Source organism: Streptomyces sp. W1SF4, from assembly GCF_003950035.1.
In the GTDB taxonomy this organism is placed as follows: domain Bacteria; phylum Actinomycetota; class Actinomycetes; order Streptomycetales; family Streptomycetaceae; genus Streptomyces; species Streptomyces racemochromogenes.
Window position 1 is genome coordinate 785116 of the sequence record NZ_CP034350.1, and the last position, 224537, is coordinate 1009652.

At 74.5% G+C, this 224537-nt stretch carries 196 protein-coding genes and 4 pseudogenes (1 of these 200 running past the window's edge); 89 read left to right on the top strand and 111 right to left on the bottom strand.

Features of this window, described 5'->3' with window-relative positions:
- Window positions 1-1038 carry the 3' portion of a helix-turn-helix domain-containing protein gene (locus D1J60_RS03830; RefSeq protein WP_125820126.1) on the top strand. The gene continues 315 nt to the left of window position 1, outside the view, so only the last 1038 of its 1353 coding nucleotides appear in the window; its start codon lies beyond the left edge, outside the window; its stop codon occupies window positions 1036-1038.
- On the opposite strand, the gene D1J60_RS03835 is transcribed toward D1J60_RS03830, so the two are convergent.
- On the bottom strand, window positions 962-2896 hold the full coding sequence (locus D1J60_RS03835; protein WP_125820127.1) for an APC family permease: 1935 nt from the start codon (window positions 2894-2896) through the stop codon (window positions 962-964). The two genes, D1J60_RS03830 and D1J60_RS03835, sit on opposite strands and share 77 nt — an antisense overlap.
- Before the next feature lie 176 nt (window positions 2897-3072).
- Here D1J60_RS03835 and D1J60_RS03840 point away from each other — a divergent pair, with 176 nt between their 5' ends.
- Window positions 3073-3492 carry an SHOCT domain-containing protein gene (locus D1J60_RS03840; protein ID WP_125820128.1) on the top strand — a complete coding sequence of 140 codons (420 nt, stop codon included), beginning with the start codon at window positions 3073-3075 and terminating at the stop codon, window positions 3490-3492.
- Window positions 3493-3557: 65 nt separating this feature from the next.
- On the opposite strand, the gene D1J60_RS03845 is transcribed toward D1J60_RS03840, so the two are convergent.
- Together D1J60_RS03845 and D1J60_RS03850 are read right to left on the bottom strand one after the other, a co-directional pair.
- Entirely contained in the window at window positions 3558-4013 is a 456-nt protein-coding gene (locus D1J60_RS03845) for a (2Fe-2S)-binding protein (RefSeq protein WP_125594163.1), read from the bottom strand.
- Between the two features lie 18 nt (window positions 4014-4031).
- On the bottom strand, window positions 4032-6263 hold the full coding sequence (locus D1J60_RS03850; RefSeq protein WP_125820129.1) for a molybdopterin cofactor-binding domain-containing protein: 2232 nt from the start codon (window positions 6261-6263) through the stop codon (window positions 4032-4034).
- 298 nt (window positions 6264-6561) lie between these two features.
- On the opposite strand from D1J60_RS03850, the gene D1J60_RS03855 reads away from it, so the two are divergent.
- Both D1J60_RS03855 and D1J60_RS03860 read left to right on the top strand, forming a co-directional pair.
- Window positions 6562-6810 (top strand): SCO4226 family nickel-binding protein, encoded by a 249-nt coding sequence (locus D1J60_RS03855; RefSeq protein WP_125594165.1) that lies wholly within the window; start codon window positions 6562-6564, stop codon window positions 6808-6810.
- Window positions 6811-7090: 280 nt separating this feature from the next.
- Complete coding sequence (locus D1J60_RS03860; RefSeq protein WP_125820130.1) at window positions 7091-8515, top strand: SpoIIE family protein phosphatase; 1425 nt, start codon at window positions 7091-7093, stop codon at window positions 8513-8515.
- 131 nt (window positions 8516-8646) lie between these two features.
- Here the strand turns inward: D1J60_RS03860 and D1J60_RS03865 are convergent, their stop codons facing one another.
- Window positions 8647-10140 carry a hypothetical protein gene (locus D1J60_RS03865; protein WP_125820131.1) on the bottom strand — a complete coding sequence of 498 codons (1494 nt, stop codon included), beginning with the start codon at window positions 10138-10140 and terminating at the stop codon, window positions 8647-8649.
- Window positions 10141-10371: 231 nt separating this feature from the next.
- Here D1J60_RS03865 and D1J60_RS03870 point away from each other — a divergent pair, with 231 nt between their 5' ends.
- Together D1J60_RS03870 and kstD are read left to right on the top strand one after the other, a co-directional pair.
- Window positions 10372-11496, top strand: a complete 1125-nt coding sequence (locus tag D1J60_RS03870) for an aminoglycoside phosphotransferase family protein (RefSeq protein WP_125820132.1) — start codon at window positions 10372-10374, stop codon at window positions 11494-11496.
- A 204-nt stretch (window positions 11497-11700) separates the two neighbouring features.
- The gene (kstD, locus tag D1J60_RS03875; RefSeq protein WP_241253127.1) at window positions 11701-13575 is read left to right on the top strand and encodes a 3-oxosteroid 1-dehydrogenase; all 1875 of its coding nucleotides are present in this window, start codon (window positions 11701-11703) and stop codon (window positions 13573-13575) included.
- Window positions 13576-13581: 6 nt separating this feature from the next.
- Here the strand turns inward: kstD and D1J60_RS03880 are convergent, their stop codons facing one another.
- Window positions 13582-14082 (bottom strand): hypothetical protein, encoded by a 501-nt coding sequence (locus D1J60_RS03880; RefSeq protein ID WP_125605523.1) that lies wholly within the window; start codon window positions 14080-14082, stop codon window positions 13582-13584.
- A 441-nt stretch (window positions 14083-14523) separates the two neighbouring features.
- Here D1J60_RS03880 and D1J60_RS03885 point away from each other — a divergent pair, with 441 nt between their 5' ends.
- From D1J60_RS03885 to D1J60_RS03900, 4 genes are read left to right on the top strand one after another with little or no spacing between them, the layout of a single operon-like run.
- Window positions 14524-15135, top strand: a complete 612-nt coding sequence (locus tag D1J60_RS03885; RefSeq protein WP_125603684.1) for a hypothetical protein — start codon at window positions 14524-14526, stop codon at window positions 15133-15135.
- A 14-nt stretch (window positions 15136-15149) separates the two neighbouring features.
- Entirely contained in the window at window positions 15150-15683 is a 534-nt protein-coding gene (locus D1J60_RS03890; RefSeq protein WP_125603686.1) for a toxin-antitoxin system, toxin component, read from the top strand.
- A gap of 2 nt (window positions 15684-15685) precedes the next feature.
- Complete coding sequence (locus tag D1J60_RS03895; protein ID WP_125820133.1) at window positions 15686-16882, top strand: MAB_1171c family putative transporter; 1197 nt, start codon at window positions 15686-15688, stop codon at window positions 16880-16882.
- The gene (locus tag D1J60_RS03900; RefSeq protein WP_125820134.1) at window positions 16879-18300 is read left to right on the top strand and encodes an FAD-dependent oxidoreductase; all 1422 of its coding nucleotides are present in this window, start codon (window positions 16879-16881) and stop codon (window positions 18298-18300) included. The genes D1J60_RS03895 and D1J60_RS03900 overlap by 4 nt, the downstream gene beginning before the upstream one ends.
- A gap of 62 nt (window positions 18301-18362) precedes the next feature.
- On the opposite strand, the gene D1J60_RS03905 is transcribed toward D1J60_RS03900, so the two are convergent.
- Both D1J60_RS03905 and D1J60_RS03910 read right to left on the bottom strand, forming a co-directional pair.
- Window positions 18363-19187, bottom strand: a complete 825-nt coding sequence (locus D1J60_RS03905) for a maleylpyruvate isomerase N-terminal domain-containing protein (protein WP_125820135.1) — start codon at window positions 19185-19187, stop codon at window positions 18363-18365.
- Window positions 19188-19220: 33 nt separating this feature from the next.
- The gene (locus D1J60_RS03910) at window positions 19221-21896 is read right to left on the bottom strand and encodes an AAA family ATPase (RefSeq protein ID WP_125820136.1); all 2676 of its coding nucleotides are present in this window, start codon (window positions 21894-21896) and stop codon (window positions 19221-19223) included.
- Between the two features lie 472 nt (window positions 21897-22368).
- On the opposite strand from D1J60_RS03910, the gene D1J60_RS03915 reads away from it, so the two are divergent.
- On the top strand, window positions 22369-22893 hold the full coding sequence (locus D1J60_RS03915; protein WP_125604481.1) for a hypothetical protein: 525 nt from the start codon (window positions 22369-22371) through the stop codon (window positions 22891-22893).
- Here the strand turns inward: D1J60_RS03915 and D1J60_RS03920 are convergent.
- From D1J60_RS03920 to D1J60_RS03940, 5 genes are all read right to left on the bottom strand, one after another.
- The gene (locus D1J60_RS03920; RefSeq protein ID WP_125820137.1) at window positions 22886-23125 is read right to left on the bottom strand and encodes a DUF397 domain-containing protein; all 240 of its coding nucleotides are present in this window, start codon (window positions 23123-23125) and stop codon (window positions 22886-22888) included. The genes D1J60_RS03915 and D1J60_RS03920 overlap by 8 nt on opposite strands.
- Before the next feature lie 116 nt (window positions 23126-23241).
- Window positions 23242-24435: a thiolase domain-containing protein gene (locus tag D1J60_RS03925; protein ID WP_125820138.1), complete on the bottom strand. Its 1194-nt coding sequence runs from the start codon at window positions 24433-24435 to the stop codon at window positions 23242-23244.
- Complete coding sequence (locus tag D1J60_RS03930; protein ID WP_125820139.1) at window positions 24432-25493, bottom strand: thiolase domain-containing protein; 1062 nt, start codon at window positions 25491-25493, stop codon at window positions 24432-24434. Before D1J60_RS03930 ends, D1J60_RS03925 begins: the two co-directional genes overlap by 4 nt.
- Window positions 25490-26449 carry an OB-fold nucleic acid binding domain-containing protein gene (locus D1J60_RS03935; RefSeq protein WP_125820140.1) on the bottom strand — a complete coding sequence of 320 codons (960 nt, stop codon included), beginning with the start codon at window positions 26447-26449 and terminating at the stop codon, window positions 25490-25492. Before D1J60_RS03935 ends, D1J60_RS03930 begins: the two co-directional genes overlap by 4 nt.
- A 270-nt stretch (window positions 26450-26719) precedes the next feature.
- Entirely contained in the window at window positions 26720-27520 is an 801-nt protein-coding gene (locus D1J60_RS03940; protein WP_125605348.1) for a crotonase/enoyl-CoA hydratase family protein, read from the bottom strand.
- A gap of 174 nt (window positions 27521-27694) precedes the next feature.
- On the opposite strand from D1J60_RS03940, the gene D1J60_RS03945 reads away from it, so the two are divergent.
- Window positions 27695-29335 carry an acyl-CoA synthetase gene (locus D1J60_RS03945; protein ID WP_125820141.1) on the top strand — a complete coding sequence of 547 codons (1641 nt, stop codon included), beginning with the start codon at window positions 27695-27697 and terminating at the stop codon, window positions 29333-29335.
- Between the two features lie 146 nt (window positions 29336-29481).
- On the opposite strand, the gene D1J60_RS03950 is transcribed toward D1J60_RS03945, so the two are convergent.
- Window positions 29482-30336, bottom strand: coding sequence for an alpha/beta hydrolase (locus D1J60_RS03950; RefSeq protein ID WP_125820142.1), 855 nt, complete (start codon window positions 30334-30336; stop codon window positions 29482-29484).
- A gap of 139 nt (window positions 30337-30475) precedes the next feature.
- Between D1J60_RS03950 and paaK the strand changes: the two genes are divergently transcribed.
- Window positions 30476-31801 (top strand): phenylacetate--CoA ligase PaaK, encoded by a 1326-nt coding sequence (gene paaK, locus D1J60_RS03955; protein WP_125603579.1) that lies wholly within the window; start codon window positions 30476-30478, stop codon window positions 31799-31801.
- Window positions 31802-31918: 117 nt separating this feature from the next.
- Window positions 31919-32797, top strand: coding sequence for a YhjD/YihY/BrkB family envelope integrity protein (locus D1J60_RS03960; protein WP_125820143.1), 879 nt, complete (start codon window positions 31919-31921; stop codon window positions 32795-32797).
- A 31-nt stretch (window positions 32798-32828) separates the two neighbouring features.
- On the opposite strand, the gene D1J60_RS03965 is transcribed toward D1J60_RS03960, so the two are convergent.
- The 3 genes from D1J60_RS03965 to D1J60_RS03975 all read right to left on the bottom strand — a co-directional run bounded on the left by D1J60_RS03965 (window position 32829) and on the right by D1J60_RS03975 (window position 36795).
- Window positions 32829-33950: an ionic transporter y4hA gene (locus tag D1J60_RS03965; protein WP_125820144.1), complete on the bottom strand. Its 1122-nt coding sequence runs from the start codon at window positions 33948-33950 to the stop codon at window positions 32829-32831.
- Window positions 33951-34117: 167 nt separating this feature from the next.
- Window positions 34118-35674: an acyl-CoA synthetase gene (locus D1J60_RS03970; protein WP_125820145.1), complete on the bottom strand. Its 1557-nt coding sequence runs from the start codon at window positions 35672-35674 to the stop codon at window positions 34118-34120.
- A gap of 5 nt (window positions 35675-35679) precedes the next feature.
- A complete protein-coding gene (locus D1J60_RS03975; RefSeq protein ID WP_125603575.1) occupies window positions 35680-36795 on the bottom strand; it encodes a nitronate monooxygenase family protein in 1116 nt (371 codons plus the stop codon).
- 799 nt (window positions 36796-37594) lie between these two features.
- Between D1J60_RS03975 and D1J60_RS03980 the strand changes: the two genes are divergently transcribed.
- Window positions 37595-39334, top strand: a complete 1740-nt coding sequence (locus tag D1J60_RS03980; protein WP_241253128.1) for a serine hydrolase — start codon at window positions 37595-37597, stop codon at window positions 39332-39334.
- 10 nt (window positions 39335-39344) lie between these two features.
- On the opposite strand, the gene D1J60_RS03985 is transcribed toward D1J60_RS03980, so the two are convergent.
- Genes D1J60_RS03985 through D1J60_RS04000 form a run of 4 tightly spaced genes read right to left on the bottom strand, consistent with a single transcriptional unit; the run spans window position 39345 to window position 41445 of the window.
- Complete coding sequence (locus D1J60_RS03985; protein WP_125595031.1) at window positions 39345-39716, bottom strand: DUF4180 domain-containing protein; 372 nt, start codon at window positions 39714-39716, stop codon at window positions 39345-39347.
- 11 nt (window positions 39717-39727) lie between these two features.
- Window positions 39728-40423: a DinB family protein gene (locus D1J60_RS03990; protein ID WP_125820147.1), complete on the bottom strand. Its 696-nt coding sequence runs from the start codon at window positions 40421-40423 to the stop codon at window positions 39728-39730.
- Window positions 40420-40803, bottom strand: coding sequence for a VOC family protein (locus D1J60_RS03995; RefSeq protein ID WP_125820148.1), 384 nt, complete (start codon window positions 40801-40803; stop codon window positions 40420-40422). The genes D1J60_RS03990 and D1J60_RS03995 overlap by 4 nt, the downstream gene beginning before the upstream one ends.
- A gap of 9 nt (window positions 40804-40812) precedes the next feature.
- Window positions 40813-41445, bottom strand: a complete 633-nt coding sequence (locus D1J60_RS04000) for a TetR/AcrR family transcriptional regulator (protein WP_125820149.1) — start codon at window positions 41443-41445, stop codon at window positions 40813-40815.
- 82 nt (window positions 41446-41527) lie between these two features.
- On the opposite strand from D1J60_RS04000, the gene D1J60_RS04005 reads away from it, so the two are divergent.
- On the top strand, window positions 41528-42712 hold the full coding sequence (locus D1J60_RS04005) for an FAD-dependent monooxygenase (protein WP_125820150.1): 1185 nt from the start codon (window positions 41528-41530) through the stop codon (window positions 42710-42712).
- Between the two features lie 48 nt (window positions 42713-42760).
- The gene (locus D1J60_RS04010; protein ID WP_125595026.1) at window positions 42761-43207 is read left to right on the top strand and encodes a nitroreductase family deazaflavin-dependent oxidoreductase; all 447 of its coding nucleotides are present in this window, start codon (window positions 42761-42763) and stop codon (window positions 43205-43207) included.
- Between the two features lie 58 nt (window positions 43208-43265).
- Here D1J60_RS04010 and D1J60_RS04015 read toward each other — a convergent pair whose 3' ends face one another.
- From D1J60_RS04015 to D1J60_RS04030, 4 genes are read right to left on the bottom strand one after another with little or no spacing between them, the layout of a single operon-like run.
- Complete coding sequence (locus D1J60_RS04015; protein ID WP_125820151.1) at window positions 43266-44858, bottom strand: NAD(P)/FAD-dependent oxidoreductase; 1593 nt, start codon at window positions 44856-44858, stop codon at window positions 43266-43268.
- The gene (locus tag D1J60_RS04020) at window positions 44855-46918 is read right to left on the bottom strand and encodes a serine/threonine-protein kinase (protein WP_125820152.1); all 2064 of its coding nucleotides are present in this window, start codon (window positions 46916-46918) and stop codon (window positions 44855-44857) included. Before D1J60_RS04020 ends, D1J60_RS04015 begins: the two co-directional genes overlap by 4 nt.
- Window positions 46900-47850: an oxygenase MpaB family protein gene (locus D1J60_RS04025; RefSeq protein ID WP_125595023.1), complete on the bottom strand. Its 951-nt coding sequence runs from the start codon at window positions 47848-47850 to the stop codon at window positions 46900-46902. Before D1J60_RS04025 ends, D1J60_RS04020 begins: the two co-directional genes overlap by 19 nt.
- Before the next feature lie 36 nt (window positions 47851-47886).
- Window positions 47887-48270, bottom strand: a complete 384-nt coding sequence (locus D1J60_RS04030; protein ID WP_125820153.1) for an SgcJ/EcaC family oxidoreductase — start codon at window positions 48268-48270, stop codon at window positions 47887-47889.
- 209 nt (window positions 48271-48479) lie between these two features.
- Here D1J60_RS04030 and D1J60_RS04035 point away from each other — a divergent pair, with 209 nt between their 5' ends.
- A complete protein-coding gene (locus D1J60_RS04035; RefSeq protein ID WP_164720828.1) occupies window positions 48480-49397 on the top strand; it encodes a LuxR C-terminal-related transcriptional regulator in 918 nt (305 codons plus the stop codon).
- 58 nt (window positions 49398-49455) lie between these two features.
- Here D1J60_RS04035 and D1J60_RS04040 read toward each other — a convergent pair whose 3' ends face one another.
- The 9 genes from D1J60_RS04040 to D1J60_RS04080 form a co-directional block, all read right to left on the bottom strand.
- Window positions 49456-50892 carry an amino acid permease gene (locus D1J60_RS04040; RefSeq protein WP_125820154.1) on the bottom strand — a complete coding sequence of 479 codons (1437 nt, stop codon included), beginning with the start codon at window positions 50890-50892 and terminating at the stop codon, window positions 49456-49458.
- Between the two features lie 71 nt (window positions 50893-50963).
- Window positions 50964-51419: a MoaF N-terminal domain-containing protein gene (locus D1J60_RS37135; RefSeq protein ID WP_164720829.1), complete on the bottom strand. Its 456-nt coding sequence runs from the start codon at window positions 51417-51419 to the stop codon at window positions 50964-50966.
- 62 nt (window positions 51420-51481) lie between these two features.
- Window positions 51482-52348 carry a tyrosinase family protein gene (locus D1J60_RS04050; RefSeq protein WP_125820155.1) on the bottom strand — a complete coding sequence of 289 codons (867 nt, stop codon included), beginning with the start codon at window positions 52346-52348 and terminating at the stop codon, window positions 51482-51484.
- Between the two features lie 39 nt (window positions 52349-52387).
- Window positions 52388-52825, bottom strand: a complete 438-nt coding sequence (locus D1J60_RS04055; RefSeq protein ID WP_241253129.1) for a tyrosinase cofactor — start codon at window positions 52823-52825, stop codon at window positions 52388-52390.
- Complete coding sequence (locus D1J60_RS38595; protein WP_125820156.1) at window positions 52822-54354, bottom strand: FAD/NAD(P)-binding protein; 1533 nt, start codon at window positions 54352-54354, stop codon at window positions 52822-52824. The genes D1J60_RS04055 and D1J60_RS38595 overlap by 4 nt, the downstream gene beginning before the upstream one ends.
- 48 nt (window positions 54355-54402) lie before the next feature.
- On the bottom strand, window positions 54403-55410 hold the full coding sequence (locus D1J60_RS04065) for a hypothetical protein (protein WP_125820157.1): 1008 nt from the start codon (window positions 55408-55410) through the stop codon (window positions 54403-54405).
- Between the two features lie 50 nt (window positions 55411-55460).
- Window positions 55461-56321, bottom strand: a complete 861-nt coding sequence (locus D1J60_RS04070) for a class II aldolase/adducin family protein (protein ID WP_241253130.1) — start codon at window positions 56319-56321, stop codon at window positions 55461-55463.
- A 303-nt stretch (window positions 56322-56624) separates the two neighbouring features.
- Window positions 56625-57290 carry a DUF1326 domain-containing protein gene (locus D1J60_RS04075; RefSeq protein WP_125820158.1) on the bottom strand — a complete coding sequence of 222 codons (666 nt, stop codon included), beginning with the start codon at window positions 57288-57290 and terminating at the stop codon, window positions 56625-56627.
- Window positions 57291-57429: 139 nt separating this feature from the next.
- Window positions 57430-58245, bottom strand: coding sequence for a DUF2182 domain-containing protein (locus D1J60_RS04080; protein ID WP_125820159.1), 816 nt, complete (start codon window positions 58243-58245; stop codon window positions 57430-57432).
- 269 nt (window positions 58246-58514) lie between these two features.
- Here D1J60_RS04080 and D1J60_RS04085 point away from each other — a divergent pair, with 269 nt between their 5' ends.
- Window positions 58515-59783, top strand: a complete 1269-nt coding sequence (locus D1J60_RS04085) for a phosphatase PAP2 family protein (RefSeq protein WP_241253131.1) — start codon at window positions 58515-58517, stop codon at window positions 59781-59783.
- A gap of 25 nt (window positions 59784-59808) precedes the next feature.
- On the opposite strand, the gene D1J60_RS04090 is transcribed toward D1J60_RS04085, so the two are convergent.
- The 3 genes from D1J60_RS04090 to D1J60_RS04100 form a co-directional block, all read right to left on the bottom strand.
- On the bottom strand, window positions 59809-60999 hold the full coding sequence (locus D1J60_RS04090) for an acyl-CoA dehydrogenase family protein (RefSeq protein WP_125595015.1): 1191 nt from the start codon (window positions 60997-60999) through the stop codon (window positions 59809-59811).
- Between the two features lie 128 nt (window positions 61000-61127).
- Window positions 61128-61970, bottom strand: coding sequence for a class II fructose-bisphosphate aldolase (locus D1J60_RS04095; protein ID WP_125820160.1), 843 nt, complete (start codon window positions 61968-61970; stop codon window positions 61128-61130).
- Window positions 61967-62869, bottom strand: coding sequence for an SIS domain-containing protein (locus D1J60_RS04100; RefSeq protein WP_125820161.1), 903 nt, complete (start codon window positions 62867-62869; stop codon window positions 61967-61969). The genes D1J60_RS04095 and D1J60_RS04100 overlap by 4 nt, the downstream gene beginning before the upstream one ends.
- Before the next feature lie 177 nt (window positions 62870-63046).
- Here D1J60_RS04100 and D1J60_RS04105 point away from each other — a divergent pair, with 177 nt between their 5' ends.
- Window positions 63047-63835 carry a DeoR/GlpR family DNA-binding transcription regulator gene (locus tag D1J60_RS04105; protein ID WP_125820162.1) on the top strand — a complete coding sequence of 263 codons (789 nt, stop codon included), beginning with the start codon at window positions 63047-63049 and terminating at the stop codon, window positions 63833-63835.
- 47 nt (window positions 63836-63882) lie between these two features.
- On the opposite strand, the gene D1J60_RS04110 is transcribed toward D1J60_RS04105, so the two are convergent.
- Window positions 63883-64251, bottom strand: a complete 369-nt coding sequence (locus tag D1J60_RS04110) for a nuclear transport factor 2 family protein (protein WP_125820163.1) — start codon at window positions 64249-64251, stop codon at window positions 63883-63885.
- A gap of 71 nt (window positions 64252-64322) precedes the next feature.
- Here D1J60_RS04110 and D1J60_RS04115 point away from each other — a divergent pair, with 71 nt between their 5' ends.
- On the top strand, window positions 64323-65255 hold the full coding sequence (locus tag D1J60_RS04115) for a LysR substrate-binding domain-containing protein (RefSeq protein WP_125820164.1): 933 nt from the start codon (window positions 64323-64325) through the stop codon (window positions 65253-65255).
- Here the strand turns inward: D1J60_RS04115 and D1J60_RS04120 are convergent.
- The 5 genes from D1J60_RS04120 to tdh form a co-directional block, all read right to left on the bottom strand.
- The gene (locus D1J60_RS04120) at window positions 65176-66192 is read right to left on the bottom strand and encodes a beta-propeller fold lactonase family protein (protein WP_125820165.1); all 1017 of its coding nucleotides are present in this window, start codon (window positions 66190-66192) and stop codon (window positions 65176-65178) included. The genes D1J60_RS04115 and D1J60_RS04120 overlap by 80 nt on opposite strands.
- Window positions 66193-66239: 47 nt before the next feature.
- The gene (gene cpt, locus D1J60_RS04125) at window positions 66240-66797 is read right to left on the bottom strand and encodes a chloramphenicol phosphotransferase CPT (protein WP_241253132.1); all 558 of its coding nucleotides are present in this window, start codon (window positions 66795-66797) and stop codon (window positions 66240-66242) included.
- Between the two features lie 58 nt (window positions 66798-66855).
- Window positions 66856-67770 carry a LysR family transcriptional regulator gene (locus tag D1J60_RS04130; protein WP_125820166.1) on the bottom strand — a complete coding sequence of 305 codons (915 nt, stop codon included), beginning with the start codon at window positions 67768-67770 and terminating at the stop codon, window positions 66856-66858.
- A 12-nt stretch (window positions 67771-67782) separates the two neighbouring features.
- On the bottom strand, window positions 67783-68991 hold the full coding sequence (locus D1J60_RS04135) for a glycine C-acetyltransferase (RefSeq protein WP_125820167.1): 1209 nt from the start codon (window positions 68989-68991) through the stop codon (window positions 67783-67785).
- Between the two features lie 352 nt (window positions 68992-69343).
- Window positions 69344-70372 (bottom strand): L-threonine 3-dehydrogenase, encoded by a 1029-nt coding sequence (tdh, locus tag D1J60_RS04140; RefSeq protein WP_125603170.1) that lies wholly within the window; start codon window positions 70370-70372, stop codon window positions 69344-69346.
- A gap of 227 nt (window positions 70373-70599) precedes the next feature.
- Between tdh and D1J60_RS04145 the strand changes: the two genes are divergently transcribed.
- The gene (locus tag D1J60_RS04145; RefSeq protein ID WP_241253133.1) at window positions 70600-71511 is read left to right on the top strand and encodes an alpha/beta hydrolase; all 912 of its coding nucleotides are present in this window, start codon (window positions 70600-70602) and stop codon (window positions 71509-71511) included.
- 31 nt (window positions 71512-71542) lie between these two features.
- Here D1J60_RS04145 and D1J60_RS04150 read toward each other — a convergent pair whose 3' ends face one another.
- Window positions 71543-72259 (bottom strand): class I SAM-dependent methyltransferase, encoded by a 717-nt coding sequence (locus tag D1J60_RS04150; RefSeq protein ID WP_125603172.1) that lies wholly within the window; start codon window positions 72257-72259, stop codon window positions 71543-71545.
- A 180-nt stretch (window positions 72260-72439) separates the two neighbouring features.
- On the opposite strand from D1J60_RS04150, the gene D1J60_RS04155 reads away from it, so the two are divergent.
- Complete coding sequence (locus tag D1J60_RS04155; protein WP_241253134.1) at window positions 72440-74650, top strand: SpoIIE family protein phosphatase; 2211 nt, start codon at window positions 72440-72442, stop codon at window positions 74648-74650.
- Between the two features lie 307 nt (window positions 74651-74957).
- A complete protein-coding gene (locus D1J60_RS04160) occupies window positions 74958-76364 on the top strand; it encodes an APC family permease (RefSeq protein WP_125603173.1) in 1407 nt (468 codons plus the stop codon).
- Between the two features lie 61 nt (window positions 76365-76425).
- Here the strand turns inward: D1J60_RS04160 and D1J60_RS04165 are convergent, their stop codons facing one another.
- Both D1J60_RS04165 and D1J60_RS04170 read right to left on the bottom strand, forming a co-directional pair.
- A complete protein-coding gene (locus tag D1J60_RS04165) occupies window positions 76426-78219 on the bottom strand; it encodes a glycoside hydrolase family 15 protein (RefSeq protein WP_125820170.1) in 1794 nt (597 codons plus the stop codon).
- A gap of 78 nt (window positions 78220-78297) precedes the next feature.
- Window positions 78298-78855 (bottom strand): DoxX family membrane protein, encoded by a 558-nt coding sequence (locus tag D1J60_RS04170; protein ID WP_125820171.1) that lies wholly within the window; start codon window positions 78853-78855, stop codon window positions 78298-78300.
- Between the two features lie 119 nt (window positions 78856-78974).
- Here D1J60_RS04170 and D1J60_RS04175 point away from each other — a divergent pair, with 119 nt between their 5' ends.
- Window positions 78975-79439 carry a MarR family transcriptional regulator gene (locus D1J60_RS04175; RefSeq protein ID WP_125820172.1) on the top strand — a complete coding sequence of 155 codons (465 nt, stop codon included), beginning with the start codon at window positions 78975-78977 and terminating at the stop codon, window positions 79437-79439.
- A gap of 30 nt (window positions 79440-79469) precedes the next feature.
- On the opposite strand, the gene D1J60_RS04180 is transcribed toward D1J60_RS04175, so the two are convergent.
- On the bottom strand, window positions 79470-80510 hold the full coding sequence (locus D1J60_RS04180) for an MBL fold metallo-hydrolase (protein ID WP_125820173.1): 1041 nt from the start codon (window positions 80508-80510) through the stop codon (window positions 79470-79472).
- A gap of 161 nt (window positions 80511-80671) precedes the next feature.
- Between D1J60_RS04180 and dhaK the strand changes: the two genes are divergently transcribed.
- The 3 genes from dhaK to D1J60_RS04195 are packed head-to-tail and all read left to right on the top strand — an operon-like array spanning window position 80672 to window position 82685.
- Entirely contained in the window at window positions 80672-81670 is a 999-nt protein-coding gene (gene dhaK, locus D1J60_RS04185; RefSeq protein ID WP_125823856.1) for a dihydroxyacetone kinase subunit DhaK, read from the top strand.
- Between the two features lie 2 nt (window positions 81671-81672).
- Window positions 81673-82281 carry a dihydroxyacetone kinase subunit DhaL gene (gene dhaL, locus D1J60_RS04190; RefSeq protein WP_125820174.1) on the top strand — a complete coding sequence of 203 codons (609 nt, stop codon included), beginning with the start codon at window positions 81673-81675 and terminating at the stop codon, window positions 82279-82281.
- Window positions 82278-82685, top strand: a complete 408-nt coding sequence (locus D1J60_RS04195; RefSeq protein WP_125604193.1) for a PTS fructose transporter subunit IIA — start codon at window positions 82278-82280, stop codon at window positions 82683-82685. Before dhaL ends, D1J60_RS04195 begins: the two co-directional genes overlap by 4 nt.
- Before the next feature lie 381 nt (window positions 82686-83066).
- Here D1J60_RS04195 and D1J60_RS04200 read toward each other — a convergent pair whose 3' ends face one another.
- On the bottom strand, window positions 83067-83477 hold the full coding sequence (locus D1J60_RS04200; protein ID WP_125820175.1) for an RNA-binding S4 domain-containing protein: 411 nt from the start codon (window positions 83475-83477) through the stop codon (window positions 83067-83069).
- Between the two features lie 151 nt (window positions 83478-83628).
- Between D1J60_RS04200 and D1J60_RS04205 the strand changes: the two are divergent.
- The 4 genes and pseudogenes from D1J60_RS04205 to D1J60_RS04220 form a co-directional block, all read left to right on the top strand.
- Window positions 83629-83835: pseudogene (locus D1J60_RS04205) on the top strand (MerR family transcriptional regulator); the annotation flags it as partial.
- A gap of 170 nt (window positions 83836-84005) precedes the next feature.
- A complete protein-coding gene (modA, locus tag D1J60_RS04210; protein WP_125820176.1) occupies window positions 84006-84830 on the top strand; it encodes a molybdate ABC transporter substrate-binding protein in 825 nt (274 codons plus the stop codon).
- Window positions 84831-84965: 135 nt separating this feature from the next.
- Window positions 84966-86885 carry an ABC transporter permease gene (locus tag D1J60_RS04215; RefSeq protein ID WP_125820177.1) on the top strand — a complete coding sequence of 640 codons (1920 nt, stop codon included), beginning with the start codon at window positions 84966-84968 and terminating at the stop codon, window positions 86883-86885.
- A 143-nt stretch (window positions 86886-87028) separates the two neighbouring features.
- Window positions 87029-87841, top strand: a complete 813-nt coding sequence (locus tag D1J60_RS04220; RefSeq protein ID WP_125820178.1) for a DUF4328 domain-containing protein — start codon at window positions 87029-87031, stop codon at window positions 87839-87841.
- A gap of 10 nt (window positions 87842-87851) precedes the next feature.
- Here D1J60_RS04220 and D1J60_RS04225 read toward each other — a convergent pair whose 3' ends face one another.
- Together D1J60_RS04225 and D1J60_RS04230 are read right to left on the bottom strand one after the other, a co-directional pair.
- A complete protein-coding gene (locus D1J60_RS04225; protein WP_125820179.1) occupies window positions 87852-89921 on the bottom strand; it encodes a SpoIIE family protein phosphatase in 2070 nt (689 codons plus the stop codon).
- Between the two features lie 87 nt (window positions 89922-90008).
- Complete coding sequence (locus D1J60_RS04230; RefSeq protein ID WP_125820180.1) at window positions 90009-91289, bottom strand: DUF6777 domain-containing protein; 1281 nt, start codon at window positions 91287-91289, stop codon at window positions 90009-90011.
- A gap of 137 nt (window positions 91290-91426) precedes the next feature.
- Here D1J60_RS04230 and D1J60_RS04235 point away from each other — a divergent pair, with 137 nt between their 5' ends.
- Window positions 91427-92665, top strand: coding sequence for a streptophobe family protein (locus D1J60_RS04235; RefSeq protein ID WP_241253136.1), 1239 nt, complete (start codon window positions 91427-91429; stop codon window positions 92663-92665).
- On the opposite strand, the gene D1J60_RS04240 is transcribed toward D1J60_RS04235, so the two are convergent.
- The 3 genes from D1J60_RS04240 to D1J60_RS04250 are packed head-to-tail and all read right to left on the bottom strand — an operon-like array spanning window position 92662 to window position 96605.
- Entirely contained in the window at window positions 92662-93621 is a 960-nt protein-coding gene (locus D1J60_RS04240) for a serine/threonine-protein kinase (protein ID WP_125820181.1), read from the bottom strand. The genes D1J60_RS04235 and D1J60_RS04240 overlap by 4 nt on opposite strands.
- Complete coding sequence (locus tag D1J60_RS04245) at window positions 93618-94235, bottom strand: hypothetical protein (RefSeq protein WP_125820182.1); 618 nt, start codon at window positions 94233-94235, stop codon at window positions 93618-93620. The genes D1J60_RS04240 and D1J60_RS04245 overlap by 4 nt, the downstream gene beginning before the upstream one ends.
- A gap of 9 nt (window positions 94236-94244) precedes the next feature.
- The gene (locus tag D1J60_RS04250; protein ID WP_125820183.1) at window positions 94245-96605 is read right to left on the bottom strand and encodes an FHA domain-containing protein; all 2361 of its coding nucleotides are present in this window, start codon (window positions 96603-96605) and stop codon (window positions 94245-94247) included.
- Window positions 96606-96765: 160 nt separating this feature from the next.
- On the opposite strand from D1J60_RS04250, the gene D1J60_RS04255 reads away from it, so the two are divergent.
- The 5 genes from D1J60_RS04255 to D1J60_RS04275 all read left to right on the top strand — a co-directional run bounded on the left by D1J60_RS04255 (window position 96766) and on the right by D1J60_RS04275 (window position 102053).
- Window positions 96766-97818, top strand: a complete 1053-nt coding sequence (locus D1J60_RS04255; protein ID WP_125820184.1) for a cation diffusion facilitator family transporter — start codon at window positions 96766-96768, stop codon at window positions 97816-97818.
- A gap of 81 nt (window positions 97819-97899) precedes the next feature.
- On the top strand, window positions 97900-98391 hold the full coding sequence (locus tag D1J60_RS04260) for an NUDIX domain-containing protein (protein ID WP_125602540.1): 492 nt from the start codon (window positions 97900-97902) through the stop codon (window positions 98389-98391).
- Window positions 98392-98439: 48 nt separating this feature from the next.
- Window positions 98440-99696, top strand: a complete 1257-nt coding sequence (locus D1J60_RS04265; RefSeq protein ID WP_125602542.1) for a Tm-1-like ATP-binding domain-containing protein — start codon at window positions 98440-98442, stop codon at window positions 99694-99696.
- A gap of 129 nt (window positions 99697-99825) precedes the next feature.
- Window positions 99826-101439: a serine/threonine-protein kinase gene (locus D1J60_RS04270; RefSeq protein WP_125823858.1), complete on the top strand. Its 1614-nt coding sequence runs from the start codon at window positions 99826-99828 to the stop codon at window positions 101437-101439.
- Entirely contained in the window at window positions 101436-102053 is a 618-nt protein-coding gene (locus D1J60_RS04275) for a hypothetical protein (protein WP_125820185.1), read from the top strand. The genes D1J60_RS04270 and D1J60_RS04275 overlap by 4 nt, the downstream gene beginning before the upstream one ends.
- 273 nt (window positions 102054-102326) lie before the next feature.
- Here D1J60_RS04275 and D1J60_RS04280 read toward each other — a convergent pair whose 3' ends face one another.
- Window positions 102327-103616, bottom strand: a complete 1290-nt coding sequence (locus D1J60_RS04280) for a bifunctional GNAT family N-acetyltransferase/ATP-binding protein (RefSeq protein ID WP_125820186.1) — start codon at window positions 103614-103616, stop codon at window positions 102327-102329.
- 238 nt (window positions 103617-103854) lie between these two features.
- Between D1J60_RS04280 and D1J60_RS04285 the strand changes: the two genes are divergently transcribed.
- Window positions 103855-104637, top strand: coding sequence for a trypsin-like serine protease (locus tag D1J60_RS04285; RefSeq protein WP_125820187.1), 783 nt, complete (start codon window positions 103855-103857; stop codon window positions 104635-104637).
- Window positions 104638-104652: 15 nt separating this feature from the next.
- Here D1J60_RS04285 and D1J60_RS04290 read toward each other — a convergent pair whose 3' ends face one another.
- From D1J60_RS04290 to D1J60_RS04310, 5 genes are all read right to left on the bottom strand, one after another.
- Window positions 104653-105126 (bottom strand): NUDIX domain-containing protein, encoded by a 474-nt coding sequence (locus D1J60_RS04290; RefSeq protein WP_125602550.1) that lies wholly within the window; start codon window positions 105124-105126, stop codon window positions 104653-104655.
- Between the two features lie 37 nt (window positions 105127-105163).
- Window positions 105164-106801, bottom strand: coding sequence for an apolipoprotein N-acyltransferase (gene lnt, locus D1J60_RS04295; RefSeq protein WP_125820188.1), 1638 nt, complete (start codon window positions 106799-106801; stop codon window positions 105164-105166).
- Window positions 106802-106854: 53 nt separating this feature from the next.
- Window positions 106855-107370, bottom strand: coding sequence for a hypothetical protein (locus tag D1J60_RS04300; protein WP_241253137.1), 516 nt, complete (start codon window positions 107368-107370; stop codon window positions 106855-106857).
- A gap of 523 nt (window positions 107371-107893) precedes the next feature.
- Entirely contained in the window at window positions 107894-109021 is a 1128-nt protein-coding gene (locus tag D1J60_RS37670; protein ID WP_206436480.1) for a hypothetical protein, read from the bottom strand.
- Between the two features lie 207 nt (window positions 109022-109228).
- Window positions 109229-110023 (bottom strand): aspartate/glutamate racemase family protein, encoded by a 795-nt coding sequence (locus D1J60_RS04310; RefSeq protein WP_164720830.1) that lies wholly within the window; start codon window positions 110021-110023, stop codon window positions 109229-109231.
- A gap of 381 nt (window positions 110024-110404) precedes the next feature.
- Between D1J60_RS04310 and D1J60_RS04315 the strand changes: the two genes are divergently transcribed.
- From D1J60_RS04315 to D1J60_RS04340, 6 genes are all read left to right on the top strand, one after another.
- On the top strand, window positions 110405-111586 hold the full coding sequence (locus D1J60_RS04315; RefSeq protein WP_125820190.1) for a glycosyltransferase: 1182 nt from the start codon (window positions 110405-110407) through the stop codon (window positions 111584-111586).
- A 266-nt stretch (window positions 111587-111852) separates the two neighbouring features.
- On the top strand, window positions 111853-112440 hold the full coding sequence (locus D1J60_RS04320) for a DUF6643 family protein (protein ID WP_125820191.1): 588 nt from the start codon (window positions 111853-111855) through the stop codon (window positions 112438-112440).
- A gap of 101 nt (window positions 112441-112541) precedes the next feature.
- Window positions 112542-113369: an MOSC N-terminal beta barrel domain-containing protein gene (locus D1J60_RS04325; protein ID WP_125820192.1), complete on the top strand. Its 828-nt coding sequence runs from the start codon at window positions 112542-112544 to the stop codon at window positions 113367-113369.
- A gap of 178 nt (window positions 113370-113547) precedes the next feature.
- The gene (locus D1J60_RS04330; RefSeq protein ID WP_125600713.1) at window positions 113548-114144 is read left to right on the top strand and encodes a hypothetical protein; all 597 of its coding nucleotides are present in this window, start codon (window positions 113548-113550) and stop codon (window positions 114142-114144) included.
- Between the two features lie 148 nt (window positions 114145-114292).
- Window positions 114293-116797, top strand: coding sequence for a right-handed parallel beta-helix repeat-containing protein (locus D1J60_RS04335; RefSeq protein ID WP_125820193.1), 2505 nt, complete (start codon window positions 114293-114295; stop codon window positions 116795-116797).
- A gap of 97 nt (window positions 116798-116894) precedes the next feature.
- A complete protein-coding gene (locus tag D1J60_RS04340; protein WP_125820194.1) occupies window positions 116895-117383 on the top strand; it encodes an SRPBCC family protein in 489 nt (162 codons plus the stop codon).
- 8 nt (window positions 117384-117391) lie between these two features.
- Here D1J60_RS04340 and D1J60_RS04345 read toward each other — a convergent pair whose 3' ends face one another.
- Entirely contained in the window at window positions 117392-118555 is a 1164-nt protein-coding gene (locus D1J60_RS04345) for a PLP-dependent cysteine synthase family protein (RefSeq protein ID WP_185899561.1), read from the bottom strand.
- A gap of 209 nt (window positions 118556-118764) precedes the next feature.
- Between D1J60_RS04345 and D1J60_RS04350 the strand changes: the two genes are divergently transcribed.
- The gene (locus tag D1J60_RS04350) at window positions 118765-119310 is read left to right on the top strand and encodes an ATP-binding protein (RefSeq protein WP_125820195.1); all 546 of its coding nucleotides are present in this window, start codon (window positions 118765-118767) and stop codon (window positions 119308-119310) included.
- A 50-nt stretch (window positions 119311-119360) separates the two neighbouring features.
- On the opposite strand, the gene D1J60_RS04355 is transcribed toward D1J60_RS04350, so the two are convergent.
- Window positions 119361-120623 carry an ROK family protein gene (locus D1J60_RS04355; RefSeq protein WP_125820196.1) on the bottom strand — a complete coding sequence of 421 codons (1263 nt, stop codon included), beginning with the start codon at window positions 120621-120623 and terminating at the stop codon, window positions 119361-119363.
- Window positions 120624-120664: 41 nt separating this feature from the next.
- Window positions 120665-121375, bottom strand: a complete 711-nt coding sequence (locus D1J60_RS04360; protein ID WP_125820197.1) for an alpha-ketoglutarate-dependent dioxygenase AlkB — start codon at window positions 121373-121375, stop codon at window positions 120665-120667.
- Between the two features lie 36 nt (window positions 121376-121411).
- Here D1J60_RS04360 and D1J60_RS04365 point away from each other — a divergent pair, with 36 nt between their 5' ends.
- Window positions 121412-122155, top strand: coding sequence for a maleylpyruvate isomerase family mycothiol-dependent enzyme (locus D1J60_RS04365; RefSeq protein ID WP_125820198.1), 744 nt, complete (start codon window positions 121412-121414; stop codon window positions 122153-122155).
- Window position 122156: 1 nt separating this feature from the next.
- Here the strand turns inward: D1J60_RS04365 and D1J60_RS04370 are convergent, their stop codons facing one another.
- Both D1J60_RS04370 and D1J60_RS04375 read right to left on the bottom strand, forming a co-directional pair.
- The gene (locus D1J60_RS04370; protein ID WP_241253138.1) at window positions 122157-123113 is read right to left on the bottom strand and encodes a spherulation-specific family 4 protein; all 957 of its coding nucleotides are present in this window, start codon (window positions 123111-123113) and stop codon (window positions 122157-122159) included.
- Between the two features lie 134 nt (window positions 123114-123247).
- Complete coding sequence (locus D1J60_RS04375; protein ID WP_125820199.1) at window positions 123248-123946, bottom strand: TetR/AcrR family transcriptional regulator; 699 nt, start codon at window positions 123944-123946, stop codon at window positions 123248-123250.
- Between the two features lie 150 nt (window positions 123947-124096).
- On the opposite strand from D1J60_RS04375, the gene D1J60_RS04380 reads away from it, so the two are divergent.
- A complete protein-coding gene (locus D1J60_RS04380) occupies window positions 124097-124555 on the top strand; it encodes a nitroreductase/quinone reductase family protein (RefSeq protein ID WP_125820200.1) in 459 nt (152 codons plus the stop codon).
- Between the two features lie 113 nt (window positions 124556-124668).
- Here D1J60_RS04380 and D1J60_RS04385 read toward each other — a convergent pair whose 3' ends face one another.
- Window positions 124669-125859 (bottom strand): geranylgeranyl reductase family protein, encoded by a 1191-nt coding sequence (locus D1J60_RS04385; RefSeq protein WP_125823861.1) that lies wholly within the window; start codon window positions 125857-125859, stop codon window positions 124669-124671.
- Window positions 125860-126155: 296 nt separating this feature from the next.
- On the opposite strand from D1J60_RS04385, the gene D1J60_RS04390 reads away from it, so the two are divergent.
- Together D1J60_RS04390 and D1J60_RS04395 are read left to right on the top strand one after the other, a co-directional pair.
- Window positions 126156-127520 carry a dipeptidase gene (locus D1J60_RS04390; protein WP_125820201.1) on the top strand — a complete coding sequence of 455 codons (1365 nt, stop codon included), beginning with the start codon at window positions 126156-126158 and terminating at the stop codon, window positions 127518-127520.
- Between the two features lie 120 nt (window positions 127521-127640).
- Window positions 127641-128336, top strand: coding sequence for an MBL fold metallo-hydrolase (locus tag D1J60_RS04395; RefSeq protein ID WP_125820202.1), 696 nt, complete (start codon window positions 127641-127643; stop codon window positions 128334-128336).
- A gap of 44 nt (window positions 128337-128380) precedes the next feature.
- Here D1J60_RS04395 and D1J60_RS04400 read toward each other — a convergent pair whose 3' ends face one another.
- Window positions 128381-129418 (bottom strand): NUDIX hydrolase, encoded by a 1038-nt coding sequence (locus D1J60_RS04400; protein ID WP_125820203.1) that lies wholly within the window; start codon window positions 129416-129418, stop codon window positions 128381-128383.
- Window positions 129419-129647: 229 nt separating this feature from the next.
- On the opposite strand from D1J60_RS04400, the gene D1J60_RS04405 reads away from it, so the two are divergent.
- Complete coding sequence (locus D1J60_RS04405; RefSeq protein ID WP_241253529.1) at window positions 129648-130634, top strand: LacI family DNA-binding transcriptional regulator; 987 nt, start codon at window positions 129648-129650, stop codon at window positions 130632-130634.
- 22 nt (window positions 130635-130656) lie between these two features.
- Here D1J60_RS04405 and D1J60_RS04410 read toward each other — a convergent pair whose 3' ends face one another.
- Entirely contained in the window at window positions 130657-131646 is a 990-nt protein-coding gene (locus D1J60_RS04410; RefSeq protein ID WP_125820205.1) for a helix-turn-helix domain-containing protein, read from the bottom strand.
- Window positions 131647-131701: 55 nt separating this feature from the next.
- Here D1J60_RS04410 and D1J60_RS04415 point away from each other — a divergent pair.
- Window positions 131702-132874 (top strand): annotated as a pseudogene (locus tag D1J60_RS04415) (MFS transporter); the annotation flags it as partial.
- A gap of 74 nt (window positions 132875-132948) precedes the next feature.
- Here the strand turns inward: D1J60_RS04415 and D1J60_RS04420 are convergent.
- The 5 genes from D1J60_RS04420 to D1J60_RS04440 all read right to left on the bottom strand — a co-directional run bounded on the left by D1J60_RS04420 (window position 132949) and on the right by D1J60_RS04440 (window position 137606).
- Window positions 132949-134247 carry an aldolase/citrate lyase family protein gene (locus D1J60_RS04420; protein ID WP_125820206.1) on the bottom strand — a complete coding sequence of 433 codons (1299 nt, stop codon included), beginning with the start codon at window positions 134245-134247 and terminating at the stop codon, window positions 132949-132951.
- Window positions 134248-134441: 194 nt separating this feature from the next.
- Window positions 134442-135404, bottom strand: coding sequence for an electron transfer flavoprotein subunit alpha/FixB family protein (locus D1J60_RS04425; protein WP_125820207.1), 963 nt, complete (start codon window positions 135402-135404; stop codon window positions 134442-134444).
- A gap of 59 nt (window positions 135405-135463) precedes the next feature.
- Window positions 135464-136249, bottom strand: coding sequence for an electron transfer flavoprotein subunit beta/FixA family protein (locus tag D1J60_RS04430; RefSeq protein WP_125603595.1), 786 nt, complete (start codon window positions 136247-136249; stop codon window positions 135464-135466).
- A gap of 202 nt (window positions 136250-136451) precedes the next feature.
- Window positions 136452-136985 carry a flavin reductase family protein gene (locus tag D1J60_RS04435; RefSeq protein WP_241253139.1) on the bottom strand — a complete coding sequence of 178 codons (534 nt, stop codon included), beginning with the start codon at window positions 136983-136985 and terminating at the stop codon, window positions 136452-136454.
- Between the two features lie 246 nt (window positions 136986-137231).
- The gene (locus D1J60_RS04440) at window positions 137232-137606 is read right to left on the bottom strand and encodes a thioredoxin family protein (protein WP_125820208.1); all 375 of its coding nucleotides are present in this window, start codon (window positions 137604-137606) and stop codon (window positions 137232-137234) included.
- A 190-nt stretch (window positions 137607-137796) separates the two neighbouring features.
- Between D1J60_RS04440 and D1J60_RS04445 the strand changes: the two genes are divergently transcribed.
- Window positions 137797-138525, top strand: coding sequence for a lysophospholipid acyltransferase family protein (locus D1J60_RS04445; RefSeq protein ID WP_125602512.1), 729 nt, complete (start codon window positions 137797-137799; stop codon window positions 138523-138525).
- Window positions 138526-138532: 7 nt separating this feature from the next.
- Here the strand turns inward: D1J60_RS04445 and D1J60_RS04450 are convergent, their stop codons facing one another.
- On the bottom strand, window positions 138533-139132 hold the full coding sequence (locus D1J60_RS04450) for a CGNR zinc finger domain-containing protein (protein WP_125820209.1): 600 nt from the start codon (window positions 139130-139132) through the stop codon (window positions 138533-138535).
- A gap of 82 nt (window positions 139133-139214) precedes the next feature.
- Here D1J60_RS04450 and D1J60_RS04455 point away from each other — a divergent pair, with 82 nt between their 5' ends.
- Complete coding sequence (locus D1J60_RS04455) at window positions 139215-140462, top strand: MFS transporter (RefSeq protein ID WP_125820210.1); 1248 nt, start codon at window positions 139215-139217, stop codon at window positions 140460-140462.
- Here the strand turns inward: D1J60_RS04455 and D1J60_RS04460 are convergent.
- From D1J60_RS04460 to D1J60_RS04480, 5 genes are all read right to left on the bottom strand, one after another.
- Window positions 140398-140997 (bottom strand): transglutaminase family protein, encoded by a 600-nt coding sequence (locus D1J60_RS04460; protein ID WP_125820211.1) that lies wholly within the window; start codon window positions 140995-140997, stop codon window positions 140398-140400. The two genes, D1J60_RS04455 and D1J60_RS04460, sit on opposite strands and share 65 nt — an antisense overlap.
- Window positions 140998-141094: 97 nt before the next feature.
- A complete protein-coding gene (locus tag D1J60_RS04465) occupies window positions 141095-142156 on the bottom strand; it encodes a low specificity L-threonine aldolase (RefSeq protein ID WP_206436482.1) in 1062 nt (353 codons plus the stop codon).
- Window positions 142153-142902 (bottom strand): SDR family oxidoreductase, encoded by a 750-nt coding sequence (locus D1J60_RS04470; protein WP_125820213.1) that lies wholly within the window; start codon window positions 142900-142902, stop codon window positions 142153-142155. The genes D1J60_RS04465 and D1J60_RS04470 overlap by 4 nt, the downstream gene beginning before the upstream one ends.
- Before the next feature lie 26 nt (window positions 142903-142928).
- Complete coding sequence (locus D1J60_RS04475) at window positions 142929-144335, bottom strand: DUF6421 family protein (protein ID WP_125602524.1); 1407 nt, start codon at window positions 144333-144335, stop codon at window positions 142929-142931.
- Between the two features lie 212 nt (window positions 144336-144547).
- Window positions 144548-145690 carry an LLM class flavin-dependent oxidoreductase gene (locus tag D1J60_RS04480; RefSeq protein WP_125820214.1) on the bottom strand — a complete coding sequence of 381 codons (1143 nt, stop codon included), beginning with the start codon at window positions 145688-145690 and terminating at the stop codon, window positions 144548-144550.
- A 49-nt stretch (window positions 145691-145739) separates the two neighbouring features.
- On the opposite strand from D1J60_RS04480, the gene D1J60_RS04485 reads away from it, so the two are divergent.
- Window positions 145740-146390, top strand: a complete 651-nt coding sequence (locus tag D1J60_RS04485) for a PadR family transcriptional regulator (protein ID WP_164720831.1) — start codon at window positions 145740-145742, stop codon at window positions 146388-146390.
- Between the two features lie 256 nt (window positions 146391-146646).
- Window positions 146647-147339: a glycerophosphodiester phosphodiesterase family protein gene (locus D1J60_RS04490; RefSeq protein ID WP_125602530.1), complete on the top strand. Its 693-nt coding sequence runs from the start codon at window positions 146647-146649 to the stop codon at window positions 147337-147339.
- 5 nt (window positions 147340-147344) lie between these two features.
- Here the strand turns inward: D1J60_RS04490 and D1J60_RS04495 are convergent, their stop codons facing one another.
- The gene (locus D1J60_RS04495) at window positions 147345-147887 is read right to left on the bottom strand and encodes an N-acetyltransferase (protein ID WP_125820216.1); all 543 of its coding nucleotides are present in this window, start codon (window positions 147885-147887) and stop codon (window positions 147345-147347) included.
- Window positions 147888-148033: 146 nt separating this feature from the next.
- Between D1J60_RS04495 and D1J60_RS04500 the strand changes: the two genes are divergently transcribed.
- From D1J60_RS04500 to D1J60_RS04515, 4 genes are all read left to right on the top strand, one after another.
- On the top strand, window positions 148034-148576 hold the full coding sequence (locus D1J60_RS04500; protein ID WP_206436483.1) for a DUF5134 domain-containing protein: 543 nt from the start codon (window positions 148034-148036) through the stop codon (window positions 148574-148576).
- A 102-nt stretch (window positions 148577-148678) separates the two neighbouring features.
- Window positions 148679-149617 carry a M56 family metallopeptidase gene (locus tag D1J60_RS04505; RefSeq protein WP_125597259.1) on the top strand — a complete coding sequence of 313 codons (939 nt, stop codon included), beginning with the start codon at window positions 148679-148681 and terminating at the stop codon, window positions 149615-149617.
- A gap of 33 nt (window positions 149618-149650) precedes the next feature.
- Entirely contained in the window at window positions 149651-150316 is a 666-nt protein-coding gene (locus tag D1J60_RS04510; protein ID WP_125820218.1) for a phosphatase PAP2 family protein, read from the top strand.
- Window positions 150317-150353: 37 nt separating this feature from the next.
- Window positions 150354-150986: a TetR/AcrR family transcriptional regulator gene (locus D1J60_RS04515; protein ID WP_125597252.1), complete on the top strand. Its 633-nt coding sequence runs from the start codon at window positions 150354-150356 to the stop codon at window positions 150984-150986.
- 6 nt (window positions 150987-150992) lie between these two features.
- Here the strand turns inward: D1J60_RS04515 and D1J60_RS04520 are convergent, their stop codons facing one another.
- Window positions 150993-152480, bottom strand: coding sequence for a hypothetical protein (locus D1J60_RS04520; protein ID WP_125820219.1), 1488 nt, complete (start codon window positions 152478-152480; stop codon window positions 150993-150995).
- 76 nt (window positions 152481-152556) lie between these two features.
- Here D1J60_RS04520 and D1J60_RS04525 point away from each other — a divergent pair, with 76 nt between their 5' ends.
- Window positions 152557-153213: a DUF305 domain-containing protein gene (locus D1J60_RS04525; RefSeq protein WP_125820220.1), complete on the top strand. Its 657-nt coding sequence runs from the start codon at window positions 152557-152559 to the stop codon at window positions 153211-153213.
- 52 nt (window positions 153214-153265) lie between these two features.
- Window positions 153266-154630 (top strand): FAD-dependent oxidoreductase, encoded by a 1365-nt coding sequence (locus D1J60_RS04530; RefSeq protein WP_125820221.1) that lies wholly within the window; start codon window positions 153266-153268, stop codon window positions 154628-154630.
- On the opposite strand, the gene D1J60_RS04535 is transcribed toward D1J60_RS04530, so the two are convergent.
- Window positions 154627-155010 carry a helix-turn-helix domain-containing protein gene (locus tag D1J60_RS04535; RefSeq protein ID WP_125820222.1) on the bottom strand — a complete coding sequence of 128 codons (384 nt, stop codon included), beginning with the start codon at window positions 155008-155010 and terminating at the stop codon, window positions 154627-154629. The two genes, D1J60_RS04530 and D1J60_RS04535, sit on opposite strands and share 4 nt — an antisense overlap.
- Before the next feature lie 112 nt (window positions 155011-155122).
- Window positions 155123-156223 carry an NADH:flavin oxidoreductase/NADH oxidase gene (locus D1J60_RS04540; protein WP_125820223.1) on the bottom strand — a complete coding sequence of 367 codons (1101 nt, stop codon included), beginning with the start codon at window positions 156221-156223 and terminating at the stop codon, window positions 155123-155125.
- 217 nt (window positions 156224-156440) lie between these two features.
- Here D1J60_RS04540 and D1J60_RS04545 point away from each other — a divergent pair, with 217 nt between their 5' ends.
- The 3 genes from D1J60_RS04545 to D1J60_RS04555 all read left to right on the top strand — a co-directional run bounded on the left by D1J60_RS04545 (window position 156441) and on the right by D1J60_RS04555 (window position 159296).
- The gene (locus D1J60_RS04545) at window positions 156441-157529 is read left to right on the top strand and encodes a sialidase family protein (RefSeq protein ID WP_125597234.1); all 1089 of its coding nucleotides are present in this window, start codon (window positions 156441-156443) and stop codon (window positions 157527-157529) included.
- A gap of 49 nt (window positions 157530-157578) precedes the next feature.
- Window positions 157579-158265: a uracil-DNA glycosylase gene (locus tag D1J60_RS04550; protein WP_125597231.1), complete on the top strand. Its 687-nt coding sequence runs from the start codon at window positions 157579-157581 to the stop codon at window positions 158263-158265.
- Between the two features lie 110 nt (window positions 158266-158375).
- Window positions 158376-159296, top strand: a complete 921-nt coding sequence (locus tag D1J60_RS04555) for a hypothetical protein (RefSeq protein WP_125820224.1) — start codon at window positions 158376-158378, stop codon at window positions 159294-159296.
- Window positions 159297-159381: 85 nt separating this feature from the next.
- Here D1J60_RS04555 and D1J60_RS04560 read toward each other — a convergent pair whose 3' ends face one another.
- The 6 genes from D1J60_RS04560 to D1J60_RS04585 all read right to left on the bottom strand — a co-directional run bounded on the left by D1J60_RS04560 (window position 159382) and on the right by D1J60_RS04585 (window position 166170).
- Complete coding sequence (locus tag D1J60_RS04560; RefSeq protein WP_125820225.1) at window positions 159382-160449, bottom strand: lactonase family protein; 1068 nt, start codon at window positions 160447-160449, stop codon at window positions 159382-159384.
- A 56-nt stretch (window positions 160450-160505) separates the two neighbouring features.
- Complete coding sequence (locus tag D1J60_RS04565) at window positions 160506-161645, bottom strand: nitric oxide synthase oxygenase (protein ID WP_125820226.1); 1140 nt, start codon at window positions 161643-161645, stop codon at window positions 160506-160508.
- 257 nt (window positions 161646-161902) lie between these two features.
- Entirely contained in the window at window positions 161903-163408 is a 1506-nt protein-coding gene (locus tag D1J60_RS04570; RefSeq protein ID WP_125820227.1) for an FUSC family protein, read from the bottom strand.
- 304 nt (window positions 163409-163712) lie between these two features.
- Window positions 163713-164135 carry a universal stress protein gene (locus tag D1J60_RS04575; protein WP_125597212.1) on the bottom strand — a complete coding sequence of 141 codons (423 nt, stop codon included), beginning with the start codon at window positions 164133-164135 and terminating at the stop codon, window positions 163713-163715.
- A gap of 9 nt (window positions 164136-164144) precedes the next feature.
- Window positions 164145-165662: an APC family permease gene (locus D1J60_RS04580; protein ID WP_125820228.1), complete on the bottom strand. Its 1518-nt coding sequence runs from the start codon at window positions 165660-165662 to the stop codon at window positions 164145-164147.
- A gap of 55 nt (window positions 165663-165717) precedes the next feature.
- Window positions 165718-166170, bottom strand: a complete 453-nt coding sequence (locus D1J60_RS04585; protein WP_241253140.1) for a carboxymuconolactone decarboxylase family protein — start codon at window positions 166168-166170, stop codon at window positions 165718-165720.
- 46 nt (window positions 166171-166216) lie between these two features.
- Between D1J60_RS04585 and D1J60_RS04590 the strand changes: the two genes are divergently transcribed.
- Window positions 166217-167680 carry a PLP-dependent aminotransferase family protein gene (locus D1J60_RS04590; RefSeq protein WP_241253141.1) on the top strand — a complete coding sequence of 488 codons (1464 nt, stop codon included), beginning with the start codon at window positions 166217-166219 and terminating at the stop codon, window positions 167678-167680.
- Window positions 167681-167687: 7 nt separating this feature from the next.
- Here the strand turns inward: D1J60_RS04590 and D1J60_RS04595 are convergent, their stop codons facing one another.
- Window positions 167688-168281, bottom strand: a complete 594-nt coding sequence (locus D1J60_RS04595; RefSeq protein WP_125597203.1) for a histidine phosphatase family protein — start codon at window positions 168279-168281, stop codon at window positions 167688-167690.
- 79 nt (window positions 168282-168360) lie between these two features.
- On the opposite strand from D1J60_RS04595, the gene D1J60_RS04600 reads away from it, so the two are divergent.
- Together D1J60_RS04600 and D1J60_RS04605 are read left to right on the top strand one after the other, a co-directional pair.
- Window positions 168361-169068, top strand: a complete 708-nt coding sequence (locus D1J60_RS04600) for a YoaK family protein (protein ID WP_125820229.1) — start codon at window positions 168361-168363, stop codon at window positions 169066-169068.
- Between the two features lie 98 nt (window positions 169069-169166).
- Complete coding sequence (locus D1J60_RS04605) at window positions 169167-169787, top strand: sigma-70 family RNA polymerase sigma factor (protein WP_125820230.1); 621 nt, start codon at window positions 169167-169169, stop codon at window positions 169785-169787.
- Here the strand turns inward: D1J60_RS04605 and D1J60_RS04610 are convergent.
- A complete protein-coding gene (locus D1J60_RS04610) occupies window positions 169720-170697 on the bottom strand; it encodes a MerR family transcriptional regulator (protein WP_125820231.1) in 978 nt (325 codons plus the stop codon). The genes D1J60_RS04605 and D1J60_RS04610 overlap by 68 nt on opposite strands.
- 4 nt (window positions 170698-170701) lie before the next feature.
- On the bottom strand, window positions 170702-172099 hold the full coding sequence (locus D1J60_RS04615; protein ID WP_125820232.1) for a deoxyribodipyrimidine photo-lyase: 1398 nt from the start codon (window positions 172097-172099) through the stop codon (window positions 170702-170704).
- A 161-nt stretch (window positions 172100-172260) separates the two neighbouring features.
- On the opposite strand from D1J60_RS04615, the gene D1J60_RS04620 reads away from it, so the two are divergent.
- On the top strand, window positions 172261-172740 hold the full coding sequence (locus tag D1J60_RS04620; RefSeq protein WP_125603973.1) for an Lrp/AsnC family transcriptional regulator: 480 nt from the start codon (window positions 172261-172263) through the stop codon (window positions 172738-172740).
- Window positions 172741-172787: 47 nt separating this feature from the next.
- A complete protein-coding gene (locus D1J60_RS04625; protein WP_125603974.1) occupies window positions 172788-173474 on the top strand; it encodes an HAD family phosphatase in 687 nt (228 codons plus the stop codon).
- Window positions 173475-173591: 117 nt separating this feature from the next.
- Here the strand turns inward: D1J60_RS04625 and D1J60_RS04630 are convergent, their stop codons facing one another.
- A complete protein-coding gene (locus D1J60_RS04630; RefSeq protein WP_125820233.1) occupies window positions 173592-175115 on the bottom strand; it encodes an MFS transporter in 1524 nt (507 codons plus the stop codon).
- Window positions 175116-175168: 53 nt separating this feature from the next.
- Between D1J60_RS04630 and D1J60_RS04635 the strand changes: the two genes are divergently transcribed.
- The gene (locus D1J60_RS04635; protein ID WP_125820234.1) at window positions 175169-176023 is read left to right on the top strand and encodes a helix-turn-helix transcriptional regulator; all 855 of its coding nucleotides are present in this window, start codon (window positions 175169-175171) and stop codon (window positions 176021-176023) included.
- A gap of 23 nt (window positions 176024-176046) precedes the next feature.
- On the opposite strand, the gene D1J60_RS04640 is transcribed toward D1J60_RS04635, so the two are convergent.
- Window positions 176047-176907, bottom strand: coding sequence for a hypothetical protein (locus tag D1J60_RS04640; protein ID WP_125820235.1), 861 nt, complete (start codon window positions 176905-176907; stop codon window positions 176047-176049).
- Window positions 176904-182087 carry a caspase family protein gene (locus D1J60_RS04645; protein ID WP_241253142.1) on the bottom strand — a complete coding sequence of 1728 codons (5184 nt, stop codon included), beginning with the start codon at window positions 182085-182087 and terminating at the stop codon, window positions 176904-176906. The genes D1J60_RS04640 and D1J60_RS04645 overlap by 4 nt, the downstream gene beginning before the upstream one ends.
- A 142-nt stretch (window positions 182088-182229) precedes the next feature.
- On the opposite strand from D1J60_RS04645, the gene D1J60_RS04650 reads away from it, so the two are divergent.
- Window positions 182230-183378, top strand: a complete 1149-nt coding sequence (locus D1J60_RS04650) for an FAD-dependent oxidoreductase (protein WP_277607494.1) — start codon at window positions 182230-182232, stop codon at window positions 183376-183378.
- Here D1J60_RS04650 and D1J60_RS04655 read toward each other — a convergent pair.
- The 3 genes from D1J60_RS04655 to D1J60_RS04665 form a co-directional block, all read right to left on the bottom strand.
- Window positions 183303-184148 (bottom strand): hypothetical protein, encoded by an 846-nt coding sequence (locus D1J60_RS04655; RefSeq protein ID WP_125820237.1) that lies wholly within the window; start codon window positions 184146-184148, stop codon window positions 183303-183305. The genes D1J60_RS04650 and D1J60_RS04655 overlap by 76 nt on opposite strands.
- A gap of 126 nt (window positions 184149-184274) precedes the next feature.
- Window positions 184275-185159 carry an endolytic transglycosylase MltG gene (gene mltG, locus D1J60_RS04660; RefSeq protein WP_125820238.1) on the bottom strand — a complete coding sequence of 295 codons (885 nt, stop codon included), beginning with the start codon at window positions 185157-185159 and terminating at the stop codon, window positions 184275-184277.
- Between the two features lie 62 nt (window positions 185160-185221).
- Complete coding sequence (locus tag D1J60_RS04665) at window positions 185222-187150, bottom strand: ABC transporter ATP-binding protein (protein WP_125820239.1); 1929 nt, start codon at window positions 187148-187150, stop codon at window positions 185222-185224.
- An 85-nt stretch (window positions 187151-187235) separates the two neighbouring features.
- Between D1J60_RS04665 and D1J60_RS04670 the strand changes: the two genes are divergently transcribed.
- The 4 genes from D1J60_RS04670 to D1J60_RS04685 all read left to right on the top strand — a co-directional run bounded on the left by D1J60_RS04670 (window position 187236) and on the right by D1J60_RS04685 (window position 194501).
- The gene (locus tag D1J60_RS04670; protein WP_125602451.1) at window positions 187236-187706 is read left to right on the top strand and encodes a MarR family transcriptional regulator; all 471 of its coding nucleotides are present in this window, start codon (window positions 187236-187238) and stop codon (window positions 187704-187706) included.
- A 64-nt stretch (window positions 187707-187770) separates the two neighbouring features.
- Complete coding sequence (locus D1J60_RS04675) at window positions 187771-190707, top strand: FAD-binding and (Fe-S)-binding domain-containing protein (protein WP_125820240.1); 2937 nt, start codon at window positions 187771-187773, stop codon at window positions 190705-190707.
- Window positions 190708-190848: 141 nt separating this feature from the next.
- Window positions 190849-192723, top strand: a complete 1875-nt coding sequence (locus D1J60_RS04680) for an ABC transporter ATP-binding protein (RefSeq protein WP_125820241.1) — start codon at window positions 190849-190851, stop codon at window positions 192721-192723.
- Window positions 192720-194501 carry an ABC transporter ATP-binding protein gene (locus tag D1J60_RS04685; RefSeq protein ID WP_125820242.1) on the top strand — a complete coding sequence of 594 codons (1782 nt, stop codon included), beginning with the start codon at window positions 192720-192722 and terminating at the stop codon, window positions 194499-194501. The genes D1J60_RS04680 and D1J60_RS04685 overlap by 4 nt, the downstream gene beginning before the upstream one ends.
- A gap of 65 nt (window positions 194502-194566) precedes the next feature.
- Here the strand turns inward: D1J60_RS04685 and D1J60_RS04690 are convergent, their stop codons facing one another.
- Complete coding sequence (locus tag D1J60_RS04690) at window positions 194567-195358, bottom strand: metal-dependent hydrolase (protein ID WP_125602892.1); 792 nt, start codon at window positions 195356-195358, stop codon at window positions 194567-194569.
- A 145-nt stretch (window positions 195359-195503) separates the two neighbouring features.
- On the opposite strand from D1J60_RS04690, the gene D1J60_RS04695 reads away from it, so the two are divergent.
- The 3 genes from D1J60_RS04695 (at window position 195504) to D1J60_RS04705 (ending at window position 199513) form a co-directional block, all read left to right on the top strand.
- Entirely contained in the window at window positions 195504-198026 is a 2523-nt protein-coding gene (locus D1J60_RS04695; protein WP_125820243.1) for a DEAD/DEAH box helicase, read from the top strand.
- A gap of 67 nt (window positions 198027-198093) precedes the next feature.
- Window positions 198094-198996 (top strand): acyl-CoA thioesterase II, encoded by a 903-nt coding sequence (locus tag D1J60_RS04700; RefSeq protein WP_125820244.1) that lies wholly within the window; start codon window positions 198094-198096, stop codon window positions 198994-198996.
- Between the two features lie 115 nt (window positions 198997-199111).
- Complete coding sequence (locus D1J60_RS04705) at window positions 199112-199513, top strand: YchJ family metal-binding protein (protein ID WP_164720832.1); 402 nt, start codon at window positions 199112-199114, stop codon at window positions 199511-199513.
- Here the strand turns inward: D1J60_RS04705 and D1J60_RS37140 are convergent.
- Complete coding sequence (locus D1J60_RS37140) at window positions 199477-200259, bottom strand: DUF6397 family protein (protein WP_164720833.1); 783 nt, start codon at window positions 200257-200259, stop codon at window positions 199477-199479. The two genes, D1J60_RS04705 and D1J60_RS37140, sit on opposite strands and share 37 nt — an antisense overlap.
- A 102-nt stretch (window positions 200260-200361) precedes the next feature.
- Window positions 200362-200760, bottom strand: coding sequence for a roadblock/LC7 domain-containing protein (locus tag D1J60_RS04715; RefSeq protein WP_042800536.1), 399 nt, complete (start codon window positions 200758-200760; stop codon window positions 200362-200364).
- Window positions 200761-200866: 106 nt separating this feature from the next.
- Here D1J60_RS04715 and D1J60_RS04720 point away from each other — a divergent pair, with 106 nt between their 5' ends.
- Window positions 200867-201055: a hypothetical protein gene (locus D1J60_RS04720; RefSeq protein ID WP_125602896.1), complete on the top strand. Its 189-nt coding sequence runs from the start codon at window positions 200867-200869 to the stop codon at window positions 201053-201055.
- Between the two features lie 24 nt (window positions 201056-201079).
- Here the strand turns inward: D1J60_RS04720 and D1J60_RS04725 are convergent, their stop codons facing one another.
- From D1J60_RS04725 to D1J60_RS04745, 5 genes are read right to left on the bottom strand one after another with little or no spacing between them, the layout of a single operon-like run.
- On the bottom strand, window positions 201080-201721 hold the full coding sequence (locus tag D1J60_RS04725; protein ID WP_241253144.1) for an ATP/GTP-binding protein: 642 nt from the start codon (window positions 201719-201721) through the stop codon (window positions 201080-201082).
- Window positions 201721-202101 (bottom strand): DUF742 domain-containing protein, encoded by a 381-nt coding sequence (locus D1J60_RS04730; RefSeq protein ID WP_125602897.1) that lies wholly within the window; start codon window positions 202099-202101, stop codon window positions 201721-201723. Before D1J60_RS04730 ends, D1J60_RS04725 begins: the two co-directional genes overlap by 1 nt.
- 17 nt (window positions 202102-202118) lie before the next feature.
- Window positions 202119-202562, bottom strand: a complete 444-nt coding sequence (locus tag D1J60_RS04735) for a roadblock/LC7 domain-containing protein (protein ID WP_125820246.1) — start codon at window positions 202560-202562, stop codon at window positions 202119-202121.
- Window positions 202562-205186 carry a nitrate- and nitrite sensing domain-containing protein gene (locus tag D1J60_RS04740; RefSeq protein WP_125820247.1) on the bottom strand — a complete coding sequence of 875 codons (2625 nt, stop codon included), beginning with the start codon at window positions 205184-205186 and terminating at the stop codon, window positions 202562-202564. Before D1J60_RS04740 ends, D1J60_RS04735 begins: the two co-directional genes overlap by 1 nt.
- A 48-nt stretch (window positions 205187-205234) precedes the next feature.
- Window positions 205235-206080, bottom strand: coding sequence for an MHYT domain-containing protein (locus tag D1J60_RS04745; RefSeq protein ID WP_125820248.1), 846 nt, complete (start codon window positions 206078-206080; stop codon window positions 205235-205237).
- Window positions 206081-206250: 170 nt separating this feature from the next.
- On the opposite strand from D1J60_RS04745, the gene D1J60_RS04750 reads away from it, so the two are divergent.
- Complete coding sequence (locus D1J60_RS04750) at window positions 206251-206859, top strand: methyltransferase domain-containing protein (RefSeq protein ID WP_125823866.1); 609 nt, start codon at window positions 206251-206253, stop codon at window positions 206857-206859.
- A gap of 100 nt (window positions 206860-206959) precedes the next feature.
- Here the strand turns inward: D1J60_RS04750 and D1J60_RS04755 are convergent, their stop codons facing one another.
- Window positions 206960-207874, bottom strand: a complete 915-nt coding sequence (locus D1J60_RS04755) for an oxygenase MpaB family protein (RefSeq protein WP_125820249.1) — start codon at window positions 207872-207874, stop codon at window positions 206960-206962.
- 144 nt (window positions 207875-208018) lie between these two features.
- Here D1J60_RS04755 and D1J60_RS04760 point away from each other — a divergent pair, with 144 nt between their 5' ends.
- Complete coding sequence (locus D1J60_RS04760; RefSeq protein ID WP_125820250.1) at window positions 208019-208807, top strand: hypothetical protein; 789 nt, start codon at window positions 208019-208021, stop codon at window positions 208805-208807.
- Between the two features lie 207 nt (window positions 208808-209014).
- Here D1J60_RS04760 and D1J60_RS04765 read toward each other — a convergent pair whose 3' ends face one another.
- Complete coding sequence (locus tag D1J60_RS04765; protein WP_125820251.1) at window positions 209015-209590, bottom strand: MOSC domain-containing protein; 576 nt, start codon at window positions 209588-209590, stop codon at window positions 209015-209017.
- Between the two features lie 196 nt (window positions 209591-209786).
- Here D1J60_RS04765 and D1J60_RS04770 point away from each other — a divergent pair, with 196 nt between their 5' ends.
- Together D1J60_RS04770 and D1J60_RS04775 are read left to right on the top strand one after the other, a co-directional pair.
- A complete protein-coding gene (locus tag D1J60_RS04770) occupies window positions 209787-211073 on the top strand; it encodes a helix-turn-helix domain-containing protein (protein ID WP_125820252.1) in 1287 nt (428 codons plus the stop codon).
- Between the two features lie 56 nt (window positions 211074-211129).
- A complete protein-coding gene (locus D1J60_RS04775) occupies window positions 211130-212653 on the top strand; it encodes an aldehyde dehydrogenase family protein (protein ID WP_125820253.1) in 1524 nt (507 codons plus the stop codon).
- A gap of 224 nt (window positions 212654-212877) precedes the next feature.
- Here D1J60_RS04775 and D1J60_RS04780 read toward each other — a convergent pair whose 3' ends face one another.
- Together D1J60_RS04780 and D1J60_RS04785 are read right to left on the bottom strand one after the other, a co-directional pair.
- Entirely contained in the window at window positions 212878-213879 is a 1002-nt protein-coding gene (locus tag D1J60_RS04780; RefSeq protein WP_125820254.1) for a BadF/BadG/BcrA/BcrD ATPase family protein, read from the bottom strand.
- A complete protein-coding gene (locus D1J60_RS04785; protein WP_164720835.1) occupies window positions 213872-214762 on the bottom strand; it encodes a MurR/RpiR family transcriptional regulator in 891 nt (296 codons plus the stop codon). Before D1J60_RS04785 ends, D1J60_RS04780 begins: the two co-directional genes overlap by 8 nt.
- 321 nt (window positions 214763-215083) lie before the next feature.
- Here D1J60_RS04785 and D1J60_RS37910 point away from each other — a divergent pair, with 321 nt between their 5' ends.
- From D1J60_RS37910 to D1J60_RS04810, 5 genes and pseudogenes are all read left to right on the top strand, one after another.
- Entirely contained in the window at window positions 215084-217081 is a 1998-nt protein-coding gene (locus D1J60_RS37910; protein ID WP_241253145.1) for an N-acetylmuramic acid 6-phosphate etherase, read from the top strand.
- Between the two features lie 79 nt (window positions 217082-217160).
- On the top strand, window positions 217161-219764 hold the full coding sequence (locus D1J60_RS04795) for a family 20 glycosylhydrolase (protein ID WP_125820256.1): 2604 nt from the start codon (window positions 217161-217163) through the stop codon (window positions 219762-219764).
- Window positions 219765-219805: 41 nt separating this feature from the next.
- Entirely contained in the window at window positions 219806-220858 is a 1053-nt protein-coding gene (locus D1J60_RS04800; RefSeq protein ID WP_164720836.1) for an ABC transporter substrate-binding protein, read from the top strand.
- A 34-nt stretch (window positions 220859-220892) separates the two neighbouring features.
- Window positions 220893-221693: an ABC transporter permease gene (locus D1J60_RS04805; RefSeq protein ID WP_241253146.1), complete on the top strand. Its 801-nt coding sequence runs from the start codon at window positions 220893-220895 to the stop codon at window positions 221691-221693.
- Window positions 221672-222423 (top strand): annotated as a pseudogene (locus tag D1J60_RS04810) (ABC transporter ATP-binding protein). The gene D1J60_RS04805 and the pseudogene D1J60_RS04810 overlap by 22 nt, the downstream one beginning before the upstream one ends.
- 81 nt (window positions 222424-222504) lie before the next feature.
- Here D1J60_RS04810 and D1J60_RS04815 read toward each other — a convergent pair.
- From D1J60_RS04815 to D1J60_RS04825, 3 genes and pseudogenes are all read right to left on the bottom strand, one after another.
- Window positions 222505-223029, bottom strand: a complete 525-nt coding sequence (locus tag D1J60_RS04815) for a hypothetical protein (protein WP_125820259.1) — start codon at window positions 223027-223029, stop codon at window positions 222505-222507.
- Between the two features lies 1 nt (window position 223030).
- A complete protein-coding gene (locus tag D1J60_RS04820) occupies window positions 223031-223573 on the bottom strand; it encodes a hypothetical protein (protein ID WP_125820260.1) in 543 nt (180 codons plus the stop codon).
- 401 nt (window positions 223574-223974) lie between these two features.
- Window positions 223975-224497: pseudogene (locus D1J60_RS04825) on the bottom strand (HAD family hydrolase).
- Between the last annotated feature and the right edge of the window lie 40 nt (window positions 224498-224537).

Genomic DNA, 224537 nt, shown 5'->3' on the forward strand with positions numbered 1-224537 from the left:
GAGGCGGTGGCGGCGCACGACCGGGCCGCGCTGCCGCGGCTGTTGCCGGGGGCGGGCGCGCTGTGGGACGTACTGGACCAGATGACGGAGGCCGCCTCGGAGGCGTACCGGGCGGCCGAGGCCGAGCGGGGCGGGCGCGAACGCGAGCGCCGGGCCGCCCTGCTGGACGCGCTGTTCGACGGCTCGGGCCCGGTGGCGGAGGCGGCGGCGCAGCTGGGGCTGCCGGAGCGGGGCCGCTTCGCGGTCATCGCGCTCGGACCGGGCGGGCCGGGCGGACCTGGCAGGTTGAGCGGGCCTGGCGGGTTGAGCGGGCCTGGTGGGCCGGGTGGGCTGAGCTGGCCGGGCGGGCCGAGCGGGCCAGGCGGACCGGGCGGGCTGGGCGGGCAGGGCGGGGCGGGGGCGGGGTCCGGCGGGAGCGGTTCCGCCCGGCTGTGGTGGCGGGTACGGGCCGACGGGGAGACGGGCCTCGCCGACCTGGGCCACCAGCCGCTGGAGTCCCTGCGGGCGCTGCTGGCCCCGCTCGCCGTGCGGGCCGGGATCAGCCCGGTGGTCGCCACCCCGGCCGAGCTGGCCGGGGCCCGCCGGCTGGCGGTCCTGGCCCTGCGCACCGCCCCGCCGTCCGCCGCGCCCGGCGCCGCCCTGCTGGACGAGCGGCTCCCGGCCGCGCTGGTGGCGGCCGATCCCGAACTCGCCGCCCGGCTGCGGCGGGTGGTGCTGGGGCCGGTGCTGGAACTGCCCGCGGAGGACGCCCGGCTGCTGCTGACCACGCTGGGCACCTGGCTGGCCTGCCAGGGCTCGACCACGCACGCCGCCCAGCGGCTCTACTGCCACCGCAACACCGTCTCGAACCGGCTGCGCCGCCTGGAGCGGCTCACCGGCCGCGCCCTCTCGGACCCGGCGCACGTGGTGGAACTGGCCCTGGCGCACGCGGCGGCGGCCCAGGGCCCCTCCCCCGCCGGGGCTACGGCGCCTGCGGCTCCCCCTGGCGGGCCGACTCCAGCAGGTACGGCACGTCGATCACCGCGACCCCCGGGGTGAACAGCAGCCGCGCCTTGAGCCGCAGCGCGTTCTGGTTGTGCAGGGGCTGCTCCCACCAGTGCCCGACCACGTACTCCGGGATGACCACCGAGAGCGCGTCCGTCCCCTCGGCGGCCGCGGCCTGCTCCACGTACTGCATGACCGGTCCGATGACCTCCCGGTAGGGTGAGTGCAGCACCTTGAGCGGGATGCCCGGGTCGTGTTCGGCCCAGGCCTCGCGCAGCCGCCGGGCGTCCTCCTCGTCGGCGGCGACGGACAGGGCGGTGAGGGTGTCGGGCCGCAGCCCGTGGGCGTAGCCGAGGGCCTTCAGGGTCGGGGCGTGCACGTTGGCGACGAGGACGACGACGTGGTGGCGGGAGGGCATGCGGGGTCTGACCCCGGGTGCCACGGCCACCTGGCGGGCGACCTGGTCGTAGTGGCGGCGCACCCCCTTCATGCCGAGGAAGAGGGCCGGCATCGCGATGACGACCAGCCAGGCGCCGTGCGTGAACTTGGTGATCAGGACGATGACGAGGACCAGGGCGGTCATGACGGCGCCGACGGCGTTGATGGCGAGGCGGCGGTGGATGTGGACGCGTTCGGACCGGGGCGTGGCGGGTGAGGCGAGTTCGCGCCGCCAGTGCCGGACCATCCCGGACTGGGAGAGGGTGAAGGAGACGAAGACGCCGATGATGTAGAGCTGGATGAGCCGGGTGAGTTCGGCGTCGAAGGCGACGATCAGCGCGATGGCCGCGAGCGCGAGCAGGACGACGCCGTTGGAGTAGACGAGCCGGTCCCCGCGGTTGAAGAGCTGGCGGGGGGCGTACCGGTCCCTGGCGAGGATCGAGGCCAGCATCGGGAAGCCGTTGAAGGCGGTGTTCGCGGCGAGGATCAGGACGCCGGCGGTGACGGCCTGGAGCAGGTAGAAGAGGAAGTGCCAGCTCCCGAAGGTGGCGCGGCCGATCTGGGCGAGCGCGGTGGACATCGGGGTGCCGGGGGGCAGGCCCAGTTCGGTGGGGTCGGCGGCCGCGTGCACCTGGTAGACCATGGCCAGGACGGTGATGCCGGCGAACATGGTCACGGAGAGCGCGCCCATGGCGGCCAGGGTGGTGGCGGCGTTCCGGGCCTTGGGCTTCCGGAAGGCGGGGACGCCGTTGCTGATGGCCTCGACGCCGGTGAGGGCCGTGCAGCCGGAGGCGAAGGCGCGCATCGCGAGGAGCACCACGGCGAGGCCGGTGTAGGTGCCGGCGGCGGTGATCGGGAGGTGGGCGGACTCGGCCCGGATGGTGTCGCCGGTCGCGAGCCGGACGGCGGCGACGGCGAACATCAGGTAGATGACGAGGACGAACCCGTAGGTGGGGACGGCGAAGACGCGCCCGGACTCGCGTACGCCGCGCAGGTTCATCAGGGTGAGCAGCACCACGAAGCCGACCGACAGGGCGACTTCGTGGTCGCTGAGGGCGGGGATCGCCGAGGTGATGGCGGCGACGCCGGAGACGACGGAGACGGCGACGGTCATGACGTAGTCGACGAGCAGGGCGCTGGCGGCCGTGAGGGCGGCGGTCGGTCCCAGGTTCTCGGAGCTGACGACGTAGGCGCCCCCGCCGCCCGGGTAGGCGTGGCAGGTCTGCCGGTAGGAGGCCACGACGACGACCAGCAGGAAGACGATGGCGGCGGCCGCGTACCAGGTGAGGTGGAGCAGGGCGACTCCGCCGAGGGCGAGGATCAGCAGGATCTCCTCGGTGGCGTAGGCCACGGAGGAGAGCGGGTCGCTGCAGAAGATGGGCAGTGCGAGCCGTTTGGGGAGCAGGGTCTCGCCCAGGCGCGCGGTGTCGAGGGGTTCACCGACCAGCACGCGTTTCGCATTGATTCGCCTCATTCCGGCATAATCATCCATTTCAACTGGATAACGGGCGCTTGCAGCCTGTGTCCCGGGGCGGGGCGTTGCGCCGTACGGCCCAGTGGCGATCTTGCGGGGGCGCTGCGATGGTGATCGGGTCGGCCGCCGCGCGGTCCTCCCGGACCCGGCGACCGCCTCGACGGAAGGAGACGGCCGTGTACGCAGCTGTCGACCTGGCCTACGACTACCCGGTGCTGGGCGCGTTCTGGACCGTGATGTGGGTCTTCCTGTGGGTGATGTGGCTGATCCTGCTCTTCCGGATCGTGGTGGACGTCTTCCGCGACCACGACATGAGCGGCTGGGTCAAGGCAGCCTGGCTGCTCTTCCTGCTCCTCGTCCCGTTCCTGGGCGTGCTGGTGTACGTCATCGCCCGCGGCCGGGACATGGGCAGGCGGGAGATCAAGCACACGCAGGAACAGCGGCAGGCCTTCGACGCCTACATCCGGGAGACGGCCGGCTCGGACGGTCCCGGCACGTCGGGCGCCGACGACCTGTTCCGGCTCTCCGAGCTCAAGGCCAGGGGCGAGCTGAGCGAGGAGGAGTTCCAGCGGGCGAAGCAGAAGCTGCTGGCCTGACCCGTCAGCCCTGACCCGTCAGCCCTGCTCCGGCGGTCCCTCCCTCCCCGCCCGCGCCGCGGCCGTCACATCCTGGCGGCCGCGGCGCGGATGGCCTCGCGGATGCGGAAGTAGGTGCCGCAGCGGCAGATGTTGGCGATGGCGTCGATGTCCTCGTCGGTCGGCGAGGACGTCCGCTTCAGCAGCGCCACCGCGGCCATGATCTGGCCGGGCTGGCAGAAGCCGCACTGGGCGACGTCCTGTTCGAGCCAGGCCTCCTGGACCGGGTGCAGCCGGTCCCCGTCCGCGAGCCCCTCGATGGTGGTGACCCGCTTGCCCGCGCAGGCGGACACGGGCACCACGCAGGGGCGGACGTCGACCCCGTCGAGGTGGCTGGTGCAGGCCTTGCAGACGTCCACCCCGCAGCCGTACTTGGGGCCGGTGACGCCCAGCATGTCGCGGAGCACCCACAGCAGGGGCAGGTCGTCGGGCGCGTCGACGGTGACGCTCCGGCCGTTGACGATGAAGGTGTGCAGAGGCACGGCGGCGTACTCCAGCGGTCAGCGCGGGTAGGGGGTGAAGTCGACGTCGAAGTCGAGGGGGAAGCTGCGGGGCTTGGAACCGGTGGCCCGGGCCCAGGCATTGGCGATGGCCCCCACGGCCGCGGGCACTCCGAGCTCGCCCGCGCCGCCCGGCTCCGTGCCGGTGGCCGGGAGCACGAAGACCCGTACGTCACGCGGGGTGTCGCGCTGCCGCGCCCAGTGGAACTGGCTGTAACTGCCCTCCAGCGGGAGCCCCTTGTCCAGGTGCAGCCCGGCCCGCAGGGTGGTGGAGATCGCGTCGGTGAGACCGCCGATCATCTGGGCCTCCAGTCCGCGCGGGTTGACGGGCAGGCCCACGTCGACGGCGATGACCGCCTTGGTGACGCGGACGCGCTCCGGGTCGCGGGCGTCGATCTCCACCAGGCAGGCGGTGCGCGACTTGTACTCCTCGTGGAAGGCGATGCCCTGCGCGCAGCCGGCCGGCATGGCGCGCCCCCACTCCCCTTCGGCGGCCGCCTTGTCCAGCACCGCGCGCTGGGCGTCGGTCCTGAGGAAGGTGCGGCGGAAGCGGTAGGGGTCCTTTCCGGTGGCGGCGGCGAGTTCGTCCACCATGACCTCCTCGGCGCCCCGGGTGTTGGCCGAGTACACCGAGCGCCAGGACCCGGTGGGGATGCCCGTCGGCACCTCGGTCAGGGCCTGGGTGGTCAGGCCGAAGTGGTACGGGGACTTCACCGTGGTGAGGAACAGGGTCTGGGCGAGGGTGGCGTTGCCGATGCCGGAGGGCAGGCTCGCGGCGGTGGCGGTGATGATCTCGCCGAGCCCGTGCCGGAAGTCGGTCTCGGCGGCGGCGACCCGGTGCTCGAAGCTGAGGACCTCGCCGAGCAGGTGGGTGGCCCTGATCCGGTGGTGGGTGGCGGGGCGCATCCGGCCGTGCCGGGTGTCGTCCACGCGGGTCCACATGAGCTTCACCGGCCGGCGGCAGGCCTTGGAGACCCGGGCGGCCTCCAGGGCGGCGTCGAAGAACAGCCGCCGGCCGAAGGAGCCGCCGGCCTGGACCACGTGCACCTTCACCTTGTCCAGCGGCAGTCCGAGTTCGGCGGCGATGGTCTCCCGCGCGACGATCGGGGACTTGAGCCCGGACCAGATCTCGGCCCGGTCATCGCGGACGTCGGCGACGGCGGAGTTGGTCTCCATCGGGGCGTGGCTGACGAAGGCGAAGTCGAACTCGGCGTCCACGTACGGGGTGAGCAGTGGCGGCACCAGCAGCGGCGGGGTGGCGGCGCGCAGCTTCGTACGGATCTGCGCGTCCGAGAGCTGGTCGGCCGGACCCGGGCCCCAGTCGACGGTGAGTGCGGCCTTGGCGGTGAGGGCCTGCCCGAACGTTTCCGCGACGACGGCGACGCCGGTCTTGACGGTGACCACGTCCAGCACGCCCGGCATGGCCCTGACCGCCGCGAGGTTGGTGACGGCGCGGACGGTACCGCCGACGGAGGGCGGGCGGCGCACCACGCAGGGCTTGGCGCCCGGGACCTCGAGGTCGAGGGTGTACTTCTGGGCGCCGGTGACCATGGCGCGGGCGTCGATCCGCCGGGTCGGGGTGCCGACGAGGGCGTGCTCGGCCGCCGGCTTGGGGGAGGCGCCGAGGACGGGCAGGCCGGGCGAGGCGGCGGCCGCCGAGAGGCTCCCGTAGCTCGCCGTGCGGCCGTCGGGGGCCCGTACCGAGCCGTTCGCGGTGGTGAGCCGGGCAGCGGACAGGCCCCAGCGGGCGGCGGCCGCGGCGACCAGCCGGGCCCGTGCGGTGGCGGCGCACTGGCGGACCGGCCCGTACAGCGAGCGGATCGAGTTGGAGGAGCCGGTGAGCTGGTTGAACAGCAGCTCGGGGCGCGCGTCGTCCAGTTCCACGCGGACCGTCTCCAGCGGCGCGTCCAGCTCCTCCGCGACCAGCATGGCCACCGCGGTGGTCAGCCCCTGCCCGACCTCCTCGCGCGGCAGCCGGAAGCGGACGGTGCCGTCCGTCTCCACGGCCAGCGCCAGCAGGGCGGAGGTGGGGGCCCCGGCCAGGATGAACAGGTCACCCAGGTCCACGATGTCGGCGATGGCGGGCAGGGACGGTACGACGGCGTGCGCGGCCTGCGGGGCGAGCAGGTCGGCCGCGGCCCGGGTCACCAGGGCCAGCGTGGGCGCCGCGACCAGGTGGGTCAGGAAGGAACGGCGGCTGCGCCCCGCCGGCGCGCTGCTCTGTTCGGTCATCAGGTCGTGTCCCCACCGCTCCCCCGGGTCCGCGAACGGACCTCCCCCGGCTCATTACCGACACGTAGCGTAGCGATCCCCGGGAGGGGTGGGAAGCGTGGTGCGGAACGGGGTCCTTCGTTCGAGTGGTGCCCCGGACGGGCCGGGGACCGCGGTGACGGAGTGGATCCGGGGTGCGCGCGGCTCGCACACGTCGACCGTACGAGCGACCGACGGCCACCGGAGGGCCCTTTTCCGGCCGCGGGCGCAGGATGGAAGCAGAAACGTACACGTCGCGACGCATGAGGAGGTGTTCGCGGTGGCCAAGTACATGGACGTCCACCACGGGATGAAGGGCATCACGGCGGACCAGCTGATGGAGGCCCACCGGGCGGACCTGGCGATCCAGGCGGACGAGAAGGTGCAGTTCGAGCGCGCCTGGGCGGACCCCGCCTCCGGCGAGGTCTACTGCCTGTCCGAGGCCCCCTCGGCGGACGCCGTCCGCCGGATCCACGAGCGCGCGGGACACCCCGCCGACGAGATCCACCCGGTGCCGCTGATGGTGTGACGGGGAGGCGGCTCCGGCCGGGCACGGCGTGAACAGGGCCCGGAGCGGGCGGGACGGCACGGAAACGAAGACCACGGCTGACCGGAAATGTTCGTACGGACGGGAGGCGACCGGGAGGCCTTCGGCATATGCCCCGAGCAAGGCCGTTACGGATGTTGCCAAACGCCTTACAGGCACTCCGCGGCTGTGCCACAGTCGTAGTCGGTCCACAGCCGTCACCGGTCGTCCTCCGGGACCCTGGCCGAGCCGCCTGTATCGCCGCGCCTGCATCGGAGTCATCATGCCGTCCCACCTGTACGCGGACCATCCCGCGCAGCCGCCCGAGCCGGGATCGGTGGACGCACTGATCTCGCAGACCCGCCGGCTGCGCGGCGAGGTGGACGCGGTGCGCCGCGACACCGTCGTGGACGACGACGACGCCCAGGGCCGCTGGCAGCGAGCGCTGTGCGACCTCGCCGTGCACCACCTCGACGACCTCGGCCAGCACCTCGGCCAGCTCAAGGAGGGCCTCCCGCCCGCTCCCGAGCCCGCCGAACTCCCCGCGGCGGCTCCGGAGGTCGCGCAGGAGGACCGCCAGACCCGCGTCGGCAGCGCCGAGTGGAACCTGCTGACGGACGAGGTCACCTGGTCCGAGGAGCTCTTCCAGATCTTCGGGCGGCCGCCCGAGGCCGGCCCGCTGCCGCTCGACGAACTGGGTTCCACCCTGTTCTCCGAGGACCAGCCCCTGATGACCGCGATGGTCACGGACTGCCTGGTCGACGGAAAGCCGATAGACGGCGAGTTCCGCATCGTCCGCGCCGACGGCCGGGTCCGGACGCTGCACATGAGGGGCGAGCCGGTGCTCGACTCCGACGGCTGCACGGCCTCCATGTGGGCCGTGCTCCGGGACGTGAGTGAACTGCGCCGGAGCCAGCGGGCGGTGCGCGAGTCACGGGACTCGCTCCAGCGCCAGCGGGAGATCGCGCAGACCGAACACCGGCTGGCGGTCGAGCTGCAGGAAGCCGTGCTCCCCCCGTGGCGCGGCTCCCTGCGGTTCCCGCACGAGAACGCGGGCACCATGGACGTGGCCGCGCACTACCTGCCCTCCGCGACCAGCGCGCTGATCGGCGGCGACTGGTACGACGCACTCGAACTGCCCGACGGGCGCTCCCTGCTGACGGTCGGCGACCTGACCGGGCACGGGGTGAGCGCCACCTCCGGGATGGCGATGATGCTCGGCGCCCTGCGCGGGATGGCCATGGCCGGGATCGAGCCCGGCCCGCTGATGGGCTGGCTCAACCAGCTGCTGGAGACCTCCGTGCAGCCCGCCCTCGGCTCGGCCGTCTGCTGCCGTTACGACCCCGCCCGCCAGGTGCTCTCCTGGGCCCAGGCCGGGCACCCCGCGCCGCTCCTCTTCCGGCGCGGCCAGGGCCGCGCCCTGCAGCCCCCGGAGGGGGTGCTGCTCGGGGCCACCTCGGGGGCCATCTACGGGCAGGCCGAGGAACGGCTCGAACTGGGCGACGTCCTGGTGCTGCACACCGACGGACTGACCCCGCGGAGCATCGAGTTCAGCCGCGCGGACGGGACCGAGCGGCTGCTGGCGCTCGCGCCGCGGTTCTCGCAGGCCCGGTCGGCGCGGGACTGCGTGCGGATGGTCACGGAGGAGTTCGGCGAGAGCGAGCGCGAGGACGACGCCTGCGTCCTGGTCGCCCGCATCGGCGGCTGAACACGCCAACGCAAACCCAGGGGGGCCGCGCCGGTGAGGCGCGGCCCCTCCTTCCGTTCCCTCCGTTCTCCGTCGCTTCCGGACGACCCGCCCTACGCCTTCGGCCCCCTGCGACACCTGGCACCTGGCCCCTAGACCTCCGCTCCGCGGGCCACGGGGGCGGGGCTGTTGGGGAGGGCCAGCTTGATCTCCTCGCGCAGGTCCTCGATGCCCGCGTACCCGGCGTACTGTCCGGTCAGCCGGTACATCTCGCGGAGCCGGTCCCACGTCCGGTGCGAGGAGGTCTCGTTCATCGACACCAGGGCGAGCCGGGCGTAGCGGTCCGCCTGCTCGGGGTCGTCGGCGATGAAGCAGGCCGACGCCATGGAGATGTAGTCGAAGATCTGCGAGCGCTGGTAGCCGTCACCGCGCAGCCGCAGCGCCTCCCGGGCGTGCCGGGCCGCGACGGGTGCGGCCGAGGCGTCGTGGTCGGCGAGGGTGCGGTAGGCGAGGGCCTGCATGCCGTGCAGGTCGGCCTCGTCGAAGTGCTGCATCCAGGAGGGCGGCGGCACGTCGCCCTTGTCGGAGACGAAGAGCTCCTCGGCCTCGCCCAGGGTGCGGCGCATGGCCTGGCCCTTGCCCATGGCGGCCTGCGCCCAGGCCTCGATGGTGTGCAGCATGGCGCGGGTGCGCGGCAGGGTCTGCTCCCCGGAGCCGGACTGCGCCAGCTTCATCAGGTCCAGGGCCTCGTTCGGCTTGCCGAGGTGGACCATCTGGCGGGCGGCGCGGGAGAGGGCCTCGCCGGCGCGGGGCCGGTCGCCGCCCTCGCGGGCCGCGTGCGCGGCGATGACGAAGTACTTCTGCGCGGTCGGTTCGAGGCCCACGTCGTGCGACATCCAGCCCGCCAGCACCGCCAGGTTGGCCGCCACCCCCCACAGCCTGCGCTGGAGGTGGTCCGGGTGGTGGTAGGCCAGCATGCCGCCGACCTCGTTCAACTGGCCCACGACGGCCTTGCGCTGGAGCCCGCCGCCTCTGGAGGCGTCCCAGGCCCGGAAGACCTCGACGGAGCGTTCCAGCGCCTCGATCTCCTGGGAGCCGATGGGCGCGGCCTCGTAGCGGTCGTAGCCCGCCGGATCGGCCTGGTAGGGGTCACCGAAGGTCTTCGCGTTCTTGGCGCCGGCGGGATCGGTGTGCAGCCAGTCGTACATGGCGTTGCTGAGGGCTGAGCCGGCGGTGAGCGCGGCTCCCGCGCCCATCAGGCCGCGACGGTTGAGCATGAGGTCCATTCCCGTGAATTCGGTGAGGACCGCGGCTGTGCGTTCGGGCGCCCAGGGCACTCCGTCGGGGTTCTCCTGAATCCCGTCCGGCTGCCGTCTGGTGGTGCGCCGCTGCCGTACGAACCCGAGGTCCTCGATGGTCACGACACGACCGAGCCGCTCGGTGAACAGTGCTGCCAGTACCGTGGGCACCGGCTCGCGCGGGGTCTCCCCCATGTCGATCCAGCGCCGCACCCGCGAGGTGTCGGTGGCCAGCTGGTGGTGGCCCATCGAGGCCGCCTGCCGGTTCACCATCCTCGCGAGTTCGCCCTTCGACCAGCCGGCCAGGCCGAACAGGTCGTTCAGACGGGTGTTTGGACCTTTGCTCACGTCAAGCCCCCAGGTTCTCGGCTGAGTTGACAGTAGCCGCCCGTCAGATGCCCAGCGACTATTCGCCAGGGTTCGCCACCCGCCGCCCCGTGGTTCGCCACCTGCGGGCGGGTGTCAGGTAGGAATGCGCCTCCCCGACCCGGTTCACCGGCGGAACTCCCCAGGGTGAAGTACGGGATCCGGCGGGGCGGCGTACGCACTCGTCGGCGCACGAAGGGAACCGTAAACGCCATGTACGCAGCAACGTCCTCCGTGTCCGCCCCGGTCCGCCCGCACCGCACCCTCCAGGCGGGGGGCGGCGCCTACCTCGAACCCGGCCGCCAGCCGGTACCGGCGCAGGGCACCGTCCGGGCACGGCGGATGCCGGCCGCCGGGTCACAGCCGCTCAGCGGGAGGATCGACCTCTCCGGCCCGCAGGGGGCCCAACTGCGCACCGCGCTCGCGTCGGTGCAGCGCATCTGTCCGGAGTTCGCTCCGGTCCAGGTCCTGCGGCGCAGCGGCCGGTCGGTCCTCCTGGTGGGGACGACCGGGCGGATGACCGCGGTCGCCAAGGTTTTACTGGACCACTCGCCCGAGTGGCGCGAGCGGTACCGGCACGAAATAGCGACGTACCGGACCTTCGTCCGGCACCGCCCGCCGGTCCGCGTGCCCCGGCTGATCGCCGCGGACCCGGAGAACTGCGTACTGGTGGTGGAGCGGATGGCGGGCCGGGTCGCCGCGCTCCAGCGGCACCCGGTGGAGGCGCCGCCGCGGACGGACGTACGGGCGGCGCTGGGAGCGGTGTGCCGGGTCAACCAGTGGCGGCCGCCGGCCGACCTGTTCGGGCATCCGGTGGACTACCTACGGCGCATCGCGCGTGACCACGAGCTGGGCCTGCTGACCGACCGGGACTTCGGCGACCTGCAGAAGCTGCTGCACGGCCTGCGGCCGGCGAGCGTCCAGTGGCAGTTCAACCACGGCGACGCGCTGCTGTCGAACCTGCTGCTGTCCCCGGCTGGCCCGGTGCTCCTCGACTGGGAGCACGCCGGCTGGTACCTGCCCGGCTACGACCTGGCCACGCTGTGGACGGTCCTGGGCGACGCCCCGGCGGCACGGGGCCAGATCAGCAGGCTGGCGCAGTCGGCCGGCCCGGCGGCGCGGGACGCGTTCCTGGTCAACCTGATGCTGGTGCTGACGCGGGAGATCCGGATGTGCGAGACGGCGGTGCAGCGCTCCATGCTGGCGTCGGCTCCGGACCGGCCGCTGCCCGCGGGCGCGCTTTCCTCCGGGGAGGAGCAGCGCCTTCTGCTGCGCCGGCTGCACGACGACGCCGGGATGGCCCGTAGAGCGGTCCGGGCGGCGGTCGGCACCCGCTGACCGCGCGGCCGTCCGGCCCGTACGGATCCCGTGTCCCGCACACCTGGTGTGCGGGGCACGGGATTCGGCCTGTCCGGGGCGGGAGTGGTTGTGGGCGCGCGGGACTTGACTTCACATGATCCCGCGAACAGTTTCTCTGACTCGGCATCAGGAACGCCGGAGCCGAGCCGCCGTCCCCTCCTCCCAACCCGCTGGAGCCCGTCCATGACCGAGGCCATGCCCCTGACCGCACCCGTCGCCGCACCCGTGACCGCACCCCCGACCGAGTCCCCGACCGGGCCCCCGACCGAGCCCGCGGCCGGGAGCCCCGGCCGGCCGCGTCCCGCCGCCCCCTCCCGCCGGGCGGTCCTCGCCGGGACGGGGGCCGGGGTGCTCGCCGCCGCCGTGCTGCCGGGTGCGGCCGCCCGGGCCGCCGAGAGCCCGCTCGGGGAGTACGACGTCGTCGTGGTCGGCTCGGGGGCGGCGGGGATGACCGCCGCCCTGACCGCCGCCGGGCGGGGGCTGAGCGTGCTGGTGGTGGAGAAGGCCCCCACGTTCGGCGGTTCGGCGGCGCGTTCCGGGGCCGGGATCTGGCTGCCGAACAACTCGGTGCTCCTGTCCGCCGGGGTACCGGACACCCCGGAGAAGGCGGCGGCGTACCTGTCGGCGGTGGTGGGGCCGGAGGTTCCGGCCGACCGGCAGCGGGCGTTCCTGGCCAACGGGCCCCGGATGCTGGACTTCGTGATGGCGAACAGCCCCCTGAGGTTCCGCTTCATGGACGGCTACAGCGACTACTACCCGAACCTGCCGGGCGGGCTGCCGAACGGCCGCTCCATCGAGCCCGACCAGCTCGACGGCAACCTCCTGGGCGCCGAACTGGCGCACCTGAACCCGCCGTACATGCCGGTGCCCGCCGGGATGGTGGTGTTCAGCCAGGACTACAAGTGGCTGAACCTCGCCGCGGTCAGCGCGAAGGGCCTCGCGGTGTCCACGGAGTGCCTGGCGCGGGGCACGAAGGCCGCGCTGCGCGGGGAGAAGCCGCTGACGATGGGCCAGTCGCTGGCCGCGGGGCTGCGGGCCGGTCTGCTGCGGGCGGGGGTGCCGGTGTGGCTGAACAGCCCGCTGGCCGACCTGGTCCAGGAGGGCGGGGCGGTCACCGGGGTCGTGGTGGAGAAGGAGGGCGTACGGGGTGTCGTACGGGCCCGCAGGGGGGTGGTGATCGGCTCGGGCGGCTTCGAGCACAACGCGCAGATGCGGGCCCAGTACCAGCAGCAGCCGATCGGCACCCAGTGGTCGGTGGGCGCGAAGGAGAACACCGGGGACGGCATCCGGGCCGGCCAACGGGCGGGCGCGGCCCTGGCGTTGATGGAGGACGCCTGGTGGGGACCGTCGATCCCGCTGCCCGGGGAGCCGTACTTCTGCCTGGCCGAGCGGACCCTGCCGGGCGGTCTGATCGTGAACCGGGCGGGGACCCGGTTCGTGAACGAAGCCGCCCCGTACAGCGACGTCGTGCACGTGATGTACGAGAAGGACCGGGGTGCGACGGGCTCGCACATCCCGGCGTGGCTGATCGTGGACCAGAACTACCGCAACAAGTACCTGTTCAAGGACGTCCTGCCGACGCTGCCCCTCCCGGACGCGTGGTTCGAGTCCGGGGCGGCGAGGAAGGCGTGGACCTGGGACGCGCTCGCCGGGCAGATCGGGGTGCCCGCGGCCGCGCTGCGGGCGACGCTGAACCGCTTCAACGCGCAGGCGTGGAACGGCGACGACGCGGACTTCCACCGGGGGGACACGGCGTACGACCACTACTACACGGACCCGAACGTGGTGCCGAACTCCTGCCTGGCACCGGTCTGGGCGCCGCCGTTCTACGCCTTCCGGATCGTCCCGGGCGACCTGGGCACCAAGGGCGGCATCGTGACGGACGCCCGGGCCCGGGCACTGCGGGCGGACGGATCGGTGATCCGGGGCCTGTGGGCGGCGGGCAACGCGAGCGCGGCCGTGATGGGCCACAGCTACGCGGGGGCCGGATCGACGATCGGGCCCGCGATGACGTTCGGCTACGTCGCGGCGAACGACATCGCGGACAACCCGGCCTAGCCGGGTCTAGCCCTGCTGGAAGAGCTCGGCGGGGAGGGGCTTCAGCAGCGCGTAGAGGTCGTCGGTGATGGGGCGGTCCCAGCTGGCGATCGTCACGAGGACGTTGTCGCTGCGGTCGAACTGCACGCAGGAGATCCGGCTCTCGGAGAGCTTGATCTTGCGGACGATGAGGAGGTTGTCGCCCTGCATGACGGGGCAGTCCTCGGTTCCGGTGACCTCGACGTCCTCGTCGTTCTCCAGGGCGTCCAGGAGCTGGGCCACCTCGAAGGGGACCTGGCCGTCGGCGAGCTCGCGCGCGGGGGACCCCTCGGGGAGGTTGCCGATGATCATCGCGGGGCCGCGGCCGCCGAACAGGTCGTAGCGGAGGAAGACGCCCTGGCAGCTGCCGTCGGGCGCGGGCAGCAGACCGGCCCCGAGGTTGCCCGGCCAGTCACCCGGGTCCATGGCCAGGACGTCGAAGTCCGGGCCCGCGGGTGTGGCGGCGCGGTGGCGGCGGAGGAAGGACATGCCGCCATGGTACGTGGCCGCGCGGGTTTTCCGGCGCCGGGGGCTCCGCCGGCGGCTCCCGCCCGGCGCGGTGGGGCGCGGGGCGGCGGACGGGGGCGCCGGAGGGCTGCCGGGAGCGGCGGGCGCCGGGGCGCGCGGGTGCCCGGGAGGCCGGTGCGGGGGGCGGGCCGGAGCGTCGGACCTGCGGGTATGGGGCGGCCGTGCGGCGTACTCCTTACCTGTGGCGCGGGCAGGTGCGGTGAGCTGCGGGCACGCGTCCTTTCCCGCCACGGGCCGCCGCACTGGCTGTATCTTGCTGTGCGTCCCCCGCGTCCGTTCATCGATCGTTTTCGATTCGACAACGATCGTTCCGGTGCCGGGGATCTTGTGGCCCGGGGGGGCCTACCGTCGTCCCCGGTGCGCAGACGGATCTGCCCTTCGGACGTATGGGAGCACAGACAGATGACTGTCCCCGTTGGCGGTCCGCCGCTTGCCCTCACCACGACGCTCGCCCGGCTCCGGGCACGCGCCGCGGAGAGACGACTGGACGTGGACGAGATCCTCGACGCGGTGTCCCTCTCCGAGCGGACCGGCGTCCCCGTGGAGGTGACGGCGGCGCTGCTGCGCGGCGAGGAGTTCCCCGACCCCACGCCCGAGGAGACCGAGGAGACGGTCCGCCGCCGCGCGGCCTTCCTGTACGCCGTCTCGCGCGACCCCCAGGGGCAGCCGTACGCGGTCGCGGAGATCGCGGCGGCGATCGGCGCCGACCCGCGGTGGGTCGGTGCGCTGGTGTCGGGCGCGAGACCGCCGCACCTGCGGCACTGCGCGGAGTTCGCGGCCTTCTTCGGCCGTGACCTCACCTTCCTGACGGACACGCCGGCCCAGGCCGTGCACAGGGCCCTGTGGCCCGCGGTCGAATCCCTCAACTACCGATCGGGCGACTTGATGGCCGACCTCACGAACCAGTACGGGCTGGTTTCCATCTCCACCCGGGGAAGAGCCCTCACCCGCACGCAGGAGACCCTGCTGCTGGGCATGATCACCGGCATCCTCTCCTCCGAGGTGGCCCGGTGAACCTGTCCCGTTCGATGCGCAAGCTGTGCACCGTGCTGACCTCCTCCCTCGACCTGGAGGCGCCGGTCGAACCGCAGACCCTCTTCCGCGCCCTGTGCGACGCGATGAGCCGCACCCGCGGGGGCCGCCCGATCGTGCTGCGCTTCGAGCGCTTCCCGTCCGGGCTGACCACCTCGGGCCTGTGGCTGAACATGGACGACTACGACATCGTCGTGGTGGAGAAGTACACGACGCCCGACCACCAACTGGTCATCCTCGGGCACGAGCTGTGGCACATGAAGGCGGGTCACTGCACCGGCCACGGCGGCGGGGCGGCGGACGACGCCGCGCGCTCCCTGCCGGACGCCTCGGACCTGACGTACGCGAGCGTCGCCGCGCGGTCCCACTACGAGGACGCGCAGGAGATCGAGGCCGAGAGCTTCGGGCTGATGCTCGGGGACCGGTGCCGGCCGTGGCTGACCGGCGGCGACGCGGCCGGGGCCGCCCGCCGCAGCGACGTGGCCGGGCGGATAGGCAACGCCCTGGGCTACCGCGGACCGATCGGTTGACGGTGACCTCGGACAAGTACTACATCCCGTACCTCATACCGGCGGTGATCCTCACCCTGGCCTTCGCGATCCGCCTGCCGGTGATGATGAGGTTCTGGCGGATCGACCCCAACGTGCGCTCCGTCGGCGGCCTGCTCCTGCTGGCCTCGGCCGTGTTCTACCTCGGCCGGCCCAAGACCCTCGTGCTGCTGAACGGCGCGACGGGCATCAGCAACTTCGCGGCGCCGCTGGTCTACACGCTGCTCATGATGTTCTGCGCCTCCTGCCTGGTCATGATCATCCACTGGCGGGGCGGCGATCCCCGGCGGGTGCGCCGGGCCACCTGGACCATCGGTGTCTTCTACGCGGCCGTGGTGGCCGGCCTGTGGACCACCTTCGCGTTCGCCGAGGTGCCGGTCGAGCGGCTGCGGGACCTGGACACGTACTACGCCAACACCCCCTGGATGCGCGAGCACATCGTGCTCTACCTGGGGGCCCACACCACCGCCTGCGCCATCACGGCCGTCGTCACCTGGTCCTGGCTGAGGGAGGTGACGGGCTGGCTGCGCGCCGGCCTGGTGCTGCTGGTCATCGGGTTCGTCCTGAACCTCTGCTACGACACCGTGAAGCTCACGGCGGTCTTCGCCCGCTGGAACGGCCGCGACCTGGACTGGCTCAGCACGTACGTGGCGCCGCCCATCGCCTCCGTGTGCGCGCTGTTCATCGCCGTGGGGTTCATCCTGCCCCACCTGGGCCAGGCGCTCCAGGGGCTGTGCACCGACTACTACCACTACCGCTGCCTGGCCCCGTTCACGCGGGAGCTGGCGGGCCTGGACACGGCGTCGATGCGGCTGCCCCGGCGCTCGCCCGTCAGCCGCCGGCTGGTGCACCGCAGGACCCAGATCAGCGACGGCCTGCTCAGGCTCCAGCCGTACCTGGACCCCGGGATCCGCGAACGGGCGCTCGCCGAGGCCCGGGCACGGGGCGAGGCGCCGAAGCGGGCGGCGGCGACCGCCGAGGCGGTGGCCGTGGTCGCGGCGGTCGCGGCCCTGCGCGGCGGCGCCGAGGCAGGGGTGGCGGACGCGCCGGTCCCGGGGGCTGGCCCGGCGGCGGGGCCGGACCTGGTGGCGGTGGCCAAGGCCCTGCGCCGGTCCCCCGCCGTCGCCTCCTTCCGCGCCCGGTCCGGGCCGGCCGACCACCCAGAGAGCGTGAGGCCATGAGCAGTTCCCCGCGGTCGCCCGGCCGGCACACCTGCGTCGTCGTCGGGGGCGGTCTGGCCGGCATGCTCACGGCCGCGGCGCTCGCCCGCGCCGGCGCCGGTGAGGTCGTCGTCGTCGAGCGGGACGCGCTGCCCGACGGGCCGTTCCCCCGCAAGGGGCTCCCGCAGGCGCACCACGCGCACCTGCTGTGGTCCGGCGGGGCCACGGCCGTGGACTCCCTGCTGCCCGGCACCATCGGGGCGCTGCGCGAGGACGGGGCCCACCGGATCTCGCTGCCCACGAACATGGTCGGCCTCTCCCCGGAGGGCTGGTTCCGCCGCTGGGCGCGGGAGTCCCACTACGTGCTCGTCGCCAGCCGCGACCTGCTCGACTGGCACGTCCGCCGGGCCGTGGCGGCGCTCCCGAACGTCACCGTCGCCGACCGCACCGAGGTGCTGGGCCTGACGGGCGGCGCCCGGCGGGTCACCGGGGTCCGGGTGCGCGGGGCGGACGCCGTGGCAGGGGTGCTGGACGCGGACCTGGTGGTGGACGCCTCCGGGCGGGCCTCGCGCACGCCGCTGTGGCTGGAGGGGTTCGGCGTGCCTCGGCCCGCCGTACGCACCGTCGACCCCGGGCTCGTCTACGCCAGCCGGATCTTCCGGGCCCCGAAGGACCTCGGGAACACCTTCCCGGTCGTCGTGAACGTCCAGGCGGGCGATCCCCGCCGGGCCGGTCCCGGCCGGTCGGCGACGCTGGTCCCGATCGAGGGGGACCGCTGGCTCGTCACCCTGTCGGGGACGCGCGGCGGCGAACCCGGCAGGGACCCGGCGGCCTTCGGGGAGTTCGCCCGGGGGCTGCGGCACCCGATCGTGAGCGAGCTGATCGCCGGGGCGGAGCCGCTGACGGACGTGGTGCTCACCCGTACGACCGTCAACCGCAGGCACCACTACGAGAAGGCCGCGCTCCCGGCCGGGCTCCTGGTGCTCGGGGACGCCGTCGCCGCCTACAACCCGGTGTACGGGCACGGGATGTCGGTGGCCGCGCAGAGCGCCCTCGCCCTGCGGGACGCCGTCGCCCGGTACGGCCTGGCCGACCCGCGGCTCGCCGCCCGGGCGCAGAAGGCCCTGGCCGGGCCGGTGGCCGCCGCCTGGGCGCTGTCCACGGGGAACGACGTCTTCTACCCCGGTGCGACGGAGAGCGGCCCGACGGCGGCGGAGCGGGCCGTCGCGGCCTACGTGCGGCGGCTGATGCGCACGAGCACGGGCAACGGGCGGGTGGCCCGGGCGGTGACCGACGTGATGACCCTGGAGCGGCCCGCGTCCCGGCTGTTCACCCCGCCGGTGCTGCTGGCGGCCCTGCTGGGACCGCGCCGGGCGCAGCTGACCGGGCCCCCGCTGGCGCCGGCCGAGCTGGCGGCGGTCGCGGCGCCGCGGGGGTAGGGGCGCCGCGGGGGTAGGGGCGCCGCGGGGGTAGGGGCGCCGCGGGGTGGGGGCGGTCCCGTTCAGAGGGGCGGTACGAGGGTGAACCAGTGCTCCAGCAGTGCGCCGTCGCCGGTGACGTCCAGCCGGCCGGCGGGGAGCCGCCCCCACAGGAACAGCATCAGGTCGGAGGCGGTGCCCGCCGCCTCGACGTGGACGGGAGCGGTGTCGCGGCGGTCGAGGCGGACCTCGTCGCCGTCGAACTCCACCGTCCAGGCCCCGGGGGCGTCGGTGCGGCGGAAGCGGTAGCGCTCGCCCGTTCCGGGCGGGGCCGGCTTCCGGCCGCGCCGGGCGGGGGCCATCACCTCGAACGTCTGGGTGACGGCGTCCGCCGCGAGGGCGGGCGCGAAGGGGGCCGGGTCGCCCGTGACGGCTTCGGCGTCCCAGCGGTGGACGGCCTGTTCGATGGTCTGCATGCGGATCCAGAAGCCGGTGGTGCGGTCCCCGTGGGGCGACCAGGTCCACACCGGTACGTCCGGGCCCAGTTCGCGCAGGACCGCGACGAGGTCCCGGGCGGCCGCCGCCGACCAGTCGAACAGCTCCTCGGGTACGGGCCCGCGGTGCGGGGTGCGGTCCGGCAGTGGCCAGGCCGCCCGTACGGCCGGGTCCGCGGGGAGGGCGTAGAGCTCCGGGTCGGTGGGGTCGCAGGGTTCGGCGAGCCGCTCCCGGAGGATGTGGGTGAGGTAGCGCTGGACGCTGCCGAGGTGTCCGGCGAGGTCGGCGACCGACCAGCCGGGGCAGGAGGGCACCGGCGGTGCCTCGCGTCCGCCGTCGGCCGCGCGCCGGACGGCCTTGTCGAAGGCTTCGGCCTCGTGCTGGAGGATGTGGAGCCGGGTGAGGTGGTCCATGGGACCACCCTGCCCCTGGTGGTCGCCGGGGACTCAGCTGGCGCGCTGGGCGAACGACGCCAGGGCCTGGGCGGTGCTCGCCTCCAGGGCGCCGGCGCCGCATTCGCGGCTGGTGAGGTGGGCGCGGGTGAGCAGCCCGGGGTCGTGGAGTTCGGTGCCCAGCGCGGCCAGCGCCCGGGCCAGTTCGTAGGCGGCCGGTGAGTCCTCCAGCAGGGCGACGGCCTCGTGGAGCAGGTCGGCGCGGTCCTGCGGGGCGGCCACCTCCGCCGCGACGCGCAGGGCCTGGCCGATGGCGGAGGGCGCGCCGAAGGCACGGGCGCGGCGTACGGCCTCGGCCGTCAGGGCGCGGGCCCTGGCGGGGTCCTCGGGGGCGACGGCGCGGGCCAGGAGCAGCCGCCACGGGCACCAGGCCGGGTTCTGGATGCCGCGCGGGGTCAGGCGGCGTCCGACGGCCTCCAGTTCGGCGGCGGCGGCCTTGCGGTCGCCGCCGGCCAGCAGCAGTTCGGCGTACACGGTCTGCGAGTCGGGGAAGACCACGGCGGCGGGGAAGGGCTCCCCGTACTCGTGCTCCCGGGCCAGGCCCCACGCCTCGTCGACCCGGCCCCGGGCGACGAGGGTGGTGAGGAGGATGGCGACGGCGTACCAGTGCACGGGCGTGCGGCGGCCCACGCGCTCGGCGAGGCGCAGTCCGGCGCGGGCCAGTTCCTCGGCCTCGACGAGCCGGCCGCGGCGGTAGCGGATGTAGGCGCGGAGGCTGTACGCGAAGGACAGGTGGGCGCCGTGCCAGCCCTGGCGTTCGAACTCGGCGGTGCCCTCCTCGAAGAGTTCCTCGGCGCGCCCGGGCCGGTCGGCGTACATGTGGACCATGGCGGCGAGCACGGGGACCTCGAAGCCGCGGTCCTCGTGGGCCCAGCTGAAGGGCTCGGCGAGGACCCGGTCGGCGTGGTGGAGGACGACGTCGAGGGGTTCGCCGCGCAGGCAGGCGTCCCAGGCGCGCAGTCCGATGAGGTACCGCTCGGTGAGGTCGCGGCCGGGGAGGCGGTCGGCGAGCCGGGCCAGGCGCCGCGAGCGGGCCGGGGAGTCGGTTTCGGCGGCGTTGAAGGCGTCCCACATGAACTGCTCGGACTGCAGGCGCAGCCGGGCGCGGGCGTCGTGGGTGCGCGGGATCTCGCGGCCGAGGAGCTCGGAGGCGGCGGCGAGGTGGTCGCTGTGGGCGAGGACCTGGGCGAGGCGGATGACGATGCCCTGGCGCAGCGCGGGGTCGTCGAAAGGTTCGGCGAGGGCGGCGCGCAGGTGGTTGACGGTGTTGGCGGGTTCGGTGAGCAGGGAGGCGCAGCCCAGTTCGTAGAGGACGGCGGCGCGTTCGCCGAAGTCCGGGGGTTCTTCCAGGGCGCGGGCGAGCTGGCGGCGGGCCGCTTCGGGGGCGCCGGCCCGGAGGTTCTCCGCGGCGGCCTCGCGCAGGGTGCGGACCACCCAGGGGTCGTTCTCGGGCTGGGTCTCCAGCAGGTGGCGGGCGGCCGCGGAGGAGCCGAGCCCGGCGTCGACGACGGCCGCGGCGGCCCTGCCGTGGAGGGCGACGCGCAGGGCGTCGGGGATGGCGCGGTATATGGCGGTGGCGATGAGCGGGTGGACGAACTCCAGTCCCGCGTCGGCCTCTTCGTCGTGGGTCGTCTCGGCGGGCGGGGCGGAGAGGATGCGGGCGTCGCGGAGCCGGACGGTGGCGTCGGCGGCCTCTTCCGCGCCGAGTACCGCGACGCGGGCGGCGATGCGCCGCGGGATGGCGGTGCCGAGGACGGCGCAGGCCCAGGCGAAGCGGACGGTGGAGGGGCCGAGGCTGTGCAGGCGGGCGACGAGCCCGCTGCCGCGCTGGGCGGCGGCGAGGTCGGCCAGCAGCGGGGCGCTGGCCTCGACGGGGTCGAGGCCCCTGGCGCGGACCTTGGCGGTGAGTTCGACGGCCTCGAAGGGGTTCCCGGTGGTCACGGCCCAGGCCTCGCGGCAGAAGGCGTCCTCGGCGTGCGCGCCGACGGTCTCGCGGACCAGGGTGGACACGGCGTCCGCGCTGAGCGGGTTGAGGACGAGGGGGCGTTGTCCGGCGCGGCCGGGCAGGGTGCGGAAGGCCTCGGCGTGGGCGGGGAGTTCGTCGGGGCGGTAGGCGGTGACGAGGAGCAGCGGGAGGTGTTCGGCGCGCGGGGCGAAGCCGGCGAGCCAGCCGAGGGACTCGGGGTCGGCCCAGTGGGCGTCGTCCAGGACGAGCACGACGGGGGGCCGCCGGACGGTGAGGTGGGTCAGGACCCAGTCGAGTCCGTCGCGCAGGCCCTGGGGGTCGGGCGGGGCGCCCTGGGCGGGGGCGCACAGGCCGAGGGCGGGGCCGACGATGGCGTACCAGCTGCCGAGCGCGGCGCGGAGTTCGGCCTCGGGTCGGCCGGCGAGCTGGGGCTGGATGAGCTGGCGGGCGACGTGGAAGGGCTGGCTCTGTTCCTGTTCGCCGCCGCGGGCGGCGAGGAGGGTGCAGGAGCGGGCGAGGGCGCGGCGGCGCACTTCGGCGAGCAGGGTGGTCTTGCCGAGGCCCGCCGGGCCCGAGAGGGCGAGGAGGCCGCCGCCGGTGTCGGGGCCGGATCCGGTGAGCCGGTCCAGCGCCTCGTCCACGGCGAGGAGTTCGGCTTCGCGTTCGAAGAGCGTGCGCCGCGTGCGGGTCCGGCGTTCCGTCATGGCTCGTACCCCCCAGGCCGGCTCGGGAGATCAGCGTACGCCCGCGCACGAGCCGATGGATCCCACTATCGGGAAAGAATCCGATCTTCTGTTCCGGGTGGTGGCTTCGGGAGGCCGCCGGGCGGCGCTCCGGGGCGACGGGCGGGGCGCGCCGGGTACGCCTCCGCTCCCGGCGGGCTCCGGGGGGGCCGGTCGCCCGTCAGCAGGTGGGCCGGGGAGCGGCCGTCGCCCGCCGGGGCGGCCGGGCGTGCCCTGGCGGCCTCCGGCGCCCGGTGTCCGCGGAGCGCTCCGGCCACCGCTCACGGGGAGTGTGAGGTGCGTCACGGTGCGCGACGGCCCGGGCGGATCCGGCGCGGTTCGGGTTTGGGGCGGGCGTTCGTGGACAGCCGCCGGGTGAGGCACCCTCGGGTGCCGGTCCACGGTCGGCCCCCGGCTGTGCGCGGGGCCGCACCCCGAACCGGAGAGGCGAACGATGAACACGAACCGCGGGCACGACGCCCCGGAGCGGCGCGCCGCGCTGCTCCCGGACGCGGGGGCCATGGTGGACGAGCACGGCCGCGCGCCGGGCGCGGCCTCCCGTACCGGGACGGGTGCGGGCCCGGCGGCCGACGCGGCCCGGGTGGACGCGGTACGGGCCGCCGAGGCGGAGGTGAGCGTACTGGTCAGCCACTGCGACCGGGCGGGCGCCGACGCCGTTCTCGGTGTTCTGGCGGAGGCCTTCCCGGGGATGGACCCGCCGGTCCCGGAGCGGACGGCCGGGGCCGCGGCGGCTCCGAGCATCTGGTCGGCGACGGTGGACGTCCGCCGGCGTGCGCCCGGCGCGAGCCCGCACGCCCGGCCGGCCGGCCCCGTGACCGCCGAGCTGGACGGCGCCGCGGAACCGGTGCGGGTGGTCCGCGCGGTACTGGAGGACGCCTTCGCCGGCGAGCACCTGGGCACCGTGTCCGGGGAGCACGAACTCCAGGTGGCCCTGCGCCTGACGGCCCGCGCTAGTTGAGGCCGAAGCGTCCGCCCCGCGTCCCCAGGACGAACCTGCGCCACTCGCGCGGCGCGAAGACCAGCGAGGGGCCGTCGGGGCGCTCGCCGTTGCGCATCGCGACAAACCCCTCCACGAAGGCGATCTGGACGCCGCCCACCCCCCGGCTGCCGGACTGCCAGTCGGCCCCGCTGAGATCGAGTGCGGGCCTGCCCCAGCCGGCGACGGGCTGCGAAACCGTGCTCTTGGCCACGTGCGTGCTCCTCCCGGTACGGTACGTCGTCGTCCGGGGGCCCAGGGTAGCGACCGGGGCGGGCGCCGCACAGGCCGCGGGCGTGACCCGCGGCCGGTCCGTCGCACCGGCCCCCCTCAGGAGCGCGGCGGCTCGGCGCCCACCAGCCACATCGCGAAGAACTGCGCGCCGCCGCCGTACGCGTGTCCCAGCGCCCGGCGGGCGCCCGGGACCTGGTGCTCCCCGGCCCGGCCGCGGACCTGGAGGGCCGCCTCCGCGAAGCGGATCATGCCCGAGGCGCCGATCGGGTTGGTGGACAGCACCCCGCCGGACGGGTTGACCGGGAGGTCTCCGTCCAGCTCGGTCACCCCCGCCTCGGTGAGCTTCCAGCCCTCGCCCTCCTGCGCGAAGCCCAGGTTCTCCAGCCACATCGGCTCGTACCAGGAGAACGGCACGTACATCTCGACCGCGTCGATCTCCCGGCGCGGGTCGGTGATCCCGGCCTGCCGGTAGACGTCGGCCGCGCAGTCCTTGCCGGCCTGCGGCGAGACGAAGTCCTTGCCCGCGAAGAGCGTCGGCTCGCTGCGCATCGCCCCGCCGTGCACCCAGGCCGGCGGCTTCGGCGAACGGGCCGCCCCCGCACGGTCGGTGAGGACCATCGCGCAGGCGCCGTCCGAGGAGGGGCAGGTCTCGGAGTACCGGATCGGGTCCCAGAGCATCGGCGAGGCCTGGACCTTCTCCAGGGTGATGTCGTGCTCGTGCAGGTGCGCGTAGGGGTTCTTCAGGGCGTTGCGCCGGTCCTTATACGCGACGAGCGAGCCCACCGTGTCGGGGGCGCCGGTGCGCCGCATGTACGCGCGCACGTGCGGGGCGAAGAAGCCGCCGGCGCCCGCCAGCAGGGGCTGCTGGAAGGGGACGGGCAGCGAGAGGCCCCACATGGCGTTGGACTCGGACTGCTTCTCGAAGGCCAGGGTCAGGACGGTGCGGTGGACGCGGGCCGCGACCAGGTTGGCGGCGACCAGCGCGGTGGATCCGCCGACGGACCCGGCGGTGTGGACGCGGAGCATCGGTTTGCCGACCGCTCCGAGGGCATCGGCCAGGTAGAGCTCCGGCATCATCACGCCCTCGAAGAAGTCGGGGGCCTTGCCGATGACGACCGCGTCGACGTCGGCCCAGGTCAGCTCCGCGTCGGCGAGGGCGCGGGCCGCGGCCTCGCGGACCAGGCCGGCGATGGAGACGTCGTGCCGGGCGGCGACGTGCTTGGTCTGGCCGATCCCGACGACGGCCACGGGCTCCTTGCCCGCCGTCGCCGGTGTCCCGGAGGTGCTCATGAGGGGTCCCCTTCCAGGACGGCGACCAGGTTCTGCTGGAGGCAGGGGCCGGAGGTGGCGTGCGCGACGGCCCGGCGGGACTCGCCGCGGTGGATGCGGGCGGCCGCCTCGCCGATCCGGATCAGGCCGGCGGCCATCATCGGGTTGGCGGCGAGCGCCCCGCCCGAGGGGTTGACGGCCACCGCGTCGCCGAGGCCGAGGGCCTTGCGGAGCACGACCTCCTGGGAGGAGAACGGCGCGTGCAGTTCCGCCGTGTCGACGGGGGCGTCGAAGAGCCCGGCGTGCTCGGCGGCGGTCCGGGTGGACGGGGAGTCGGTGAGGTCGCGCAGGCCCAGGCCGTGCGCCTCGATGCGGTGGTCGATGCCGGTGATCCAGGCGGGCCGTTCGCACAGCCGCCGCGCGGTGTCCCCGGCGGCGAGGACGACGGCGGCCGCACCGTCCCCGATGGGCGGGCAGTCTCCCGTGCGCAGCGGCCGGACCTGGTAACCGCCCTGGGGGACGGGGCCGCTGAGCTGGGCGTGCGGGTTGGACCCGGCGGCGGTCCGGCTGCGGGCGCCGATGGCGGCGAGCGCCTGCTCGTCGGTCTCCCCGGCGTCGATCAGCGCCTGCGCCTGGAGGGCGGCCAGGGCCACCGAATCGGGCCACAGGGGGGCGAGGTAGTACGGGTCGAGCTGCCGGGTGAGGACGTCGCGCACGGATCCGGGCGAGGACTTCCCGTACGAGTAGACGAGCGCGGTGTCGGCCTCCCCGGTCTGGATCTTGACCCAGGCCTCGTAGAGCGCCCAGGCGCCGTCCGTCTCGACGTGCGACTCGGAGATCGGCGGCCAGGCGCCGACCCCGTCGAGGGTCATGGTGAAGGAGAAGGCCCGGCCGGCGAGGTAGTCGCTGGAGCCGGAGCAGGTGAAGCCGATCTCGCCCGCCTTGAGGCCGGTGGCGGCCAGCACCTGGTGCAGGACGGGCATCACCATCTCGACTTCGCTGAGTTCGTCGGTACGGCGCTGGTGGTCGCTCTGGGCGAAGGCGACGACGGCCACCTCGCGGGCGTATCGGGTCCTCACAGCAGCTCCTTGTACGCGTCGTAGTCCGCGTCCGGCTCGCCGGTGGGGCGGTAGTGGTCGGGGTAGCGGCCGCCGTCGGTCCACACCGGTTCGACGCGCAGGCCCATGCGGACCTGGTCGTACGGGATGCCGCCGATCCGGCCGTGGAGGGCGAGGCCCGCGCCGTCGAGGGCGATGTGGGCGTAGACGTAGGGGACTTCGATGTCGAGGTTGCGCGCCTTGATGTTGACGATGCAGAAGGTGGTGACGGTGCCGGCGGGGCCGACCTCGACGCGGTCGGTGGTGGCGACCCCGCAGGTGGGGCAGGCGCCGCGCGGGGGGACGTACACCTTGTGGCAGGAGGGGCAGCGTTCGCCGACGGTGCGCCGTTCGGAGAGGGCGTTGATGTACGCGGTCTGGGCACGGCCGGGGCTGTAGGTGTAGTCGAGGCGGGCCTCGGCGACGATGCCGGTGACGGGGTCGGCGAACACCCCGTCGTGCGGGCGGGCGCTCCCCCGCTCCCGCCCCTCGCAGGGTTCGAAGCAGGCGATGTCGGTGATGGCCCCGGTGCGCTCGGCCGCCCAGCGGACGCGCACCCGCATCCCGGTGGACACGGCGTCCGGGCCGGGGGCGTCGAGGGCGTGCAGGATCGCGGTGTCGGCGCCGTCGAGCCGTACGAGGACCCAGGCGAAGGGGGTGCCGAGGGGCTGCTGGGGGCGGGGCTCGCCGTTCCAGGCCCAGGTGGTGACGGTCCCGGTGGGGGCGACCTCGACGAGCTCCCGGATCTCCTCGGCGGTGACGGGGTCGTACTCGGCGGGCGGCACCATGACCCGCCCGTCGGAGGTCCTGACGCCGAGCACGACGCCCTCGCGGAGCCCGGTCAGGAAGGCGCTCTGCACGGGCCCGAGGGACCGGGTGAAGGGGAACTCGACGACGAGGGGCGCACGCAGCACCTCGGGCGGGGACGCGGCTGTCATGTTGTCTCTCCGATTCTCGGAAGCGGTAACGACGCGGTACGAAACCTCTTCCCGGCCGACCCCACCCCGGCCGGGAACCCCCCGCCCGACCCGTCAGCCCCCGGCTCCGGAAACGAGACCCCGGCCAGCGGACCCGGGGAGCCGGACCCGACGCCCGTCGCGGGCCGCAGGCACGGAACGGGTTCGGGCCATGGGCCCGTGGGGGGGGGGTTCGAGCCCGCGGGGCTCGGGGGGGGGGGGGGGGGGGGGCGGGGTGCGCGCGGTCGGCGCCTACGCTCGGCGGTAGAGCGGTGGCCGTTTCTCCGCGAAGGCCCGCGCCCCCTCCTTCGCGTCGGCCGTGTCGAAGACCGGCCAGCCGCGGACCAGTTCGGCCGCCAGGCCGTCCGTCTCCGTCAGCTCGGCCGCTTCGTACACCGAGGCCTTCACCGCCTCGACCGCCAGCGGCCCGCACGCGTTGATCAGCTCGGCCGTCTCCAGCGCGGCGTCCAGCGCCGTCCCGTCCGGCACCACCCGCCCCACGAGCCCGATCCGCGCCGCCTCCTGCGCCGAGTACGGACGCCCCGTCAGCAGCATCTCCAGCGCGTGCGTGCGCGGTACCTGCCGGGGCAGGCGCACCGTGGAGCCGCCGATCGGGAACAGCCCCCGCCGGACCTCGAACAGCCCGAACGTGGCCCCGGCGCCCGCGACGCGGATGTCGGTGCCCTGGAGGATCTCGGTGCCGCCCGCCACGCAGTACCCCTCCACCGCCGCGATCACCGGCTTGCGCGGGCGGTGATGACGGAGCATCGCCTTCCAGTGCAGGTCGGGGTCGGCCTTGAGGCGGTCCCGGTACTGGTCGCCCGCCATGCCCCGGCCGGCCAGCGCCTTGAGGTCCATGCCGGCGCAGAAGTCACCGCCGGCGCCCGTCAGGACCACCGAGCGGACGGTGTCGTCCGCGTCCGCCTCCAGCCAGCCGTCGTACAGGCCCACCAGCAGGGGAAGCGAGAGCGCGTTCTTCGCCTCCGGCCTGTTCATGGTGAGCACCAGCGTGGCGCCCCGGCGCTCCACGGTCAGGTGTTCCGTCCCACCCATTGCCGTCCTCCCGTCTCAAGACCTAGAACAGGTTGCAGGAGGGCCGGGTGCAGTTCAATAGTTTTCTGACACCCAGTCAGATTTCTTGGCGTGCGCCCTTCCCACTTGGACCGGGCGGGGCTCTAATGACCGCCGAGCAGCCCAGCCGTGAGCACTTTCGGGTCAGGAGGAACGGTGGAGTACAACCTTGCCGACCTGTTCGAATCGGTCGTGGACGTGGTCCCGGACCGCGAGGCGCTGGTGTACGTCGACCACCCCGGGACCGGCGCCGAGCGCCGCCTGACGTACGCCGGACTGGACGCGGCGGCGAACCGCGTCGGGCACCACCTGCTGGACAGCGGGCTGCGCCCGGGCGAGCACGTGGGGCTGCACCTCTACAACGGGATCGAGTACCTGCAGACCGTGCTGGCCTGCCTTAAGGCCCGTCTGGTACCGGTGAACGTCAACTACCGGTACGTGGAGGAGGAGCTGGTCTACCTCTACAACGACGCCGACCTCGCGGCGCTCGTCTTCGAGGGCGAGTTCACGCAGCGGGTGGCCGCCGCGCTGCCGCGGACGACGAGGCTGCGCCACCTCGTCCGGGTCGGCCCGGCCCCCGCCGGCGCGCCGGAGCCGGCGGTGGCGCCGGTCGCGTACGAGGACGCCGAGGCGGCCGGTTCCCCGGAGCGCGGCTTCCCGCAGCGCAGCCCGGACGACCTGTTCATCATCTACACCGGCGGCACGACCGGGATGCCCAAGGGCGTCATGTGGCGGGCCGAGGACCTGTTCTTCGCGGGGCTGTTCGGCGGGGAGCCCTCGGGCGAGCCGGTGAAGCGGCCGGAGGAGCTGGCCGAGCGGGTCGCGGCGCGCGGCGCCGGGCTCACCTTCTTCCCCGCTCCCCCGCTGATGCACGGTACGTCGACGCTCACCTCGTTCATCGCCTTCAACTACGGCCAGCGGGTGGTCATCCACCGCAAGTACGTGCCCGAGGAGGTGCTGCGCACCATAGAGAAGGAGAAGGTGTCGAGCGTCTCGCTGGTCGGCGACGCGATGCTGCGGCCGCTGATCGACGCCCTGAACGGTCCGCTCAGGGGGACGGACCTGTCCTCCCTGTTCAGCGTCTCCTCCTCGGGGGCGATCATGTCGGAGACGGTCCGCGCCGAGTTCCAGCGGCTGGTCCCGAACGTCGTGCTGCTGAACAACTTCGGCTCGTCCGAGTCCGGTTCCAACGGGCGGGCGACGGACGACTCGGGCCCGGAGAAGGGGTTCCGGCTCCAGGTCAACGACCGTACGCAGGTGGTGGACCCGGTGACGCACGAGCCGGTGGCGGTCGGCGTCCCCGGCCGTCTCGCACAGCGCGGGCACGTGCCCCTCGGCTACTACAACGACCCGGTCAAGACGGCGGAGACCTTCTTCCGGAAGGGCACCGAACGCTGGGTGCTGCTCGGCGATATGGCGACGGTCGACGAGGAGGGCATCGTCACCGTGCTGGGGCGCGGCTCGCAGTGCATCAACACCGGCGGGGAGAAGGTCTACCCGGAGGAGGTCGAGCAGGCGCTGAAGTCGCACCCGGACGTGTACGACGCCCTGGTGGCCGGCGTCCCGGACGCGACCTGGGGCAACCACGTGGCCGCGGTGGTACAGGTGCGGGAGGGCGCGCCGGAGCCGACCCTGGAGGACATCCAGCGGCACTGCCGGACGCGGCTGGCGGGCTACAAGGTCCCGCGCCAGCTGGTGATCACCCCGGCGGTGCAGCGTTCCCCGAGCGGCAAGGCGGACTACCGCTGGGCGAAGGCGGTGGCGGCGCGGGCCGACGCGGGGGCGGAGGCCCCCTAGGGTCGGTCGGCCTGCGCGAGGGCGGCCCGTCGTCTCCCGGCGGGCCGTGCGGGGGCGGGCGCTGCGATCCGGCCGGCGGCGGGAGCGGTCGGCGCGGTCAGGACGCCGACCCACGGTTCGCCGTCTCCCGGGGCGCCCCGGACGGGTCAGGTCCCGGTGGTCAGGAAGTGTTCCACGCGGGCCGCGAACCAGGCGGCGTCGTCCAGCCAGGGGAAGTGCGCGGCGCCGGGCTGGGCGTCGGAGGTTCCGCGTGGCAGGAGGCCGGCGAGGGCGGCGGCGACGGCGGCGGTCGGGTAGCCGTCCAGCTCGCCCGCCAGGACCAGCGTCTCGCCGTCGAACCGGCGGAGCGCCTCGCGGGTGGCCGGCGGGTCGAACGCTCCGGGGCCGGCGAAGACGAGGGCGGCCGCCTGGTTGCGTTCGTGGTCGCTCGCGGCGAGGTGGGCGCGCGCCCGGTCGTCCCAGCGGCCGTAGGCGAGGACCATCGCCCGGCTCCGGTCCTCCGGGGAGGGGTCGCCGCCGGCCTTCCACAGCCGCTCGTACGCGGCGATGGCCGTGTCGTACGGCTCCCGGCCCGCCCGGGACCGGACCACCTCCAGGCTCTCCTCGGGGGTCGGCGCGAGGTCCACGGCCCAGGCGGTCGGGGTCACGAGGACCAGGCGGCGGACCCGCTCGGGGTGCGCGGCGGCGTAGAGCAGGGCGAGGTTGCCGGCGGCGGAGTGGGCGAGGACGTCCATGCGTTCCAGCCCCAGGTGCAGGCGGAGCGCCTCGACGTCGGCGACCTGGTGGTCGACGCGGTACGTGGACGCGTCGGCCGGGGCGGCCGAGTCGCCGGTGCCGCGCAGGTCGAGGAGGATGAGCCGGCGGCCGGCGGAGAGCCCGCCGAGGTCCCCCAGGTAGCGGGAGGCCCGCATGGCGCCGCCGGGAAGGCAGACGAGCGGCTCGCCCTCGCCCTCCGCGTGGTAGGCGAGCTCGGTTCCGTCGTAGGTGGTGAATGCAGGCATGCGGGCCATCAGACCAGACGATCACTCGTTCGAGTCATTGATTTACCGGGCGGCGTCCGGCAATCTACCGAATGAACGTTCGGCTGGCCTGTGGCGGTACGACTCTCGACGACGATGACGAGGCGATGGGGTGGCGGCGATGACGGCGCGTGCGGGTTCTGAGGACCTCGGTGATCTCCGGGACGAAGGCGAGCGGCTCAGCCCCGACGAGCTGGCGGCGCTCCAGCTGAAGCGGCTGCGGGCGACCCTGCACCGGGCCTACGACCGCGTGGCCTTCTACCGGCAGGCGTTCGACAAGGCGGGGGTCCATCCCGACGACTGCCGCTCGCTGGCCGACCTGTCCCTCTTCCCGCTCACCACCAAGGCGGACCTGCGGGACCAGTACCCCTTCGGGATGTTCGCCGTACCGCGCGCGGACGTGCGCCGCATCCACGCCTCCAGCGGCACCACGGGCCGGCCCACGGTGGTGGGCTACACCGACGGGGACCTGGCCACCTGGGCCGATGTCGTGGCCCGTTCGCTGCGCGCGGCCGGCGCCCGGCCGGGGCACGTCGTGCACGTCGCGTACGGGTACGGCCTGTTCACCGGGGGCCTGGGCGCGCACTACGGGGCGGAGCGGCTGGGGTGCACGGTGGTGCCCGCCTCCGGGGGCATGACGGACCGCCAGGTCAGGCTGATCCAGGACTTCCGCCCCGAGGTCATCATGGTGACCCCCTCCTACATGCTCACCCTGCTGGACGAGATGGAGCGCCAGGGCATCGACCCGCGCCGGACCTCGCTGCGCACCGGCGTCTTCGGCGCCGAGCCCTGGACCGAGGAGATGCGCCGGGAGATCGAGGACCGGCTGGGCATCGACGCCGTGGACATCTACGGCCTCTCCGAGGTGATCGGACCGGGCGTGGCGCAGGAGTTCGCCTCCCACAAGGACGGCCTGCACATCTGGGAGGACCACTTCTACCCCGAGGTCGTCGATCCGCTGACCGGGGCGGTGCTGCCGGACGGGGAGCCCGGGGAGCTGGTGTTCACCTCCCTCACCAAGGAGGCCATGCCGGTGATCCGCTACCGCACCCGGGACCTGACGCGGCTGCTGCCGGGGACGGCCCGGCCGGCCTTCCGCCGGATGGAGAAGGTGACCGGCCGCAGCGACGACATGATCATCCTGCGCGGCGTGAACCTCTACCCCACCCAGATCGAGGAGATACTCCTGCGCATCCCGGGCCTCGCCCCGCACTTCCAGCTGCGGCTGACCCGGGAGGGCCGCCTCGACGCGCTCACCGTGCGGGTGGAGGCGCGCCGGGAGGCGGGAGCCGAGAGGCGGCGGGCGGCGGCAGCGGAGTTGGTGCGGGCGGTCAAGGAGTCCGTGGGGGTGTCCGTCGCCGTCGAGGTGGTGGAGCCGGAGAGCCTGGAGCGCTCGGTCGGCAAGATCAAGCGGGTCCGGGACCTCCGGGAGCCGCGCTCCTCCTGAGCGGGCCGGTCCACACCGGCGGGCGGTCCACACCGGCGGGCGGTCCAAGCCCCCGTTCGGGCCCATTCCGGCGCCGCTTCCGGGAGCGGCCGGGCCCGTCCGGGTAGGGGATCAGGTGTGACCTCGACCCTCCGGCGCCTCCACGCCCGGCTCCTGGGCTCCCCGGCCGGCCTGGCCTGGAGCCGCGGCCGGGAGATCGAGCTGATGCACCGGGCGATGGGCTTCGCCGCCCTGGGCTTCCTCACCCTGGTGCCGCTGCTGGTGGTCGTGGCGGCGGCCGCGCCGGGCAGCGGTTCCAACTTCGGCCGCTGGCTGGGCCAGGCCCTCGGGGTGTCGGCAGCCTCGCGGGCCCGGGTCGAGATGCTGTTCGGTGCGGCGGACCTGGCACTGGAGCGGACCACCGCCTTCGGCCTGGCGGCCCTCGCGGTGTTCGGGCTGACCTTCGGCTCCGCCGTGCAGACCGGCTACGAGAAGGTGTGGGACCTGCCCACCGCCCGCTGGCACACCATGTGGCGGCACGTCGTGTGGCTGGCGCTGCTGGTCTGCTACCTCGGGCTGCTGGTGGGGATCCCGGCCCCGTCCGACAGCGTGGCCGGCACGGTGGTGGGCACCCTCAGCGACACCGTGGGGACCTGCCTCTTCTTCTGGAGCTCCGGGCGGCTCCTGCTGGGCGGCCGGGTCCGCTGGCGGGCGCTGCTGCCCGGCGCGGTGGCGACGAGCCTCGGGCTGCTGGGCCTGCGGGTCTTCTCCCAGCTGGTGTTCTCCCCGCTGATCGCCTCGAACGCCGTCACCTACGGCCCGTTCGGGACGCTGCTGGTGGTGCAGTCCTGGCTCGTCGGCGTCGGCTTCGTGGTCTACGGCGGGGCCATGGTCGGCCGCCTCGTGCACGAGCACCTGACCATGCGCCGGCTGCGCGCCGCCGGGGTCCTCCCGCCCCCGGACGGGAGCGGCCCCGGGCCCGGGAACGGGCATGCCGACGCTCCCGGGCGTGCGTGACGCGCGGGCCGGTTCCGTGCCACCGCATCCGCTACGGGCTGACGGCGAGGAAGAGGTAGGCGGCGAGCAGGACGAGGTGGACTCCGCCCTGGAGCAGGGTGGCGCGGCCCGGGACGATCGTCAGGGCGCCGACCACCACGGTCAGGGCGAGCAGCACCATGTGGAGGGGCGCGAGGCCCAGCACCAGCGGCCCGGTCAGCCAGACGGAGGCGAGGGCGATGGCGGGGATGGTCAGGCCGATGCTGGCGATGGCGGATCCGTAGGCCAGGTTGAGGCTGGTCTGGACGCGGTCGCGGCGGGCGGCCCGGACGGCGGCGAGGGTCTCGGGGGCCAGTACGAGCAGGGCGATGATCACGCCGACGACGGCGTGGGGCAGTCCGGCGTCGGAGACGCCCTTCTCGATGGTCGGGGAGACGGCCTTGGCGTTGCCGACGACCGCGACGAGGGCGACGAAGAGCAGGCCGAGGCTGACGAGGGCGGCTCGGGCGGTGGGGGGCTCGGCGTGGTCGTCGTCGGCGGGGCCGGAGGCGGAGCCGGAGCCGGTGGTCCCCGTGTCCACGGGCAGGAAGTAGTCGCGGTGGCGGACCGTCTGGACGGCGATGAACAGCCCGTAGAGGGCGAGGGAGGTGACGGCGGCGAAGGTCAGCTGGGCGGAGGAGAACTCGGGGCCGGGCTTGCTGGTGGTGAACGTCGGCAGCACCAGGCTCAGCACGGCGAGGGTCGCGACGGTGGCCAGGGCGGCTCCCGAGCCTTCGGCGTTGAAGACGGCGACCCGGTTGCGCAGGGCGCCCACGAGCAGGGACAGGCCGACGATGCCGTTACAGGTGATCATCACGGCGGCGAAGACGGTGTCCCGGGCGAGGGAGGCGGTCTTGTCGCCGCCATCGGCCATCAGGGTGACGATCAGGGCCACTTCGATGACGGTGACGGCGACGGCGAGGACCAGCGAGCCGAAGGGTTCGCCGACCCGGTGGGCGACGACCTCGGCGTGGTGCACGGCTGCGAGGACCGCTCCCGCGAGGCAGAGGGCGACCAGGGCCACGGCGAAGCCGGGCAGGTCGCGCCCCCAGCTGAACACGAGCGCGACGAGCGCCACCACGGGGACGAGGAGGGTCCAGTCGGTCAGGGGGGATCTGCGCGTTGCCGTACTCATGCCAGCCAAGTTGCCAGAACCGGCGCCGGGGTGCGCCGTGAGGCGCCCATCCGGAGCCGCGAAGTGGCACTTCTCACGACAAACGGGCGTGTAGCGGGCGGGCGGGGCGCGGCGGCCGCCCGGCCGGGCCCCGGCGGCGGCGAGCCGCCGGGCCCGGGCCCGGGCCGTCACACGGCGCGCTCGCGGCCCTCCCAGTAGGGGTCGCGCAGCCGGCGCTTGTAGAGCTTGCCGTTGGGGTCGCGGGGCATCGCCTCGATGAAGTCGACGGACTTGGGCCGCTTGTACCCGGCCAGCCGCCGTTCGCAGTGGTGCAGGATCTCGGCGGCCAGCGCGTCGCCCGCCTCGAACCCGTCGGCGGGTTCGATGACGGCCTTGACCTCCTCGCCCCAGGACGCGTGGGGGATGCCGAAGGCGGCGGCGTCGGCGACGGCCGGGTGGGTGAGCAGGGCGGACTCGATCTCGGCCGGGTAGATGTTCACCCCGCCCGAGATGATCATGTCGATCTTGCGGTCGCGGAGGAAGAGGTACCCCTCCTCGTCGAGCAGGCCGAGGTCGCCGACGGTGAAGAAGTCCCCGATGCGGTTCTTCCGGGTCTTGCCCTCGTCCTTGTGGTAGCTGAAGCCGCCCGTGTTCATCTTGATGTAGACGGTGCCCAGTTCCCCGGCGGGCAGCCGGTTGCCGTCGTCGTCGAAGACCGCGAGCTCGCTGATGGGCCAGGCCCTGCCGACCGTGCCGGGCTTCTTCAGCCAGTCCTCGGCGGTGGCGAAGGCCCCGCCGCCCTCGCTGGCCGCGTAGTACTCCTCCACGCACCGGCCCCACCAGTCGATCATCGCCCGTTTGACGTGGTCGGGGCAGGGGGCGGCACCGTGGATGGCGTGCCGCATCGAGGAGACGTCGTAGGCGTCCTTCGTCTCCTGCGGGAGCGCGAGGAGGCGGTGGAACTGGGTGGGGACCATGTGCGTGTGGGTGCAGGCGTGGCGGTCGATCAGGCGCAGCATCTCCTCGGGGCCCCACTTGTCCATCAGCACCAGCGGGTGCCCGATGTGCAGGGACGCACCGGCGAACTGGAGGACGGCCGTGTGGTAGAGCGGGGAGCAGACCAGGTGGACGTTGCCGTCGCCGGGGCGGATGCCGAAGATGCCGAGGAACCCGCCGAGGTAGGTCTCCTCCGGGAGCTTGCCGGGCAGCGGGCGGCGGATGCCGCGGGGGCGGCCGGTGGTGCCGGAGGTGTAGTTCATGACCCAGCCGAGGGTGCGGTCCGCGGGCGGTTCGGCGCTCCGTCCGTCGAGGAGTTCGGCGTACGGGCGGAAGCCGGGGACCGCTCCGACGGCGTAGCGGTGGCGGGGGTCGAGCCCGGCCTCCTCGGCGGCGGCGGTGGCGGCGTCGGCGAAGCGCTCGTGGGCGATGAGGACCTTGGCGCCGGAGTCGGAGACGATCCAGGCGATCTCCGGGCCGACGAGGTGGTGGTTGACCGGGACCAGGTAGAAGCCCGCCTGGGAGGCGGCGAGGTAGGCGGTGAAGAATTCGACGCCGTTGGGCAGGACGACGGCAAAGGCGTCGCCCTTCTCGAGGCCGGCGGCGCGCAGGCCGTGGACGAGGCGGTTGACGTCGGCGTGCAGCCGGCCGGCGGACCACTCCTCGCCGCCGGGGGTGACGAGGACGGTGCGGGCGGGGTCGGCGGCGGCCTGGGCCCAGAAGCCGTTGGGGAGCTGGTGCTCGGTCATGTCGGTCACACCTCTCGGGGCCGGCCGGCGATACGGGTGATGCGGTCGATGGCGCGCTCGAAGCCGCCGGTGAGTTCGTCGAACACGGCCTGGACGCTGCGCTCGCTGTTCATCCGGCCGACGATCTGACCCACGGGGGTGCCCAGCAGCGGCTGGACCTCGTACTTCTGGATCCGGGAGACGGCTTCGGCGACCAGCAGGCCCTGGAGCGGCATGGGGAGGGCGCCGGGCCCCTCCGGGTCGTCCCAGGCGTCGGTCCACTCGGTGCGCAGCTGGCGGGCGGGTTTGCCGGTGAGGGCGCGGGAGCGGACGGTGTCGCCGGAGCCGGCGGCGAGGAGCTTCTCGGTGAGGGCCCGGGAGTGCAGGTCGGCCTCGGTGGTGGTGAGCCAGAGGGAGCCGAGCCAGACGCCCTGGGCTCCGAGGGCGAGTCCGGCGGCGATCTGCTCGCCGCTGCCGATGCCTCCGGCGGCCAGGACGGGGAGCGGGGCCACGGCCTCGGCGATTTCGGGGACCAGGACCATGGTGGCGATGTCGCCGGTGTGGCCGCCGGCCTCGTAGCCCTGGGCGACGACGACGTCGATGCCGGCTTCGGCGTGGCGGCGGGCGTGCTTGGCGCTGCCGGCGAGGGCGGCGACGAGGACGCCGTGGTCGTGGGCGCGGGCGATGACGTCGGCGGGCGGGGAACCGAGGGCGTTCGCCAGGAGTTTGACGGGGTAGTCGAAGGCGACGTCGAGCTGGTCGCGGGCGACCCGCTCCATCCAGCCGGTGATCCTCCAGCCGGAGGCCTCGCCCTCGGGGAGTTCGGGTACGTGGTGCTTGGCGAGGGTGTCGCGGACGAAGTCCCGGTGCGCGGCGGGGATCATCGCCTCGATGTCGGCCTCGCTGACGCCGTCGACGGCCTTCTTGGCGGGCATGACGACGTCGAGGCCGTAGGGCTTGCCGCCGGTGTGCTCCTGCATCCAGTCGAGGTCGCGCCGGAGGTCGTCGGGGGCGGTGTAGCGGACGGCGCCGAGTACGCCGAATCCGCCCGCGCGGGTGATGGCAGCGGCGACCGCCGGGAAGGGCGTGAAGCCGAAGATGGCGTGCTCGACTCCCAGTTTCTTGCTCAGCTCCGTCTCCATGGGCGTGAGGATGCCGCAGGGGGGCGGCCGAGGGAAGAGATTTTCTGATGCGGTGTCAGATTCTTGCGGGCCGGCCGGTGCGGAGGGTCCCCGGCGGGCGGGCAGATACCCGGTAGCGTGCGGAGCGCCTGCGGCGGGCTCCGGTGGGGATCGGGCTCCCCCGGGAGGGCGCGCCCACGGCCTGCCGGCCGGGGCCGGGCCCTCCCCGCAGGAGCGGAGTCCCGGACCGTGCCGCGTGCCGCGGGTGGCGGAGTGCGACGGCAGTTCGGGGCGGACAGGAGGGCCGGTCATGAGGGAAGCGACGGGGGCACGGACGGCGGCGGACGAGCCGGGGGCACGAACCGGGGCCGGTCCACGTCGGCGTTGGGGGCTCCGACGGCAGACCGGACCCGGCGAGCAGAACCCGCCCGGCCCCGAAGCCCCGTCCGCAGGCACCGCAGCCGCCGGACCGACCACCCGCCCCGCCACCGCAGCCCCAGCGGAAGAGGGCGGGGCCCCGGACGCCGGCCGGGCCGCAGGCGAGGGCCGGGGCACGGGTGAAGACCGGGGCACGCGCGAGGACCCAGCCGCGGGCGACGCCCAGGCCACGGGCGAAGACCAGGCCGCGAGCGACGGGCGGGGCACGCGAGAAGACCGGGATGCGGGCGAGGACCGGGCCGCAGGCGAGGGCCGGGGCACGCGCGAGGACCCAGCCGCGGGCGACGCCCAGGTCACGGGCGGCGGGCGGGGCGCGTACGAAGAGCCGGCCGCGGGGGGAGGCCGGGGTGGGGGGCTCAGTCGGCGGCGGGTGGGGGGTCGGTTGCTGGCGTTGGGCGGGGTGCTCGTGCTGCACGCGGCGCTGCCGGGGCCGGGTGCCGGGGCGGCCGAGCGGCGGGCGCTGCAGGGGCTGCGGCTGCGGTACGGGTCGGCGCGGCAGGCCGGGCTGCTGGAACGGCACCTGGAGGGGGTCGCGGAGGAGGCCCGGCGCTTCCTCGGGCCCTCCCCCGAGCACCCGTACTACGCGGGGGCCGTGGTGCTGGCGGGGCGCGGCCGGACCGTCGCCCTGCACCGGGCGATGGGGTACGCCGTGCGGTACGCGGACTACGACGGCCGCACCGACCGGCCGTCGGAGTTTCCCGCCGCGGAGCGGATCGCGATGGCCGAGGACACCGTCTTCGACCTGGCCTCCCTCAGCAAGCTGTTCACCTCCATCCTGGCGGTGCAGCAGATGGAGCGGGGCCGGCTGGAGCTGGAGGCGCCGGTGGACCGGTACCTGCCGGAGTTCACCGGGGGCGGCAAGGAGCAGGTCACGGTCCGCCAGCTGCTCACGCACACCTCGGGGCTGCGCTCGTGGGCGCCGTTCTACCAGGAGGCCACCCGCGAGGGGCAGTTGCGGCTGCTGTGGTCCGTGCGGCCGCAGGACACGCCGGGGACGGTGTACCGCTACTCGGACCTGAACCTGATCGCGCTCCAGCTGCTCCTGGAACGGATCACCGGCCGCACTTTGGATGTCCTGCTCCGCGACGAGATCACCGCTCCGCTCGGGATGCACCGCACTCGCTACAACCCGCCGCTCTCCTGGCGCCGGGTCACCGCCGCCACCGAGGTGCAGCGCCCGCCCTGGTCCGGCCTGGACCGGGGGCTGGTGTGGGGCGCGGTCCACGACGAGAACGCGTACGCCCTCGGCGGGGTCGCGGGCCACGCGGGCGTGTTCGGCACCGCCTGGGACCTCGCGGTCCTCTCCCGCGCCCTGCTCGACGGCGGGGCCTACGCGGGCCGGCGGATCCTGCGCCCCGCCTCGGTCGAGCTGCTCTTCACCGACTACAACACCGCCTTCCCCGGCGACGACCACGGCCTCGGCTTCGAGCTCTACCAGCACTGGTACATGGGCGCCCTGGCCACCCCGCACTCCGCCGGGCACACCGGTTTCACCGGCACCTCCCTGGTGCTGGACCCCTCCACCGACTCCTTCCTGGTCCTGCTCGGCAACTCCGTCCACCCCGTACGGACCTGGCGGGCCGGCAGCGCGCCCCGGGTCGCGACCGGCAACCGCTTCGCCCGGGCCGTGCCGGTGCGCCCGAAACATGGGGGCGCGGCCTGGTTCTCCGGCATGGAGACCGGCGGCTCGGGCACCCTCACCCTGCCCCCGCTGACCCCCGCGACGGCCCGCGGCCGGCTGCGCTGCGCGGTGTGGTGGGACACGGTGCCCGGCGCGGGGGCCTTCCACCTGGAGGCCTCGGCGGACGGGACGGCCTGGGAGCCCGTCCCGTTCAGCACGGTGCGCAGCACCGGCGGCGCTCCGGAGGAGTGGCCGGCGGGCTCGGCCGGCGGCTGGTCGGGCCGCATCTGGCACCTGCTCGAAGCCCCGCTGCCCGCCTGGTCGCAGGGCCGCGAGGTCCGGCTCCGCTTCCGTCACGCCTCGACCGGCCGCTACGTGGGGCGCGGGGTGTACGTGGACGTGCTGAGGGTCGCCGAGCCGGCCCGGCTGCTGTTCTCGGAGGACCGTCCGGCGGACGCGTCCCGCATCGAGGCGGCGGGCTGGACCCGCTCGGCGGACTGACGGCCCGGGGTCAGGCGGTGCGGCCCTCCAGCCGGTCCCGCAGCTCGTCCAGGCCGGTGAGGAACCAGGTCTGGCGGCCGCGGTTGCACTCGCGGACGAAGTCCCGCAGGGCCTCGCTCCCTTCGGTGTGGCGGGAGATGTCGCCGAGGACGACGAGGCCCACGCGGTAGGTGACGAACTTCTGGACGATGTCCCCGGCGATCTTGGTGCGCAGCCGGAAGAAGTCCTCGGCGAAGCGGCCGGCCGGCACGACCACCCACTGGGCGCCCTGCCAGGCGGCGTTGCCCACCAGGTCGAGGACGTCCCGTTCGCACCCGATCGGTTCGCCGTCGGGGTCGCACATCAGGACGGGCACGTCGTGGATGGTCTGCAGGATGCTCATGCGGACCGACGCTAGGTCCTTCCGGAGCCGGGGTCGACCGCTTTTCGGCCGTCCCGGGTGCTGCCGCCGGGGTCCTGCGGCGCCGCGCGGCGGTCCCGGTAGAGGTCGCGGAGCAGCGCGATCTCGGCGCCGTGGTGCAGGACTTCCTGGTTCACCCACCACGCGATCTCGACGAACGGCTCCTCCGCGTCGCCGCCGTGCGGGTAGGTGCAGTACCCGACGGTGTCGAGCGCGGCCTCGTCGACGCTCAGCAGTGCCCCGCGCCAGGCGTCGGCGGCCTTAGCGAAGGCGGCCACGGCCGCGTCGGCGTCGCCGGCGACGGGGTGGTCGTCGCGGGTGAGGCTGCGGCTGCCGGCCGTGTGGTCGGCGCGCAGGGCCAGCATCTCCGTGAGGTGGCTCAGGCGCCAGGCGAGGGTGGTGAAGGGCGGCGGCCAGGGGTGCGGATAGCCGGCGGCGTCGCGGCCCCACGCGCCGGTGCGGGCTCCGGCCAGGAGCGTCGCGCGGGGCCCCGGGCCGCGTGTGCGGAGCCGGACCGACCAGCAGTCCGCCACCGGCTCCCAGAGGTACTCCTCGTCGGTCAGGGGCACCACCCGGGTGTCCGTGCCGTCGCCGCTGTCCATCACGGGGCCCGCCAGCCTGGCGGACAGCCGGGTGGCCGCGAAGTCGAACTGCCGTATCAGCGGCGCGAGTCGGGGCGGGCCGCTCACTGCCCCTCCCGGATCAGGCAGAACGGGTGGCCCGCCGGGTCGGCGTAGACGCGCCAGCCCTCGGCGTCGCGGGTGTCGTCGAGCAGGGCCGCGCCGAGGGCGAGCACCTGTTCCTGGGCGCGGCCGAGGTCGGCGACGGCGAGGTCGAGGTGGGCCTGCTGGGGGTGCGCGGGGTCGGGCCACTTCGGCGGGCGGTGGTCGGCGACCTGCTGGAAGCAGAGGACGGCCCCGGAGGGGGTGTGGAGCGTGGCCCAGTGGGCGTCCAGGGTCCAGCGGCGGTCGGGCCGGTTGACCTCGCCGCCGAGCAACCGGCCGTAGAACTCGGCGAGCTCGAGCGGTTCGGGGCAGTCGAGGACCACGCACTGCAGTTCGGCGATCATGCCGGGATCCTAGGCCGGGGCGAGGGCGGCGTCGAGCATCCGGCGGGCGGCGGCGGTCAGTTCGGCCGGGTCCGGGGCGGGGCGGGAGTGGGCCAGGGCGCCCGCCAGGCGGTCGTAGAGCAGGCCGTCGGTCCAGGCGGCGAGGAGTTCGGCGGACTCGGCGGGCCGGGGTGCGCCGAGGGCCGCGAGGACGCCGGCCGCGCGGGCGCGGGCGGCGAGGCCCGCCTGACGGAGGGCCGGCTCCAGTTCCGGGTTGCGGGCGGCCTCCAGGCTGAGTTCGAAGCGGGCCAGCTGCCGTTCGCGCCCCCGGGTCAGCCACTCGTGCAGCAGCGCCCCGAGCATCCGCGCGGCGGCGTCCCGGTCCGCCGGGGCCGGCGGCGGGTGCGCGGAGCCGTCGCCGTCGAGGTCGGCGAGGTCCAGCTCGGCCAGCCGCCGGTAGCAGGCGCCGATGAGCGTGGTCCGGGTGCGGAAGTAGTACGAGGTGCTGCCGGCCGGGAGCGCGGCGGCGCCGTCGACGGCCCGGTGGGTGAGGCCCCGCAGGCCGCCGGCGGCGACGAGGGAGATGGCCGTGTCCGCGATGAGCGTGCGGCGGTCGGCAGCGGGGGCAGCGGCGGCGGGCGGCGGCTTCTCCGGGGTGGACATGCCCCCACTCTACAGCTGTAGAGTTCGGGGCGGGACAGCCTCTACAGACGTAGAGGCACCTGAAACGGCAGGAGGCCGTGCCATGCCCGAAACCCCGCGCCACGCCGTCGTCGCCGGTGCCGGCATCGGCGGTCTGACCGCCGCCCTGGCCCTGCACCGCCAGGGGTGGCGGGTCACCGTCTGCGAGCGCGCGGCCGCCCCGGCCGCCGTCGGCGCGGGCATCGTCCTCGCGCCCAACGCCCTGCGCGCGTTCGACGCGATCGGCTTCGACGCCACCCGCGCGGCGGGCCGCGCCGTCCCGGCCTCGATGGGGGTGCGCCGCCCCGGCGGCACCCGGCTGGCCCGCGCCGACACCGCCGCGCTCGCCGCCCGCTACGGCCGGCCCCCGCTCGCCGTCCACCGCACGGACCTCACCGCCGCGCTGGCGGCGGCACTGCCCGAGGGGGCCCTGGTGTACGGGGCCGAGGTCACCGCCGTCGAGGAGGGCGGCGGCCGCACGGTGGCCCGTACCACCGCCGGGGACCTCGGCGCCGACGCCGTCATAGCGGCCGACGGCATCCACAGCCCGCTGCGCCGCCGCCGCTTCCCGGACCACCCGGGCCTGCACTACAGCGGCGAGACCGCCTGGCGGACCGTGCTCCCGTCGGGCCCGGCCACCGAAGCGGCCGAGACCTGGGGCCGGGGCGAGCGCTTCGGGACGGTCCCGCTCGCCGACGGGCGGGTCTACCTGTACGCCACCGCCGTCGTCCCCGAGGGCTACCGGCCCGCGGACGTCCGCGGCGAGCTGCTGCGGCGGTTCGGCACCTGGCACGACCCGATCCCCGCCCTGCTGGACCGGATCGACCCGGGGGCGGTCCTCCAGCACGACCTGTACGACCTGGCCGCACCCCTCCCCCGGCTGCACGACGGCCGCACCGCCTGGATCGGGGACGCCGCGCACGCCATGACCCCCAACCTCGGCCAGGGCGGCTGCCAGGCCGTCGAGGACGCGGCCGTCCTCGCGCACCTGCTCCGCGGCGCGGACGTGCCGGCCGCCCTCGCCGCCTACACCCGGGCCAGGCTCGCCCGTACCGACGCCATCCGGATCCGGGCCCGCCGGATGGGCCGGGTCGCCGCCCTCACCCACCCGCTGGCCGTGGCCGCCCGCGACCTCGCCTTCCGGGCCACCCCCGCGAGCGCGACCCGGCGCGCGCTCGACGACCTCTTCGACGGATTCACCCTTCCGGGCGAGCCCGCCGGGAATGCGGGCCACGGCCCGGGGCGTTGAGGCCGGTCACCGGGGGGTGTGGACCGCTACGGACGAAGGCAGGCCGAGATGACGACCGACATCGACTGGGACAACCCCGCCGACCCGAAGCCGGGAAGCTGGCAGCGGGACCACGTCAGGCAGTACGTGGAGTCCGGCGGCGCCGAGGGCCAGTTCTGGCGCGGCACCCAGACCCTGCTGCTGACCACGGTCGGCCGGGTCTCGGGCAACCCGGTGCGCACGCCCCTGATCTACGGCGAGGCCGAGGGCCGCTACCTCCTCGTCGCCTCCAAGGGCGGCGACGCGGAGCACCCGCTCTGGTACCGGAACCTGAGCGCGCGCCCCGACGTCCGCATCCAGGTCGGCCCGGAGATCATCCAGGGCACGGCCCGTACCGCGACCGCGGAGGAGCGGGAGGCGTACTGGCCCGTGATGGTGGGGCACTGGCCGGCGTACGACGAGTACCAGGCCAAGACGGACCGCGAGATCCCGGTCGTGGTCATCGAGCCCGCCTGACGGGGCGCGACCCGGCACCGGGCACGGCTCGGTACCGGGCCTCGCCACCGGGCGGGGCTCAGCGCCGTTCCAGGACCGCCATCGCCGCGTTGTGCCCCGGGATGCCGCTGACCCCGCCGCCGCGGACCGCCCCCGCACCGCACAGCAGGACGTTGCGGTGGGCGGTCTCCACGCCCCAGCGCCCCGCCTCCTGCCCGTCCGCGTACGGCCAGGACAGGTCCCGGTGGAAGATGTGGCCGCCGGGCAGCCGCAGTTCGCGCTCCAGGTCCTGCGGGGTCTTGGCCTCGATGCAGGGACGGCCGTCCCCGTCGAAGGCGAGGCAGTCGGTGAGCGGTTCGGCCAGGTGGGCGTCCAGCTGGGCCAGGGTGGCGGTCAGCAGCACCTCGCGGGCCTGCCGGTTGTCCTTCTCGAAGAGCCGCGCGGGGGTGTGCAGCCCGAAGAGGGTGAGCGTCTGGTAGCCCTGCGCGGCGAGTTCGGGCCCGAGGACGGAGGGGTCCGCCAGCGAGTGGCAGTAGATCTCCGACGGCGGGACGGACGGGAGTTCCCCGGCGGCCGCCTCCGCGTGGGCGCGCCGCAGCTGCTCGTACCCCTCGGCGATGTGGAAGGTGCCGCCGAAGGCCTCGCGGGGGCCGACGCCGGGGTCGCGCAGCCGGGGCAGCCGGCTCAGCAGCATGTTGACCTTGAACTGCGCGCCCTCCGGGGCCGGGCCGCCGTCGCCGGGCTCCTCGCCGAGGAGCTCGGCCAGGGCCCGCGGGGAGGCGTTGACCAGGACGTCACGGCCGACGACGGCACCCTCGCCCGTCGCCGTCCGGAAGGTGACCTCGGCGGGGGTGGTGCCGTCGGTGTGGATGCGCAGCGCCTCGTGGCCGGTGGCGATCTCCGCGCCGACCGCCCGGGCGGCCTCGGCGAGGGCGTCGGTGAGGGCTCCCATGCCGCCGACGGGCACGTCCCAGTCGCCGGTGCCGCCGCCGATGACGTGGTAGAGGAAGCAGCGGTTCTGGACGAGCGAGGGGTCGTCGGCGTCGGCGAAGGTGCCGATCAGTCCGTCGGTGAGGACCACGCCCCGGACCAGGTCGTCGGTGAAGCGGTCCTCCACCGCCCGGCCGAGCGGCTCCTCGAACAGCATCCGCCAGGCCGCCTCGTCGTCGATCCGGGCCCGGAGTTCCGCGCGGGTGGGCAGCGGTTCGGTGAGGGTGGGGAAGACCTTGCGGGCGAGTCGGCCGGTGGTGCCGTAGAAGGCCCGCCATGCCTCGTACTCCCGGTCGGATCCGGTCAGTTCCGCGAAGGACCGCCGGGTTCGGTCCTCGGCGCCGCCGACGAGGAGCCCGCCGGGGCGGCCGTCGCGCTCGTAGGGGGTGTAGGAGGAGACCGTGCGCCGGCGCACCTCGAACCGCAGGCCCAGGTCGCGGACGATCTTCGCCGGGAGCAGCGAGACGAGGTAGGAGTAGCGCGAGAGGCGGGCGTCGACGCCGGCGAAGGGCCGGGTGGAGACGGCGGCGCCGCCGGTGTGGCCGAGCCGTTCGAGGACCAGTACCGAGCGGCCCGCTCTGGCCAGGTAGGCGGCGGCGACGAGGCCGTTGTGGCCGCCCCCCACGATCACCGCGTCGTACACGTCCTGCGCGAAGCCCCTGGAGCCTGAGTTGGCGGTCATGGCTCTTGGTAGCACACCTGGCCGAGCCGCTCCAGACAGTGCGCCTCGTCGGCGTGGGCGAGGACCGTGTCGGGGTGCTCGTCGCCGAGGGAGCGTTCGCGGATGCCGGACAGGTCCCGGTATATGGGCAGCGCCTCGTCCCAGCGGCCGAGCCGGCCCAGGCCGACGGCGAGTTCCCGGCGGCTGACGAGGGTGTCGGGGTGTTCGGCGCCGAGGGCCTTGGCGCGGAGCCGGCCGACCTCGCGGGCCTCGGCGACGGCCTCCTCCCAGCGTTCGAGGCGGCCCAGGTTGACGCCGACGACGTGCCGGGCGCGCAGGGTCTCCGGGTCGCAGGCGCCGTAGGCCCGGGTGCGGTCGCGGACCAGGGACCGGAACAGGTCCAGGGCCTCGGCGGCGCGGCCGGTGCGGCCGAGGGCGATGCCGGTCTCGTAGCGGGCGGCGAGGGCGTCGGGGTGGTCTCGGCCCAGTACGCGGTCCCGTGCGGCGGCGACCTGGCGGAAGCCGGTCAGCGCCTCCTGCCAGCGGCCGAGCCGGCCCAGGGAGTACGCGGCCTCGTACCGGCTGTGCAGCGTGTCGGCGTGCTCGGCGCCGAGGGCGGCGGCGCGGTCCGCGGCCACCGCGGCGGCGGTGGCGTGGGCCTCGGCGTGCCGGCCGAGGGCGCTCAGGGCGCAGGCGAGGCTGTGTCGGCAGCGCAGCGTGTCGGGGTGGAGCGGGCCGTTGGTGCGGACGCGGGCGGCGAGGACGGCGCGGTACATCTCGTACGCCTCCCCGTGCCGGCCGAGGCGTCCCAGTTCGTACGCCTCCTCCTGGCGGGCGGCGAGGGTCTCGGCGTGGTCGGGGCCGAGTACCCGGGCCCGCCCCTGGGCGACGGCCACGTACACGGCGAGGGCCTCCTCGGGCCGGCCGGCGCGGCTGAGGGCGAACGCGCGGGTGTGCCCGGCGGCGAGCGCGTCGGGCTCCCCGGCGGCCGGGGTGCGCGGCGCGAGCCCGTAGGCGGCGGTCAGCCGGGGGTCCTCGGCGGGGGCCGGCCGGGTGATGCGGTGTCCGCCGGAGGCCTGGGGGCGGGCCGCCGTCCAGGAGCCGGTGAACAGGGCCCACTCCCCGCTGGCGGGGCGGGCGTCCACCCCGGCTTTGCGCCCGGCGGTCATCCCCTCGGCCCAGGCGGGCAGCGGGGGCTGCGCGGCGGGCCGCCCGCCGGGGCCGAAGCGGGCCTCGACCAGGCGGCGGTGCAGGTGGCGGGCGTCGCCAGGGCGGTCCTCGGGGCGCTTGGCCAGCAGGTCCAGCACGAGCTGCTCGAAGTAGCCGGGCAGTTCGGGCCGGTGCTCGCGCAGCGGTACGGGCGCGGTGTCGCGGTGGCCGACCAGCACGGACCAGGAGTCGCCGAGGTCGAAGGGCGGGGCGCCGGTCGCGATCTCGTAGAGGACGCAGCCGAGGGAGTAGAGGTCGCTGCGGTGGTCGACCTCGCCGCCCGCGATCTGCTCGGGCGACATGTAGTGCGGGGTGCCCATGGCCATGCCGCCGCCGGTCAGCTTGGCGGTGAAGCCGATGTCGTGGGCCAGGCGGGCGATGCCGAAGTCGCAGATCTTCACCGTGCCGTCGGTGAGCCGCATGATGTTGGCGGGCTTGAGGTCCCGGTGGACGACGCCCTGGTCATGGGTGTAGCCGAGGGCGGCGGCCATCTGCTCGGCGATGTCGAGGACCACGTCGACGGGGAGCGGGCGCGCCTCGTTCTCCTCCATGAGCTGGCTGAGGTTGCGGCCCTCCAGGAGTTCCATGACCAGGTAGAGGGGGCCGCCGGAGGCGCTGTCGTCGCCGAAGTCGTGGACGACGGTTACGCCCCGGTGCTGGAGCGAGGCGGCGACCCGCGCCTCGCGCCGGAAGCGCTCGCGCAGGACCTGGGTGAAGTGGGCGTCGTGTTCGGCGCCGACCGGCTTGAGGCACTTCACGGCGACCTGCCGGCCCAGCGACTCGTCGCGGGCGCGCCACACCTCGCCCATGCCGCCGCGCCCGATCAGATCGAGTGACCGGTACCGGCCCTGGATCAGTCTGGACTCCGCCATGTCTTAAAGCCGCCCCCGTCGTCGTGCCGCGCCCTCCCCGGCCGGTCCAGTATGGCCGCTGATTTTCGCAGTGTGTACGCGGAGGGGCGGCTGCCGGGGCCCAGTCGGCGCATCGCTTTCAAGATGTGACCTGGAGGCAGCTGCCAGCGTAGACCTGCGGGGATGGTGCGCAGCACGCGACCCGTGAGACGCAGGCGGCGGGTGACCGCGCGCGGGGGCGGTGCGGGACGTCCGTACAGCTGGTGCGCCCAGCCCGGCAGGGTTCCGTAGGCGAGCCCAACGAGGGGTCTCCACAGCAGGTTTCGGCCAGGGACGAGGTACGGGGGGACGGGCGGGGCGCGCAGGAAGTCGTCGACGGCGCGGGCGTCGGGTCCGGCGGCGAGACGGGGGCGGACCTCGTCGAAGTAGGCGGCGAGGGCGCCGGCGGTGGCGGGAACGGCCTGCGGATCGAGTCCGACGAGGCGGGCGTTGGTCCGGTTCTCGTCCACGTACCGGTCGGCCTGGGCGGGGGTGAGGGGGACGCCCGATCGGCGTAGTACGTGGAGGAAACTGTCGATCTGGGCACAGTGCACCCACAGCAGCAGGGCGGGGTCGTCGACGGGGAAGGACTCCCCGGTGTCGGGGTCGGTGGCGGACAGCCGTCGGTGGACGGCGCGGACGCGGGCCCCGGCCCGTTCCGCGGCCTCGGCGGTGCCGTAGGTGAGGGTGCCGACGAAGTCGGCGGTGCGCAGCAGGCGGCCCCAGGCGTCGCCGGGTCCCCGCCCGCCGTCGAAGGCGGTGGAGTTCTGCAGGACGGCGCGTACGGCGCGCGGGTGCAGGGCCTGGAGGTAGAGCGCGCGGACCCCGGCGATCCACATGACCGGGTCGCCGTGGCAGTGCCAGGTGACGGACCCGGGGCCGTAGAGCCCGGGGCCGGCGTCCTCGTCGCTCATCGGTGCCTCCCGCCGGGGTTCCTACCCCGGCGGGCGTCAGCTCAGCCGTGAGACGTGGTACTGGCGGATGCGCCAGCCGTCACCCGTGTGCTGGGCGATGAGCGAGAGGCGGACGGGCAGCGGGGTCCCGGCGGGGTCGCCGGGGGCGGGTGTCCGGAAGGTGACGGTGGCGAAGCCGGCGAGGGCCTCGGCGGCGAGCGGGCGGGAGTGCAGGACCTCCACGGCGGCGGTGGTGGTGCCGGGCGGGACGTTCTCGTAGTAGGCGCGTATCTCCGCGCGGCCGTTCAGCAGCCGGGGGGACAGCCCCTGGAAGAGGGCGTCCTCGGCGAAGAGGGCGAGGACGTCGTCCACGCGGCGCCCGTCGAAGGCGGCGCGCCACTCCTCCAGGAGGTCCGCAAGTACCCCGTATCCGTTCGACATTCGCCCGTTACCTCCGGTTCCATGGTCAATACCTTGTTAAGACACCATGTTGGCAGCCTACGTACCGATACCGGCTACTTTTCCAAGTGCATAATTGGGTCATGCAGGATCATGCAAGGCAGTACCCGGGGGAATGTTGTGAACGTGACGACTCTGCAGAAAAGGGGGGCGGCGTATGCGGTGACGGCCTGACCGTCTACCGCCAGGCCGTGGTGAAGGGGTGTACGCCCAGGGAGGGCGCACCCGCCTGTCTGCTGCGGATGGGGCTGCTCGTCGCCCCGCCGGACGACCCGGCCGTCCTCGTGCCCGTGGCACCGGACGTGGCCAAGGCCGAACTGGTCCGGCCCATCGAGGAGTCGCTGGAACGGCAGCGGCTGGACGCGCACGCCATCGCCGGCAGCTTCGTACCGGTGGCGGCCATCTACACCGCCGCCAAACGCGAACACACCGGCTGGGCCACCGCGATCGACGGGGAGAGGGTCGTCCACTCCACGCTCGCGCACGCGGTCCGCGAGTGCCGGGAGGAGCTGATGACGGTGCAGCCCGGAGGCGCGCGCGTCTCCTACGACCTGGACGAGCTCGACCACGTCCGCGGCACCGCCCGTCACCGCACCCTCTACCCGCACGCGGCGCGGACCCACGCGGCCACGCTGCGCCACATCGAACGGCTCACCGAGGCCGGCTGCGAGGTCCGCACCCTCGACCACGTCTTCGACCGGCTCATCGTCATCGACCGGGCCGTCGCCTACGTCCCGGGCCCGGGAGAGGCCCGGACCTCGGTACTGGAGATCCGCCAGCCCTCCATCGTCTCCTTCCTCGTGCAGGTCTTCGAGGAGGCGTGGGAGCGGGGTTCGACCATCGACCCCGGCACCTCGCGCACCGTGGAGCCCGACATCGCCGACGAGATCCAGCGGGCCGTGATGCGCCTGCTGGTGGCCGGCTACACGGACGAGGCCATCGCCCGCCGCCTCGGCACCAGCCGGCGGACCGTCGCCGCCCACGTCAGCCGGATCGCGGCCGGCCTCCAGAGCCGCAGCCGGGCCCAGCTCGGCTACCTCATCGCCACCAGCGGGCTGCTGCCCCTGGACGAGCACGCCGAGACGGACTGCACCGCCCTCTCGGCCTGACCCCCGCCCCTTCCACACACGCGGCCCGGCCGGGAACTCCCCGGCCGGGCCCGGCTGTTCAGGGCGCGGGAACCCGGTCCCGGCGCGAGCGCAGCGCCCGTACGCCGGCCACCGCCAGCAGCACCAGGACCAGCAGCGTCGACCAGCCGAGCTGACCGCGGGCCTCCGGGTCGAAGGCCATCAGCACCAGCACGGCCACGATGCCGGCCGCCGCCAGCCACGACAGGTAAGGGAAGCCGCGCATCCGCACCACCAGCAGGTGCGGGGACTCCCGCTCCAGCCGGCGGCGCAGCACCAGATGGGCGGCCGCGACGGTCAGCCACATGTACAGCATGGAACCGCCCATGGCCTTCGCCAGGAACGGCAGGATCCGCTCCGGCCAGCGGTGGTCGAGGGCGATGGCGACGAAGCCGAAGGCGGCCGACGCCGCGACGGCCGGGCGCGGCGCGCCCCGGGCGGAGGTGCGCAGCAGGGCCTGGGGGGCCTCGCCGCGCGCGGCGAGCGAATGGGCCATGCGGGAGGCGCCGTACAGGTTGGCGTTCATCGCGGACAGCAGGGCGATGAGCACCACGACCTCGATCAGCCGCCCCGCGCCGGGGATGCCGAGCCGGTCGAGGACGGCTACGTAGGGGCTGCGGCCGGGCGTGGCCGCGTCCCAGGGCAGCAGGGTGACGATCACCGCCATGGAGCCGAGGTAGAAGAGGCTGATCCGCCAGATCGCGCTGCCGACCGCCTTGGTGACGGAACGTGCGGGGTCGCCCGACTCCGCGGCGGCCATGGTGACGACCTCCATGCCGCCGAAGGCGAAGACCACCGTCAGCAGCCCGGCGACGACGCTGTCCCAGCCCTGCGGGAGGAAGCCGCCGCGGCCGGTCAGGTTGTCCATGCCGGGCGGTTCGACCCCGGGCACGGCCCCGCACAGGGCGGCGACGCCGAGGGCGAGGAAGGCGATGATGGCGGCGACCTTGATGCCCGCGAACCAGAACTCGGCCTCCCCGAACGAGGAGACCGAGAGCATGTTGGACTGGGTGAAGACGGCCAGGGCCACGAGGGCGATCGCCCACTGCGGTACGGCCGGCATCCACTGGTGCAGGATCGTCGCGGCGGCGATCAGCTCGATGGCGACGGCGATGACGGTCACCGCCCAGTACAGCCAGCCCGCGGTGAAGCCGGCCCAGCGGCCGAGGGCCCGCTCGGCGTAGACGGAGAACGAGCCGCTGGCGGGCATGGCCGCGGCCATCTCGCCGAGCATCCGCATGACCAGCAGGGCCAGGCTGGCGGCGAGCGCGTACGAGAGGATGATGGCCGGGCCGGCGATCCGCAGGCCGGTCCCGGAGCCGACGAACAGGCCGGCTCCGATGACGCCCCCGAGGGCCAGCATGGTCAGGTGGCGGGGGCGCAGGGCGCCGGCGAGTTCCCCGTCGGCCGGGGCGGGCGCCGTGGTGGCCGTGGGGGCCGTGGGCGTGGGTGGTGTCTGGGTGAGTGGAGCGGGCATGTGCGGTTCCCCCGTGGGCAGAGGCGGGCGGGGCCGGCGTCCGTGGCGCCGGCCCCGCGTCACCGTGCGGGTCAAGAAGAGGCGCGCTGGAGCGTCGCGGTGTGCAGTTCGCCGGCGCGGCCGCCGTCGGGGGTGGCGTACGTCCAGTAGACGCTGACGGTGCCGTGGCCGAGGTCCATGACGTGGCTGACGGTCATGCCGGAGGCCTCGACCCAGTTGACGAAGTAGAGGCCCTCGCCCACGGCGCGGACGGAGAGCTTCTCCCGGCCGCTGTGCCCGGCCATCGGGCCTTCCAGCGCGGTCCAGTCGAGGGTGGTGCCGTCGGCGGAGTAGGAGTTGCGCAGGACGGCGCCGTTGTCGAGCGTCAGGACGTACGTGTGCCCGGCGAAGGCGGGCACGGCGGCGGCGACGGAGGCCGTGGCCGGGGCGGGAGCGGGGGCCGGGGCCGCCGCCTGTGCGGAGGGGGCGGCGGCGAGGGCGATCAGGGCGGCGGCGGCGAGGGCCGGGACGGTGGTGCGCGGGCGCATGGCGGTTCCTTCTCGGTGGTGGTGGTGGTGACGGGGGGTGGGCAGCGGGCGCAAGGGGCGCGTCACTGCGCGTACTGGTAGAAGCGGGTGTGGTCGAGCAGCTCCGAGGGCCGCACCTGCCACGGGGACATCGGCTCGTCGAGGCTGATGACACGGCCGTGCTGGGGGTCGGAGGCGGGCAGGGGCCGGCGCGGCTCGTAGACCGAGCCGGGGTGCCGGGCCTGCCAGCGGGCCCAGATGAGGTCGATGAAGGTGTGGTGGAGCCAGAAGACCGGGTCGTTGGGCGAGGTCCCGCCGGTCATCTGGCCGCCGACCCACAGGTGGACCCGGTTGTGGTTGTGCCAGCCCTCCTTCTCCCCGACCGTCCAGCCCTCGACCTTGTTGCGGAAGCCGGCGGTGGTGGCGGTGGAGTCCCAGGGGGCGGAGTCGTACACCGGGTCGTCCACGGCCCGGGCCAGTTCGGCGGGGGTGGGGAGGGCGACCGGGTCGGCGGGGCGGCCGAAGTCGCGCATGAGGTACTTCTCCTCGGTGACGCCCACGTCCACCGGCCAGCCGCCCCGGTCGAAGGCGAACGGTCCCGTCATCACCCGGTGGTCGCCGGGACGGCCGTTGCCGCCGAGGAAGTCGTCCGTCCAGGGACTGGAGGTGGGCGACTGGTCGGTGGTCCAGTCCCAGTAGGGCAGGGTCACCTTCGGGTCGACCCGCTGGAGGGCCCGTTCGAACTCCAGCAGGTACTGGCGGTGCCAGGGGAAGAAGGAGGGGGACATGTGGCCCACCCGCTGCCCTCCCTCGCCGTCGGAGACGAAGTACTGGCCGTGCAGCCGGACGAACTCGTCGTAGACCCCGCGTCGTTTGACCTCCAGGAGGGCCCCCACGAACCTCGCGCGCTCCTCCGCGTCCAGGTCCTTCTGGTTCTTGCGCGTGTACACGTGTGCTTGTTCCTCGATCCGTCGTAGCCCTGCGGGACGTCAGTGGTGGTGGAGCCGTGCCGTGGAGAGCTGCGCGGTGCCGATCTCGTCCACCGCCGCCCGCGCCACCTCCAGCGGCGTGGGGAAGGACTGGTAGTGGTTGACCAGGCTGAGGTAGCTGCCGTCGGCGCGGCGCATCACGTGCAGCGGGCGGCCGTCGATGCTGATCTCGATGCCGGGGCCGGTGGACGGGGCCGCGGCGCTGCGGGCGGAGGCCTGGCGCACGGCCACGGGGCCTCCCTGGATGCGCCGGCCCCGGTAGACCTCGTCGAAGCCGCCCGGGAGCGGGCCCCGCCCGGCGGGGGTGCCGGCCTGTGCGGGGGCGTCGGGGCGGGCGGGGTCGGCCAGGACGATCGGGGCGACGGCGGCGCTGGTGCCGACCACGACGGCCGTGGTCAGGGCGGCCCGCATCATGTCCCGGCGGGTGATCGTGTTCACGCGTACTGCTCCTGGGGGGTGGTGATGTCCTGGACGACCGCCCGGACGATGTCGTCGGCCCGTTCGAGGACGGAGGGCATGCCGGAGGTGAAGAAGAGCGTCCCGGCGCCCATGTCGCCGATGGCGTGCATCCGGCGGTGGGGCCGGCCGCCGCCCACGGCCCGGCTGGTGGACGGTTCGACGTGCAGGCCGCCGTAGGGGTGGTACTCGCCGATGCCGTCCTCGACGAGGGATTCGACGAACGGGCGGGCCTGGGCGGGGACCCGGTGGGAGGGCGCGCTGACGGCGTTGACGACGACGTCGCTCTCGTAATCGCCGCCGTCGGCCCCGATGTGGAATCCGGTGCCGGCCAGCGGCTTGACGTTCCACAGGCCGCGCAGGACGCGCAGCCGGCCGCTCTCGTGCAGCTCCAGCAGTGTGCGGGCGTTGGCCGGGGGCATCGGGCAGCACAGGCTCATCACGGCCCGGTAGTGGTGCTCCCGGATGAAGTCCTGGTCGGCGGTGCGCAGCAGGGTCCAGGCGTCGGGGCCGCTCTCGGGGACGGCGTGCTGCATGACGCGCATGCCGGTGTCGGGCTCGTCGATGCGGTCGTACTGGCGGCGCAGCCGCTCCAGGGGGGATTCGCCGCCCAGGGAGGTCAGTTCGGCGACCACCGCGCGGGGGTCGGCGCCGTGTGCGGCCAGCTCCCGTTCCAGCAGCTCCAGTACGTCGTCCAGGCCGAGCCGGCCGTCGTGGCCGGCGGCGGCGCGGGCGTGCAGGGCGGCGGGGGTGAAGTGCCGGATCTCGGGGAAGACGGGCCGCTGCCGCACGGCCGGGAGGGCGCCGTTGCGGGAGGCCATGGTGATGCGGCCGCGGTGGCCGCCGGCGGCGAGGGTGACCACGGTGTCCACCGCTGCGAGGCCGGTGCCGAGGACGGTGACGTCCGCGTCGGCGGGGATCGCGGCGACCGTGTCGCGCAGGGGGTAGGGGTCGCCGAAGTAGCCCGCGTTCCCACTGAGTTCGTAGTGGTCGGCGGGCCGGCCGGCGCCGACCGCGCAGACGACGTAGTCGAAGGTGTGCGTACGGCCGTCGCGGGTGGTCAGCACCACCTCCTCCCCCGCCTCGCGGGCGGCGACGACGGCGTCGCGGACGACGCCGACGGGCCAGCCGCCGAGGGAGAGCTCGCCGACGGCGTTCTCGGCGGTGCGTTCCAGGTAGCCGCCGAACACGTGGCGGGGCGGGAAGTAGCCGTCGGCGGCGTAGTCGCCGTGCCCGTAGGGGAGTCCGCGGGCGCGCAGCCAGTCGAGGAAGTCGTCGGGGGCGCCGGTGCGGGCGCTCATCTCGGCCGGGATGATGTTGGCGAGGACGGTGTCGGTGTCGGGCTGGTAGGCGCGGCCGCGCCACAGGTTGTCCGAGGGTTCGAAGACGGTGACCGAGCCCCGGCCGCGGCCCTGGGTGCGGGAGAGCCGGTCCAGCAGGCAGACGGCCGCGGCCCCTCCGCCGACCAGGCCGATGCGCGTCGGCGGGCGGTCGTTCGTGTCGGTGGTCATGGTCGGCCTTTCGTGGGGAGGAGTCGGCGGGAGGGGCGCCCGCGGGCGTCAGTGCGCGGCGGCGGGTCGCGGCGCGGCCGCGGTGGCCGCGGGCGCCGCGGGGGTGGGACGGCGGCGGGAGCTCGCGTAGAGCAGGCCGAGGCCGATCAGCGCCCAGACGGCGAGCACCAGGACCGGGGCGGCCGCGCCGGCGCCGTCGAAGGGGCCGGAGGTGCGCAGCAGGGTCGCGGCGGCTCCGGCCGGGAGGAACTGGCCGATGGCGCCCAGCGGCTGGGGCAGCATCTCGGGGGCCGAGGCCAGTCCGGAGAGCGGGTTGCCGACGACGAACATCAGGACGGCGCCGACGGCTATGCCGGGCGGGCCGACCAGCGAGCCGAGGCCGGTGATGACGGAGACCATGGCCAGCTCCAGCAGGGCCACGATCCCGGCGTTGACGAAGTAGTTGCCGGGTGCCACCCCGCTGAGGTGCGTCAGCATCAGCGAGCTGAGGAGTCCGGAGGCGGCGGCGAAACCGATGACGCCGAGGAACCTGGCCCCGGCGGCGCGTACCTTGAGGACGAAGAGCAGGGCGGCGATCACGGCGGTGATCAGCAGGGGCAGGAAGCCCATGGCCAGGCCCGCGCCGTGCGGGTCGTCGGCGTCGGCGGGCACCACGTCGGTGACGAGGACCGGGCCGCCGGCGAGCTCCTGCGCCTGTCCGGTCAGCGTCTGGGCGACGGTGGGCGAGGCGGCGGAGGCCAGGCGCAGTTCGAGTCCGCCGGCGGCGGTGGGCAGCAGGGCCCCGTACGCCGTGCGGTCGCGCAGTGCGGCGTCGGCCTCCTCGGCGCCCGCGGCGGTCTTCACCGCGTACGCGCCGGGGGCCGCCTCGCGCAGCCGGTCGGCGAGCTGTTCGGCGCTCTGCGCGGCGCCGGGTGCGGAGGCGACGAGCACGGGCAGGTCCCGGGGCGCGGCGTGGGACGCCGCCCAGGAGAACCAGCCGCCGATCACGAACTGCACGATCGCGACGATGACGAGGACGGTGCGCGCTTCCGCGCGCGGTGAGGCAGTTGAACTCATGATTGCTTCCTGGGATCCGGTGCGGCCGGGGGCGTGGGGCGCGGGCGGCCCTACTCGTCGAGCAGGTCCGGCTGTTCGGCCGTGATCTCGTCCCACATGATCTGGAAGCTGTAGCGGCCGAGCTGTTCGTCACCGAAGCCGTCCCGGGCCAGCAGGGCCTGCTCGTGGGACATCGGGACGGGCCGGCCGGCGGACAGGGCCAGCAGCTGGACCTGGGCGCAGCTCTCGTAGGTGAAGAACCAGTGGACGGCTTCCTCCAGGGAGCCGCCCACGGTGATCAGGCCGTGGTGGCGCAGCAGCATGGCGCGCTTGGCGCCGAGGCGGTCGGCGATGTCCTGGCCGTGCTCGATCTTGATGGCGGGGCCGTCGTAGTCCCCGTACAGCACCTGGTCCTGGTAGAAGGCGGCGGATTCCTGGTCGTAGGGCTCCAGGAGGCGTTCCAGGGCGCCGAGGGCCCGGGCGTGGACGGTGTGGCCGTGCGCGATGGCGTTGGCCCCGGGGCGCTCGTGGATCTTGGAGTGGATGGTGAAGGCGCTCGGGTTGACCTTGCCGGTGCCGTCGACGACGCGGCCGGTGGCGTCGACGCGGATCAGGTCGGCCACGCGGACGCGGTTGAAGGAGACGCCGAACGGGTTGACCCAGAAGGTGTCCAGGTCCTCGGGGTCACGGACCGAGATGTGGCCGGAGATCCCCTCGGCGTAGCCGGCCTTGCCGAACAGCCGCATGGCGGCGGCCAGTCGCTGCTTGCGGTGGCGGCGCTCGTCGGCGGCGGAGGCGAACACCGGGTCGGCCGGGATGGGCAGGCCGGTGTGGGTGTCGGCGAGGAAGGCTTCGGGGGCGGTGGCTTCGGCTGCGTTCGCTTCGGGTGCGGTGGCTTCGGGTGCGGTGGCTTCGGGTGCGGTGGTGGACACGTCGGGTCTCCTGGAAGGTCGGATTCGGGCCCGCCCGTCCCCGTTACCCCCACCCGCGCCAGGGCAGCGCGAAGCTCGCTGCGGGTAAGGGGGATTGCGCCGAAACCCCTGGTCAGTCGGGGTGTTGCGGCGGGGAGGGCGTCAGCTCCTGCACCTGAATCCTGTCCCACGCAGGGGTGCGTTTTCGGCCTCCAGCGGCCCGGAACGGCTTCATAACCGTGCGTTTCACCTTTGCGCAGCGGGCCGGATCACGGGCATAGCGGTACAGACCGCCCGCGGCGGTCGTGCCGGGACCTGTGGAGCTCAGGCTCCTGCGTCGGGTCCGGTCCAGTCGAAGGTGATGTGTTTGCTGGACTGGCCTTCCCGGCTCCAGTGGAAGCCGAAGGCGTCGGCGCGGTCGGCCGTGGCGCGGCCCCAGGTGGCGACCTGCCCCGGGCCGGTCTCGCAGCCGGGGAGGTTCGTCGACTGGACCCGTGCCCCCTGCGGGGTCGTGGGGCCGGTGAGGGCCACCGCGGCGGCCTCGACCCGGCCGGGGATGGTGGCCCGCCAGCCGCCGAGGTCCTCGTCGACCTCGATGCGGACGGGGGCGAAGTCCATGCCCCGCATCTCCGCGTTCATCATGGCGACCATCTCGGCCGGCCAGCTGCCCGCCTGACCGCCGAAGATCATCGCCAGTGCCTGGCGCTGGGCGTCGTCGGCGCGTTCGTCGAGGAAGACCGCCGCGTAGGTGTCGCTGTGCTCCGCCCACACGTTCCCGACGAAGGAGCCGAGCATCAGGACGTTCAGGCCGTCCAGCACCACCTCGCCGTAGTTGCCCTCGCGGATGTGCCAGGCGAGGACTCCGTCGCACTCGCCGTAGGTGGGCCGCTGGGCGAAGGAGCAGGGGCAGGGGACATCGCACCTGCACGTGTCGAACCAGTCCCCGGCCGCGTGCCAGGCCGGGACGGTGGTGGCCGTGGTCTCGGACATCTCATCGCCTCCACGTGACCGCGCGCCGCGCGGCGGGACGCACATGGCCGGCGGGTCCCCGGCGGGCATCGCCGGGGGGCGTTCGGCGGCGCGGGCCATCAGCTCGATTCTCCTCCCCCGGCCGCACCGGCGAAAGCGCTCACATGTCCATGTCTCCCATCGGCGCGTCCTGCAGGCCCGGCAGCAGCCAGTCCTGGAAGGGGGCGAGCACCGCGAGGACGAGGAAGGCGACGCCGACGGCCCGGGCCAGCCAGGGGCCCCGCCACCAGAGCTTCTCCAGGAAGATCACCCCGGCCACGGCCGCCATCGCGGCCACGTTCATCACCCCGAGCGGGATCAGCACGATCATCAGGCCCCAGCAGCAGCCGACGCAGTACAGGCCGTGGTGCGCGCCGACCCGCAGGTCCTTGGCCCACCGCCGGTAGCGCGCGTACCGGGCGAGCTGGAACATCGGGTTGCGGCAGTGCCGCAGGCAGATCCGCTTCAGCGGACCGAACTGCTGGAGGCCCGCGAGCAGGAAGGCCCCGGCTCCGATCCAGCGCGCCACCGCGGGACTGCCCCCGACCAGCCGCCCGGTCACCGCCAGCACTCCGTAGACCAGCAGCCCGAATGCGGTCCACGCCAGCAGGTACCCGCTCACGAACCCGGTGATGCGCAGCACCCGGGCGGGGCCCGCCGAGTGGCGGCCGATGGCGCGGACCCAGGTGATGGCCACGGGCGCCACCGAGGGCAGCATCATCGCCGCCATCATGACCACCCACAGCGCCAGGAAGAGCGGGGGCGCCATGCCCATGGTGCCGGGCTCCACCCCCATCCGCCGGGACTGGCCGAGGGTGACCGTCCAGGCGAGTACGGCGATCAGTACCATCAGCGTCCAGCCGGCCGCCAGCTCGCGCCGGGGCAGCAGGACGGCGGGCCGGGCCGGCGCGGCTGCGCCGGGGCGGAGGTGCGGCATGGTGCGCCTCCCTGGGGCGCGTGTGCCCGAGGACCCCTCCAGCTCAGCACAGAACCGGCGGCCCGGCGATCCCGGGCCCAGCGGAGGGTTCGCACACTCTTCCGACCGGGTCCGCCCCCTCGGCTAACATGTTCGGGCCAACACCGACCGGGTGAAATATGAACATCGGCTGAAAATTGATATCTGAGGAACCACGAGCGCTTCCGCGCGAGAACAGCGCCCCCGCGACCGGGGACCGGCGCCGGCCACTCGTCCTCCTGTGGGCCGCGGTGGGCCTGACGGGCCTCGGGTTCCTCCTCGCCCTGGAGATCGCCGCGCGCCACTACGGCGTGCCGGGTCCGATCGTCAGCCAGGCGCGGGAGGCCGTCTACGCCCCCCGGTCGGGCACGGTGCTGTACGCGAGCATGGCCCTGATGATGGTCGTGCTCACCTGGCGCCAGCGCTTCGTCGCGCTGGGCGCCGCGATCGGCATCGACCTGGTCTTCTGGCTCGTCCGGTCGGCCGTCGGCGCCGAGAACATGGTCGGCAGCGGCGCCCTGTGGGTGACCCTGGGCGTTGCCGTCTTCGCCCTCGTACGCCGCACCGGAGCGGAGCGCGCCCTGCTGCTGAAGGGCGTCGGCCTGGCGCTGCTGCTGGTCGCCGGCCGCAAGACCGGCTACACCTGGCTGCTGATCACGTCGAAGACCCGGCCGATGGTCCTCGACCAGTACGTGGCGGCCGCCGACCACGCCCTGGGCAACCCCTCGTGGGTGGCGGGCCGGATCGTCGAGGCCGCCGGGCCGATCGGCCACCACGTCCTCGACTGGGTCTACATCCAGCTCGCCGTGGGCGCCGTCCTCGTCGCCCTGTACCAGCTGCGCGGCGTGGCCTCCGAGCGCCGTTTCCCGGCCCACCACCTGGTGCGCACGTTCCTGGTCGTCGGCCTGCTCGGGCCGGGCATCTACATGGTCTTCCCGGTGGTCGGGCCGATCTTCGCCTACGGCGTCGACGGCGGGCAGTGGGCGGTGGCCGACCTGTGGCCGCACACCGTGCCGTCCCCCGGCATCCCGCAGCCGATGCCCTTCGACGAGGTCACCCCGCGCAACTGCATGCCCAGCCTGCACACCGCCTGGGCCACCGCGATCTTCATCCACTCCCGCAAGGGCCCCCGCGCCCTGCGCTTCCTCGGCGCCTTCTGGCTGGTGGCCACGCTCGGCGCGACGCTCGGCTTCGGTTACCACTACGGGGCGGACATCATCTCCGGCGTGGTGTTCACCCTCACGATCGAGGCGGCGCTGCGCGCGCTCGCCCGCGGCTGGGACCGGCGGGCCACCCTGCTCGTCGCCCACGGAGCCGCGGTCTTCACCGCGCTCCTGGTGTCGTACCGCTTCCTGTCGGTGGAGCTGGCCGGACACCCGTGGGTCTTCGGGCCGCTGCTCCTCCTGGCCACGGCCTCGGTGGTCCACCACTACGTACGCACCACCAGGCTGTGGGACCGGCAGCCGGGTCCGGCCCGGGTGCCGGCCCAGCGCCGCGAGCCGCAGCCCGAGCTGGTCTAAGGGGCCGGCGGGCGTCCCGTGGCCGTCAGCGGCGGACCCGGGGCATGCCGAGGCCGATCCAGGAGATGATCTCGCGCTGGATCTCGTTGTTGCCGCCGCCGAAGGTGAAGATCACGGCGCTGCGGTAGCCGCGTTCCAGCTCGCCGTGCAGGACCGCGCCCGCCGAGCCGTCCTTGAGGGAGCCGGCCGCGCCGACCACCTCCATCAGCCAGGCGTACGCGTCCCTGCGCGCCTCCGAGCCGTACACCTTGACGGCGGAGGCGTCCTGCGGGGTGAGGGTGCCCGACTCGACGGCGCCCACCATCTGCCAGTTGAGCAGCTTCATCGCGTCGAGGCGGGCGTGGGTGCGGGCGAGGCGGCCGCGCACCCAGGACAGGTCGATCACGCGGCGCCCGTCGGCGAGCTTCGTCTCGGCGGCCCAGCGCTGTACGTCGTGCAGGGCCCGGATGGCCATGGTGCCGTGGGCCGCGAGGGTGACGCGCTCGTGGTTGAGCTGGTTGGTGATCAGGCGCCAGCCCTCGTTCTCCCGTCCCACGCGGCGGCTCGCGGGGACGCGGATGTCCTCGTAGTGGCTGGCGGTGGTGTCGTGCGAGGCCAGGGTGTTGATCAGGGTGCAGGAGTAGCCCGGGTCGGAGGTGGGGACCAGGAGCATGGTGATGCCCTTGTGGGCGGGGGCCCCGGGGTCGGTGCGGACGGCGAGCCAGACCCAGTCGGCGGTGTCGCCGTTGGTGGTCCAGATCTTCTGGCCGTTGACCACGTAGGTGCCGGTCTCCTCGTCGCCCTCGCGGACTGCCTTGCACTTGAGGGCGGCCAGGTCGGTTCCGGCGTCGGGCTCGCTGTAGCCGATGGCGAAGTCGATCTCCCCGGAGAGGATCCTGGGGAGGAAGTACGCCTTCTGCTCGTCGGTGCCGAACCGCATGATCGTCGGGCCGACCGTGTTCAGCGCCATCAGCGGCAGCGGTACGACGGCCTGCGCGGCCTCGTCGAAGAAGATGAACTGGTCCATGGCCGACATGCCCCGGCCGCCGTACTCCTTCGGCCAGCCCACGCCGAGCCAGCCGTCCGCGCCGAGGCGGCGGATGGTCTCCCGGTAGAAGCGCTTCTGCGCGGCGGGGTCCTCGTAGCGGGCGTGGACGTCCTCGGGCACGAGCTCGGCGAAGTAGGCGCGCAGTTCGGCGCGCAACTGCTGCTGCTCAGGCGTGTATTCGAGGTGCACGGCCCCTCCGGAGGTTCGGCGGCACTGCCGGTCGCTGTGGTGGCGGCGGTCAGAGTAGAACCCGTTACAGGAATAGGGAAGGGCCGGGAGTTCCACGGGGAACTCCCGGCCCTGGGGCTGCCGTCGGGTCAGGGCCGGGCCAGGGCCCCGATCATCGCCTCGGCCGTCGCCGCCATCGCCGTGCGGGCGGCGGTGAGGTAGGGGCGGGGGTCGGCCGGGGTGAGGTGGGTGCGGATGGCGTCGGTCATGGCCAGGTTGAGGGCGGTGCCGATGTTGACCTTGCGGATGCCGCCGGCCACGGCCGCCGCGAGTTCCCCGTCGGGCAGGCCGGAGGAGCCGTGCAGGACCAGCGGGACGTCCACGGTCTTGGCGAGGCGGGCCAGCAGGGCGTGGTCGAGGGCGGCGGTCCGGGTGGTCATGGCGTGGCTGCTGCCGACGGCCACGGCCAGGGCGTCGACCCCGGAGTCGGCGACGAACCGCCGGGCTTCGTCCGGGTCGGTACGGGCGCCCGGCGCGTGCGGGTCGAGCGGCGCGGCCCCGTTCTTGCCGCCGACCTCACCCAGCTCCGCCTCGATCCACAGGCCGTTGGCGTGGGCCCAGTCGGCGGCGGACCGGGTGGACTCCAGGTTCTCTGCGTAGGGCAGGTGCGCGGCGTCGTACATCACCGATCCGAAGCCGGCGTCCGCGGCCTGCCGCAGCAGGTCGGGGCTCTTGACGTGGTCGAGGTGCAGCCCGACGGGCACCCGGGCGGCCTCCGCGCAGGCGGCTGCGGCCCGGGCGATGGGCAGCAGGGCCCCGCGGCGGAACTTCACTGCGTTCTCGCTGAGTTGCAGGATGACGGGCAGGCCCGCCCGTTCGGCGCCCTCGACCACGGCTTCGGCGTGTTCCAGGGTGATGATGTTGAACGCGGCGACGGCGCCGCCTGCCGCGGCCGCCTCGGCGACGAGGGTGCCCGCCGGGGCGAGGCTCATCGGACCGCCCCCTCGCCCGCGGTGAGGATCACGGAGCGGGTGAGGTTGCGGGGCGCGTCGGGGTCCAGGCCCCGGTGCACGGCGACGGCGACGGCGAGGCGCTGCACGCGGACCAGCTCGGCGAGCGGGTCGAGTTCCCCGTCCACCCACTCGGCGCCGGTGCGCAGGACCTGTTCGGCGATGCCGTCGGGGGTGCCGCCCAGTGACCAGGTGACGGAGCCGGGCCCGGTGACGCTGACGGGGCCGTGCCGGTACTCCATCGCGGGGTAGGCCTCGGCCCACGACAGGGAGGCCTCGCGCATCTTCAGGGCGGCCTCGTGGGCCAGGCCGACGCTCCAGCCCCGTCCGAGGAAGGTGAACTGGCCGCGGGCCTCCAGGCCGTTGGGCAGCGGCAGGTCGAGGGCGGTGCGGGCGTCGGCGACCACGCGGGGGGTGTGGCCGCCGAGGTGGGCCCGCAGCAGGGTGAGGGCGGTGGTGGCGAAGCGGGTCTGGACGACGGACCGCTCGTCGGCGAAGTCCAGTACGACGAGGTCGTCCGCGAGGGTCGCCACCGGGGTGTCCGGGTCCCCGATGACGGCGGTGGTCGGGATGCCGGCCGCGCGCAGTCCGGCGAGCAGGTCCAGCACCTCGGTGGTGGTCCCGGACCGGGTGAGGGCGACGACCCGGTCGTAGCGGCGGTGGCGGGGGAACTCGGAGGCGGGGAAGGCGTCGGTCTCCCCGTGCCCGGCCTCCTCGCGCAGGGCGGCGGCGGCCTGTGCCATGTAGTACGAGGTGCCGCAGCCGATGACCGCGGTACGCTCGCCGGCTCCCGGCAGCACCGCCCGGTGGGCCGGGGCCAGTTCGGCGGCCCGCTCCCAGGTGTCGGGCTGGGTGGCCAACTCGTACGCGACGTGACTCATGCGGGCTCCTTGCGCGTGTGATGCGTGCGTCGGCTGCGAACCGACCGGACTTCCCTGCGTGTTCCTGCAAGGTATCGGGCCGTTTCGCGCAACTTCAAGCATCTCCGGGGCGATCCGCTGGGTTAATCTCGACGGCGGGGCCCGGCAGCGTGCCGGTGGACGACAGGGAGGGGCGCCATGACCCGCGAGGAACGCTGGCGGAGACTGCTGGACCTGCTGGTGGAGCGGGACGGGCTGGAGGTGGAGGCCGCCGCCGGGGCGCTCGGCGTCTCCGCCGCGACCATCCGCCGCGACCTCGACCAGCTCGCCGAGCAGCAGCTGCTGGTCCGCACGCGCGGCGGGGCGGTGCCGCACGGGGTCTCCTACGAACTCCCCCTGCGCTACCGCACCTCCCGCCGGGCCGCCGAGAAGCGCCGGATCAGCGAGGCGGTCGCGGCGCTGATCGCGCCGGGCGAGGTGGTCGGCCTGACGGGCGGCACCACCACGACGGAGGTCGCCCGCGCCCTCGCCGCCCGCCCCGACCTGGCCGGGCCGGCGGGCGGCCCGCCCGTGCTCACGGTGGTCACCAACGCCCTGAACATCGCGGGCGAGCTGGTGATCCGGCCGCAGTTCAAGATCGTCCTGACGGGCGGGGTGGCGCGCCCCCAGTCGTACGAACTGACCGGCCCGCTGGCGCAGCAGACGCTGGGCATGCTGTCGATGGACACGGCCGTGCTCGGCGTGGACGCCTTCGACCCGGCCGACGGCGCGGCCACCCGCCACGAGGACGAGGCCGCCGTCAACGCCCTGCTCTGCGAGCGGGCCCGCCGCCTGGTCGTCGCGGCGGACTCCACGAAGCTGGGCGTCCGCGCCTTCGCCCGCATCTGCGCCACCTCCGCTGTGGACGTCCTGGTGACGGACACCGCCCTGACGGAGGCCGCCGCCCGGACCTTCCGGGACGCGGGCGTGGACGTCGTACGCGTCTGACGCGGGGCGGGAGTCAGACCCCGCGGGTCGCCCGGCCCCCTCCCCTTTCAGCCCAGCTTCGCGAAACCGGCGAGCTGTTCGCGCGGGTCGAAGGTGACCCGGATCCGGGCGATCCTGCCGTCCTCCACGTGCATCCAGTTCGCGGTGGGCGTCGGCGGCGCGATGCTGGTGCGCAGGTCGAACCAGGTGATCACCTCGCTGCCCTCCGCCACCCGGACCTTCACGTCGATGCGCTCCAGGACCCGGCCCATCCTCCTCAGTCCGGCCAGCGCCTCCTCCACCCCCGACGCCTTCCCCAGCGTCCCGACGAAGTCGACGTCATCGGCCAGCAGCCCCCGTACGGTCTCGAAGTCGCCCGCCTCCCAGGCGGTGAAGTAGGTCTCGGCGAGTTCTCGCGCGGTCTTCGTCGTCGTCATGCCCCCATCCTCCGGCCGGGCTCCGCCATCCGTCCAACAGATGATGGCGATGGGATCTATCATCCCAGGACATGGAGATGCATCAGCTGCGCTACTTCGCCGCCGTGGTGGACGAGGGCACCTTCACCGGTGCCGCCCACCGCCTGCACGTCAGCCAGTCGGGCATCAGCACCCAAGTGGCGAAACTGGAGCGCGAGCTGGGTCAGCGGCTGCTGGACCGCGCCGGACGCCGGGTGGGCCTCACCCCGGCCGGGGAGGCCGTCCTCCCCCTCGCGAGGAACGCCCTCGCCACCCTCGACGCCATCCGGCACACCGCGGCCGAGTTCGCCGACGCCGTCCGCGGCCGGGTCCGGCTCGGCATGATCGCGGGCTGCTCGATCGAGCCCTTCCTGGACACCGTCGCCGACCTCGGCCGCACCCACCCCGGCATCGAACTGAGCCTGCACGAGGAGCACTCCGACGCCCTCCAGGCCCAGGTGCTGGCCGGCTCCCTCGACCTGGCCCTGATCGGCTACGCGGGCGAGACCGCCCCGGGCCTGGAGGCGGACGTCGTCATCGACGAGCCCCTCGCGGCCGTCGTCCCGGCCGGGCACCCGCTCGACCGGCCGGAACTGCGGCTCGCCGGCCTACGCGACGAGAAGGTCCTCTGCCTCTCCCGGGGCACCGGCATCCGCGCCGCCTACGAGGACTCCTGCCGCCGGCTCGGCCTCGAACCCCGCGTGGACCTCGACGCCGGCTCCCCCGCCGCCCTGCTCCGCCTCGCCGAGCGCGGCGCGGGCGTCGCCGTGCTGAGCGCCTCCTCCGCCGAGGGCGCGGGCCTGCGGACGGTCCCGCTCACCGACGCCGCCACGCACGCCCGGCTCGGCCTCGTCGTCCGCGCCGACCAGCACTCCCCGGCCGTACGGCTCCTGCGGAGCAGCCTCCTCACGGCGCTGCGTGCCGAGGAGGTCCCGGCGCCACCGCCACACCGGTCGGCCCGTCCCCCACGGCCACCGTGTCCGTGACGCGGGCCGTCGCGGTGTCGATGACCGACAGGGTGTCCGAGTCGAAGTCGCTGACGTACACCCGGGAGCCGTCCGGGGCGACGGCGAGGCCGTTGGGGCCGTCCCCCACGGCGACGGTGTCCGTGACGGCACGCGCGCGGGTGCTGATCACGGACACCGCGTCGGACCCGATGTCGGCCACGTACACCTCGCGGCCGTCCGGGCTCACCCCGATCCCCGCGGGCTGGTCCCCGACCGGGACGCGGTCCGTTTCGGCGCCGGCGCGGACGTCGACCACCGACACGTCGTCCGAGGTCAGGTTGGAGACGTACAGGTGACGGCCGTCGGGGCCGAGCACCAGCGCGGTCGGCCCCTCGCCGACGGGGATGGTGCCGCGCACCGTCGCGGTCGCGGTGCGGACCACCGAGACGGTGTCGGACCCGGCGTTGGCGACGTACAGGGTGCACCCGTCGGGCGACACCGCCACGCCCAGCGGGGCGTCGCCCACGGCGATGGTGTCCGTCACGGCGGGGGTGCGGCCGCTGATCACCGACACCTCGTCCGACGCGACGTTCGCCACGTAGACGTTCCGGCCGTCGGGCGAGACCGTGACCCGGCTCGGTTCGTCCCCGACCGGGACGGTGGCGATGACCCGCCTGGTACGGGCGTCGATCACCGACACGGTGTCCGCGGCGGAGTCGGTGACGTAGACGCGGGAGCCGTCCGGGGCGACGGCCACGCTGTCCGGGCCGTCCCCGACCGGGACACGGTCCACGACCGTGCCGGAGTCGGCGTCGACGACCGACACCGTGTCGGAGTGGAGGTCGGCGACGTAGACGAGGGCACCGGGCCGCGGGGAAGCTCCCGCCGGGGAAGCGGTTCCCGCCGGTCCCAGCAGCGCCGCCGCCACGCACACCGCCACGGCCGCCCGCCGTCCCCTGTCCTGATTCCTCGTCATGGGGCCACGCTAGGGCTCTGGATCGGAAACCCGTGGGAGGCCCGCGCTCAGGCCGGCCGGACGGACACCCCTTGGCGGACACGGGCGGCGATCGTGCGGGCGCAGGCCAGGGCCTCGGCGTGCGTGGTGTCGACCTCCAGGTCGTAGGCGACGCCCTCGTGGACCAGCGCCGCCTGGGAGGCCGCCATGCCCGGGACGCGGTCGCCGCGGGCGATCTCCCGGCCGGCGGCGGCCTCGGGGTCGCACCGGACGGCGACCCACAGCACGTCCAGGCCGTCCGTGGCCCGCAGCCAGCGCCCCTGGGACTCGGCCCCGCCGAGGAACACGTCGTCGACGACGATCCGGGCACCGGCCCGGACCATCGCCGCGATGCCCTCCATCCAGGCCGCCTCCAGCGCCCGGAAGTCCGCCCCGACGTCCACGCCGCCGTCCTGCGCGAACACGATCCCCCCGTCCGCGCCCCGCATCCTCGCGGGCAGCGAGTCGACGAAGGAGTCGCATCCGTACGCCAGCCACGGCTCGGGCAGTTCGGCCTGGAGGCAGCGCACGATCCCGGACTTCCCCGAGCTGGACGCGCCGTTGAGAACGATCATCCGAATGGTCATCGCGTCACCGTAGGGCGGCCGGCGGCCGGTTGGACAGCGGGTTTCGGCGCCGGCGCCCTCAGTGCGCCGGGACCCGCCGGGCCTCCCGGGCCAGGGCCGCCAGGACCGGGGCGATCAGCGGGTGGGACTCGGCGCCGCGGCGGGTGGCGGCGAAGACCCGGCGGGTGGCGGCCGGGCCCGCGACCGGGCGCACCCGGACCTCCTTGAGGTCCATGCCGCGCAGCGCCGAACGCGGCACCAGCGCCACCCCCGCGCCCGCGCCGACCAGGGCGGTCACCGCCCGGAAGTCGTCGGAGGAGTGCACGAAGCGCGGCTGGAAGCCGGCCAGCTCGCACGCCAGCAGGGTCACGTCGTAGCAGGGGTTGCCCGGGTACTGGCCCACCCAGTCCGCGTCGGAGAGGTCCGCCAGCGCCACGGCGGGCGGGTCGGCGAGCGGGTGCCCGGCGGGGAGCACCGCGTCGAAGGGCTCCGCGTAGAGCGGGAGCACCGACAGCCTGCCGTCGTCGGCGCCCGGCGCGCCCCGGTACTCCACCGCGAGGGCCAGGTCGGCCTCCCCGTCGAGCAGCAGCGGCAGGCTCTGGTCGCCCTCCGCGTCCCGGACCCGGAGCCGGATGCCCGGGTGTTCCAGGGCGAGGCGGGCGATGGCGGGGGCCAGCACCTCGGCGATGCCGGTGGCGAAGGCCGCCACCGTGACCTCCCCGGCGGAACCGCCCGCGTAGGCGGCGAGTTCCGCCTCCGCGCGCTCCAGCTGGGCCAGCACCTCGTGGGCGTGGCCCAGCAGGATCTCCCCGGCCGCGGTGAGCCGTACGCCGCGGCCGCTGCGGGTCAGCAGCGCGTGGCCGGTCTCCTGTTCCAGCGCGGCGAGCTGCTGGGATACGGCGGAGGGGGTGAGGTACAGCGCTGCGGCCGCGGCGGTCACCGTACGGTGGTCCGCCACGGCCCGCAGGACGCGCAGCCGGCGGGGGTCGATCACACCCCCATGATGTCAGCCCTGAGCAGCGGAAAGCGCCGCGCGGGCGTCCACGAAGGCGGCCACCGCGCGCTCCACGTCGGCCGTCGAGTGGGCCGCCGAGAGCTGGACGCGGATACGGGCCGCGCCGAGCGGGACGACCGGGTACGAGAAGCCGATCACATACACGCCGCGCTCCAGCAGCAGCTCCGCCATCCGGCCCGCCTCGGCGGCGTCGCCGATCATGACGGGGGCGATGGCGTGGTCGCCGGGGAGGATCTCGAAGCCGGCCTCGGTCATCTTCGTGCGGAAGAGCTTCGTGTTGGCCGCGAGGCGCTCGCGCAGGTCGCCGGCGGACTCCAGCAGGTCGAGGACCTTCAGGGAGGCGGCGGCGATAACGGGGGCGAGGGAGTTGGAGAAGAGGTACGGGCGCGAGCGCTGGCGCAGCAGCTCGACGATCTCGGCGCGGGCGGCGACGTAGCCGCCGGAGGCGCCGCCGAGGGCCTTGCCGAGGGTGCCGGTGATGATGTCGATCCGGTCCATGACGCCGTGCAGCTCGGGGGTGCCGCGGCCCCCGGGGCCGACGAAGCCGACGGCGTGCGAGTCGTCGACCATGACCATGGCGTCGTAGCGGTCGGCGAGGTCGCAGATCTCCTGGAGCGGGGCGACGTAGCCGTCCATGGAGAAGACGCCGTCGGTGACGATGAGCTTGCGGCGGGCGCCGCCCTCGGAGGCCTCCTTCAGGCGGGCCTCCAGCTCGGCCATGTCGCGGTTGGCGTAGCGGAAGCGGCGGGCCTTGGAGAGGCGGATGCCGTCGATGATCGAGGCGTGGTTGAGGGCGTCGGAGATCACCGCGTCCTCGGCGCCGAGGAGGGTCTCGAAGACGCCGCCGTTGGCGTCGAAGCAGGAGGAGTAGAGGATCGTGTCCTCCTGGCCGAGGAAGGCCGACAGGCGGGCCTCCAGCTCCTTGTGCACCTCCTGGGTGCCGCAGATGAAGCGGACCGAGGCCATGCCGTAGCCCCAGCGGTCGAGGGCGTCCTTGGCGGCGGCGACCACCTCGGGGTGGTCGGCGAGGCCGAGGTAGTTGTTGGCGCAGAAGTTCAGCACCTCGCCGGGGGCGCCGCCCGCGGTGACGGCGACGGCGGCGTTCTGCGGGGTGCCGATGACGCGCTCGGGCTTGTGCAGGCCCGCGGCGCGGATCTCGTCGAGGGTGGTGCGGAGGTCGTCGCGTACGGACTCGAACATGGGCTTCGGTTTCTCCTTGTGCGGATCGCCGTCCGGCGGACGGGGAGGAGGGGGCCGGGCCCCGCGGAGGGGGGAGGGTGTGCGGGGCCCGGCCCGGAGGGAGATGGTCTTGTGGCCGCGGGGCCGGCCGGCCCTGCTACGCCGGGGTTTCCGGACCGGGACCGGGCTCGGGGCGCGGACCGCGGTCCTGGTCCGGCGCCCCCGGCAGGGGCCGCCGGGGGCTCCCGCGCCGGGACCGGTCAGGGGGCCCGCCGCAGGGGGCGGGCCCGGCCGGGTCCTGGCCGGGGTCCACGGCCGGAGCCGGGGTCTTCATCCGGGTCCGGGCGGGGGCCGGGGCGGGGTGCCGCCGGGCCTACGCGGTCCAGTCGAGGATGATCTTGCCGCTGCGGGCGGTCGCGGCCTCGTCGAAGGCGGCCTGGAAGTCGCGGTGCGAGTAGCGGCCGGTGATGACCGGGGACAGGTCGAGCCCGCCCTCCAGCAGCACCGTCATCGCGTACCAGGTCTCGAACATCTCGCGCCCGTAGATCCCCTTGATGGTGATCATCGACGTGACGACCTTCGCCCAGTCCACCGGGAACTCCTGGGCCGGCAGCCCGAGCATCGCGATCCTGCCGCCGTGCGTCATGTTGTCGATCATGTCGCGCATCGCCTCCGCGCGGCCCGACATCTCCAGGCCGATGTCGAAGCCCTCCCGCAGCCCCAGCCGCGTCTGCGCCTCGGCGATGGAGGACTCGGCGACGTTCACCGCGAGCGTGGCGCCCGCCTTGCGGGCGATCTCCAGCCGCTCGGGGCTGACGTCGGTGATGACCACGTTCCGCGCACCGGCGTGCCTGGCGACGGCCGCCGCCATGATGCCGATCGGGCCCGCGCCCGTGATCAGCACGTCCTCGCCGACCAGCGGGAAGGACAGCGCGGTGTGCACGGCGTTGCCGAAGGGGTCGAAGATGGCCGCCACGTCCAGGTCCACGGCGGTCCGGTGCACCCACACGTTCTGCGCGGGCAGGACCACGTACTCGGCGAAGGCGCCGTCGCGGCCGACCCCGAGCCCGATCGTGGAGCGGCACAGGTGGCGGCGGCCTGCCAGGCAGTTGCGGCACTTGCCGCACACCAGGTGGCCCTCGCCGCTGACCAGGGCGCCGGTCTCGATGTCGCGGACGTCCGCGCCCACCGCCGCGACCTCGCCGACGAACTCGTGGCCGAGCACGAGCGGGGTCTTGACGGCGCCCTGCGCCCAGCCGTCCCAGGCGCGGATGTGCAGGTCGGTGCCGCAGATACCGGTCCGCAGCACCTTGATCAGCACGTCACCGGGGCCGTACTCGGGCTCGGGGACGTCCATGAGCCACAGCCCGGGCTCGGCCTTGTGCTTGACGAGTGCCTTCATGGCGGTGGCTCCAGGCGTGCGAAGGGTGTTGCCGCTCCCGCCGGTACGCGGGTGGCGCTGGTGACGGGCACCAATCTGCCGACCGTCGCGGTGATCAGTCCATCGAGACTTTCTTAAGCGGGTCGACAGCGCAGCTTCACGCCTATGCTCCTCCCTGGACGGGGACGGGGCCCGGGGGCGGAAGCCGCGCTATGGTCCGTCACCGGGGAAAAGGGGAGGTGAGGGGCGTGCCGAGTCTGCGCAGCAGGGCGCTTTCGGCCGCACTGGTGGCGACGGGGCGGCGAAGACGGCTCGCGACGGCCGAAGCGGTCCGGGCCACCGTGGCCCGGGCGGCCCGCAGGCCCGCTTCGCACCTGCCGCCCCGTTCGCTGGGCCGGGTCGCGGAACTGTCGCGGACCTTCGTCGGGGCCTGGCCGGTGTACGACGCCTCACCGCGCGGGCAGGAGCCCGTGGCGCGGGTGCTGTACGTGCACGGCGGGGCGTACGTCGACGAGCTGGTCCGGCCGCACTGGTCGCTGATCCGGACCCTGGTGACCCGGGCCCGGGCCCGGGTGGTCGTCCCGGCGTACGTGCTCGCCCCGCGCGGCACCGCCGACCGGAACGTCCCGGTGGCCGCCGACCTGCTGAGCGGTCTGATCGAGAGCGGCGGTGCCGGCGGGACGGTGCTGATCGGGGACTCCGCGGGCGCCGGGCTGGCGCTGGCCGCCGCGCAGCGGCTGCGGGAGCGGACCGGGGCGCAGCCGTCACGGATCGTGCTGATCTCCCCCTGGCTCGACCTGAGCATGAGCCACCCGGGCCAGGCCGCGCTGGAGGCGGTCGATCCGGTGCTGGCCCGGGCGGGACTGGCCGAGGCGGGACGGCTGTACGCGGGGACCCTCGCGGCGGACGACCCCCGGGTGAGCCCGCTGCACGGCTCCTTCGACGGTCTGGCCCCGCTGACGGTGTTCACCGGGACCCGGGACGTGCTGGCCACCGACAGCCACGAGCTGCGGCGGCGGGCCGCCGCGGCCGGGGCACGGGTGGAGTGGCACGAGGAGCCGGGCATGCCGCACGGGTACCCGCTGCTGCCGGTCCCGGAGGGGCGGGCGGCCCGGGACCGGATCGTCGAACTCATCGGGGAGACCGCCGGACAGGACTGACCGGGGGCGGTGGGCCGGGGCGCAGCACCCCTCAGGCCGTGCACGTCATGAGGGAGCTGACGGGCCAGGCCCGGTACGCCGTCCAGTACGCCTCGTCGCGCGCGGCGTCGGCGGGCGGGGTGCGGGAGGGCTGCCAGGCGACGGTGCTGAAGCCGGCGTCGACGGCGGCTTCGGCGAAGTCGGCGTGCGCCCATTCGCGGTACTCGAAGTGCTGCGGGGGCTCGGTCAGGAACTGTGCCTTCAGCAGCGGGGCGTCGCCGTCCGGCACCCGGTCGAGGATGCGCATCCCGTACGGGGACCAGTCGACCCGCGGGTACGCCCCCGGGTTGCGGACGAGCGACAGGAGGCGGCCGCCGGGGCGCAGGTTGGCGCGGATGCCGCGGAACATGGCGTGCAGGGCCGCCCGGTCGGGGGCGTGGCTGAACAGGTAGACGGCGGTGGCCAGGTCGAAGGGGCCGAGCTGCGGCATGTCGGCGGCGTCCGCGACCACGTACTCGACGGGGGCGGAGGGGGGCGCCGACGCGCGGGCCCGGCGGACCCGGTCCGGGCAGTGGTCGACGCCGACGGTACGCCGGGCGCCGCCGCTCGCCAGGAGTGCGGCGGTGCCGCCGTGCCCGCAGGCCACGTCGAGGGTGTCGAGGTCGCGGACCCCGCCGAGGGCGTCGAGGGCGGTGCGCAGGGTGAAGGCGTCGGCCGCCGTGAACGCCGCGCGGGGCGCCGGGTGCGTGTCGTCGTACGCGTGTCGCATGCCGGATGCCTCCCCGGCGGGGGTGCGGCCGACGGCGTGCGCGGCGGCCCGTTCCCCCCTTCGGGGGAGGCGTTCGGCGCATCGGCGCGCCCTGGGGTGTCAGGCGGGCGCGCGGCCGGACGTGGAGCGGCCCGGGGCGAACGGGTGCGGCCGCCGGGGGCGAGGGCGCATCCTTGCTGTGTGACGGCGACAGCGGACGGTTCCGGCCCGGCCACCGCCGCCAGGGACCGGGCGCTCGCGCGGGCGGTGGCGGGCGCCGTGGAGGCGGTCGGCGGGTACGCGGGCGGGGTCTACCTGCGCTCGGGCACCGGTGGGCTGCTGCGGATGGCGCTGGTCACGGGCCTGCCGTGGCGGCTGTTCCGGCCGTGGTGGCGGATGCAGGTGAACCGGCCGTACCCGGTCGCCGAGGCCTACCGCACGGGGCAGGCGGTGCACCTGCCGGACGCGGAGGCGGCGATGCGGCGCTTCCCCCAGCTGATGGCCGGGCTGCCCTTCCGCTTCGGGTCGTTCTACGAGCCGGTCGGCGCCGGGCCGCGGCGGTTCGGGGTGCTGCTGGTGCTGCGGCCGGCGACGCCGGGGGCGGTGCTCGGGGCCCGAGAGCGGGAGCGGCTGCGGGCGGCGGCCGCCCGTCTGGCCGGGGAGCTGGAGGCGCTGCGGGCGGCCGGGGAGACGGTGCTGTGGGACGGTGATCCGCTGTGCCTGCCCTGGCCGGCGGCCGGTGTGGAGGCGGCCCGGGAGGCGGTGGACCGGCTCGAAGCGGTGCTGTCCGTGGACCGGCAGGGCGCGGTGGCCTTCGCCAACACCGCCGCCGAGGAGCTGCTCGGGCGGCCCGCGGCCCTGTTGCGCGGGCGCGCGCTGTGGGAGGTGCTGCCGTGGCTCGGCCAGTCCGCGTACGAGGACCATCTGCGCGGGGTGTTCCTCTCGGGGGCGCCGGTGCGCTTCGCCGCCCGGAGCGGACCCGCCGGTGCCGGGGCCGGGGCCGGGGCGGACGCGGCGGCGGACGCGGTGGCGGACGCCGGGCCCGGCACCGGTCGGCCCGTCGCCGAATGGCTGTCGGTGGGGCTGTACCCGGGCCCCTCGGGGGTGACGGTGACGCTGGAGGCCGCCGAGCCGCCCGCCTACGCCTCCGAGCCCGCGGCCGGGCCGGACACCGGCCTCGGTTCGCCCGCGGACCGGGCCTCCTCCCTGTACCGGCCGGTGGCCCTGGCCATCGCGCTGACCGAGGCGGTCACCGCGCGCCAGGTGGCGGCCGTGGTCACCGAGGAGCTGCTGCCCGCGTTCGGAGGCCGCCAGCTGGCGATCTACATGCTCGACGAGCGGCACCTGTACCTCGCCTGGGAGACCGGCTTCCCCACCGGGTTCCTGAACCGCTTCGACGGGGTCTCGCTGCACGAGCGGCTGCCCGGGGTGGAGACCCTGACCTCGGGCCGGCCGCTGTTCTTCGAGTCGATGGAGCACCTCGCCGCGGCCTATCCGGGGATCCCGCTGGACGCCGAGGTCGGGGCGCGCGCCTTCCTCCCGCTGATCGCCTCCGGCCGCCCGGTCGGCTCCTGCATCCTCGGCTTCGACCGGCGGCGCGGCTTCAGCCCCGAGGAACGTACGGTCCTCACGGCGCTGGCCGGCCTGATCGCGCAGGCCCTGGAGCGGGCCCGGCGCTACGACAGCGAGGCGGCGCTGGCCCGGGGGCTCCAGGCGGCCCTGCTGCCGCACCGGCTGCCGGTGCGGGGGGAGGTGGCCACGGTGGGCCGGTACCTGCCCGGGTCGGACGGCATGGAGGTCGGCGGCGACTGGTACGACGTCATCGAGACGGACGGGGGCCGGCTGGCGCTGGTCATCGGGGACGTCCAGGGCCACGGGGTGGCGGCCGCCGCGACCATGGGGCAACTGCGCAGCGCCGTAAGGGCCTTCGCGCTCAGCGGGAACGCCCCGGACCAGGTGGTGCGGGGGACGAACCAGCTGCTGATCGACCTGGACCCGGGCCAGTTCGCCAGCTGCTGCTACGTGCTGCTGGACCCCGGCTCCGGCCGGGCCCTGGCCGCCCGCGCGGGGCACCCGCAGCCGCTGCTGCGGCGGGCCGACGGCCGGGCGGAGGTGCTGGACCTGGCGGGCGGGGTGGTGCTCGGCATCGACCCGGGGGCACGCTACCCGGTGACGGAACTGACGCTGGGACCCGGCGAGGTGCTGGCCCTGTACACGGACGGGCTGGTGGAGGCGCCGGGGGCGGACATCGACGAAGGGGTGGAGCGGCTGCGGGCGGCACTGGCCGCCGCCCGGCCGTCGCCGCTGACGGAGGCGGCCGACCGGCTGGTCGCCGAGGCCGCCCGCACGCCGGACCGCCCGGACGACGTCGCCCTGCTGCTGGCCTCCCGCCCGGCCGGCCCGTCCGCCTGACGGCCCGGCGGCGCGTCCCCGCCCGCCCGACTCCGCCCGCCAGGCAAAGCGGAGGGAAATTCATTGGATCTCGCTGCGGTTCCCGCACCCCTCACCCGGCCAATATTTACGCGGCCTTAACACCGCAACCGGCGCGGCGGAGGGGTGATCCACGATGGATTCCGCAGGTGAACAGCTATTGACCTGCGGATCTCGTGGAGCTTGCATAGCGGCCCGGGAGCCACGCGAACGAAGTGCCCACCACCGCCCCGGAGGCGATACCGCTCCCGCACTCCTTCACCACACTGCCGATCGGAACCCCGCACCGATGACTGACACGATCAGCGCACCCCAGGCCCTGGCCCCGGCCACCGGCCCCACCCCGCAGAAGCTCAAGCGTTCCATCGGCGTCGTCGGCGGGACCCTGCTCACGCTGTCGTGCGTGACGCCCGCCTCGACCCTCTTCGTCGTCGTGCCCGACCTCTTCTCGGGGCTCGGCACCTGGACCGCGCTCACCATCGCCATCGGCTCGCTGCTCTGCGTCGGCGTGGCCTTCTGTTACTCGGAGCTGGGCACGCTGATCCCCAGCGCCGGCGGCGAGTACGCCATGGTCTCCACCCTCGCGGGCCGGCTCGCCGGCTGGCTCGTCTTCGTGCTGTCCCTGCTCGTGGTCATGATCGTGCCGCCCGTGATCGCCATGGGCACGGCCGACTACCTCTCCCCCGTGGTCGACGTACCGGCTCCGGTGGCCGGCGGCGCCGTGATGCTGCTGGCCACCCTCGCCGGCCTGCTGGACCTGCGCGCCAACGCCTGGATCACGGGCATCTTCCTCGTGCTGGAGGTGGTCGCCGCCGCGCTGGTCGCCGTGCTCGGCTTCGCCCACAGCGAGCGGGGGGCCGACGCCCTCGTGCACGGTTCGGTGGCCGCCGAGGGCGGCGGCGTCTCCACGGTGACGGCCATGATGGTGGTCTCCGGGCTGGCCATCGCGCTCTTCGTCACCCAGGGCTTCTCCACCGCCGTCTACCTCTCCGAGGAGCTGGAGCAGCCGCGCCGCAACGTCCCGCGGACCGTGCTCGCCACCCTGGCGATCTCCTCCGCCGTGATCCTGGTCCCGGTCATCGCGATCACCATGGGCGCCCCGGACCTGGAGGCGCTCACCTCCGGCGACCTGGGCGCGATGGTGACGGCCTGGTCGAACTCGGCCGTCGGCACCTTCGTCAGCCTCTGCGTGGCCCTGGCCATCGTCAACGCCGGCATCGTCATGGTCATCCAGAACTCCCGGGTGCTGTTCGCCTCGGCCCGCGACAAGGCCTGGCCCGAGCCGGTCAACCGCGGCCTGTCGCGACTGGGCCGCTTCGGCTCCCCCTGGGTGGCCACGCTGCTGGTCGGCCTGCCGGGCGCGGCGATGTGCTTCGTCAACCTCGACACCCTGTACGGGGTGACCGGCGTGTCGGTGACCGGCATGTACCTGCTGGTCGCGGTGGCCGCGCTGTTCAGCCGGCGCGGTGCGCACGGCGAGAAGGCCGCCTGGCGGATGCCGCTGTGGCCGGCCGTGCCGGTCGTGCTGATCCTCGTGTTCGCGTACATCCTGACCCAGCAGGAGACCGAGTACCTGCTGTGGACCGGTGGCATCACCGCGGTGGCCACCCTCTACTGGGCGCTGTACCTGCGGCCGCGGACGGACTCGCGCTGGCTGGTGAGCATCCCCGACGCGGAGGACGAGCCGGCGGTCTGACCGCCCGGCGGGTGGGGGGCCGTCGCGGTTCGCGGCGGCCCCCCACCCGTGGGCGCGGGGGTCAGCCGGCCGCTTCGGCGGCGGACAGGGCGATGGCGGTGTTGACCAGGCCGACGTGGCTGAACGCCTGCGGGAAGTTGCCGAGCTGGCGTCCGCTGCGGGTGTCGTACTCCTCGGCGAGGAGGCCCACGTCGTTGCGGACCGCGAGCAGTTTCTCGAAGAGCTCGCGGGCCTCCTTGGTCCGGCCCGTCATGTGGAGGGCGTCGACCATCCAGAACGAGCAGGCCAGGAAGGTGCCCTCGTCCCCGGGCAGGCCGTCGACGGAGGGGCCTTCGGTGCTGTAGCGGCGGATCAGGCCGCTGCTGCCCAGTTCCTCCCGGACGGCGTCGACGGTGCCGATCACGCGGGGGTCGTCGGGCGGGAGGAAGCCGACGCGGGGGATGAGCAGGGTGGCCGCGTCCAGCTCGCGGGAGCCGTAGTACTGGGTGAAGGTGCCCCGCTCGGGGTCGTAGCCCTTCTCGCAGACGTCGCGGTGCACCTCGTCCCGCATGGCCCGCCAGCGCTCGATGTCGCCCGGCATGTGCGGGGCGTTCTCCAGGGTCCGCACGGCCCGGTCGGCGGCCACCCAGGCCATCACCTTGGAGTGGGTGAAGTGGCGGCGCGGGCCGCGCACCTCCCACAGCCCCTCGTCCGGGCGGCGCCAGTTGCGCTCCAGGAAGTCCAGGAGGGAGAGCTGGATCTGCCATGCGTGCCGTTCCGAGGCCAGCCCGGAGGCCCGCGCCAGGTGCAGGGCGTCCAGGACCTCTCCGTACACGTCCAGCTGGAGCTGGTCGACGGCGGCGTTGCCGATCCGGACCGGGGCGGAGCCGGCGTAGCCGCGCAGCCAGGGCAGTTCGGTCTCGGGGATGCGGCGCTCGCCGGCGATGCCGTACATGATCTGGAGGTCGGCCGGGTCGCCGGCGACGGCGCGCAGCAGCCAGCCCCGCCAGGCCCGTGCCTCGTCGAGGAAGCCGGTGGACAGCAGGGCGCCCAGGGTCAGGGTGGCGTCACGGAGCCAGCAGTAGCGGTAGTCCCAGTTGCGGACCCCGCCGATCTCCTCGGGCAGCGAGGTCGTCGCGGCGGCGGCGATCCCGCCGGTGGGGGCGAAGGTGAGGGCCTTGAGGGTGATCAGCGAGCGGGTGACGGCCTCCTCGTACGGGCCCTCGTAGCGGCACTGGCCGGTCCACTCCCGCCAGTCGGCGAGGCTCTGCTCCAGCGCCCCGTACGGGTCGACGGGCTCGGGGCGCGGCTCGTGCGAGGGGTGCCAGGTCAGCACGAAGGCGACCTTCTCGCCGGGGCCGACGGTGAACTCCGAGCGGGTGCTGCGGTCCTCGCCCCAGGTCCGCACGGGAGGCTCGCTGCGGAACCAGACCGAGTCGGGTCCGGCGACCGCGACCCGGTCGCCCTCGCTGCGCCGGACCCAGGGGACGACGTTGCCGTAGTCGAAACGCAGCCGCAGGGTGCTCCGGACGATGACCCGGCCCGAGACCCCTTCGACGATCCGCATCACGTCGGGTGCCTCGTCCCGCTGCGGCATGAAGTCGACGACCTTGACGGTGCCCTCGTCGGTCTCCCAGTACGACTCCAGGACCAGCGAGCCGTCCACGTAGGCCCGCCGCGTGCACCGTTCGCCGTTTGCGGCGGCGGCCGGGGCGATGCGCCACTGGCCGTTCTCCTTGCTGCCGAGGAGGGCGGCGAAGCAGGCCGCCGAGTCGAAGCGGGGCAGGCACAGCCAGTCGATGGACCCGTCACGGCCGACCAGCGCGCTGGTCATCAGGTCGCCGATGAGTGCGTAGTCTTCGATGGGTTGTGTCATTCATCCGCTTTTCCCACAAACCCCGGGGGTCAATCAGCCGGCGACCCTCCCGCCCGCGGGCCGCCGTCGGCGAGACGCCTAGTTGCGGATGAGGAGCGTCACGGCGGCGAGGACCACGCCGAGGGCGAGGGCCTGGGCGCCGAGGGCGAGGCGGTGGGTGCGCAGGGCGGGGACGGGCAGCAGCCGGTCGACGGCGTGGCAGCCGGGGCCGGTGAGGGTGAGGGCGGCGGCGGCCGCGGCGAGCAGGAGCTCGTACTCCATGCCCTTCGGGGCGAAGAAGGCGCCGGTGCCGTGGACGGCCAGGGCGTTGATCATCGTGCCGGTGACGGCGGCCCCGGCGAGCGGGGTGAGCAGGCCGAGGGCGAGGCCGAGGCCGCCGAGGGTCTCGGTGAGGCCGGCCAGGGCGGCCATGGCGTCGCCGGCCGGGTAGCCGGTGGCGGTGAAGAACTGGCCGGTGCCGCTGATCCCGCCGCCGCCGAACCAGCCGAAGAGCTTCTGGGTGCCGTGGGCGGCCACGGTGAGGCCGAGGACGACGCGCAGCAGGAGCAGTCCGGCGTCGTGGGCGGAGGTGCCGGCGGCGGGGGCGGCCGGGGCGGCGGGCGGGGTCTTCGTCGCGGTGGCGGTGGCGCTGCTCATTGGGGGTCCTTCCGGTCGGGCGGCCCGAGGATTGGTTCAAATTCGAACCTGCTTGAGTCCGACCATAGCCACCCAGGAGCCGTTGATTCAAATTCGAACGACCCGTGTACCCTGGCCCCATGGACGAACCGAGATGGCTGGACGACCGCGAGATGCGCGCCTGGAGGGGCTTCCTGGCCGCCTCCGCCCTGGTGAACCGCCGGCTCGACCAGCAGCTCAAGGACGATTCCGGACTCTCCCACCCCCAGTACGAGATCCTCGTGCGGCTCGCCGCGGCGCCCGACCAGGAGCTGCGCATGACGGAGCTCGCCAACGGGCTGATCAACTCCAAGAGCGGCCTGACCTACCAGGTCGGCCAGATGGAGAAGGCCGGCCTGGTCCGCCGCCGCAGCTGCCCCTCGGACGTCCGGGGCGTCTACGCCGTCCTCACGGACGCGGGCCGCACCCGCCTGGAGGAGGCCGCCCCCGGCCACGTCACGGCGGTCCGCGAGGCCCTCGTGGACGTCCTCACCCCCGAACAGCTCGACGCCCTCGCCGACGGCCTCGGCGAGGTCAGCCGCCGGCTGCGCGAACAAGGAGCCTGACGGGACGCGGTCCCGGCGGGCGGCGGCCCGTCAGGGGCGGGGCGGCCGGGGGCGGGACCAGGGGGCGCCGGGGGCCTCGGACTCCGGGCGCAGGCCCAGGGCGTGCAGCAGGTTCACCGCCATCATCGCCGTGAACAGCGGGTTCGGGTTGGCGCCGGTGACGCCCAGGGCTGTGGCGGCCTCCGCGCAGGCGGCGGTGAACGCGTCCGGCCGGACCGGGCCGGGGCCGGCGGTCAGTTCGAGGGCCGCCGCGTGCAGGGCGGCCGCCTGGTCCAGCAGTTGGTCCAGGTGGGCCACCGCCTCGGCGCCGCGACGCGGGGCGAAAGTGTGCCCGTCGGTGAGGACTTCGGCCTCGCCCTCCTCCAGCAGGCGGGCCGCGGAGCCCAGCGCCGTCTGGAGCTTGAGCTGGTCGGCGTCGGCCATGGGGCCGCAGGGGCCGTTGGCCTCGTCGGAGAGGTGGAGGACCCCGCAGTCCCGCAGGTGCACGACCACATGCCCGGCGCAGTGGCCCTGGCTGCGCAGCACCCGGACCGCGCCGTCGGCGAAGGTCCAGCCGACGAACCGCAGCGAGCCGATCCGGATCCGCTCCGGCGGCCGTTCCTCGTACGTCCGGGTCGTCGCGCCGAAAGGCCGCAGCGGCCGGAAGAGCGAGACCACCCGCTCGGCGGTCTCCCGGGGCGGCCCGGGCAGCACGCCCAGCCCGGCCACGCGCTCGAAGGCCCGCACCCAGTACGCCACCGGGTCCCGCATCTGGCCGAGGTCGGGGGCGGGGACGCAGTGCTCCGCCGGCACGCCCAGCGCGTCGGCCAGGTCGTTGTTGCCGACGTGGTCGAGGTGCCCGTGGGTGGTCAGCAGCAGCACCCTGGACCAGGGGCCGACCAGGTCGGCGGCCTCCCGGAGCGCCGCGCGGAACGGCTCCGTGACACCGGTGTCGACCAGGACGAGGGTCTCGCCGCTCCGGTGGACGAGGGCGTTGGCCACGTCGGGCCGTCCGTGCGCCAGGTCCAGCTCCTGCCCGGCGACCAGCACCGTCCGGTCGTCGATCCCGATCAGCTCGCCGAGCCCGGACACGCCGCCTCCCGCGAGGCCGCCGCAGGCGGGACGGCCCCGCAGTCGAGCGTACGCCGGGTGCGCCGCGTCCGCGTTCCGCCACCTCGGCGGGGTGCTCTGCCCTACGGTCGGCAGCAGGTCACAGCACACGACTCCACCGCACCGGGAGGTTCTTCGTGAAGATGCTCATCAACTCACCCGACACCGTGGTCTCCGACGCCTTGCGCGGCATGGCGGCCGCGCATCCCGAGCTCGACGTCGACGTGGAGCGGCAGGTTGTCGTGCGGCGGGACGCGCGGGCCGGCGGCCGGGTCGGGCTGGTGTCCGGGGGCGGCTCCGGGCACGAGCCGCTGCACGCCGGGTTCGTGGGGCCCGGGATGCTCTCCGCCGCCTGCGCCGGCGCCGTGTTCACCTCGCCGGTGCCCGACCAGATGCTGCACGCGGCCGGGGCCGTGGACGCCGGTCAGGGGGTGCTGTTCGTCGTCAAGAACTACACCGGCGACGTGCTGAACTTCCAGATGGCCGCCGAACTGGCGGAGGAGGACGGCCTGCGGGTGGAGCGGGTGCTCGTCGACGACGACGTCGCCGTCACCGACAGCCTCTACACGGCCGGCCGACGCGGCACGGGAGGCACCCTCTTCGTCGAGAAGATCGCCGGGGCGGCCGCCGAGGAGGGCGCGCCGCTGGAGCGGGTCGCCGCCCTCGCCCGGCGGGTCAACGCGTCGTCCCGCAGTTTCGGGGTGGCGCTCAGCGCCTGCAGCACGCCCGCGAAGGGCGGTCCGACCTTCGACCTCCCCGACGGGGAACTGGAACTGGGCGTCGGGATCCACGGCGAGCCCGGCCGGGAGCGGCGCGCGATGATGACCTCGCGGGAGATCGCGGAGGTGGCGGTGGCGGCCGTACTGGACGACCTCGCGGAGACCGGACCGCCCGCCGGTCCGGTGCTGCTGCTGGTCAACGGGATGGGAGCGACCCCGCTGCTGGAGCTGTACGGGTTCCACGCGGAGGTGGCCGCCGCCCTGGCCGCGCGGGGCGTCGAGGTGGCGCGGGCGCTCGTCGGGAACTACGTCACCTCCCTGGACATGGCGGGCTGTTCGGTGACGGTGTGCCGGGCGGACGAGGAGCTGCTGCGGCTGTGGGACGCGCCGGTGCGCACGGCCGCCCTGCGCTGGGGGTGCTGAGGATGCGTGACGCGGAGTTCTTCCGGCGCTGGTTGGAGGCCGCCGCGGCGGCGGTGGAACGGGAGGCGGACCGGCTCACCGAGCTCGACTCCCCCATCGGGGACGCCGACCACGGGGCCAACCTGCTGCGGGGCTTCACGGCCGTGCGCACGGCACTGGCCGGGGCCGACCCGGCGGACGCGCCCGGGGCGCTGCTCCAGTTGGCCGGCCGCACCCTGATCTCCACGGTGGGCGGCGCGTCCGGCCCGCTGTACGGAACGCTGCTGCGGCGCACCGGCAAGGAACTCGGGGAGGCCTCCGAGGTCTCCGACGAGGAGCTGCGCGCGGCCCTGGACGCGGGCGTGGACGCGGTGGCCCGGCTGGGCGGGGCGGCCCCGGGCGACAAGACGATGCTCGACGCGCTGGTCCCGGGGGTCGCGGCGCTGGGTACGTCCTACCGTGCCGCCGGGGACGCGGCGGAGGGCGGGGCCCTCGCCACGGTCCCGATACTGGCCCGCAAGGGCCGCGCCAGCTACCTCGGGGAGCGCAGCGTCGGGCACCAGGACCCGGGGGCCACCTCGGCCGCCCTGCTGCTGGGCGCGCTGGCCGACACGGCGGAGGGGACCGCGTGAGCGGCGGGGCGCTGGTCGGGATCGTGCTGGTGTCGCACAGCGCCGGGGTCGCCGGGTCGGTGGCGGAGCTGGCGCGGGGCATCGCGGCGGGCGGGGCCGTGGCCCCGGTGGCCCCGGCGGGCGGCACCGCCGACGGCGGGCTCGGCACGAGCGCGGAGCTCATCACGGCGGCGGCCTCGGCGGTGGACCGGGGGGCCGGGGTCGCACTGCTGGTGGACCTCGGCAGCTCGGTGCTGACCGTCAAGGCGCTCCTGGAGGACGAGGAACTCCCGGCCGGCTCCCGGCTGGTGGACGCGCCGTTCCTGGAGGGGGCGGTGGCGGCGGTGATCACCGCGTCCGCGGGGGCTCCCCTGGAGGCGGTGGTGGCGGCGGCCGAGGAGGCGTACGCCTACCGCAAGGCGTGACCCGGCGGTACCCCTGCGCGGGGCGAGGTCCCCTACCCTCCCTTCACCCGTTCCTCCACCGGCTACCGCTGGGGGGGTGCCCCCAGGGGCTCCGCCCCAGACCCCGCGCCTCAAACGCCGGCGGGGCTGGAATGTCGCGCAGCGAAATCCAGCCCGCGCTGGGGCACCTCCCGGCGGCAGCTGGGGGAGTTCGAGCGCACCGGGCGCGCAGCGCCCGGGGGAACGGTGGAAGTGGGGGTCCCCCCGGACGGAGTCTGGGGGAGGGTAGGGGACAGCCCCGCGCAGCGGCCGGCCCCCGCTCCGCCCTGCACGGCCCGGCCCGGCCCCGCACGGCATGGCACGGCACGGCACGGCACGGCACGGCACGGCAACCGCCGGAGGCTACCGTCCCCGGAGGTGTTCCATTTCGCGGCGCTCCCGCTTCGTCGGCCGCCCCGCGCCCCGGTCGCGGATGCCGACCACCGCCGCCTCCACCGGGGTCGGCGGCGGCGGGCTGTTGTCCACGTAGCACTCGGCGGCGACCGGCGGTCCGACCCGCTTCGTCACGGGGCGCCGGACCACGACGATCCGCTCGCGGCCCGCGTGGAAGAGCCGTACCTCGTCGCCCGCCCGCACCTGCTGCGCGGGCTTCGCCCGCTCGCCGTTGACCTTCACGTGGCCCGCCCGGCAGGCCGTCGCCGCCACGGACCGGGTCTTGGTGAGCCGGACCGACCAGATCCAGGCGTCCACCCGCGCGGTCCCCGTCTCCAGCGGGGCCGTCCCCGACTCCGTGGTCCTCGTACCGTCAGTCATGCCCCGACTCTAGCGATCCGGCGGCCCCGGAGCGGAACGGTTTTGGCAGATACCACAAGAGTCGTGGCATATGCGATAGAGATCAGGCCAAACGAATTGCACATGCGGCCTACCTGCCCCTACCTTGTCGCACATGCAGACCTACAGCATCGGCCGGGTCGCGACCCGTCGCGACGAGGGCGGCCGCCGCCTGATCGACGGCCGCGACCTGGCGGCCTTCCCGGCCGTCCGGCTCGGCGACGTCGCCGCCGGGGCCGAGGTCCAGGCCGGTCCCCACCGGCCGGTCTCGCTCCTCTCCCACGAGGCCGTCGAGGAGCTCGGGCCGGAGGTCGGGGCGCGGGCCACCGCCCGCGCGTAGTCGACCGGCCTGCACGTCGACGTCGCCCGACCCGGCCCGGCGACACCGGACCGAGGCCGACGCCAGTCCCTCCGCTCGTTCCCGCCCGCTCCGCCCGTCACCGGCGCGGGTCACCACCGCGCGGCTCCGGCACCCGGCCGGCCGCCGACCCGACCGAGGAGCACCCGCTCATGTCCGCCACCCCGCACACCCGCCGCATCGCCGCCGCCGCGCTCGGCGCCGCCCTGCTCGTCCCCCTCTCCGCCTGTGGCAGCGGCAGCGGCGACGACGAGAAGAAGGCGGACGACGCCGCCCCCTCCGCCTCGGCGCAGGCCTCCACCGAGGCCAAGGCCGCGAACCTCACCGTGCTCGCCGCGTCCTCCCTCACCGACGTGTTCACCACGGCGAAGGCGGCCTACGAGAAGTCCCACCCCGGCACCAGGGTGACCTTCTCCTTCGCCGGTTCCCAGGAACTCGCCGCCCAGGTCAAGCAGGGCGCCCCGGCCGACGCGCTGGTCACCGCGGACACCAAGACCATGGACGGCCTGAAGGGCGAGACCGACGGCCCCACGGTCATCGCGAAGAACCGCCTGGTCATCGCCACCGGCAAGGGCAACCCCTTCAAGGTCGACGAGCTCAAGGACCTCGCCGACTCCAAGATCAAGGTCGTCCTCGCGGCGCCCGAGGTCCCCGTCGGCCGGTACGGCAAGCAGATCCTGGACGCCCAGAAGATCGAGGTGAAGCCGGTCTCCCAGGAGCCCAACGTCCGCGCCGTCCTGAGCAAGGTCGAGCTGGGCGAGGCCGACGCCGGCCTCGTCTACAAGACCGACACCGTCAAGTCCGCCGACAAGGTCGTCGCCGTGGACATCCCGGACGGGCAGAACGCCGTCGCCTCCTACCCGGCCGCCACCCTCAAGCAGTCCAAGAACGCCGAGGCCGCCGCCGCCTTCGTGGCCTGGCTGAGCGGCCCCGAGGCGCAGAAGATCCTCCAGGACGCCGGCTTCCAGAAGGCCTAGCCGGCCCGGCCGCAAGGGGGGGCCGCCCGGTCCGGGGGGACGGGCGGCCCCCCTTCGGCGTGTCCGGCGGCCGCGCCGCGCCCGTACGCTCCGTAGGATCCCTCCCCGGCCCCGACCAGGAACCCCCATCACCCCATGAGCAGACTCCGCACCCGCACCCGGCCCCCCGTGACGCTGGCGCTCCCCGCGCTGCTCGCCGTCGCGTTCCTGCTGCTGCCGCTCGTCGGCATCCTCAGCCGCACGCAGTGGGGCGAACTGGGCGCCCACCTCACCAGCCCCGGCGTGGTCACGGCCCTGAAGCTGTCGCTGCTGGTGTCCCTGTGGGCGCTCGGCCTCTCGCTGCTCCTCGGGGTGCCGCTGGCCTGGCTGCTGGCCCGGGTCGAGTTCAAGGGCAAGGCCTTCGTCCGCTCGCTGGTGCTGCTGCCGATGGTGCTGCCGCCGACCGTCGGCGGTGTCGCGCTGCTGCTCGGCTTCGGGCGGCGCGGACTGCTCGGACCCTGGCTGGAGGACACCTTCGGCGTCACGCTGCCCTTCCACACCTCCGGGGCGGTCGTCGCGGCCACGTTCGTCGCCATGCCCTTCCTGGTGATCAGCCTGGAGGGGGCGCTCGGCGGGCTGAAGCGGAGCTACGAGGAGACCGCCGCCTCCCTCGGCGCCTCGCCGGTCCGGGTGTTCTTCACGGTCACCATGCCCATGGTCGCCCCCGGCCTGATCGCCGGCGCGGCCCTCACCTGGGCCCGCGCGCTCGGCGAGTTCGGCGCGACCATCACCTTCGCCGGCAACCTGCCGGGCACCACCCAGACCCTGCCCCTCCAGGTCTACCTGCTGCTCCAGGACCAGCCGGAGGCGGCCACCTCGGTCTCGCTGCTCCTGCTGGCCATCGCCATGGGCGTGCTCATCGCGCTGCGCGGCCGCTGGACGGGCACGCCCGCTGCCGCGAAGCCCCGCTCCGCTGCCCGGCAGCCGGAAGCCCCCGCCGCCCCCGCGCAAGCCCCCGCTCCGGACGTGCCGGACGACGGGCGCTGGCCCCTGCACGCCGAGGTCACCGGCTTCAACGAGCTCACCCTCGACGCCGCACCCGGCACCACCATCGCCGTGGTGGGCGAGAACGGCGCCGGCAAGACCACCCTCCTGCGCGCCCTGCTCGGCCTGACCCCGCGCGCCCGCGCCGAGCTGCGGCTCGGCGACACCGACGTCACCGCCCTGCCCCCGCACCGGCGCCAGGTGGCCTGGGTCCCGCAGGACGGGGCGCTGTTCCCGCACCTGAGCGCCCTGGCCAACACCGCGTACGGGCTGCGCGCCCGCCGGGTCGGACGCGCCGAGGCCCGCCGCGAGGCGCAGCTGTGGCTGGACCGGCTCGGGGTGGGACACCTCGCGCAGCGGCGGCCCGCGCAGCTGTCCGGCGGTCAGGCGCAGCGGGTGGCCCTCGCCCGGGCGCTGGCGGCCCGGCCCCGGCTGCTGCTGCTCGACGAGCCCCTCGCCGCCCTGGACCAGACGACCCGGGCGCACGTGCGGCACACCCTGCGCAGGCACCTGGCCGGCTTCGGCGGGGTCTGCCTGATCGTCACGCACGACCCCGTCGAGGCGGTGTCGCTGGCCCAGCGGGTCCTCGTCCTGGCCGACGGGCGCACCCTCCAGGACGCGCCGCCCGCCGAGGTCACCCGGCATCCGCGCTCGCCGTGGGTGGCCCGGATGCTGGGCCGCAACGCCTGGCCCGGCACCGCCTCCGCCGAAGGGCTCGCGCTCGCGGGAGGCGGCCGGCTGGTGGTGGCGGAAACCCTGCCGGAGGGGGCGCAGGCTCTGGCGATCATCGCCCCGGAGGCGGTGTCGCTGCACCGGGACCGCCCGGGCGGCAGCCCCCGCAACGTCTGGCGGGGAACGGTCAGGGAGGTCACCTCGGCCGGCAGCCGGCTGCGCGTGCTGGTCGCCTCGGCCGGGGCGCCCGACCTGGTAGCGGAGATCACCCCGGAGGCGGCCGCGGAGCTCGGCGTGGCCGACGGCGCGCCGGTGTGGACGAGCGTGAAGGCCACCGAGGTCACGCTGGTGCCGCTCTAGGCCGTGTCTTCCGGAGACGGTTTGGACGCCGGACGCGGCGCTGACGTATGTTCAGCGCTTGTCGTACCGGCGTTCGACCGGCCGGTATCACCTTCGCCCGATCGCCACCGCGCTCGCGCACGTCTCGTGGGGGGTCCCGCACCATGTCCTTCAGCGCGCCCGGATCGCCGCCGCCACCGCAGGGCCCCGGCCCGCAGCCGCCGTACGGGGCGAGCCCGTACCCGGCCGGCCCGCCGCTTCCCGGAACCCCCTACCCGGGCCAGGCGTTCCCGTACCCCCCGCCGCCGCCCGTGCAGCAGCTGCGCAGCCCGCAGGGGCTCGCGACCGCGCTGACGGTGCTGCTCCTGGGGACGGCCGCGGTCAACGTGTACTCGGCCGCCGCCAACCTGAACACCTGGTCGCTGATGGGTGACGTCGCCGCGGACCCCTCCTCGGTCCCGGACGACACGCTCGACCAGGCCGACATGCTGGTCGGCGTCGCCGCCGGCCTGCAGTGGCTGGCCCTGGCCGCCACGGCCGTGGTGTTCGTCATCTGGTTCTACCGGGTGCGCGTCAACGGCCAGGTCTTCCGCCCCGACGCCTTCACCCTGGCGAGCGGCTGGGCCGTCGGCTCCTGGTTCGTGCCCCTCGGCAACCTCTTCCTGCCGTACAAGGTGGCGAGGCAGACCTGGGAGGCGAGCGTGCAGCTCGCGCCGGACGGCTCGTACCGGCGCGTGTCCTCGGCCCCGGTGACCTGCTGGTGGCTCGTGTGGGTCCTGTCCCTGCTCCTCGACCGGGTCCTCGGCGTGGTGTACGTCCGCGCCGAGACCCCCGAGAGCCTCGGCGCCGCCTCGCTGCTCGGTGTCGTCTCCGACCTGACGGTGGTCACCGCGGCCGTCCTCGCGGTGCGGTTCGTCCGCAAGCTGACGGCCCTGCAGAACGTGAAGGCCACTCAGGGCCCGTACGCGGCCGTCTGACCCCCGCCCGCTAGCGGGCACCGGCGGGGACCGGCACGGCGAACTCGCACCACACGCACTTGCCGGCCCCCCGGGGTTCCACGCCCCAGGCGTCCGCGAGCCGCTCGACCAGCAGCAGGCCCCGGCCCGACACCGCCCAGTCGTCGGCCTCCCGGCGGCGGGGCAGGGCGCTGCTGCGGTCCTCGACCTCGATGCGGATCCGGCCGGCGGCGGTCAGCCGCAGGGCGACCTGCCCGCCGCCCTCGGTGTGGACGAGGGCGTTGGTCATCAGCTCGTCCGCCGCCAGTTCGATCTCGTCGGCCCGGTCCCGGGCGCCCCAGGCCGCCACCGCCGCCCGGATCAGGTGCCGGGCCATCGCCGGGCCGTCGGCGTCGCCCGGCTCCAGGCGCTGGCGCAGCGGCCCGCCGCCGCGCGGGGCGGGGGTGCCGCGCCGGCGCAGCAGGAGCAGGGCCATGTCGTCCCCGCCGCCCGCGTCCCCGACCAGGTCGCACAGGACGTCGGCGAGTTCCTCGACGTCGGCCGGGCCGTGCTCGGCGGCCTCCATGAACTCCCGCATCCCCGCCTCGGCGTCGCCCCCGGGCCGTTCGACGAGGCCGTCGGTGCACAGCAGCAGCGTGTCCCCGGGGTGCAGTTCGAGGGTGGTGACGGGGTAGCCGGAGCCGCTGCCGTGCTGCTCGCGCGGGGGCAGGCCGAGGGGGAGCCCGCCCGCCACCTGGATCCGGTGGCAGCTGCCGTCCCCGCGCCGCACGACCGGGTCGAGGTGGCCGGCCCGTACGACGTGCAGCATCCCGGTGTTCAGGTCCAGTTCGGCGTAGGTGCAGGTGGCGAAGCGCTCCGTCGCCAGGTCGCGCAGGAAGGCGGAGGCCCGCGCCAGCGCCGTGCCGGGGGTGTGGCCCTCCAGGACGTAGGCGCGGAGCACGATCCGCAGCTGGCCCATGACGGCCGCCGCGTCCGTGTCGTGGCCCTCGACGTCGCCGATCGTCACCCCGACCCGGCCTTCGCCGAGGGGGACGACGTCGTACCAGTCGCCGCCGATGTCCCGCCCGACCCGGGCGGCCCGGTACCGTACGGCGATCAGCGCGCCCGGCACCTCCGGGATGACCCGGGGCAGCATGGCCCGCTGGAGCCCCTCGGCGAGGTCGTGCTCCTGCTCGAAGAGCATGGCCCGCTGGAGCCCCTGCGCGATCCCGCTGCCGAGCGCCACCAGCAGGTTGCGCTCCTCCGCGTCGAAGTCCCCGTCGCGCGTGTACAGCAGGCCGAGCGCGCCGACGGGGCGGCCCTGCGCGATCAGCGGCAGGTAGACCCCGCTGCGCACGGCCAGCGGTTCGATGTACGGCCACAGCAGGGGGTAGCGCCGCTGGAACTCCTCCCGGGAGGCGATGAAGACCGGCTGCAGGGTCCGTACGGCCTCGCTCATCGGGAACCCCGCGTCGACGCGGGTGTACTCGATCTCGGGCACGTACGAGCCCAGCTGGCCCTCCGCGACCAGGTGGATCCGGCCCCCGTCGACGATGCCGAGCATGACGCTGACGGCGCCGAGGTGGCCGAGGGCCTCGGGGTCCTTGAGGACGTCGGTGACGTCGTTCACGGTGCGGGCGTGCGCGAGGATCGCGGTGGTCCGCTCGACGACCCCGGTCATCCGGCGCCGTCCCTCGTCCCGCTCCCCCGCCGCGCCGGGCTCCCCGGGGTCCTGGTCGGCGTCGCGGAGGATGCCGATGACCCGGTACGCGCGGCCGTGCGGATCCCGCAGGATGTGCCCCTGGACGTGGGTCCAGACCGCCGTCCCGTCCTCGCGCAGGGTGCGGACGTACGCCCCGTAGTGGCTGCGGCCGTCCTCCAGCGCCCGCGCCACCCGGCGGTCCAGCCGTGCCCCGTCGCCGGGCACGACCCGGCGGCGCAGTCCGGCCGGGGTCCCGTCGAACTGCTCCGGGCGCAGGTGGAGGACCTCGAGGGCGGTGTCGTCCAGGTGCAGACGCCCGCTGTCGAGGTCCCAGTCGAAGGTGCCCATCCGGTTGAGCGCGAGGCTCAGGTCGGGCCGCGCGGGCCAGTCGACCTCCGGGGTCCGTCCCCGCTGGTCCATGCAGCCAGGGTCTCACTGTTCACCGGGGCACGGCATGCCGGGGCGTCCGGACGCCGTCTGCGCCGTCCCGCGCACGGCCTGACGGTCTCAGGGCGACGGCCGGGCCGTCGACGGCGGGGCGGAGGTGTCCGCCGGGCCCGTCGGCGGGCTGGTGGCCGTCGGGGTTCCCGCACCGGTCGGTGTTCCGGCCGGGGTGGGGGTCGGTGTCCGGGCCGGGGGCGGCGGGGTGGCCGGGGGTGTGGTCGGGGTCGGGGTCGGGGTCGGGGTCGGGGTCGGCTCCGAGGGTGTGACGACGAGCGGCGGAGGGTGCACCTCCGGCGTGGGGGTCGGCGTCGCGGCCGCCGAGGGCGACACCACCGGCGGCGAGACGACGGGCGGGGAGACGACCGGCGGCCCGACGGGCGGCTTGACGGGCTTGTCGGGCCGGTCCGCGGTGCCGCTGTCGCGTTCCAGCCACAGGTGGTCGTGGTGGTCGTAGATGACGAACGTGTTCACGACCGTCACCGACGGCGCGACGACGACCACTCCGGCCGGGCGGTACGAGGGCCAGGGCCGGCCGTAGCGCTTGGGATCGGCCCGCAGCGCCACCGGCGGCCCCAGCGGGTTCCCGCAGGCGCAGCGCACCCTCGGCACCCCCCGGTCGTCCACCAGCACGGCCGTCCCGGCCTGGAGCACGGCCTGGTAGGGGGTGGCGCGGCCGTCGCGGTAGCCGTGGTTGGTGACCCGGGTGTCGATCCTCAGCTGCACGGGGGTGAGGGCCCGCAGGTAGCCGGGGACGGCGGCCGGCCGCAGGCCCAGGGCCGAGGCGAAGGCGGCGTTCTTGGCGGGCTGCGAGGTCAGGGCGGTGACCTGCTGCTCCACGTCGCAGCTGGCGACGTCCTTCGTGCCGCCGTACAGCCCGGGCGAGGAGCCGCTGACGCTGCGGGTGCCCGCGGGCGCGGTGGGCGCGGCCGTGCCCTGCGGCGGGGTCTCGGGCGGCGGGGTGGCCCGCTTCGCCGCACTGGACTCCGTGAAGGGGTCCCGTCCGGGCTCGGCGGCCGGCTGGAGGAACACCTCCGCCGCGGCCCGCTGCGGGGTGCCTCCCCCGCCACCGCCGGGCCTGCTCAGCACGACCACCAGGGTGACCACCGCGACCAGCGCCACGGCGGCCGTCGCGACCCCGGGCACCGAGCGCCACCAGGGCCCCCGCGGCGGTTCCCCGACGCCGGGCCGGCCGGGAGGAGGCGGCGGCGGGGGTGCCCCGCCGCCGCCCGAGAGCGGGCCGGACGGCGGGCCGGTGGGCCGCCCGGACGACGGCGGCGGCTGCTGTGACGGCTGTGACGGCCGCGTCGGCTGCGGCGGCCGCTCGCCGGAGGGTTGCGTGGTCACGGGCTCCTCTTCCCAGGCGGACGCATCCGGGGAAATGGCGTGAATACCTGGAACACCGGCGATTTCCGGCACTCTCGCCGACCATTGTGTGCGCCGCCCAGGTGGTGACCGCAAGCCGGGGATGCCACCGTGGCAGGGTGAGCCGGACCTCCGCCGGGCCGTGGCGGGACGCCCTCGTCGCCGTCGTGGCGGGCTTCGCGGTGATGACCGCGGTGGCCGCCGCCGGGCTGGCCTGCGCCGGCGCCGACGACCTGCCGGGCGGGGCCTTCCCCCGGGTGGTCGCGGCGGTCGTCGTGATGGCGGCCGGGGGCTCGGTCGAGGTCTCCGGGGACGCCGGGTTCCTGGCCGGAGCCGACGCGAGCCTGTCCGTACTGCCCCTCTCGGTGAGCCTGGCCGGCGCGCTCACCACCGGGTGCCTGTTCCTGCGCCCGCTGCGCCACCGCGCGGTGGCCGGGACCCGCGAACTGCTCGCCCGGGCCGGGCGGACGGGGGTGCTGTGGCTGGCCCTGCTCACCCTGTTCGCGCTCCTGGCCCGCCAGACCTTCGGCCTGAGCACGGACGGCTCCCCGCTCGGGGAGATCGGCGAACTGCTCGGCTCCGCCCCGACGGTGGGCTTCCGGGCCGCGATCGGGCCCACGCTGCTGTACGGACTGCTGTGGTTCCTGGGCCTGTTGCTGATCGCCCTGCTGGTCTCCGCCCGCACCCCGCTCCCGCCGGGGCTGCTCCGCTTCCACACGGCGGTGCGGCCGGCCGCCCACGCGACGGCCGTGCTGCTCCTGGCGTACGTGGTCCTCGGCCTCGGGGCCGGCCTGGTGGTGGCAGCCACCCAGGGGCACGCGGCCCGCACCCTGGCGGTGCTCCTGCTCGGCCTGCCGAACCTGGCCTGGTTCGCCCTGACCGTCGGCTTCGGCGGCGCCTGGCGCGGCGTGGCCGAGGGGCCGTTCGGCCTGCCGGTGCCGCCGCTGCTGGACCAGGTCCTGCGCGGGCCCGTGCCGTCCACGGTCGACGTGGCCTCGCTGGCGGAGCGCGACCCGCGGGCGTGGTGGCTGGTCGTGGCGGCCGCCGTCGCGCTGCTCGGCACGGGCGTGCTGGCCGCCGTACGCTCCCCCGCGCGGGTCCGGCCCTGGCAGCACGCGGCGCACCTGGCGGTGGCGGTGGGCCTGGCGACGCTGACGGTGTGTCTGCTGGCCGGGGTGCAGGCCCGGTTCGGTCTGTCGCTGCTGGGGCTCGGGGACGTCTCCGGGCCGGGGGGCCGGGTCGAGCTCACCCCGTACCTCTGGCGCACCACCGGCCTTGCGGTGCTGTGGGGTGCGGTGGCCGGCTTCCTCGGCGCCCTCCTGGCCCGCCCCCTGCGCCACCCGGGCCGGGTCGGCTAGCCGCTGCGCTCCCGTCGCCGGAACACCGGGAGGGCCCAGCGCGGCGGCGGGGGCGGCGGGCCCTGCTCCTGCCGCTCCCGGGGGCCGCGGGGCGACCCGGCGGCGGCCCGGCGCAGTGCGGCGGTGAACTCCAGGCAGCTGCCCCACCGTTCCCCGGGCGGCTTCGCGAGGGCCTTGGCCAGCACCTCGTCCACGGCCGCCGGGAGTTCCGGGCGGCGTTCGCTCGGGGCGGGCGGGGGGTCGTACTGGTGGGCCCAGAGCAGGGCCATGTCGTCCTCGCGCCGGAAGGGCGGGCCGCCGGTGAGCATCTCGTGGACCACGCAGCCGAGGCTGTAGACGTCGCAGCGCCCGTCGACCGGCTTCCCGGCGATCTGCTCGGGCGCGACGTAGTCGAGGGTCCCGACGAACTGTCCGACGCTGGTGAACCCGGTGAGCGAGAGGGACTTCTTCGTCAGGCCGAAGTCCGTGAGGTAGACGTGTTCGGGGTGCTCGCTGTCGGTGCCCTCGGCGACGAGGACGTTGCCGGGTTTGACGTCCCGGTGGACCAGGTCGTGGGCGTGGGCCGCGTCGAGCGCGGAGGCGACCTGGGCGGCGATGCGGGCGGCGGTGTCCACGGGCAGCGGGCCGGTGCGGTCGAGCAGGGCCCGCAGGTCCTGCCCGGCGACGTAGCGCATGGCGATGTAGAGGATGCCGTCCGTCTCGCCGGCCTCGAAGACGGGCACGATGTGCGGGTGGTCGATGGCGGCGGCGACCTTGGACTCGTGGGTGAAGCGCCGGCGGAAGGTGTCGTTGCGGGCGAGCTGGGGGGCCAGCAGTTTCAGTGCGACCGTCCGGTCCAGGCGCAGGTCGCGGGCCCGGTAGACGACGGCCATCCCGCCGCGCCCGATCTCCTCCTCGACGAGGTAGCCGGCGAACCGCGTGCCGGTCAGTCCGGCGGGTGGTCCGGGGTCCGTCATGGGCCCCCTCCCCCGTCGGGGCGGTCGGCGACGCGCGTGGGGTCGTGCGGTGTCTCCCGTACGGCGGCCCGCGCGCCGGTGTCCGCCCCGCCGGGCTCCGGCTCCGGGGCGGGCGGGGCTCCCGGCTGCGAGACGACCGCGTAGGTGGTCGGGCGGCCCCCGTCGGCGTACAGCCACCGTCCCTCCGCCTCCTCGTACAGCCACACGGACTCGCCGTCGATGACGATCCCGGCGCGCAGGCCCCGTACGGCCTGCCGGAAGCCGTCGCCGGCGGCGCCGGGGGCGGTCTCGCGCAGGGCCCGGCGGTAGCGGTCGAGGGTGTCGGCCGTCCGGGTGAGGAGCGGTTCGGGGTCGTCGGTGCGTTCGAGGGGCCGGCCGGTGGTCGGCGGGGGCTGGGGCACCGCGACGAGGAGGCGTGCGTCGACCCAGGCGGACCAGCCGTTGGAGCACAGGACCTCCCCCCATTCGCCGCGCCGGGACAGCAGGCGGACGGGGAGGAAGGGGTCGAGGGCGGCGGTGGGCCGGGAGACGTCGGGGGCTTCCCAGGCGGGCAGTCCGTCCTGGGGGACCACGTGGGTGGGGCGGAAGGCCGCGGGCTCCGGGGAGTCGGTCATCGCCGGGGCCTACTTCCGCATCACGGCCGGCTCGTGGCGGCGCAGCAGCCGGGCGACGAGCACCGTGAAGAGCACGGAGAGGGCGGCGAGCATGCCGACGTCCAGCAGCCAGACCCCGGCCGAGTGGGCGAAGAGGGGGTCGTCGGTGAGGGGGCCGGGGACGGTCCTGCCGAGGTCGATGGTGCCCGCCATGGCGCCGAGCGCCCAGCGGGAGGGTACGAGCCAGGCGAGCTGCCCGATGACGGGTACGCCGTCGAGCTGGAGCAGAGCCCCGCAGAAGACCACCTGCACGATGGCGAGGAGGACCAGCAGGGGCATGGTGACCTCCTCCTTCCTGACCAGGGCGGAGACCAGCAGGCCGAGGGTCATGGCGGTGAAGGACAGCAGGGCGACGGCCAGGGTGATCTCGACGAGGGGGGGCAGGAAGACCCCGGTGGAGCCCGGGGGTACGAGCCGTACCCCGAACAGGCCGACGAGGGTGAGGACGACGGCCTGGGCGACGGTGATCGCGCCGAGGACGGCCACCTTGGACAGCAGGTAGGCGCCCCTGGACAGGCCGACGGCGCGTTCGCGCTGGTAGATGACCCGTTCCTTGACGAGTTCGCGGACCGCGTTGGCGGCTCCGGTCAGTACGCCGCCGACGCACAGGATGAGCAGGGCGTTGATGGCGGTCTCCTGGGTGAGGGCGCTGCCGGCCAGGGCGCGGGTCATGGCGCCCATCACGAACGGCAGCGCGACCATGATGACGAGGAAGGTGCGGTCGGCGCCGAGGGCGGTGGCGTAGCGGCGGACCAGGGTGGAGAGCTGGGCGCGCCGGCTCTGCGGCTGGGGCGGCGGCTCGGCGAAGCCGGCCGGTCCGGGGGGTGCGGCGTCGGGGGCGCGGGGGCGGCGGCCGGGGCCCGTCACGTACCTCCGGTGCTGGGGCGAGGCCTCGTACTGGCCGGCCCAGTCGCGGTCGCGCTGGTTCTCGAAGGCCTCGAAGGCCTCGGGCCACTGGTCGAAGCCGAAGAAGCCGAGGGTCTCGCCGGGCGGCCCGTACCAGGCGACGCGGCCGCCGGGGGCGAGGACGAGGAGGCGGTCGCAGACGTCGAGGCTGAGGACGCTGTGGGTGACGACGATGACGGTGCGGCCGTCGTCGGCGAGGCCGCGCAGCATGTGCATGACGGAGCGGTCCATGCCCGGGTCGAGGCCGGAGGTGGGTTCGTCGAGGAAGAGCAGGGAGGGCTTGGTCAGCAGTTCCAGGGCGACGGAGACGCGTTTGCGCTGGCCGCCGGAGAGGCTGTGGATGGGCTGGTCGGCGCGCTGCCCGAGGCCGAGCTCGCCGATGACCTCGTCGACCCTGGCGAGGCGTTCGGCCTTGCCGGTGTCCTGCGGGAAGCGCAGTTCGGCGGCGTAGGCGAGGGCGCGGCGGACGGTGAGCTGGGCGTGCAGGATGTCGTCCTGGGGGACGAGTCCGATGCGGGAGCGCAGTTCGGCGTAGTCGCGGTAGAGGTCGCGGCCGTCGTAGAGGACGGTGCCGTGGTCGGCGGGGCGCAGTCCGGTGAGGGCGCCGAGGAGGGTGGACTTCCCGGCGCCGCTGGGGCCGACGACGGCGAGCAGGCACCGGGTGGCGACGGGGAAGGAGACGTGGTCGAGGAGGGTCTTGCGGCCGTGGTCGACGGCGACGGCGAGGTCCTGGACGTCGAGGGAGACCTCGCCGGTGTCGGTGTACTCCTGGAGCTGGTCGCCGACGAGGCAGAAGGCGCTGTGGCCGATGCCGACGATGTCGCCGTCGGTGAGGGGGGCGACGTCGACGGGGGTGCCGTTGAGGTAGGTGCCGTTGTGGCTGCCGAGGTCGGCGATCTCGTACGTGCCGTCGGGGAGGGCGCGCAGTTCGGCGTGCCTGCGGGAGACGACGAGGTCGTCGACGACGAGGTCGTTGCCGGGGTCGCGGCCGATGCGGACGGTGGTGCGGGCGGGCAGTGGCCGGACGCTGGTGGGGCTGCGGAAGGTTCCGGTCATGGCCGGGTCGGCGACTGCGGAGGGGCGGGAGGCGGCGGCTCGGGGAGGCGTGCGGCTGCTGAGGAGGGCGCGCGGGCCGTCCTGGGCGCTGCCGAAGCGCAGTTCGCTGCCGGGTCCGACGGCCCATTCGTGGACGCGGTGCCCGTCGGCCCAGGTGCCGTTGGTGCTGTGCTCGTCCTCCAGGGTCCAGTGGTCGCCCTCGGGGCGCAGGACGGCGTGGTGCCAGGAGACGCGGTCGTCGTCGAGGCAGATCTCGCAGAGGGGGTCGCGGCCGACGCGGTAGCTCCGGCCCGGGCTCATCTCGGTGGAGCCCATGGCGGTTTCCAGGACGAGTTCGGGCGCGGTCGCCGCACCGGGCCGCTGGACCATGGACAGATTTTCCCACGAACCGCGGCAACCGGCAGGAGGGGCATCGCCGCAGGTCAGAGGGTTCTTATGGAGAATGACAACGGTCCCCGTTGCAGCCTTTGCCGATCTCGGCGCGGTGCGCTTCACTTCACGCGTCGGAACCGAACAAACGGGGGAAGCCATGAGCCGGCACGACCACGACCACGCGCACGAGCACACCGGGGCGGGCCACGCCGGGCACGGGCACGACGGGCACGGCCACGGTCCGGGCGGGCACAGCCACGGCGTGGACCCGGACGCCGACCGCCGCTGGCTGGCGATCGCGCTCGCCCTGATCGGCGGTTTCATGGCCGTCGAGGTGGTCATCGGTGTGATGGCCCATTCGCTGGCCCTGATCTCCGACGCCGCGCACATGCTGACGGACGCCGTCTCGATCGTCCTCGCGCTGATCGCGATGCGGCTTGCGGCACGTCCGGCGCGGGGCGGGTTCACGTACGGCCTCAAGCGGGCGGAGATACTCTCCGCGCAGGCCAACGGTCTGACGCTGCTGCTGCTCGCGGTGTGGCTGGCGTACGAGGCGGTGCGCAGGCTGCTGGACCCGCCGCCGGTGGAGGGCGGGCTGGTGCTGGTGACGGCGCTGGCCGGGATCGTGGTGAACGTGGGCGCGGCCTGGTGCATCTCCCGGGCGAACCGGTCCTCGCTGGCCGTGGAGGGCGCCTACCAGCACATCCTGAACGACCTGTTCGCCTTCATCGGGACGGCGGTGTCCGGTCTGATCGTGCTGACGACCGGTTTCGTGCAGGCCGACGCGATCGCCACGCTCGTGGTGGTGGTGCTGATGGTGAAGGCGGGCTACGGGCTGGTCAGGGAGTCGGGGCGGATCTTCCTGGAGGCCGCGCCGGCGCACGTGGACCCGGACGCGGTCGGCGACCGCCTCGTCGCCCACGTGCCGGTGACCGAGGTCCACGACCTGCACATCTGGACGATCACCTCCGGGCAGGCGGCCCTGTCCGCGCACGTGCTGGTGGAGCCGGCGGGCGACTGCCATGCGGTGCGCCGGGAGCTGGAGCTGCTGCTGGCGAAGGAGTACGGGATCACGCACACCACCCTCCAGGTCGACCACGTCCAGGACGCCCTGCTGTCGGTGGGCCGGCCGGGTGAGGACACGGGCGCGGACCCGCACTGCGCGGACGCCCACGGGCCGGTGCACCGCGAGGGCCCGCACGCGCACTGACGCACGCGCACTGACGCACGCGCCCCGGCGGACGCCCCGATGGGCGCCCCGATCACTGAGCGGGGCTCCGGCGGGGCATGTATGGCCTCCGTGACGGAAGCGAAGAGGTACAGGCAGAGCGCCGGCCTGCTGTTGTTCCGCCGGACCGCGGAGCAGGGGGTCGAGGTGCTGCTCGGCCACATGGGCGGTCCGCTGTGGGCCGGGCGGGACGCCGGGGGCTGGGCGATCCCGAAGGGCGAGTACGGGCCCGACGAGACGCCCCGGGACGCGGCCCGCCGGGAGTTCACGGAGGAGCTGGGGGTGCCGCCGCCGGAGGGGGACTACCTGCCGCTGGGGGACGTCCGGCTGAGCAGCGGGAAGCTGGTGACCATCTGGGCGGTGGAGGCGGACCTGGACCCGGCGCTGACGGTGCCGGGCACCTTCACGATGGAGTGGCCCCCGCACTCGGGGGTCGAGCGGGAGTTCCCCGAGCTGGACCGGGTGGCCTGGTTCACTCCCCCGATCGCACGGAACAAGCTGATTGTCGGTCAAATTCCGTTCCTGGAACGATTGTTGGCACTATTGGCGGATTGACCTGACCTTTACTTGCCAACAAACCCCACCTGCGTGGACATTGCACATATGACGAACGTCGTGCTGGTGGGAACCCTGGACACCAAGGGTGTCGAGTACGGCTGGCTGCGCGAGAGGCTGCTGCGCGCCGGCGTCGAAGTGGTGCTGGTGGACACGGGGATCATGGGAGAACCCCGGGTGCCCGCCGACGTGCCGCGCGAAGCGGTGGCGCGGGCGGCGGGCACGGACCTGACGGAACTGCGCGCGGCCGCCGACAGGGGCGCGGCCGTGACCACGATGGCCCGGGGCGCCGAGGCGACCCTGTTACGCCTGCACGCCGAGGGCCGGCTGCACGGCGTCCTCGCGATCGGGGGCAGCGGCGGCACCTCCATAGCGACCCGGGCGATGCGGGCGCTGCCCCTGGGCGTGCCGAAGGTGATGGTCTCCTCGATGGCGTCCGGGGACGTCTCCCCGTACGTGGGCTCGGCGGACATCACGATGATGTACAGCGTGGTGGACATCGCCGGGATCAACAGCGTCTCGGCCCCGGTGCTGGCCAACGCCGCGGAGGCCGTCGCCGGGATGGCGAAGGGCTACGCGCGCGCCGCGCTGGACCGCAGCAGGCCGGCCCGCCTGGGCTCGGGCTCGCGGCCCCTGGTCGCGGCGAGCATGGCCGGGGTGACCACCATCGGCGTGGACGCGGCCCGGGAGCGGCTGGAGGAGCTGGGGTACGAGGTCCTGGTCTTCCACGTCAGCGGCGCGGGCGGCCGCACCCTGGAGACCCTCGCCGGGCAGGGGGTGTTCGCGGGGGTGCTGGACCTGACCCTGAGCGAGCTCGCCGACGACCTGTGCGGCGGCATCCTCACCGCCGGCCCCGACCGGCTCAGCGCCGCCGGACGGGCCGGAGTGCCGCAGGTGGTGAGCCTGGGGGCGCTGGACATGGTGAAGTTCGGGCCGCTGGAGAGCCTGCCCGAAAGGGCCCGCTACCGGCGGGTCCGCGTCCACAACCCCTCGATCACGGTGATCCGTACGACCGAGTCGGAGTGCGCGGAGCTGGGGCGGCGGGTCGCAGCGAAACTGCGCGCCGCGACCGGGCCGACGGCGGTCTGCGTCCCGCTGCGCGGGCTGTCCACGCTCGGCGCGCCGGGCGGCCCGTACCACGACCCCCGTGCGGACCTGGCGCTGTTCTCGGCGCTGCGCGAGGGGTTGCGGGGCAGTGCGGCCCGGCTGTTCGACTACGACACCCACATCAACGACCCGTCCTTCGGGCGGGCGGCGGCCGACCGGCTGCACGCGATGATCGGGGCGGTGTCGGCGGCGGCCTGACCGGCATGCGGGACGCGCGCCGGATTGGGAACCGGCCGTGGCGGAAAAGTGTCCCAGCAGGTGGCCGGTCGGGGGACGACCGGCCGGCCGCCCGCGGGCGGCCGGTGACGCCACGGACGGGGGCGCATGATGGGCAACGGCTGGACGGTACCCGGTTACACCGAGGTCCGTGAACTCGGCGCGGGCGGCAGCGGCCGGGTCGTGCTCGCGCTCCACGACGCCACCGGCACGGCCGTCGCGGTGAAGTACCTCAGCGACCGGATGCGCGAGGACCCCGCCTTCGTCCGGGAGTTCCGCGCCGAGGCCCGGCTGCTGGGCGGGCTCGTGTCGCCGTACGTGGTGGGCCTGTACGAGTACGTGGAGGCCCCGGCCGGCGCGGCGATCGTGATGGAGCTGGTCGACGGGATCTCCCTGCGCGCCGTGCTGCGGGAGACCGGCCGGGCGGACGCCGAGGCCGCCCTGGTGGTGCTGAAGGGCTCCCTGCTCGGACTGGCCGCGGCCCACCGGGCGGGCGTCGTGCACCGCGACTACAAGCCGGAGAACGTGCTGGTCGCGCCCGACGGCTCCTCCAAGCTGGTGGACTTCGGGATCGCGGCGGGCCGCGGCACCACCCCCGGTGTGGCGGGCACCCCCGCCTACATGGCGCCGGAACAGTGGCAGGGCCGGCCGGCCTCGCCGACGGCCGACGTGTACGCGGCGACCGCGACCTTCTTCGAGTTCCTGACCGGCCGCAAACCGTACGACGGGGCGAGCTTCGCCGAGCTCGCCGTCCAGCACATCGAAGCCCCGGTCCCGGAGACCGAGGCCCCCGAGCCGGTGCGGCCGCTCATCCGGCGGGGCCTGGCCAAACGGCCGGAGCAGCGCCCGGAGAACGCCGAGGCGTTCGTGGCCGAGCTGGAGGCGGTGGCGGTGGCCGCCTACGGGCCCCAGTGGGAGGAGCGCGGGCAGCGCAAGCTGGCCGCGCTGGCGGCCCTGCTGCCGCTGCTGTTCCCGTCGGCGGCCGGCGCGGCGGCCGGCACCACCGCGGTGGCCACCACCTCGGTCGGCGGCGGTTCGGGCTGGGCGCCGGGGCGCGGCGGCTGGCTGGCGACGGGCCTGGCGCTGGTACTGGGAGCGGTGCTGGTGTTCACGACGGACGCGGGCGCCGGTACCCCGCCGGGTGCCTCCGCGCTCAGCGACTTCGCCACGACGGGCCCGGCCACGCCGGGGCCGGCCACGCCCGCGCCGGGGCCGTCCGCCTCGCACTCGGCGTCCGCCTCACCGAGCCCCTCGCCGTCGTCGTCGCCTAGCCCCTCGCACTCCCCGACGCCCACGCACTCCCCCTCCCCGAGCTGGAGCCCGTCGCCGAGCCCGACGCCGACGCCGACGCCGACGGTCAGCCACTCGCCGACCCCGACGCCGACCCCGACGCTGCGGGTGGACAAGCTCAGCGTCACGCTCCAGCCCGGGGTCTACCGCGGGCAGGCGGAGGTCTCGCTGTCGGCCCAGGGCAGCGGGCCCGTCACCGTGACCTTGCAGTGGTTCCTCGGTGACACGCAGGGGGCGTACTCCGTGCCCGACGGCACCGACACCGTCGTCGTCCAGGCCGGCTCCCTCGCCTCCGTGGTCCAGGCGCACGCCTTCAGCCGGGGCCACGGCTGCTACGGCGGGGTCCGGGTCACCACCAGGCCGGCGGCCGCGAACGGCTCCGCTTCCGCCTCCGCACTGCTGTACCGCTGCCAGGACCAGGAGGTCCCGCGATGAGCGATCCCCGTGTCCCGCAGGACCCCGCCGACGACGAGTACAGCGCCACCGTGCTCGGCAGCCACTGGTTCAGCGGCCCGCCGCCCCCGGCGGACGCCGCGCCCGACCGGGTCGAGGGTTCCGTGCTGCGGTTCGGGCCCGGGGTGACGGCGGCCATGGCGCCGCCGTTCCCCCTGGTGCCCGCCGCTCCGCCCGGGCCGCGGACGGCCGCGCGTCGCGGGGGCGGATGGCGGCGGTACACCCTGGCGGCCGTGGTACTGGCTGCGGTGCTCGGCTACCTGGCCTGGCAGCGGTTCGGGCCGGCCGTCGAGGTGCGGGAGGTGGCGGTCTCCACCGACCCGCGGGGTCCCGGGTGCGGGGCGGCCGCCGATGTGGTGGCCGTCGTACGCACCAACGGGCGCCCCGGAACCCTCACCTACCGCTGGGTCCGCAGCGACGGCACCCGCTCGGAGGAGCTCACGGAGCGGGTCCCCGCCGGGCGGAAGGAGGCCACGCTGCACCTGCTGTGGACCTTCCAGGGCACCGGCAGCTACCCGGCGAGGGCCGAACTCCAGCTGGTCTCGCCGGTCGAGCGGACGGCGGCGGCCGAGTTCACCTACCGGTGCCCCCGGTAGGGCCCCGTACTTCCGGCCGGGGCGGGTGTGGCCGTCCGGCCGAAGCCGCGGCACGGGCCGCGCTGGTTGACGTCGGGCCCGACGGAACGCGGCCGTCCCGCACGCATGCCGAGTCCGCGCGGAAGGCCCGCGGCCGCTTCGGGGAGCGGCCGCGGGCCGTTTCGCGTTCCCGTCCCCCGCCGCAACCGGGGGACGGTGCCTGTGGGGAGCGGCCGGCGGGACGGCGCCGGTCGGCTCCCGGTCCGGACGGGGTCCCGTCCGGAGGTCTGGTGGCTAGAACCGCGCGTGGGCGGTGATGTCCGCCTGGAACTCGCCGGTCATCGCGGGGGTGACCGTGGGCCTGCACTGCGCCACGGCCGCCAGGTAGTCCTCCGTGCCGGCGCCGGGCTGCGCGGCCGCCGCGCCGCGGGCGCCCACCGACTCCAGGTCCCGTTCGAAGGACACCTGCGCGGCGATCCGCGCGGCGTGCTCGATGTCGGCCGGGGTGAACAGCTCGGTCGCCGCCACCAGCGCGGCCACGTCCACGCCGGTCCGCCCGGCCGTGTAGCGCGACCAGATGGCGGCGCGCGCCCCGGCGTCGGGGGTGCCGATGGGGATCAGGTAGTCGAAGCGGCCGGGCCGCAGGAAGGCCGGATCGAGGGAGCGGATGGAGTTCGTCGCGCAGACCAGCAGCCGCTCGTCGCCCTCCCGGAAGCCGGGGATCAGCTTGAGCAGCTCGTTCGTCACGCCGTGGATGCCGCCCGGCTGCGCCGGTTCGGTGCGTACGGGTGCGATCTCCTCGACCTCGTCGATGAAGACGAGGACCCGCTCCAGCTCGGCGATGCGGGCGAAGGCGACGCGCAGCGCGGCGGCGAGGTTGCCCTCGTCGGCGAGGCGGGAGGGCAGCAGCTCGACGAAGGGCCAGCCCAGCCGGGAGGCGATGGCGCGGGCGAAGGTGGTCTTGCCGGTGCCGGGCGGCCCGAAGAGGGTGATCGCGCGCGGCGGCCGGACCCCGTGCGCGGCGGCCCGCTCCGGTTCGGCGAGCGGGAGGACCACGCGGCGTTCGATGAGCTCCTTCTCCGTCTCCATGCCGGCGACCTTGACCCACAGGTCGTTGGGCAGGAAGCGGCCGCCGAGGTCGTCGAGGAGGCCCGCCGCCGGGCCGTGCAGGGGCTCGGTCTTCTCGAAGTACGCGACGGCGGGCTGCCGGGTGTAGCCGGCGTTGAGCAGGCCCTCGCCGAGCAGGTCCTCCTCGGGCAGCACGTACGCGATCCGGCCGACGCGGGCGGCGATCAGGCGCCGCTCCAGTTCGACGAGGAGCGCGCTGGCCAGGCCCCGGCCGCGCCAGCCGGAGGCGATGGCGATCCGCATCACCCAGGCCCGCTCCCCGGTGACGCTGGCGAGGGCCGCGCCGATCGGGACGCCCTGGTGGACGGCGACGACGCAGGGCTGCCGGTCGGTCAGCGCGCTGATGCACTCGGCGAGCGAGAAGACGGACTCCTGGCCCAGTTCGGCCGTGGTGTCTATGAGATGGACCACCGCCGCGAGATCGCTCTCGCGGTAGTCGTGGATGAGCCAGTTCACTCGGTACCGCCCCTCGTTCGTGCTCCTGCGGCGAGGCTAGGGGCGGGTGGGCCCGGCGATCACGCACCGCGGTGCACAACAGCGGGCCCGGAAGTCCGCCGCGGCGTCCATAGACCGGTGCGTTCCGCCGAAGCCGCCCGCCCGGGACGGGCGTGCCTTCGGCGGTTCCGCCGATTCACAGGGGATTCATACGGAACACCGGGCTCCGGGCACAGTTTCGCCGGGGAGGCTCGGACGCATGATCCCTCGCACCCTCCCCCGACCGGCCGGCCGCCCCCGCTCCCGTGCCCGCGCCCGGCGGGCGGCGCGGGTCCTGCTCGCGCTGACTTCGACGGCCGCCCTGCTGAGCCTGGACCTCCCCGAGGCGCAGGCGCTGCCGCCGCTCGGCGTGACCGTGCGCGCCGGCGACGACGCCACGGCGGCCCGGGTGGGCGCCCTGTTCGCGGGCGGCACGGACGGCGGGCACTTCTGCACGGCCTCCGTGGTGCGCAGCGCCGGCCGTGACGTGATCGCCACCGCCGCGCACTGCCTGGGTCACCCGGAGGGGACGGTCTTCGCGCCGGGCTACCGGGACGGCGGGGCCCCGTACGGGCTGTGGCGGGTGACCGGCGTGTTCACGGCCCCGGCGTGGACCGAGGGGGAGGACCCGGACGCGGACATCGCCTTCGCGACGGTCGCCCCGGCGGACGGCGCGGTGACGGGGAAGGTGGAGGACGCGGTCGGCGGCTTCCCGGTGGCCACCGGGCAGCCGGGGGACGTGACCGTGACCGTCGTCGGCTACCCGAGCACCGAGGAGGCCCCGCTGCGCTGCGCGAACGCGACGAGCCTGTTCTCCGCCACGCAGCGCCGGATCGACTGCCCCGCCCTCAGCGGCGGTACGAGCGGCAGCCCCTGGCTGGCGGGCGGCGCGCTGGCCGGGGTCCTGGGCGGCCACGAGGGCGGCGGCACGGTCCCGGACGTCTCCTACAGCGCGGTCATGGGCACCACGGCCCTGGACCTGTACCGCGAGGCGGCCGGCTAGGCGGTGTCTTTCGGATCAGGCGGGTTCGAACCAGGCCGGCCCGTCCGTCAGGGCGCGGCGGATGCGGTCCAGCGCGAAAGGTTCCAGCGGGGGCAGGGCGTCCGGTGTGAACCAGGCCGCCTCCAGCAGTTCCCCGTCGGCGGAGCGGGGCTCGCCGCCGGTGGCGCGGCAGCGGAAGGTGATGTCCTGGAACTGGCAGACGTCGCCGTTCGGGTAGGTGACCGGTGCGAGCATCTGGACGAGGACCACCCGCTCGGGGACGCACCGCACGGCCGTCTCCTCGTACACCTCGCGCACCGCCGTCCCCGCGGGCTGCTCCCCCGGCTCGGCGATCCCGCCGACCAGGGACCACTTCCCGGTGTCGGCCCGCCGCCCGAGGAGCAGCCGGCCCAGGTCGTCGACGACGACGGCGGTGACGCCGGGCAGCAGGAGCAGCCGGTGGCCGGCGCCGCTCTCCCTGATCTCGCGGATGTACTCGGGTGTGGTCATGCCGCGACCCTACGGGGCCCGGTGGCGGCGGCCGTCGTCATGCGGCCCGGCGGGCGCGAACCCGGCGGGTCAGCGACCAGCCGAGGCCGCCGGCCGCGACGAGGAGCAGCGCGTATTCGGGGAGCGGGCCCAGGCGGGTGGCCGGGGTCTGCCCGGAGCGCAGCGGGATCTCGGCGACGAGGGCGTCGGCGGTGAACATCTCGGTCTGCCGGGTGACCTTGCCGTCGGGCTGGATGACGGCGCTGACGCCGCTGGTGACGGGGACGAGGACGGTGCGGCTGTGCTCGACGGCGCGGATGCGGTCCATGGCCAGCTGCTGGTAGGTCATCTGGGTCCGGCCGAAGGTGGCGTTGTTGCTGGGCACGGCGATGACCTGGGCGCCGGCCCGGACGGTGGAGCGGACGGCGTCGTCGAAGGCGGCCTCGTAGCAGGTGACCATGCCGACGCCGGTGCCGGCCATGTCGAAGACGCCGGGCTCCTTGCCGGGTCCGAAGTCGCGGCGGACGCGGTCCACGTCGGAGCTGAAGAGCCGGACGAAGGAGCGCATCGGGATGCGCTCGCCGAAGGGCTGGATCTTGCGCTTGTCGTAGGTGTCCGTGGGGCCCTTGACCGGGTCCCAGAGGATCATGGTGTTGCGCAGCGGCCCGGTCTCGGGGGCGAGGACGGAGCCGATCGCGGTGGGTACGCCGATGGTCTTGACGGCGTTGTCGATGACGGCGTGGGCGTCGGGCTGGGTGAACGGGTCGATGTCGGAGGAGTTCTCCGGCCACAGGACGAAGTCCGGCTTGGCGGCGCGGCCGGCCTTGACGTCCTCGGCGAGCTGGACGGTGCGGTTCGCGTGGTTGTCGAGGACCTGACGGCGCTGGGCGTTGAAGTCGAAGCCGGCGCGCGGCACGTTGCCCTGGATGACGGCGGCGACGGCCGTGCCGTCCTCGGCGGCGTCGGAGACCAGCGGGCGGGCCGCGAGGCCCGCGCCGACGGGAGCGGCGACGGCGAGCGCGGCGAGGGCGGCGGCGCCGCGCCGGGGGTCGCGGCGGGAGGTGCGCAGGACCTCGTACAGGCCGAAGCCGCACAGGGCGACGCCGAAGGAGAGCAGCGGGGTGCCGCCGACGGCGGCGAGCGGGGTGAAGACGCCGTCGGCCTGGCCGAAGGCGAGCTTGCCCCAGGAGAAGCCGCCGAAGGGGGCCCGGGCGCGCAGGGCCTCGCCCGCGGTCCAGACGGCGGCGGCCCACAGGGGCCATCCGGGCAGCCGGCCGACGAGGGCGATGCCGAGGCAGGTGAGGCCGATGAGGAGGGATTCGAGGGTGACGAGGGCGATCCAGGGGACCGGGCCGACGCCCTCGCTGGTCCACACGAGGAGCGGCAGCAGGAAGCCGAGCCCGAAGAGGAAGCCGAGGCCGAAGCCGGCCCGGGCGCGGCGGCCGCGCAGGCAGCCGGCGAGCAGGGCGAGGGCGAAGGGGGCCAGCCACCACAGGGGGCGGGGCGGGAAGCTGAGGTAGAGCAGCACTCCGGCGGCTCCGGCCAGGGCGGAGCGCACCAGCCAGGCGGCCTTGTGCTCCTCCCGGCGCGGGGAGGCGCCGGCTTCGGCTGCGGCTTCGGAGGGGGCGACGGCCGCGGTCCGTCCGGCGGGCTGCGAGGGCTCGCTCTCGGCGGCGCGGGTGACACTGCTGCTCATCTGGCGGAGTGTACGTCCCCGTGCCCCAAGGGCCGGTAAGGAGCCGCTCGACGCTACCGGGCGAGGGCGCGCAGGTGGGTGCGGATGACCCGGACGGCGTTCTCGGCGTCGTCGACGGTGACCGTGAACAGCTTGCCGTCTCCGAGCCGCAGCTCGACGCCCTCGCCGCGCCGGACGATGACGGCGGTGCCCTTCTCGGGGCGCCAGCGGTAGCCCCAGCCGCCCCACTGCTGGGGGGTGATGCGGGGGAGGAACTCGGCGGAGGCGACCTCCGCGAGGCGGATCGTGCGGCGGGGCAGGCCGATGTGGCCGCAGCGCACTTCCAGGGCCTCCGCGTCGACGGTGACCGCGACGTGCACGAAGGCGAGGGTGCCGAAGAGGATGAGGAGCCCGACGGCGAGGCAGCCGATCACGGACATCAGCAGCGGGACGAACCCGGCGGTCCAGGAGTTGTCGACGGCCAGCTCCACGCCCAGGGCCAGGCAGGCCGCACCGGCCGCGGCCAGCAGCCACTGCACGCGGTTGGAAGCCCGGCCCGTCCAGAGGGGGCCCGCTGGGTGACCCGTCATGAGCAGCAGCGTACCCACGTTCCGCATCCCCGCCACCCCCCTGCGCCAGTCGGCGCATCCTGCCCCCCGCCAGACGCCCGCCCGCGCCCCGCCTGACCCGAACCTGGGGCCGGGACGGCCCCGGGGGCCCGTTGCGGGGCCGGGGGTCCGTTGCGGGGCCGGGGGCCCGTTGCGGGGCCGGGGGCCCGTTGCGGGGCCGGGGGCCCGTTGCGGGGCCGGGGGCCCGTTGCGGGGCCGGGGGCCGGCCCGGCCGAGCGCAGGCGCGTCCGGGGGCCGGCTCAGGCCGGCCGCAGACGAGCCCAGCGCAGGAATGCCCGGAGTCCGGCTGAGTCCGGCCGTAGCGGAGCCGAGCGCCGGCGCACCCAGGGTCCGGCTCGCCATGGCAGGCATGCCCGGGTGCGGCTCAGCCGGGCTCGGTCGAGCCGGGCCCGGCCGGTCCGCGGCGGGGAGGCCGAGCCCGGGACAGCCGTCGGCCCGGGCTTCGAACGGGGCCGGCCGGCCGGCCCCGGCCCCGGGCCGGGGGTCAGCCGCAGCCTCCGCAGCCGCCCCCGCAGCCGCCGTCGCCGCCGCAGCTTCCGCCGCCCCCGCCGCAGCCGCCGGCGGCCGTCGTGCCGGTGGCCGTGGCCCGCTTGGCGCTCTTCGCGCTCTTCGCGCGGCCCGCCTCCCTGCGGCGCGCCTCCTCCTGCTCCCGCCGGCCCCGGGTCGCCTCCCGGTAGGACACCCCGGCCGGGTTCCAGGGGCCCAGGCCGTGGCGCCGGCGGGGCAGCAGGGGCGCGCCCGTGACCTGGCAGGTGATGGTGCTGCCGTAGCCCTCGTACACGGCGCACTCCAGGACCACCTCGGCCCCCTCGCGCGGCACCCCGTGGAGCAGCGCCTCGAAGGGTTCGGCGCGGCCGTCGACGTCGTGCAGCCCGCCCCGCGGCAGGCCCGCCGTCCCGGCGGCCAGCAGCCGGGCGCCCCCGAGGGTGTCCCGGGTGGCCGGGCGGTAGCAGAGCAGCGGCCGCCCCGCCGTGTCGTCGGCGTCGGGCAGCAGCCAGAAGTGCCCCGAGGGGGAGATCCGTACGCCGACGACCAGCGCGGGCTGGTCGTGCTCGTACAGCCGGCGGGTGGCCAGGTCGGCGGCCCAGCCCCGGCCCAGCAGGGTGCTCCCGAGCACCAGCAGGACCAGGGCCACCCGCTGCTGGCCGACCGCGTCGTACGGGAAGTCGCCGGGGCCGGTCCCGAGGTCCTCGACCAGGCCGTCCCCGAGGATCCCGGCGGCGGCGAGGCAGAGCAGCGCCCCGACGATGATCCGGGTGTTCCCGCGCCCCTCCTGCCCGGACGGCAGCCGGTCGGGGAGCGGGTAGCGGGCCGGTCCGGCGGCGGCGAGGGCCAGCCGCTCCTGCGCCCGCCGGGACCGCATCCGCAGCAGCGCCCCGGCCAACGCGTACGCGGCGGACAGGCACACGAGGACCGCCCCCGGCCCCCTGGAGAGCGCGGTGGCCGACTCCGCCACCAGCAGGGCGGCGGCCGCCGCGGCCGCGCCGGGCAGGAACCGGTACCAGAGGGGCAGGGCCACCAGCAGCACGGCCGCCGGATAGAACCGCCACGCCGTGCCCACCGCGGCGGCCGGCTCCACGTCGCGGAGGACCAGCACGAGTGAGACGGTCACCAGGACAGCGAGGAACCAACTCCCCGCAGCGGGGGCGAAGATGACGGGGGTCCGGGCCTTGCGGAAGCGCTCGGACTCCTCAACGCCCCATGTCCGCACATTACTTGCCGGTACCACACCGGCGGGCAGGTGCTTGGCATAGGCAATCACGGGCCCAGTATGCGAGCCCGGCCCGGACCTTGTAACCGCCTTTTGCCGCCCGCCGCGTCAGTGCTGGTGGGCCTGCTGCCGGTCCGCGAGCAGGCGGCCTTCGGCGTAGCCGAGGGCGGCGTCGGGCAGCGTGGAGGTCCGGCCGCTGTGCAGCACGGTCAGGCCGCCGGTGCGGGGCAGGTCCGGCGCGGGTTCGAGGCCGATGCGGCGCAGCGCCTGCACGGCGACGGCCTCGGCGGAGCCGTGGTAGACGAGCTCCGCTCCCCCGGTACGGGCTGCGAGGGCGGCCCGGATGGACTCCTCGACGAGTTCGTAGTGGGTGCAGCCGAGCACCACGTCCGTGACGTCGGCCGGGGTGAGCGCCGCGGCGGCGGCGACGGTGCGGGCGACGGCCTCCTCGTCGCCGTGCTCGACGGCGTCGGCGAGCCCGGGGCAGGGCACCTCGGTGACGCGGGCCCCGGCGGCGAAGTCGCGGATCAGCCCGCGCTGGTACGGGCTGCCGGTGGTGGCGGGGGTGGCCCAGATGGCGACCCGTCCGCCGGCGGCCGCGGCGGGCTTGATCGCCGGGACGGTGCCGATGACGGGGATGCCGGGCTCCAGCTCGGCGCGCAGGGCGGCGAGGGCGTGCACGGAGGCGGTGTTGCAGGCCACGATCAGCGCGTCCGGGGCGAGCGCGGCGGCGGCCCGGGCCACGGCGCGGGCGCGCTCGGTGATGCCGGCGGGCGTACGGGGCCCCCAGGGCATCCCGTCGGGGTCGGAGGACAGCACCAGATCGGCGTCGGGCCGCAGCCGACGCGTCGCGGCGGCCGCAGCGAGGAGGCCGATTCCCGAGTCCATGAGCGCGATCTTCACCCGGTCACTTTAGTCGACGCGCCCGTCCCGCCCCCGATCCCCCCGCGGCCCCGACCCCCGCCCCGCCCGGGCGCCCTCCACCCAGCCCTGCTCCTCCGCACGCACCACGACTCTCCGCCCGGCGCCCGCCCGACCCGGCACCCGGCACCCGGCACCCGGCACCCACCCGGCCCCCACGTGATCCCCGGCCCCGTGCCGCGCACCACGCCCCTCCGCCCGACTCGCCCGGCCCGGCCCCCGCCCCGCCCCGGCCCCTGCCCCGCCCCGGCGCCCGCCCGGCCCGCACGGCCCGGCCCGCACGGTCCGGCCCGCCCCCCGGCGCGGAGCGCGACTCGCGCGGAAGACCGGGACACGCCGCGCCGCTTCGGCCACACTGCCGCCATGGGCCTCCTCATCGCCGCCTGCGCGTCCCTCGCCGCCTGGCTCTGGCTGACCTTCGCCCAGGGCATGTTCTGGCGCACCGACGTCCGCCTCCCCCCGCGCACCGCCCCCGCCCGCTGGCCTTCCGTCGCCATCGTGGTCCCGGCACGGGACGAGGCCGGGGTGCTCCCGCTGAGCCTGCCCTCGCTCCTCGCGCAGGACTATCCCGGCGAGGCGCGGATCGTCCTGGTCGACGACGGCAGCACGGACGGCACGGCCGAGCTCGCCCGCCGCCTGGCCGCCGAGCAGCCCGGCCTCCCCCTCACCGTGGTCTCCCCCGGGGACCCGCCGCCCGGCTGGACCGGCAAGCTCTGGGCGCTGCGGCACGGCATCGGCGAGGCCCGCGCCGCCGCGGCCGGGGGGCCCGAGTACCTGCTGCTCACCGACGCCGACATCGCGCACGAGCCCGACAGCCTGCGCGAGCTGGTCGCCGCCGCGAGCAGCGCCGGCCTCGACCTCGTCTCCCAGATGGCCCGGCTGCGGGTGGCCGGTTTCTGGGAGCGGCTCGTCGTGCCCGCCTTCGTGTACTTCTTCGCGCAGCTGTACCCCTTCCGCCGGATCAACCGCCCCGCCTCCCGGACCGCCGCGGCGGCCGGCGGCTGCGTGCTGCTGCGGACCGACGCGGCCGTGCGGGCGGGGATCCCGGACTCGATCCGGCAGGCCGTCATCGACGACGTCTCGCTCGCCCGGGCCGTCCAGCGCTCGGGCGGGCGGATCTGGCTGGGGCTGGCGGAGCGGGTGGACAGCGTGCGCCCGTACCCCGCCCTCGGGGACCTGTGGCGGATGGTGTCGCGCAGCGCGTACGCCCAACTCCGCCACCAGCCGCTGCTGCTGGCCGGGACGGTGGCGGGGCTGGCGCTGGTGTACCTGGTCCCGCCGGCGGCCCTGTTCGCGGGGCTGGCGGGCGGGCACGCGGCCGGGAGCGCCGCCGCGGCCTGGGCCGGGGGGCTCGCCTGGCTGCTGATGACCGGGACCTACCTGCCGATGCTGCGCTACTACCGGCTGCCGGCCGCGTTCGCCCCGCTGCTGCCGCTGACCGCGCTGCTCTACCTGCTGATGACGGTCGACTCGGCCGTCCAGCACTACCGGGGGCGCGGGGCCGCCTGGAAGGGCCGTACCTATGCCCGTCCCAGCGACGCCTGAAACCGGCCGGGCGGCCGGGGCTCGGATCTCCTCCGCCTGAGGGCACGTCATCCGAGGTCACCGCGTTGTGACGGAGCGTCAGCATCAGGTGCGTGCAAAGGCCAACCGGCGAGTACGAGTAGCAGCAAGACGGGGCGGAAGTGACGAATCGTGCAGGTGAACGTCTCGTGAAAGCTGTGGCGCTGACCTGGGAATATGCAGGTCAGCGCGGTGTTGGCGGCACCTGGCTATGGACCCGGTGAAGCCGTGGGCTTAACTTGTCTCCCATGACCTCCCCCCGCTCCACTTATGGCGGCGGTTACTACTCCGCGCCCTCCTTCCCGGACACCCCCATCTACGACTCCCTCGTGGCCGAGCGGGGTACTCCGCAGATCGCCCCGATCCGCGTTCCGGCCGCCTACGAATCCCCCAGTGCCGGTTACTCGAGCGGTGGTTTCCTGCCGGCCCTGCCCTCCTCCATGCCCGCCCTGCCGCCCGCCGCACCGCAGCTGCCGGCGCCCTCGTACGGCTACGGGTATCCGCAGCAGCCCGCTCCGCAACCGCAGCAGATGCCGGTTCCGCTTCAGCACGCGCCCGCCCCGTACATCCCGCAGCAGCAGGTGGCCGCCCGGGCCGGGTACGTGCCGCAGCCGCAGCCCCAGCAGCCCCGTCCGGCCGCCATGGGCACGGGGTACGAGGCCATGCGCCCGGCGGCTCCGCGCCCGATGGCGCCGATGGCCCCCATGGCCCCCATGGCCCCCGTGGCGCCGATGACCCCCACGATGGCCCCCACCATGGCGCCGGTGGCGTCCGCGGCGGGCGTCCCCTCGTACGAGGACCCGTACGGGCGCCAGTACCAGCAGCGCGCCTACTGATCCCGGCGGACGCCGGCGCTGACACCGCCGGCGTCCCGCGCACCGTGTACGGTGCACGCGGTCGTTGGGGGGCCGGCGGGGGCAGCTGTCACAATGCCCCCATGCCGAACTTGTATGTCCAGTCGCTGCACGTCCACCCCGTCAAGTCGGTGGCGGGGGCCGCTCCCGACGAGATCGTCGTGGAGCCCTGGGGCCCGGCCGGGGACCGCCGCTGGGCCGTGGTCGACGCGACGGGCGCGGTCATCACCCAACGCCAGGAGGCGCGGCTGGCGTTGGCCTCGGCGAGCCCGCTGCCGGGCGGGGGGATAGAGCTGTCGGGACCGGGCATGCCCGGTCTCGTCGTGGAGGTTCCGGAGCCCGGACCGCTGGAGCCGGTCGTGCTCTTCGGCAAGAAGGTCGAGACGGTGGTCGCGGCGTCCGCCGCCGCCGAGTGGTTCACCGCCTACCTCGGCCGGCCCGCACGCCTCGTGCACATGGACGACCCGGCCGTCCGGCGGCCCGTGGACCCCGACTACGCCCTGCCCGGGGAGACCGTCAGCCTGGCCGACGCCTACCCCCTGCTGCTGGCCACCAGCGCCTCGCTGGACGCCCTCAACGAGCTGATCGCCCAGGGCGAGCACCCGGAGGAGGGCCCGCTGCCCATGAACCGCTTCCGGCCCAATCTGGTGGTCGGCGGTCCCGCCGCGCCCTGGGCCGAGGACGGCTGGCGGCGCATCGCGATCGGCGACGCGGTCTTCCGCGGGGTGCGCGAATGCGGCCGCTGCATCGTGACCACCACCGACCAGCGGACGTCCGAGCGCGGGCGGGAGCCGCTGAAGACCCTCGCCCGGCACCGGCGGATCGGGAAGTCGCTGGCCTTCGGACGCCAGCTGGTGCCGGTCGTCACGGGCACGGTCCGGGTGGGCGACGAGGTGCGCGTCCTGGAGTGAGAGCGGTCGCCGCACCCGGAGGTCCCGACCCCCGCCGCTGACCACGGCGGGCAGACGGAATGACACCTTCGAGGGGCTCCTGGCGTCCACTGGAACCATCGGGCCGCACGGGGCCGTTGGAGCATTCAGGACGGCGGACGAAGACGTAGACCGGGCATGGGGCAGGGGGAGCCGGACCGTGCGGACAGCAATGGGTGTGTGGCGTTGGCGGCGCAATCCGCTGCGCAGGCCGACCGATCTCTTCGAGGCGTGGGTGGCCTTCGCCGCGCTGGTGTGCGTGCTGCTGGTGGCTCCGGCCGTCGGCTGGGTGGCGGGCCTCCAGGTGGACGGGACCTTGCAGCGGGCCGCGCGCGAGCAGCGGCACGAGCGGTACCTGGTCCCGGCGGTGGTGGTGCGGCCCGCGCCGGGCGCGGCCGACCCGTCGGCGCAGCGGCAGGCGCCCGAGCGGACGAGGATCGTGGCCTCCTGGACCGCGCCCGACGGCAGCAGCCACCAGGGCACGGTCCCGGCGGCGGAGGAACCACCGCGGGCGGGCGACCGGTTCCGGATATGGACCGACACCCGGGGCCGGCTGGTGGGGCAGCCGCTCGATCCCACCGCCGCCTCCTTCCACGCGGGCGCCGCGGGTCTGGCCGCCGCGCTCACCGCGGCCGCGCTGGCGGAGACGGTCCGGCGGCTGGTCGTACGCCGGCTCATGCATCGGCGGTACACGCTTCTGGACCGGGCGTGGGCGGCGGCGGGACCGGACTGGGGCCGGGCGGGCGCGGGCAGTTGACCTGGCCACTCACCGGCCCTTCGCGCGCTACCGTGGAGCCGGAGGCCGGGTCGCTCAGGTCTCTTCGGTCTCTTCGGCCGCTGCCGGCCCTCCGGTCGCTGCCGCGGGTCCGGCAGCGCGAGTACCAGGGTGGGGGCACGACAGCACGATGGTTCAGGGCACGGTCCAGGTGACGCACGGCGGGACCTCGCGGTGGCGGCGGCGTTCCGGGGAGTATCCGACGCTGACCGCCGCGCTCGCCGCGGCCGGCGACGGGGACGTGCTGTCCATCGCCCCCGGCACCTACCGGGAAAACCTGATCCTGCGTCATGCCGTCACCCTGCGCGGGCCCGAGGGCTCGGTCGCCGGGTCGGTGCGCATCGCCCCGCTCGACGGGGTGGCGCTGACCGTGCGCGCCTCGGCCGTGGTCCAGGACCTGTACCTGGAGGGCGCGGACCGGGCGGCGCCCGCGCTGCTGGTCGAGGAGGGCTCGCCCGAGCTCACCGACCTGCGCGTGCACACCCGTTCGTCGTCCGGCATCGAGGTGCGCGGCGGGGCCCGGCCCCTGGTGCGCCGGTGCACGGTGGAGAATCCGGCCGGGGTCGGGATCTCCGTGCTGGACGGCGGGGGCGGGGTGTTCGAGGAGTGCGAGGTCGTCGTCGCCGGGCAGGCCGGGGTGTCGGTGCGCGGCGGGCACCCGCGCCTGGAGCGCTGCCGGATCCACCACGCCGTCGGCGCGGGCATCGCGGTCACCGGTGAGGGCTCGGGGCTGGAGGCGCTCGGCTGCGAGGTCTACGAGGTCAAGGGCGCGGGTGTGCAGGTAGCCGCGCGGGCCGCGGCCCGGCTGACCGACTGCGCGGTGCACCGCACGTCCGCCGACGGGGTCACCCTCGACACGGACGCGGTGCTGACGCTCACCGGCTGCGACATCCACGACATCCCGGAGAACGCCGTCGACCTGCGGTCCCGTTCGGTGCTCACCCTCAGCCGCACCACGGTGCGCCGGTTCGGGCGCAACGGGCTGTCGGTGTGGGACCCGGGGACCCGGGTCGACGCCGAGTCCTGCGAGATCCACGACAGCACGGGCGACTATCCGGCGGTGTGGGTCAGCGACGGGGCCACCGCCTCGCTGGAGTCCTGCCGGCTGCACGACGTGCCGGACGCGCTGTTCGTGCTGGACCGGGGCTCGCGGGTGGACGTGGTCGACAGCGACCTCTCGCAGGTGCGCAACACGGCCGTCTCGGTGAGCGACGGGGCGAGCGCGCGGCTCGACGACTGCCGGATCCGGGAGGCGGGCACCGGGGCGTGGTTCCGCGACCACGGCAGCGGCGGGTCCCTCGCCAACTGCACCGTCGACGCCGTGCAGACGGGTGTGATCGTCACCAAGGGCGCCGATCCGGTCGTGGAGCGGTGCACGGTCACCTCCGCCGCCGAGGCGGGGTTCTACGTGTCGGCCGGCGGCCGGGGGACCTTCACGGCCTGCCGGGTGACGGGCAGTTCCGGTTTCGGCTTCCACGTCATCGACGGCTGCCGCACGACCCTGACCCGGTGCCACACCGAGCGGTGTGTGCGCGGGGGCTACGAGTTCGCGGAGGACGGCCCGCTCGCCGAGGGCTGCACCGGGGACGAGGGCGGTACGGGTCCGGCGGCGCGGGCCGCGGGCGGTGTGCTCGCGGGGGCGCGGCCCGGCGGCACGGGTCCGCGTACGGCGACGGCCGCGCAGGACGTCGCGGGGCGTCCGGCGGACCGGGTGCCGGCCTCCCGCGCCGGTGACGGGCCGGGCACCCCGGCCGGCGCCGGGAGCCCCTGTGCCCCGTCGGCCGCTGCGCCGGAGCCGGCCGCGGCGGGGGCCGCGCGGGGCTCGGGCGAGGTGCTGGGGCAGCTCGACGCGCTGGTCGGGCTGGACAGCGTCAAGCGCGAGGTACGGGCCCTCACCGACATGATCGAGGTCGGGCGGCGGCGGCAGCAGGCGGGCCTGAAGGCGGCTTCGGTGCGCCGGCACCTGGTCTTCACGGGCTCCCCCGGCACGGGCAAGACCACGGTCGCCCGCCTGTACGGGGAGATCCTGGCCTCGCTCGGGGTCCTGGAGCGGGGCCACCTGGTCGAGGTGTCGAGGGTGGACCTGGTCGGCGAGCACATCGGGTCGACGGCCATCCGTACGCAGGAGGCCTTCGACCGGGCGCGGGGCGGGGTGCTGTTCATCGACGAGGCGTACGCGCTGGCGCCGGAGGACTCCGGCCGGGACTTCGGGCGCGAGGCGATCGACACGCTGGTGAAGCTGATGGAGGACCACCGGGACGCGGTGGTGGTGATCGTGGCGGGGTACACGGAGGAGATGGAGCGGTTCCTGACGGTCAACCCGGGGGTGGCGTCGCGGTTCTCCCGCACCATCACCTTCGGGGACTACGGGCCGCAGGAGCTGCTGCGGATCGTGGAGCAGCAGGCGGAGGAGCACGAGTACCGGCTCGGCGAGGGCACCGGGGAGGCGCTGCTGAAGTACTTCACGGAGCTGCCCAAGGGCCCGGCGTTCGGCAACGGCCGGACCGCCCGCCAGACCTTCGAGGCGATGGTGGAGCGGCACGCGGGCCGGGTGGCGCAGCTGGCCGACCCGGGCACGGACGAGCTCACCCTGCTGTTCCCGGAGGACCTGCCGGCACTGCCTGCGGAGGGCTGATCCGCCGCCCGGCGAAGACTTCTGACGAGCGGTCAGCTATGGTGGCGCGGCCCGCAGCCACGCACACAGACTCAGCCGCACCCCAGGGGGTAATGCCATGGCCCGCCGACTCCGCCCCGTGGGGCTGGACTTCATCGAGCACGCCCCGACCCGGCTGGCCTTCACGGCCCGGGCCGCGGCCGCGCCGGACACCGTGTACCGGGCCCTCGCGGACGAGGTGACCGGCTGGCCCGCCTGGTTCCGTGCGGTCACCCTGGCCCGGCCGACCGGCGGCGGGGCGGGGCGGGAGATACGGCTGGTGGGCGGGGTCCGCTTCCGGGAGACGGTGGTGGCCCGCGACCCCGGGCTGCGCTACGCCTACCGCGTCGACGAGACCAACGCGCCGGGCATGAGCGCCCTGGTGGAGGAGTGGCTGCTGACCCCGGGACCGGGCGCCGCCGGGACCCTCGTCCGCTGGACGTTCGCCGCCGACGGCCCGGCACCCGTCCGGCTGGCGCTGGCCGCGGCCCGCCCGGGCCTCGGCCGCTCCTTCCGTACGGCGGTGCGCGCACTGGACACCCGCCTCGCGGCGCGCCCCGCCCCCTAGCAGCCGGCTCAGGCCTGCGGCTCGCGCCACTCCCCGGTCTCCAGCAGGGTCTGGAGCGTCTTGGTGTACGGGGCGATGTCGAGGCCCTGGGCGGCCAGCCACTCGTCGGAGTAGTACTTGTCGAGGTAGCGGTCGCCCGGGTCGCAGAGCAGGGTCACGACGCTGCCCCCGCGGCCCTCCGCCAGCATCTCGGAGACGATCTTCAGGGCGCTCCAGAGCCCGGTGCCGGTGGAGCCTCCCGCCTTGCGCCCTATGGCCTGTTCGAGGGCGCGGCAGGCGGCGACGGAGGCGGCGTCCGGGACCTTCATCATGCGGTCGATGGCGCCGGGCACGAAGCTAGGCTCCATCCGGGGGCGGCCGATGCCCTCGATGCGCGAGCCGCAGTCGCTGCTCGCGTGCGGGTCGTGGTGGGTCCAGCCGTCGAAGAAGCAGGAGTTCTCCGGGTCCGGGACGCAGACGCGGGTGTCGTGCTGCATGTAGTGGACGTAGCGGGCGATGGTGGCGGAGGTGCCGCCGGTGCCGGCCGTCGCCACGATCCAGGCGGGCTCGGGGTACCGCTCCAGGCGCAGCTGCTGGTAGATCGATTCGGCGATGTTGTTGTTGCCGCGCCAGTCGGTGGCGCGCTCGGCGTAGGTGAACTGGTCCATGTAGTGGCCGCCGGTGCGGGCGGCCAGGTCGGCGGACTCCTCGTACATCTTCATCGGGTCGTCGACGAAGTGGCATTCGCCGCCGTGGAATTCGATGAGCCGGCACTTCTCCGGGCTGGTGGTCCTCGGCATGACCGCGATGAACGGGACGCCGATCAGCTTGGCGAAGTACGCCTCGGAGACCGCGGTGGAGCCGCTGGAGGCCTCGATGACGGGCCGGCCGGGGTGGATCCACCCGTTGCAGAGGGCGTAGAGGAACAGCGACCGGGCGAGGCGGTGCTTGAGGGAGCCCGTCGGGTGGGTGGACTCGTCCTTCAGGTAGAGGTCGATGCCCCACGCCTCGGGCAGCGGGAAGCGCAGCAGGTGGGTGTCGGCGGAGCGGTTGGCGTCCGCCTGGACCTTGCGCACGGCCTCCTTGAGCCAGGCCCGGTAGCCGGCGTCGCTGCGGTCGATGTCGACCGTCGTCGCCGCCGTGCTCCCGGCCGTGTTCGAGACCGGTGTACCGGTGGTGCCGGTGGTGCTCATGCGCCTTGCTCCTTTGTCGTTTCCAAAGCCCCCTCCTTTCGAAATGTACCCCTCCCACCTGCGCAAATGATTACTTTGGGTTTCCATGCGGATCGCTTTTGGCTGCGTTCCCGGGCGTTCGGTTGCACGCGGCGCCACCGTGGGTGACCCTGGTGAGTGCGTCACCGAGGGTGCAGCACCCGTAACAATGATGTCGGGGAGTCGCAGCCGTGATCAGTCATTCCCGCAGGCACTGCGTCGTCGAACTGCAGGCCCTGCCAGCGCGGATCGGTCAGGTCCGCAGAATCATCTCCGCGCAACTGCGCCACTGGCAGCTCGACCCGCTCATAGACCGGGCTGCGCTCGGCGTGACGGAGCTGCTCAGCAACGTCCACCGCCATGCGCAGCCGGACAAGGCGTGCACGGTCGAGATCGAACTCCGCATGGGGCGCCTGACCGTCTCGGTCCACGACAGCGATCCGCGGCTGCCCGTCCGCCGGACCGCCGACGGCCTGGAGACCTGCGGACGCGGCCTGGCTCTCGTCGAGGCGGTCAGCGAGGCCTGGGGAGCGCGGGAACGGCCGGACGGGCCCGGCAAGGTGGTCTGGTTCTCCATGCGGGCCGCCCCCGCACCGGCGGCGCCGACGCGCACGGTCAGCATCGGCGTGAGGAAGACCGTACGCAAACCCGCCCGCCCGGTGCTCGCCGCCGTCGACGCCCGGCCCGTCGCGACCGGCGTGCCCGCGTCGGTCACCCTCGGCGCCGGGCCCGGCTGACTCCCCCGCGGCCATCCGCCCCGCAGCCGGCCCGGGTGCGCCCGCACGGCTCAGGCCGCCGCGCCCAGCGTCCCCAGCGGGTCGTCCAGTACGGGCTGCCACGCCAGCTCCGCCGCCCCGACCAGGCTGTTGTGGTCGAGGGTGCACGGCAGGATCGGCACTCCCCCGCTGCGCCCCCACAGGCTGCGGTCGGCGACCACCGCCCGCAGCCGTTCCGGGTCGGCGTACAGCAGCTCCCGGTGCAGTCCGCCGAGGATGATCCGGTCCGGGTTCAGGATGTTGACCAGGCCCGCGAGGCCCAGCCCGAGCCGGTCGATGAGCTCCTCGGCGGCCGCCCGGACCGAAGGCTGCGCGTACTCGGTGTGCAGCAGGTCCCGGGCCTGCGCCAGCAGCGACACCTCGGGCCCCGGCGTGCGTCCGGCGGCGGTGAGGAAGGCCAGCGGGTCGGCCTCCACGTCCAGGCAGCCCCGGCTGCCGCAGTGGCAGGCCCGCCCCTCCGGGTTCACGGTGAGGTGGCCGACCTCCAGGGCCAGGCCGGCGCTGCCGCTGTGCAGCCGGCCGTCGAGCACCAGGGCCCCGCCCACCCCGCGGTGTCCGGTGGCCACGCAGAGCAGGTGCTGGGCGCTGCGGCCCGCGCCGTGCCGGTGCTCGGCGAGCGCGGCCAGGTTGACGTCGTTGCCGGTCAGGGCCGGCCCGTCGATGCCGGCCGCCTTCACCCGTTCGGCGAAGATGGCCCGCACCGGGGAGCCGGGCGGCCAGGCCAGGTGCAGCGGGTTCAGGGCCGTCCCCTCGGGCTCCGCGACCGCCGAGGGCACCGCGAGGCCCGCGCCGACGCAGCGCCGGCCGGACTCGGCGAGCAGCCGGGCGCCCGCGTCGACGACCGCCCCGAGCACCTGGGCCGGGTCGGCGGAGACGGTGAGCTTGCCGGGTGCGGTGGCCACGATGCGCCCGCCGAGGCCGACGAGCGCGGCCCGGAACCCGTCGGGGTGGACCTGCGCGGCCAGCGCCACGGGGCCGTTCTCGTCGACGGCGAGCCGGTGCGAGGGCCGGCCCTGGGTGCCGCCGGCGCCGCCGGGGCGGGAGTCGACGCGGATCAGGCCCAGCGCCTCCAGCTCGGCGGCGACGGCTCCGGCGGTGGCGCGCGTGACGCCGAGCTCGGCCGTGAGCACCGCCCGGGTCGGGGCCCGGCCGGTGTGGACGAGTTCCAGCGCCGGGCCGAGGGCGCCGCGGCCGCGCTCCAGCCTGGTCCTCGCGGACGCCGCCGACGCCGTGCTCCCGTCCTCCGCCCCCAGCGGGGCCCCGTTGCCGTTCATGAGGGGATCCTCGCATGATCGGGGGCCGCCCCTCGCCCCGGCTACGTCCCGAGGCCGCCGACCCGCAGGGTGATGTTGAGCCGGCCGGTCAGCCCCAGCTCCGGCGGGGCGGTGCCCTGCAGCACCTTGGGCACGCCGTGGTAGGCGAGCCGGCTCGGGCCGCCGAAGACGAACAGGTCCCCGCTGCGCAGCTCGACGTCCCGGTACGGGCGGCCCCGCGAGGCGGTGTTGCCGAAGCGGAAGAGGCAGGAGTCGCCGAGGCTGAGCGATACCACCGGGGCCCCGGACCGCTCCTCGGCGTCGCGGTGCATGCCCATCCGGGAGTCGCCGTCGTAGAAGTTCACCAGCGCGATGTCGTACGCCTCCGAGGGCGGCGGGGGCGTCCCGTACGCGGCGGTGACGGCCCGCCGTCCCAGCTCGGCGAGCCACGCGGGCATCGGCTTGACCGGCGCCCCGTCCCCGTCGACGGCGGTGCGCGCGTAGGCGTACGGGTACCAGTGCAGGCCCAGGCACACCTGCCGGGCGGTCATCGTCCCGCCTCCGGGGGTGCGTACGGTGCGCAGTCCGGCGGGCGGGCGGGCCCACTCCCGGCAGGCGGCGAGCAGCTCCCGCTGGCGCCGGGGCCCGAGCCAGTCGGGCAGGTGCACGGCGCCGGGCGCGATCTCGGTGCGCTCGCGCGGGAAGAGTTCCGCCTGCGGGGAGGGTTCCCCGGGCGGTGACGGTCTCCCGTGCGGCGGGGGTTTCCCGTCCACCCTCCCATTGTCGGGGACGGCTGGCACACTCGCGGCATGAAGATCACCGAATACGTGGAGACCCTGGCCCGGGAGGGCGAGCTGCTCGCCGACGAGGCCGAACGGGCGGGCATGGACGCCCTCGTGCCCACCTGTCCCGAGTGGCGGGTCGCCGACCTGCTGCGGCACACCGGTGCCGTGCACCGCTGGGCCGCCGGGTTCGTGCGGGAGGGCCTGGTGGAGCCGGTGCCGTTCCCGGAGCCGCCGGAGCTGCCGGGGGCGGAGCTGCCGGCCTGGTTCCGCGAGGGACACGCGGAGCTGGTCCGGACCCTGACACAGGCGCCGGAGGGGGTGGCCTGCTTCACCTTCCTGCCGACGGCGCCGCCGTCGCCGCTGGCGTTCTGGGCCCGGCGGCAGGCGCACGAGACGACCGTGCACCGCTTCGACGCCGAGTCCGCGCGGGGGACCGCCTTCTCGGAGGTGGCCCCGGAGTTCGCGGAGGACGGGGTGGACGAGCTGCTGACCGGCTTCCACGCCCGTCCGCGGAGCCGGGTGCGGACCGAGGAGCCGCGGGTGCTGCGGGTCCGGGCGGCGGACACGGGCGCGGTGTGGACGGTCCACCTGTCGAAGGAGCCGGCCCGCACGGTGCGCGGCGACACCGGCGAGGAGCCGCACTGCGAGGTGACCGGCGAGGCGTCCTGGCTGTACGCGGCCCTGTGGAACCGGCTCCCGCTCTCCGGCCCGGGCGTACGCGGGGACGAGTCCCTGGCCCGGCTGTGGCGGCAGACGGCGGGCATCTGACTCAGCCGGACGGGGCGGTGCCGCCGAGGGTGGCCGCGTAGGCGGTCTGGGGGCGGTACTTCCAGGAGGGGCTGGTGTTCCAGGGGTTCGGCATGGCCGCGCTCGTCGCGTAGGCGTACCCGGCGCCGCGGTCGAAGGCGGTGCGGAGCGCGGTGCGCATCGCGGCGCTGTCCGGGACCTCGTGGACGAGGTGCCAGAACGCGGTGCCGCTCGGGTCGAGCTCGGTGCCCGGGCGGTAGCCGCCCCCGGCGTCGAACACGTTCCCCTGCCAGCCGCCCGTGGAGTACGCCGCGTAGGTGTCCTCGTAGGTGACGAAGACGTCGGCCGTGCGGTGGCCCGGCTCGAGGTAGCAGTCGGCGATGGCGGTGCCCGGGTTGTTCACGACGAGGTCGTCCACGTCCGGGTCCGCGTCGTGCATGACGTCCTGGACGTAGCGGCGCAGCGCGGCGTAGTGGTCGCGGGTGGCGTTGCCGGGGCCGCAGTCGCGGCTGACGACGTCGAAGAAGATTCCGTCGACGTGGAGCCGGCCGTCGTCTTCCCCGGCGGGCCCCAGGTAGTTGTCCACGGAGGCCTTGACGGCCGCGAGGTCCCGGGCGCCGTGGTCGGTGTGGACGTAGCCGAGGACCTTGGTCTTCTCGCCGGTGGCGGTGGTGCCCGCGCGCAGGGCGTCGGCGCGGGCCCGCCAGGGCCCGTCGAAGGGGGCGTCGCCGTTGCCGGGGTTGAGGACGACCACGGAGGCGGCGGGCGTGGTGGCGGTGAGGGCGGTCAGCATCGGGTCGCCGGCCCAGACGTAGGCGGGGACGCCGATCTCCAGGCCGCGCACGCCGGGTGCCCGGGGAGCGGGGGCCGGCCGCGGCTCCGTCTGTTCCGCGGCGGCGGGTACGGCCGGCGCCGGTGCGGCGAGCAGCACGATCAGGGCGACGGCGTACAGGGCCTTCAGTACGCGGGCGGGAGCCACGGCTGTTCCTCCGGCTGCGGCGGGGGCGGGTCCCGAGGAACACTAGACGCGCGGGAACCCGGTCACGGCCGAACCGCCCGGATCGGTATGAAGAACAGACGAACGACTCGTCACCACGGCCCCACACGGCCCGGTCACACGGCGGGCAGTCCGACCGAGTGCGCCAACTGCCCGGCGGCGTGCGCGAAGAAGGCCTCCCGCTCCTCGACGACCCGGTTGAACTGGCCGAACAGCTCGAAGGAGACGAGGCCGGCGAGCTGCGCCCAGGACGCGACCAGGGCGGCCGTCACCGCGGGGGGCAGGCCCTCGGCGAAGTCGGCGGTCATCCGCCGTGCTTCGGGGCGCAGGGCGTCGGGCAGGGGCGGCAGGGCGAGGCCCCGGCCCTCGTAGGCGGTGCGCACGATGCCGATGAGGACGTTGCCCACGCGGGAGGCGGGACCGACGGTGTCGAGCGGGGCGCTGTAGCCGGGGACGGGGGAGCCGTAGACGAGGGCGTACTCGTGCGGATGGGCCAGCGCCCAGGTGCGGACCGCCGCGCAGGCCGCCGTCCAGCGGGCGCGGGGGGTGGCGCCGGCGGCGAGGGCGGTGGCGTCGGCGGTTTCCACGGCGCCGCCGAGGCCGTCGTAGGCGTCGATGATCAGCGCGGTGAGCAGGTCGTCGCGGCTGGGGAAGTAGCGGTAGAGGGCGGAGGAGACCATGCCCAGCTCGCGGGCGACGGCGCGCAGCGAGAGTTTGGCGGCGCCCTCGGCCGCGAGCATGCGGCGCGCCTCGTCCTTGATGGCGGCGGTGACCTCGATGCGGGCCCGTTCCCTGGCCCCTCGCACGGTGCTCATGTGGATCAGTGTGCCACGCGGATTGGAGCAGTGGACAAAAGCGGGAGCACCGATCCATTACGAGAGCACTGCTCTTGTTTTAGGGCGCCGATCCGTGCACACTGATCTCAAGCGAGAGCAGTGCTCTCGAAACACCGCCCGGAGGCCCCCATGAACGCGCCCGCCCCGTACTACGTCCAGGCCGGTCCCTTCGCCGTCCGCTTCAACGCCCTCTTCGGCAGGCTGGCCCGCCTCGGCATCAGCCTGGCCGGCACGGCCGAGCTGTCGGTGCGGGGCCGCACCTCCGGCACGATGCAGCGCATCCCCGTCAACCCGCACCTCCACGGGGGCGAGCAGTACCTCGTCTCGGCCCGCGGCCACTCCCAGTGGGTCCGCAACATGCGCGTGGCGGGCGGCGGGGAGCTGCGCGTCGGCCGCAAGGTCCGCGTCTTCACCGCCGAGGAGCTGACGGACCCGGCTCAGAAGGCCGCCGTGCTGCGCGCCTACCTGGAGAAGTGGGGGTGGGAGGTCGACCGCTTCTTCCAGGGCGTCACCGCCCGGTCCACCGACGCCGAGCTGCGGGCGGCCGCCGAAGACCACCCCGTCTTCCGCATCACGGTGTCCCACTGACCGGCCCGGCCCACACCCGCCGGCCCACCCCGCCTCCCGCCGCCCCCGGGCACGGCGGAGCGCCGGCCCCCGGGGGGAACCGGCGCTCCGCGTCGTCCGCCGCGCTCCGGCCGCTACCCGCGACGGGTGCGCGCCTGGCGCTCGTCCAGCAGGTGCAGGGCCCTGCGCGCCAGCGGGTGCGTACGGACCAGGTCGGGCAGCGTCAGCGATCCCCGGGTGATGCGGGCGAAGGCCGTCCAGGCCGGCCGCACACCCGTGAGCGCCGCGTGGAACAGCCCCGGGCGGGACTCGAAGACGCTCAGCATCCGCTTGCCGACGGCCATCTCCACACCCAGCCCGGCCTTGACCGCGAAGGAGTAGTTGAGCGCCTGGCGGCGCGCGTCCACCGCGTCCTGCGCCTCGGAGACCTTGACCGCCCACTCCCCCGCCAGCCGGCCCGAGCGCAGCGCGAAGGAGATGCCCTCCCGCGTCCACGGCTCCAGCAGCCCGGCCGCGTCACCCGCCACCAGCACCCGGCCGCGCGAGAGCGGCGAGTCGGGCTTGCGGCAGCGGGTCAGGTGGCCGGAGGAGACGGCCGGTTCGAAGCCGGCCAGGCCCAGCCGGGCGATGAAGTCGTCGAGGTACCGCTTGGTCGCCGCGCCCTCGCCCTTCGCCGAGATGACCCCGACGGTCAGCGTGTCGCCCTTGGGGAAGACCCAGCCGTAGCTGCCGGGCAGCGGGCCCCAGTCGATCAGGATGCGGCCCTTCCAGTCCTCGGCCACCGTCTGCGGCACCGGGATCTCCGCCTCCAGGCCGAGGTCCACCTGGTCCGTCTCCACGCCGACGTGGGCTCCGATCCGGCTGGCGCTGCCGTCGGCGCCGACCACGGCGCGGGCCAGGACGGTCTCGCCGTCCGCGAGCACCACGGCGACCGTGCGCCGGTCGGGAACGGCCGTGCCGTGCTGCTCGACCCGGGAGACGGCCGTGCCCGTACGCAGGGTCGCGCCGGCCTTCTCGGCCTCCGCGACCAGCGCCGCGTCGAACTCGGGCCGGTTGATCAGCCCGAACAGCATGTGCTTCGAGCGCCGCGTCCGGGCCAGCCTGCCGTTCAGGGAGAAGGTGACGGCGTGGACGCGGTCCTTGAGGGGCAGCGTGAAGCCCGGCGGGAGGGCGTCGCGCGAGGGGCCGATGATGCCGCCGCCGCAGGTCTTGTACCGGGGCAGCTCCGCCTTCTCCAGCAGCAGGACGCTGCGGCCCGCCGTAGCCGCGGCGTACGCCGCCGACGCGCCGGCCGGTCCGGCGCCGACCACGACGACGTCCCACACCTCCGCCGCGCCCTGCGCGGCGGTGCCGCCCGCCCCTTCGGCCGTCTTCCCGGCCTCCTCCGCCGGGGTTCCTTCGTCCGCCCCCCGGGCTGCCTGCTCTGCGTTCGCGCCGTTCACGTCGTCGTCGCTGCTCACGATGTGCTGCTGCTCCTGATCACCCGGTTGCTCCGATGCCGTGGAAATCCTACGGCGAGCGGCCGCCTCGTCCCTCTGTGCGAGGATCGTGACAGTCTTTCGCCTTGCATTCGCCGTACCCCGGCACCCACAACAACGTCGCACCCACGAGGAGCGTGCCCATGTCCCAGAATCCGATCGCCGAGACCGTCGCCTCGCTCATGCCCCGCGCCAAGGCGGAGCTGACCGAGCTGGTGGCCTTCCAGTCGGTCGCGGACTGGGCCCAGTTCCCGCAGAGCGAGAGCCAGGCCGCCGCGAACTGGGTGGCCGACGCGCTGCGCGCCGAGGGCTTCCGGGACGTGGCGCTGCTCGACACCCCGGACGGCACCCAGTCGGTGTACGGGTTCCTGCCCGGCCCCGAGGGCGCCCCGACCGTCCTGCTGTACGCGCACTACGACGTGCAGCCCCCGCTGGACGACGCCGCGTGGATCTCGCCGGCCTTCGAGCTGACCGAGCGCGACGGCCGCTGGTACGGGCGCGGCGCCGCGGACTGCAAGGGCGGGTTCATCATGCACCTGCTCGCGCTGCGCGCCTTGAAGGCGAACGGCGGGGTGCCGGTGAACGTGAAGGTGATCGTCGAGGGTTCGGAGGAGCAGGGCACCGGCGGGCTCCAGCAGTACGCGGAGGCCAACCCGGAGCTGCTGGCCGCCGACACGATCGTCATCGGCGACGCGGGCAACTTCCGCCTGGGCCTGCCGACGGTGACGGCGACCCTGCGCGGGATGACCCTGATCAAGGTCAAGGTCGACACCCTGGGCGGGAACCTGCACTCGGGCATGTTCGGCGGTGTGGCCCCCGACGCGCTCGCCGCGCTGATCCGGCTGCTGGACTCGCTGCGCTCCGAGGACGGTTCGACGACCGTGGACGGTCTCGCCTCCGACGCGGTGTGGGAGGGCCTGCAGTACCCGGAGGCCGACTTCCGCGCCGACGCGAAGGTCCTCGACGGCGTCGAGCTGATCGGTGAGGGCACCATCGCCGACCGGTTGTGGGCCCGCCCCGCCGTCACCGTGCTCGGCATCGACTGCCCGCCGGTCGTCGGCGCGACGCCGTCGGTGCACGCGAGCGCGGGCGCGCTGATCAGCCTGCGCGTACCGCCGGGTGTGGACACCGGCGAGGCCATCAAGCTGCTGGAGGCGCACCTGGTGGCGCACACGCCGTGGAAGGCGCGGCTGGAGCTGGAGGTCGTCGGTCAGGGCCAGCCCTTCCAGGCGGACACGAGCAGCCCGGCGTACGCGTCGATGGCGGCGGCCCTCAGCGAGGCGTACGACGGCCAGGAGATGCAGATCAGCGGCATGGGCGGGTCCATCCCGCTGTGCAACACGCTGACGTCGCTGTACCCGCGGGCGGAGATGCTGCTGATCGGGCTGAGCGAGCCCGAGGCGCAGATCCACGCGGTGAACGAGAGCGTGTCCCCGCAGGAGCTGGAGCGGCTGTCGGTCGCCGAGGCCCTGTTCCTGGTGAACTACGCGGCCTCCAAGAGCGTCTGACGGCCCGAAGCCGGCCGACGCCACCCCTTTGTCCGCCCAGGGCGCAGTGCGCCCTGGGCGTACTCCGCTCCCGGCGAAGCCGGGTGCCCGCGGCGGGGCCGGGCGCTTACGGTCGTCGGCATGGATCTTGTCGAAGTCATCCCCGCCCGGCTCCACATGCTGCGTTTCGCCATCGGTCAGGCCTACCTCTGGCAGGACGGCGGGGCCCTCACCCTGATCGACGCCGGCCAGGCCGGCTCCGCCGACGCCATCGAGGAGGCGATACGTTCCCTCGGGCTGGAGCCCGGGGGGCTGGAGCGGATCGTCCTGACGCACTGTCACCGCGACCACGTCGGCGCCGCGGGGGAACTCGCCGCCCGCCACGGCGCGCGGGTGCTGGCCCACCGGCTGGACGCCCCGGTGGTGCGCGGCGAGCAGCCGGTCCCCGAACCGGTGCTCCTGGACTGGGAGGTCCCGCTCTACGCGCACGGGCTGACGGCCCCCGAGGCCCCGCCGACGCGGGTCGACCGGGAGCTGGAGGACGGCGAGGTGCTGGACTTCGGCGGCGGGGCGGTCGTGGTCCACGCGCCGGGCCACACGCCGGGCAGCATCGGCGTGCACCTGCCCGAGCACGGGGTCCTGTTCACGGGGGACTGCGTGGCGGGCGTCGGCCAGGTGATGCTGGGGGTCTTCAACACCGACCGGGCCCAGGCGGTCGCCTCCTTCGGCCGGCTGGCCGCCCTCGCCCCCTCGGTGGCCTGCTTCGGCCACGGTGACCCCTGGACCGAGGAGACCGCGAAGGCCCTCGACGAGGCCGCGCGGGCGGCCGCGGCCTGAGCGCGGCCGGACCCCGGTGCGCGGGGCCGGGGTCCGGGCGCGGGTCAGGGGGTGGGGCGGCCCGACTCCAGGTAGAGGGGGTTGCCGCGTTCGCGGGCGCGCAGGGCCCAGTGCAGCCGTTCCCGGCGCTGCGGCGGGAGCAGGCCGGCGGCCTCCGACTCGGTGACGAAGCGCCAGGCCCGCAGTTCGGGGCCGGGCAGCCGCAGGCGCGCGATCTCCGGCTCCGACATCCGGCCGCCGTCGAACAGCAGCCGCAGTCCCCCGTAGGCCGGGGGTTGGGGCGGCTCCCAGTCGACGACGAGCAGCCCGGGGACCTGTTCCAGCGTCAGGCCGAGTTCCTCGGTGACCTCGCGTACGCCGGCCCGTGCCGGGGCCTCGCCCGGTTCGACCACGCCGCCCGGGAACTCCCAGCCAGGCTTGTACGTCGGATCCACCAGGAGGACCCGGTCCCGGTCGTCGAAGAGCAGGACCCCCGCCGCCACCGTCTCGCGCGTCGGTTCCGGGGTCTGCACGATGTCGCAGACCGCCGCCGTGCCGGTGCGTACGGCGTCGGCGATGCGCTGCGCCGTCTCCCGTACCGTCAGGCGCCCGTTGTCGACGAGGTGGGCGTCGGCGCTGAGCCAGCCCAGGGCCTGCTGGTACGCCGGGATGTGGTCGTACGCCCACTGGCGGATCCGTACGTCCACCACCTCGGGCGCGCCCGGCTCCCGACGGGTGGCGATGCGCTCCCGCAGGATCGTTTCCTCCGGGGCCAGCAGCACGTGCCGCACCGGGATCCGGCGCGCCGCGAGGCCGCCGAAGATCTCGTCGCGGTACTCCTGCCGCAGCAGCGTCATGGGCACGACCAGGATCCCGCCCAGCTCCGCCAGCATCGCCGCGGCCGTGTCCACGACCAGCCGCCGCCAGATCGGGAGGTCCTGGTAGTCGTCGACGTCGGCGAGGCGCTTGGGCGGCAGCAGCCGGCGCAGCGCGTCGCCGGTGAGCTCAGGGTCGTACAGGCTGCTGTCCGGAAGGAGTCCGGCCAGTTCACGGGCCGTGCTGGTCTTGCCGGCGCCGAAAGTGCCGTTGATCCAGACAATCACGTCTGCCCCTCTCCCTATGGCTCGCCTCGAAGCCCCCCGGTGGCTTGCCCGCCCCACCCTGCCACGGAAACCCGCCCGCCGGTCGAGTGCTTATGCTCGGGGGCGAGCGTAGATCACCGCCGGGGCGGGAGCCCTTCCGTCCCGCCCGCCGCCCGCCGCTTCCGGAGGTTCCCCCGCCGTGCCGCAGACCCGCCCCCCGTCCGAGCCCCGCTACGGCAACCGGCCGACCATGAAGGACGTGGCGGCCCGGGCGGGCGTCGGTCTGAAGACGGTCTCGCGGGTCGTCAACGGCGAGCCGGGGGTGACCCCCGACACCGAACGGCGGGTGCAGGAGGCCATCGAGGAGCTGGGGTTCCGGCGCAACGACAGCGCCCGTGTCCTGCGCAAGGGCCGCACCGCCACCGTCGGCCTGGTGCTGGAGGACCTCGCCGACCCCTTCTACGGCCCCCTCAACCGGGCGGTCGAGGAGGTGGCGCGCACCCACGGTGCCCTGCTCATCAACGGCTCCAGCGCCGAGGACCCGGACCGCGAGCGGGAGTTGGCGCTCGCGCTGTGCGCCCGCCGGGTGGACGGGCTGATCGTGATCCCCGCCGGGGACGACCACCGCTACCTGGAGCCCGAGATCCGGGCGGGGGTGGCCACCGTGTTCGTGGACCGCCCGGCGGGCGGGATCGAGGCGGACGTCGTCCTGTCGGACAGCTTCGGCGGCGCCCGGGACGGGGTGGCGCACCTGATCGCGGCCGGGCACCGCAGGATCGGCTTCATCGGCGACCACCCCCGCATCCACACCGCGACGGAACGCCTGCGCGGCTACCGCGAGGCCATGGCCGGGGCGGGCCTGCCGGTGTCGCGGGCCTGGGTCTCCCTCGGCTCGACGGCCCCGGAGCGGGTGGCGGCTGCGGCCGGCGCGATGCTGGCGGGCCCGGAGCCGGTCACCGCCGTCTTCGCCGGCAACAACCGGGTCACCGTCACCGTCGTACGGGTCCTCGCGGCGCTCCCCCGGCCGGTGGCCCTGGTCGGCTTCGACGACTTCGAGCTCGCCGACCTGCTGCGCCCGGGCGTCACGGTGGTCGCGCAGGACCCGGCGGCGCTGGGCCGGGTGGCCACGGACCGCCTCTTCCAGCGCCTGGCGGGCACCCGCCTCCCCCCGACCCGCATCGAACTCCCCACCCGCCTCGTGCCCCGCGGCTCGGGCGAACTGCCCCCGGCGGACTGACCGACGGACCGCCGGACCCGGCCTACGCCTGCCCGCCGGAACCCGCCAGCAGGTCGCCGAGGGGGCTGCGCCGGTACAGCACCAGCCGCCCGTCCCGGGCCCGCGTCAGCAGACCGGCGGCGTACAGCACCCGCAGGTGCTGGGACACGGCGCTGGGGGTGATCCGGAACCGGCGGGCGATCTCCACCGTGGGCATCGGCTCGTCGAGGAGGCGCAGCATCCGCGCCCGGGGGGCGCCGAGCAGGGCGTCCAGAGCGGACGCGTCGGCCGTGGGCACCGGGTCCCACAGCGTCGCCACGCCGCGGCTGGGATAGACCAGCAGCGGCGGTTCCTCGGGGCTGACCGGTGGCGCCGGCTTGTGGGCGAACACCGAGGGGACCAGGAGCAGTCCCCGGCCGTGCGCCTCGACGTGGTGGGCGGAGAGCATCCTGTCGACGTACAGCACCCCGTCCTGCCAGCGCAGGTTCGGGTGCATGCCGGCGAACAGCCGGCGGGCGCCGCCCATGGCCAGTTGCCGTGCGCGGTAGGTCATGTCCGCCTCCAGCAGCCGCCGCATCCGGGGCCACATCGGCCGGACGGCGATCTCCCAGTAGTCCCGCAGCAGGTCGCAGACGGCGTCGCGCAGGGCGGCCACCGGCTCGTCGTCCGCGCGGGCGGCGTCCGCGAGCGGTTCGGGAAGGGGGTCCGGGGCGTACGCGGCGGCCAGATCCCGCCGGACCAGGCCCGGCGGGGTGGCGCGGACCGCGGCCAGTTCCTGCTCGAACCCCGGGTCGAAGGCCGCCGGCCGGGGGGTGAGGAAGTCCGGCAGGGTGAGCCGCGGCGCGACCAGGGACAGCAGCAGCCGCGTGTCGAGCGGGCCGAGGCCGGTCAGGACGGACCCGCGCCAGGGCAGGTGGAGGGCCGAGAGCCCCGGTTCGCGCAGGACGCGCAGGCTGAAGACCGTCTCGCCCAGCGGGGAGAGCGCGAAGCGCGTGTCGGCGAGGTCCTCCACGCCGAGACCGAAGCTGATCATTAAGCGCCACGCTACATCCATTGGCCGCGGGGCGCGGGTGCCGTGGACTCGGCACATGACAGACACGACGGCCCGGCGGGCCGATCTGGGGCGCGGAACCGTCCTGCTCCTGGCGTTGACCTGCGCGGTGGCGGTCGGCAACATCTACTTCCCGCAGGCGATCGGCCCCCTGATCGCGGCAGGACTGGACGTCTCGCCCGACACGGCCTCGCTCGTGGTGACGGGCACCCAGATCGGCTACACGGCGGGGATGTTCCTGCTGGTCCCGCTCGGCGACCGGCTGCCACACCGGCCGTACCTGGTCACCCTGCTCGCGCTCTCCGGCGCGGCCCTGCTCGCCGCGGGCTGCGCTCCCGCGCTGCCGTTCCTCGTCGCCGCCGGCGTGTGCGTCGGGGTCTCCACGGTGGCCGCGCAGATCATCGCCCCGATGGCCGCCGGGCTGGTGGCCCCCGACCGGCGGGGGTCGGTGATGGGGACCCTGCTGAGCGGTTCCATCGGGGGCATGCTGCTCGCCCGTACGTTCAGCTCGACGCTCGGCGAGCGGCTGGGCTGGCGGGCCCCGTACCTGGCGGCCGCGGCCGTGGTCCTGCTCCTCGCGGCCGTCCTGGCCCGCGCGCTGCCGGCGTCGCCCCCGCCGCCGCGCAGCCCGTACCGGACGCTGCTGGCGGACTCGCTGCGGCTGCTGCGCAACGAGGGGGAGCTGCGCCGTTCCTGCGTCTACCAGGCTGCGGTCTTCGGCGCCTTCTCGGCCGTGTGGACCTGCCTGGCGCTGCTCCTGACCGGTCCGGCCTACGGCATGGACACCCGGGCGGTGGGGATGCTGGCCCTGGTGGGCGCGGTGACGATGCTGTGCACGCCGCTCGCCGGGCGCCTGGTGGACCGGCGCGGGCCCGACGGGCTGAACCTCGCCTGTCTGCTGGGGGTCCTGCTCTCGGCCGCCGTCCTCGCCGGGGGCCTGGCGGGCGGTGCGTGGGGGCTGGCCGCGCTGACCGCGGGCACGCTGCTGCTGGACGTGGCGCTGCAGTGCGGCACGGTCGCCAACCAGGCCCGGGTCTTCGCCGTGCGCCCCGACGCCCGGGGCCGGCTCAACACCGCGTACATGACCTGTGCGTACCTGGGCGGAAGTGCCGGCTCCTGGCTGGGCGTGCGGATCCACGGCCTGGCGGGGTGGGCGGGGGTGTGCGGCTTCGTGGCGGTGCTCGCCCTCCTCGCCCTGGGCCGCCACCTGGCGCGGCCCTCCGCGCGGCACGCCGACGGCCCGGCCCGCAGGGGTGCGGGCCGGGCCGTGCGGGGGCGTGGGGATCAGGCGGTCGCCGTCAGGGTGGCCGAGCGGCGCGGGATGGCGAAGGCGTCGAGTTCGGCGCGGGTCAGGCCGGTGAGGGCGGTGACCTCGTCGGCGCCGACGGCGCCGCAGTCGAGGCCGCGGACCAGGTAGCCGGCCAGGGCCTTGGCGGTGGCGGGCTCGTCCATGACGTCGCCCTCGATCTTGGCGACGTACGCCTTCAGACGGGCGGCGGCGGTCTGAAGACCCTCGCGGTAGAAGGTGAAGACGGCCGCGTAGCGGGTCGGCAGGTGCGCCGGGTGCATGTCCCAGCCCTGGTAGTAGGCGCGGGCCAGGGCGCGGCGGGTGAGTCCGTAGTGCAGCTTCCAGCCCTCGTGGACCTTCTCGGTGGTGCCGATGGGCAGCACGTTGGTCGAGCCGTCGGAGACCCGTACGCCGGTGCCGGCCGCGGCGACCTGCATGATCGCCTTCGCGTGGTCGGCGGCGGGGTGGTCGCTGGCCTGGTAGGCCGCGGAGACGCCGACGCAGGCGCTGTAGTCGAAGGTGCCGTAGTGCAGGCCGGTGGCGCGGCCCTTGGAGGCCTCGATCATCCGGGCCACGGTGGCGGTGCCGTCGGAGGCCAGGATGGACTGGCTGGTCTCGATCTGGATCTCGAAGCCGATCCGCCCGGTGCGCAGGCCGCGGGCCGACTCGAAGGCCTCCAGCAGCTGGACGAAGGCGGTGACCTGCTCCGCGTAGGTGACCTTGGGCAGGGTCAGGACCAGGTTGTCCGGGAGGCCGCCGTGGGCGAGCAGGCCGGAGAGGAAGACGTCGGTGGTGCGGATGCCGCGGTCGCGGACGTTGGACTCCATGCACTTCATGCGGATGCCCATGTACGGGGCGTTGGTGCCGTTGGAGTAGGCCTCGGAGATCAGGCGGGCGGCGCGGGCCGCGGCCTGGTCCTCCTCCTCGTCGGAGCGGACGCCGAAGCCGTCCTCGAAGTCCACGCGGAGGTCCTCGACGGGCTCGGTGGCGAGCTTGGCGCGGACGCGGTCGTAGACCGGTACGGCGAGCTCGTCGGAGATGCCGAGTACCTTGGCGAAGGTGGCGGCGTCCGGGGCGTGCTCGTCCATGGCCGCGAGGGCCTGGTCGCCCCAGGAGCGGACGGTGTCGGCGGCGAAGACGTCACCGGGGACGTAGACGGTGTGGATGGGCTGGCGGGTGCCGGGGTCGCCCGGGTAGTGACGCGCGAGTTCCGCGTCCACCGGCGCCAGGGAGGCGCTGATGCCCTCGCTGACCGCGCCTGCGAGGCTCGTCGCCACCTTCTCCTGCTGACCCATCGTGCACTCTCCTCTTTTCCGCTTCACGGAAGCTTAGATCCGCATAGCAGAATTTAGTCACGGGGTTCCGCTCAGTCAATGGTCCCTCCACCGCCTGGGACAAACGACTCGGGGCCGTGCGGTGACAATCACCACACGGCCCCGTAGGCCAAGAGATGCGCAGGTCAGGGACCAGGCGCCGGGTTACCCCGAGGTCAGCCCTTGCGCGCCTTGATCTCGCCGGTCAGCTGCGGGACGACCTCGAAGAGGTCGCCGACCACGCCGTAGTCGACCAGGTCGAAGATCGGGGCCTCGGCGTCCTTGTTGATGGCCACGATGGTCTTCGAGGTCTGCATGCCGGCCCGGTGCTGGATCGCGCCGGAGATGCCGGAGGCGATGTACAGCTGCGGGGAGACCGACTTGCCGGTCTGGCCGACCTGGTTGGAGTGCGGGTACCAGCCGGCGTCGACGGCGGCGCGGGAGGCGCCGACGGCGGCACCGAGGGAGTCCGCGAGGTCCTCGATGATCGCGAAGTTCTCGGCGCCGTTGACGCCGCGGCCGCCGGAGACCACGATCGCGGCCTCGGTCAGCTCCGGACGGCCGGTCGACTCGCGCGGGGTGCGGGAGACGACCTTGGTGCCGGTGGCCAGGGCGCCGAAGGAGACGGCGAGCGCCTCGACGGCGCCGGCGGCCGGGGCGGCCTCGACCGGGGCCGAGTTCGGCTTCACGGTGATGACCGGGGTGCCCTTGGACACGCGGGACTTGGTGGTGAACGACGCGGCGAAGGCGGCCTGGGTCGCGACCGGACCCTCGTCACCGGCCTCCAGGTCGACGGCGTCGGTGATGATGCCGGAGCCGATGCGCACGGCGAGGCGCGCGGCGATCTCCTTGCCCTCGGCGGAGGACGGGACGAGCACGGCCGCCGGGGAGACGGCGTCGTACGCGGCCTGCAGCGCGTCGACCTTCGGTACGACGAGGTACTCGGCGAACTCGGGGGCGTCGGCGGTGAGGACCTTGACGGCACCGTGCTCGGCGAGCACGGCGGCGGTGGCCTCGGCACCGGCGCCCAGGGCGACGGCGACGGGCTCGCCGACGCGGCGGGCCAGCGTCAGCAGCTCGAGGGTGGGCTTGCGGACGGCACCGTCCACGTGGTCGACGTAGACGAGAACTTCAGCCATGGGACTGCTCTCCTGCTATTGCGAAGTGTCTGGGGGCTTGAGAGGGGTGACCGAAGCTCTTAGATGAACTTCTGGCCGGCCAGGAACTCGGCCAGCTGCTTGCCGCCCTCGCCCTCGTCCTTGACGATCGTGCCGGCGGTGCGGGCCGGACGCTGGGCCGCGGAGTCGACCGCGGTGTAGGCGCCCTCGAGGCCGACCTCGTCAGCCTCGAGGTCCAGGTCCGACAGGTCCCAGGACTCCACCGGCTTCTTCTTGGCGGCCATGATGCCCTTGAAGGACGGGTAGCGGGCCTCGCCCGACTGGTCCGTCACCGAAACGACGGCCGGGAGGGAGGCCTCCAGCTGCTCGCTCGCGGAGTCGCCGTCGCGGCGGCCCGTGACGGTGCCGTCCTCGACCTTGACCTCGGAGAGCAGGGTGACCTGCGGGACGCCCAGGCGCTCGGCCAGGATCGCCGGGAGGACGCCCATGGTGCCGTCGGTCGACGCCATGCCCGTGATGACCAGGTCGTAGCCGGCCTTCTCGATCGCCTTCGCGAGGACCAGCGAGGTACCGATGACGTCGGTGCCGTGCAGGTCGTCGTCCTCGACGTGGATGGCCTTGTCCGCGCCCATCGACAGCGCCTTGCGCAGCGCGTCCTTGGCGTCCTCGGGGCCCACCGTCAGGACGGTGATCTCGGCCTCGTCCGCCTCGTCGGCGATCTGCAGCGCCTGCTCGACGGCGTACTCATCGAGCTCCGACAGCAGACCGTCGACGTCGTCGCGGTCGACGGTCAGGTCATCGGCGAAGTGCCGGTCACCGGTGGCGTCGGGCACGTACTTCACACAGACAACGATCCTCAGGCTCACGCCGGCTCTCCTACCGCATCGTCTTTTTCTGATACCGCCTTGTGCAGGCAGCATAGGCGCCTTGTAGGGCGGGTCCCGGTCGGGGCGGCCCGCGCTCCGAAGGGAATGTTACTCGTCAGTACACAGTGGGTCTTCCCCGGTTGCAAGGCCGCTGAACTGTGATCTGTCCAACGCCGCCCGAACCCGCCCCAGCAGGGACGATTCAGTCCCGCAACGCGTTGAAGCGCCCCTGGTGGTACAGCAGGGGGCCGCCCTCCCCGGCCGGGTCCCCCGCCACCGCCTCGGCGATGACCACCCGGTGCGCCCCCGCGGGCACCCGCGCGACCACCCGGCACACCATCCACGCCAGCACCCCGCCGAGCAGCGGCACGCCGTGCGGGCCGGGGGCCCACTCGGTCTGCGCCCCGAAGCGGTCGGCGCCGCTGCGCGCGAAGAGGCCGGCGAGCTCCCGCTGGTGCTCGCCGAGTATGTGGACGCCGAGGTACTCGCTGTCGCGCACCGCCGGCCAGCTGGAGGCGCCGGTGCCGATGGTGAACGAGAGCAGTGGCGGGTCGGCGGAGACGGAGTTGAGCGAGGTCGCGGTGAAGCCGGCGGGCCGGCCCCCGGTCTCGGCGGTGATCACCGCGACGCCCGCGGCGTGCCGCCGGAAGACGGAACGCAGGAGTTCGGGAGAGCCGGGCAGGGGGTCGTCGTCGGAGGAGCCGAGGGACACGGGCGGGGCCGTGGGGGCCGTCATGGGGATGCTTCCTTCTGCCGCGGGGTCGCGGACGTGCTGGGGGGACCGGGGGCCTGGACGGGGGCCTTCAGCGGTCCCGACAGCGCGCGCTCGCATGGCGGACGAGGTCCACGTGGAGCCGCCCGTAAAGCAGGAGTTCATACCGCATGCGGCCAGCCTGGCGATCTCACGCGCGCGCAGTCAAGCCGCAGCGGGCAGATGTCGGGCGCGTCACGCTGCGTGCGGGCGCGCGTACCGGCGCGCCCGTCACACCGCGGCCCCCAACGCGGCGATCACGTCGGCCTTGCGGGGCGTCCCGGCCGCGCGCCGGACGACCCGCCCGGCGGCGTCCAGGACGAGGACGGTGGGGGTCTTCTCGACGCCGAGGGCGCGCACCAGTGCGAGGTTGCGCTCGGCGTCGATTTCGATGTGCGCGACGCCGTCCACCATTTCGGCGACTTCGGCGAGGATCCTGCGGGTGGCCCGGCAGGGCTGGCAGAAGGCGGTGGAGAACTGGACCAGAGTGGCCCGCTCCCCCGGCTCCCGCCCCAGCTCGGCGGCGCCGAGGGGCCCCTGCCCGCCCGTCGCCCGCGTTCCTTCTCCGTGCCCGCGCACACCCGCTCCCGTCCGCCCTGTTCGCATGTACGTACCCTGGTCCGAGCATCCGTCCGGCGCCCGGCATTCCCCGCGTGACGAGAATCTCGCCCCGCGCGGGCGTCTGGGCTGGCCAGCGGGCCGCGTTTGGGGCACGATCCCCAATGGCCGCGTACCTACGCTGCCGTAACTTCCGGCCGGGAGCACCTCCCCAGGCAGAAAGCGGGGCCTCCCCCTCATGGCTGAGCTCGTATACCCCCCGGTGATCGGTGCCGCCCACACCCTCTTCCGCGCACTGGACATCCGGATCGACATGAAGGGCACCGAGAACATCCCGCGCAAGGGCGGGGCGGTCCTGGTGTCGAACCACATCGGCTACCTCGACTTCATCTTCGCCGGCCTGACCGCGCGCCCGCAGAAGCGCCTGGTCCGCTTCATGGCCAAGGAGTCGGTGTTCCGGCACAAGGTCTCGGGCCCGCTGATGCGCGCGATGAAGCACATCCCGGTGGACCGCCAGCAGGGCGAGACCGCGTACCAGCACGCGCTGGACTCGCTGCGCTCCGGCGAGATCATCGGGGTGTTCCCGGAGGCGACGATCTCCCAGTCCTTCACCCTCAAGAGCTTCAAGTCGGGTGCGGCGCGCATGGCCCAGGAGGCCGGCGTCCCGCTGATCCCGGTGGCCCTGTGGGGCACGCAGCGACTGTGGACCAAGGGCCGCCCCAAGGACCTCAAGCGCAGCCACATCCCGGTGACCATGCGCGTCGGCGAGCCGATCGAGGCGCCGAAGGACCAGTTCGCGGGCGCCATCACCCGCCGCCTGCGCGAGCGCGTGCAGGAGCTGCTGGAGGCGGCGCAGAGCGCCTACCCGGCCAAGCCGCAGGGCGCCGCGGACTCGTGGTGGCTCCCGGCCCACCTCGGCGGCACCGCCCCGACGGCCGCGCAGGTCAAGGAGCGCGAGGCCAACTGACCCCGGCCTACGGCCCGGCCGCGGGGGCACCCGCCGGATCCGGCGCCGCGCCCTCGCGCCTGCGGCGCCGGTGGGCGGCGACCCTGGCGCGCGTGGCGCACGCCGGGGTGCAGTAGCGGCGGGCGCTGCCGGGGCCGGTGGCGAGGAAGAGGCGGCCGCAGCCGGCCGCGGCGCAGGCCCCCCAGGCGAGGCGACCGTACTCGGCGAGCAGCTGGGCGAGGACGAGGGCGCCGGAGGCGAGGAACCACTCCCCCCAGTCCGCCCCGTCGCCCCGGTCCACGTGCAGGTGCCAGGAGTGGCCGTCGTGCCGGGTCAGCCGGGGCCGGGTGGCGTACTCCTCCAGCAGGGCGTTGAGGGCCCCGGCCGCGCGGTCCTCGTCGGTCTCGGCGAGCACCTCGGCCACGCGCCGGACGGCGGCGCGCAGTTCGTCCGCCTCCGCTTCCGTGAAGACCTCCGGGGCGAGTTCCTCCGGGCGTTCACCGTGCCGGGCGAGCAGTTCCGCCAGGGCGGCGCGCGGCAGCGCCGGGTCCGCGCGGACCGCCTCGGCCAGCTCGATCAGCCTGCGGGCCGCGGCGAAGCCGCCGCTCGGGTTCCGCCGGTCCGCCATGCACGGATCCTTTCATCCTGCACCCGTCTGACGTAACGTCTTTTTCGCTTAACACGTTACCGAACGCGGAGGGGGTTCGCCGATGGGCGGGTTCGGGCGGTATCTGGCGGCGGCGCTGGCGGCGCGCTTCGCGTCCGAGGGCATGGGCATGGCGGTGGTGCTGCTGGCCGTGGAGCGCACCGGCAGCGCGGCCCACGGGGCGTTCGTGCTGACCGCCTGGCTGGCGCCGCACGTGCTGGCCGCGCCGCTGGCGGGGACCGCCGCGGCCCGGGCCCGGCGGCCGCGGCTGTTCTACGCGGGCGCGCTGGCGGGGTTCACGGTGGCGGTGGCGGCGCTGTCGGCGCTGCTGGGCCGGGCTCCGGTGCCGGTGGTGCTGGCGGTGGCGGTGCTGGGCGGGACGTGTGGGCCCGTGGTGACCGGCGGGCTCTCCAGCCTGGTCGCGGGACTGCTGCCGCAGGGCCCCGCGCGGGACCGGGCGTACGGCTGGGACGCCTCCACCTACAACGCGGCGGCGGTGACGGCCCCGGCGGCGGTGAGCGTGGTCGGGGCGGTGCTCTCGGCCGGGCCCGCGATGGCGGTGCTGGCGGCTTCGGCGGCGCTGGCGGCGCTGCTGGCGGCGTCCCTGCCGTACGCGGGCCCGGGCGCGGACGCGGGCTCCTCCTCACCGGAGGGGCCCCGCGCCGGGCTGGGGGCGGGGCTGGCCGCCCTGTGGCGGGTCCGGGAGCTGAGGGCCATCACCTCGGCGACCACCCTGGCCTTCGTCGGCATCGGATCGCTGACCACCACCTCGGTGCTGCTGGCGACCGGGCTCGGCAGTCCGGGCGCGGGCGGGGTCCTGATGACGGCCTTCGCGGCGGGTGCGCTGGCCGGGTCCCTGACGCTGGGCCGGATGACGGGCGTGGCGCCGGGCCGGCTGGCCCGCTGGGGCATGGCGGGCACCGGGGTGGCCCTCGTGGCGGCGGCGTTCACGCCGTCGGTGGCGCTGACGGCGGCGGCGTTCGCGGTGGCCGGCTACTGCGACGGGCCGCTGCTGACGGCCACGCTGCGGATCCGCTCGGAGAACGCCCCGGCGGCGGTGCGGCCGCAGGTGTTCACGCTGGGGGCGGGACTGAAGATCACGGCGGCTTCGACCGGCGCCGCCCTCGTGGGGCTGGCCGCCGCCGCGCCGCCGTGGACGCTGCTGCTCGGGATCGCCGTACTGCAGCTCGCGGCCGCCGCGCTGCACGCGCTGGTGGCGGGAGGGAAGCCCGTACCGGCCGAGGGGGTCACAGAGCCGTCGGCAGGTTCCGCCACAGCTCCGGCCGGTCCGCGGACTCCTGGAGCGCCTTGAGCGCGGCGGGGTGCGGGGCGGCGTGGAGCTCGGGGTAGTCGGCCTCGCCGAGCTCGGGGCGGACCGGGAAGGCGAGCCGCTCCCGGTCGAGGCTGAACCGCGCGTCCACGCCGGGCTTGTTGCCGCGCGGGTCGATCCGCGACCAGGCCGCGGCGCCGGGCAGCCGGACGGCGACGAGCCCGTGGACCACCGGGGCCGTGCCGTCGTCCCGGGTCAGGCGCTGGTAGCACAGGGCCGCGGGGATGCCCTGGGCGCGCAGCAGGGCGGCGAGGGCGTGGGACTTGGCGTAGCAGATGCCGTTGCGGGTGGCGAGCACGTCGGAGGCGCGCCAGGAGACGCGCGGGTCGCCGGAGTCGGCCGAGTGCGCGATGGTGTCCCGGACGAATTCGAAGGCCCTCTTGGCGTATGAGTATGCATCGCCGGTGGCCGACCAGAGGGCGTCGGCGGTCTCCTGCACCAGGGGGTGCCAGTGGTCGATGGCCTCGTCAGAAGCCAAGTACGCGTGGATGTCCGGGTTTTGTTGGGTGAGCTGCATGGGCCGGAGCATAGGCATGCCCCTGACCGTAGATCAATAGATTTACGGTCAGGGGCATATCTATTCACTTATGCGGCAGGCCGCGGCAGCGGGCGCCCTAGCGGGACAGCTCCTCCTTGAGCGCCTGGAGGAAGCCGTCCACGTCCTCTTCCTGGGTGTCGTAGCCGCACATCCAGCGGACGTGACCGGCGGCCTCGTCCCAGAAGTAGAAGCGGTACCGCTGCTGGAGCCGGCGCGACACCTCGTGGGGCAGCTTCGCGAAGACGGCGTTGGCCTGCACCGGGTAGAGGATCTCCACCCCGTCCGTCTCGCGCACACCGGCCGCGAGCCGCTGCGCCATCGCGTTGGCGTGGCGGGCGTTGCGCAGCCACAGGTCCTTCGCGAGCAGGGCCTCCAGCTGCACCGACACGAAGCGCATCTTGGAGGCGAGCTGCATCGACATCTTGCGGACGTGCTTCATCTGCCGGACCGCGTCCGGGTTCACCACGACCACGGCCTCGCCGAACATCATGCCGTTCTTGGTGCCGCCGTACGACAGCACGTCGACGCCCACCGTGTTGGTGAAGGTGCGCATCGGCACGTCGAGCGAGGCCGCGGCGTTGGCTATCCGGGCACCGTCGAGGTGCACCTTCATGCCCAGGCCGTGGGCGTGCTCGCAGATCGCCCTGATCTCGTCCGGGGTGTAGACCGTGCCGAGCTCGGTGTTCTGGGTGATCGAGACGACCTGGGGCATGGCCCGGTGCTCGTCCTCGAAGCCCCAGGCCTCCTGGTCGATCAGCTCGGGCGTGAGCTTGCCGTCCGGGGTGGGCACGGCGAGCAGCTTGAGGCCGGCCATCCGCTCCGGGGCGCCGCCCTCGTCCACGTTGATGTGGGCGGTCTTGGCGCAGATCACGGCGCCCCAGCGGTCGGTCATCGCCTGGAGGGCGGTGACGTTCGCGCCGGTGCCGTTGAAGACCGGGAAGGCCTGCGCGTACGGGCCGAAGTGGCTCCGGATGACCTTCTGCAGGTGCTCGGTGTACTCGTCCTCGCCGTAGGCGACCTGGTGGCCGCCGTTGGCGAGCGCGATGGCCTCCAGGATCTCCGGATGCACCCCCGCGTAGTTGTCGCTCGCGAAGCCGCGCACCGCCGGGTCGTGGTGGCGGCGGGCGTCGGTCTTCACGGTTGCGGGGTGAGCCACAGACGCTGTCCGTTCACTTCGGGGGCGGGCCGCTCCCAGACGCCGGCGATGGCCTCGGCCAGCTCCTTGACGTCGGTGAAGCCCGCGAACTTGGCGTTGGGGCGCTCGGCGCGCATGGCGTCGTGCACCAGGGCCTTGATCACCAGGATCGCGGCGGCGGCCTGCGGCCCGTCCTCGCCCCCGGCCTTGCGGAAGGAGTCCGCCATGGCCAGGGTCCAGGCCTCGGCGGCCGCCTTGCCGGCGTTGTACGCGGCGTTGTTGGCGACCGGCTTGTGGGCGCCGGACTGGCTGATCAGCACGTAGCGTCCGCGGTCGCTGCGCAGCAGCCCGTCGTGGAAGGCCAGCGAGGTGTGCTGGACGGTGCGGATGAGCAGCTTCTCCAGGAAGGTCCAGTCCGCGAGGTCCACGTCGGTGAAGGTCTTGCTGCCGCGCCAGCCGCCGACCAGGTGGACCAGGCCGTCGATCCGGCCGAACTCCTTCTCGGTGCGCTCGGCCCAGGCCTTGGTGGCCTCCAGGTCGAGCAGGTCGACGGTGTCGCCGGTGACGGTGGCGCCTCCGTGGGCGTAGCGGGCGGCGTCGACGGCCTCCGCCAGGCGCGCCGCGTCCGCGTCGGAGGCCACGACCGTGGCCCCCGCCTCGGCGAGGCGCATCAGCGCGGCGCGGCCGGCGGGGCCGCCGGCCCCGGCCACCGCCACGACGGCTCCGTGGAGCGTCCCATTGCCGTTCATCCGTACAGCCTCCTGTGCGCGGTCGCTCACGCGGCGGCCCGCTCGGTGTCGTCCGCGTTCGCCGGGGTGATGCCCTTGGTGGAGGCGATCACGCCCTTGAGCTTCTTGGCGAGGGCCTCGTAGAACATGCTGAGGGGAAACTCGTCGGGAAGCACGTCGTCCACGAGCTTGCGCGGCGGCTGCGTCAGGTCCAGGGCGTCGGGGCCCTTGGCCCACTTGGAGCCCGGGTGCGGGGCGAGGTAGGTGGAGACCAGCTCGTAGGCCTTGAACCAGTGGACCAGCTTCGGGCGGTCGATGCCCGCGCGGTAGAGGTCCTCGATCTCGGCGCACAGCTGGTTGGTGACCTGCGGGGCACGCATCCAGTCGATCTTCAGCTTGTTGTCCGTCCAGCGCACGACGTCGTGCTTGTGGAGGTACGCGAAGAGCAGCTGGCCGCCGAGGCCGTCGTAGTTGCGGTTGCGGTCACCGGAGACGGGGAAGCGGAACATCCGGTCGAAGAGGACGGCGTACTGGACGTCACGGCCGTGCTCGTTGCCCTCGGACTCCAGCTTCACGGCCTCCTTGAAGGCGGTGAGGTCGCAGCGCAGCTCCTCCAGGCCGTACATCCAGAACGGCTGGCGCTGCTTGATCATGAACGGGTCGAACGGCAGGTCGCCGTGGCTGTGGGTGCGGTCGTGGACCATGTCCCACAGGACGAAGGCCTTCTCGCAGCGCTCCTGGTCCTCGACCATGCGGGCGATGTCCTCGGGCAGCTCGATGCCCAGGATGTCCACGGCGGCGCCGGTCACCTTGCGGTAGCGGGCGGCCTCGCGGTCGCAGAAGATGCCGCCCCAGGTGAAGCGCTCGGGGGCCTCGCGCACGGCGATGGTCTCCGGGAAGAGCACGGCGGAGTGGGTGTCGTAGCCCGGGGTGAAGTCCTCGAGGGTGATGCCGAGGAAGAGCGGGTTGTCGTACCGGGTGCGCTCCAGCTCGGAGAGCCACTCGGGCCACACCATCTTCAGGACGACGGCCTCGAGGTTGCGGTCCGGGTTGCCGTTCTGCGTGTACATCGGGAAGACCACGAGGTGCTGCAGGCCGTCGGCGCGCTGGGCGGCCGGGTGGAAGGCCAGCAGGGAGTCGAGGAAGTCCGGCACGCCGAAGCCCTGGGCGACCCACTTGCGCAGGTCGGCGACGAGCGCCGCGTGGTACGCGGTGGCGTGCGGCAGCAGCGGGGACAGCTCCTCGACGGCGCCGGCGACCCGCTCCACGGCGGCCTCGACGTCGGCGCGGGCGGGGGCGCCCTCGGCGTCGAAGTCGATCGATCCGTCCTTGGCCTGCCAGGGGCGGATCTCCTCCACGGCGGCCTTGAGCACGGGCCAGGCGGGGTGGTCGACCACCCGCGCGCCAGCGGTTATCACGGCACCGCCGGAGCCCGGCACAAGAGTTTCCGTCATGTCACTTCCTCCACAGGAGAACCTCGCGTTAAGACAGCGTATGCATGCGAGGCTCCCCTGCTCAAGAGGAATCTAAGGAAAATATCCTGTGGGACCCCCCACTCCACCGGAAGTCTTCCCGTAACTCACGGTGGAATCCACCACTCCGCCTAGTAGTTGACCCGTTCGGCCTCCCCCGCGGCACGGCGAAAAGAAAGAGGGGACTCCCCCACTCAGGCGCGCTCCCCACCGCCGCGCTCCTCCCGGAAGTGCGGGATGACCTTCTCCCCCCACTGCCGCAGGGTCTCCAGACAGGCCTCCTGCGGCACCGTCCCCATCTGCACCAGGCACATCACCTCGTCCGCGCCGGCCGCCCGCAGCCGCTCCACGTACGCGATGGCCTCGTCCGCGCTCCCGTAGGCGTGGTCGGCGTTGAAGGTGGCGGTGGAGGTCGGCCGCACCGGGATGTCCAGCTCGTGCAGCCGGGCCACCACCTGCTCGGCGGCCCGGCGCATCTGCGCCGTCTCGTCGGCGCCGGCCACCACCGCCTCGTCCGGCACGCCCGCGCCGCCGTACCAGTGCCCGATGGACTGCGCGAAGAACCGCTGCCCCCGGACACCGATCCGGCGCGCCTCCCGGGGGTCGTCGAGCACGATGGTCGGGCAGAGCACCGAGAAGTGGTCGTTGACGGCCGTGGAGACGAACCGGCTGCCGTCGCGGGCGGCGAGCGCGGCGTCGTACACCGCCCGCATCCCCGCGATCGACTCCGGCCCGGCGAAGCCCATCACCAGGGCCCCGACGCCCAGTTCGGCGGCCTGCACCAGGGTCTCGCCCCGGCTGCACGCCAGGAACAGCGGCGGATGGGGCCGCTGGGCCGGGCGCGGCAGGATCGGGTGGGGGCCGATGTCCAGCAGTTCGCCGCGGTACTCCAGCTCCTCCTCCTGCCAGGCCTTCCCGATGATCCGCAGCGCTTCCTCCACCTCGGCGGTGGTGCGCTCCCGGTCCACCCCGCACAGCGAGGTCTCCTGCTCGGTGCCGCCGCGCCCGGCGCCCAGGTCGAGCCGCCCGCCGGAGAGCAGGTCGAGCATCGCGGCCCGTTCGGCCACGCGCACCGGGTGGTTGAAGTTGAAGGGCATGCACACGACGCCGTGGCCGATGCGTATCGTGTCCGTCCGGGCCGCGACCCAGGTCAGGAAGACCTCCGGGGCACTCATGTGTGCGTACCACTTCAAGGAGTGGTGCTCGACGGCCCAGATCCGGTCGAATCCCATGCGTTCGGCGAGGACCGCCTGCTCGACGCAGTCCCGGATGACCTGGTGTTCCCGTTCCACGGTCGGATCGGCCAGCTGAGCCTCGAAGATCACGGAGAATTTCACGATGCCTCCAGGGATGCGTCCCGTGCCCGGTCTTACTTCGATTAGGAATATGACTAGTAGTCAGACCTCGAAGAAGCAAGAGCTCCCGCCGACCGCGTGGGCGGTGCTCGGCCTGCTGTCGTTCCCCGGCGAGCGCACCGGCTACGAGCTGAAGAAGTGGGCGGACTCCTCCCTCCGCTTCTTCTACTGGTCGCCCGCGATCAGCCAGATCTACGCCGAACTGCGCCGCCTGGAGGAGCTGGGATACGCGGCCTCCGCGCGCTCGGGGCCCGAGGAGGTCCGCGCCAAGCGCCGCTACGCCATCACGGAGGCGGGCCGCGAGGCCCTCGCGGGCTGGGCCTCGGACACCGCGGACGCCGGGCCTCCGGTGCTCAAGCACGGGCTCCTGCTGCGGATCTGGCTGGGACACCTGGCCGAGCCGGAACGGCTGCGCGCGATGGTCGAGGACCACGTGGAGCGGACCCGGCGCGAGCTGGCCGCCGTGCGGGAGGCGATGGAGCACGCCGCGGACGTACCGGAATGGGCCTTCCCGGTGCTCGCCCTGCGCTGGAGCGAGCGGCAGCACCTGGCCGAGCTGGACCTGGCCGGCGCCCTGCTCGACGACCTCCGCGAGGCCGCGGCACGGACCGCCGGAGCCGGGGAGAGGCCCGCCGGGCACGTCCCGGGAGCCGGGGAGCGGGCCGCCGGGACCGCCGGCTGAGCCGGTGCGCGGCCCGTCGGCACGGCGCCGCGTCAAGCCGGCGGGGACGCGCCCACGCAGGGGTGACGCGACGCGGCGCCCCCAGCCCGCCGGGCGGCGCGCACCCCTGGCGGGAAGCGGCCGGAGGGCTTCCGCGGGCCCTTGCACGACCGGTCCCATCGCGCGCGGGGCGCACTAGCATGCGTCCTCACCGCGCGCGGCCGGTCGGGACACCGCGACCGTGCGGGGAGCCGCCCTCGACGGAAGCGAGAGAACCTTGACTTTCCTCACCATCGGTCACCGCGGGGTCATGGGTGTCGAGCCGGAGAACACCCTGCGCTCGTTCCTGCGCGCGGAACGCTGCGGGATGGACGTCATCGCGCTGGACGTGCGCCTCAGCAAGGACGGCGCCCTGGTCGTCCTGCACGACGCCGAGGTCGACCGGACCACCGACGGCACGGGCGCCGTCGCCGACCTGACCCTCGCCGAGCTGCGCGGGCTGGACGCCGGTCAGGGCGAGCGCGTCCCGGTCCTGGAGGAGGTCCTGGACGCCGTCCGCGTCCCGCTCCAGGTGTCGGTGCGGGACCGGGCCGCGGCCACCGCGCTCGCGGAGCTGATCGTGCGCCGCGACCTGGGCGCCCGGGTGGAGGTGGCCTCCGGGGACGGGGAGCTGCTCGCGGAGGTCGCCCGGCGGGCCCCCGGCGTCCGGACGGCCCTGCACCCGGAGCGGCCCGGCGCGGCCGCCGAGGACCTCGTGGACCTGGCGCTGGCGGCGGGCGCCCGCACCGTGGCCCTGGACATCCGCCGGCTCACCCTGGAGACGGTGGAGGCGGCCCACGCGGCGGGGCTGCGGGTGACGGGGCGGGCGGTCGACACCCTGGACCGGCTGCGGCTGGCGCGGGCCCTGCAACTGGACGGCGCGGCCACCGACTTCCCGGAGGTCCGCAGCACCGGGCGCTTCACCGCGTAGGCGTACTACAGCGCCTTGACCAGCAGCTCGAAGGCGAGGTCGTCGCGGAGCGGCACGCCGAAGCGCTCATCGCCGTAGGGGAAGGGGCTCAGTTCGCCCGTGCGCTCGTAGCCGCGTCGCACGTAGTAGGCGATGAGCTCCTCCCGTACGTTCACCACGGTCATCCGCATCTGCTCGGCGCCCCAGGTCTCGCGGGCCCGGCGCTCGGCCTCCGCCAGGACCTCCTTGCCGAGGCCGGCGCCCTGGAGCCCGGGGCGCACCGCGAACATGCCGAAGTAGGCGTGGTCCCCGCGGTGTTCGAGCTGGCAGCAGGCGACGAGTTCGCCCGCGCGCTCCACCACCAGCAGGATGCCGTCCGGGTCGGCGATGATCGCGCCCACGCCCTCGGGGTCGGTGCGCTGCCCGTCCAGGAAGTCGGCCTCCGTGGTCCAGCCGGCCCGGCTGGCGTCGCCGCGGTAGGCCGACTCGACGAGGGCCACCAGGTCCGGTACGTCCGCCTCCACGGCGCTGCGGAAGCTGAGGGCGGCGGCGGGCTGGGCGGTCGGCATCGGGGGCTCCGTTCATCGCGGCGGCATATGACATGCCTCGTACGGCAAGCAGAGCCTAACCCGGGTCGGCGTGAGGGCGGCGTGAGCAGGGAATCCCTTCTGCTGACGCCGACGAACCGGGAGGTTCCGCCGTGCACGGATCCGCGATGCCCCTCACCCTGGCCTGGATGCTCGTGGCGCTGTGCGCGGCGAGCGGCGGGTACTGCCTGCTGCGGGCGCGCAGAGCGGACCGGCGCACGCGCGGGGCGGCGGCCGGCGAGGCGGTGATGGGCTTCGGGATGGCGGCGATGGCCCTGCCGGCGGACACCGGGCCGTGGGGCCCGGCGGTCCTGCTGGCCGTCTTCTGCGGGGCGGCGCTGCACGCGCTGTGGCTGCTGCGCGACGGGGTGCACCACGCGCACCACCTGGTCGGCTCGCTGGCGATGGCGTACATGGCCCTAGCCATGACCGCCGGACACGGGCACGGCCGGGCGGGGCTGCCCGTGGTGACCGGGGCACTCCTCCTCTACTACGCCGGGTACGTGCTGCTGGGCGGGGCCCGGCTGGTGACGGCGGGCGGGGCCGCGCGGCCGGTGGCGCCCGTCCCGGGCGGGGCGCCGGGCGGAGTGCCGGGCGGGGCCGGGGAGCTGACGCGGGCCTGCCGACTGGCCATGGGGACGGGGATGTTGGCGATGCTTCTGGCCATGTGAGGCCCGCGGCAAGGGGGTCGGGGCGCGGGGGTGACGTGTCCTGCGTCACCAATGCCCCGAGCCCGTACCGGTGGGCGGGGCCGCGCTCATAGGCTGGCGGACATGATGGTCCCCGCCGCTCTCCTGCTGCTCGGCGCACTGACCGCGGTGCTCGCGCCCCGCCTGCTGGCCCGGGCCCAGTGGCCCGAACGCGAACCGGTGGTCGCGCTGTGGGTGTGGCAGTGCGTGGTGGCCGCGACCCTGCTGTGTCTGGCGCTGTCGATGCTGCTGAGCGCGGCCGCCGCCTGGCAGGCGGTGCGGGGCCGGCTGTTCGCCGCGGCCCCGCACGGGGTGGCCGACGCGTACGCGCTGGGCGCGGAGGGCGGCGCCTGGGCCGCGGGTACGGCGCTGGCGCTGGCCTGCGGGGGGCTGTGGACCGGGGCGATGCTGGCGCGGGAGGTGCTGCGGGCGCGGGCCCGGCGACGCGCCCGGGGCGCCGAACTCCTGGTCCGGGCCCCGCTGCTGCCGGGCGAAGACCCGGCCGCGGCGCGCCTGGTGGTGCTGGAGGGTCCGCGTCCGGAGGCCTGGTGGCAGCCCGGGCCGGCGCCGCGGCTGGTGGTGACCACGGCGGCGCTGGGCCGGCTCAAGGGCAGCCAGCTCGACGCGGTGCTCGCGCACGAGCAGGGGCACGTGGCGGCCCGGCACGACTGGCTGCTGCACTGTTCGCGGGCGCTGGCCCAGGGGTTCCCGCAGGTGCCGGTGTTCGCGGCGTTCGAGGCGCAGATGCACCGGCTGGTGGAACTGGCGGCCGACGACGTGGCCTCGCGGCGCTACGGCCGGCTGACCGTCGCCCTGGCCCTGGTCGGGCTGAACGAGGACCGGGGCGTGTTCGGCCCGTGCGGGCCCGAGGAGGCGCACGTCCCGCAGCGGGTGCGGCGGCTGTTGTCGGCCCCGCCGCGCCTGTCGCCGACGCGGCGGCTGAGACTGACGGCGCTGGCCGCGCTGGTTCCGGCCGTTCCGCTGCTCGTGGCCTTCGTACCGGGGCTGAGCGCGCTGACCTGAGGGCGCGGCCCGCGTGCTGACAGGATCAAGGGCATGCGGAACACGTGGCTTTCCAGGGCCGGGGTAGGCTGCGCGCTGCTCGCGGCCGTGCTGACCGTGCTCGTGGTGGCGCACTGGCCGCCCCTGATCTCGTACGACGACCGGCTCGCGCGGGACCTGCACGCCTACGCCGTCACCCATCGCGGGGTCACCCACCTCGTGCGGGTCCTCGCCGACTGGGTCTGGGACCCGTGGACGATGCGCGCCGTGGCCGCCGTGGCCTGCCTGTGGCTCTGGTCGCGCGGGGACCGCTCGCGGGCGGTACGGGTGGGGGCGGCGGTGCTGGCGGCAGCGGCGGTGCAGCAGGGGCTGAAGGCGCTGATCGGCCGGGCCCGCCCGCAGTGGCCGGATCCGGTCGCGACGGCGCACTTCGCGGCGTACCCCTCGGGCCACGCGATGACGGCCACGGTGGTGTGCGGGCTGCTGCTGTGGCTGCTGCCCGCGAAGGCGCCGCGGGGCGCGGTGGCCGCGGCCCGGACGGTGGCGGCGGTGTCGGTGCTCGGGGTCGGCTTCACCCGGATCTACCTGGGCGTCCACTGGTTCTCGGACGTGCTCGCGGGCTGGCTGCTGGGCGTGGCCGTGGTGTCGCTCGCGGCGTTCCGGCATGCCTGCCCGGGGCGATCCCCCGCGTCGCCCCGAGCAGAAGGTCCCGCGCGCTGAGTATATTGGCTCGGAGCCAGTCAACGCAGGAGTAAGCATGGTCCCGCGCAGCCCGTCGGTCAATGAAGAATTGCGCAGACGTTCCCGGGAGCGGCTGCTGCAGGCTACGGTCGAACTGGTGGCGGAGCGCGGGTACGAGGCGACCAAGCTGGGCGACATCGCCGACCGGGCGGGCGCGGCGCGCGGCCTGGTCTCGTACTACTTCCCCGGCAAGCGCCAGCTGCTCCAGTCCGCCGTGCACCGGCTGATGCACCTGACGCTGGAGGCGGCCCTGGAGCGCGAGCCCCGCTCGGACGACGGGCGGGAGCTGCTGGCCCGGGCGATCGACGCGGTCCTCGGGCTGGCCCGGGACCAGCCCCGGCTGATGCGCACGCACATGGCGGGCATCCTCCAGGCGGAGGGGTTCATCCGGTGTCCGGAGCAGCAGCGCCTGGCGGAGCTGCTGCGGGGGGCCGTCGCGGCGTACGGCTCGGCGGACGTGGACGCCGACTACCCGCTGCTGCGGGCGCTGCTGATGGGGGCGGTGGTCGCGGTGCTGCTGCCGGGGGCGCCGATGCCCGCGTCCCGGCTGCGGGCGGAGCTGTTCCAGCGGTACGGACTGGACTGGGAGCTGGGTGTCCCGCCGGACGGGGGGCCGCCCGGCGGAACGTTTCCCCCTCGTGCGGGGTGAGGGCCGTCAGTGGTACTCGGGCTGGCTCTGCACGTTGAGCCGGTCCAGCCGCACCCACTTGGCGCTCTCGGTGCGCCAGTCGTCGAGCCTCAGCACGTCGAGGCCCTTGACGATGTCGTTCGAGTAGATGTGCCCGTTGTAGTAGTACGCCGACCACGAGCCGCCGAGGCCCAGCTGGTCGGTGGTGAGCGGTCCGCGCTCGAAGTAGCCGATCTCCTTGGGGGCCGCGGAGTCGGTGAAGTCCCAGACCGAGACGCCGCCCTGGTACCAGGCCTGGACCATGATGTCGCGGCCGCCGCCGACCGGGATCAGCGAGCCGTTGTGGGCGACGCAGTTCTCGGTGTCGGCCTGGTGGCGCGGGATCTTGAAGTAGCCCTTGAAGACCAGTTTGCGCTGGTCGCCCCGGCCGGTGATGTCGTAGATCCCGTCGGCGCCCCGGTTGGGTCCGGTGGCCTCGTTGCAGGTGGCGCCGCCACCGCCGCCGAGTTCGTCGGTGAACACCACCTTGTTCGCCCGCTCGTTGAAGGTCGCCGAGTGCCAGAACGCGAAGTTGACGTTGTCCTGGACGCGGTCGATGACCTTCGGCTGCTCCGGCTTGCTGATGTCGAAGAGGATGCCGTCGCCCATGCAGGCACCCGCGGCCAGGTTCTTGGACGGCAGCACGGTGATGTCGTGGCAGCCGGTGGTCTTGGAGACGCCGGGGTTGGTCGGCGCGCCCGGGTTGCCGCCGTCCGGGAAGAGCACCGGGAAGCCGACGACGGCGGCCTGGGTCGGGGCCTTCTTCGGGACCTTGACCACGGAGATGCCGTCGTGCGGCGGCTTGCAGTCCGGGAAGGCCTCGTTGGGCGAGTACGAGGAGACGTAGAGGTAGATGTCGCGGCCGCCGGGCACCAGGGTGTGGGTGTGGGATCCGCAGGCGGTCTCGACGGACTTGATGTACTTGGGGTTCTTCTTGTCCTTGATGTCGAAGATCTTGATGCCCTCCCACGAGGACTTCTCCGTCGCGGGCTGCGAGACGCTGTTGCAGGAGTCGTCGCTGCGGGAGGAGTCGGTGGAGAGGAAGAGCAGGTCGCCGGAGACGGAGATGTCGTTCTGTCCGCCCGGGCACAGGACCCGGGTGAGGACCTTGGGCGCCTTGGGGTTGGCGATGTCGTAGATGGTGAAGCCGTCGTAGTTGCCGGCGTAGGCGTAGTCGCCCTGGAACGCCAGGTCGGAGTTGATCCCGGCCGGGTTGGCGCTGGGGATGTTGGCCAGGGGTTTGATGTTGGCGCTGTGCACGATCTCGTCCTTGCCGGGGATCTCCCCGGGGGCGAGTTCGCGGCCCTGGGCGGGGGCGGCGCTCTGCGGGGATCCGGCGCCCGGGGTCAGGTCGCCCGGGTCGGGGGTGGCGGCCGCCGGTCCGGCGGTGGCCAGGAGCGTGGCGAGGAGTCCGGCGGCGGCCAGGGCCGCCCCCAGACTCCGGTGGCGCGCTCTGACGCTGCGGTGCGAGGTCACTGTGCCTCCCGTGGGGGCCCGTACGTTTCGCTCCTCCTGGGAACGGAACCTGGACCCCGGCAGTATCTTGCTTTTCATGGACATGGCAAACGCATTACTCGGCCGATTCCTGGGGGCGGCCCTGACCGCCGGCCTCCTCCTGACCGCCACCGGATGCCAGGACGACGACGCGGGCTCCCGGGCGGCGGGCGACGGCTCGCCGGTGGTCGTCGCCCCCGGGAAACCGGGCGGCCCGGCCCGCACCCTCACCCCCGAACAGGCCGCGAGGGAACGCCCCGACGACAGCCCCAACGCGGCCGACCACGCCTACGTGCGCCACATGGCCGAACACCACCGCCAAGCCCTCGCGATGAGCGCCCTGGCCCCCGACCGGGCCTCGGCGGACGGGGTGAAACGGCTCGCGGAGCGGATCGCGGCCGCGCAGGGGCCCGAGATCGGGGCCATGGAGAAGTGGCTCTCCCGGTACCCGGCGCCGGGCGGTGACTCCGGCGGCCACGACCACGCCGCGATGCCCGGCATGGCGACCGGACAGCAGCTGGCGGAGCTGGCCGCGGCCAAGGGGGCCGACTTCGACCGGCTGTTCCTGCGGCTGATGACCGCCCACCACCAGGGGGCGCTGAAGATGGCCGGGGAGGCCCTCGCCCAGGGCAACAACGTCGCCGTGGAGGAGATGGCGAACGAGGTCGTGGCCACCCAGAGCGCCGAGATCGAACGGATGCGCGCGTTGGGCTGACGGGTCCGGGGGCCGGTGGCATCCTGGGAGCACCTGCGGGAGGAGTACCGCCGTGCTTCGTGTCGCCGTCGTCGGTTCGGGCCCCAGCGGGGTCTACGCCGCCCAGACGCTGGTCCAGCAGCGGGAGGTGCCGGGCGTACGGGTCGACGTCCTGGACCGGCTGCCGGCCCCCTACGGCCTCGTGCGGTACGGGGTGGCCCCCGACCACGAGAAGATCAAATCGCTGACCGGAAATCTGCGGTCGGTCCTGGAGGACGAGCGGATCCGCTTCCTCGGCGACGTGGAGGTCGGCGGCGCGGGCCTGCCGACCGCCCGGCTGCTGGAGCTGTACCACGCGGTGGTGTACTGCGTGGGCGCCGCCCGCGACCGGATGCTCGGCATCCCCGGCGAGGATCTGGCCGGGGTGCACTCCGCGACGGCCTTCGTGTCCTGGTACAGCGGCCACCCGGACGCCGGCCCCTTCGACCTGGGCGGGGTCCGCTCGGCGGTGGTGGTCGGCGCCGGCAACGTGGCCGTGGACGTGACGCGGATCCTGGCCCGGGGCGCGCCCGAGCTGGAGCCGACCGACATGCCCCAGCCCGCGCTGGGCGTGCTGGCCGCCAGCGGGGTGCGCACGGTGTCGATGGTGGCCCGGCGCGGCCCCTCCCAGGCCAAGTTCACCACCAAGGAGCTCCGCGAACTGGGCACGCTGCCCGGCGTCGGCACCCGGGTGGACCCCGCGGAGCTGGCCCTCGACCCGGCGTACGAGGACCAGGGCGCGGCGGCGGCGCTGCCCGCGGCGGTCCGGCGCAACCTGGAGGTGCTGCGCGGCTGGTCCGGAGCCCTCCCGGACGGCGCGGCCGCGGCCCGGGACATCCGGCTGCGGTTCTACCTGCGGCCGGTGGAGGTGCTGGGCGGGCCCGACGGCCGGGTCCGCGGGCTCCGCTTCGAGCGGACGGCCCCGGACGGGCGGGGCGGGGTGAGCGGGACGGGCGCGTACGAGGACGTCGAGGCCGAGCTGGTGCTGCGCTCGGTGGGCTACCTGGGCGTGCCGCTGCCCGGCCTGCCGTTCGACGCGGCGACCGGGACCGTGCCGCACGCGGCGGGCCGGGTGCTGCGCGAGGGCCGGGCCTCGGTGGGCGAGTACGTGGCGGGCTGGATCAAGCGCGGGCCGACGGGGGTCATCGGCACCAACCGGCCGTGCGCCAAGGAGACGGTGTCCTCGCTGCTCCAGGACGCGGGCGCGCTGGCCCGCCGCGACCTGCCCGCGGACCCGCTGGACGCCCTGCGGGCGGCGGGCCTGCACCCGGTGGAGTGGCCGGGCTGGCTGTCCATCGAGGCGGCCGAGCAGGCCCTGGGCCGCTCCCTGGGCCGCCGCTCGGTGAAGATCCCCGACTGGACCGGCCTGCGCACGGCGGCGGGCCCGGCCGGCTCCTAGCAGCCACCCGCGGGGGCTTCCCCGGCGGAGCCGTCCGCGGGGTGGTGGTCCTCGTCGGCCGTGGCGGCGGTCAGGATGCTGTCGAGGAGGCCCGGGAAGCGGGTCTGGAGGTCTTCGCGGCGCAGGCCGTTCATCTTGGCCGTGCCGCGGTAGGTCTGGCGTACGACGCCGCTCTCGCGCAGGACGCGGAAGTGGTGGGTGGTCGTGGACTTGGTGACCGGCAGGACGAAGTCGGAGCAGGCCAGTTCGGCGTCCGTGGAGGCGAGTTCGCGGACGATGGACAGCCGCATGGGGTCGGAGAGGGCGTGCAGGACGCCCTCCAGCCGGATCTCGCCGGGCTCGGGGTGGGCGAGGGCGCGGGCCGTGTCGCGTTCCGTCATGTCCTGCTCCACTCGTTCGGCTCGGCTTCGGGTCCCATCGTACGAGAAACGTCGTAGGAAGGCCGCGTGAAGGGGGTGGGTGCGGCGCCGCTCACGGCGGCGCCGCACCGGGTCACCAGCTGCGGTGGTACTGGTCCGGCGTGGGGATCTCCGCGCCCAGCTCGGCGGCCGCGCGGCGGGCCCAGTACGGGTCGCGCAGCAGCTCGCGGCCGAGCAGGACGGCGTCCGCCTCGCCGTTGGCGATGATCTTCTCGGCGTGCTCCGGCTCGGTGATCAGGCCGACGGCGGCGACCGGGAGTGTGGTCTCGGCCTTGACCCGGGCGGCGAAGGGCACCTGGTAGCCGGGGCCGAGCGGGATCTTCACGTGCGGGGCGAGCCCGCCGGTGGAGACGTCGAGGAGGTCCACGCCGTGCTCCTGGAGCAGCCGGGCCAGCCGGACGGTCTCGTCTGCGGTCCAGCCGTTCTCCTCCAGCCAGTCGGTGGCGGAGATCCGGAAGAACAGGGGCAGTTCCTCGGGCCACACCGCCCGTACGGCGTCGACGACTTCGAGGGCGAGGCGGGTGCGGTTCTCGAAGGAGCCGCCGTACGCGTCGGTGCGCCGGTTGCTGTGCGGGGAGAGGAACTCGCCGATGAGGTAGCCGTGGGCGCCGTGGATCTCCAGGACCTCGTAGCCCGCGTCGAGGGCGCGCCCCGCGGCGGCCGCGAACCGGGCGGTGATCTCGTGGATCTCCTCGGTGGTGAGCTCGTGGGGCACCTGGTACCCCTCGTCGAACGGTACGGCGCTCGGGGCGACCGGCTGCCAGCCGTGGCCCTCGGGGCCGACGGGGCGGCCGCCCTTCCAGGTGCGCTCGGTGGAGGCCTTGCGGCCGGCGTGGGCGATCTGGATGCCGGGGACGGAGCCCTGGGACTTGACGAAGGCGGTGATCCGGCGGAGGGCCTCGACCTGGGTGTCGTTCCAGATGCCGAGGTCGTAGGGGCTGATGCGGCCTTCCGGCGCGACGGCGGTGGCCTCCTGGATGATCAGGCCGGTGCCGCCGGTGGCGCGGGCCGCGTAGTGCGCGAAGTGCCAGTCCAGGGCCACGCCCGCGTTCGGGCCGAAGGCCTCGGCGCTGTACTGGCACATCGGGGCCATCCAGACGCGGTTCGGGATGGTGACCGAACGCAGGGTGTAGGGCTGGAACAGGGCGGCGAAGGCAGCGGGTGCAGCACTCATGGGGCTCTCCAGACGTGACCGGACGCGCACCGGGGACGGCGCTAAGTACGAGAAACACCGTACTACGAAAACTCCCGTAGTACGAGCCCCCTCGTACAACGAGGCCGAAGGGTCGAACGGGTCTTCGGCGGCCCGGCCTGCCCGACCGCCGTCGGCGGTCGGGTGCAGACTGGCCGGAAGCTGCCGTGAGGGACAACGACGTCCGGAGGTGTCGGCCATGACCGACGTGGTACTGCTCGCGGGGACCCGCAAGGGCCTCTTCATCGGCCGCCGCCGGGGCGAGGACCCCTGGGAGTTCGACGGACCGCACTTCAACGCCCAGGCCGTCTCGGCGGTGGCCGTCGACACCCGGGGGCCGCGGCCACGGCTGCTGGCGGGCGGGGACAGCTCGCACTGGGGGCCGTCCGTCTTCAGCTCGGACGACCTGGGCGCGACCTGGCGGGAGCCCGCCGCGCCCGCCGTGAAGTTCCCCAAGGACACCGGCGCCTCGCTGGAACGGGTCTGGCAGCTGCACCCAGCCGGCCCGGAGGCCCCGGACGTGGTCTACGCCGGGACGGAGCCGGCCGCGCTCTTCCGCTCCACCGACCGGGGCGAGTCCTTCGAGCTGGTCCGGCCGCTGTGGGAGCACCCGACCCGTTCACAGTGGGTGCCGGGCGGCGGCGGTGAGGGGCTGCACACGGTGATCACCGACCCGGCGGACGCGGACGCCGTGACGGTGGCGGTCTCCACCGCCGGGGTGTTCCGCACCAGGGACGGCGGGGCGAGCTGGGCACCGTCCAACCGCGGGGTCTCGGCCGTGTTCCTGCCGGACCCGGACCCGGAGTTCGGCCAGTGCGTCCACAAGATCGCGCAGGACGCCGGGGACCCCTCCCGGCTCTACCTCCAGAACCACTGGGGGGTCTACCGCAGCGACGACGCGGGCGCCGCGTGGACCGACATCGGCTCCGGCCTGCCCTCCGACTTCGGCTTCGCGGTGGCCGCCCACCCGCACCGCCCGGACACCGCCTACGTCTTCCCGCTGAACGCCGACTCCGACCGGGTCCCGGCGGAACACCGCTGCCGGGTCTTCCGCACCCGGGACGCGGGCGCCAGCTGGGAACCCCTCACCAAGGGGCTGCCGGCCGGCGACCACTACGGCACCGTCCTGCGCGACGCCCTGTGCACCGACGACGCCGACCCGGCGGGCGTCTACTTCGGCAACCGCAACGGCGAGCTGTACGCCAGCCACGACGACGGCGACAGCTGGCAGCTCCTCGCCGGCCACCTGCCGGACGTGCTCTGCGTACGGGCGGCCGTGCTGCCCTGAGGCCGCGGACGGGACCGGCTGTCGGTGTGGGCCAGTAGAGTGATCACCCATGGCAGCACGACCGTTGAACGAGATCGTCGAGCCGGGCTGGGCCCGTGCTCTGGAGCCGGTGGCGGGGCAGATCGCCGCCATGGGCGACTTCCTGCGCGCCGAGATCGCGGCGGGCAGGACGTACGTCCCGGCGGGGGCGAACGTGCTGCGCGCGTTCCAGCAGCCCTTCGACGAGGTGAAGGTACTGATCGTCGGGCAGGACCCCTACCCGACACCGGGGCACGCCATGGGCCTGTCCTTCTCGGTCGCGCCCGAGGTGAGCCCGTGGCCGCCGAGCCTGGACAACATCTTCCGCGAGATGCACGCCGACATCGGCACGGGCAAGCCGCTCAACGGCGACCTGACGCCGTGGACCCGGCAGGGCGTGCTCCTGCTGAACCGGGCGCTCACCACCGCCCCCCGCAAGACCGGCGGCCACCGGGGCAAGGGCTGGGAGGCCGTCACCGAACAGGCCATCCGGGCACTGGCCGCGCGCGGGAAGCCGCTGGTGTCCATCCTGTGGGGCCGCGACGCCCGCAACCTGCGGCCCCTGCTGGGGGACCTGCCGGCCGTGGAGTCCGTCCACCCCTCGCCCATGTCCGCGAGCAACGGCTTCTTCGGATCCCGCCCGTTCAGCCGGACCAACGAGCTGCTGGCCGGGCAGGGAGCGGAGCCCGTCGACTGGCGGCTGCCGACCGTCAGTTGAACCGTATATGACATTGAACTACGACATTCAATGGATAAATACGGACAGATGCCGCTCGAGCGGGCCCTGCCCGAACACGTGGTTCCGATAAACCAGTAGCATGCGGCGCCATGAGCTCCCCCACTGGGCCCGCAAACGGCCTGCCCGTACGAATGCCGCGACCCCGCCAGACCGGACGGCACCGCCGGCCCGAGCCCGCGGTGGCGCCCGAGGGCGCGCCCGCGCTGGTGCTCGCCGTGCCCGGTGTCCCCTCGGCCGCCTCGCGGGGGCTGGCCGAAGAGGTCATCAGCATCGGCCGCTCCGAGCTGCCGGGGCTGGACGCCCGGATCGGCTACCTCGAGGGCGAGGACGGCCAGGAGAGCGAGTTCCCCTCGCTGTCCGGCGTCCTGAACGCCGTCGCGCAGGAGCGGACCGCGCGCGCGGAGTTCGCCCGCGCCGCCGGTCTGGAGGTGCCCGCGCCGACCGGCCCCGACGCCGTGGTCGTGCCCCTGCTGGCCGGTCCCGACGGGGACCTGCTGCGCCGCATGCGCCAGGCGCTGATGGACTCCTCGGCCGCCGCCGAGCTGGCCGACGTGCTCGGCCCGCACCCGCTGCTCGCCGAGGGCCTGCACGTCCGGCTCTCGGAGGCCGGCCTGGCCCGCGCCGACCGGGCCCGGCTCTTCACGGTGGCCACCGCCGCCGACGGCATCATCCTGGCCACCACCGGCGGCGAGGAGGCCGTCCAGGCGGCCGGGATCACCGGCATGCTGCTGGCCGCCCGGCTCGCGGTGCCCGTGATCGCCGCCGCGCTGGACCAGGAGGGCTCGGTGGCGGCGGTCGCCGCCGAGCTGCGCGGTTCCGGTTCGGCCCAGCTGGCGCTGGCCCCGTACCTGATCGGCCCGGAAGCGGCCGAGGGGCTGCTGGACACCGCCTGCAAGGAGGCCGACTGCTCGGCCGCCGAAGTGCTCGGGGCCTACCCGGCGCTCGGCAAGCTGGCCGTGGCGGCGTACAGCGCCGCCCTGGGCCTCCAGCTGGGCGCCGCCGCGCAGTAGGACCACCCGCACGTGTGACGAAGGGCCCGCCCGGAACCCGTTCCGGGCGGGCCCTTCGCCGTGCCGTGGGCGCCGCGGGCACGGCCTAGCCGAAGACGACGCAGGAGGCCGCGGGGACGGCCAGGGATCCGGCCCGGCGCGGGTGGCCGGTCAGCGGATCCACGTCGAACCAGGTGACGTCCCCCGAGCGCTCGTTGGCCGCGTAGAGGCGGCGGCCCGAGGGGTCGGCGGCCAGGTCGCGCGGCCAGTGGCCGCCGCATCCGGTGGTCCCGGTGTGCCGGGGCTCCTCGGGGCCGCCGGCCAGGGAGAAGGTCACCAGGGTGTCGGCCCCGCGGACGGCGGCCCACAGGAAGCGGCCGTCGGGCGAGACCGCGACCGCCGACGGGTAGGCCCGTGCGCCGCCCGGGGCGGTCCCGGAGGCGACGGGGACCTCGCCGACGGGTTCCAGGAGCCCCTCGGCCGCGTTCCAGCGGCAGACGGTCAGCTGCGGCTCCAGCTCGTGGAGTACGTAGACCAGCTCGGCCGCCGGATGGAAGGCGAGGTGGCGCGGCCCGGTCCCGGCGCGCAGGACGGCCTTCGCGTGCTCCCGGGGTGCTCCGGTGTCCGGGTCGAGCGCGAGGACGCGTACGGCGTCGCCTCCGAGGTCCACGGTGAGCACCCAGCGACCGGTGGGATCGGGGAGCACCTGGTGGGCGTGCGGGCCGGCCTGCCGTTCGGCGTCGGGGCCGGAGCCGGTGTGAGCGAGGACCGCGGCCGGGCCGGCGACGCTGCCGTCGGGGGCGAGCGGCAGGCTGCTGACGCTGCCGGAGCCGTAGTTGGCGGTGAGCAGCCGGCCTCCGGCCAGGCTGAGGTGGGTGGGTCCCGAGCCGTCAACGGGTACGGGGGCTCCCAGCGGGGAGAGCCCCGCGGCGGTGGCGCGGAAGGCGCCGACGGCTCCCCGGCCGGTCTCGCTCACCGCGTACACCACGCCGGAGTTCCGGTCGACGGTGAGGAACGAGGGGTCGGCCAGGGAGTCCGCGCGGGAGAGCGGGGTCAGCGCTCCGGTGGCCGGATCCACGGCCGCGGTGGTGACACCGCGGCCGCCCCCCGAGGTGAACGAGCCGATGTAGGCCCGGTGTCCGCCGCCCTGGTCCGTACTGTGCGCGCCGCCCACTGGTGCCTCTTTCCGCCGTCCCGGATCCGTCTCCGGAGCCGACGGTAACAGAAGGTCTAGACCAAGTCCCGTCCCCTGGCCCGTTCCTGGGCGCCGGGGTGGTGGACGTACGCCGTGGAGCTCGGCCGGTCCTCGTAGGTCCGGTGGAAGACGGGCGTGGCGGCGCCGGAGATCGGCGGGACGATCCACGACCAGTCCGCCCCCACCTCGCGGCCCTTGCGCTCCTCGCGCTCCAGGTGCGAGAGGAACCGCCGGGACTCGGTGTGGTGGTCGGCGATGGTGACGCCTGCCCTGTCGAAGGAGTCCAGCACGGCGCGGTTGAGCTCGACCAGGGCCCGGTCCCGCCACAGCGAGCGCTCGCTGGAGGTGTCCAGGCCGAGTCTGCGGGCGACGGCCGGGAGGAGGTTGTAGCGGTCGGTGTCGGCGAGGTTGCGGGCGCCGATCTCGGTGCCCATGTACCAGCCGTTGAACGGGGCGGCCGGGTAGTGGATGCCGCCGATCTCCAGGCACATGTTGGAGATGGCGGGCACGGCGTGCCAGCGCAGCCCCCAGTCGCTCCAGTCGTCGCGCTCGTCGGGGTGCCGGATCGGGACCTCCAGCACGGCGTCCGCGGGGGTGTCGAACCAGCGGGGCTTGTCGTCGACGCCCTGCACGACCAGCGGGAGGAGGTCGAAGGGGGTACCGGCACCGCCGGACCAGCCCAGGGCTAGCAGGGCCTCGGTGAGCGGCGCGTTGCGGGCGTCGCCGACCGTTATGGAGTGGTGGTCCCCGTAGCCGGCGTAGCGCACCAGCTGCTCGCTCCAGATCAGCGGACCGGGGCGGTCCGGGGTGTCGGGGGCGAAGACCGTGATGGTGGGCCGGACCCGGCCGCCGTTGGTCGCCTCGCGCAGGTGCTCGAAGCACTCGGCGGCGATGTCCTCGGCCCCGGTCAGCCCGCGCCGGTCGCGGACCCGCAGGGAGTTCCAGTAGAGCCTGCCTATGCAGCGGTTGCTGTTGCGCCAGGCGACGCGGGCGCCGTGGACCAGCTCCTGCGGGGTGTGGCGGTAGGTGCCGCTCTCCGCGAGCTCGGCCCGTACGGCGGCGAGCCGGGCGCGCGGATCACCGGCCTGCGGATTCTCCCGGTGGAAGAGCCGGATGAACTCCTCGGCTTCCTCCCACACCTGAGCGGCGCTCGAGTGCTTCTGCAGAATTTCCATTCCGGGCGGTTACCCCCTGTCCGGCCAGATCCACCCTGTACGTGCCGGATGAATGTGCAGTGAACAATCACCCGTTGTACACGGCGCAGGTCAGCCCGGCGGGGATGGAGCGCCCGGAACACCCCTCCGGGTGATGTGGGCGCAACGGCCTGCGGCGAGGCGCTCCGCGGGCCTATCATCCGCCGCATTACGGATAGTTGGGGAGGGGGGCGGCCAGGCCGGCCGGGCGGTCCGGGCAGCCAGGCGGTCCTGGCGGTTCAGGCGGTGATGACCAGCGGGGCGCGCGGGTCCGTGCGCAGCGGGGTGGCCAGGGCGACCAGCGCCTCTTCCAGCCCGTGCAGATGGGCCAGGGCCGGTTCGGTGCCGGACTCCCGGGCCGCGGCGCGCGGTGCGGCGGGCTCCGGGGACCCCTCGGGGGCGGTGAGGGCCTCGACGGCCGCCTCCACGCGCCAGCAGGCGGCGGCGAGCCGGGCGTCGTGGGAGGCCTGCGGGTCGGCGGCGACCGCCACGAGCCCGCGCACCTCGCGGGCGCAGTCGTCGAGCAACGCCATGACCTGCCGGGCGCGGGCCTTGCGTGCGCGCAGCGGGCTCAGCGGGTGGACGAGCGGCGCGAGGGCGACGCGGGCGCGGACCAGCAGGAGTTCCAGCTCGGCGGCGTGCGGGGCGGGGTCGGCCGCGGGGTCCCCGGCCAGGCGGTCCAGGGAGGCCGCGGTGGCGGCCCGTACGCAGTGCAGGGCGCGCTGGATCCAGGCGTCGTTGGCGCCGTGGGTGGTCACGGGGAGGATCAGCACCACGGCGAGGGCCGCACCGAGGGCGCCGACGGCGGTCTCCTCGAAGCGCAGCAGCAGCAGTCCGGGGTGGAGCACGCCGAGGAGGCCGTAGAGCAGCCCGGCCATGACGGTGACGAAGAACATCATCCAGGAGTACGAGGGCGCCGCCGTGTAGAAGATGCCGAAGACGCAGACGGCCACGAGCGCGGCGGTCGGCGCGGGCGCGCCGTGCAGCGGTACGGCGATCAGCAGGCCGGCGGCGATGCCGACGACGGTGCCCAGGACCCGGCGGAAGCCGCGGACCAGGGTCTCGCCGCGCGAGGCGGTGTTCACGAAGATCCACCAGGCGGTGCCGACGGCCCAGTACCAGCGGTCCTCGGACAGCACCTGTCCGACGGCGAGGGCGAAGGCGCAGGCGGCGGTGGCCTGGAAGGCCTGGCGGGTGGTGGGCCGGGCCAGGCCGGTGCCGGGCAGCGGCGGCGGCGGCGCGGCGGGGGGCGTGCGGCGCTCGATGGGCCAGAGCACGAACCGCACGGCCCCGGCCGATACGAGCGCCAGGGCGACGGCGGCGAACAGCTCGGGCAGCTGGGCGGGCCGGGCGTGCAGGAACTGGGTGACGAAGAACATCATGAAACCGAAGATGCCGAGGGCGTGGCCGCGCGGCCCCCAGCGGCGTGCGTAGACCCCGGCGAAGACGACGGCGAGGAAGGCCGCGTCGCGGGCGGCCGGCATCCCGTGCAGTCCGGTGGCCAGCACCAGGACGGGGAAGCCGGTGGCCGGCAGCAGGGCGGTGGTCACCCGCTGGGCGCGGACGTCCGCGTCGAGGACGGTGAACAGCGCGAGCAGCGCCGCGAGCCCGCCGGTGATGGAGGCGGTGAGCGAGAGCCCCGCCAGTTCGGCGACGGCGACGGCCGCGCCGGTGCCGATCACCGCACGGAGCGAGTTCCGCAGTCTGGTGCGCCCCGGATCCGGAGCCACGAACATCCTCTTCATGGCGGTGTGCCGCCCCCCTCGGAGTCAAGCGCGCCGGCCCGGATCCGCCCGGGGGTGGTGGGCGGCGCACGGGCACGGCGAAGGCACCGCGCTCCGGACCGGCCTCGTTGCCGTCCGGCGCTGCGCGGCGCCGAAAGTACATGGATATGACACAGATAAGCATCCGCAGGGGCATTGGCTCAAGCGACGTCCGTCACGTTGGACCGTTGGCACAGTTCCGGAGCGCTTCTTCCGGCCACCGTGAGGCCAACGGACCGGGCGGTCCACGGCCGGACCGACGCCGGTCCGCCGGGTCCCGGCAGGGTCAGGGGCCGTCCTCGGTCGGCACGCACAGCACCGGGACGGGCGAGAGGTGCAGCAGCTTGTGCGGGGTGGAGCCGAGCAGGGCGCCCCGGATCGGGCTGTCGCCCCAGCTGCCGACGATGATGACCCGCGCGCGGTGGCGTTCGGCGGCGGCGAGCAGGGCCTGGGCCGGCTTGTCGTCCACCACCTCCACCGTCGAGGGGACGCCGGCCTCGTCGGCGGCCTCGACGGCCCGGGCGAGCGCGGCCCGGCCGGCCTGGAGGACGGCCTCGCGGTGGGCGCGGTACTCCTCCCCGGTGGCTCCGGGCGCCGCGGCCCCGTAGACGAGGACCAGGGGTTCCCCGAAGGCGGTGGCCACCTCCAGCGCCACCCGCAGGGCCCGCTCCGCGCCGGGGGATTCGTCGTAACCGAGGACCACGGACATCCGGCCTCCTCAGCCCTTGGCGCCGCGCACGAGGGCCGGGTCGACCACGCCGCGGCGCTCCTGCCAGAACCTGCCGTCACGGACCCGCCAGAAGCACATGAGGACCACGCCGAGGGCCGCGATGCCGATGCCGATGACCAGCGGCGGGCCGAGACCGAACCACGAGGTCCCGCCGGCGGAGTTGCGCGGGTCGGACATGTCGACGACGGACTCCACCAGCAGCCAGGTCAGCAGTCCGGCGCCGACCAGCGGGCCCACGCCGATGAGGAAGAAGTTGTGGGCGTTCTCCAGCAGGTGGCGGCGGTAGTAGACGGCGCAGGCCACGCCGGTGAGCGCGTAGTAGAAGGCGATCAGCAGGGAGAGCGCGGTGAGGGAGTCCAGGAGGGCGTTCTCGCTGATCCGGTTGACGATCAGGTACCAGGCGATGGCGATGCCGGCCACCCACCAGGTGCTGACCTCGGGGGTGTGGAAGCGCGGGTGGATGTGGGCCAGGTGCGGGGGCAGGGCGTGGCGCCGGGCCATGGACAGGGCGGTCCGGGAGGCGGGGATGATCGTCGTCTGGGTGGAGGCGAGGGCGGAGGTGCAGACGGCGAGGAGCACCATCCAGTCCCAGCCGCCCATCACCTCGTGCGCGAGGACGGCGAAGACCGCCTCCTCCTCGGCGGCGTTCTTCGCGAGGAACTCGGTCCCGGCGTAGGCGACGATGGCGAAGCCGACGGACAGGTAGGTGACCAGCAGCACCAGGGTGGACCAGATGCCGGCCTTGCCGGGGGCGGTGGCGGAGTCCTCGACCTCCTCGGTGAGGTTCACGGCCGACTCCCAGCCCCAGTAGATGAACACGCCGAGCAGCAGTCCGCCGGTGAGGGCCGCGCCGCCCGCCCCGAAGGGGTTGAGCCAGGTGAGTGAGGGCTCGATCGCGTCGAGGGTGCTGGTGCCGGCGTACACGCGGTAGATGGCGACGAAGGCGAAGACCAGCAGGAAGAGGACCTGGGCGAGGATCAGGACGTCCTGGAGGTGGGCGGAGATCTCGGTGCCGATGACGCAGACGGCGGTCATGGCGAGGATGACCAGGACGGTGAGCGTCTGGCGGACGGCCTGGTTGGCGGCCCAGTCGTCGAGGCCGACGGCGAGCAGTCCGAAGTGGACGGCGACGTCGGCGAGGGAGCCGATGACGAGCACCCCGGTCATGGTGATGGCCCAGCCGCCGAGCCAGCCCGCCCAGGGGCCCATGGCCCGGGTCACCCACGAGAAGGTGGTGCCGCAGTCCTGGTCGACCTTGTTGAGGTAGTAGAAGGCGGCGGCGATGAGCAGCATCGGCACGAACGAGGCCAGCATCACACCCGGGGCGTAGATGCCGGCCAGGGCGACGATCGGGCCGATGACGGCGGCCAGCGAGTAGGCCGGCGAGGTGGAGTTCAGGCCGATGACGAGGGCGTCGAGGAAGCCGATCGCATTGGCCTTCAGGCCCTCCTCGGGGCCGGCGTCGCCGATGGTGCTGCCCGCCCCGGCGCGGTCGCCGTCGTTCATGTACGCATCGTCACGCACACGGCGGCCGCGCGCGAGGCGGGCGGGGCGGGCCGGGTCACTCGGTGCCGGGGGTCTTGCGGGTGGTGACGTTCATCCGGTTCCAGGTGTTGACGGTGAAGACGAGCGCGATCAGCTGGGCGAGCTCCTCCTCGCCGAAGTGGCGTGCGGCCTCGTCGTAGACGGCGTCCGAGACGCCGCCGGGGAGCAGGGTGATCTCCTCGGTCAGGGCGAGGGCCGCGCGTTCCTTCTCGGTGAACAGGCTGGAGTCGTGCCAGGCGGAGAGCTGGTGCATGCGCTCCTGCGACTCGCCGGCCTTGCGGGCGTCGCCGGTGTGGTAGTCGATGCAGTACGCGCAGCGGTTGATCTGCGAGGCGCGGATCTGGACCAGTTCCAGCAGGACGGGGTCCAGTCCCTTGCGGGCGGCGGCGTCGAGGGCGAGGACGGCCTTGAAGACACGGGGGGCGACGGCGGAGAAGTTCATGCGTTCGGGAACCTGAAAAGTTGTCATGTGAAGAACCTACGGGGGTGATCGACCGGGCGTAGGGTGCATTTCCATGCGGGGATCTTGGGTCAATCCGGCGGAGGAGCATCCCTCCGGCGACGGCAGCGGCAGCGGCAGCGGCAGCGGCAGCGATCTGTACCTGGACCTGGACCTGAGCGGCGGGGGCAGCCTGCGCGCCCGGCTGATGCGCGCCCTGCGGGAGGCGGTGCACTCGGGGCGGCTGGCGCCGGGGACCCGGCTGCCGCCCTACCGGACGCTCGCCGCCGACCTGGGGATCGCCCGCAACACCGTCGCCGACGCCTACGCGGAGCTGGTCGAGGAGGGCTGGCTGTCGGCGCGCCAGGGGTCGGGCACCCGGGTCGCGGAGCGGGCCGTCCCGCTGGAGCCCGAGCGGCCGCGCGGTCCGGCCCGGCCCGCGCGGCGGCGTACCGTCCACGATCTGGCGCCCAGCTCCCCCGACGCCTCGGCCTTCCCCCGTACGGCCTGGCTGGGCGCGGCCCGGCGGGCGCTGGCCGCCGCCCCGCACGACGCCTTCGGCGTGGGGGACCCGCGCGGCCGGATCGAGCTGCGGCGCACCCTGACGGAGTACCTCGCGCGGGCCCGGGGCGTACGGACCTCCCCCGACCGGATCGTGCTCTGCTCCGGGTTCGCGCACGCCCTGGAACTGCTGGGGCCGGTCCTGACGGGCCCGGTCGCCGTCGAGTCGTACGGGCTGCCGTTCCACCGGGAGGTGCTGGAGCGGGCCGGGAGGGCGACGGTGCCGCTGACCGTGGACGGCCGGGGCGCGCGGGTCGGGGAGCTCGCGGGGACGGGGGCGCGGGCCGTGCTGCTCACGCCGGCGCACCAGTTCCCGACGGGCGGGCCGCTGCACCCCGAGCGGCGGGCGGCGGTGGTGGACTGGGCGCGGGCCCGCGGCGGGCTCGTCGTGGAGGACGACTACGACGGGGAGTTCCGCTACGACCGCCAGCCGGTCGGCGCCGTGCAGGGCCTGGACCCGGAGCGGATCGTGTACGTCGGCTCCGTCAGCAAGAGCCTGTCGCCCGCGCTGCGGATGGGCTGGATGGTGCTGCCGGGCCGGCTGGTGGACGAGGTCCTGGAGGCGAAGGGGGAGCGCGAGATGTGGTCGGGGGTGACGGACCAGCTCACCCTGGCCGAGTTCGTCTCCTCGGGCGGCTACGACCGCCACCTGCGCCGGATGCGGCAGGTCTACCGGCGCCGCCGGGACCTGCTGGCGGCGCGGCTCGCGGCCGAGGCCCCGCACGTCCGGGTCAGCGGGGTCGCGGCCGGGCTGCACGCGGTGCTGGAGCTGCCGCCGGGCACGGAGGCGGCCGCCCTGCGCGCGGCGCGCCGGGCGGGGCTGGCGCTGGACGGGCTGGGCCCGTACCTGCACCCGGCCAGCGCCATGGCCCCGCGGGACGGTCTGGTGCTGGGCTACGGCACCCCGCCCGAGCACGCGTTCGCGGCGGCACTCGACGCGCTGTGCCTGGCCCTGCCCGAGCCGCCGCAGGCGGTCTGAGGGGTGGTCAGGGACGGGTGTTCCAGCCGGCGATGACCGGGAGCCCGTGCTCCGTGGACAGCACGCTGACGGTACCGGTGCGCAGCAGGAAGAGCCGGCCGTCCTGTGGGGGCAGGCCGAGGTAGCGGGCGGTCAGGACGCGCAGGAAGTGGCCGTGGGCGACGAGTACGACGTCGCCCCGGCCGGCTCGCAGCGTCTGCGCGACGCGGGCGAGGACCCGGTCGGCGCGGACGCCCACCTGAGCGGCCTGCTCGCCCGGGTGGCGGTCGTCGCCCGGCGGGACGCCGTCGGTCCACAGCGACCAGTCGGGGCGGGTGCGCTGGATCTCGGCGGTGGTGACGCCCTCGTAGCCGCCGTAGTCCCATTCGTGGAGGTCGGGTTCGGGGATCCCGCCGGTGAGCCCGGCGAGTTCGGCCGTGGCGACGGCCCGGCTGAGCGGGCTGGTCAGCACCAGGGCGGGTTCGCGGTCGCGGAAGTAGGGGGCCAGCGAGAGGGCCTCGTCGGCGCCCCGCGCGGTCAGCGGCACGTCGGTCAGCCCCGTGTGGCGCCCGTTCGCGCTCCACGCCGTCTCCCCGTGCCTCACCAGCAGCAGTTCACTCATGTCCGGACCCTACGGCGGCGGGCCGGGGCCCGGCATGTCGGGTCGCCGGAGGCGGGCGGGCGTGTCACTGTCGGGCGTCATGGACGTGCGTGAGTGCAGGCGGCTGACGGTCCTGCTGCTGGTGCTGACCTGGGTGACGGGGCTGATCGAGGCCGTCAGCCTGCTGGCCCTGGGGCCGGTGTTCACCGCCATGCAGACCGGCAACGTGCTGTTCCTCGCCTTCGGCACGGCCCATCAGGGGAGCCTGCCCGCCCTGGCGTCGGGGGTGTCGCTGCTGTCGTTCGCGGTCGGCGCGGTGTGCGCGGCCCGGCTGGAGGGGGCCGCGCAGGCCCGGGGGCGGCACTGGTTCGTGATCGGCCTGGCGGTGGAGGCGGCGCTGGTCCTGGCCGCCGCCTGCGTCGGGTGGGGCGTGCCGCCCCGGTACGGCAACCCGGCCGCGCGGCACCTGATGACGGCCGCCGTCCTCGCGGGCGCGATGGGTTTCCGCAACGTCACCAGCATGCGGGTCAACATGCCGGGGGTGCCGACGACCCTGGTGACCCGGTCGATGACGGCCCTGCTGGGCGGCTCGGCGCTGGGGCACGACAGCGCCTTCGGCTACGGCACGGGCGCGTGGGGGCGGCGGGCGTGGGCGGTCGCCGCGATGTTCGCGGGCGGGCTGACGGGGGCCCTGCTGGTGCGGGCCGGGTGGACGGTGAACTGGCTGCTGCTGCCGGCGTCGGCGGTGGTGTGCGCGGTCGGCCTGGCCTACGTCCGACAGCCGGAGCTACGCCCCGGCACCTGCTGAAGGGGGCAGGCCCGGGCGGGGCGGGAGCGGGGCCCGGGGAATCGGTGCGGAAACGGTGCGGGTGGAGGGTGGGGGCGGGGGCTCGGGAGGCTCCTCGTATGGACACCGTTCCCGGGCAGGGCTCCCGCCCGCAGGGCGCCCCCGCCGGCGCCGCCGAACCCTCGACGGAGCCCGGGTTCGCGGCCCGGTTCGCCGTCGGCGACGAGGCCTGCGTGGAGGCCGTCTACCGGCGCTGGCGGCCCATGGTGCACGCCCTGGCCCTGCGCGCCCTGGCCGATCCGTGCGAGGCCGAGGACGTCACCCAGCAGGTGTTCCTCGCCGCCTGGCGCGGCCGGGCCGGGTACCGTCCGGGGCCCGGCGGGATGGGTGCCTGGCTGGCCGGCATCACCCGGCACAAGGTGGCCGACGCCCGGGAGGTCCGGGTCCGGCTGGCGCGGGTGGTGCGGGCCGCCGCGCGGCGCGCCGGCGAGTCGCGGGAGGCGGTGCAGGGGCCGCCGCCGGACCAGGCCGTGGACCGGGTGCTGGTCCTCGGGGAGCTGGCCCTGCTGCCCCCGGCCCAGCGGCGGGTGCTCTGCCTGGCCTTCTACGCCGATCTGAGCCAGAGCCAGATCGCGGAGCGCACCGGGCTCCCGCTGGGGACCGTCAAGAGCCTCATGCGACGGGCCCTGCACGCCCTGCGTCGGTCGCTGGAGCCTGCCCGGCCACCAGGTCGGCGATGACCCCGAGGCCGGAGCGCAGCCCGAACAGCCGCCCGGTGCGCGGCCCCTGGGACTCCGGGCCCCAGCCGGGTCCGGCGAGCAGGAGCGCCGAGTGGCCGCGGGCGCCCCGCAGCCCCCACTCGATGCCGGCGACCGAGCGGGCCAGGGCCCGGTCCGCGGTGGTGCGGGAGTGCGCCCAGAGCACGGCGGCACGCGGACCCGTACGCCGTACCGCGTCGCACAGCGCCCCGGCGGGCAGGGCGGCGCCGAACATCCGCACCGGCACGCCCCGTTCGCCGAGGGCCGCCGCCAGGGCCTCGATGGCCAGGCAGTGCAGCTCCCCGGGCACGCACGCGAGGAGCACCGGGGGCACCCGTGCCTGGTCCCGCGCGGGGCGGATCCGGTGCAGGGCGGCGGAGACCTGCCAGGACAGCAGGTGCTCCACCTCGACGTAACGCTCCCCCGCCGAGGCCCACTTGCGGCCGACCGCGTGCAGGGTGGGCGCGATGACCTCCTCCCACGCCGTGACCAGGCCGTGTTCCGCCAGGGCGGCCTCCAGGAGTTCCGCCACCGCCGGCTGGTCCAGGCGTACGGCGGCCCGTGCGAGCCCCCGTCCCTCCGGCCGCGCCTCCCCGAGGGGGAGGGCACCGGGCCCGCCCGGCGCCACGGCCGCCGCCGTCCCGCCCGCGCGGGCGGCGGGTGCTGCGCCGAGCGCGGCCCGCGCCGCCTCGGACGGGGGCACGCCCCGTGCGGTGAGCCGGCACATCTCCTCCAGACGGGCGATGTCCCGGGGCGTCCAGCGGCGGTGCCGGCCGTCCTCGCGGTGGGCCGGGCCGATGGCGTAGCGGCGCTCCCAGGAACGCAGCGTGGTCGGGGAGACCCCGAGGCGGCGGGCGACGGCGCCGGTGCTCAGGGCGGGTTCGGGGTCCACCGGCCTACGGTACGCCGCCCGTCCCGGTGCCGGGCCGCGCCTGGCGGAAGCGGTCGAGGGCGTCGGCGAGTTCGACGAGCGGCGGCGGGTAGTCGTACCGGGCCCGCTCGGTGCCGGGCAGCCGCCAGGGTTCGTGGACGCGGGGCGCGGGCAGTCCGGCCAGCTCGGGCACCCAGCGGTGGACGTAGCGGCCGTCGGGGTCGTACTTGAGGCCCTGGCGGACGGGGTTGAGGACCCGGTTGGGGCGGGTGTCGGTGCCGGTTCCGGCCACCCACTGCCAGTTGAGCTGGTTGTTGGCGACGTCCCCGTCCACGAGGAGGTCGAGGAAGTGGCGGGCGCCGGCGCGCCAGTCGACGTAGAGGCTCTTGGCGAGGAAGCTCGCGGCCAGCAGGCGGCCGCGGTTGTGGATCCAGCCCTCGTGGTGCAGCTGGCGCATGGCCGCGTCGACCACCGGGTAGCCGGTGCGGCCGTCCTTCCAGGCCTGGAGCTCCTCCTCGGCGGCCGGTCCGGTGCGCCAGTGGTCGTGCCGGGTGCGGTAGTCGGCGGTGGCGGCCCCGGGGCGGGCGGCGAGGACCTGGTGGTGGAAGTCGCGCCAGCACAGCTGCCGGACGAAGGCCTCGGCTCCGGCGCCGCCGACGGCGGTGGAGCGGTGCACGGCTTCGGTGGGCGAGAGGGTGCCGAAGTGGAGGTGCGGGGAGAGCCGGGAGGTGGCGTCGGCGGCGAGGTCGTCGTGGACGTCCTCGTAACGGGTGATGCCGGAGCGCAGCCAGTCGGCCAGCAGCCGGCGGGCCTCGCGTTCGCCGCCGCGGGCGAGGCCGGGGGAGGTTCCGGTGACGGCCGCGCGGCGGGGCAGCTCCTCGGAGCCGATGTCCTCGGGGACGCGTACGTGGCGGGGCGCGGCGGCCACGGGCCGCGGGGGCAGTTCCGTCCAGCGGCGCAGGTAGGGGGTGAAGACGGAGAAGTGGTCGGCGCCCGAGCCGGAGGGGACGACCGCTCCGGGGGCGACCGCCGTGACCACCGTGTCGTGGGTGTAGAGACGGCGGCCCTGTGCCTCCAGTGCCTCGCGCAGCCGTTCCTCGCGGGCCCGGGCGTAGCGGCTGACGCCCGCGGCCATGTGCACCTCGTCGGCGTCGGCCTCCTGGACGAGCGCGCAGACCTCGGCGACGGCGTCGCCGGAGCGCAGGACGAGGCGGCCGCCGCGCTCGCGCAGGGCCGCGTCGAGGTCGGTGAGGCAGTCGGCGAGGAAGGCCAGCCGGTTGGGCGCGGCGAAGCCGGAGTCCGCGATGGCCCGGTCGCGGACGAAGAGCGGGACGATCCGGTCGCAGGACGAGAGGGCGGCGCGCAGCGGCGGGTGGTCGTGCACGCGCAGGTCGGATGTGTACAGGACCACTGCGGTGTTCATGCGCTCGGCTCCGTGTCGGGGGCTTGGGGGCGGCTGTCACCCTGCTCGGCTGTCACCCTGTCCTTCGGCGCCGGGGGTGTGATCGGATGCGGTGGTCCCCCGTGACCGGGTGCGGTCGTTCCGGGCGGCGGGATATTCCGGGCGATTGGTACAGTCCTGACATGGCGGTGGACGAGCTCGACACCCGGATCCTGCGCCTGCTGATCGAGCAGCCGCGCACCAGTGTCCGCGAGTACGCCCGGATCCTCGGGGTGGCGCGCGGCACCCTCCAGGCCAGGCTCGACCGGCTGGAGCGCACCGGGGTGATCACCGGCTCGGGGCCGGTCCTCTCCCCCGCCGCGCTGGGGCATCCGGTGCTGGCGTTCGTGCACATCGAGGTCACCCAGGGGCACCTGGACGAGGTCGGGGACGCGCTGGCGACCGTTCCGGAGATCGTCGAGGCCTTCTCGATCACCGGGGGCGGTGACCTGCTGACGCGGGTGGTGGCGCGGGACGCGGGGCATCTGGAGGACGTGATCCAGCGGCTGATCCGGCTTCCGGGGGTGGTCCGCACGCGGACGGAGGTCGCCCTGCGGGAGCGGGTGGCACACCGGCTGCTGCCGCTGGTGGAGTCCGTGGGGCGGGCGGCTCGCACATCCTGACAGGATGGCCGGGACAGGTACACGACCGGCAGGACGGGCCAAAGCGGATGATCTCCGTCATATTCGATCTCGACGGCACTCTCGTGGACAGCGAACCGAACTACTACGAGTCGGGGCGCCTCACCCTGGAGCGGCACGGCGTGCCCGACTTCACGTGGGAGCAGCACGCCCGGTTCATCGGCATCGGCACGCTGGAGACCCTGGAGGTCCTCAAGGACCGCTACGGCCTGCGGCCCCCGGTCGAACAGCTGCTGGCCGAGCAGAACGCCGCCTACCTGGAGCTGGCCCGCACCCGCACCGAGGCCTTCCCCCGGATGCGGACCTTCGTGGAACGGCTGCACGCGCGGGGCGTGCCCATGGCGGTGGCCTCCGGTTCCTCGCGGGAGGCGATCGACGCCGTGCTGGAGGGCACCGGGCTGGGCGCGCTGCTGAGGACGGCCGTCTCCGCCGAGGAGGTCGAACGGGGCAAGCCCGCGCCGGACGTGTTCCTGGAGGCGGCCCGCCGGCTCGGCGCCCGGCCCGCCGACTGCGTGGTCGTCGAGGACGCGGCGCCCGGGGCACTGGCCGCACGCGCCGCCGGGATGCGCTGCGTGGCCGTCCCGTACGTGGCGGAGACCGCCGGCGATCCGGCGTTCGCGGCGGCCGGGCTGCTCTTCGCCGGCGGCCAGCGGGAGTTCGACGCGGACGCCGCCGAGGAGTGGCTGTTCGCGGGCGGGAGCGCCGCCCGCGCCTGACGGCGGCCGGTGAGCGCCGGGCCGCCGGGGGCGGCGCGCTCCCGGGGCGCGGGGCTCCCGGGGACCTCGCGTTCCTGGGCGGCGCGGTCAGGGGGCGGCGCGCTCCCCGGGGCCCGTTCAGCGGATCGCGCGCGGGAGGCGCAGGCTCAGCCCCACCGTGACGACGATCAGGCCCAGCTGCACCAGCAGGGTCACCGCGAGCGCGTCGCGCATCCCCAGCGAGTCGGACAGCGCGAGGAAGAGGGTGCCGAGGGTCGCCACGCCCAGGGCCAGCGAGGACTGCTGCGTGGTGATCATGACGCCGCTGCCCACGCCGGCCCTGTCCGCCGGGACGTCCGAGAGCATCAGCCGCATCAGCACCGGCAGCTGGAGTCCCTGGCCGAGGCCCGCGACGGCGACGCCCGGGGCCAGGCCGGCGAGCCCGAGGTCCGGCCATCCGTACCAGGCGGCCGCCAGCACCAGGGCGATGCCGAGGGCCTGGACCACCCCGCCGGCGGTGACGACCCGGCTGCCGAACCGGCCGACCAGCCGGGGTCCGGCGAGCGAGGCGGCGAAGAAGGCCACGGCCAGCGGCACCAGGGCGAGTCCCGCCGCCACCGGGCCCATGCGCAGGCCCTGCTGGAGCGCCACGGCGACGGCGAACATGAAGCCGCTGAAGCCGATCGAGAACGGCACCAGCATGACCAGCCCGCGCCGCAGCGAGGCCAGGCGCAGCAGGCTCGGCGGCACCAGCGGGGTGCGCCCGAGCCGGTCGGCGCGCCGCTCGGTCAGGTAGAAGGCCGAGGCCGCGAAGGGGAACACGGCCAGCGCCACCCACGTCCACAGCGGCCAGCCGGCCGCCCGGCCCTCGGTCAGGGGCAGCAGCAGGGACACCAGGGTGAGGGCGAGCAGCAGGGTGCCGGGGACGTCCACCGACGCCGGACGGTCCGAGCGGGTCTCCGGTACGGCACGGACGGCGAGGAACAGCCCCGCCACCACCACGGGCACGTTGACGAGGAACACCGAGCGCCAGCCGGACCCGGCCACGTCGGCGGCGACCAGCACCCCGCCGAGGATCTGCCCGGCCACCATGGACAGGCCCGCGGTGGCTCCGTACAGGCTCATCGCGCGGGCCCGGCGCGGGCCCCGGGTGGTGGCCTGGATGGTGGCGAGGACCTGCGGCAGCATCAGCGCCGCCGCCGCGCCCTGGGCGACCCGGGCGCCGACCAGCGTCCAGGCGGTGGGCGCCAGGCCGCAGGCCAGGGAGGTCAGCCCGAAGGCGGCCATGCCGGCCAGGAAGAGCCGGCGCCGGCCGACCGTGTCGCCGATCCGGCCGCCCAGCACCAGCAGCACCGAGTACGCGACCCCGTAGCCGCCGACGACCAGTTCCAGCATGGCCGGGCCGGCGGCGAGGTCGGCGTCGATGGCGGGCAGCGCCACGTTGACGATGAAGAAGTCGATCAGAGGGAGGGCCGCGCCCAGCAGTACGGTGAACAGCCCGAGCGGGGTGAGGACGGTGGGCTCCGCGGCCTTGGGCCCGGCGGTGGCCGGGACGGGCGGGGACGCGGGGGCGGACGGGGACGGGTGGGTCGTGCGTACGGTCGTTTCGCTCACGGAAGGAACGATCCGCCGCCGTTCAGCCTGGTACCAGAGTCTCCTCATCCTGGTACCAGGAGTACCTGGCAACGGGATGGGCGGTACCGCATCCTGGTGCCATGACCACGGTTGCCCCGGCGAGCGACCTGCGCCGCCACGAGCTCGCCGACTTCCTGCGCAGCCGCCGCGAGCGGATCACGCCCGAGCGGGTCGGACTGGTCAGGGGTCCGCGCCGGCGCACCCCCGGGCTGCGCCGCGAGGAGGTCGCGCAGCTCTCCGCCGTCGGCGTCACCTGGTACACCTGGCTGGAGCAGGCCCGCGAGATCCAGGTGTCCCCCCAGGTGCTGGACGCGCTGGCGCGGGCCCTGCTGCTGGACTCCAGCGAGCGCGCGCACCTGTTCGCGCTGGCGGGCACCACCGACCCGGCGCCGAACACCCGCTGCCCGAGCGTGACGCCGGCGCTGCGGGCCGTCCTCGACCAGCTGGACCCGATCCCGGCGTGCGTGCAGAACAGCCGCTACGACATCCTCGCCCACAACCGGACGTACGGGCGGCTGCTGTGCGACCTGGAGACGGTGCCGCCCGAGGACCGCAACTGCGTGTGGCTGGCGTTCACCAACGCCGACTGGCGGGCCTCCCTCGTCGACACGCCGGGCGTGAACCGGCTGCTCGCGGCGAAGTTCCGGGCCTCGATGGCCGGGCACCTGGCCGAGCCCGCGTGGAAGACGCTGCTGGCCCGGCTGGAGGCGGCCTCGCCGGAGTTCCGGGAGATCTGGGCCCGGCACGAGGTGGTCTCGGCGGGCGGCAACACCAAGCACATCCGCAACGCCCACGTGGGGCCGCTGCGCCTGGAACACACCAGCATGTGGCTGGGCCCGGCCTCCGGGTCGCGGCTGACGACCTTCGTCCCGGTGGACGAGGAGTCCCGCCGGGGCCTGGAGCGGCTCCGGGCCCTGTCCCCCGTCGCCGCCTGACGGGCGCCGGAGCCGGTGGCCGCTCAGCCGCTCCGGTGCGCCAGCGCCTCGCCGATCGCCGCGCCGCACTCACGGGCCGTCAGGTAGGGCCGTACGTCGTGCGCCCTGGCCCCGTTGTGCACCGGCACGTCCCGCACCCGTTCCCCGAACAGCGGCGCCAGCCCCTTGGCCAGCGGCACCAGGTCACCCCGGTCGGCGATGTTCACCCACTGCCGCACGGACGCGGGCCAGCGGCCGCGCCCCGCGTGCGGGGGCGGGACCAGCCGGTCGAAGACCAGGTTGCGCACCCCGAGCGGGGACCCCAGCGTCACCAGCACCACGTCCGGCCGGTCGGGGGCCGCGCACAGGGCCTCGTACGCGACGACCGAGCCGAGCGAGTGCGCGACGACCACCCGGGTGCGGTCGGTCAGGGCCCGCTCGAACCGGCCGAGGACGGCGGCCCGCGTGCGGGGCTCGGTGAAGTACCGCCGCACCTGCCGGGCCGCGCCGATCATCAGCCGCTCCCCCGCCCCGGCGAAGAACGCCGAGTGGCTGAGCGCGTCCAGCGCCCGCTGCACCGGGTACGGGGTCCGCAGCCGGGCCCGGTCCCGCGGCCCGGGCAGCCGGGGGTCGATCCGGGCGGCGTACTCCCACCACTGGAGCAGGAGTTCCTCTTCCAGCCCCGCCTCCACGTCGGAGGCGTCGAGCTCGGGCGTCCCGATGCCCCGGTGCCCGGCCTGGCGGAAGAGGTCCCCGTAGCAGGCCATCGCGACCTCGTCCCGCGCGGGCACCTCCCCGCCGGCGAGGGCGAGCCCGTCGCAGAGCGCGGGGTACCACTCGGCGAGCAGCGACTCGGGGCCCACCACCTCCTGCGCGATGCCGTGCACGAACACGATCCGGCTCACGGCCGCACCTCCGCCAGGGTGAGGGCGACGACGCCCATGTCGGTGGCCACGCAGATGTGGCCTTCGCGGTCGATGGAGAAGCCGTTGACGGTGCTGCCGATGTCGATCTCGGACGTCCAGGTGAAGGTGTTCATCCGGCCGACGCGCAGCAGGCCGTGCCGGTCGGCGGCGACGAGGGTGGGCAGGCCCCTGACTTCGGCGAAGCGGATCTCACTGACGCCTGAGGCGAAGCGCGGGAACTCCCCCACGACCGACCGGTCGGCGTCCAGTCTGCGGACGTGGACGTGGCCGTCACCCGATCCGACGACGGCGAGCGGGGCTCCTTCGAGCCGCACCGCCTCCAAGGCGGTCACCCCCAGCGCGTAGCCGCCCAGCGGATCGCACACCGGGCTTCCGGTCAGCAGGTCCCAGAGCCGCACGGTGCCGTCGCGCGAGGCGCTCACGAGGGTGTGGACGCCGTCGACGAGCAGGTCGCGCAGGGCCGACACCGGACCCACATGGCCCAACATCGGCGCGCAGAGGGCCCCTTGGGTGTCCAGCTCCCAGGCCTCCAGCACGTTCTCACCCGTCGCCGACACGACGATCCGGCGGTCGCCGACGCGCAGGACGCGACTGATGTCTCCGCTGCCCTGCCGCCTCGCCAGCTGGCGACGGGTCTCCAGGTCCCAGACGGAAGTCGCCGCCCAACTGCTGCGTACCACCAGGACCTGGCCGCCCATCTGTACCGTGGTGACGGGCTGGAAGGAGCCGTCGTGCGTCAGGTGTGGCGCCACCTGACTGCCGTCGCCGAGGTCGTGCTGGCGGACGACCCCGTTGCTGGCACCCGTCACGACCAGCGCCCGGCCGTCTCGGCCCTCCATGATCTCGGCTGACACCAGCCTCTTCGTGCCACCGCCCAGGGGCTCGCCGACCACGTGACCTCCGTTCAGGTCCCAGATCAGCACGTCCGAACTGCCGGTGGTCACGACCACCGGCATGCCGTCCGACCGGCCGAAGAGCGGGGGTGTGTGCACCGTCGCCGGCTCCAGGCACCACCTCGGTTCCGTGCGCGTCCCCGGTGCTTCGCGGGGATCCAGGCGCCAGATCCGGAGCTGGTTGCGGCCGCCGGCCGCCACGACGGATTCGCCGCCCACCTGCGCGAGGGTCGCCGCCAGCACCGATCCGAGCATGGGGAAGGGTCCGGCCACCACGGCACCGCTGATCACTTCCCGGACTTTGAGGTTGCCGGTGCCGGCGACGGTGAGCACCACCGCCCTGCCCCGGTGGAACGCCACGCTCGCGACCGAGGCGAACTGGTCCACGTCCCGCACGGCGCGGTGCCCGCAGCGGCGTACCCGGGGCCCGTCCTCGCCCTGCTCGATCCGCCACACGTACGCGTGGTCCGCGTCCGTCGCGAGGACGACCTCCAGCGCGCCTCCGTCCGAGCGCAGGGCGAGGTGCTCGACGTCCCCCACATGGCCGGCGAGCGGACGGCCGATCATCGTGCCGGATTCCACGTCCCAGACGCGGACCGTGCCGTCGGCCCCTCCGCTGGCCAGGACCGTCCTGCCCGCCAGGGCGCTGAAGGCGGTGCATTCGACGGCGTTCGTATGCCCCTCCAAGTCCAGGTGAACGGCACGGTCCCCGGTCGTGCTCCACACCCGGACCACGGTGTCGGCTCCGCCGGTCGCCACGGTCAGCCGGCCTTTGACCACCGTGGCGGCCAGGGTCGTCGCCCTGGCGGAACGCCCCTCGAAGGCCGGGCCCAGCTGTTGCCGGGTCCGCAGGTCCCAGGCCCGAACGGCGCCGTCCTCCCCACCGGTCACGACGACGGGGCGCCCGTCCCACTCGCAGTACGCGGTGGTGGCCATCGACCTGGTCAGCCCGTCGTCGGGCCGATCGGCCGCGAGGTCCCAGATCCGTGCGGTGTGGTCCGCGCCCACGGTGACGGCGAGCGCCGTGTCCCCGTACACCGCGAGGGCGGCGGCGGTCATGGTGTTCAGGTGTCCGCGCAGGGGATGGCCGAGCGGGCGGAGCGTCCGCAGGTCCCAGAGCTTCGCGGAGCTCGAAGCGCAGGTCAGCACGACGGGCCGGCCGGCGATGTCACCGGTCACCACCGAATACGGGCCCGCCAGCCTGTCGTTGTGCGCCGGGACCGGTTCTCCGATCTGGCGTCGGTCAGCGAGGTCCCAGCAGCCGAGCATCCCCACCGCGTCACACACCAGCGCCAGCGAGCGTCCGTCCAGTTCCACGGCGCACACCGCTTGTACCGAGCTGACCGTGCCGATCAACGGCCGGCCGTGGACCTGGGCGTTCCCTCCGTCCAGCGCGTCGCGCACGTCCCATACGTACACGGCCTTGTCGTCGCCGCCGGTGAGGGCGATCGGCCGGCCGTCCAGCCTGCCGAGAGCCACGCCGTGCACCGCACTGCGGTGGACGACGAGCTCCTGACCCAGTTGGCGCCGGTCCGTCAGGTCCCACAGGCGTGCGGTGCCGTCCGCGCTCCCGGTCAGGGCGAGAGGTCTGCCGAGCACCTCGCCGATCGCGATCGACAGGATCTTGTTGGTGTGGCCGGTGAGTGGCTCGCCGTACTCCTGACCGGCCGAGAGGTCCCAGATCCGGACCGTGCCGTCGTGTCCGCCGGTCAGGGCGACCGAGTAGTCGCCGAGTTCGCCGATGGCCAGGGCGTTGACCGGGATGGCGACCGGGAGCGGCTCGCCGATGGGGCGTTGGGTCGTCAGGTCCCACACGCGTGCCGTGGAGTCCTCGCTGCCCGTGACGGCGATGGGCCGGCCGTCGAGCGTGCCCGTCGCCACACACGTGACCGGTCGGTCATGACCGTTCAGCAGCCGGTGGGCCCCACTGGTGGACCACCAGGCCCACGTGGTCGACCAGGGGCGGGTCACCGCGAGCTCGCCGACCCGGTCGGCCAGCCGGTCGGCCCGGCAGCGGCGGGCCGACAGCTGGAGGTCGGCGGCGCGCTCCCCGAGCGGGGTGTCGGGAGTGAGCCGGTGGGCGATCTGCTCGTAGGCGCCGCGCACCCCGGGTACGCCCTCGCCCTCCATGGCCGCGAACCCCCGCAGCAGCGTGAGCGGTTCGCTGGCCAGCAGGAACCCCGGGTCCTCCATCAGCTCCGCCAGCCGTCCGGCCGCCACGGCATGGGTGGCGAGGTGCTGCCGTACGTAGGGCACGGCGGCGAACCAGTCGGGCTGCTGCGCCTCCGCCTGGGGTACCAGGCCCAACAGCGCGTCGACCACGGCGTGCTGGACGTCGTACGCGTCCTGGGCGGCCGTCGCGCGCAGGTGCTCGGCGAGGGCCTTGTGGTAGAGCCGGTACGCCGAGCGGCGGTCGTCGTCGGTGACTTCGGCGATGTACGCCGCCGCGACGTCCAGGGCCCAGCTGATGTCCTCCTCCGAGCAGGGGACTCCGGAGATGGCGGAGCCGAGTGCGGTCCACACCCGCCCGCGCGGCAGCCCCTTGCCCTCCGAGAACGCCAGCGCCAGCAGCATGCGGCGTACGCGGGGCTCGTCGGGGCCGAAGCGCTGGAGGTAGTCGTCGAAGGCTTCGCCGACCTCGCTGGGCAGGTTGTCCTCCCAGCCCGGCCGGCCGGTGTCGACCGGCTCGGCGTCCGAGCGCAGCGTCCGGGCCGTCATCCTGGCGTAGAGGTAGACGCCTGCCGCCTTCTCCGCGACGCCGCGCGCCACGGTCCGGGCCAGGGCCGGACGGTCCCGGTACGGGGTGCGGACCTCGGGCTCCTCGGCTGCCAGCAGCACCCGGGCGACGTACGCGGAGACGTCCTCGGCCCCGGCCTGGTACTCCTCCCGGTCCAGGTCGAGGCAGGTGAAGGTGGGGCCGAGGGCGGTGACGAGTTCGCGCCGGGTGCCCACGAGGAGGCGCACGCCCTGGATCTCGGCCATGGGGCGCAGCAGTTCGCGGGTGATGCGCCGGGGTTCGCCGTGGCCGCCGGCGTCGGCGGCGGTGTCGGAGCCGGCCTCGTCGACGGCGTCGACGACGATGACCAGCGGGGGGCCCTGGCGGCCGCGCCGGGTGAGTTCCTGGAGGAGGGCGGCGACGCCGTCGGCCTCGGTGCCGAGGGCGGAGGCGATCCGCTCGACGATCTCCTCCAGGCGCTTGTGGCGGGCGTGGACGGCGGCCGTCACGCAGTTCACCGGGACCACGGTGTTCGGGTCGACGCCGCTGAGGTCGAGGCGGGCCCGGTAGGCGGGGTCGGAGAGAGCGACGATCCGGCCGAGGACGGCGGATTTGCCGCAGCCGGGGACGCCGGTGACGACGCGGCCCCGGCCGTCGCCCTCCTCGGCCGTCAGCCAGGCGGCGACGTCGGTGAGCACGTTGACCCGGCCGCTGAAGTAGAGGCCCTGTTCGGACTCGAACTCCACCCCGCGCGAGCGCGGGCCGAAGTGCTCGGCGAGTTCCCTGGCGGCGACCCGCCCCTGGACCTCCAGGTCGGTGCCGGCCGGCGGTAATTCCTCGCGGTAGCCGGAGTTCGCCAGGAACGGGGCGAGTCCGGTGACCAGTGCGCTGGCCAGTTCGGCCCGCTGGCCCCGGCCGGCGAGGTCGAAGCGTTCGTTGACGGCCTTCACCAGCTCGGTGAGGTCGAGGTACTGCTGGCGCTGTCCGGTCCGCTCGGTCGTGGTCTCGATCGCCGCGCCGAGCACGGGGACGAAGGCGCCGTCGAGGGCGATCTCCTTGCGCCGGGCGGAGGCGAGGAACCAGAGTCCGGCGGAGGAGTCGGCGGCGACACCCCGGTAGATGATCGTCTGGAGTGCGGCGGCGGCCGCGTCGGCCGTACCGGCTCCGGCGGAGCAGGTGTCGAGGATCAGCAGGGCGTGGCGCAGTCCGCCCTTGCAGAGGATGCGTACGAGGTCCTCGGTGGCCAGGGCGGTGGTGGCGAGGTCGGTGTCCCGGGTGTCCCAGCAGAGCAGGTAGTGCCGGTCGCGCTCCTCGACGGCGCCGTGGCCGGCGAAGTACACCACCACGACGTCGTCGCCGGACAGCGCGGTGTCGGCGGACCAGTGGCTCAGCTTCTGGCGCAGCTGTTCGGCGCCGTCGTACTCGCCCAGCCCGGAGAGTGCGCGCTCGTAGCCGAAGCCCTCGAAGAGGTGGGCCATGGCGGCGATGTCCGAGGGCACCGAGTCGAGCTGTTCCTCCGGGGGGAGGTGGCAGTACCTGCCGGTGCCCATGCCGATGAAGAAGCGCCGCCCCACCGAGCCCCCAAGCCGCCGTCCCCTGTGACGCAGCCGACTCTAGCGACGCGCCGCCGCGCCGCGCAGGGGCTTCGGATCATCCGGGAAGATCCGGCATCCGACGCGGGTTGGTAGAACCGTGAACGAAATGCTGAGGGACGCGGCGGACGTGGACGTGGTGGTCGTCGGGGCCGGTCAGGCGGGGCTCTCCAGCGCCTACCACCTGGGGCGGGCCGGGATCGACCACGTGGTGCTGGACCACTCGCCGCGCCCCGGCGGGGCCTGGCAGTTCCGGTGGCCCTCGCTGACCTACGGCAAGGTCCACGGCATGCACTCCCTGCCCGGCATGGAGCTGACCGGCGCCGATCCGCTGCGGCCCTCGTCCGAGGTGATCGGGGAGTACTTCGCGGCGTACGAGGAGCGGTTCGGGCTGCGGGTGCGGCGGCCCGTGGACGTGACGGCCGTGCGCGAGGGCGACGCCGGGCGGCTGCTGGTGGAGTCCGCGTCCGGGAGCTGGTCGGCGCGGGCGCTGGTCAACGCCACCGGGACCTGGGACCGGCCGTTCTGGCCGCGCTACCCGGGCCAGGAGCTGTTCCGCGGCCGCCAGCTGCACACCGCCGGCTACCCCGGGCCGGGGGCGTTCGCGGGGGCCCGGGTCGTCGTGGTGGGCGGCGGCACCTCGGCGGTGCAGCACCTGCTGGAGGTCTCCGAGGTGGCGGCGGGGACCACCTGGGTCACGCGGCGGCCTCCCGTGTTCCGCGAGGGGGCGTTCGGGGAGGCGGAGGGGCGGGCGGCGGTGGCGCTGGTGGAGGAGCGGGTCCGGCGGGGACTGCCCCCGCGCAGCGTGGTCAGCGTGACCGGGCTGGCCCTGACGGAGGCCGTGCGGGCGGGGCTGGACTCCGGGGTGCTGGAGCGGCTGCCCGTCTTCGACCGGATCACCCCGGCCGGCGTCGCCTGGGCGGACGGGCGGAGCGTGGAGGCCGACGTGATCCTGTGGGCCACCGGATTCCGGGCGGCCGTCGACCACCTGGCGCCGCTGCGGCTGCGGGAGCCGGGCGGCGGGATCCGGGTGGAGGGGACCAGGGCGGTGCGCGACGAGCGGGTCCACCTGGTGGGCTACGGCCCCTCGGCCTCGACGATCGGCGCCAACCGCGCGGGCGGGGCCGCGGTACGCGAGATCCGCCGCCTGCTGACGCGCCGCCCGGCGGCGCCTCAGCCCGGGGACGGGGCGTTCAGGGGGAACTCGCGGTCGGCGGTGCCGGCTTCGCGGGCCTCCTGCGTCGCGTAGAGGTGGCCGGCGCCGTCGCGTATCTCCAGCACCGGGTCCGTCCACTCCTCGTCGGGCCCGGGGACGAACACGTGCTCCACGGCCCGTTCGGCGTCGTACACCAGGAGGGAGACGATCCGGCAGAGCCAGTCCCCGATGTCGCCGAGGCCCTGGAGCGGATGGCCGTCGGGGCCGCCGACGCGGATCACGTAGAACCGGTCGTCCTGCCACCACCCGCCGTTGTCCAGCCGGCGGCCCTCGCCGACGGGGACGCCGTCCACCCACATGCGGGCCGCGTCCGGGCCGCCCCGGAGCAGGAGCACGGCGCGGTGGCGGTCGTCGCCGGTGAAGTGGACCCGGACCTCGTACGCGCTGTAGCAGTCGGTGAAGCGGCTGCACGCCCCGGGCACGGGTCCGGACCTGTGGGGGGCCGGGCTGCCGGGCGGGGGCGGGGCGGGGTCCTGGCCGCAGACCTCCGGGGTGCGGCAGCGCCGGTCGACCCGGCGGCTGCAGCCCAGGCCCAGGGCGGCGATGTCGCGCGGGGCGGCCCGGGACAGCAGCACGGCGAGGCGCTCGCGGTAGCGGTCCGGGCCGACGAGGGCGGGGAGCTCGCGCCGCCGTTGCCACCACAGGAGCAGGTCGACCCCCTCCGGGGAACGGGCCAGCCACTCCTGCCAGTCCGCCACGTCACCGCCCCAGAGTTCCTCCAGGTGCCGGCGGGCGGCGGCCGCTGCCGCGTCCTCCCGGTCCTCGTGCGCTTCCTCCGCCCGCGGTGCGGTGCCGTCCGGCACGGCCGGCGCGGGCGCGCGGGTTTTCGTACGACGTGTCCACCATGACCGCCCCATGTTCCGCCGCCCCCTGTCCGCGCGTCCCGTCAGGCGGCCGATGGTAGGCCGGGGTGCGGCGGCGGCGCCCGCTCATTTCGCGGCGGGGGCCTTGGCCGGCGGGCCGGCGGCGGCGCGGAGCCGGTTGAACTCCGCGACGTGCTTCCTGTGTTCCTCATAGGTCGCCGAGAAGCGGGTGTCCCCGGGCTTGACGGTGACGAAGAACAGCCAGTCACCGGGCGTCGGCGCGACGGCGGCGGCCATGGCCCGCAGGCCCGGGCTGTCGATGGGGGTGGGCGGCAGGCCCTGGCGCGCGTAGGTGTTGAAGGGGTGGTCGATGCGGGTGTCGCCGAGCGTGGTGTCCACGGTGGTGCGGCCCAGGGCGTAGTTGAGGGTGGAGTCCATCTGGAGCGGCATCGACTTCGCCAGCCGGTTGTGCACGACCCGGGAGACCTTGCCCATGTCGGCCGGATCGTCGGCCTCCGCCTCGATGACGCTGGCGAGGGTGGCCGTCTGGTACGGGGTCATCCCGTGCGCCTTGGCGCCGTCGGCGACGGCCTTGGTGGCGAGCTCGCGGTGTGCCGTGCGCACCATGAACGAGAGCAGCGAGGCCGGGGTGGACTCCTTGGTCACCGGGTAGGTCGCCGGGAAGAGGTAGCCCTCCGGGTTGCCCTTCGCCTCCGCCGGCAGGTCCAGGGCCGCCGTGGCGACGGCCGCCTTGGTGGTGCCGGCGGGGAGCCGCAGTTCGCGGTCGACGGCGGCGTAGACCTGCGCGGCCCGCCAGCCTTCGGGGATCAGCAGCCGGCGCGGCTTCTCGGGCGGTTCCTCCCGCGGCAGCAGGGGGCCGGTCACCAGCGTGGCGAGCCCGATGCCGAGGAGCCCGCCGAGGAGGAGGACCAGCCGGCCCCGCCGGGTGAGCCGGGAGCGGCGCGGTGTCGGCGGCCGGTGCGGCTGGTACGGCCGGTGCTCGTCGGGCATGCGGGCACGTTAACCCCCGGACCGGCGCCTTCCGGGCATCACACCCCGCGCCAGTCCTACGATCACACGTTCACCGGAGTGGGTACGGGCTCGCCCTCCGACGCCCCCGCGGGTTCTCCCGCAGGTTCTCCCGCGGGCCCTGTCGCGGAGCCGCCGCGCTCCCGGTCGGGCGCCTGGGCGGCGGCGTCCCGGTCCCGGCGGACCAGTGCGGCGTAGCGGCCGCCGGCCCCCAGCAGTTCCTCGTGCGTCCCGCGCTCGGCTATCCGTCCGGCGTCCAGGACCACGATCTGGTCGGCGTCGCGGATGGTGGACAGGCGGTGGGCGATGGTGATGGTGGTGCGGCCCTCGGAGAGGTTGTCGATCGCCCGCTGCACGGCGTGCTCGGTACGGGTGTCGAGGGCGCTGGTGGCCTCGTCGAGGATGAGCACCGGCGGGTCTCGCAGGATCGTGCGCGCGATGGCCAGGCGCTGCTTCTCGCCGCCGGAGAACCGGTATCCGCGCTCGCCGACCAGGGTTTCGTAGCCCTCGGGCAGGGACTCGATGTGGTCGTGGATCTGCGCCGCGCGGGCGGCTTCGACGATCTCCTCCTGCGTGGCGTCCGGTTTGGCGAAGCGCAGGTTGTCGGCGACCGAGGCGTGGAAGAGGTAGGTCTCCTGGGAGACGACGCCTATGGACCGGGCCAGCGAGTCGAAGTCGAGGTCGCGCACGTCGACCCCGTCGAGGGCGACCCGTCCGCCGGTCACGTCGTACAGCCGCGGCACCAGGTAGCTGAGGGTGCTCTTGCCGGATCCGGTGGGGCCGACCACGGCGAGGGAGCCGCCGGCCGGGACGGTGATGTCGATGCCGGCGAGGGTGGGACCGGTCTTCGTCTCGTAGGCGAAGTGGACGTCCTCCAGGCGGATCTCGCCGCGGGCGCGGTCCAGCCGTACGGGATCCTCCCGCTCGGTGATGTCCACCGGCAGGTCGAGGTACTCGAAGATCCGGGCGAACAGCGCGAGCGAGGTCTGGATCTGCACCCCGGTCGACAGCAGGCTCACGGCGGGCCGGAACAGGCCCTGCTGGAGGGTGACGAAGGCGACGAGGGTGCCGACGGAGAGCGAGGGGGTGCCGGTCTGCAGCGCGATGCCCGCGGCCCAGTAGATCAGCGCGGGCATGGCGGCCATGACGATGCCGATGGTGGACATCCGCCAGCGGCCGGCCATGCTGGAGCGCACCTCCAGGCCGACGAGCTTCTCGGACTCCTGGGCGAAGGCGTCGGTGAGGGACTGCGAGCGGCCCATGGTGCGGCCGAGCAGGATGCCGCTGACCGAGAGGGACTCGGTGACGGTCGCGGCCATGGCGGCCATCTGCTTCTGCCGCTGCGTGGTGATCTTCTTGCGCTCGTTGCCGACGCGGCGGCTGATCCACACGAACACCGGCAGCAGCAGGAGGGAGACCGCGGTCAGCCGCCAGTCGAGCGCGAGCATCGCGACGACGGTGGCGATCACGGCGGTCAGGTTCGACACGAGCGAGGTCGCGGTCGAGGTGACGGTGGCCTGCATGCCGCCGATGTCGTTGGCTATCCGGGACTGGACCTCGCCGGTGCGGGTCCGGGTGAAGAAGGCCAGCGGCATCCGCTGGAGCTGGGCGTAGACGGCGGTGCGCAGGTCGTGCATGACGCGCTGGCCGACGGTGGTGGAGATCAGCGTCTGGAGCACGCCGAAGACGCTGGTCACGACCGCGGTGAGGATCATGCCGAGCGCGAGCAGGCTGAGCAGCCCGGTCCGGCCCTGGGGGATCGCGACGTCCAGGATCTCCCTGAGCAGGAACGGCGAGGCCACGCCGACCAGCGAGGAGGCGCCGACGAGTGCTCCGACCACGGCGAGCCGGCCGCGGTAGGGGCGGAACAGGCCGAGGATGCGGCGCAGCTCGCGGGGGCGGTCCGCCGGGGCCGGGCGGGTGGGGTCGAGGGCTTCGTTCGATGGGGTCCACTTCGGTTCGTCGTGGGGCATGGGCCTCCTTCAGGCGGGACTGCGATGAGCCTAGCTCATTGTTACCTATACTCACAATGAATCCGGTCCTGATACTGTTCCCAGTATGAGCACCGGTTCCGAGACCGACACCCGCGATTCCACCGACGGCGTCCTCGCCGAGCAGCTGCTGCGCCTCACGCGCCGGCTCCACCGCATCCAGAAGCGGCACATGGAGCCCCTCGGGATCACCCCCGCCCAGGGCCGGCTGCTGCGCCTCGTCTCGCACTACGGCGGGGACCAGCCGCCCCGAATGGCCGACCTGGCGACGCGTCTTGAGGTCGTACCGCGTGCCGTGACCACCCTCGTGGACGGTCTGGAGACCGCCGACTGCGTGCGCCGCGTCCCCGACCCCGCGAACCGCCGCGTGATCCGGATCGAGCTCACCGAAACCGGTCGCGCCACGCTGCGCCGTCTGCGCAACGCGCGGACCGACGCCGCAGAGGAGATCCTTGCCCCATTGACCGCCGGACAGCGCGAGGTGCTCGGCGGCCTGCTGGACGCGCTCACGGACGCTCCCGCGGAGCGCCGCTGCTGAGACGGGCGCGGCGGGCGCCGGCCCCGGCGCCCGTGCCGGACCGCGAAGGACGAAGGGGCTGCTCATGCCGCTGCTCGAACCGAAGCCGGGAGCCCTGCGCCCGCGCGGCACGGCCGCCCCCGCCCCCGACCGGGTCCCCGAACACCTGGCCGGCGGCACCCCGCCGGCCCTGCGCGCCGAGCTGAGCGAGCTGCTGGGCGCCGAGAAGGTGCTGTGGAAGGTCTCCGACCTCGTCCGCTACGCCACCGACGCCTCCCCCTACCGGTTCGTCCCGCAGGTCGTGGTGGTCGCCGAGGACATCGACGACGTCTCCGCCGTCCTCTCCTACGCCCACGGCAAGCAGCGCGAGGTGGTCTTCCGGGCCGCCGGGACCTCCCTGAACGGCCAGGCGCAGGGCGAGGACATCCTCGTCGACGTACGCCGCCACTGGGCCGGCGTCGAGGTGCTGGAGGAGGGCCGGCGCGCCCGGATCCGGCCCGGCACCACCGTGTTCCGGGCCAATGCCGCGCTCGCCCGGCACGGCCGGATCCTCGGCCCCGACCCGGCCAGCGCCGTCGCCTGCACCCTCGGCGGGGTCGTCGCCAACAACTCCTCCGGCATGACGGCCGGGACGACGAGGAACTCGTACCGCACCCTGTCCTCCCTCACCCTGGTCCTGCCGACCGGCACCGTCGTGGACACCGCCGACCCGCTCGCCGACGAGGAGCTGGCCCGCGCGGAACCGGGCCTGTGCCGCGGGCTGATGGATCTGAAGCGGGAGATCGAGGCGGACCCGGCCCTCGTCGCCCGGATCCGGGCCAAGTACGAGATCAAGAACACCACCGGCTACCGTCTCGACGCCTACCTGGACGGCACCACGCCCGTCGAGATCCTGCGCGGCCTGATGGTCGGCTCGGAGGGAACGCTCGGCTTCATCGCCGAGGTCGTCTTCGACACGCTCCCCCTGGACCGCGAGCTCACCAGCGCGCTGCTCTTTTTCCCGTCCCTGCCCGCCGCCGCGGCCGCCGTGCCGCTCTTCAACGACGCGGGCGCCCTCGCCGTCGAGCTGATGGACGGGAACACCCTGCGCGCCTCGGTCAGCGTCGCGGGAGTGCCCGCCGACTGGGCGCAGCTGCCGAAGGACACCGCCGCGCTGCTGGTGGAGTTCCGGGCGCCGGACGCGGCGGGCCGCGCCGAGCACGAGCGCCGCGCGGCAGCGGTGCTGCCCGCGCTGGGGCTGGTCGCGCCGGTCGCCTCCGTCACCAACGCCTTCACGGGGGACCCGGCCGTCATCGCCGGGTACTGGAAGGCCCGCAAGGCCTTCGTCACCGCCGTCGGCGGGGCCCGGCCGCCCGGCACCACCCTGATCACCGAGGACTTCGCCGTCCCGCCGTCGCGGCTGGCGGAGGCCTGCGAGGCACTGCTGGCGCTCCAGGCGGAGCACGGCTTCGACGCGGCCGTCGCCGGCCACGCCGCCCACGGCAACCTGCACTTCCTGCTCGCCTTCGACGCCGCCGAGCCCGCCGACGTCGACCGGTACGCGGCCTTCATGGACGCCTTCTGTCACCTCACGGTGGAGCGGTTCGACGGCTCGCTGAAGGCCGAGCACTCCACCGGCCGCAACATGGCCCCCTTCCTGGAACTGGAGTGGGGGCCGAAGGCGGTCGACCTCATGTGGCGCACCAAGCGGCTCCTCGACCCGGACTCGGTGCTGGCCCCGCGCGTCCTGCTCGACCGGGACCCGCTGGCCCACCTGCGCGGGCTGAAGACGATCCCGCGGGTGGAGGACGTGGCCGACCCCTGCATCGAGTGCGGGTTCTGCGAACCGGCCTGCCCCAGCGGGGACCTGACGACCACTCCGCGCCAGCGGATCGTGCTGCGCCGCGAGATGACGCGCCAGCGGCCGGGCTCCCCCGTGCTCGCCGAACTGCTCGACGCCTACGGCTACGACGCCGTCGACACCTGCGCGGGCGACTCCACCTGCATGCTCGCCTGCCCGGTCGGCATCGACACCGGCGCGCTGATGCGGGACTTCCGCCACCGCCGGCACGGTGCGCGCGAGGAGCGGGCCGCCGAGCTGGCCGCCCGGCGCTTCCGGGCCGTGGAGGCCGGCGCCCGGCTGGCCGTGGCCGCCTCCGGGAAGATCACGCACGCCCTAGGGGACCGGGTGCTGGAGGCCGTCACGGGGGCGGCGCGCAAGGCCGTACGCCCCGACCTGGTGCCCGAGTGGCTGCCGCGGTTGCCCGGGGCCGCCGCGCGGCGGCTGCCCGCGACCCGGCGGGTGGGCGCGGCGGCCGTGTACTACCCGGCCTGCGTCAACCGGATCTTCGGCGGGCCCCCGGGCGAGCCGGGGCCCTCGCTGCCGGAGGCGGTGGTGGCCGTGTCGGAGCGGGCCGGGAAGCCGGTGTGGATCCCCCGCGACGTGGCGGGGACCTGCTGCGCGACGATCTGGCACTCCAAGGGCTACGAGGCCGGCAACCGGCTGATGGCCAACCGGATCGTGGAGGCCGCCTGGGGCTGGACGGCCGGGGGCCGGCTCCCGCTGGTGGTCGACGCCTCCTCCTGCTCCCTGGGCCTCGCCCGCGAGGTGGTCCCGTTCCTCACCGCGGACAACCTCGCCCTCCACGCCGGGCTGCGGATCGTCGACTCCGTGGTGTGGGCGGCGGAGGAGCTGCTGCCGCGCCTCGAGGTCCGGCGCACCGTCGGCTCGGCCGTCCTCCACCCGACCTGCTCGACCCGCCACCTCGGCGACGAGGCGCAGCTGCGGGCCGTGGCCGGGGCCTGCGCGGCGGAGGTGGTGGTCCCCGACGACGCGGGCTGCTGCGCCTTCGCGGGCGACCGGGGGATGCTGCACCCGGAGCTGACGGCCTCGGCGACGGCGCGGGAGGCCGCGGAGGTGAGGGCACGGGAGTTCGACGCGTACCTCTCGGCGAACCGGATGTGCGAGGTGGGCATGGACCGGGCCACCGGCCGCCCCTACCACTCGGTGCTGGTCGAGCTGGAGCGCGCGACGCGCCCCTGAACGGGCCCGGCGCACCAAGGGGCGCGTGCGCCGGAACGGGCGCTGTGCGCGCGCCCCCGGGCCGGAAAATCGATTGCCGTGGTCCGGTCCGTGAGACGACCCTGTCCCGGGTTGCACTCATTCGACCAGTCATGGGGCGTCATGCAGATCAGCGATCTTCCCTATCCGGATCCCGGGGTACCCGACGCCCGCTCCGGGCCCCGGTTCCTGTGGTGGCTGGGCCGGGGACAACTCGGCGGCCAGGCCCGGAGCCTGGCCTGGGGCCTGGTGCACTTCTGCGGGGTCGCCGGACTCCCTTACACGGTCGGGGTGGGAGTCGAGGCCGTCGTGGACCGCGACGGCGGCGGGCTGCTGCTGGCCGGCGGACTGCTGCTGCTGTTCGGGGCGGCCATCTCGGCGGGCGACGCCATGCTCCACCGCACCGCCGTCACCAACTGGATCACCGCGGCCGCGCGGGTGCAGCAGCTCCTCGCCCGCAAGACCGCCGAGCTGGGCTCCGCGCTGACCCGCCGGGTCGCGGCGGGAGAGGTCACGACCGTTTCGACGGCCGACGTGGAGAAGATCGGATGGTTCGTCGAGGCGGTGTCCCGCTTCCTCGCCGCCGCCTTCGCGGTCGTCGCCCTCTGCGTGGGCCTGCTCTTCTACGCGCCCGCCATCGGCGTGGTCGTGGCGGCGGGCGTGCCGGTCCTCGCCCTGTCGGTGCTGCCGCTGCTGCCGCGGGCCACGCGGCGCGCGGACCAGCAGCGGGAGAAGGCGGGCAGGGCCACCGAGCTGGCCTCCGACACCGTGGCGGGCCTGCGGGTGCTGCGCGGCATCGGCGGTGAGGAACTGTTCCTGTCCCGCTACCGGGAGGCCTCCCAGGAGGTCCGCGAGGCGGCCGTGCGCAGCGCCCGGATGTGGGCGCTGATCTCCGCGGTCCAGGTGCTGCTGCCGGGCGCCCTGCTGATCACCGTGGTCTGGTACGGCGCGGTGCTCGTACGGGACGGCCGGCTGGCGGTCGGCGAACTCGTCGCCGCCTTCAGCGCCGTGGCCACGATGCTGTACCCGCTGCGGCACTTCGAGGAGATCGCGCAGGCCTACTCCTTCTCCCGGCCCTCGGCCGCGCGGGCGGCCCGCGTGCTGTCGCTGACGCGTACGGAGGAGGGGGCGCAGGCCTCCGCGGCCGAACCGGCGGCCGCTCCGGCACCGGGCGGGGACCTGTACGACCCGGGGACGGGGCTGCTGGCCCCGGGCGGGCGGTTCACGGCGGTCGTGTGCGGGGACCCGGACCTCGCGGGACGGCTCGCGGAGCGGCTCGGCGGGCATCCGGTGGACGGCGCGGGCACGTCGGCCCCGGTGCTGCTGGGCGGGGTCGCGCTGGACGAACTCCCGCTGGACGCGGCGCGCGGGCTGGTCCTCGTACAGGACAAGGATCCGGTGCTGCTGTCCGGGACGTTGCGGGAGCTGTTCGACGTACCGGCCTCCGGGTCGGTCACGGCGGCCGCCGCGCTGGACGCCGCCCGGTGCGGGGACGTCCTGGACGCCCTGCTCCAGTCGGCCCCCGAGGGCGTGGAGGACCCGATGGACGCCCGGATCACCGAGCGCGGCCGGTCGCTGTCGGGCGGGCAGCGCCAGCGGCTCGCGCTGGCCAGGTCCCTGGTGACCGACCCGGAGGTGCTCGTGCTGGACGAGCCGACGTCGGCGGTGGACTCGCACACCGAGGCGCGGATCGCCCGGGGGATCGCCGAGCTGCGCGCCGGGCGCACGACGGTGGTGCTGGCCTCCTCGCCGCTGCTGCTGGACCGCGCGGACCGGGTCGTCCTGCTCCACGAGGGGAAGGCGGTGGCGGCGGGCACCCACCGCGAGCTGATGCGCGGGGAGCCCCGCTACCGGGCGGTCGTCACCCGGGAGACGGAAGAGGAGCAGCGGTCGGCCGCGTCCGGCACGGCCGGCGCGCCCGTACCGGCCGTACCGGCCCGGCCGGCCCGGCCGGCTCTGTCGGCCGAGGAACTCACAGGGATCGAGGAATCCGCATGATCGGCGTGGCTCCGCCGCCCCACGACCCGGCGGCCCCGGAGACGGCCGCCACCCTGCCGGTGGGCACGTCGGCGACCGTACGCGGCTACGTGCGCGGGCTGCTGCTGCGGCACCGGCGGGCCTTCGTGCTGCTGGTGGCGGTCAACGCGGTCGCGGTGGTCGCCTCCATGGCCGGCCCGTACCTGCTCGGGCAGGTCGTGGACGACCTCTCGGCGGGGGCGCGCGAACTCCACCTGGGGCGCGTGGCACTGCTGTTCGCGCTGGCGCTCGCCGTACAGACCTGCTTCGTGCGGCTGGTCCGGCTGCGCGGGGCGATGCTCGGCGAGGAGATGCTGGCCGACCTGCGCGAGGACTTCCTGGTGCGGTCGGTCGGCCTGCCGCCGGGCGTCCTGGAGCGGGCCGGCACCGGCGACCTGCTGTCGCGGATCACCACCGACATCGACCGGCTGGCCAACGCGATGCGCGAGGCCGTGCCGCAGCTGGCCATCGGCGTGGTGTGGGCCGGGCTGCTGTACGGAGCGCTCGCGGTCACCGCGCCGCCGCTGGCGCTGGCCGCGCTGGTGGCGCTTCCGGTGCTGGTCGTCGGGTGCCGCTGGTACTTCCGGCGGGCTCCCTCGGCCTACCGCTCGGAAGCCGCCGGGTACGCGGCGGTCGCGGCCGTGCTGACCGAGACGGTCGACGCGGGGCGCACCGTCGAGGCGCACCGGCTCGGCGGGCGGCGGATCGAGCTGTCGGAGCGGCGGATCAAGGAGTGGACGGCGTGGGAGCGGTACACGCTGTTCCTGCGGACGGTCCTGTTCCCCGTCGTCAACGTCACCTACGTGACGATCCTCGGCGCGGTGCTGCTGCTGGGCGGCTACTGCGTGCTGCGGGGCTGGATGTCGGTGGGCCAGCTGACCACGGGGGCGCTGCTGGCGCAGATGATGGTCGACCCCATCGGCCTGATCCTGCGCTGGTACGACGAGCTGCAGATCGCGCAGGTGTCGCTGGCGCGGCTGGTGGGCGTGCGGGAGATCGAGCCCGACGCCGGTGACCGGGCGGTCGCCCCGCAGGGCCGGGACGTGCGCGCGGAGGAGGTCCGGTTCGGCTACCGGGAGGGCGTGGACGTCCTGCACCGGGTGTCGATGTCCGTGCCGCCGGGCACCCGGATGGCGCTGGTGGGCCCCTCGGGGGCGGGCAAGTCCACGCTGGGCCGGCTGCTGGCGGGCGTCTACGCGCCGCGCACGGGCGAGGTCACGCTCGGCGGGGCCCGGCTGTCACGGATGCCCGCGGAGCGGGTGCGCGAGCACGTGGCGCTGGTCAACCAGGAGCACCACGTGTTCGTGGGCACCCTGCGGGACAACCTGCGGCTGGCCCGGACGGGCGCGGCGGACGCCGAGCTGTGGGCGGCGCTGGGCGCGGTGGACGCCGACGGCTGGGCGCGGGCCCTGGAGGCGGGGCTGGACACCGAGGTGGGCTCCGGCGGGAGCGCGCTGACCCCGGCCCAGGCCCAGCAGGTCGCACTGGCCCGGCTGGTGCTGGCGGATCCGCACACGCTGGTGCTGGACGAGGCGACCTCGCTGCTGGACCCGCGTGCGGCCCGCCACCTGGAGCGCTCGCTGGCGCGGGTGCTGGACGGCCGTACCGTCATCGCCATCGCGCACCGGCTGCACACCGCGCACGACGCGGACGTGATCGCTGTGGTCGAGGGCGGCCGGATCAGCGAACTCGGCTCGCACGACGAACTGGTGGCCGCCGACGGGGCGTACGCGGCCCTGTGGCGGTCCTGGCACGGCTGACGCGCGGGTCGCGGATGCGACGGGCGGCCCGGGGGGAAGCGAAGGCGCGGAGGGCGGGCGGGGGCTCAGATGAAGCCGAGGGCCGCCGCGCCGCCCATGCCGCCGAGCAGCATGAAGACCGGCATGAGCACCTTGAGCTCGACCCAGCTCCCGGCACGGAAGCGCATCATCTTCGGCGGGCCCACCGCGTACCAGCGCTTGCCGGCGATGGGCAGGGGCCACAGGACCGGGCAGCCGGAGACCGTCAGCGCGTCGCCGATGTCGTGGACCAGCGCGCCGAGCACGACCGGCAGGCCGAGCCAGAGGTACTCCTGACCCGGTCCGGTGAAGAGCCAGCCCGCGCCGTTGCCCGGCTCGTCGAGCACCCCGGCCAGGATCCACGCGCTGGTCGCGCCGAGGAGCCAGACCAGGACGTCGCTGGACATCCGGGCCGCCCGCCACAGCAGCCCCTCGACGGCCAGCACCAGGTGGACGAAGAGCAGTGCCAGCACGCCCCAGCGGTCGAAGCCGACGGCGACGGCCGAGGAGCCGGCGCCTATCAGGACGGCCCAGAGCCAGGTGTGGGTCAGGGTGCGGTGGCCCCCGCTGCGGCGGGCGTCGCGCGGGGAGCGGGTCGCCTTGTAGACGGCGTAGGAGATCTTGTCGACCACTTCGCACAGCCCCCGGGAGAGGGGGCCGAAGGCGCGCGAGATCGTCGCCGACTTGTGGTCGAGGTCGGGGGCGAGAGCCGCACCGGCGCAGATGAGGGCGCCGACGACCAGCACGGGCCAGGGCATCGGGTGTCCGAACGCCGCCGCGGCCGCGCCCACCCCCAGCCAGGCCGCCGCCCCTGACAGTGAGTGTGCCGGCCCCATCATGGTCGTTCCCCGCCCCGGTCTTGTCGTGGTGGGGCCCTGTGGAGGGTTCCGGTCGGGCCGCCGCGACGGCCCAGCGTACCCGTGGTGATCTTCGTTCCGTCCGCCGGTTCCCTCTTCCGGGGGGAAGCCAGGCAAGATGGGGGGCGTGACCCTCATTGATCAGCTCCCGCCGACCGCCGACCCCGACGCCCTCTTCGAGGCCTTCTCCTCGTGGGCGGAGGACCAGGGCATCACCCTGTACCCGGCGCAGGAGGAGGCGCTGATCGAGGTCGTCTCCGGCGCGAACGTGATCCTGTCCACCCCGACCGGCTCCGGCAAGAGCCTCGTGGCGGCCGGCGCGCACTTCACCGCACTGGCCCAGGACAAGGTCACCTTCTACACCGCGCCCATCAAGGCGCTGGTGTCGGAGAAGTTCTTCGACCTGTGCAAGCTCTTCGGCACCGAGAACGTCGGCATGCTGACCGGCGACGCGTCCGTGAACGCCGACGCCCCGGTGATCTGCTGCACCGCGGAGGTGCTGGCCTCCATCGCCCTGCGCGACGGCAAGTACGCCGACATCGGCCAGGTCGTGATGGACGAGTTCCACTTCTACGCGGAGCCGGACCGCGGCTGGGCCTGGCAGATCCCGCTGCTGGAACTGCCCCAGGCGCAGTTCGTCCTCATGTCGGCGACCCTCGGCGACGTGAAGCGGTTCGAGGACGACCTGACCCGCCGGACCGGCCGCCCGACCTCGGTGGTCCGCTCCGCGACCCGGCCCGTGCCGCTCTCGTACGAGTACGTGACCACGCCGATCACCGACACCATCACCGAGCTGCTGGAGACCCGGCAGGCCCCGGTCTACATCGTGCACTTCACCCAGGCCCAGGCGGTCGAGCGGGCGCAGTCGCTGATGAGCATCAACATGTGCACCCGCGAGGAGAAGGACAAGATCGCGGAGCTGATCGGCAACTTCCGCTTCACCACCAAGTTCGGCCAGAACCTCTCCCGCTACGTCCGTCACGGCATCGGCGTCCACCACGCGGGCATGCTGCCCAAGTACCGGCGCCTGGTCGAGAAGCTGGCCCAGGCCGGCCTGCTGAAGGTCATCTGCGGCACCGACACCCTCGGCGTCGGCGTCAACGTCCCGATCCGCACGGTGCTGTTCACCGCGCTGACCAAGTACGACGGCAACCGCGTCCGCACGCTGCGCGCGCGGGAGTTCCACCAGATCGCCGGCCGGGCCGGCCGCGCCGGCTTCGACACCGCCGGCTTCGTGGTCGCCCAGGCGCCCGAGCACGTCATCGAGAACGAGAAGGCCCTCGCGAAGGCCGGCGACGACCCCAAGAAGCGGCGCAAGGTGGTCCGCAAGAAGGCCCCCGAGGGCTTCGTGGCCTGGTCGGACACCACCTTCGAGAAGCTGATCGCGGCCGACCCGGAGCCGCTGACCTCCCGCTTCAAGGTCACCAACATCATGCTGCTCTCGGTGATCGCCCGCCCCGGCGACGCATTCCAGGCGATGCGCCACCTCCTGGAGGACAACCACGAGCCGCGCAAGGCGCAGCTGCGCCACATCCGCCGGGCCATCGCGATCTACCGTTCGCTGCTGGACGGCGGTGTCGTCGAGAAGCTCGAGACCCCGGACGCCGAGGGCCGCACGATCCGCCTCACCGTCGACCTCCAGCAGGACTTCGCGCTGAACCAGCCGCTGTCCACCTTCGCGCTGGCCGCGTTCGACCTGCTGGACCCGGAGTCCCCCTCCTACGCCCTGGACATGGTCTCCGTCGTCGAGTCCACGCTGGACGACCCCCGCCAGATCCTGGCGGCCCAGCAGAACAAGGAGCGGGGCATCGCGGTCGGCGCGATGAAGGCCGACGGGATCGAGTACGAGGAGCGGATGGAGCGCCTCCAGGAGGTGACCTATCCCAAGCCCCTCGAGGAGCTGCTCGTCCACGCCTACGACGTCTACAGCAAGAGCCACCCGTGGGTGCGGGACCACCCCGTCTCCCCGAAGTCGATCATCCGCGACATGTACGAGCGGGCGATGACCTTCACCGAGTTCACCTCCTTCTACGAGCTGGCCCGTACCGAGGGCATCGTGCTGCGCTACCTGGCGAGCGCGTACAAGGCGCTGGACCACACCATCCCCGACGACCTCAAGTCCGAGGACCTGGAAGACCTCATCGCCTGGCTGGGCGAGCTGGTCCGCCAGGTCGACTCCAGCCTCCTCGACGAGTGGGAGCAGCTGGCGAACCCGGAGGTGGAGACGGCGGAGCAGGCCCAGGAGAAGGCCGACCAGGTCAAGCCGGTCACGGCCAACTCCCGCGCCTTCCGCGTGCTGGTCCGCAACGCGATGTTCCGCCGGGTCGAGCTGGCGGCCCTGGACCACGTCGACCAGCTGGGCGAGCTCGACGCCGAGTCCGGCTGGGACGCCGACGCCTGGGGCGAGGCCATGGACGCGTACTGGGACGAGTACGACGACCTCGGCACCGGCCCCGACGCGCGCGGCCCGAGGCTCCTGCAGATCGAGGAGGACCCGGCGCACGGTCTGTGGCGCGTCCGCCAGACCTTCGCCGACCCGAACGGCGACCATGGCTGGGGCATCAGCGCCGAGGTCGACCTCGCCGCGTCCGACGAGGAGGGCCGGGCCGTCATCCGGGTCACCTCGGTCGGCGAGCTCGGCGAGCTCTGACCGGAACCCGCAAGCCATCGCGGGCGGCGCCGCCCGGCCCGCCGGACCCGACAGTGGAGAACCTGTGATGACGAACCCCGCCGAGAGACTCGTCGATCTGCTCGACCTGGAGCAGATCGAGGTCAACATCTTCCGGGGGGCCAGCCCCCAGGAGTCCCTCCAGCGCGTCTTCGGCGGGCAGGTCGCCGGCCAGGCGCTGGTGGCCGCCGGCCGGACCACCGAGAGCGACCGGCCGGTCCACTCCCTGCACTCGTACTTCCTGCGCCCGGGCATTCCGGGGGTACCTATCGTGTACCAGGTGGAGCGGGTGCGTGACGGGCGCTCCTTCACCACGCGCCGGGTCACCGCCGTCCAGCAGGGCAAGACCATCTTCAACCTGACCGCCTCCTTCCATCACCCGGAGGAGGGCAGCATCGAGCACCAGCTGCCTCCCCGCCTCGACTTCCCGCACCCGGACGCGCTCCCGAAGGTCGCGGACGAGATCCGCGAGCACCTGGGCACCCTGCCCGAGGCGCTGGAGCGGATGGCCCGCCGCCAGCCCTTCGACATCCGGTACGTGGACCGGCTCCGCTGGACCCCCGAGGAGCTCAAGGACGCCGATCCGCGCAGCGCGGTGTGGATGCGGGCGGTCGGCCCGCTGGGCGACGACCCGCTCGTGCACACCTGCGCCCTCACCTACGCCAGTGACATGACCCTCCTCGACGCCGTGCGCATCCCCGTGGAGCCCCTCTGGGGCATGCGCGGTTTCGACATGGCCTCCCTGGACCACGCCATGTGGTTCCACCGGCCGTTCCGGGCCGACGAGTGGTTCCTGTACGACCAGGAGTCGCCCATCGCCCACGGCGGCCGGGGCTTGGCCCGCGGCCGCATCTACGACCTGGAGGGCAGGCTGCTGGTGTCCGTGGTGCAGGAGGGCCTCTTCCGCCCGTACCCGGCGCAGAAGGCCAGGCCCGCCGTTTCGCCCCAGTGACGCCCGGGGCGCCCGCGGTCTCCCGGGCGCCCGCCCCTTCCCGGCGTCCGCTCCTTCCCGACCGTCCGCTCCTTCCCGACCGTCCGACCTCCTCACCGAAGAGCTGATCGCACCGATGCCGACCCCGGCCCTCCCCTGCCCCTGCGGGCTGCCCGCCTCCTACGCGGACTGCTGCGGCCGCTTCCACTCCGGCGCCCGGCAGGCGCCCACCGCGGAGCTGCTGATGCGGTCCCGCTTCAGCGCCTTCGCGGTCGGCGACACCGCCTACCTGATGCGCTCCTGGCACCCGTCGACCCGTCCGGGCCGGCTCGACCTGGATCCGGACCAGCGCTGGGAGCGCCTGGAGATCCTCGCCACCGAGCGCGGCGGGATGTTCGAGACGGAGGGGTCGGTGGAGTTCCGCGCCCACTACCGCGAGGGCGGCCACACCGGCTCGCTGCGCGAGCACAGCTCCTTCTCCCGCGAGGGCGGGGCCTGGGTCTACGTCGGCCCCCTCTCCCCCGTCGAGTTCGACTGAGCGCGCGCGCCGGCCAGGGCGCAGTCCAGGCCCGCGCGGTAGCCGCGCACCTCCTCCGGCGGCTCCGCCAGCAACAGGCGCCGGGCCACCGCCTCGGCCGCCGGGACCCGGGGGTGGCCGTAGGGCGGGGGCGGGGTGAGGGCGGCGAGCACGATCCGCTCCGCCGGGTCCGGCACGGCCTCCCGCACCTCTTCCTCGGGGAGCACGGACGCCAGTACGGCCGCCCGCGCCCAGGGGTCGGCGGTCCGTCTCAGCAGCAGCCCCACGTGCCGCTCCCGCCACCTGCGCGGCCGCAGGTCCGCCCCGGCCGCCATCAGCTCCCGGTCCTGCGGGGGCGCGGCCCCGCTCAGCAGCCCCGGCTCCCGGGCGGCGAACTCCCGCAGCTCCGCGGCCAGGTAGAGCCAGACGACGGCCCGGTAGCGGTTGATCCGGTAGGCGACGGGCGTGAGGTGCCCGCAGCGCGCGAGCCGGGTGAACCGGCTCGGCCCCACCTCCAGCACCCGCGCCCCCGCGTCGGCGCCGGCCGTGGTCTCGACCCGCGCGCGCAGCTCCTCCGGGAACCCTTCCCCCGCCCTGACCCGGTCCAGTTCGGCCCGGCTGTAGCGGACGGCCCCGCCCGCCGGGCCGGGACCGGAGCGGACCAGCCCCAGCTGGACGGCCCGGGCGAACTCGCCCCGGGTCAGCCCCAGTTCCCCGGCCGCGCGGATCCCGCTGAGCGGCGCGCACGCCGACGTCTCCACCTTCATCACAGTCCTCCCCCACGAGCGACGGTCACTCTGCGTGAAGACCGTAACCGGGAGTGAGGTCGGCCTGCCAGGCCTGTGGATAACCCGGACCAGACCCTGCCGTCAGCCCCCGGTGATCCGCCGCTCAGCGACGCCCAGGTGCTCCCCGACCCGGTTGACCAGCAGCGTCATCTCGTACGCCACCTGCACGATGTCGGCCTCCGCGGCGCTCAGCGCGCACAGGCAGCTGCCGGATCCGGCCGCCACCACGAAGAGGAACCCCTCGTCGTACTCGACCATCGTCTGACGGACCTCGCCCGCCCGGAAGTGCCGTCCGGAGCCCTTCGCCAGGCTCTGCAGACCGGCCGCGACGGCCGCCAGGTGCTCCGCGTCCTCCCGCGCCAGCCCCGCGCTCGCGGCCGTCACCAGCCCGTCGTTCGACAGGACCACCGCGTGCCGGACCTGCTGGACCCTGCGCGTCAGATCGTCCAGCAGCCAGTCGAGCTGCTTGTCCAGTGCCATTTCAAGCCCCTCCCCGTTGACCCGGCCGACGTGGCCGCGGCCCGCCCCGCTTGGTCGTGCCGCAAGCCTTCCCCACCAGGTGGTTTCCGGCAAGGAGGATGGACGCATGGCACGGAAGATGACTCAAGAGGAATGGCGGGCGTTCGGCCGCCGCCGCGCCCGCACCCCGGCGCCGCCCTCGCCCGGCCCGGACGCAAGCCCGCACACCGCTCCCATCTGCTCCGTTCCGACCGCGGGCGCCGTCGTCTTCACCACCGGCGAGAAGGCCGTCAAGGGGCGGATTCCGGCCCCTTGACGGCCCGGCGGGGCCCGGCACGGCCTACGGGCCGACGGCGTCGAGGAGCCGGGCCGTGTGCACCCGGCCCGCGTACTCCACCAGCCTGATCAGCACTTCCTTCCCCGAGTCCTTGTCCCGCGCGTCACACAGCACCACCGGGGTCCCCTGCTCCAGGTCCAGCGCCCGCGACACCTCGTCCGAGGCGTAACTGCGGGCGCCGGTGAAGCAGTTGACGGCCACCACGAACGGGATCCGCCGGTGCTCGAAGTAGTCAACGGCCGGGAAGCAGTCCTCCAGCCGCCGGGTGTCGGCGAGGACGACCGCCCCGAGCGCGCCCTGCGACAGCTCGTCCCACAGGAACCAGAACCTGTCCTGGCCGGGGGTCCCGAACAGGTAGAGGGACAGGCCCGCCCGGATGGTGATCCGGCCGAAGTCCATGGCCACGGTGGTCGTGGTCTTCTGGTCCACCCCGCCCGTGTCGTCGACCAGTTCGCCGGCCTCGCTCAGCAGCTCCTCGGTGCGCAGCGGCCTGATCTCACTGACCGCGCCCACGAGCGTGGTCTTGCCGACCCCGAAGCCGCCGGCCACCAGGATCTTCAGGGCGAGCGCGGCGAGTTCCTCCTCGGCCGCGGCGCCCGCGCCACAGCTCCCGGGCCCCGCCGTGCCGTTGTCGTGCAGTCCCATCACAGTGCTCGCAATCCCTCGATGACTTCCCGCAGAATCCGCTCGTCCGGCAGCCGCGCGGGCGGCACCGGCCGGCTGACCCGCACGTGTCCCGCCTCCAGCAGGTCGCCCAGCAGCACCCGCACCACGCCCACCGGCAGGTCCGCCTCGGCGGCGAGCTCCGCGACGGACTGCGTCTCGGAGCGGCAGAGGCCGAGCAGGGTCCGGTGCTCCGGCCCGAGCAGGGCCTCGTCCCCCGCGCCGGCCGCCTCCGGGTCGACGACGACCAGGGCGATCAGGTCGAACCGGACCCCGTGCGGGCCCGGTTTCGTACGTCCTCCGGTCATGGCGTACGGGCGGACCAGCGGGCCCGCCTCGGCGTCGTACCACTGGCCGTCCATGTGCCGGACCGCCGTCCTCACCCGGCGGCCGGGGGGCGGACCGCGAACCGGGGCGGTGCGTAGAGGTGTTCGCCGACCCGTTTGACCAGCCGGGCCATCTCGTACGCGATCAGCCCGATGTCGGCGCCCGCGGTGCTGAGGACGGACAGGCAGGAGCCGTCCCCGGCCGCCGCGACGAAGAGGAACCCCTCGTCCATCTCGACCATCGTCTGCCGCACGGTCCCGGCGCGGAAGTGCCGGCCGGCGCCCTTGGCGAGGCTGTGGAAGCCGGAGGCGACCGCCGCCAGGTGCTCGGCGTCCTCCCGGCCGAGGGCACTGGAGGAGCCCACCGCCAGCCCGTCGTTGGACAGCACCACCGCGTGGCGGACCTCGCGGACCCGCATGACGAGTTCGTCGAGGAGCCAGTCCAGTTCACCGGATCCGCGGACGCCGTCGAGGGCGGTCCTGTGGTGTTCGGTCATCACACTTCTCCTTCGGTGCCTGCGTGGGGGGAATCGTCCCGGGAGCCGCGCGCCCACCCGGCCCGGTAGGCGGCCATCCGGTCGCGCGCCTGCTCCGGGCTGCGCTCCGGGTGGTCCGCGGCGGGCCGTGCGCCGTCCGGGGCCCGGTCGGCCGCGGGTGCCTCGCGCAGCTGCGGGACCAGGCTGGCCTGGCGTACGCGGCGCGGCAGTTCGGTCACCGAGGCGGCCGGAGCGGTCGGCTCGGGCACGGCCGCGGGCACGGCCGACGGCGCGGTACGGAGGACCGTGCCGCCGGGGCCGCGCGGCCGCAGCGGGGCCACGGGGGCGGGTAGCGGGGCCGGCCGCGGCCCGGCGTCGGACGCGGGCACGGCCGACGGCGCGCGCCCGGCCGACGGCGCCGGCACCGCCGACGGCGCGGATGCGTGCCCGGCGCCGGGCGCGGGCTCCGGCGTCCGCCCGGGCGAGGGCTCCGGCTCCGGACCGGCAGCGGCGGGCGGGGCCTCGATCGCCCCCTGGAGCAGGGAGTTGGGCAACAGCACCACGGCGGTGGTGCCCCCGTACGGCGAGGGCCGCAGGTGGACCTGGATCCCGTGGCGCGCCGAGAGCCGGCTGACCACGAACAGGCCGAGGCGGTCGCTGTCGAAGAGGTCGAGGTCCTCGCAGTGCTCGATCCGGCGGTTGGCCTCCGCGAGCGCCTCGCGGCCCATGCCGAGCCCGCGGTCCTCGACCTCCAGGACGTAGCCGGCGCCGACGGGTTCGCCGCTGACGCGGACCCGGGTGTGCGGTGGGGAAAACTGGGTGGCGTTCTCGATCAGTTCGGCGAGCAGATGGGTGAGGTCGGCGACGGATCCGCCGCTGACGGCCGCCTCGGCGAGCCGGTGGACCTCCACGCGCGGGTAGTCCTCGATCTCCGAGACGGCGGCGCGCACCACGTTGGTCAGCGGCACCGGCATCCGCCAGGCCCGGCCCGGGGCCGCGCCCGAGAGGATGATCAGGCTTTCGGCGTGGCGGCGCATCCGGGTGGTGAGGTGGTCCAGGCGGAAGAGGTCGCCGAGTTCGCCCGGGTCGTCGGCCCGGCGCTCCATCGAGTCGAGGAGGTCGAGCTGCTTGTGCACCAGGACCTGGCTGCGCCGGGCGAGGTTGACGAAGACCCCGCTCACCCCGTCGGCGAGTTCGGCGCGTTCGACGGCGGCGCTGAGGGCGGCCCGGTGGACGGTGGAGAGGGCTTCGCCGACCTGCGTGATCTCGTCCTCGGCGGGCGGCCCGGACGGGGCCTCGGCCTCCACGTCGATGTCCTCGGCCCGTCCGGCGCGCAGCCGTTCCATGGCCTGCGGGAGCTTGCGGTGGGCGATCTCCAGCGCGGTGTTGCGCAGCGACACCAGTTCCACCACCAGGGCGCGGCCGATGCGTACGGAGATCACCAGCGAGGCCGCGACCGCCGCCAGGCCCAGCAGCACCGCGGCGCCGGCCGGGCTGAACGCGCCCTCGGCGAGCGGGTCGGCGAGTCCGGCGGACCGGGCGTGCGCGGCCTGGCGCACCTCGCGCATCGAGCCGCTCACGGCCGTGTAGGCGGAGTCCCAGCCGGCGGGCACGCCGCGCACCTCGCGCGCCGCCGAGGCGGCCGCAGACGCCGCGGGGGCCGAGGTCGCGGCGGCGGGGACGGGGTTCGGGGCCGGTGCGGGGGCCGCTGCCAGGGCCCGGTCCTCGGCGGCGGTGAGCTCGGCGTAGGGGGTGCCCTTCGAGACGGCCTCCCAGACGGATCGCTGGGGCGCCGGCAGGTCCCGCGCGGTGGCGGCGGTGAGGGTGCGGCGGGCCTCCACGGCGCCGGCCAGGCGGCGCTGCGCGTCGGCGGTGCGGGGGCCGGGCAGGGCCAGCAGCGCGTCCTCCCGCGACAGCAGCTCGCCCGCCCGGGCGAACTCCAGCAGTACCCGGGCGTCGGCGCCGAGTTCGGCGTCGGAGCCGCCGGAGAGGGCGCCCTCGGCGGCGAGGGCGGAGTCGGCGACGCGGGTGTACGTCTCGTAGGCGCCCTCGGGGGTGGCGCGGCGGGCGGCGACGTCCTTGCGGGCGGGGCCGAGGGCCTCCGCGGCGGCGACGAAGGCCCCGAGGCGGGCGACGGTGTCGGTGCGGTAGTCGCCGGAGTCGGCGACGGTGTGCCGGTCGCCGAGGCGCAGCCGGCGTACGGCTTCGTCGGTGCGGCGGGCCTGCTGGTCGAGGGCGGAGGCCTCGCCCGAGGCGGGGTCGGCCAGGAAGCGGACGGCGGCCCGGCGCTCGGCCTGGATCTCGGTGAGGGCGGCGGCGACGGGGGTGCGTATCTCGGCGTCGACCTGGCGGATCCGGCTGAGCCGCGCCATGTCCTGGGCGGTACTGACGGTGGCGAAGCCCCAGAGGGCGAGCAGGGAGACGACCGGGACCATCAGCAGGGAGACGATCTTCGCCCGGACGGTGGCGGGCCGCAGCCGCTCCCACGGCCCGCCGGCCCGGCCGGGGCCCGCGGCGGGGGCGGGGCGGGGCGCGTGCTCCGGCGGTTCCGCGGCGGGGGAACCGGCGTGCGCGCGGCGGCCGCGCGAGGGGGGGTCGGGCAGCCGCGGCGGCGCGGCTTCCGGTCTGCTGCGGGGTCTGCGCATGGGCTCCTCGTTCCGGGGCGGTACGGATCCTCAGGGGACGGTCGGGGGTCAGCGGGAGGGGAGGGCGCCTTCGCCGAGCCGCCGAGCCGCCGCGCCGGGTGCCGCCGAGCCGGGAGCCGCCCCACCGGAAGCCGCCGCGGGAACGCCGGGCGCGGCGGCCGACGCCGCCCGCTCGTCCGCCGTCGGGGAGAGCGCCACGAAGGCGGCGGTGATGAAGAGGTAGGAGCCGAGCCCGACCGCGAGCGGGAAGATGAACTGCAGGGCGGTGGCTCCGGGCAGGGCCGCGTCCGAGGGGGTGACGCGGACGGAGACGGCGATCATCCCGGTGTAGTGCATGCTGCTCACGGCGGCGCCCATGACGAGGGAGGCCACGGCGACGGCGACCGGCGACTTGATGTTGAGGGCGGCCCACAGGGCGGCGGTGGCGGCGACGACGGCGATGGCGACCGAGAGGCCGACGGTGAGCGGGTCGTACGCGATCCGCCCGTGCAGGCGCAGGGCGGCCATGCCGAGGTAGTGCATGCTCGCGACCCCGAGTCCGGTGGTCAGGCCGCCGAGGACGAGGGAGCGGCCGCGGTCCCTGCCGTAGCCGACGGCGAAGACCCCGGCGCCGACGACGACCATGGCGACGAGCAGGCTCAGCAGGGTCAGCGGCACGTTGTAGTGGATCTCGGTGCCGGTGACGTGGAAGCCGAGCATGGCGATGAAGTGCATCGTCCAGATGCCGGTGCCGATGGCGGAGGCGGCGGTGAGGAGCCAGTTGCGGCGGGAGGCGCCGGTAGCGGCGAGCGCGCGGACGGTGCAGCGCAGGCCGAGGGCGGCGCCGATCGACGCCATCACGTACGACAGTGCGGGTGTCAGCCAGCCATAGGCGGCGTGGTCCAGGTGTCCCATGGCCACGGGACGCTAGTCCGGGTGAGGGCGCGAACAAGGGGCGCATTTCGAAAGACGCTGCAACTGCTGGAATATGACAGAGAGACGTTCATCTCCGATCACCCCACGTGTCACCTTGTGCACGGTCCGCAGAGGTCGTGAGGGTGCGGGATCATGTGCGCATGAGCCGTATGAGTCGTACGAACGAAGACCACACGCGTGTGCAGGAGTTCTTCGGGGCCCGCGCGGCCGCCTGGGACGGGAAGTTCCCGCAGGACGGGCCCGCCTTCGCGACCGCGGTGGCGGAGTTCGGCGTGGGGCCCGGGGAGCGGGTGCTCGACGCGGGCTGCGGGACGGGCCGGGCGCTGGTCCCGCTCCGCGCGGCCGTGGGTCCGTCCGGAACGGTGCTCGGAGTGGACCTGACCGCGCAGATGCTGGCCGAGGCGCGACGGGCCGGCCGCGACCGCGAGGGGACCCTGCTGCGGGCGGACGTGGCCCGGCTGCCGCTGCGGGACGGGGCGCTGGACGCGGTCTTCGCCGCCGGGCTGATCGCCCACCTGCCCGATCCCGCCGAGAACCTGCGCGAGCTCGCCCGCGTGGTCCGGCCCGGGGGCCGGCTCGCGCTCTTTCACCCCATCGGGCGAGCCGCGCTCGCCGCGCGCCACGGCCGCGAGCTGACCCCGGACGACCTGCGGGCCGAGCACAACCTCGGCCCGCTGCTGTCCGGTTCCGGCTGGCGGATGACCTCGTACGCCGACGAGGACGCCCGCTTCCTGGTCCTGGCCGTACGCGCGGCCTGAACGGGGCGCGCGCACGGGCCGCACCCGGAGCCGGGCCCGGGCCTGCCCTGGGCTAGGCCTGCCCTGGGCTAGGCCCGCCCTGGGCTAGGCCTGCCCTGGGCTAGGCCGGGGGCTGGGCGTCGGCTCCGGCCGGGCGGCGCGGGTGCGGCACGGGACAGCCGCCGGCACCGGGCACGGGGAACGTGCCGAGCTCGCCGACGTCGTAGCCGTCGCGGTAGCCCTTGATCTCCGGGTTCTGGCGCGCGTAGTGCGGGGCGGTACGCGGGGGCAGCAGCCGCACCGCCCGCCCGCGCAGCCGCAGCGCGCCCCGGACCAGCCGCTGGAGGCCGGGGCGGGGGGTCTCGTACCGGAAGGCGGTCAGCAACGGCTCGTCGAGCAGGGCGAGGCTCGCGCGGCGCACGGCGGGGGCGAGCGGCGCCGGGTACCAGGAGGCCATCAGGTCGAGGGTGGAGTCGGCGACCGCGCGGCCACCCGCGTCCCAGCCGAAGTGGGCCTCCTCGTAGGCGTCCAGGGTGGCCTCGAACTCCTCGTAGGAGCCCGGGATGTCCGTGATGCCCATGTGCCGGCCGAGGGCCGCGTAGTAGTGGGCGCAGGCCCGGCGCTCGTGGTGGGTCAGCGGGCGCCAGCCGTAGACGTCGAGCCAGCGCGCCGGGATCACCACGAAGGTGCACAGGACGTAGCGCATGTCGTCGTTGGAGATGTCGTAGCTGCGGTGCATCTGGTTGACGCGGCGGATCGCGGTGCGCGCGGTGTCGCTCTCGAAGCCGTGCTCGACGACCGCGTCGAGGAGCAGGGAGGTGTCGTCGTACCGCTTCTGGGCGCGCTCGGTGAACTCCGCGGTCTCGGCGAGGAGGGCCCCGATGGAGGGGACGGCGTAGGTCCGGAAGAGCGCGAGCTCCAGGGCGCGGGTGAAGTCCCAGGGGAACTCGTAGGTGGCGGTGAGCCGGTAGATGGCGAGGAAGTCCTTGTCGGGGTCGAGCCGGAGGATCTCCCTCAGCCGGTCGTAACGCTGCACCGGTCTCCCTTTCTGTGGCGGGTCCCCAACTCTACGTGCAGGTGGCGGCCTTGGAAATCGATGCCCGTCGGGTCTCGACGGGCGAGTTACCCGCTGGTTAAGGTGCGCCGACGAGAACGCGATCGGGAGGCACCGGGAGGCCACGTGTCCGATGAGGAGGACGGGGGCTCGCTGTACGTGCTGACGGCCGTGCTGCTGACCCCCGCGCAGTTTCCGGCGGTGCTCGGCGACGACTTCCCCGAGGCGTGCGCGCATCTGGGCGTGGAGCCGGCCGCCGACGGGTACGGGCTGGTGCTGGGACAGGACGAGGAGGGCGCGCGCTGGACGGTCGTCGTGGACGACGTCTCGCTCGTGGCCGCGGCCATCGCCTCCTGGGACTGCGGCATCGAGTACGACCTGTCCCCCGACGAGCGGACGATCGTGGCCTCGCTGGCGGGCTGGCCGCTGGAGCTGACGGTGTCGACGGCGGGCATCCCCGAGCCGCACGACCCGGAACAGGGTGCGGACGGCACGGGGCGGGTGCCGCTGGCACCGCCGTCGGCGGACGCGTGGGGTCCGGTGCAGCGGCGCCTGGGCGCGGACCAGATCGCCCGCGAGTGGGCGGACTGGCGCGAGCGCGTCGCGGAGGACGGCGGGGCGGCGGCTGCCGCGCACCCCGGGCTCGCGCGGGCGCTGGAGGAGGCCGCCGGGTACGTGCGGCAGGCCCCGCCGCCGGGGCGGGTCCGGTCGGCCTTCGCGGACGAGGGCGTACGGACCCTGCGGGCCGACGGGCCCGGCTGGTCGCTGGTGGCCCGGACGGGCGGACCGGCGTTCGTCCTGCTGGACGAGGAACCGGGCGGGGTCCTCTCCGTCCCCGGCGAAGGTGAGGCCGGGCTGCCGGAACTTTCCGGCCTGCTGGCGGCACTGGACGGCGTGGCGACCCGGCCGGCCTGAGCACCCGGGGTGCGGGGGCACGGGGTGCGGGCCACGGCCCGATCCCGACCAGCGGCCAGTCCTGGTTGCCCCGTGGGCGACGGCCCTGATGCGGGACTACTACGGGGGTCTGGCGTCACGCCCCCGTCTGCCCCCGCGGCCGACGACGCGCCTGCCCCTCGCGATGCCTCGGGCCGCCGTGTCCAGGACCGGGGCGCCCCGCCACCGTCAGACGCGTTCGAGCGGGACGTGCGGGAGGGGCGGGAGGGTGGTGGTGATGGGGTCGCCGGGGCGGATCGTGCCGCCCTGGCGGACCACGCCCATGATCCCGGCCTTGCGGACCACCCGGCCCTCCTCGTCCCGGCCGACGACCCGCTTGAGCAGGCCGTCCTGGAAGGCGTTGATCTGGGGGCACGGATTGCGCAGGCCCGTCACCTCCACCACCGCCTCCGCGCCCATGCGCAGCAGCGTGCCCGCCGGAAGGGCGTGCAGGTCTATGCCCTGGGTGGTCACGTTCTCCCCGAGCTGACCCGGGGCGACGCTGAAGCCGGCTTCGGCGACCTCGTCGAACAGCTCCCGGTGGATCAGGTGGACCTGGCGCAGGTTGGGCAGGGTCGGGTCCTGCGCCACGCGCGAGCGGTGCTTGACCGTGACCCCGGCGTGGACGTCGCCCTCGACGCCGAGGCCGGCGAGGAGCGTGATGCTCTCCCGGTTGGGCTTGGTGAAGGAGTACTCGGCGTTGCTGCTGACGGCCACGACCGTCGCCCCGGTCGCCGCCGTGCCGTGCCCCGTGGTGGTGCTCATGAGAAAGTCCCCCGTCCCCCCTGCCGCCCCCGGCGGCCGAACTTGCGCTTCCGCCAGGGTCAACGTGCGGGCGCGGCCGCGTGTTCCCGGCCGGGTTCCGTCGCCGAGTGGCCGACGCGACGCTTGCCGGGGTCCGGGAGCCGCATGACGATGGGCCCTTCGCGTACCCGGCTCCAGGACCCCTCGGGAGGGTGACATGGGCGATCCGTCGTTGGCGCTGCCGGGCGGGGCCGACCCCGTCGAGCGCACGCGCGTCCTGCGGCGGGCGCACGAGGCCTTCACCCGGGACGGCCTCGTCGAGCCGCCGGTCCGGGCCGTCATCGCGCAGTCCTGGCGGCGGTGCGCCCGGGCACGGGTCAGCCCGGAGTCCGCGCCCCGGCGGGCCCGGCCGGAGGCGGAGCTGCCGGCCTACCGGGAGCAGCACCCGCTGGCGCCGGTGATGCCGCTGTTCCGGGATCTGGTGGGGGCGTTCGCGGCGCGCGGGGCCCATCTGCTCGCGGTGTGCGACGCCCGCGGCGAGCTGCTCTGGGTCGAGGGGGAGACGGCCACCCTGCGCCGCGCCGAGCGGCTCGGCTTCGTACCGGGCACGCGCTGGGCGGAGGCGGCGATGGGGACCAACGCGCCCGGCACGGCGGTCGCCGTCGGGGAGCCGGTACAGGTCTTCGGCGCGGAGCACTTCAGCCGCCTCGTGCACCCCTGGACGTGCGCGGCGGCCCCGGTGCGGGATCCCGGCACGGGCCGGGTGCTCGGGGCGGTCGACATCACCGGCGGCGACGGGCTGGCCCACCCCCATTCGCTGGCGTTCGTCCAGGCGGTGGCGCGGGCCGCCGAGGCCCAGCTGGCGCTGCTTGCGCCGCAACCGCCGGCCCCCCGCGACACCCTCGCCGCGCTCGGTCGGGACGAGGCGCTGCTGGTGCTCGGCGGCCGGCGGATCCCGCTGGGGCGGCGGCACAGCGAGATCCTGACGCTGCTCGCGCACCACCCCGAGGGGCTGTCCGGGGAGGAGCTGGCCTTCGCCCTGTACGAGGAGGAGTCGGTGGCGGCGGTGACGCTGCGGGCGGAGATGTCCCGGCTGCGCGCCCTGCTCGGCGCCGGGAACCTGCTCTCCCGCCCGTACCGCACCGCCGTCCCCCTGGAGGCCGACTTCACGGCCGTGACCCGGCACTTGGCGGCGGGGGCCGTCTCCGCCGCCCTCACCCGCTATCCGGGCCCGCTGCTGCCGGCCTCCTCGGCCCCGGGCGTCGTCCGGCTGCGGCGGCGGATCGAGGAGCAGGCGCGGGCCGCGGTGATCGCCCGGGCGGATCCGGGGCTGCTGGCCGACTGGGTGTGCAGCCCGTGGGGCGCGGAGGATCCCGAGGTGTGGCGGGCGCTGGCCGGAGCCCTGCCGTCGCAGGGCCGGCCGGCCGCGCTGGCCCGCGTACGCTCCCTCGACGAGGAGCTCGGCGGCGGGCGTGCAACGTACCCGCAACCTGCCCGCCCCTAGCGTCCTCGCCGAGTGCCGGCCGACGGCGGCCGGCGCCCGGCAAGGGGAGGACACCCATGGCCCGTTACGCGGCACCCGGCACCGAGGGCGCGCTGATGTCATACGCGTCCCGCTACGGCCACTTCATCGGCGGGGAGTACGTGGAGCCGGCCAGCGGCCGGTACTTCGAGAACCCCTCCCCCGTCACCGGCCGGCCCTTCACCGAGGTCGCGCGCGGCACGGCGGAGGACGTGGAGCGGGCCCTGGACGCCGCCCACGCGGCGGCCCCGGCCTGGGGCCGCACGTCCGTGACCGAGCGCTCCACGATCCTCCTGCGCATCGCGGACCGGATGGAGCAGCACCTGGAGGCCCTCGCGGTCGCGGAGACCTGGGAGAACGGCAAGCCCGTCCGCGAGACGCTCGCCGCCGACGTGCCGCTCGCCATCGACCAGTTCCGCTACTTCGCGGGGGCGCTGCGCGCGCAGGAGGGGGCGCTCAGCCAGCTCGACGACGACACGGTGGCGTACCACTTCCACGAGCCGCTGGGCGTGGTCGGCCAGATCATCCCGTGGAACTTCCCGATCCTGATGGCCGTGTGGAAGCTGGCCCCGGCGCTGGCGGCGGGCAACACGGTGGTCCTCAAGCCGGCGGAGCAGACCCCGGCCTCGGTGCACTACTGGCTGAGCCTGGTGGCCGACCTGCTGCCGCCGGGCGTGGTGAACGTCGTCAACGGCTTCGGCGAGGAGGCCGGCAAGCCCCTGGCGTCGAGCCCGCGCGTGGCGAAGGTCGCCTTCACCGGGGAGACCTCCACGGGCCGCCTGATCATGCAGTACGCGGCGGAGCACCTGAAGCCGGTGACGCTCGAGCTCGGCGGCAAGAGCCCGAACATCTTCTTCGACGACATCTGGGCGACGGACGACGACCTTCGCGACAAGGCCCTGGAGGGCTTCACGATGTTCGCCCTGAACCAGGGCGAGGTGTGCACGAGCCCGTCGCGCGCGCTGATCGAGCGCGGCCGGTACGGCGACTTCCTCGACGCGGCGGTGGCCCGCACCGAGCTCATCGTCCCGGGCCACCCCCTGGACACGGACACGATGATCGGCGCCCAGGCCTCGGAGGAGCAGCTGCGCAAGATCCTCTCGTACGTGGAGATCGGCCGGCGGGAGGGCGCCAAGGTCCTCACGGGCGGCGGCCGCATCGACCACGGCGGCGACCTGGCGGGCGGCTTCTACGTGGAGCCGACCATCTTCGAGGGCGACAACCGGATGCGGATCTTCCAGGAGGAGATCTTCGGCCCCGTCGTGTCGGTGACCTCCTTCCACGACTTCGACGACGCCATCCGCATAGCCAACGACACGGCCTACGGCCTGGGCGCGGGCGTCTGGAGCCGCGACATCAACACGGCCTACCGCGCGGGCCGCGCCATCCAGGCGGGCCGCGTCTGGACGAACTGCTACCACGCCTACCCCGCACACGCGGCGTTCGGCGGCTACAAGCAGTCGGGCATCGGCCGCGAGACCCACAAGATGATGCTGGAGCACTACCAGCAGACCAAAAACCTCCTAGTCAGCTACTCCCCCAAGAAGCTCGGATTCTTCTAGAGCGTGAAGTCGGGCTCCTGGAGGGGAGGTTGCCCCCCCAGGAGCCCTTATCGATCCGACACCGATCGGCGCGGAATGACTACAATACGTAGCCGGAGGACTCGATCAGGCATTCCTACCGGACCAGTCACGGACCAGATCCCGGCCAGCGCCCACCGACTCCAGTGACCGTCGTCAGCAGTCATGGTTACGTCGGACACGACCGCGGCCGTCGCGCCGCGGCTTCACCTGCCTGCCCGTAGCGCGCCGTCGATGACGTGGAGCAGTGGCGGACCGGCGGGCCACGGCAGCTCCCCGTGGGTGGCTGCGGTTGCCAGCCGGAGAGCGCCGAGGAGGGGGTCGCCCTCGGGGGTGTGGAGGCGGGCACCGGGGATGCGGGACGACAGCCGGTCGGACACGGCCTCGCGCAGGCCGTCCAGGTGGAAGAGGCGGCCGGTGAGGGCGATCCGGGGGGCGTCGAGGCCGGTCGCGGCCGCGGCTGCCGTGTCCGTGATCTCCTCGGCGGCGCGACCGAGGATGCCGGTCGCGACCGGGTCTCCTGCCGCGGAGGTCTCGGCGACGTCGGGCGCCAGGGAGGCGAGGAGCCCGGCCCGGTCGGGGCGCAGCTGGAGGGCAGCCGGGAGGCCGGGGACCGGGCCGAACCGGTCGAGTACGCGGGCCAGGAGCGCGGGGGATCCGCCCGCCCGGCCGTCGTGGGCGCGCAGGGCGGCGTCGACTGCGGCGCGGCCGATCCAGGCGCCGCCTCCGCAATCGCCGAGCAGGTGGCCCCAGCCGTCGGCGCGCCGCCACCCGGTGGTCAGGTCGGTGCCCAGTGCGATCACGCCCGTTCCGGCGGCGACCACCACGCCCGGCCGGGCACCGAGGGCGCCCGCGTAGGCGGCGACCGCGTCGGCGGCCAGCACCAGACGACGGGATCCCGCGTGCTCGGCGAGCGGGCCCGGCAGGCGGGCGGCGAGGTCCTGGCCGAGCGTCGCCATGCCGGTGGAACCGACGGCGAGGGTGTCCACGGTCGCTGTTCCGGTCTCGGCGAGCAGGCCGTCGAGGGCGGGGAGCAGGGTGCGCAGCAGGGCCTCGGCGTCGATGCCGCGCGGCCCGGTGCCGGTGGGCGTGGCGCGTTCGGCGGTGGCTTCGATCCGGGGGTGGCCGTGTTCGTCGATTCGGGCGAGGGCCATCCGAAGGCCGGTGCCGCCGATGTCCACCCCGGCCACCCGGGTTCCGTCACTCATGACTCGGCCTCCGGGGGCGTCCCTGAACGGCTACGTGGGCCCGGTGCAGCGCCTCGCCCGCTGCCAGGTCCTGGCGCTGGGCCAGCCTGACGTACAGGCAGTCGACCACGACGAGTTGGGCGATCCGGCTGACGGTGGCGCCGGTCCGGAAGGCGGTCTCCCGGCCGGCGAAGGTGAGGAGCAGTCGGGCGCTCTTTCCCAGCGGAGACAGGGGGTCACTGGTGAGGGCGGCGGTGGTGGCTCCGCGCCGGGCGGCCTCGGCGAGCGGGTCGATCACCTCGCCGGTGCGGCCGGAGTAGGAGATGCCGATGGCGACGTCCCCGGCGCGCAGGTGGGCGGCACCCATCAGTGAGCGGTGGACATCGGATCGGGCGGTGGCGGCGAGTCCGAGATGCTGGAGCTTGTACTCCAGGTCGGCTGCCACCACGGCGCCGGACCCGGCCGCGTAGATCTCGATCCGCCGGGCGGCCGCGATCCGGTCGACCAGCTCGTCGAGGACGCGCAGGTCGAGCTGTTCGGCGGTGTCCTGGGCGGCGCGTGCATCGAGGCGGGCGACCTTGGCGACCACGGTGGCGGTTTCGTCGTCGTCGGCGATGTCGTCTCCGGCTCCGATCCGCACCGCGAATTCCTCGCCGCCGGCCAGCTGCGCGGCGGCCAGCACCAGGCGCAGGTCGGGGTAGCCGCTCAGGCCGAGGGCGCGGCAGAAACGGGTGACGGAGGTATCGGACACTCCGGCGGCGGAGGCGAGGCGGCTGATGCTGAGCGTGGCGGTGCCCGCCGGGTCGGCGAGGACCAGATCGGCGATGGCGCGCTCGGCGGGTGAGAGGGAGGGCAGCCGTCCGCGTAGCTGCACGATCAGGGCCTGGGCGGTCGGCCGGTCCACGCGGGTTCCTCCTGGGCGCCGGGGGTCAGGGGTTGGGGGTTCGGAATGCGAGATTCGGAGATGTTGCTCTTCCACATCTCAAACTTGTCGTGCAAGAATCCTCCACATCGCTCAGGGGTGTCAACTCCACGGCGTGTCCGCAGTGTTCCGTCTGCCCGGTGAAGGAGGGCCAGCGAGGTGTACCGCTCTGTCGCGCTGACCATCCGTGCCCACGTCGACCTCTGCCGCGTTGCAAGCGCGACCTGTCGATGCGTCACCTCTGCCCGCTGACACTGCCCCGGGCCGCGACGCGGCCCCCACCTCACCTCCGAGGAAGAACCCGTGACCGCCCCGGCTTCCCATGCGCCCGGACGGCCGCTGCGGGCCGCCTACGTATTCGACCGCACCCTGACCGCGCTCACCGAGAGCGAGCGCGATCGGATGCTCACCGAGTACGCGGCCTCCGGCCTCAACACCCTGATCACCAAGGCCGAATCCGTCACCCCTGAGCTGGCCCGCGCCTGCCGCACGGCGGGCCTGAGTCTGCTCGGCAGCGTCGCCTGCTTCAGTGACCACGCACGCCCCGCCGCCGAGCAGCGCCCCAACCTGTACCCGGTCTCCGGCGACGGACGGCCATGGCAGCGCATGGAGTGGTACACGGGCCTCGTCCCGACCGATCAGGCGTACATCACCGAACTCGCCGACCGGTGCGGGTTGTTGGCAGTCTCCCCGTTGCTGGACGGGCTGGTGCTGGACTTCCTGCGATGGCCGCTGCACTGGGAGCTGGAGCTTCGCCCCGGCGCCGCACCGCGCCGCTCCTCGTACGATCCGCACACGCTGGACGACTTCACCCGGCGCACCGGCATCGCGCTGCCCAGCGGCTCGCCGTCGGCTACGGCGGGGCACCTGCACGCCCACCACGAGGAGGCGTGGCACCGGTACCGCTGCGAAGTGATCACCGACGTGACGCGCAGGCTCACCGACGCGATTCGGTCCGCCCGGCCGGGGCTGTGGACCGGCCTCTTCCTGGTCCCCGCGGAGGATGGCGAGCAGCGCCGCCGCCTGGTCGGGCAGTGCGTCGCCGAGCTGGCGCCGCTCATCGACGCCGTGCTGCCGATGTCTTACCACGCGATCCTGCACCGGGAGCCCGCGTTCGTGGGCCTGGTCGCCCGGTCTGTGCGTACCGACAGCGGTCCGACGGCCGTGGTGCCGATGGTACAGACGACCAACTCGCCCGTGCTCGCCCGAGGTGCCGACTGGGGGCCGGAGATCACCGTCACCGACCTCGTCGGGGCGGTGTGCTCCGCGCTGGACGCCTCCGGCGACGGCGGCCTGTGCCTGTTCCCCGGTGAGGGGTTGGACGGAACGGGACTGCGACTGCTCGCGGAACACCTGCGGACTGAGGACGGCCGGGAGCATCCTCCGCTGCCGCCGACCGAGCGGCGCAACCCCGCCACCGTCGGCATCGACCGGCTGCCCACGGACGAGCTGCTCCGTGCGATCAACGCGGAGGACGCGCGGGTCCCCGCCGCCGTCGCCCGCGCTCTGCCCACGCTCGCCCTCGCCGTGGACGCGGCCGTGGCGGCGCTCAGGGCGGGCGGCCGAGTCCACTACGTCGGCGCCGGCTCCTCCGGCCGCTACGCCGTTCTCGACGCCGCCGAGCTCGCCCCCACCTACGGGTTGGAACCGGGCAGGATCGTGGCCCATCTGGCCGGCGGGCCGACCGCGCTGGCCCACGCCGCGGAGAACGCCGAGGACGACGAGGCCGCCGGACGCCGGGCGCTGGCCCAGGTCACCGCCCGGGACGTCGTGCTCGGCCTGGCCGCCAGCGGGCGCACCCCGTACGTGGCCGGGGCACTGGCCGCCGCCCGCGCCGCCGCGGCCACCACGGTCCTGGTCAGCTGCAACCCCGACGCGCCGCTCGCACGTACCGCCGACCTGCACGTCTGCACCGACACCGGGCCGGAGGCCATCACCGGCTCGACCCGGATGAAGGCTGGCAGCGCACAGAAGCTGGTGCTGCACAGCTTCTCCACCGCCGTCATGGTCCGGCTCGGGCGGACCTGGTCCAACCTGATGACGGATCTGGCGGCGACCAACGCCAAGCTGGCCGGCCGCAAGCTCACCCTGCTCGCCCAGGCGACCGGCGCGGATCCCGGGACCTGCCGTGCCGTACTGCAAGAAGCCGGGGGCGAGCTCAAGACCGCCCTGGTGGTGCTGCTGACGGGGGCCGGTGCGCAGGAGGCACGCGCCGCGCTGGCGGTACACGGCGAGGTGGCACGGGCGGCCGTGGCCGCGCTGACGGTCCGATGTCCCGGGGACTCCGCACCCGCGACCTGAGTCGGCCACCGACCGGACGAGCCCGCGCCGCACCCACGGTCCCGCATGCCCGGCGGGACCCCGCCAGAGAGGCTTCACCATGTCCCTACCCCCGCACGCCCTGCGCCGGCACGCCCCCGGCACCCGCCCGCTGCTGGCCGGCCTCCTCGTCACCCTGCTGCTGATCGCGACGAGCGCACTGACCGCTCCCGCGCCTGCCCTCGCGGCCTCCACGGGAGTCAACTCCGCTCCCGCCGTCACCCCGGCCCTGCGCCAGTGGACCGGCGGCGCCGGGCAGTTCACGTTCACGGAGACGTCCCGGATCGTGCTGGACCCCGCCACCGCGGACCTCTCCACCAGCGGCGCTACCTCGGAGCGCCTGTCGACCCGTACGCTGGCGCAGGTCGCCGACCGGTTCGCGGCCGACCTGGCCGCGGTCACGGGGCGCACCCCGCCGGTGGCCCGCACCTCCGCACCCGTCGCGGGCGACGTCGTACTCGCCCTGGCGGCCGACGCCGGGCTCGGCACCGAGGGCTACGCCCTGACCGCCACGGACACCCGGGTCACCCTCAGCGCCCCCACGTCCTCCGGCGTGTTCTACGGAACCCGCACCCTGCTGCAGATGCTGCGCCTGGGACCCGGCATCCCCCAGGGCGCCGCCCGTGACTGGCCCGGGGTGGCCTACCGGGCCGAGCACTTCGACGTCAGCCGCCGTTACATGGCACCCGCCGACATCGAGGACGAGATCCGCCGGGCCTCCTGGCACAAGGTCAACACCATCCAGCTGATGTTCAACCAAGCCAACGCCTTCCGGCTGCACAGCCCCGCCTATGCCGCGCTCGCCCCGACCGATCCGGCCCAGCGCTACAGCCAGGCCGACATCGCCCGGATCGAGGAGGTGGCCGCCCAGTACCACGTGGTGATCGTGCCGGAGATCCAGGGACCTACCAAGGCCCAGCCGTACGCGGCCTTCGGCGGCACCGACCGGTCGCTCGCCGCCCGTTGCGGGGATCCCGGCACCCTGGACTTCACCGACCCGGCGGCGACCGCCTGGATGCAGGGCATGCTGGGCGAGTTCATCGACTGGTTCCAGGGCCCCTACGTCCACCTCGGCAACGACGAGGTACCTGCCGCCCTGGCCGACTGCCCCTACATCAAGTCCAAGTTGACCGCTGCCGCGCCCACCATGGCCGACCTCCAGGAACAGTTCATCACGGCCGAGCGGTCCACCGTACGGGCCCACGGCAAGCGCGCCATGATCTGGGTCAACGGCACCGCCATCCGGCCCGCCACCGACGTCCTGATCATGAATTTCGGCAGTACCGCCGTCTCCGCCACGATGCGTTCGCTCGGCTACGACGTGGTCGACTCCGCCTACCGCACCGGCCCGTACACCCGCTTCTACATCTCCCCGGCCGACTACGAGAGCAAGGTCGTGCCGCGCGGCGACATATACGACTGGACCCCGGTCTCCGATCCGCGCAACGCCGGCCAGGTCCTCGCCGCCTGGGGTGACGACCTGTACTTCAGTCAGACGGACTACTACCTCGACCAGTTCGACGGCCGCCGCGCCGAACTCGGCGAGCGCACCTGGAACCCCGACCCCGCCGCACGCAGCTACGCGGCCTTCACCCAGGACCTCCGGGCCATCGGGGACGAGCCCGCCACCTCGCCCCGCACCCCGCCGGCGCCGACCACCGACGGCGCACCCGTCCACACGTGGACCTTCGACAGCCCGTACACACCGAGCGCCGCGACCCACTACCCCGGCGACTGGAAGCTCACGCTGCCCGACACCACCGGCACCCTCCACGCCAACGGCTCGCTCTACCCGCCCCAGTACCCTGCCACCGGACACAACGGCAACGGCCTCGGCTTCACATCCGGCAGCGGCCAGACGCTCAGCATCGGCGGCCGGGCCGTCCAGGGGCCCTGGACGCTCTCCCTTTGGGCCAAGCGCACCGGCGACGCCACCGACACCGTGCTGCTGCGCGACACCGACACCGCCATCAAGGTCGAGCAGACGGGCAGCGACCACCGGCTGGGCCTCACCGCGTACGGCATCGGCGACTACACCTTCGACTACTCACTGCCGCTGGGGCAGTGGACCCACCTGACCCTCGTCTCCACCGGCAGCGGCACCACCCTCTACGCCAACGGCGCCCCTGCCGCCGCCCTCCCGCAGACCATCGCGCTCCCCCTCGGCGGCTTCGGCGGCAAGCGCCCGTTCACCGGCGTCATCGACGAGGTCCAGGTGTACCGCCAGGCCCTGACCGCCGCCGAGGTCGCCGCGCGCTACGCCCAGGCCACAGGCGGCGCCAACCTCGCCCTGAAACGGCCCGTCACCGCATCCAGCACCTACCGCGCCGGGGTCGAACCCGCCTACGCCGTCGACGGATCCGGTACGACCCGGTGGTCGAGCAACCGCACCGACCCCCAGTGGCTCCAGGTCGACCTGGGCGCCCCGACGGCCATCGGCCGCGTTCGGATCGAGTGGGAAGCCGCCTACGGCAAGGCCTACCAGATCCAGGTCTCCGACGACGCAGTCCACTGGACCACCGTGTACGCGACCACCACCGCCGACGGCGGGACGGACGAGATCACCGGACTGGGCGCCCACGGACGCCACGTCCGCCTCTACGGCACCGCCCGGGGTACCCAGTACGGCTACTCCGTCTGGGAGTTCCAGGTCCACGCAGCCTGACCTTTCCTCTGCCCGAACCTCACCGAACCAGGAGCACCCCCTTGTCCACCTTCCCCGCCGTACGCCGCTTCGCGCCCGTATTCGTTGCCGCCGTCCTCTCCCTCACCGGATGCTCCACCACCACTGGGCAGGCCGGGAGCGGTGTTGCGCCCGCCCCGAAGGAGGCGCTGCCCGCCACCGTCCCGAACGGCACCGAACTGCGGATCGGCGACCAGAACGCCCAGTTGGAGGTGCTCCTCAGATCCTCCGGCCAGGACCAGGACGCTCCGTACGAGCTCGGCTACAACGCCTTCCAGGGCGGGCCCGCCATCCTGGAAGCATTCCGCGGCGGCTCCCTCGACGTCGGCATCGTCTCCGAGACGCCGGCCATCTTCGCCCAGGCAGCCCGCCAGGACGTCAAGATCGTCGGCGTGGCACAGACCAGCCGCAGCGCCGTCCACCTGGTCACCGCGCCCGGCACCACGGCGCAGACCGTCGCCGAGCTCAAGGGCAAGAAGATCGCGTACACCGAGGGCACCACCTTCCAGCCCGCCGTGCTGAACGCCCTGAAGAGGGGCGGCCTCAAGACCACCGACGTCACCCTGGTCAACCTCCAGGTCCTGGACATCCCCGCCGCCCTGCAGAGCGGCCAGGTCGACGCGGCGGCCCTCACCGAGCCGCTCGCCTCCAAGTACCTGCTCCCCAACGCCGAGAAGGGCGCCCACGAGATCACCGACGACAAGGACCTGACCAGCGGGCTGCTGTTGCTCATCACCCCGGGCAAGACGCTCCAGGACCCGGCGAAGGCCGCCGCCCTGCGTGACTTCTCCGCCCGCTGGACGAAGGCGCTCGGTTGGCAGAACACCCACAAGGACCAGTGGGTGCAGGACTACTACGTCAAGAAGCAGAACATCCCCACCGACACGGGTGGGCGGATCTTCGCGAACACCGGAACGGCGGCGTTCCCCGCCTACGCCGAAGCCGTCGCCGCCCACCAGGCCATCGCCGACCTGCTCTCCGAAGCGGGCGCGATCCCCGGAAAGCTCGATGTCACCGGCGAGTTCGACCGCCGCTTCGAGGAGGTCCAGCGGCAGGCGCGTACCACGTCCGGCTGACCCCCGTACGACCGCACCAGGAAGGACACCCTCCATGACCACCGCTCAGCTACACCGCACACGTGCGGTCGGCCACCGCCCACCCCGTCTGCCCTTCGCGCGCGCAGCCGGACCGCTGCTCCTGCTCACCGCCTGGTGGACCTCGTCGGGCACCGGTCTGCTGGATCCGCAGACCCTCGCCTCCCCCACCGACGTCCTGCGCACCGCCCTCGATCTGCTCGGCACCAGCGAACTCCAGCGCCACCTGCTGATCTCCCTGCAACGCGCCGCCCTCGGCCTCGCCTTCGGCGTGGCCACCGGTCTGGCGCTGGCCCTGACAGCCGGCCTCTCCCGCCTCGGCGAGGCCCTCTTCGACGGCACCGTCCAGCTCGTCCGGTCCCTGCCGATCCTGGCCCTCGTCCCGCTGGCCATCCTCTGGTTCGGCATCGGCGAGGAGGTCAAGGTCATCCTGGTGGCGCTGGGCACCCTGGTCCCCGTCTACCTCAACACCCATGCCGCCCTCACCGGCCTCGATGTCCGCCACGCCGAACTGGCCCAGACCCTGGACCTGTCCCGCGGGCAGTTCCTCCGCCGCATCGCCCTGCCGGGGGCGGCCCCGGGCTTCTTCACCGGTCTGCGGATGTCGGTCACCATCTCCTGGCTCGTGCTGGTGGTGAGCGAGCAGATCAACGCCTCCAGCGGCATCGGATACCTGATGACCCAGGCCCGTACCTTCGGCCGCACCGACGTGATCGTGGTCGGCCTGGTCGTCTACGGGCTGCTCGGCCTGCTCTCCGACACCCTGGTCCGCCTGCTCGAAAGGAAGGCCCTCGCATGGCGCCGCACCCTGTCCTGACCGCCGCCGCGACCGCCACTGCCCCGGCGGCACGCATACGCTCGCTCACCCGCACGTTCGCCGGACGAACCGTGCTGGACGGCATCGACCTCGACCTCGCCCCCGGGGAGTTCACCGCCCTGCTCGGACACAGCGGATCGGGCAAGTCCACCCTGCTGCGCGCCGTCGCCCGGCTCGATCACGACGCGGAGGGCAGTGGCACCATCGATGTACCCGCCCGACGATCGGTCGCCTTCCAGGACGCCCGGCTGCTGCCCTGGGCCCGGGTCCTCGACAACGTGATCCTCGGGCTGACCACCGCCGACGCCCGTGAACAGGGCCGCAGGGCGCTCGCCGAGGTGGGCCTGGCCGACCACGAGCGCGCCTGGCCCGGCACCCTCTCGGGCGGCGAGGCCCAACGTGCGGCACTCGCCCGGGCACTCGTACGCGAACCGCAACTCATCTTGTTCGACGAGCCGTTCGGTGCACTGGACGCCCTCACCAGGCTGCGCATGCACGCCTTGCTGCGTCGGCTCTGCGAACGTCACCGGCCCGCCGTCCTACTGGTCACCCATGACATCGACGAGGCACTCGCCCTCGCCGACCGCGTGCTCGTCCTCGACCACGGCCGCATCAGCCACGACCTCCGGCCCGGCCTTCCCGCCCAGCCCGACCCCTCCCATCCCCGGCAGCCGAACTACGCGCCCGGCTCCTCAGCGCCCTGGGAGTGACGGAGCACGGCGGGACCTGAACACGGCCACCGCCCCGACCAGGACCAAGATCCGGACCAGTCCCGGACCAGTCCCGGCGGATGGACCGGGGCCGACGCAGGTCAGGTGTTCAGGAGGCGGTTGAAGAACGACCGGTAGTGCTGGAGCGCCAGCCGCAGGTCTTCGGTCGCAACCTGTCCGCCCTGGCCCCACTGCTCCTCCAGCCCCTGCTTGTGGGCGGAGAACGAACGGGCAAGGGTCTGCATCACCTCGGCGACCAGGGCGTCCGCCGACCTGACCGCCTCCTGCGGGTCGTCCACGAACCGGCCCTGTATCTCGCTCCACGCCTTGTGGTACTCCGCGGTGTCCTCGGCACCCAGCAGTGGATCATCGACGCCGGCCTGCGATCCGCGGTCCGTCGGGGGCCCGTCCCCGCTGTCGCGGGCGTCGCGCCCCTCGGCAGCCGCGTCCGTGGTGGCTTCCCCCGGGTACACGGGCGGCGTCCGCCCGTCGGCCGACGCGCCACCGGATTCGGCGTCCGCACCGGTGTCCGTTCCGGCCTCCGAAGCCGACATCGGATGGGCGATGTCCTCCGTCGTGATGCCGGCGTCCCCGATTCGTTCGTTACTGCTTGCGTGGTTCTGCATGTCAACGGCTCCTCTGGTCGGTCAGGAGGTCGTCGAACAGGGCGCGGTAGTGCACCATCGCCCCGCGGAGTTCCTCGGTTGTCGTCTGGTGACCGGCGCTGCGCACCTTGACGTCGTGGGCGGCCCGGTAGTGCTCCAGGGTTCGGCCGTGCTCGACCGAAAGGTCACGGAGCTGACCGCGGTAGTCGTCTGTGGGGTAGCCCCGCTCGCTCATGAGCCGCGACACCAGTGCGTCGGCCTCCTCGACAGAGCCTTCCGGTCGGTCCACGAAATGCTCTTGGACGCTGTTCCATTCGACGGCGTACCGGTCTCGCCGTTCAGGCGGCAGCTCCTTGATCTCAAGCTTGTCGTGGCGTTCCTCGCGGGCCCGCAGCTCGCGTTCGGCGGCCATTCGACCGCCCTCCGCCTCGACCGTGCGGTTGTACTCGGGTCCGAACTTGTCCTGCAGACGCCGCCGACGGGCAGCCATCCACAGTCCGGCCGCGATCGCGATCACGACGACGGCTGCGATGGCAATGATGGCTATGAGCGTGGTGGTTGACATGGTTGGCCTCCATCCTGGGGCCTCATCCGAATTCATTCATGCGACTGTCCCTGTCCCTGCAGGAGCTATGGAGTCTCCAGCCCGGGTCCGACGCCTCAGGGCGCCGATGGGAACGCTGTGGGCATGGTTGCCCGTCCTCCGGTCAGGTTCTTCGCCGGGCCGTCAGTCCGGCGGTTCCGGCACAGGCGGCCGTTCCGTGGGAGATGGCGGCTCGGCAGGTGGGTCGGCCGGGGGCGGCTTGCCCCCGGGGCCGGCGGGGCGCGGATCGCGGGGTACCGGATCCGGTCCTTCCGGAGTGAGCCCGGGGCCTTCAGGTTCCGGGCCGGTGGACCGTTCCATGCAGATCACCTCGTTGTGCACGGCATTCTCGTTCGCCGTGCGCCTACCCGACGGGTCACGGCTCAAGCAGGGTGGTCGGCGGCGAAGGGGCTGGTGTCGAGGTGTGCGAGCAGGTCGGCGGGGTGACGGTAGACGGCTCGGGCCCCGGCCTCCTCAAGGTCGCGCTGTGGGATACCGCCACAGAGCAGTCCTCGCCGTCGCGGCGATGGCGTCGTCGGCATCTACGGCCCGTCTGAGAGCATCGAGCTCGGCGTCCTTCGCCGAGGTGACGAGGACGACCCGCCAACCCCGTCGGTCGAGCTCGCGCAGCAGGTCGGCTGCCGAGTCCAGCGGGGGCAGCCGGTCGAAGTAGGTGCCGTAAAGGGTGGTGTGGGCGGCGCTGAGCCCATCGTCCTCGCTCGTGTCCCGGTCCTCGCCTAGCAGGTGCGCGAGCAGGTCCTGGCCGGGGAGTCCGATCGCACGGTGGATGTCGTGCATCGCGACGTCGTGGCCCGCCTGCCGCAAGGCCTCCCACCAGCAGACGACATGGAGATGATTGGTGTCGGCGAGGGTACCGTCGACATCAAACAGAGCGGCACGGTTCATGTCCGCCTCCTACAGGGCTCGGTAACTCGCGCCTGCGTTC

What these genes read in the sequence shown, in the direction of transcription:
- D1J60_RS03975 (WP_125603575.1), bottom strand. Translation starts at nt 36,795, where the DNA reads ATGGAGACGGAGCTGAGCAAGAAACTGGGAGTCGAGCACGCCATCTTC.
- D1J60_RS04075 (WP_125820158.1), bottom strand. Translation starts at nt 57,290, where the DNA reads ATGTCCGAGACCACGGCCACCACCGTCCCGGCCTGGCACGCGGCCGGG.
- kstD (WP_241253127.1), top strand. Translation starts at nt 11,701, where the DNA reads ATGACCGAGGCCATGCCCCTGACCGCACCCGTCGCCGCACCCGTGACC.
- D1J60_RS03970 (WP_125820145.1), bottom strand. Translation starts at nt 35,674, where the DNA reads ATGACCGAGCACCAGCTCCCCAACGGCTTCTGGGCCCAGGCCGCCGCC.
- D1J60_RS04405 (WP_241253529.1), top strand. Translation starts at nt 129,648, where the DNA reads ATGAAGGACGTGGCGGCCCGGGCGGGCGTCGGTCTGAAGACGGTCTCG.
- D1J60_RS04015 (WP_125820151.1), bottom strand. Translation starts at nt 44,858, where the DNA reads ATGACCGCCAACTCAGGCTCCAGGGGCTTCGCGCAGGACGTGTACGAC.
- D1J60_RS04355 (WP_125820196.1), bottom strand. Translation starts at nt 120,623, where the DNA reads ATGAACGGCAACGGGGCCCCGCTGGGGGCGGAGGACGGGAGCACGGCG.
- D1J60_RS04110 (WP_125820163.1), bottom strand. Translation starts at nt 64,251, where the DNA reads ATGACGACGACGAAGACCGCGCGAGAACTCGCCGAGACCTACTTCACC.
- D1J60_RS04475 (WP_125602524.1), bottom strand. Translation starts at nt 144,335, where the DNA reads ATGACGGAAACTCTTGTGCCGGGCTCCGGCGGTGCCGTGATAACCGCT.
- D1J60_RS04765 (WP_125820251.1), bottom strand. Translation starts at nt 209,590, where the DNA reads ATGAGCACCACCACGGGGCACGGCACGGCGGCGACCGGGGCGACGGTC.
- D1J60_RS04240 (WP_125820181.1), bottom strand. Translation starts at nt 93,621, where the DNA reads ATGACGGACCCCGGACCACCCGCCGGACTGACCGGCACGCGGTTCGCC.
- D1J60_RS04300 (WP_241253137.1), bottom strand. Translation starts at nt 107,370, where the DNA reads ATGACGGGTCACCCAGCGGGCCCCCTCTGGACGGGCCGGGCTTCCAAC.
- D1J60_RS04275 (WP_125820185.1), top strand. Translation starts at nt 101,436, where the DNA reads ATGAGCGATCCCCGTGTCCCGCAGGACCCCGCCGACGACGAGTACAGC.
- D1J60_RS04320 (WP_125820191.1), top strand. Translation starts at nt 111,853, where the DNA reads ATGACCTCCCCCCGCTCCACTTATGGCGGCGGTTACTACTCCGCGCCC.
- D1J60_RS04705 (WP_164720832.1), top strand. Translation starts at nt 199,112, where the DNA reads ATGCCGACCCCGGCCCTCCCCTGCCCCTGCGGGCTGCCCGCCTCCTAC.
- D1J60_RS04570 (WP_125820227.1), bottom strand. Translation starts at nt 163,408, where the DNA reads ATGAAGAGGATGTTCGTGGCTCCGGATCCGGGGCGCACCAGACTGCGG.
- D1J60_RS04545 (WP_125597234.1), top strand. Translation starts at nt 156,441, where the DNA reads ATGACCGACGTGGTACTGCTCGCGGGGACCCGCAAGGGCCTCTTCATC.
- D1J60_RS04700 (WP_125820244.1), top strand. Translation starts at nt 198,094, where the DNA reads ATGACGAACCCCGCCGAGAGACTCGTCGATCTGCTCGACCTGGAGCAG.
- D1J60_RS04470 (WP_125820213.1), bottom strand. Translation starts at nt 142,902, where the DNA reads ATGAACGGCAATGGGACGCTCCACGGAGCCGTCGTGGCGGTGGCCGGG.
- D1J60_RS04290 (WP_125602550.1), bottom strand. Translation starts at nt 105,126, where the DNA reads ATGACCACACCCGAGTACATCCGCGAGATCAGGGAGAGCGGCGCCGGC.
- D1J60_RS04395 (WP_125820202.1), top strand. Translation starts at nt 127,641, where the DNA reads ATGGATCTTGTCGAAGTCATCCCCGCCCGGCTCCACATGCTGCGTTTC.
- D1J60_RS04750 (WP_125823866.1), top strand. Translation starts at nt 206,251, where the DNA reads ATGAGTCGTACGAACGAAGACCACACGCGTGTGCAGGAGTTCTTCGGG.
- D1J60_RS04725 (WP_241253144.1), bottom strand. Translation starts at nt 201,721, where the DNA reads ATGGGACTGCACGACAACGGCACGGCGGGGCCCGGGAGCTGTGGCGCG.
- D1J60_RS04335 (WP_125820193.1), top strand. Translation starts at nt 114,293, where the DNA reads ATGGTTCAGGGCACGGTCCAGGTGACGCACGGCGGGACCTCGCGGTGG.
- D1J60_RS04315 (WP_125820190.1), top strand. Translation starts at nt 110,405, where the DNA reads ATGGGCCTCCTCATCGCCGCCTGCGCGTCCCTCGCCGCCTGGCTCTGG.
- D1J60_RS04770 (WP_125820252.1), top strand. Translation starts at nt 209,787, where the DNA reads ATGGGCGATCCGTCGTTGGCGCTGCCGGGCGGGGCCGACCCCGTCGAG.
- D1J60_RS04515 (WP_125597252.1), top strand. Translation starts at nt 150,354, where the DNA reads ATGGTCCCGCGCAGCCCGTCGGTCAATGAAGAATTGCGCAGACGTTCC.
- D1J60_RS04775 (WP_125820253.1), top strand. Translation starts at nt 211,130, where the DNA reads ATGGCCCGTTACGCGGCACCCGGCACCGAGGGCGCGCTGATGTCATAC.
- D1J60_RS04680 (WP_125820241.1), top strand. Translation starts at nt 190,849, where the DNA reads ATGCAGATCAGCGATCTTCCCTATCCGGATCCCGGGGTACCCGACGCC.
- D1J60_RS04555 (WP_125820224.1), top strand. Translation starts at nt 158,376, where the DNA reads ATGAGCTCCCCCACTGGGCCCGCAAACGGCCTGCCCGTACGAATGCCG.
- D1J60_RS04690 (WP_125602892.1), bottom strand. Translation starts at nt 195,358, where the DNA reads ATGATGGGGCCGGCACACTCACTGTCAGGGGCGGCGGCCTGGCTGGGG.
- D1J60_RS04535 (WP_125820222.1), bottom strand. Translation starts at nt 155,010, where the DNA reads ATGACGGAACGCGACACGGCCCGCGCCCTCGCCCACCCCGAGCCCGGC.
- D1J60_RS04605 (WP_125820230.1), top strand. Translation starts at nt 169,167, where the DNA reads ATGGACACCGTTCCCGGGCAGGGCTCCCGCCCGCAGGGCGCCCCCGCC.
- D1J60_RS04025 (WP_125595023.1), bottom strand. Translation starts at nt 47,850, where the DNA reads ATGAGCGACGAGGACGCCGGCCCCGGGCTCTACGGCCCCGGGTCCGTC.
- D1J60_RS04500 (WP_206436483.1), top strand. Translation starts at nt 148,034, where the DNA reads ATGCCCCTCACCCTGGCCTGGATGCTCGTGGCGCTGTGCGCGGCGAGC.
- D1J60_RS04485 (WP_164720831.1), top strand. Translation starts at nt 145,740, where the DNA reads ATGACTAGTAGTCAGACCTCGAAGAAGCAAGAGCTCCCGCCGACCGCG.
- D1J60_RS04630 (WP_125820233.1), bottom strand. Translation starts at nt 175,115, where the DNA reads ATGAGGAGACTCTGGTACCAGGCTGAACGGCGGCGGATCGTTCCTTCC.
- D1J60_RS03885 (WP_125603684.1), top strand. Translation starts at nt 14,524, where the DNA reads ATGACTGTCCCCGTTGGCGGTCCGCCGCTTGCCCTCACCACGACGCTC.
- D1J60_RS04715 (WP_042800536.1), bottom strand. Translation starts at nt 200,760, where the DNA reads ATGGCACTGGACAAGCAGCTCGACTGGCTGCTGGACGATCTGACGCGC.
- D1J60_RS04375 (WP_125820199.1), bottom strand. Translation starts at nt 123,946, where the DNA reads ATGAGCACCGTGCGAGGGGCCAGGGAACGGGCCCGCATCGAGGTCACC.
- D1J60_RS04175 (WP_125820172.1), top strand. Translation starts at nt 78,975, where the DNA reads ATGGACGAACCGAGATGGCTGGACGACCGCGAGATGCGCGCCTGGAGG.
- D1J60_RS04670 (WP_125602451.1), top strand. Translation starts at nt 187,236, where the DNA reads ATGAGCACCGGTTCCGAGACCGACACCCGCGATTCCACCGACGGCGTC.
- D1J60_RS04450 (WP_125820209.1), bottom strand. Translation starts at nt 139,132, where the DNA reads ATGGCGGACCGGCGGAACCCGAGCGGCGGCTTCGCCGCGGCCCGCAGG.
- D1J60_RS04285 (WP_125820187.1), top strand. Translation starts at nt 103,855, where the DNA reads ATGATCCCTCGCACCCTCCCCCGACCGGCCGGCCGCCCCCGCTCCCGT.
- D1J60_RS04340 (WP_125820194.1), top strand. Translation starts at nt 116,895, where the DNA reads ATGGCCCGCCGACTCCGCCCCGTGGGGCTGGACTTCATCGAGCACGCC.
- D1J60_RS04580 (WP_125820228.1), bottom strand. Translation starts at nt 165,662, where the DNA reads ATGAACGACGGCGACCGCGCCGGGGCGGGCAGCACCATCGGCGACGCC.
- D1J60_RS04120 (WP_125820165.1), bottom strand. Translation starts at nt 66,192, where the DNA reads ATGACGAGGAATCAGGACAGGGGACGGCGGGCGGCCGTGGCGGTGTGC.
- D1J60_RS04410 (WP_125820205.1), bottom strand. Translation starts at nt 131,646, where the DNA reads ATGATCAGCTTCGGTCTCGGCGTGGAGGACCTCGCCGACACGCGCTTC.
- D1J60_RS04225 (WP_125820179.1), bottom strand. Translation starts at nt 89,921, where the DNA reads ATGGACCAGCGGGGACGGACCCCGGAGGTCGACTGGCCCGCGCGGCCC.
- D1J60_RS04030 (WP_125820153.1), bottom strand. Translation starts at nt 48,270, where the DNA reads ATGTCGAACGGATACGGGGTACTTGCGGACCTCCTGGAGGAGTGGCGC.
- D1J60_RS04255 (WP_125820184.1), top strand. Translation starts at nt 96,766, where the DNA reads ATGAGCCGGCACGACCACGACCACGCGCACGAGCACACCGGGGCGGGC.
- D1J60_RS04590 (WP_241253141.1), top strand. Translation starts at nt 166,217, where the DNA reads ATGCGGGGATCTTGGGTCAATCCGGCGGAGGAGCATCCCTCCGGCGAC.
- D1J60_RS03860 (WP_125820130.1), top strand. Translation starts at nt 7,091, where the DNA reads ATGCCGTCCCACCTGTACGCGGACCATCCCGCGCAGCCGCCCGAGCCG.
- D1J60_RS04200 (WP_125820175.1), bottom strand. Translation starts at nt 83,477, where the DNA reads ATGACTGACGGTACGAGGACCACGGAGTCGGGGACGGCCCCGCTGGAG.
- D1J60_RS04575 (WP_125597212.1), bottom strand. Translation starts at nt 164,135, where the DNA reads ATGTCCGTGGTCCTCGGTTACGACGAATCCCCCGGCGCGGAGCGGGCC.
- D1J60_RS04815 (WP_125820259.1), bottom strand. Translation starts at nt 223,029, where the DNA reads ATGCAGAACCACGCAAGCAGTAACGAACGAATCGGGGACGCCGGCATC.
- D1J60_RS04505 (WP_125597259.1), top strand. Translation starts at nt 148,679, where the DNA reads ATGATGGTCCCCGCCGCTCTCCTGCTGCTCGGCGCACTGACCGCGGTG.
- paaK (WP_125603579.1), top strand. Translation starts at nt 30,476, where the DNA reads ATGACGGCGCGTGCGGGTTCTGAGGACCTCGGTGATCTCCGGGACGAA.
- D1J60_RS04615 (WP_125820232.1), bottom strand. Translation starts at nt 172,099, where the DNA reads ATGAACACCGCAGTGGTCCTGTACACATCCGACCTGCGCGTGCACGAC.
- D1J60_RS03900 (WP_125820134.1), top strand. Translation starts at nt 16,879, where the DNA reads ATGAGCAGTTCCCCGCGGTCGCCCGGCCGGCACACCTGCGTCGTCGTC.
- D1J60_RS04720 (WP_125602896.1), top strand. Translation starts at nt 200,867, where the DNA reads ATGGCACGGAAGATGACTCAAGAGGAATGGCGGGCGTTCGGCCGCCGC.
- D1J60_RS03905 (WP_125820135.1), bottom strand. Translation starts at nt 19,187, where the DNA reads ATGGACCACCTCACCCGGCTCCACATCCTCCAGCACGAGGCCGAAGCC.
- D1J60_RS04095 (WP_125820160.1), bottom strand. Translation starts at nt 61,970, where the DNA reads ATGAGCCTCGCCCCGGCGGGCACCCTCGTCGCCGAGGCGGCCGCGGCA.
- D1J60_RS04005 (WP_125820150.1), top strand. Translation starts at nt 41,528, where the DNA reads ATGCCCGAAACCCCGCGCCACGCCGTCGTCGCCGGTGCCGGCATCGGC.
- D1J60_RS04565 (WP_125820226.1), bottom strand. Translation starts at nt 161,645, where the DNA reads ATGGAAATTCTGCAGAAGCACTCGAGCGCCGCTCAGGTGTGGGAGGAA.
- D1J60_RS04595 (WP_125597203.1), bottom strand. Translation starts at nt 168,281, where the DNA reads ATGAGTGAACTGCTGCTGGTGAGGCACGGGGAGACGGCGTGGAGCGCG.
- D1J60_RS03835 (WP_125820127.1), bottom strand. Translation starts at nt 2,896, where the DNA reads ATGAGGCGAATCAATGCGAAACGCGTGCTGGTCGGTGAACCCCTCGAC.
- D1J60_RS04425 (WP_125820207.1), bottom strand. Translation starts at nt 135,404, where the DNA reads ATGGCTGAAGTTCTCGTCTACGTCGACCACGTGGACGGTGCCGTCCGC.
- D1J60_RS04170 (WP_125820171.1), bottom strand. Translation starts at nt 78,855, where the DNA reads ATGAGCAGCGCCACCGCCACCGCGACGAAGACCCCGCCCGCCGCCCCG.
- cpt (WP_241253132.1), bottom strand. Translation starts at nt 66,797, where the DNA reads ATGACCATTCGGATGATCGTTCTCAACGGCGCGTCCAGCTCGGGGAAG.
- D1J60_RS04215 (WP_125820177.1), top strand. Translation starts at nt 84,966, where the DNA reads ATGAGCAGACTCCGCACCCGCACCCGGCCCCCCGTGACGCTGGCGCTC.
- D1J60_RS04100 (WP_125820161.1), bottom strand. Translation starts at nt 62,869, where the DNA reads ATGAGTCACGTCGCGTACGAGTTGGCCACCCAGCCCGACACCTGGGAG.
- D1J60_RS03925 (WP_125820138.1), bottom strand. Translation starts at nt 24,435, where the DNA reads ATGAGCACCTCCGGGACACCGGCGACGGCGGGCAAGGAGCCCGTGGCC.
- D1J60_RS04440 (WP_125820208.1), bottom strand. Translation starts at nt 137,606, where the DNA reads ATGCGAACAGGGCGGACGGGAGCGGGTGTGCGCGGGCACGGAGAAGGA.
- D1J60_RS04380 (WP_125820200.1), top strand. Translation starts at nt 124,097, where the DNA reads ATGAACGCGCCCGCCCCGTACTACGTCCAGGCCGGTCCCTTCGCCGTC.
- D1J60_RS03850 (WP_125820129.1), bottom strand. Translation starts at nt 6,263, where the DNA reads ATGACCGAACAGAGCAGCGCGCCGGCGGGGCGCAGCCGCCGTTCCTTC.
- D1J60_RS04345 (WP_185899561.1), bottom strand. Translation starts at nt 118,555, where the DNA reads ATGAGCACCACCGGCACCACCGGTACACCGGTCTCGAACACGGCCGGG.
- D1J60_RS04080 (WP_125820159.1), bottom strand. Translation starts at nt 58,245, where the DNA reads ATGCCGCACCTCCGCCCCGGCGCAGCCGCGCCGGCCCGGCCCGCCGTC.
- D1J60_RS04065 (WP_125820157.1), bottom strand. Translation starts at nt 55,410, where the DNA reads ATGAGTTCAACTGCCTCACCGCGCGCGGAAGCGCGCACCGTCCTCGTC.
- D1J60_RS04625 (WP_125603974.1), top strand. Translation starts at nt 172,788, where the DNA reads ATGATCTCCGTCATATTCGATCTCGACGGCACTCTCGTGGACAGCGAA.
- D1J60_RS04435 (WP_241253139.1), bottom strand. Translation starts at nt 136,985, where the DNA reads ATGACGGCCCCCACGGCCCCGCCCGTGTCCCTCGGCTCCTCCGACGAC.
- D1J60_RS04645 (WP_241253142.1), bottom strand. Translation starts at nt 182,087, where the DNA reads ATGGGCACCGGCAGGTACTGCCACCTCCCCCCGGAGGAACAGCTCGAC.
- D1J60_RS04620 (WP_125603973.1), top strand. Translation starts at nt 172,261, where the DNA reads ATGGCGGTGGACGAGCTCGACACCCGGATCCTGCGCCTGCTGATCGAG.
- D1J60_RS04390 (WP_125820201.1), top strand. Translation starts at nt 126,156, where the DNA reads ATGTCCCAGAATCCGATCGCCGAGACCGTCGCCTCGCTCATGCCCCGC.
- D1J60_RS04730 (WP_125602897.1), bottom strand. Translation starts at nt 202,101, where the DNA reads ATGGACGGCCAGTGGTACGACGCCGAGGCGGGCCCGCTGGTCCGCCCG.
- D1J60_RS03890 (WP_125603686.1), top strand. Translation starts at nt 15,150, where the DNA reads ATGCGCAAGCTGTGCACCGTGCTGACCTCCTCCCTCGACCTGGAGGCG.
- dhaL (WP_125820174.1), top strand. Translation starts at nt 81,673, where the DNA reads ATGCGTGACGCGGAGTTCTTCCGGCGCTGGTTGGAGGCCGCCGCGGCG.
- D1J60_RS04160 (WP_125603173.1), top strand. Translation starts at nt 74,958, where the DNA reads ATGACTGACACGATCAGCGCACCCCAGGCCCTGGCCCCGGCCACCGGC.
- D1J60_RS04735 (WP_125820246.1), bottom strand. Translation starts at nt 202,562, where the DNA reads ATGACCGAACACCACAGGACCGCCCTCGACGGCGTCCGCGGATCCGGT.
- mltG (WP_125820238.1), bottom strand. Translation starts at nt 185,159, where the DNA reads ATGCCCGACGAGCACCGGCCGTACCAGCCGCACCGGCCGCCGACACCG.
- D1J60_RS04600 (WP_125820229.1), top strand. Translation starts at nt 168,361, where the DNA reads ATGGACGTGCGTGAGTGCAGGCGGCTGACGGTCCTGCTGCTGGTGCTG.
- D1J60_RS04000 (WP_125820149.1), bottom strand. Translation starts at nt 41,445, where the DNA reads ATGTCCACCCCGGAGAAGCCGCCGCCCGCCGCCGCTGCCCCCGCTGCC.
- D1J60_RS03985 (WP_125595031.1), bottom strand. Translation starts at nt 39,716, where the DNA reads ATGAGCATCCTGCAGACCATCCACGACGTGCCCGTCCTGATGTGCGAC.
- D1J60_RS04665 (WP_125820239.1), bottom strand. Translation starts at nt 187,150, where the DNA reads ATGCCCCACGACGAACCGAAGTGGACCCCATCGAACGAAGCCCTCGAC.
- D1J60_RS04745 (WP_125820248.1), bottom strand. Translation starts at nt 206,080, where the DNA reads ATGGGACACCTGGACCACGCCGCCTATGGCTGGCTGACACCCGCACTG.
- D1J60_RS04165 (WP_125820170.1), bottom strand. Translation starts at nt 78,219, where the DNA reads ATGACACAACCCATCGAAGACTACGCACTCATCGGCGACCTGATGACC.
- D1J60_RS38595 (WP_125820156.1), bottom strand. Translation starts at nt 54,354, where the DNA reads ATGACCACCGACACGAACGACCGCCCGCCGACGCGCATCGGCCTGGTC.
- tdh (WP_125603170.1), bottom strand. Translation starts at nt 70,372, where the DNA reads ATGAAGGCACTCGTCAAGCACAAGGCCGAGCCCGGGCTGTGGCTCATG.
- D1J60_RS04495 (WP_125820216.1), bottom strand. Translation starts at nt 147,887, where the DNA reads ATGCCGACCGCCCAGCCCGCCGCCGCCCTCAGCTTCCGCAGCGCCGTG.
- D1J60_RS04445 (WP_125602512.1), top strand. Translation starts at nt 137,797, where the DNA reads ATGGCTGAGCTCGTATACCCCCCGGTGATCGGTGCCGCCCACACCCTC.
- modA (WP_125820176.1), top strand. Translation starts at nt 84,006, where the DNA reads ATGTCCGCCACCCCGCACACCCGCCGCATCGCCGCCGCCGCGCTCGGC.
- D1J60_RS03935 (WP_125820140.1), bottom strand. Translation starts at nt 26,449, where the DNA reads ATGACAGCCGCGTCCCCGCCCGAGGTGCTGCGTGCGCCCCTCGTCGTC.
- D1J60_RS04245 (WP_125820182.1), bottom strand. Translation starts at nt 94,235, where the DNA reads ATGACCGACTCCCCGGAGCCCGCGGCCTTCCGCCCCACCCACGTGGTC.
- D1J60_RS04040 (WP_125820154.1), bottom strand. Translation starts at nt 50,892, where the DNA reads ATGCCCGCTCCACTCACCCAGACACCACCCACGCCCACGGCCCCCACG.
- D1J60_RS04820 (WP_125820260.1), bottom strand. Translation starts at nt 223,573, where the DNA reads ATGTCAACCACCACGCTCATAGCCATCATTGCCATCGCAGCCGTCGTC.
- D1J60_RS03870 (WP_125820132.1), top strand. Translation starts at nt 10,372, where the DNA reads ATGTACGCAGCAACGTCCTCCGTGTCCGCCCCGGTCCGCCCGCACCGC.
- D1J60_RS04115 (WP_125820164.1), top strand. Translation starts at nt 64,323, where the DNA reads ATGGAGATGCATCAGCTGCGCTACTTCGCCGCCGTGGTGGACGAGGGC.
- D1J60_RS04260 (WP_125602540.1), top strand. Translation starts at nt 97,900, where the DNA reads ATGGCCTCCGTGACGGAAGCGAAGAGGTACAGGCAGAGCGCCGGCCTG.
- D1J60_RS04135 (WP_125820167.1), bottom strand. Translation starts at nt 68,991, where the DNA reads ATGTTCGAGTCCGTACGCGACGACCTCCGCACCACCCTCGACGAGATC.
- D1J60_RS04685 (WP_125820242.1), top strand. Translation starts at nt 192,720, where the DNA reads ATGATCGGCGTGGCTCCGCCGCCCCACGACCCGGCGGCCCCGGAGACG.
- D1J60_RS03995 (WP_125820148.1), bottom strand. Translation starts at nt 40,803, where the DNA reads ATGATCGCCGAACTGCAGTGCGTGGTCCTCGACTGCCCCGAACCGCTC.
- D1J60_RS04460 (WP_125820211.1), bottom strand. Translation starts at nt 140,997, where the DNA reads ATGCAGCTCACCCAACAAAACCCGGACATCCACGCGTACTTGGCTTCT.
- D1J60_RS04105 (WP_125820162.1), top strand. Translation starts at nt 63,047, where the DNA reads ATGACCCGCGAGGAACGCTGGCGGAGACTGCTGGACCTGCTGGTGGAG.
- D1J60_RS04365 (WP_125820198.1), top strand. Translation starts at nt 121,412, where the DNA reads ATGAAGATCACCGAATACGTGGAGACCCTGGCCCGGGAGGGCGAGCTG.
- D1J60_RS04675 (WP_125820240.1), top strand. Translation starts at nt 187,771, where the DNA reads ATGCCGCTGCTCGAACCGAAGCCGGGAGCCCTGCGCCCGCGCGGCACG.
- D1J60_RS04525 (WP_125820220.1), top strand. Translation starts at nt 152,557, where the DNA reads ATGGACATGGCAAACGCATTACTCGGCCGATTCCTGGGGGCGGCCCTG.
- D1J60_RS04250 (WP_125820183.1), bottom strand. Translation starts at nt 96,605, where the DNA reads ATGGTCCAGCGGCCCGGTGCGGCGACCGCGCCCGAACTCGTCCTGGAA.
- D1J60_RS03965 (WP_125820144.1), bottom strand. Translation starts at nt 33,950, where the DNA reads ATGAGTACGGCAACGCGCAGATCCCCCCTGACCGACTGGACCCTCCTC.
- D1J60_RS04265 (WP_125602542.1), top strand. Translation starts at nt 98,440, where the DNA reads ATGACGAACGTCGTGCTGGTGGGAACCCTGGACACCAAGGGTGTCGAG.
- D1J60_RS04510 (WP_125820218.1), top strand. Translation starts at nt 149,651, where the DNA reads ATGCGGAACACGTGGCTTTCCAGGGCCGGGGTAGGCTGCGCGCTGCTC.
- D1J60_RS04740 (WP_125820247.1), bottom strand. Translation starts at nt 205,186, where the DNA reads ATGCGCAGACCCCGCAGCAGACCGGAAGCCGCGCCGCCGCGGCTGCCC.
- D1J60_RS37135 (WP_164720829.1), bottom strand. Translation starts at nt 51,419, where the DNA reads ATGCGCCCGCGCACCACCGTCCCGGCCCTCGCCGCCGCCGCCCTGATC.
- D1J60_RS04270 (WP_125823858.1), top strand. Translation starts at nt 99,826, where the DNA reads ATGGGCAACGGCTGGACGGTACCCGGTTACACCGAGGTCCGTGAACTC.
- D1J60_RS04020 (WP_125820152.1), bottom strand. Translation starts at nt 46,918, where the DNA reads ATGGCGGAGTCCAGACTGATCCAGGGCCGGTACCGGTCACTCGATCTG.
- lnt (WP_125820188.1), bottom strand. Translation starts at nt 106,801, where the DNA reads ATGAGCAGCAGTGTCACCCGCGCCGCCGAGAGCGAGCCCTCGCAGCCC.
- D1J60_RS04220 (WP_125820178.1), top strand. Translation starts at nt 87,029, where the DNA reads ATGTCCTTCAGCGCGCCCGGATCGCCGCCGCCACCGCAGGGCCCCGGC.
- D1J60_RS03880 (WP_125605523.1), bottom strand. Translation starts at nt 14,082, where the DNA reads ATGTCCTTCCTCCGCCGCCACCGCGCCGCCACACCCGCGGGCCCGGAC.
- D1J60_RS03940 (WP_125605348.1), bottom strand. Translation starts at nt 27,520, where the DNA reads ATGGGTGGGACGGAACACCTGACCGTGGAGCGCCGGGGCGCCACGCTG.
- D1J60_RS04010 (WP_125595026.1), top strand. Translation starts at nt 42,761, where the DNA reads ATGACGACCGACATCGACTGGGACAACCCCGCCGACCCGAAGCCGGGA.
- D1J60_RS03910 (WP_125820136.1), bottom strand. Translation starts at nt 21,896, where the DNA reads ATGACGGAACGCCGGACCCGCACGCGGCGCACGCTCTTCGAACGCGAA.
- D1J60_RS04455 (WP_125820210.1), top strand. Translation starts at nt 139,215, where the DNA reads ATGGGCGGGTTCGGGCGGTATCTGGCGGCGGCGCTGGCGGCGCGCTTC.
- D1J60_RS04325 (WP_125820192.1), top strand. Translation starts at nt 112,542, where the DNA reads ATGCCGAACTTGTATGTCCAGTCGCTGCACGTCCACCCCGTCAAGTCG.
- D1J60_RS04805 (WP_241253146.1), top strand. Translation starts at nt 220,893, where the DNA reads ATGACCACCGCTCAGCTACACCGCACACGTGCGGTCGGCCACCGCCCA.
- D1J60_RS04550 (WP_125597231.1), top strand. Translation starts at nt 157,579, where the DNA reads ATGGCAGCACGACCGTTGAACGAGATCGTCGAGCCGGGCTGGGCCCGT.
- D1J60_RS04540 (WP_125820223.1), bottom strand. Translation starts at nt 156,223, where the DNA reads ATGAGTGCTGCACCCGCTGCCTTCGCCGCCCTGTTCCAGCCCTACACC.
- D1J60_RS04420 (WP_125820206.1), bottom strand. Translation starts at nt 134,247, where the DNA reads ATGGGTCAGCAGGAGAAGGTGGCGACGAGCCTCGCAGGCGCGGTCAGC.
- D1J60_RS04585 (WP_241253140.1), bottom strand. Translation starts at nt 166,170, where the DNA reads ATGACAACTTTTCAGGTTCCCGAACGCATGAACTTCTCCGCCGTCGCC.
- D1J60_RS04780 (WP_125820254.1), bottom strand. Translation starts at nt 213,879, where the DNA reads ATGAGTGACGGAACCCGGGTGGCCGGGGTGGACATCGGCGGCACCGGC.
- D1J60_RS03915 (WP_125604481.1), top strand. Translation starts at nt 22,369, where the DNA reads ATGAACACGAACCGCGGGCACGACGCCCCGGAGCGGCGCGCCGCGCTG.
- D1J60_RS03950 (WP_125820142.1), bottom strand. Translation starts at nt 30,336, where the DNA reads ATGCCTGCATTCACCACCTACGACGGAACCGAGCTCGCCTACCACGCG.
- D1J60_RS04150 (WP_125603172.1), bottom strand. Translation starts at nt 72,259, where the DNA reads ATGCGACACGCGTACGACGACACGCACCCGGCGCCCCGCGCGGCGTTC.
- D1J60_RS04635 (WP_125820234.1), top strand. Translation starts at nt 175,169, where the DNA reads ATGACCACGGTTGCCCCGGCGAGCGACCTGCGCCGCCACGAGCTCGCC.
- D1J60_RS04795 (WP_125820256.1), top strand. Translation starts at nt 217,161, where the DNA reads ATGTCCCTACCCCCGCACGCCCTGCGCCGGCACGCCCCCGGCACCCGC.
- dhaK (WP_125823856.1), top strand. Translation starts at nt 80,672, where the DNA reads ATGCTCATCAACTCACCCGACACCGTGGTCTCCGACGCCTTGCGCGGC.
- D1J60_RS37140 (WP_164720833.1), bottom strand. Translation starts at nt 200,259, where the DNA reads ATGAAGGTGGAGACGTCGGCGTGCGCGCCGCTCAGCGGGATCCGCGCG.